Genomic DNA, 224,261 nt, shown 5'->3' on the forward strand with positions numbered 1-224,261 from the left:
CCGGCGTCGGCGTGCCGCAGATCACCGCCGTCTCCAACGTCGCCGCGGCGCTCAAGCCCTACGACATCCCGCTGATCGCCGACGGCGGCGTGCGCTTCTCCGGCGACCTGGCCAAGGCCATCGCGGCCGGTGCCAGCGCGGTGATGGTGGGCGGCCTGCTGGCCGGCACCGAGGAAGCCCCGGGCGAGGTCGAGCTCTACCAGGGCCGCACCTACAAGGCCTACCGCGGCATGGGCTCCATGGGCGCCATGTCCCAGACCCAGGGCTCCAGCGACCGCTACTTCCAGGACAAGGAAGCCGGCGTCGAGAAGCTGGTGCCGGAAGGCATCGAAGGCCGCGTGCCCTACAAGGGCGTGATGGGTGCCATCGTCCACCAGATGATGGGCGGCCTGCGCGCCTCCATGGGCTACACCGGCTGCGCCAGCATCGAGGAGATGCGCACCAAGCCGGAGTTCGTGAAGATCACCGGCGCCGGCTTCAACGAGTCCCACGTCCACGACGTGCAGATCACCAAGGAAGCCCCGAACTATCGTGCCGGCTGATGCCAGCCTGACGCCGTAGAACGATGAGCTGGAAGCGCGCCGCCGGGCGGCTTCCAGCTTTTCGCTTCCGGCCCGCGAAATTTGCTCCCCGTTTTGCCCGCCTCGTATAGGAATGGCCAGATGACCGACATTCACGCCCACAAGATCCTGATCCTCGACTTCGGCTCCCAGTACACCCAGCTGATCGCCCGCCGAGTCCGCGAGATCGGCGTCTACTCCGAGATCCGCGCCTTCGACATCACCGAGGAAGAGATCCGCGAGTACGCCCCCAACGGCATCATCCTCGCCGGCGGCCCGGAGTCCGTCACCGAGCTGGGCTCGCCCCGCGCCCCGCAGTGCGTGTTCGAGATGGGCCTGCCGGTGCTCGGCATCTGCTACGGCATGCAGACCATGGCCGAGCAGCTCGGCGGCGCCGTGGAAGGCTCCAACAAGCGCGAGTTCGGCTACGCCCAGGTGCGCCTCGACGTCGAGACCGCGCTGTTCAAGGACATCTCCGACCACATCGACTCCGAGACCGGCAAGAGCCTGCTCGACGTGTGGATGAGCCACGGTGACAAGGTCGCCCAGGTGCCGGCCGAGTTCAGCGTGACCGCCTCCACCCCGAGCTGCCCGATCGCCGCCATGGCCTGGGAAGAGAAGCGCTTCTTCGGCGTGCAGTTCCACCCCGAGGTGACCCACACCCTGCAGGGCCAGCGCATCCTCGAGCACTTCGTGCTGGATATCTGCCAGAGCGAGCGCAACTGGACCCCGGCCCAGATCATCGAGGACCAGATCGCCCGCGTGCGCGAGCAGGTCGGCGACCGCCACGTGCTGCTCGGCCTCTCCGGCGGCGTGGACTCCTCCGTGGTCGCCGCGCTGCTGCACAAGGCCATCGGCGACCAGCTGACCTGCGTGTTCGTCGACAACGGCCTGCTGCGCAAGGACGAGGGCAACCAGGTGATGGAAACCTTCTCCCAGCACATGGGCGTGCGCGTGATCCGCTCCGACGCCGAAGACCTGTTCCTCGGCAAGCTCGAGGGCGTGGCCGACCCGGAAGAGAAGCGCAAGATCATCGGCAACACCTTCATCGACGTGTTCGACGAGCAGGCCGCCAAGATCGAGGGCGTGGACTTCCTCGCCCAGGGCACCATCTACCCGGACGTGATCGAGTCCGCCGCCAGCAAGACCGGCAAGGCCCACGTCATCAAGTCGCACCACAACGTCGGCGGCCTGCCCGAGACCATGAAGCTCAAGCTGGTCGAGCCGCTGCGCGAGTTGTTCAAGGACGAAGTGCGCAAGCTCGGCGTCGAGCTCGGCCTGCCCTACGACATGGTCTACCGTCACCCCTTCCCGGGGCCGGGCCTGGGCGTGCGCATCCTCGGCGAGGTGAAGAAGGAATACGCCGACATCCTGCGCGAGGCCGACGCCATCTTCATCGAGGAGCTGCACAACGCCGGCTGGTACCACAAGACCAGCCAGGCCTTCGCCGTCTTCCTGCCGGTCAAATCGGTTGGCGTGGTCGGCGACGGCCGCCGCTACGAGTGGGTCATCGCCCTGCGCGCCGTGGAGACCATCGACTTCATGACCGCCCGCTGGGCCCACCTGCCGTATGAGCTGCTGGAGAAGGTCTCCAACCGCATCATCAACGAGCTCTCCGGCGTCTCCCGCGTCACCTACGACGTCAGCAGCAAGCCGCCCGCCACCATCGAGTGGGAGTGATCGCCAGGGCAGGGCGGACGAGCGCCGCCTAGCCGCAACGCTTCACCCGCGTCATACGAAAGCCTGCCGTTTTCGGCAGGCTTTTTTGTCGCCAAACGTAACCTGGCTAAGATTAACTAGGCTTCAGTGGCCTAGGCTGTGGCCGATAGAACGGAACAGGAAATCACAACGCGAAGGGAGTCGCAGGGAAAGGATGTTATCCCCGGGCGGTAGCGTGTCTTTCTGCGATCACTCGTGGGATTCCGAGCCCAGAAGGGCTAGCCCATGCCCTGGCGGATAGCCCTACCCGTATTAGGCCGCCGGCACGATGATTGGTGTTATGACGCCTAAGTATGATTGGTTTTAAGTAAAGTCAGTGGGTTAGGCTTTTTTTGGCGGGCGGTATAACACGAATGAGCGTGCCGGCGGGTTAAAGTGGATAAACGCGCCGGCTATCTAATACCTGTTAGCGCCAATAAAGGATACAAATGGGCTATAAGATTTCATCACTACGAAGCCTGCCTGTGATACCCGGCATCGATCTATATGTATTTGTCCTCGGCCAACACAACTGGGCTGGGGGCTATTCAGAGGTCATAGAAGACAATTTCTCTAAGCTTGCAAAGCATCTTGGCGAAAGAGGCGCGATAGTTTCGGCTCATGATGGATTAAAGCTCAGTAGACAGCTAGCACACGAACTATCAGAGGCAGCTCTAAGCAATAGAATAATCCATGATTTCATTGCAAAAGGTGAATCATTGGGGCTGTCGATACTGCTAATTGGTGCACACCCAAGCGAACTTACAGACAAAGACCTATTCTTATTGGCTCCTGTTGATCAAATAGAAAGGAATTTCGGATCGCTGGATCAGTTTTTTTCAGAGTTGTGTGAATTTTCCGAAAATCGAGATACTTCTTTTCTAGAAAATTTTGAGGAAAAGGCGCAAGGAAATGGCTGCATCAGTGACTTTCTTGAACTGAAGCCCAATATGTTCGGTATGGGTATAAACATAAATGCAATTATTAAGCGTTGGTTGTGCTAACAAGGCGCTCGTTCGGACGCAAACTACGCTGCGCTTAGTTTGCGCCGCACAGCTTGGTCGTTATGAGTCGAAAGGAGTTACGGCTTGATTGAAATTTTTGAGTCTTTAAAGCAGCATTCAGATGCTTTGACGGTGATATTCACAGCTGTTGTTACGTTATCAACAGTTGTATATGCGATTCTTACAGGAATTTTGGTGTCCGAAACTAGAAAGATGCGAGAGGTTCAAACAGAGCCAAAAATCCATATCACGCTAGAAAGCTTTGATTTTGCAATTCACATAATACGTCTAAACATCCAGAATATTGGTTTTGGCCCCGCAAGTAATCTTACCTTTCAGCCAAGCGTGATCGCTGGTGGTGAATCAGCCGAAAAACTATTAACCGAGTTCACGGAGTCTAATTTCTTCAAAACAGGCCTTCGTCATTTTGGGCCAGGACAAAACGTGTATTCCACCTACACGCAAACAACACAAGACTTCGAGGGTAAATCAGCGTCTGTTCTGTCGTTTAAGGTTGAATATAAAAGTGCTACCGGGAAGAAATACTCAGACGAAATAATAATAGATATGAGTGAAATCAAAGGCAGGTATCAGCTTGGAAAGCCAAACCTGTATGCAATTGCAAATAGTCTTGAAAAGCTACAAAAAGATGTTAGTCATATTGTTAGCGGCTTCAAGAGGGTTAAAGCTGATGTGTATTCCAGCGATGACCGAAAAGAGGAAAGAGAAGAGCGGGAGCGTTGGTATGAAGCGCAGCGCCAAGAAAGTGAAAACTCATAACAAAGCCAGCCAGAGGGGCTTCCGCCCTGCGTGCTCCAGCCCCTGCTGGCGGCGTTAGGACCTAGGAAATACGATGAATCGTCTGAATTCGAAAAAACGAAAGCGGGGAAACCAATTGTGGACAGACTCTAATCAATGATAGCCGGATGGTGATCTAGTGATTTTTTAACAGGCCTTTTTGATAAGGCCTGTTCTCTGTTGGTTGAAAGTATAAATTCATGTGAAGTAAGGGTTGGTAAATGGAAAATGGTCAAAAAACGTTAAAAGAATTGTTTGATGGTAGAAAGATATTTAATATACCTGATTATCAAAGAGCATATGCTTGGGATGAGTCTAGGCAGTTGCCAGACTTTGTGGAAGACGTGGAGAGTCAGTCATTAGGGCGAGACTATTTTCTAGGGACGATTCTTTTTCAGGAAAAAGGCGATAAACAGTCTGGTTTTGATCTTATTGATGTGGTAGATGGGCAGCAGCGCATTACAACGATTATTATCTTTATGAAGGTTCTTCTATCTGAGTTGCAAAGAAGGCTTGGTGATGAAGAATTCGAGGAAAATGGGTTGGATTTAGCTTATGAAACATATGTAAAAAATAAGAATCGCCCTAAATTGCAAGCAATATCGCCAGATAATGATTTTTTCCAGAATTATATATTAGGCGATGATGATGGGTTTTCTTTCATTGAAACGCCATCGCAACGCCGCCTCTATAGTGCAAAGCGCTACTTCATGAAAAGGTTGGAGGCTTCTGATAGTGATGAGTTAATTGCATTTAAGTCTAAGCTTGATGAGTCTACGAAGGTTCTAACTTACTCAGTAAAAGACTCGGCAGAAGCAACTTTGATATTCGAGACTACAAATGATCGCGGTAAAGGATTGACCAACCTAGAAAAGATTAAAAGTTTTTTAATGTATAAAACATACTTGGCGGCGGGCGATGATGCTGGAATATATCTCAAGTCTGTACAGGAAAGGTTTACTGATGTGTTTCGAGATTTGGAGATGTTTGATGGCAAATTAGATGAGGACGCTGTCTTACAATACCACTGCATTGCTTTTGAGTCCTGGAGAGAAAAAGAAGATTATCAGCAGCCTGTAAGTTATGTCAGAAAGATATTAAATCCCTTGATAAGAAAGGGAGAGAAAGTTGAAGCTTTAGAGTTTATTGATAGGTTTAGTCGGGAGCTAAAAGAAAGCTTTAGGGTCATGCGAGAGCTGTTGAGGAGCGAGTTGTCTCAATACAGAGACCTTGTTTGTCTGGAAAGATTAGGTAATTTCAATCCATTGCTTCTTAAGACATATAAGTACGATGAGTCCAAGGGTAAGAGTAAGTTTGGTTCTGTTTGTAAGTTGCTTGAGATTTTCAGCTTTCGAGTGTTTGCATTGCAACAGAATAGATCGAATACAGGGCAAGCGCGTCTGTTCGCTATGGCTAGGGATTTTTCCGGCAAGTTTGAGCCTTTATGCGATAAGTTAGTAGAGCTTGTTGAGAGGTTTTCCTCTAAGAAAAAATTCAAAGAGCATTTGCAGTATGCTGATTTCTATCAGTTTATGAGTTCTAGAGACTTGAGTTACTTGATGTGGAAGTATGAGAATTATTTGAGGGGGAATGAGCAGCCTATATGCGCCAACATGTCTGAAGAAGAATATCGCAATTCAGGCAGTAGAACGCGTTTAACTGTTGAGCACATTGCTTCTCAAAATCCAAAGGGTTGCGGGATTGTCAAAGAAGAGTCGGTGATGCCTGAAATTGATTCTGAATTTGTTGAGCATTATATGCACCGACTTGGTAATTTGACTTTTGACCCTGCTTCAGCTAACTCATCAAAAGGTAATAATGGGATAGAGGTTAAGAGTTTGAGGTATTTCTCCAAGGCACCATACAAAATTCAGAATGAGCTTGAGGTGTTTTTGAATGATGGTAAGTGGGATGAGGAATCAATAGATGCTAGAGAGGGAAAGATAGTTAAGTTTAGTTTGAGACACTGGAGTCCAGAATATGTGGAATATTGATTTTTGAACCAATTGGGGGCAGATCCCTAATTACTAGTCAGCCGCGCGGTGCTGGCGGAAGCAACCGCCGGCGGCACGCTGAGGTGTTTGGGTGCCGGCTGAAATGAGGACAGGTACTAATTAATCGCTCCCCTAGATGAAAAGTGTTCTGGGAAAATGACGAAAAGAGATCGTAAAGCAGTTGTTGTTAGTGTGCTCGGTCTGATATTCGCCTTGATCGTCGCCATTCCAAATAGTCCGATGAGGATTGCTTTGATAGTCTGGTTGCCTTTGATCTTGTTCTATTGGGGCTGCCGCTTCATAAAAAATGACATAAGCTTCTTCAAGGTTAAAGAATCTGACGAATGAGTAGGACGTAGTGTTGCCCGGAACCAATCGGGGAGGTCTCCTAATTCTACCTAAAAGAACCCGCCCCACGGCGGGTTCTTTTTTTGCTTCCAGTGAAGTCGCACGGCTACTCTGCTTGCTCCCTTTCTGCCGACCCCACCCAGGAGCCCCACCATGCCGACCCTCTCACGCCGCCAGGTCCTCGGGACGATAAGCGCCGCCGGCGCCATGCTGGCCGTTGGCCAGCCGGCGTTTGCTAGTGCGTCCAGCACGTCCGCCGAGGCGGCTGATCTCGAGCGGCAGTTGGGCGAGCTGGAACGTTCGGCCGACGACCGGGTGGGCGTGGCGCTGATGAACGTGGCCACCGGCGCGGTGGCGAGCCACCGCGGTCATGAGCGGTTCCTGTTCAACAGCACCGGCAAGTTCTTTATCGCCGCGGCGGTGCTGGCCCGGGTCGATGAGGGCCGCGAGACGCTGGATCGTCGCATCGTGATCGAAGAGGGGGATCTCGTCGGCTGGACGCCGATCACCGAGAAGCGATTGGGCGAGCCCGGCCTCACCGTCGCCGAGCTATGCCAGGCGGCGGTGGCCTGGAGCGACAACGCGGCGGCGAATGCGCTGATCGAGAGCGTCGGCGGGCCGGAGGCGGTCACCGCCTTCCTGCGCGCCATCGGCGACGACACCACCCGGCTGGATCGCGTCGAGCCCGAGCTGAACACCCACGACCACGCGGGCGACGAGCGCGACACCACCACGCCGCTGGCGATGATGGCGACGCTGCGCATCCTGCTGCTGGGCGATGCCCTGTCGCCGTCGTCGCGGCACCAGCTCGCGGCCTGGATGATCGAGGGCAAGGTCGGCGACGCCCGGCTGCGCGCCGGCATGCCGTCGTCTTGGCTGGTGGGCGAGAAGACCGGCACCAACGGCGTGGGCAACGCCAGCGATATCGGCATCGCCTGGCCGGGCGATCGCGGCGCGGTGATCGCCGTCGCCTATACCCTGATGCCCAATGCGACCGGGGCCGAGCGCGACGATACCGTCGCCGCCGTCGGAAGGCTGGCCGCCCGCGTATAATGTCGCCCAGCGCGCCATCGGGCAGGGCTCGATGGCGCGACCGTGAACACCGCCGCGGCATGAGCACGTCATGCCGCGCGCAATGAACGCAGCAACGAAAGGGGATGGGCGACCCATGAGCACCACATCGTTCGAGGCGCTGGCCTGCCCGCTGGACGGCGACCCGCTGGAGCGTCGCGACGGCGCCTGGCGCTGCGCGGCCGGGCACAGCTTCGATATCGCCCGCCAGGGCTACGTGCACCTGCTGCCGGTGCAGAACAAGCGCTCCCGCGATCCCGGCGACAGCAAGGAGATGGTGGCGGCGCGGCGGCGCTTCCTCGAGGCCGGCCACTATCGGCCCATCGCCGAGGCGGTCGGCCGGGCCGTGCTGGCGGAAGCGCCGGCCGGCGGCACGCTGCGCTGCCTGGATGCCGGCTGCGGCGAGGGCTTTTATCTACGAGCGTTGCGCGAGCTTTCCGGAATGGTGGAAGAGCAGGGCGGGGCGGTCACGCTGTCGCTGCTGGGCGTGGATATCTCCAAGTGGGCGGTGCTGGCCGCCGCCAAGCGCGAGAAGGCCGCCACCTGGGTGGTGGGCACCAATGCCCATCTGCCGGTGCAGGCGCAGAGCCTCGACCGCGTGCTGTGCCTGTTCGGCTTTCCCGTCTATCCGGAGTTCGCCCGGGTGCTGAAGCCGGGCGGCGAGCTGCTGATGGTCGAGGCCGGGCCGGACCACCTGCGCGAGCTGCGCGAGATCATCTACCCGAGCGTGAAGCCGCCCCGCGAGGACGACGAGGCCGCGCCCGAGGGCTTCACGCGGAAGCCCACCGAGACGTTGCGCTATACCATCGCGCTCGAGGGCGCCGAGCCCATCGCCGACCTGCTGGCGATGACGCCGCACCTGCATCGCGCCAGCGCCGAGGGGCGCGAGAGGGCCGCGGCACTGACCTCGCTCACCCTCACCGTGGATGTGCGGCTGACGCGGCTGGTGCGCGAATAGCCTGAGCCGGCCGACTCCCAGCGCACACCCCCGGGTGGGGCGAAGGGTCGCAGTTGATAGGGCGCTAACCGGGCGCCATGTTAGCGTAGACGCCTGACCCATCATTCCCAGGCCCTGCCGCGGCGCCGAGGCGCGCCGCGAGGGGCCGACAAGCGGAACCATGAACATGAGCCAACTCGAAGTCTCCCCCCTGCGTCGTCCCCGCCGGCTGCGTCAGTCGCCGGCCATTCGTGATCTGGTCCGGGAGCACGACTTCTCCCTCAACGACCTGGTGCATCCGATCTTCATCGAGGAAGGCATCGACGAGCCCAAGGACGTGTCCGCCATGCCGGGCATCGTCCGCTACCCGGAGGCCATGGTCGAGGCCGAGATCAAGGAGCTCGCCGCGCTGGGCGTGCGCTACGTGATGCCGTTCGGCATCTCCCGCCACAAGGACGAGCTGGGCAGCGACACCTGGAACGACGAGGGCCTGCTGGCCCGCATGATCCGCACCATCAAGCAGGCCTGCCCGGAGATGGTGGTCATCCCGGACATCTGCTTCTGCGAATACACCAGCCACGGCCACTGCGGCGTGGTCGAGGACGGCCACGTCTGCAACGACGCCACGGTGGAGAACCTGGTGAAGCAGAGCGTCGCCGCGGCCCGCGCCGGCGCCGACATGCTCGCGCCCTCGGCGATGATGGACGGCCAGGTGCGCGCCATCCGCGAGGGCCTGGACGCCGCCGGCTTCGAGCAGGTGGCGATCCTCGCGCACTCGGCGAAGTTCTCCTCGGCGTTCTACGGCCCCTTCCGCACCGCGGTGGACAGCGAGCTCAAGGGCGACCGCAAGGGCTACCAGCTCGACATCGCCAACGGCCGCCAGGCGCTGGTCGAGGCGCTGCTGGACGAGGACGAGGGCGCCGACATCCTGATGGTGAAGCCGGGCACGCCCTACCTCGACGTGCTGGCCAACCTGCGCCAGCGCACCGACCTGCCGCTGGCCTCCTACCAGGTCGGCGGCGAATACGCCGGCATCAAGTACGCCGCCATGGCCGGTGCGCTGGACGAGCAGCAGGTGGTGTTCGAGACCCTGGTCGGCTTCAAGCGCGCCGGCGCCGACCTGATTGTCAGCTACTACACCAAGCAGGTCGCGGAGTGGCTGGCGGGGAAATAAGCCCGACCAGCGCCACGCTCTGCCGCTAAGACGAAGAACCACCGCCCGAGAGGGCGGTGGTTTTTTTGTGTGCGTGGCTGGGCATCGTTGACGATCGATAGACTCGCGCTTTTGGGTTGATAGGATGCTAACGTGTCCCCACATGCTAGGGTGTGCGACATCACCCGCCATCGAGGAGGCGTCATGAGTCAAGGCAACGAATACACCCCGCCGAAGGTCTGGAGCTGGGAAAAAGCCAGCGGCGGCACCTTCGCCAGCGTCAACCGGCCCGTCGCCGGGCCGACCCACGACAAGCCGCTGCCGGTCGGGAAGCATCCGTTCCAGCTCTACTCCATGGGCACGCCCAACGGGGTGAAGGTCACCATGATGTTCGAGGAGCTGCTCGAGCTGGGCTACCAGGACGCCGAGTATGACGCCTGGCTGATCCGCATCGGCGATGGCGACCAGTTCGGCAGCGGCTTCGTCGAGGCCAACCCGAACTCGAAGATCCCGGCGCTGGTCGATCACGGCCCGGCCGAGCCGATCCGGGTGTTCGAGTCCGGCTCGATCCTGCTCTACCTGGCCGAGCGCTTCGGCGAGTTCCTGCCGGGCGATCTCGGCGGCCGCACCGAGACCATGAACTGGCTGTTCTGGCAGATGGGCAGCGCGCCCTTCGTCGGCGGCGGCTTCGGCCACTTCTACGCCTACGCGCCGGAGAAGCTGGAGTACCCGATCGACCGCTACGCCATGGAGACCAAGCGCCAGCTCGACGTGCTGAACCGGCGCCTGGCCGAGTCGCCCTACCTGGCCGGCGACGAGTACACCATCGCCGACATGGCCGCCTGGCCCTGGTACGGCCAGCTGGTGCTGGGGCGCCTGTACGACGCCGCCGAGTTCCTGAGCGTGCACGAGTACGAGCACGTGCTGCGCTGGGCCAAGGCCATCGATGCCCGCCCGGCGGTGCAGCGCGGCCGCATGGTCAACCGCACCTTCGGCGAGCCGGAAACGCAGCTTCACGAGCGCCACGACGCCAGCGACTTCGCGCACAAGACGCAGGACGTTATAAGTTCCTAACCATCTGATCTTTGCACCCCGAGCGCCGTGGGCCTATGGTCCGCGGCGCTTATCGTTTCCTAAGAGGTCCAGATGTTCACTTTCCTGTTACCCCTGTGGCGTGTCTATCGCGACAGCTCGCTGATCCTGCGCGTCACCGTCGCCCTGGTGCTGGGCGCCGCGGTCGGCCTGATCGGCGGGCCCGCCGTCGGCGAGGCGCTGGCGCCGCTGGGCGAGCTGCTGATGCGGCTGCTGAAGTTCATCATCCTGCCCATCGTGCTGTTCACCCTGATGTCCGGCGTCAACCAGGGCCGCAGCGGCAGCCTGGGACGCATCGGGCGCAAGGTGTTCTTCTACTACCTGGTGACCTCGGCGCTGGCGATCGTGGTCGGGCTGGCCGTGGCGAGCCTGCTGTCGCCGGGGGAGGGCATGACGCTCGAGGGCGCCGGTTCCATGTCGGTGCCGGAGAATCCCGGCATCCTCTCGGTGCTGCTGGGTATCGTGCCGACCAATATCGTCGAGGCCTTCGCCGACCAGAACCTGCTGGGCATCATCTTCACCGCCCTGGTGTTCGGCCTGGCCGTGGCCCGGCTGCGCCAGTCCGAGGCTCACGCCGAGCTGGGCGAGCGCCTGCACGGGCTGATCGAGGCGCTCAACGCCGCGACCCTCAAGGTGATGAGCGGCATCCTGCACGTGGTGCCGGTGGGCGTGTTCGCCATCGTCGCCGGCACCGTGGCCCAGCAGGGCCTCGGCACGCTGCTGTCGCTCGGCGACATGGTGGTGGTGCTCTACGTGGCGCTGGGCGTGCAGCTGCTGGTCTATCTCGGCCTGCTCAAGGGCTTCGGCGTATCGGCGCGGCGCTTCTTCCGCGAGGCGCGCACGCCCATGGCCACCGCCTTCGCCACCCAGAGCAGCTCCGGCACCCTGCCGCTGACCCTGGACGCGGCGCGCCGGCTGGGGCTGTCCCGCGGGCTCTACGGCTTCAGCCTGCCGCTGGGCGCGACGCTGAACATGGACGGCGCGGCGATCCGCATCGCCATCTCGGCGGTGTTTGCCGCCAACGTGGCGGGCATGTCGCTGGATCTGGCCAGCATGGCGCAGATCGTGGTGGTAGGCACCCTGATCTCGGTGGGCACCGCCGGGGTGCCGGGCGCGGGCATCGTGATGATCGCCACGGTGTTCTCCCAGGTCGGCCTGCCGATCGAGGCCGTGGCGCTGCTGACCGCCATCGATGCCCTGGTCGGCATGGGCTGCACGGCGTTGAACGTCACCGGCGACCTGGTCGGTACCGCCGTGATCGGTCGCAGCGAGGGCGAGCGCCTCAGCGAGCGGCCCGTCGAGGACGGCGAGTCGGCCGCGACGGCAGACGCCCACGCCTGAGCGAGCCAGCGGCGGCGGGACACCCGCCGAGCGAGCATGAAAAACCCGCCATCCGGCGGGTTTTTCCGTTCTTCGCAGCGCGGTGACGCGGGGGCAGGGCGGCCGGGCCCTCAGCTCGAGGCGGCGTCGCTCGCCGGCGCCTGGCGCGCATAGCGCCGGGCCAGCACCGCGCAGACGAACAGCTGAATCTGGTGGAACAGCATCAGCGGCAGGATCATGGTGCCGATGGTCTGGGGCGGGAACAGCACGTTGGCCATGGGCACGCCGCTGGCCAGCGACTTCTTGGAGCCGCAGAAGACGATGGCGATCTCGTCCTCGCGGCTGAAGCCCAGCCGGCGGCTGGCGGCGATGGTGATGCCCAGCACGCAGGCCAGCAGCAGGCAGTCGGCCACCACCATCACCGCCAGGTCCGAGGCGGACAGCCGCTGCCACAGCCCGGCGACCATGGCCTCGCTGAAGGCCAGGTAGACCACCATCAGGATCGAGCCGCGATCGACGACGCCGAGCCATGACTTGTTGCGCCGGACCCAGTCGCCGATCCGGCGCTGCAGCACCTGCCCGAGCAGGAAGGGCGCCAGCAGCTGCAGCAGGATGGCGCCCATGGCCTCTAGCCGGAAGCCGCCGCCATCCCCGGTGGCCATCACCACGCTGACCAGCAGCGGGGTCAGGAACATGCCCAGGATGTTCGAGGCCGAGGCCGCGCAGATCGCCGCCGGCACGTTGCCGCCGGCCATCGAGGTGAAGGCGATCGACGACTGCACGGTGGAGGGCAGCACGCACAGGAACAGGATGCCCATGGCCAGCGCCGGCGGCAGCAGGCCGGGGGCGAACAGTCCGATCAGCAGCCCCAGCAGCGGGAACAGCGCGAAGGTGCAGGCCAGGATCACCAGGTGCAGGCGCCAGTGGGTCATGCCCTGGATCACCGTGCGTGGCGACAGGCGGGCGCCATGAAGGAAGAACAGCAGCGCGATGGCCAGCTTGGTCAGCCAGCCGAAGGCATCGGCGGCCTCGCCGTCGATCGGCAGCAGGGCGGCCAGGATGACGGTGGCGATCAGCATCAGCAGGAAACGGTCGATAGGCAGGCGTTGCAGCAGCGTCATGGGAGCCCTGGCGGCGAAGGATGAGCCATCATTCTATAAGGCTTGCCTGCTAACCGTAAGCCGTCGCAGCGGGGGGATCTTCGGCGGCGCCGCGCTGGCCACGCAACCGGTGGGGCGTACACAACGAAAAGGGCCCGCCGAAGCGGGCCCTTTTCTAGTGAACCGGAAGGTTCACCGGGTCATCGTGATCCGGGGATCAGTCGACGGCCTTGATGTTAGAGGCCTGAAGGCCCTTCTTGCCCTGAGTCACGTCGAAGGAGACCTGCTGGCCTTCCTGCAGTGACTTGAAGCCTTCAGCCTGAATTTCGGAGAAGTGGGCGAACACGTCATCGCTGCCGTCGGACGGAGAAATGAAGCCGAAACCCTTGGAATCGTTGAACCACTTGACGGTACCAGTAGCCATTTGAAAATCCTCTCGCGCTAAGCGCCTTGTAAAGTTTCTGGTATTACCCAGGATCAGTAGCGGGTACAACAAGAAATACAATTACAGGCGGTCGAAACGAGTCGAATGCTTCTGGAACCATGCTGCTTGCTCACCAACTGGCGTCACAGTGTCACGCTGGCCGCCTCAGGTCAAAGACTTTCGAGCATTATTTTTCCGGGGGCGTCGCCGAGGCGGGGTCGGCGGCCCGCCGAACGGGGCCGCGGGCACCTATACTGACAAGCCACAGGGTGACTCCCGGGAGGACACCATGGGCAGTCGGTTGATGAGAGGCATGATGGCCGGGTTCGTGGCCACCTTCGTGGTCTCGATGATCCTGGTGCTGCGCCTGACGGCGGGGATCATGCCCTGGTACGACCCCATCGAGATCATGAACCTGGCCATGCAGGATGCGTTCGACACGCCGGACAGCCGTGAGCTGGCCTGGGGGATCCATTTCGCGGTGGGCACGCTGATCTGGGGCTTCCTCTACGGGCTGCTGACGCCCTACCTGCCGGGCCGCACCCACCTGCGGCGCGGGCTGGCCTTCGGGCTGATCAGCTGGCTGGTGGTGATGGTCACGGTCTTCCCGCTGGCGGGGTCCGGCCTGTTCGGCCTGGGCTTCGGGGCGATCGCCCCGCTGTCGATGCTGCTCGCCCACGTGGTGTTCGGGCTGGTGATCGGCGCCGTCTACGGGCGCACGCGCGGGGTGGTCTAGGCCCGGCCCGAGCCGCCGCGGGTCAGCCGCCGACGCTGAGACGCCCGTCGGCGATGCGTCCGCTGGCCCCGTAACGCCAGGGGCGGTTGTGCAGGCCGTGGCCGCTGGGCAGGCCGGTGTAGAGCGGCAGGCCCAGCGGCGCCAGGGTCTCGGCGACGATGGCCTCGAGCGGCGTGTCGCCGTAGGGCCGGCAGCCCTCGAAGGTGCCCAGGCACACCGCGGCGGCGCGGTCCAGGGCGCCGCCGTGCACCAGCTGCCACAGGGCGCGCTCCAGGCGGTAGTAGGGCTCGCCCACGTCCTCGAGGATCACCAGCGAGCCGGGCGGAGCGCGGAAGCCGGCGGGCGTGCCGACCAGGCTGGCGAGGGTGGCGAGATTGCCGCCCACGACCGGCCCCTCGAGGGTGGTCGGCGCGTCCGCCCAGGGCGCGATGGGGTAGTCGAGAACGGTCGGCCCGGCGATCAGCGCCAGGGTCTCCTCGAACTGCTGGCGCACGATCCGTCGTTCGTCGTCGCTTCCCTCGAGCATGCCGGCGGCGGCTTTGGCCACCGGGCCGTGGATGGCCGGCACGCCGTGGCGGTGGCAGTGGTCGAGCAGCACCGTCACGTCCGAGTAGCCGATCAGCGGCTTGTTCGAGCGCGCCAGGCGACGCCAGTCGATGCCGTCGATCAGCTGGGCGGCCCCGTAGCCGCCACGCACCGCCCATACCGCCTGGGTCTCGGGGTCGCCGAAGGCGTCGTGTAGCTGGTCCAGGCGGTGCGCGCGGCTGCCGGCCAGGTAGCGCTGCGGTGCCTGCAAGGGCGTCTCCAACCGCACCTCGACGCCCAGCGCCTCCAGGCCGCGCAGGCCGGCATCGATGGCCTCGGGGGCGGTGAAGGACGATGGGGCGATCAGGCTGACGGCGAGCGGCATGGCAGACTCCTCGTGGGGCGAAGGCTAGGCTCGGCATTGTCGGCGGGATATGGCCGGCTGTCACGGGCGTCGCCGCCGCGTGTCATGCCTTCGACGGACATGGCTCATCCTTCAGGACTGAGCCGGTCTCAGGTGGCCCGCCGTAGCCCCCTTGGCTTGACTGAGAAGGCAGCGAGATGCGCTGCGCGACCGGTTCAGCGAGGGGAGGGCAAGCCGATGATGACGGCAATAGCGAGAAGAGCGCTGGCGGGGCTGGCCCTGGCAGGCCTGTCCGTCAGCGGTGTCGGGCAGGCCGAGGAAGCGGCGTCGATGAGCCTGCTGGAGGATGCCCTTGGCGCCACCTGGCCGGGCATGGTCGAGGGGGCCACCGTGGTCGACTGGCAAGGCGAGGTGCTGCAGGAGGGAGACAACGGCTATACCTGCATGCCCACGCCGCCGAGCATGAGCGGGCGGGCGCCCATGTGCCTGGACGAGGCATGGATGGCCTGGGCCCAGGCCTGGCAGAACCGAGAGCCCTTCACGGCGGAGCGCCTGGGCATCGCCTACATGCTGGCGGGCGACGAGGGCGCGAGTAACCTGGACCCGTACGCCGAGGGACCCAGCGAGGACAACCAGTGGGTGGTCGAGGGGCCGCATCTGATGATCATCGGGCCGCCGGCGCTGCTGGAGGCCTTCCCTGCCGATCCCGACAACGGCGGCCCCTACCTGATGTGGAAGGGCACCGACTATCAGCATCTGATGGTGCCGGTTGACGCGCGCCCCTAGGCCGTGTGCGGGCGGTGTCGGATTCGGCGGCTGGAACACATCGCCTGGCCGGCGTCGGAGGGCGAGGGCATGGAGGCTGTCGCTCAGTCGCGATCGGCGTCTTGCCGGAGAGGGCGAGGGGCGTCGAGGAAGTCGGCCAGGGCCTCCAGGGCGAGGGTCTGGAGGCGGGCGGCGTCGGCCCAGCATTTCAGGACGTAGCTGTCGAAGATCACGGAGTCGGACGGCATGGTGGCGGTCCTCTCTGGGGGAGGTACCGTCAGTGTAGCGTGTCTTGCTGCGGTGCAGCATGATGATTCGATGACCGTCCGCCGCCCTGCCCGTGGCAGGGCGGCGGATCGCGCTCAGGGCTTGGGATCGGTGGCGGCCCGCTCGAAGAGTTCCGCCTTGGCATCGCGCATGATGTTCTCGCAGGCGGCCTGCTGGGTGAGTTCGGTGAGCAGTTCCTGGGCCATGAGGAAGCCCTTGCCGAGGCAGTCGTCGACGTCCTCCCGGGCCACCCGGGGCTCGGTGTGGCAGTCGAGCTTGATCGTTCTTCCACCGTCGTCCAGACGGTCGGCCAGCCGCCTCAGTCGCCAGGCGAGGCGAGTCTTCCAGCTGGCCGATGTTTCCGCGCCTTCGGTCACGCTCAGGGTGCAACGCCATTCGGGCTTGTAGACCTTCATGCGAACCTCCTTATCGGCTTTGGCTTGGAATGAATGATCGATCGTGGGGCAGGCTCCGTCGGAAGAAGAACACAGCGGCCGGCTCGGGGCCTGGCACCGTCTGCTCAGGTTAGTTGCACCTCGCCCAGCGCGCTCGTCAGTCGTTCCAGCAGCGCGCCGCTGTGGCGCCAGAAGTGCCAGTAGAGCGGCACCTCGAGGCAGTGCGACGGGGCCAGGCTGGCGAGTCGCCCGGCGTCCTCCAGTTCGGCCACCTGGCGTCGCGGCATCATGCCGTAGCCGATGCCGGCGGTGGCCAGGCGCACGAAGCCCTCCGACGAGGGGCAGAGGTGATAGGGAAAGGCGCCGTGATAGCCGCACTGGGCGAGGAAACGGTGCTGCAGCTGGTCGTGAGGGCCGTAGACGATCGCCGGAGCGTGGCGGAAGGCCGTCTCGGTGGGGCCGTCCGGGAAGTGGCGGGCGATGTAGGCCGGGGTGGCGTAGGGGTGGTAGACCATGGTGCCGAGCGATACGCAGCGGGCGCCGGCGATGGGCTGGTCGCTGGCGCACAGGCAGGCGGCCACCTCGCCGTCGCGCAGCCGCTTGAGGCCCACGTCCTGGTCCTCGATGACCAGATCGAGCAGCAGCCCCTCGTCGCGGCACAGGTCGGCGACGGTCCCGGCCCACCAGGTGGCCAGGCTGTCGGCGTTGATGGCGATGCGCATCCGTGGCGAGGCGGCGTCCAGGGTCGGCAGGGCATTGCGCAGGTCGCGTTCGAGCAGCTGGACCTGCTGGTAGTGGTTGAGCAGCTGGCGCCCCGCCGGGGTAGGGGCCAGCTGCGGATGGCGGATCAGCACCGGCTGGCCGAGGCGGATCTCCAGGGCCTTGATGCGCTGGGACACCGCCGACTGCGAGAGTCCCAGCGCTTCGCCGGCGCGCTCGAAGCCGCCGGTCTCGATCACCGTGGCCAGGGCCTCGAGCAGCTTGTAGTCGATCATAAGCAAAACTGATGCAGCATTAAGAAGATGATTTTTCAGTATAGCGATCCGCGGCTAGTCTGGCGCCATCGAAGGCCCGGGATTGCCCGGTGCCGTGAGGGAATCACCGGGAGATCGGGAGGATCGATGCTGGAGAGTTATATGGCCGGGCTGGTGGTGTGCGGCGGGATCATCGTCGCCATCGGCGCTCAGAACGCCTACGTGCTGGGGCTGGCCGTGCGGCGCCGCTATCACTGGTGGTCGGCCGGGCTGTGCATGAGCACCGACCTGCTGCTGCTGACCGCGGGCATGTTCGGCATGAGCACGCTGCTGCTGGCGTTTCCCGGCACCCTGGCGGCACTGCGCTGGCTGGGGGTGGCCTTCCTCGGCTGGCTGGCCATCCAGGCGCTGTATCGGGCCGCCGCCGGGCGAGCCGGCCTGGCGGTGGAAGCGGATGCGGCCAGGGACTCCGGCATCGCCCGGGTGCTGCTGGCGACGCTGGCGGTGACGGTGCTCAATCCCCAGGTCTATCTCGATACCCTGTTGCTGATTCCCTCCATCGGGGCCCAGCAGGACAGCGCCGTGGCCTTCGTGGTCGGCGCCGGTAGCGCCTCCATCCTGTGGTTCAGCCTGCTGGCCTGGGGTGGGGCGCTGCTCTCGCCCTGGCTGTCGCGGCCGCTGGCCTGGCGCTGCATCGACGGGGCCATCGGCATGATGATGGCGGCCATCGCCCTGCAGCTGGCCATCGCCCCGCCCGGGGCCATGGCCTGAGGGTCGATCCTTAATATTAGCTTTTAATTATATGGAGATGGCGACCGGTTGGCCGACGTTCCGCCACCACTGGCGCGTCGCCAGTGCCCCGTGTCATGCGCTACAGTGACGGATTGGTGCCCGATCGGGATCGCGGGCGAAGCGGGAACACAACAAAGGATCGAAGATGGCCGGATGCCAATCGATCGTCCGGCTTGCCGGGCTGGTACTGGGGCTATGGATGGCCGTCGTGTCGGGAGGCGTGCTCGGTGCCTCGAGCGACTTCGTGAGGGTCGACGAGTACATGCAGCGCCACCCCGAGCAGCAGGCGCTCATGGCGGACCTTTCCGCCCGGGTGAGGGGGCCGGCGGTGCCGCTGTCCACGCCTCCTCTTCGCAAGATTCGCATTGCTGTCATCTACCCGGCCCTTCAGGCCTCGGACTACTGGCGACGCAGCCTGGCGTCGATGGAAGCCAGGCTGCGCGCACTGGACATGCCGTACCAGCTGAAGGTCTACATGTCGCGGCCGACGGTGGACGTGAACCTCCAGGCCCGGCAGCTCACCAACGCCCTGCAGTGGCGCCCGGACTACCTGGTGTTCACCCTGGACACCGTGCCCCACCTGCACATGATCGAGCGGGTGCTGGCGCTGGGCCGTCCGCGGCTGATCCTGCAGAACGTCACCACGCCGCTGGCCGAGTGGGAAGACGATCCGCCCTTTCTCTACGTCGGCTTCGATCATGAGGAAGGCTCGCGCCTGATCGCCGAGTGGATGCTCGAGCAGGCCGACTATCGGGGCAAGTACATGACGCTGAGCTTCTCGTCCGGTTACGTCGGCCGCATGCGCAGCGACACCTTCGTGGGCATGGCGAGTCGCCATCCCGGGCTGGAACGGGTGGCCAGCATCAGCGCCGACGGCGACCCGGGAAGGGCCTTCCGTGAGACCCTGCGCACCCTGGAGGCGCATCCCGACCTGACGATGATCTTCGCCGCCTCCACCGACGTGGCGCTGGCGGCGCTGCGGGCGCTGCGCGAGACCGATCGCCTGGATGTGCTGATCAACGGCTGGGGCGGGGGGACGGCGGAGCTCGAAGTGCTGGGGCCGGACGGGCTGGACGTCACTGCCATGCGCATCAACGACGACAACGGCGTGGCCATGGCCGAGGCGATGCGCATGGTGATGCTCGGGCAGCAGGCCCGGGTGCCGGCGATCTTCGCCGGCGATATCGTTCGCGTGACCCGCGACACGCCGCCCGAGCGCATCGACGAGCTGAAGCGGCGTGCCTTTCGTCTGAGCGAGTCGTTCGACGATGGCTAGCGCCGGCATGCGCTCGTGAACCCGGTCGGCCCGATGGCACGTGATTGCTACACTGAAGCCGTCACGCTTGCGGATGGCCGCCCGGCAGACATCGGGCGCAGGACCGTCCTGACACTTCCAGCTCTCTTCTATCGAGGTATCGCCATGCGTCATTGGTTCGCAGGATGCATCGTCTCGCTGGCCGCCGCGCTGCCGGCCGTCGCCCTGGCCCAGATGGAGCCCGTCGCGGCGCCGTCCGGTGCCGAGGTCTACTTCATCTCCCCCGAGGATGGCGCCACCGTCAGCGGGCCCGTCACTGTGCGCATGGGGCTCGAGGGCATGGGCGTGGCCCCGGCCGGCACCGAGGCCGAGGCCACCGGCCACCATCACCTGCTGATCGACACGCCCCTCGAGGAGGTTGATCTTTCCCAGCCGCTGCCCTCCACCGAGCAGACCCGCCACTTCGGCGGTGGCCAGACCCAGGTCACCCTGGAGCTGCCGCCCGGCGAGCACACCCTGCAGCTGCTGTTTCTCGACTATCGCCACCTGAGCTTCGAGCCGACCGTGGCCTCCGAGCCCATCACCGTTCACGTGGAGTAGGTGGCAGCGAGGGCGCACGCGACGACTTTTTCCCCTTGCCCCGAAGCCGGCGGCTTTTCCCCTTGCCCCGGAGCCGGCAACTGGGTAGCGTCGCCCTCCCGCTTTCATGCCGTTCCAGACAGGTCCATCCCGTGACTGATGCCCCCTCCCAAGACGCCGTCGGCGCCTTCTCCCGCCTGCCGCTTTCCGCCGAGCTGCTCGCCAACCTCGACTCGCTGGGCTACCGGCAGATGACGCCGATCCAGGCCGAGAGCCTGCCGGCGATGCTCGACGGACGCGACGTGATCGCCCAGGCCCGGACCGGGTCGGGCAAGACCGCGGCCTTCGGGCTGGGCCTGCTGTCGCGGCTCGTGCCGGCCAGCTTCCGGGTGCAGGGGCTGGTGCTGTGCCCGACCCGGGAACTCGCCGATCAGGTCGCCGAGGAGCTGCGCCGGCTGGCGCGTGGCCTGCCCAACATCAAGGTGCTGACGCTGTGCGGCGGCGCGCCCCTGGGGCCGCAGCTGGCCTCGCTGGCCCACGGCGCCCATCTCGTCGTCGGCACCCCGGGCCGGGTGGAGGAACACCTGCGCAAGGGCAGCCTGGCGCTGTCGGATCTCGACACCCTGGTGCTGGACGAGGCCGACCGCATGCTCGACATGGGCTTCCAGGCGACCCTGGAGGCGATCATCGCCGCGACCCCGGAGAGCCGCCGGACCTGGCTGTTCAGCGCCACCTACGGCGACAGCGTGCGCCCGCTGGCCGAGGAGCGCACCCGCGACCCGGTCGCGATCTCGATCGAGGAGCCCCACGACGAGGACACCATTCGCGAACACTTCTACCGGGTGGCGGATGACGCGGCGCGCTTCGAGGCCCTGCGCCTGCTGCTGCTGCACCGGCGTCCGACCGCCAGCGTGGTGTTCTGCAACACCAAGCAGGAGACCCGCGAGCTCGCCGCCGCCCTGGACGACGCGGGCATCAGTGCGCTGGCGCTGCACGGCGACCTGGAGCAGAAGGACCGCGACCGGCTGCTGGTGCTGTTCGCCAACCGCAGCGCCTCGGTGCTGGTGGCCACCGACGTGGCGGCCCGGGGGCTGGACATCGCCCAGCTCGACGCGGTGTTCAACTACCGCATCGCCCGTGAGCTCGAGGTGCACGTGCACCGCGTCGGGCGCACCGGCCGGGCCGGCCACCAGGGCGTGGCCTTCACCCTGGTCGGCGAGAACGAGGCGCATCGACTGGAACGGCTCGAGGCCTTCCTCGGCCAGACCCTCGAGACCGAGGCGCTGCCTCGCCTGCGGGGCGAGCCGATGCCGCTGCGGGCCCCCATGGCGACCCTGCAGCTCGGCGCCGGCAAGCAGCAGAAGATCCGCCCCGGCGACATCCTCGGCGCCCTCACCGGCGAGGGCGGCCTGGACGGGGCGCGGATCGGCAAGATCAAGGTGCTCGCCCGCAGCACCTACGTGGCCGTCGAGCGCGAGCTGGCCGAGTCCGCCCTGGCGCAGCTGAACGGCGGCCGCCTCAAGGGACGCACCTTCCGCGCTCGACGCATCAGCGGTTGACGGCCTGACGGCGAACCTTGGGGCACCGCGCGGGTCGAAAGCACGCTTTTTGACTCATCAAACAGGACGATGGCCCATGAAACGACTCTTACAGTTTTCCTATTTCCTGGTGGTGGCGCTGTGGCTGGCGGGGTGTGCGGCCGTCGAGCGTTCTCCCCAGGCCGAGGCGGCGCTCGGCGAGCTGCCGGCCAGCTATCGCGGCGAGCTGCCCTGCGCCGACTGTGCGGGCATTCGCTACCAGATCTCGCTGTTCCCCGACGGCGTCTACACGCTCTCGGCGGTCTACTTCGGGACCGAGGCGCCGCGCCGTGTCCACGAGCAGGGCGAGTGGTCGCTGGATGCCAGCGGCGAGACCCTGACGCTGGCGGGCGGCGACGCGGGGCCTCGCCAGTGGCGGGTCGTCGAGGGCGCCGATAGCCTGGAGATGCTCGACCTCGAGGGCAACGCGATCGATTCCTCGCTCAACTACCGCGTGCAGCGCACGGGGCAGTTCGTCAGCGAGACCCTGGAAGACAGTTACTGGAAGCTGATCGAGCTGGGCGGCGAGCCCGTCGACGTGGCCGAGGGCTCGCGTGAGCCGCATCTGGTCTTCCACGGCGAGCAGGACCGGCTGGCCGGCTTCAGCGGCTGCAACCGCCTGGCCGGCGAGTACCGTCGCGAGGGCGACAGCCTGAGCATCGGCACCGTGGCGAGCACGCGCATGGCCTGCGTGCCGGGCAACGATCTCGAACCGCGTTTCCTTGCGATGCTCGAGCACGTGGCCGGCTATCGGGTGCGGGCCGACTGGCTCGAGCTGCTCGACGCCGAGGGCGAGGTACTGGCGCGCTTCGAGGTGCGCCATCTGACCTGATGCCTGCGTGATCCGCGTCACCAACGACAGCGGCCGGCTCCCGAGGGAGCCGGCCGCTGTCGTTCCTGCGCTGTCGTTCCTGGCCCTGGGGCTCAGGGACCGAGGCTCAGGGCAGCTCGGCGCTGTGGTAGACGTTCTGGACGTCGTCCACGTCGTTGAGCATGTCCAGCAGCTTCTCGAACAGCGCCACGTCGTCGCCTTCCACCGGGGTGGTGGCCTGGGGCAGGAACTGGATCTCGTCGGTCTCGAAGTCCAGTTCGCCGAAGGCGTCGATCAGCGCCTGCTTGGCCTTGGCGTACTCGGTGTGCGGCGCGAAGACGGTGATGTGGCCGTCCTCGTTCTCGATGTCGGTGACGTCGACGTCGGCTTCCATCAGCGCCTCGAGCACGGCTTCCTCGTCGCTGCCCTGGAAAGACAGGATGGCGCAGTGGTCGAACATGTGGCTGACGCTGCCCGGGGTGCCCAGCTTGCTCTTGGTCTTGGTGAAGCAGGTGCGCACGTCGCCGATGGTACGGTTCGGGTTGTCGGTCAGGCACTCGACGATGACCATGGCGTTGCCCGGGCCGAAGCCCTCGTAGCGCGCCGGCTCGAAGTCCTCGCCGCCGGCGCCGCTGGCCTTGTCCAGGGCCTTGTCGATCACGTGGGACGGCACCTGGTCCTTCTTGGCGCGCTCGATCAGGCCGCGCAGCGCCAGGTTGCCGTGGGGGTCGACGCCGCCCTGCTTGGCGCAGACGTAGATCTCGCGACCGTACTTGCTGTAGACCTTGGTCTTGGCGGCGGCCGTCTTGGCCATGGATTCCTTGCGGTTCTGGAAGGCCCTGCCCATTGCGTTTTCCTGTTGCGACTGTTCTCGGCACTGGATTCTACGAGACAGCGGGCGCCGGTGACAGCCCTGATTTTCCCCGCCGCCGGCGTCTACACTGGCTTCAGGCCACCCGCTGGAGTCCGCCGCATGGATCATCACGCCTATCGCCACGCCCTCGCCGAACGCCTGGCCGGCAGCGAGCTGCCGGTGCCCGAGGCCGAGCTCGACGCCCGCTGCCGGCGTCTGCGCGAGGCCATGGCCGACGCCGGACTGGACGCGCTGCTGCTCACCGATCCCGCCGATCTCTACTATCTCACCGGCTACCACACCTTCGAGGTCTCGGTGCACGCCTGCCTGGTGGTCGACGCCACGCGCCTGGTGCTGCAGGTGCCGTCCATCGAGACCGGCCCGGCGGTGGTCACCGCCCGGGTCGACGAGATCCTCGGCTATCGGTGGGAGCGCCCGGAGGAGGTGATCGCGCCGCTGGCCGAGACCCTGGCGCCCCATCGCGCCATCGGCCTCGACCCGCTGAGTGCCGGGCTGCGTCACGGCGTGCTGGCGCCGCTGCAGCAACGGCTCGGCGCCGAGCGGTTTCGCGACGATGGCGGGGCGCTGGTCGATGCGCTGCGGCTGGTGAAGAGCCCGCTGGAGCTCGACTGCCTGCGCGAGAGCGCGCGGATCACCGGGCTCGGCATCCGCGCCGCCCGCGAGGTCGTCGCGCCCGGCGTCAGCGACGGCGCGGTGGCGGCGGAGGGCGCCCGGGCGATGCTGGCGGCGGGCAGCGAGTTCATGAGCCTGCAGCCCATCGTCACCGTGGGGCCGCGCTCCGGCACCATTCACGTCAACCACAAGCGGCGCACCATCGGCGCGGGCGAGCCGGTGTTCCTGGAATTCGGCTCGGCCTTCGAGCGCTATACGGCGCCGATGATGAGCACCGTCGTGGCCGGCCGCGCCGACGACGAGATGCGGGCGCTGCGCGACGCCTGCCGGGCCGCCTTCGAGGCGCTGTGTGCGGCGATGCGGCCGGGCAACACCTTCGACGACGCGGCCCGGGCCGGCGAGGCGGCCATCGCCGGCTTGAACGCAGGGATCGCCGAGCGGGCCTTCTTCTCCGGCGTCTTCGGCTACTCGGTGGGCGCCCAGTTTCCGCCCAGCTGGGTCGAGGGCACCGGCTATCTCGCCCGCGGCCAGGAACGCGAGCTCGAGGCCGACATGGTCTTCCATCTGCCGCTGTGCCTGCGCCTGCCGGGGCGCTTCGGCATCGGCGTGAGCGATACCGTGCGCGTCACCCCGGGTGGGGGCGAGCCGCTCACCGACAATGACTGGCAGCTGCACGAGCGGCCTTGAAGCTCGCGCGTATGCCCCCATTGTGTTTCACGTTAGCAAGCTATTCATTGAATCAGGAGGCAGCATGCAGGTCGTCAATCTCAAGGCCCCGGGCGGTCTCGATCGGCTCGAACTCGGCGAGCAGCCGGCACCCGGCGAACCCGGCCCCGGCGAGATCCGCGTGCGCCTGCACGCCAGCTCGCTGAACTTCCACGACTATCTGGTGGTGACCGGCACGTCGCCCACCGACGACGGCCGCATCCCGATGTCGGACGGCGCCGGCGTGGTCGAGGCGGTCGGCGAGGGCGTCGACGAGTTCGCCGTCGGCGACGCGGTGGTCTCCACCTTCTTCCCCGAGTGGCTGGACGGCCCGGCGCGCCACGGCGACTTCGTCACCGTGCCGGGGGACGGCATCGATGGCTACGCCCGCGAGTCGGTGGTGCGTCCGGCGACCTGCTTCACCCGCCAGCCGCAGGGTTGGTCCCACGCCGAGTCGGCGACCCTGACCACCGCCGGGCTGACCGCCTGGCGCGCGCTGGTGGGCGACGGTGGCCTCAAGGCCGGCGATACCGTGCTGGTGCTGGGCACCGGCGGCGTGTCGATCTTCGCCCTGCAGTTCGCCCGTATGATGGGCGCCCGGGTGATCGCCACCTCGTCGTCCGAGGCCAAGCTCGAGAAGCTTCGAGAGCTGGGCGCCGAGCACGTGATCAACTACCGCGAGGACCCCGAGTGGGGCCGCAAGGTGAAGGAGCTGACCGGCGGCAAGGGCGTCGACCACGTGGTCGAGGTGGGCGGCCCGGGCACCCTGGCCCAGTCCATCGAGGCGGTGCGCATCGGCGGCCACATCTCGCTGATCGGGGTGCTGACCGGCGTCGGCGGCGAGGTGCCCACGGCCAAGCTGATGGCCAAGCAGGCCCGCCTGCAGGGGCTGATCGTCGGCAGCCGCACCCAGCAGCATGAGATGGTCCGCGCCGTCGAGGCCAACGGCATGAAGCCGCTGATCGATCGCGAGTTCCCGCTCGGCGAGATCGCCGACGCCTTCCGTCACCAGGAATCCGGCCGCCACTTCGGCAAGATCTGCCTGACCTGGTGATCCTTCCCGCCTGAACCCCCGCGGGTAGCCCCATCGCGTCGCCGCGCCCTTGCCGGGTGTCGGCGGCGCGCGCATTCTGGGGGCATGCCCGCTGCCCGGAGGCGCCGATGTTCCGCTTCTTCGAGACCCTGGTCGATCCCTATCCCGAGCGCGAGATGGGCGTGCCGCCGCGCGGGCTGTTCGCCTTCATTCGCTTCTATTCGCGTCCGGTGGCGGGGCTGCTGGTGGCCATGTCGGTGGTCGCGGGGCTGGTCTCGGCGGTGGAGCTGGTGTTCTTCCACAGCATGGGCCAGCTGGTCGACTGGCTCTCCAGCGCCGAGCGCGAGGGCTTCTTCGCCGCCCACGGCTGGCGCCTGGCGGGGCTGGCGGCGCTGGTGCTGGTGGGCCTGCCGCTGCTGGTGCTGCTGCGCTCGTTGCTCACCCATCAGGGCATCTTCGGCAATTACCCGATGCTCGGCCGCTGGCTGTCACACCGCCAGATGCTGGCCCAGAGCATGGCCTTCTTCCAGGACGAGTTCGCCGGCCGCGTCTCGCAGAAGGTGATGCAGACGGCGTTGGCGATCCGCGAGACGGTCATGAAGCTGATGGACCTGCTGGTCTACGTGGCGGTCTACTTCGTCGGCGCCATGTGGCTGCTGGGCAGCGCCGAGCCCTGGCTGGTGGCACCGCTGGTGCTGTGGCTGGCCGGCTACGTCGCCCTGATGCGGATCTTCGTGCCGCGGCTGCGCGCGGTGTCCATGGCCCAGGCCGACGCACGGGCGCGCATGACCGGACGCATCGTCGACAGCTACAGCAACATCCAGACCATCAAGCTGTTCGCCGACCGCCGCCGCGAGGAGGCCTACGCCCGCGACGCCATGGAGGGCTTCATGACCACGGTGCACGGCCAGATGCGCTTGGCGACCTGGCTGTCGGTGTCGCTGACCGCGCTCAACTCGCTGCTGCTGGCCTCGGTGGCGACGCTGGCCATCGGCGCCTGGTACCTGGAGATGGTGTCGCTGGGGGTGATCGCGGTGGCCATCGCCCTGGTGATGCGCATCCGCTTCATGTCCGACTGGATCCTGTGGGAGGTGGCGAGCCTGTTCGAGAACATCGGCACCGTGCAGGACGGCATCAACACCATCGCCCGCACGCCGGCGGTGCAGGACGCGCCGGATGCCGCCGAGCTTTCCGTGAGCCGCGGCGAGATCCGCTTCGAGGCGCTGCGCTTCGGCTACGCGCGCCCCGGGGCGGCGCTGGAACGGCCGGTGTTCGACGGCTTCGACCTGACCATCGCTCCGGGCGAGAAGGTCGGGCTGATCGGCCGTTCCGGCGCCGGCAAGTCGACCCTCGCCCACCTGCTGCTGCGCTTCTACGACCTGCAGGGCGGGCGCATCCTGATCGACGACCAGGACATCGCCGGCGTCACCCAGGAATCGCTGCGCCGGCACATCGGCATGGTCACCCAGGACACCTCGCTGCTGCACCGCTCGGTGCGCGACAACATCCGCTACGGCTGCCCGGAGGCCGACGACGAGGCGATCATGCGCGCGGTGCGCCAGGCCCACGCCGACAGCTTCCTCGACGACCTGGTCGACCCGCAGGGCCGGCGCGGCCTGGACGCCCACGTCGGCGAACGCGGCGTGAAGCTCTCCGGCGGCCAGCGCCAGCGCATCGCCATCGCCCGGGTGCTGCTCAAGAACGCCCCGCTGCTGGTGCTCGACGAGGCCACCTCGGCGCTGGATTCCGAGGTCGAGGCCGCCATCCAGGAGCAGCTCTACGCGCTGATGGCGGGCAAGACGGTGATCGCCATCGCCCACCGGCTGTCGACCATCGCCATGCTCGACCGGCTGGTGGTGGTCGACGAGGGGCGCATCGTCGAGGTCGGCACTCACCAGGAGCTGCTGGCCCGCGACGGCCTCTACGCGGCGCTGTGGCGGCGCCAGTCCGGCGGCTTCCTGGGGCTCGAGTGTTCGGAGGCCGAGGCGGCCCGCGCCGAATCCGCCGCGGAGCGCTGAGCCTTCAGCCAGGGGGCTCGTCGTCCATCCCGACCACCTGCGCCAGATAGCCTCGGGCGTAGCGCCCCAGCCGCCGGGCCAGCGGATCGTCGCTGGCGCCCAGCCCGGCCAGCACGCCGGCTTGGTCTTCCCTGGATCGGTGCTGGCCCAGCTTGGCGGTGCCCCGCAGCTCATCCAGCCGAATCCGGAAGCCGACCACGCCGGCGAGCAGTCGGCGCCGATAGGCCTCGCTCATCAGCGTGGCGTCGTCCAGCAGTTCGGGCTCGTAGCGGGCCACCAGCGCATCCATCGAGGCCAGGGTGGCGGCCTCGTCGAGGCATTCGACGCTGCCGCGGGCGTGCACGGCCGCGTAGTGCCAGGTCGGCACCGCCGGCCCGGCGGCATACCAGCGCGGCGACACGTAGCCGTGGGGCCCGTGGAAGACCGCCAGCACCCGCCGGCCGTCCAGCTCGTGACCGTGCGGATTGGCGCGAGCGAAGTGGCCGTAGAGGGTGCCGAGCTCGCCCTCGTCGCGCTCGAGCACCAGCGGCAGATGGCTGACCCGCAGGCGGTCGTCGGTGAGCGTGGCGAAGCCGTGGGCGTCGATCAGCGCCCGGGCCTGCGCCAGGGGCATGTGCGTATCGCTAAGGGGCATGGACAGGGCTCCGTGAGGGCTCTCTAGTCGGGTCGGGGGCTAGCCGAGGGTCAGGGCGTAGTGATGGAAGGCCTCGTCGCGCCGCCAGCCCTCGGATTCGTAGAGAGCCTGGGCGGTCCGGTTGTCGATGCCGGTGGCCAGCGCCAGATGATGGACGCCCTCGGCCCGGGCCAGCTCGGCGGCGGCCCGCATCAGGGCGCGGCCGACGCCCCGGCCACGGGCCGAGGGCGCCACGAACAGGTCGTTGAGCCGCCACTGGCGGGCCAGGCGCACGGTGCTGAACAGCGGGTAGCACTGCACGAAGCCGGTCAGGGTGGCGTCGTCTTCCTCGTGCACCAGCAGGTGGGAATCGCCCTGTTCCAGGCGGCGGCCGATGAAGTGCCGGGCGGCGTCCGGGGCGCTGGCCCGGCCGTAGAAGACGCGATAGCCGTCGAGCAGCGAGGCCAGGGGCTCGCGGTCGTGGCAGCGGGCGTGACGGATGGGCATGGAAGACTCCTCGGGGCGGTGGGCGATGACAGCCTCGGAGTCTGTGGGCATAGTGGTTCCCTGATAAGAACCACTATTGGGGAAAACGATGGAACCGGTTGTCGCCGCGCGGGCCGACTGGCTCGGCGAGGCGCTGGGCATGGTGTTGAGCGAGACGTCTTCGCTGCCGCTGACGCGCCGCCTGTATCGGGCGCTGCGCGACTGGGTGCAGTCGGGGCGACTGGCCAGCGGTGCCCGGCTGCCGTCCTCCCGCCGCCTGGCGCGGGAGCTGGGCGTGGGGCGCAACACCGTGCTGGACGCCCTCGACCAGCTGGTCGCCGAGGGCTTCCTGGAGGCCCGACCCGGCGCCGGCACCTATGTGGCCGATCTGCCGTTTTCTCACGTCGAGGCGCCGTCGCCGGAAGCGTCGGCCGACCCATCGCCGGCGGCGTCGCTGTCGGCCCGGGGCGAGCGGCTGCTGCGCCTCAGCGGCGCCTCGGCCGGGCATCACGAGGCCTTCCCGCCGGGCGTGCCGGCCCTCGACCGCTTCTCCGACGAGCTCTGGCAGCGTCTGCTCCGGCGCCACCGGCGGCGAGCCCCTGAGGCCTGGCGCGACTATCGCGCCGAGGGTGGCGTGCCGGCGCTGCGCGAGGCGCTGTGCGATTACCTGCGGCTGTCGCGCTCGGTGCGCTGCCGCCCGGAGCAGGTGCTGGTGGTGCAGGGGGCCCAGCAAGGCTTCGAGCTGATTGCACGGATGCTGGCCGATCCCGGCGAGGCGGTGTGGATGGAGGAGCCCGGCTACGGCGGCGCCCGGGCCAGCTTCGAGGCCTCCGGCCTCGCCATGGTGCCGGCTCCGGTGGACGACGAGGGCCTGAATCCGGCGCGCGTGCCGGCGGGCCACGGCGACCCGCGGCTGATCTACCTCACGCCCTCCCATCAGTATCCCTGTGGCGTGACCATGAGCCTTGCGCGGCGACTGGCGCTGCTCGAGGCGGCCGAGGCGCACGGGGCCTGGATCGTGGAGGACGACTACGACAGCGAGTTCCGCTACGGCCAGCGGCCCGTCGCCGCCCTACAGGGGCTCACCGAGGCGGCGCGGGTGATCTACGTCGGCACCCTCAGCAAGGTGCTCTACCCGGGGCTCCGGCTCGCCTATCTGGTGCTGCCGATGCCGCTGGTGGAGCCCTTCCGGCGTGCCAACGCGCGGCTGCACCGCGAGGCGCAGTATCCAGTGCAGGCGGCGCTGGGCGAGTTCATCGCCGCCGGGCACTTCTCGCGGCACGTGCGCCGCATGCGCGAGTGCTACCGCCAGCGCCAGGCGCTGCTGCGTCAAGCGCTGGCGCCGGCCGTGGCGCGGGGGCTGGTGTTGTCGGAGGGGCAGGCCGGCATGCATCTGGTGGCCTGGCTCGACGACCCCGCCCATGAGGCGGCCCTGGTCGAGCGCGGCGAGGTGGCCGGTATCACCCTGTCGCCGCTGTCCGGCTTCTATCAGCAGGCGCCGGGGCGCCCGGGGCTGGTGCTGGGCTATGCCGGCACCCGCGACGAGGAGATCGGGCGCGCCGGCCGCCGGCTGGCCGAGGCCTGGCTGGCACTGGTCGAGGGCGTCGATCGACGGAACTGGTTGAAGGAGACGGCCGAGCCCCCGGCGCCGGGCTCCACTATCCTCTGACGGGAGGCGGCCGGCTCCGAGGGAAGGCGGTCGCGCGGATCTCGAGAGGAGGGCGACATGCTCAAGGCGGTGCTGCTCGACATCAGCGGCGTGCTGCACGAGGACGGCCGGGCGCTGCCCGGGGCAGTGGAGGCGGTGGCCCGGCTGCAGGCGCGCGACCTGGCGCTGCGCTTCGTGACCAATACCTCGCGCAAGACCAGCGAGCGGGTCCACGCCGAGCTGCGCGAGCTGGGCTTCGCGGTGGCGGCCGAGCAGGTCTTCACCGCGCCGGCGGCGATCCGGGCCCATCTGCTCGCTCACGAACTGCGGCCCTACCTGCTGATCCATCCCGACCTCGAGCCCGAGTTCGCCGGCCTCGACACGTCCGAGCCCGACGCCGTGGTGCTGGGCGATGCCGCCGAGCGCCTCGACTACCGCCATCTGGACGTCGCCTTCGGGCTGCTGCGGCGCGGCGCGCCGCTGCTCACCGTGGGCACCAATCGCTATTTTCGCCAGGGCGGCGAGCTGCACCTGGACGCGGGCCCCTTCGTGCGCGCCCTGGAGTACGCCGCCGACATCGAGGCGACGGTGCTCGGCAAGCCGGCCGCGGGCTTCTTCCGCGCCGCGCTGGAGGATGCCGGCGTCGAGCCGCATGAGGCGCTGATGGTCGGCGACGACATCGAGTGCGACGTGGCGGCGGCGGTCGAGCTGGGGCTCGAGGCCTGCCTGGTGCGCAGCGGCAAGTATCGCGACGGCGATGAAACACAGGCGCCCGGTGCATCCTGCGAGGCCGATTTGGCGGCGCTGGTGGCGCGCCGGTTTCCCGAGTGAACGGCGTCACTGCCACCAGGCCACGCCCAGCCCGACCAGCAGCGACAGCAGCATCGGCGGGGCGACCCGCTTGCCCAGCGCCGCGCTGCCGAGCCCGGCGGCCATGCCGGCCTTGATCACGTTGTTGACCGAGGCGGCGAGGATGATGCCGAGCACCGCGGTCGAGGGCGGGATGGCATCCCGCGAGAGGCGAGTCAGCGACAGGGTGATGGCGTCCACGTCGGCCACGCCGGAGGCCGCCGCCAGCAGGTAGATGCCGGCGTCGCCGAGCCAGGCCTGGAGCCACTGGCCGAGCAGCATGATCGCCGCCAGCAGCACGCCGAACAGCAGCGCCATGCGCAGATCCAGCGGGTTCTGATGGCGCTCGGGGCGCTCGATGCGCGCTCCCTGGCGATGACGGCGCCACAGCAGCAGGGCCGGCAGGTAGAGCAGCAGGGTCATCAGCGCCACCGGCAGCAGCAGACGCGGCAGCAGCGCCGGGTTGATTACCAGGCAGTAGAGCAGGATGCGCGGGAACATGGTGCCGCAGGCGATCAGGATGCCGGCCGCCAGCAGCGGCGCGAGGGTCGCCTGTTGGCGCGACAGGCGGCTGAAGTGCAGGGTCAGGGCGGTGGAGGAGCTGAGCCCGGCGAACAGGCTGGTGAACAGGATGCCCTTGGCGGCGCCGCCGAGGCGCATGGCGAAGTAGCCGATGAAGGAGATGCCGGCGATCATCACCACCATCCACCATAGCTCGCGCGGATTGAGCGCCTCGCCGGGGCCCAGGCCGCGGTCGGGCAGCAGCGGCAGCATCACCACCGTGATCAGCAACAGCTTCAGGCCCGCGTCCAGCTCGTGGGCCTGCAGGCGATTGAGCAGGCCGTGGATCTCGCGCTTGTTGTCGAGGATCAGCGCGGTCACCACCGCGCAGGCCGCGGCCAGCGCCAGGTCCACGGCCACCGCCACGGCGCCGAAGCAGAAGGTCAGCAGCAGGCCGATCAGGCCGGTGATGCTGTAGTCCCGGCTCTGGGGCAGCCGCGCGCGATAGGCGCTGCCGGCCAGCGCGGCGACGACGACCAGCAGCAGCGGAAAGGCCCATTCGGTGACGGCCTCGGTGAGCAGGGCGGCGAGGCCGCCGAGCAGGCCGACCAGGGCATGGGTGCGGATGCCGGCGATGCGCTCGCCGGCCTTCTGCTCGCGTGCCACCCAGCCGCGCTCGATGCCGATCAGGGCGCCGAGCAGCAGGGCCACGGCCAGACGGATGGCGGTGTCGTGCCCGGCGAGGAACTGCTGGGTGACTTCTTCCATGAGACGCTCCCTGCGCGATGCTTCCCGTTGCCTCAGCATAGGTCTTCCCGACGATCGCGCCTCCAACGAGAGGCGGCCCCGTGCGGGACCGTCCGGTGGTTGGGTGAAGGTGTCGGCGGTTCAGTCGATGGTGAGTGCGGCATGTGAATCTCAACCTGTACCAGGTCAAGGATTGCCGTCATTCGTGGTGCACGGGGCTGCTAGTCTGAAAAGGAGACGGCCGGGACGGGGCGCCCCGTGACCCATCCCGACGCGCGTCGCCGATCCGGCGTCTTCAGACCCTTTCACGACACAGGGGAGGGGATTCCCATGCCCATGGAGCGCGTCAGACGCTTTCTCGACGAGAACGGCGTCAAATATGTCATCCAGCAGCATTCGACGGCCTACACCGCCCAGGAAGTCGCCGAGGCGGCCCACGTGCCCGGCCGCCACTTCGCCAAGAGCGTGATGGTCGAGATCGACGGCCGGCTGGCGCTGGCGGTGCTGCCGGCCACCGACCGCGTCGACCTGCAGCGCTTCGCCCAGGCCGTCGGTGCCAGCCGCGTCGAGCTGGCCAGGGAAGCGGACTTCCAGGACCGTTTTCCCGACTGCGAGCCGGGGGCGATGCCGCCCTTCGGCAACCTCTTCGACCTGGAGGTGTTCGTTTCGCCGCACCTGGCCGAGGCCGACCTGATCGCCTTCAGCGCCGGCAGTCACCACGAGGTGATGCAGCTGGCCTTCGGCGTGTTCGAGGACCTGGTGAAGCCGGCCGAGGTGGCCATGTAGGCCAGATCGAGAGGTAGGCCAGATCGAGAGGTAGGCCACACCGAACGGAGAGACTTGCCAGTCGGCCATCGCTCTCGGATACTGTATATAAATACACTATTCGAGGGAGGTGGCCATGGCGTCGCCGATTCCCGGCGCCGCGGGCGGGCGAGCCGCGGCGCCGTCCTCCTCGGGGGCCGTCCAGCCGCTGCTGGGCGCACGGGTGCGGGCGGGCTTCCCGAGCCCCGCCGACGATCATCTGGACGTGGAGCTCGACCTTCACGCCCACGTGGTGCGCCGCCCGGCCTCCACCTACTTCGTGCGCGCCGAGGGCGATTCGATGCTCGGCGACGGCATTCATGACCGCGACCTGCTGGTGGTGGACCGCAGCCTCGAGCCGCGGCCCGGGCGGGTGGTGATCATCGCCGTGGACGGCGAGCCCACGGTCAAGCGGCTGGCCCGGCGCGGTGATGCCCTGGTGCTGGAGGCCAGCAACCCGCGCTATGCGCCGATTCCGCTGGCCGGCCGCGAGTGCCATGTGTGGGGCGTGGTCACCCACGTGCTGCACGCCCTGCCGGGAGCGGCGCCGTGATCGCCCTGGTCGACAGCAACAACTTCTATGTCAGCTGCGAGCGTGTCTTCGATCCCGGCCTCGAAGGCCGGGCGGTGGGCGTGCTCTCCAACAACGACGGCTGCGTGGTGGCGCGCTCGGCGGAGCTCAAGACGCTGGGCGTGGCGATGGGCATGCCGGCCCATCAGATTTCGCCCGCGCTGCGCCGCCGGATGACGCTGCTGTCCAGCAACTACGCCCTCTACGGCGACATGAGCCGGCGCGTGAACCGGGTGCTGGGTGAGTTTTCGCCGGAAATCGAGGCCTATTCCATCGACGAGAGCTTCGTCGGCCTCGACGGGCATGAGCCCGACGACCTCGAGGCCTGGGGCCATCGGGTGCGCGGGCGGGTGCTGCGCGATACCGGCATTCCGACCTGCGTGGGGCTGGCGCCGACCCGGGTGCTGGCCAAGACCGCCAATCGCGTCGCCAAGTCGCGCCCCGAGCTGGGCGGCGTCTGCCGGCTGGCGGCCGATGCGCCCGAGACCCGCCGCGTGCTCGAGGCGCTGCCGGTACACGAACTGTGGGGCATCGCCCGGCGCAGCGCCGAGCGGCTGGCGCTGCAGGACATCCACACCGCCTGGCAGCTGCGCCAGGCCGACCCCAAGCAGATCCGCCGCACCTTCTCGGTGGTGATGGAGCGGCTGGTCTGGGAGCTGCGCGGGCGGCCGGCCATCGCCCTGGACGACGTCACCGAGCCGCGCCAGCGGATCATGGTGTCGCGCTCCTTCGGCCGGCTGACCGGCGAGCAAGCCGAGCTGCGGGCGGCGATTCGCCAGTACGGCGCTCGGGCCGCCGAGAAGCTGCGCCGCCAGGGCAGCCGCGCCTGCGCGGTGCTGGTGTTCGTGCGCAGCGACCCGCACCGGCTCGGCGAGCGTCAGTACCGCAACAGCCAGGTGGTGGCACTGCCCGGCCCCAGCGACGACACCCGGGAGCTGATCGCCGCCGCCCAGCGCGGCCTGGCGGCGATCTTCCTCGACGGCGTGCGCTATCAGAAGTGCGGGGTGATGCTGCTCGACCTGGTCGACGCCGAGCGTCATCAGCTCTCGCTGCTGCAGGCCGGCGACGGCCCCGAGCGGCGGCGCGGCGAGGCGCTGATGGCCACCCTCGATCGCCTCAACGCCCGCATGGGCCGCGGTACCGTTCGCTTCGGCGTGCCCGGCGAGCACGCCGCCTGGCCGCTGCGCTGCGAGCATCGTACCGCGCGCTACACCACCCGCTGGAACGAGCTGATGAGGGTCAAGGTGCGGTGACGCCTCTCACGGATAGCGCCCGCTGCGGCGGTTTTCCACCAGTACCTCGAGGATGGCGTTGGCCTCGCGCATCACCGGCGAGGGCGGCTCGTCGCGGCGTCGGCTGCACAGGGTCGGAATGGTGATGTGTGGTTCGGCCAGGTAGACGAAGCTGATGCCGTCACGCTGGACGCGCTTGACTTGCTCCGGCACCAGGGTGATGCCCATCTCCGAGGCCACCAGGCCCAGCGCGGTCTGCACTTCGTTGGCCTCCTGGGAGATCGTGATCTTGAGCCCGCGGCGCCGGAACATGCCGAGCACGGTGTCCGCCATGCTCGGCCGCGGCGTGGCCGGGAACAGGATCAGCGGGTACTCGGCCAGCTGCGCCATGGTCGGCGTGGTGCCTTCCAGCGGATGCCCCTTGGGCAGCGCCGCCATCAGCGGCTCCTCGAACAGCACCTCCTGCTCGACCTCCGGGTCATCGAGTTGTAGCCGGCCGAAGCCGATATCGATGCGGCCCGCCTTGAGGGCCTGAATCTGCTGCACCGACGTCAGTTCGACCAGCGTCAGCTCCACGTCATCCTTTTGTCGCAACTCGCGCACCAGCAGCGGCAGCTGCCCGTAGAACACCGACGGAACGAAGCCGACGCTGAACAGCTGGCGGTGGCTGCGGGCGATGCGCCGGGTATCGGTGACCGTGGTGTCCACCTTCTCCAGTATCTGCAGGGTATGTTCATAAAAGAAGTGTCCTGCCGCCGTCAGGGCCAGGCCGCGCGGTCCGCGGTCGAACAGCCTGGCGCCAATCTCCTTTTCCAGGTTGTTGATTTGTCTGGTTAAAGGCGGTTGTGCCATATGCAGTTTGGCGGCCGCCCGGGTCATGTTCAACTCCCTGGCCGCGACGCAGAAGTAGCGAAGATGGCGAAGCTCCATAATACCTCCTAGGTATGGCTGCGGACTCAAACCATATTGGTTGGCTCTCACCGGGGCAAGCACACTGCCAACACTTCCCCAGTGCGTAGCCCAGGAGCCTTCATGTCCGCCGTGATCGAGTCCATCGAGACGCTGCTGGTCGACTTGCCGACCATCCGTCCCCACAAGCTTTCCATGGCCACCATGGCCTGCCAGACGATGGTCATCGTGCGCATGCGTCACAGCGACGGCATCGAGGGCCTGGGCGAGGGCACCACCATCGGTGGCCTGAGCTATGGCCCGGAGAGCCCGGAGAGCATCAAGCGCAACATCGACGCCTACCTGGCGCCGCTGCTGGTCGGCCAGCCCTCGAGCAACCTCAACGCCCTGATGGCGCGGCTGAACCGCCACGTGCGCGGCAATCCCATCGCCAAGTCGGCGCTGGAGACCGCGCTGCTGGACGCCCAGGGCAAGCGCCTGGGGCTGTCGGTGGCCGAGCTGCTGGGCGGCGCCCGCCAGACCCATCTGCCGGTGCTGTGGACCCTGGCCTCCGGCGATACCCGCAAAGACATCGACGAGGCCTTCCAGCGCCTCGACGACGGTCGCCACTGCGACTTCAAGCTCAAGATCGGCGCTAGTGCTCTGGAGCGGGACGTGCGCCACGTGGCCGACATCAAGGCGGCTCTGGGCGATCGCGCCAGCGTGCGCGTCGACGTCAACCAGGCCTGGGACGAGGCCACCGCGGTGCGCGGCATCGCTGCCCTGCAGGACGCCGGCATCGCGCTGATCGAGCAGGCCATTCCGGCTCGCGAGCAGGCGGGTCTTATTCGCCTGGCCAACCGCTTCGAGGTGCCGATGCTGGCCGATGAGTCGGTGGCCGACGCCCGAGATGGCCTGGATCTGATTGGCAGCGGCTTCAACGGCGCCTTCGCGCTGAAGATCGCTAAGGCCGGCGGGCCAAGGCCGGCTCTCGAGCTGGCGCAGCTGGCCCAGAATGCCGGCATCGGCCTCTACGGCGGCACCATGCTCGAGGGCACCATCGGCACCGCCGCCTCGCTGCATGCCTGGGCGACTCTGCCCGAGATGGCCTGGGGCACCGAGATGTTCGGGCCCCTGCTGCTCAAGGACGACATCGTCGCCGAGCCGCTGCGCTATAACGACTTCGGCGTCGACCTGCCGACCGGCCCCGGTCTCGGGATCAGTCTCGACGACGACAAGCTCAAACACTATTCACGCAACTAATCCCGGGTGCTGACACCGTTTCAGGGAAGGAGATGACCATGTTGTTCCAGGTAGAAATGACCGTGAATCTGCCGCCGGAAATGCCCTCCGAGCAGGCCGCCGAGATCAAGGCGACCGAGAAGGCCTACTCCCAGGAGCTGCAGCGCGCCGGCAAGTGGCGCCACCTGTGGCGGGTGGCCGGCAGCTACTCCAACGTCAGCATCTTCGACGTCGAGGATAACGCCGAGCTGCAGGAACTGGTTTCCAACCTGCCGCTGTTCCCCTACATGGAGATCGCCGTCAAACCGCTGTGCCGCCACCCCTCCTCCGTGCGTGACGACGACAGCTGATCCCGTCGTTCATCGAAGACGATGCGATATAACAACGAGATGAGGATGCCAGTATGACCGTGAAGATTTTCGACACTCCCGAGGTTCAGGACTTTCTCAAGGCCGTCAGCGGCTTCGGCCAGGAAGGCGGCGACGATCGTGCCAAGCAGATCCTGCATCGCCTGCTCTCCGATCTGTACCGGCTGATCGACGACTACGACGTCACGCCCGAGGAGTTCTGGTCCTCCGTGAGCGTGCTCAACGCGCTCGGCCAGGGCACCCAGTTCGGCCTGCTGGCCCCGGGGCTCGGTTTCGACCACTACCTCGACATGCGCCTGGACGCGGCCGACGCCGAGGCCGGCCGTACCGGTGGCACGCCGCGCACCATTGAGGGTCCGCTCTACGTGGCCGGCGCGCCCGAGATCCAGGGGAGCGGGCGCATGGACGACGGCACCGACACCGACGGCGAGGCGATGTGGCTGACCGGCCAGGTGCGCGATACCTATGGCCAGCCGATCGCCGGGGCCAAGGTCGAGATCTGGCACGCCGACTCCAAGGGTGGCTACTCCTTCTTCGACCCGTCGCAGAGCGAATACAACCTGCGTCGCTCGATCATCACCGACGCCGAGGGTCGCTACGCGGTGCGCAGCATCGTTCCCTCCGGCTATGGCGTGCCAGAAGGCGCGCCTACCGACCAGGTTCTCAAGGCCCTGGGTCGCCACGGCCAGCGCCCGGCGCACATCCACTACTTCATCTCGGCGCCGGGTCACCAGCACCTGACAACCCAGATCAACCTGGCCGGCGACCCCTACACCTTCGATGACTTCGCCTTCGCCACTCGCGAGGAGCTGGTGGTCGAGGGACAGCGGATCGAGGATGCTGCCGCCATCGATGCACGCGGCTTCGAGGGACCCTTCACCGAAGTGGTGTTCGACGTCGCGCTGTCGCCGACCGACGCCGCCGAGCTCCAGGTGCGCCACAAGCGTCCGCGGGCCAAGGAAGACGAGCAGGACCAGGCCAGCCAGCAGGCGGGTACCGCCCAGGTTTGAGTGCCGACGAGTCCCTTCTTCCCTGACCCTTTACCATCCGTGAGGAGCCTGATCATGACCAGCAAGCTTGATCGTCTCGAACAACGCGTCCGCGGTGCCGTCGTCGACGACGCCGAGGCCGGTACCTTCCGCGTGCATCGCAGCATCTTCACCGACCCCGAGTTCTTCGAGCTCGAGATGAAGCACGTCTTCGAGGGCAACTGGCTGTTCCTGGCCCACGAGAGCCAGATCGCCGAGCCCGGTGACTACATGACCGTCACCATGGGGCGCCAGCCGGTGGTCATCACCCGCGACAAGCAGGGCGAGCTGCATGCCCTGATCAACGCCTGCGCCCACCGCGGTGCCACCCTGTGCCGCAAGAAACGCGGCAACAAGGGCACCTTCACCTGCCCGTTCCATGGCTGGACCTTCAAGAACGACGGCAAGCTGCTCAAGGCCAAGAACGAGAAGACCGGCGCCTACCCGGACGCCTTCAAGAGCGAGGGCTCCCACGATCTCACGCGGGTGCCGGTGTTCGAGAACTACAAGGGCTTCCTGTTCGGCAGCCTGAGCACCGACGTGATGCCGCTCGAGGAGTACCTGGGCGAGACCACCAAGATCATCGACAACATCGTCGACCAGGCGCCGGAAGGCCTGGAGATCCTGCGCGGCACCTCGTCGTACACCTTCAACGGCAACTGGAAGCTGGGCGCGGAGAACGGCGCCGACGGCTACCACGTCAGCACCGTGCACTGGAACTACGCCTCGACCATGGACCGCCGCAACTACGACGCCGGCGGCACCAAGGCGGTGGACGCCGACGGCTGGTCGAAGAGCCAGGGCGGCTTCTACTCCTACGAGAACGGCCACATGATGCTGTGGACCCGGCTGCTCAACCCCGAGGTGCGTCCGGTCTATACCCGCAAGGACGAGATCGAGGCCGAGCTGGGCGAGGCCCGGGCCGACTCCATCGTCAACCAGACCCGCAACCTCTGCCTTTACCCCAACGTCTACCTGATGGACCAGTTCTCTACCCAGATCCGGGTGATCCGTCCGCTGTCCGTGGACAAGAGCGAGGTGACCATCTACTGCTTCGCGCCCAAGGGCGAGTCGGCCGAGAACCGCGCGCTGCGCATCCGCCAGTACGAGGACTTCTTCAACGTCTCGGGCATGGGCACGCCGGACGACCTGGAAGAATTCCGCGCCTGCCAGACCGGCTATGCCGGCGAGGACGCCGAGTGGAACGATCTCAGTCGCGGCGCCAAGCAGTGGATCGAGGGCGCCGATGACAACGCCCGGGCGATCGACATGAAGCCGCTGCTGAGCGGGGCATCGCCGGAAGACGAGGGGCTCTACGTGCTGCACCACCAGCACTGGGTCGAGGAGATGCTGCGCGCCATCGACAAGGAACGCAGCCAGTTTATCGCCACGGTCGGCGCCAATGAGGAGGCTTCCGCATGAACTATCTCGATATTCAGGCCTTCGTGCATCGTGAGGCGCGGCTGCTCGACGACCGCCAGTGGGACGAGTGGCTGGCCTGCTACCGCCAGGACGCGGAGTTCTGGATGCCGGCCTGGGACGACGACGACGAGCTGACCGTGGACCCGCAGTCCGAGATCTCGCTGATCTACTATCCCAACCGCGAGGGGCTGGAGGACCGGGTCTACCGCATCAAGACCGAGCGCAGCGGCGCGACCAGCATTCCCGAGCCGCGCACCACCCACCTGATCAGCAACCTCGAGGTGCTGAAGCAGGAGGGCAACACGGTGGAGCTGCGCTTCAACTGGCACACCCTGAGCCACCGCTACCAGCAGACCAACCAGTTCTTCGGTACCTCCTTCTACACGCTGGACGTGTCGGGCGAGGCGCCGCTGATCACCCGCAAGAAGGTGATCCTGAACAACGACTACATCCACCAGGTCATCGACGTCTATCACATCTGATCGCGTCGCCCGGACCGGGTGAGGAGAACGACCATGAGTTATACCATCGCGCTCAACTTCGAAGACGGGGTCACCCGCTTCATCGGCTGCAAGGAAGGCGAGACCGTGCTTGACGCCGCCTACCGGCAGAAGGTCAACCTGCCCATGGACTGCTCCGACGGCGTCTGCGGCACCTGCAAGGGCCACTGCGAGCAGGGCACCTTCGACCTGGGCGACGAGTATCTGGATGAGGCGCTGTCCGACGAGGAGGCCGCCGAGGGCCAGGTGCTGACCTGCCAGATGGTGCCGTCGACCGACTGCGTCATCCAGGTGCCGGTGGCCTCGACCCTGTGCAAGACCGCGGTCGGCAAGCTCGAGGGCACCGTGGCCGAGGTCGAGCAGCTCTCCGAGGACAGCATCGAGTTGGCCATCGATCTCGACGACGGCGCCGAGCTGGCCTTCCTGCCCGGCCAGTACATCCATATCGGCGTGCCGGGCACCGACGCGCATCGCTCCTACTCCTTCAGCTCCAGGCCGGGCGAGACGCGGACCACCTTCCTGATCCGCAACGTGCCTAACGGGCTGATGAGCGGCTACCTCACCGATCAGTGCAAGCCGGGCGAACGCCTCGAGCTGACCGGGCCGATGGGCAGCTTCTACCTGCGCGAAATCACCCGCCCGGTGCTGATGCTGGCCGGCGGCACCGGCCTGGCACCGTTCCTCTCCATGCTCGAGCAGCTGGCCCAGAAACGGGAGGAGGGGCAGGACTGTGACCAGCCGATCCATCTGATCTACGGCGTCAACAAGGACGACCATCTGGTCAAGACCGATGCCCTGGACGCGATCCAGCAGCGGCTGCCGAGCTTCACCTACGCCACCGTGGTGGTGGACGAGGCCAGCGAGCATCCGCGCAAGGGCTACGTCACCCATCACATGGCGGCCGAGGTGCTGCACGACGGCGACGTCGACGTCTACCTGTGCGGGCCGCCGCCGATGGTCGACGCCGTGCTCAAGCATTTCGACGAGCAGGGCATCGCCCCGCAGAGCTTCTACTACGAGAAGTTCACGCCCAACCAGGCGCCCGGGGAGGCCGCATGAGCCGAGAACGCTTCCAGGGCCGGGTGATGGTGATCACCGGCGCCGCCCAGGGCATCGGTCGGCGCGTCGCCGAGCAGGCGGCCGCCGAGGGCGCCCGCCTGGCGCTGGTCGATCGCGCCGAGATCGTCCGTGACGTGGCCGCCGAGCTGACCGAACAGGGCGTCGATGCCATCGCCCTGCTGGCCGACCTGGAGACCTTCGAGGGAGCCGAAGGCGCCATGCGCGAGGCCCTGGCGCACTTCGGCCGCATCGACATCCTGATCAACAACGTGGGCGGGGCGATCAACTTCAAGCCGTTCACCGAGTTCAGCGCCGACGAGATCTCGGCCGAGATCACCCGCTCGCTGATGCCGACGCTGTGGTGCTGTCGGGCGGTGCTGCCGGCCATGGTTGAGCAGGGCGGCGGCGTGATCGTCAACGTCTCCTCGGCGGCGACCCGCGGCATTCATCGCATTCCGTACTCGGCGGCCAAGGGCGGGGTCAACGCCATGACCGCATCGCTGGCCTTCGAGCACGCCGAGCACGGCATCCGCGTGGTGGCCACGGCGCCCGGCGGCACCGAGGCGCCGCCGCGGCGCATCTCGCGCGGCACCCCGGAACCGCGCAACGAGACCGAGCAGGCCTGGTTCCAGGCCCATATCGACCAGACCAAGCAGAGCTGCCTGTTCGGCCGCTACGGCACCCTGGACGAGATGGCCGCGCCGATCCTGTTCATGGCCTCCGACGAAGCGAGCTACATCACCGGTAATGTATTGCCGGTGGCCGGGGGAGACCTTGGGTAGCGCCAAACGCCAGCTAACGCCGCCCCGTCAGGGGCGGCCTCCGACGGCAAGCCCCTGATACCAATGACAACAATCTTCGGAGCACAGCATGAAACATCTCGAGAAAGGCGTCAGCCTGCGGCATGCGCCGGCTGACTTCATCCGCGATCTCAACGTCGACAACGTCAGCGCGGGGATCGTGGCCGGGCTCTTCGGCATCAGCGCCAGCGTGATCCACGTCGGCGCCGGCACCGCCGCCGGGCTCGATCAACATTTCATCATGATCTGGGTCATCGCCTACCTGATGATCAACGGCCTGTTCGGGCTGATCATGCCCGCCTACTATCGGCTGCCACTGCCGATGGCCAACTCCATTCCCGGCGCGCTGCTGTTCGCCGCCATCATCCCGGTGGTCGGCGTGGAGGCGGCGCTCGGTGCCTCGCTGATCGCCGGGGCCATCGCGCTGGTGGCCGGGCTCGCGGGGGTGATGGGCATCGTCATGAAGCTGATTCCCATGCCAATCGTGATGGGCATGGTCGGCGGCGTGCTGCTCAAGTTCGGCCTCAACATGGTCGCACCGCTGGAGAATGCCCTGGTACCGGCGGCGGTCATGATCCTGGCCTTCTTCCTGTCGGCGCGCTTCCTGCGCCGGGTGCCGCCGCTGATCGTGGCCATGCTGGCCGGCATCGCCTACATGGCCTACGCCGGCATCGACTTCTCGGGCGTCGAGTTTTCGGTGACCTTCCCCGAGTTCATCGTGCCGACCTTCACCCTGGAGGCCTTCCTGGCCTACGGTCTGCCGCTGGCGCTGATCCTGGTGGGTATGGAGACCCCCGCCGGCGTGGGCTTGGTCAAGGGCATGGGCTACAAGGAAGTGCCGGCCAATGCCATCACCGCGGTGGGCGGCTTCGCGACCATGATCTCGTCCTTCTTCAACCTGCACAGCACCTGCATCGCCGCGCCGATGACCGGCATCTGCTCCTCGCCCGAGGCCGGCAAGCTGGACAAGCGCTGGGTGGCGGCGGTGATCGCCGGGGCCATCTTCGTGGTGGCCGCTCCCTTCTACGGTTTCGTCATCAGCCTGATCGAGGCGATGCCGTCCTACTTCGTCGCCATCGTCGCCGGCCTGGCGCTGCTCAAGGTGATTACCTCGGCGATGTACATGACCTTCGCCGCCGGCAAGCACGAGATGGGCGGACTGTTCGCCTTCCTGATCGCCGCCTCGGGGCTGCAGATCCTCGGCATCGGCGCCTCCTTCTGGGCCCTGGTGCTGGGCGTGTTCATCTCGCTGGTGTTCGAGACCAAGGACTTCGAGTTCATTCGCCGGGCCGCCCACGAGCCCAGTGCCTGACACCGGGCCCGCTTCGCGATACCGTCTTCTCCGTTGGCCCGTGGCTGCCTGGCAGCGCACGGGCCTTTTTTCTCTCGCGGTGGCGCCGGCTCGGCGTCTCCGCTCGGATCTTGCCAAGGAACTCGCCATGCGACGCTTCAAGGACTGGTCGATTCCCGCCGTCACCGCCGGGTTTGTGGCGGTGTTGATCTCCTACGCCGGCCCGCTGGCCATCTTCTTCCAGGCCGCCCAGAGCGCCGATATCTCCCCGGCCATGATGACCTCCTGGGTGTGGGCGATCTCGATCGGCGCCGCCGTGTCCGGCATCGGCCTCAGCCTGTGGCTCAAGGTGCCGGTGGTGACCGCCTGGTCGGCGCCGGGCACGGCGCTGCTGGTGACGCTGTTCCCCGAGCTCTCGCTCAACGAGGCGGTGGGGGCCTATCTCACCGCAGCGGCGGTGATGCTGGTGATCGGCGTGAGCGGCTCCTTCGACCGCATCATCCAGCTGATTCCGCCCGGCATCGCCAGCGCCATGATGGCCGGCATCCTGTTCCAGTTCGGGGTCGGCGTCTTCGAGTCGCTGGCCACGGTGCCGGCGCTGATGATCGGCATGCTGCTGGCCTATCTGGTGTTCAAGCGCCTGACGCCGCGCTACTGCCTGGTGTGGCTGCTGATCGTCGGGGTCGGCCTGGCCGTGGCCCTGGAAGGCGCGAGCCTCGACGGCGTCACCGTGCAGCTGGCCTCGCCGATCTTCATCGCCCCGGAGTGGACCTGGCAGGGCACTCTCGGCCTGGCGATCCCGCTGGTGCTGGTCAGCCTGACCGGGCAGTTCCTGCCGGGCATGGCCATCCTGCGTACCTCCGGTTACAACACGCCGGCCAGGCCGATCGTCACCGTGGCCAGCCTGACGTCGCTTGCCACCGCCTGTTTCGGCGGCATCACCACGGTGATCGCGGCGATCACCGCGGCGATCTGCACCGGCGAGGAGGCGCACCCGGACCGCGACAAGCGCTACGTGGCGGGGATCGCCAACGGCCTGTTCTACCTGATCGGCGGCACCTTCGCCGGCACCATCGTGCTGCTGTTCACCTCGCTGCCCGGGGAGTTCGTGGCGGTGCTGGCCGGGCTGGCGCTGATCGGCGCCATCGCCAGCAATGTCAGCGCCTTCGTCGCGCGCAAGGAGCATCTCGAGGCCTCGGTGATCACCTTCCTGGCTACGGCCTCGGGCGTCAGCTTCCTTGGCCTCGGCTCGGCCTTCTGGGGCGTGGTGATCGGCGCCATCGCCTACAACGTGCTGCATCGCCGCTTCGTGCGACGCGAGGAAACGGAGCAGGCGTCCGACAGCGCGAACTGAGCGTGAACCGAGCGGGGAGGGCGGACGGCGGTCGATGCGCTGGACCGTCAGCCTTCGGCGAACATCTCGTGGATCAGGCGGCGCAGCCAGCGATTGCCGGCATCCTGGTGGAAGCGACGGTGCCAGAACAGGTTGATCGGCACTTCGGGTAGCGCCAGCGGATGTGGCATGGCGCGCAGGCCGAAGCGAGCGGCGGTGGCCTCGGCCAGCTTGTCGGTCACGGTCACCACCAGGTCGGTGTCGCTGACGATGTAGGGCATGGCGACGAAGTGCGGCAGCCGCAGCCGCACCGGGCGGGTGATGCCGCTCTTGACCAGCCACTCTTCGACCCGGCCGTGTCCGGTGCCTCTGGCCTCCACCACCAGATGACGGGCCGAGACGAAGTCGTCCCGCGAGAAGTCGCCTGCGGCGAGGGGATGATTTTCGCGCATCAGGCAGACGTAGCGCTGCACGAACAGCCGCTGCTGATAGAAGCCGGCGTCCAGCTGCGGGATCAGCCCCACCGCCAGGTCGACCCGGCCCTCCTCCATGTCCTGTTTCATGTCGCGAAGATCGCTGCGTACGCTTTCGAGCGAGACGCCCGGGGCCAGCTCGGCCAGCCGTGACATCAGCCGGGGCAGGAAGTAGATCTCGCCGATATCACTCATGGCGATGTGAAAGGTGCGCTGGCTGGCGGCCGGGTCGAAGTCGTGGCTGAGGGTGAGTGCCTCCTGCAGGTGGGCCAGGCCCTGCTCGACCGGCTCTTGGAGCTGCGTGGCGTAGGGCGTCGGCATCAGGCCACGGGAGGTGCGCTCGAAGAGCTCGTCATCGAGCAGCGTGCGAAGGCGCTTCAGGGCATGGCTGACCGCGGGCTGGGTCAGGCCGAGATGCTCGGCGACGCGCTGGGTGTTGCGGTGCCGATAGAGCAGGTCGAATACCACCAGCAGGTTGGTATCGATCTGTGAGAGCTTGCGCATGTGGGGGCCGTGTCCGGGGGATGTCGTGTCTCGTGCAGAAAGCCACGGATGGCGGTATTTTTCGACCTAGACAAAGGTCCCGTGTCAGCCCGCCATGTAGGCGGTAACTTTCTGTTCAGCAAGGATATTAGTGGCGTTTATGTTCGTAATGAAGCGGGTTTCGTGGTGACTCGCAGCGTGGCGGCTTAGCGTGAGGTTACATCCTTCGTCCCTGACAGGAAGCGACCATGACAACAATGAACATCACCCCGCGTTCCACGGCCTCGCGCCTTCGCATCGGCATCGTCGGCGGCGGTATCGGGGGTGTGGCTCTCGCCGTTGCCCTCGCTCGGTATCCCGACCTCGAGGTGCATCTGTTCGAGGCCGCCGAGCGCTTCTCGGAGATCGGCGCCGGGGTCTCGTTCGGGCCCAATGCGGTGCGGGCGATCTCGCTGCTCGGCCTGGAGGACGCCTATCGGCACATCGCCGATGCCTCGCCGGCGCCCTTCGAGGATATCTGGTTCGAGTGGCGTCGCGGGCGCGACGACGCCTACCTGACCGCCTCGCTGGCGCCCGGCGTCGGCCAGTCCTCGGTCCATCGTGCGGATTTCCTGGATGCCATCGTCGCCCACCTGCCCGAGGGTATCGCCGACTTCGGCAAGCGCTGTCAGGAGGTGACGCAGGACGCCGAGGGCGTCAGCGTGCGCTTCGAGGACGGCAGCACCTTTCAGGGCGATATCCTGATCGGTTACGACGGCATCAAGTCGTCGGTGCGCGAGCACGTGCTACCGGTCGAGGAATTCGGCGCCTTCGAACCGCGCTGGAGCGGCACCCAAGCCTATCGCGGGCTGGTGCCCGTCGAGCGACTACGGGAGGCGATGCGCGAGGCCGGCGTCGACGACCGGCTGTCCGTGGTGCCGCAGATGTATCTGGGCGAGGACCGCCATCTCCTGACCTTCCCGGTGAAGCAGGCGACGCTGATCAACGTGGTGGCCTTCGTCACCGACCGCTCCTCGCCCGACCCGCGGCTGCCGGAGGACGCGCCCTGGGTGGCGGATGTCGACCGCCAGGCGATGCTCGACGACTTCCCCGGTTGGGGCGCCGCCTCCAGGGCGATCCTCGGCTGCATCGATCAGCCGACCCGCTGGGCGCTGCACGAACTGCCGGAACTGCCGCGCTATGTCCGCGGCCGGGTGCTGATCGCCGGCGATGCTGCCCACGCCATGCTGCCGCATCAGGGCGCCGGCGCCGGGCAGGCGCTGGAGGACGCCTACGTGCTGGCCAGCCTGCTGGGCGACCCGGAGTGCCGTCGCGCCAGCGTCGCCGCGGCGCTGGCGGCCTTCGAGGCGGTGCGGCATGCCCGCACTTGCCGCGTGCAGGCCACGTCCCGCGAGGCGGGAGACGTCTACGAGTACGCCGCTCCCGGCATCGGTGCCGACGAGCCGAGTCTCATCGCGGAACTGGAGCGGCGCTTCGGCTGGCTCTGGCATCACGATCCGCTCGACGACGCGGCGGAGGCGCGGCGTCGTCTGGGCTGGCCCGCGGCGATGGCCGATGAGGCGGCGGTGCCATCGGCCTGATCATCGGGCGTTCAAGGGGGCGAGAGGCGCGGTAGGAGAGAGGGGCAGGAGAGGGATGGTAGGAGAGAGGCGTCGAGGGAGGTGCAGTGGTGGATTAGACCAAAGTCGTTAGACTAAGGTATAATTCAATCCACGTTCACCGACGCAAGGATCATCTACCATGACGACTGCTACCGCCACCGCCCGTCCTTCCCTGGCCAAGCGTTTCGGCAAGCGTGCCTACCGCGTGCTGGAAGTGATGACCGAGAACGCCTATCGCAACTTCCAGAGCCGCATGGCCTACGCCTACATCTAAGGCGCAGGGTTCGACCGGCACCTGATCCTGGCGGTCCGCGACCTCGCGGACGCCGGGTGCCGGCCACCTCTTCCTTTCCTGCGTTTCCTCTGCCGTATTCCACCGAACGTCCATCCCTGCAACGGGGAGTCTCCGCGGACGCGGTGCCCGCTCAAGCCTCTCCCATCCTGGCCGATACTCTTCCGACGCATTAGGGAAGGGCGACTCGTGCCGTGAGGGGATGCAAGCCAGATGATCGATCGTGAAACCCGGAGTGGACGCCGACGCGGCGCACGCCTGCTGGCCTGCCTGTCGGGCGCGCTGCTGTTCTGGAGCCTGATGGCGCTCGGCGGCGAGGTGCAGGATCTGCGACTGCGCAGCGAGGCGGCGCATACCCGGGTGGTGCTGGACCTTTCCACGGCGATGGCGAGCGATGTCTTCACGCTGCGCGGGCCGGACCGGTTGGTCATCGACCTGGCCGAGGGCCGTCTGGCCGGCGAACTGGCGGATGTGCCGCTGGCCGGCAGCCCGATCACCGGCATTCGCACCGGGGCCCGCGGCGACGGCACCCGGGTGGTGCTCGACCTGAGCGGCCCCGTCGAGGTCGAGAGCCATGATCTGCCGCCCGCGGGCCTTCAGGGGCATCGGCTGGTGCTGGACCTCGCCGCGTCCGGCCCCGCGGCCGCGCCGCCGGCGCCGGTCGATCCTGCGCCTTCACTGCCGAGCGGTGGTGGCCGCGATATCGTGATTGCCGTGGATGCCGGTCATGGCGGCAAGGACCCGGGCGCCGTGGGGCCGAGTGGCACCTACGAGAAGGACGTGGTGCTGGAGCTGGCCCGGCGGCTGGCCCGGCGTCTCAACGAGGCGCCGGGCTTCCGCGCGGTCCTGACCCGGGATCGCGACGTCTACGTGGGGCTGCGTCGACGGACGACCATCGCCCGCGAGCATCGCGTCGATTTCTTCGTCTCGATCCACGCCGATGCCGTGGACCGGCCGGGGCCCCACGGCAGTTCAGTCTATGCGCTGTCGACGAGCGGTGCCAGCTCGGAGTCCGCCCGCTGGCTGGCCAACAGCGAGAACCGCGCGGTGATCGCCGACGACGAGGCCTTCATCGCCCTGGCCGAGCAGGACATGGCCACCCGCAGCGCGCTGCTCGACCTCTCCATGAACGCCACCCTCAACCAGTCGCTGGCCGCCGGCGGGCGCATCCTCGAGCGGTTGGGGCGCATCAACGACCTGCACAAGTCACAGGTCGAGCAGGCCGCCTTCGTGGTGCTGAAGTCGCCCGACATTCCCTCGCTGCTGGTCGAGACCGGGTTCATCTCCAATCCGAACGAGGAACGTCGCCTGCAGAGCGGCGCCCATCAGCAGGCGCTGGTGACATCCATCGTCGAAGGGCTCCGGGCGCACTTCCAGGCCGAGCCGCCGGAGGGCACCCTGCTGGCGGCCAGCAGCGGGCGCTGAGGCCTCTTGGCAGCGCGGCGTGTCGGGCCGTATGATGCGGCGCAAAGCCGGTGTAGCTCAGCTGGTAGAGCAACGCACTCGTAATGCGTAGGTCGGTGGTTCGAGTCCACTCACCGGCACCACTTTTCGCGACGCCGCCCCTGATATCAGGGGCGGCGTCGTCGTTCATGGCCCGGGTCGCGACGTCCCCGGCTCAGTCCTCCACGCGGGTCAGGCCCTCCTGGGCGCTGGAGGCGACCAGGCGGCCCTGGCGGTCGTAGATGCTGCCGCGGGTGAAGGCGCGGGCGCCTCCGGCCCAGGGGCTGTCCATGTCGTAGAGCAGCCAGTCGTTGACCCTGACGTCGCGGTGGAACCACAGCGAGTGATCGAGGCTGGCGATGCGCAGGTCGGGATCGCCGAAGCGCTTGCCGTGGGGCACCAGCGCGGTGGTCAGCAGGTGGAAGTCGGAGCTGTAGGCGAGCAGGTAGCGATGCAGGGCCGGGTCGTCCGGCAGCTCGCCGGCGAGGCGGAACCACAGCCGCTTGCGGGCCGGGCGCCCCGGCTCGGCGTCGTCCTCGATGTGGCAGAACTCGATGGGGTGGCCAGGGAAGCGCTGGTGCAGGTTGGCCCGGTCGAGGGCCTCCGGGGAGGGCACCTCGGGCATCGTCGGCTGGTGGTCGAGGCCGCTCTCCTGACCGTGGAAGGAGGCGCTGCAGAAGAAGATCGGCCGGCCTTTCTGGATGGCGGTGATGCGGCGGGTGGTGAAACTGCGGCCGTCGCGCACTGCGTCGACCTGGTAGATCACCGGGCGGCTGGCGTCGCCGGGGCGCAGGAAGTAGCCGTGCAGCGAGTGCACGCGCCGGCTGGCGTCCACGGTATGAGTGGCCGCGGAGAGCGCCTGGCCGAGCACCTGGCCGCCGAACAGCTGGGGCAGGCCCAGATCCTGGCTACGGCCGCGGAACAGGTTCTCCTCCAGGGGCTCGAGGCGCAGCAGGTCGGCCAGGTCGTTCAGGGCGTCGCTCATTCCGGGTATCCTCCATGGGCCACGGCATCCGCGCGTGGCGGGCGTTCATACGAATGTTTCATTCTGAGTAGTCTACGGGAGTCGGCGGTCATGCGCAGCGACGAGTTCTACATGCATCGTGCCCTCGAGCAGGCACGGCTGGCCGGGGAGGCCGGGGAGGTGCCGGTCGGCGCGGTGGTGGTGGACGCCGCCGGCGAGATCGTCGGCGAGGGCTACAACGCGCCGGTGGCGGGCCATGACCCCAGCGCCCACGCCGAGATCCGCGCCCTGCGCGATGCCGGCACGCGCCTCGGCAACTACCGCCTCGATGGCTGCACCCTGTTCGTGACCCTGGAGCCCTGCCTGATGTGCACCGGGGCGATCATCCACGCGCGGCTGGCACGGGTGGTCTACGGCGCCGCCGAGCCACGCACCGGCATGGTCGAGTCGAAGGCCAACCTGTTCGCCCAGCCCTGGTACAACCATCGAGTGACGGTGGAGGGCGGGGTGCTGGCCGCCCGGGTCTCGAAGTTGCTCAAGGCCTTCTTCGCCGAACGCCGTTCAGGGGCCACCGACGGGTAGGTCGGCCGGCGAGGTGGCCCGCTCGATGCGGTCGCGCCCCAGTGACTTGGCACGGTAGAGGGCGTCGTCGGCGGCCTGGAGCAGCTCATCGGCCACCAGCGGCCCCTCGTCGAGGGTCGCCACGCCGACGCTGAGGGTCACCGGTGCGCCGTCCTGGTGCGTCAGCCGACTCTCGGCGAGGGCCGCCTGCAGGCGCCTCGCCACCGCTTCCGCGTCTTCCGCGCTCGACCCGGGCAGGCAGGCGACGAACTCCTCGCCGCCGAGCCGGGCGAAGACGCCGCCGGCGGCATCGAGCACCGCGTGGCCGAGTCGGCCCAGCTCGGCGAGATAGCGGTCGCCGACCAGGTGACCGAGCCGGTCGTTGACCAGCTTGAAGTGGTCGATATCGCACAGCAGCACGCTCAGCGGCCGCACCCGGTCGTGTTCCGCCAGCACCTGCAGGAAGCGGCGTCGGTTGGGCAGCCGGGTGAGTTCGTCGTGGGTGGCGAGCCACTCGACTTCCTGCTGCAGCCGGGTGCGGTTGCGCACCTCGCGGCGCAGCTCGCGGTTGGAGCGCCGTGCCTGACGGTGCTGCAGTTGCATGTAGCGGCGGGCGAACAGGGCCAGGTAGAGCAGGTAAGCCAGCGTCAGCCCCGCCGCCAGGGTGACCACCGGCAATCGTGGGCGCCGGGCCAGCAGGGCATCGTGGCCGGGGCGGGTGATCAGGGTCAGCGACAGGTCGTCCAGCGTCAGCGGCGAGGCATGGCGCCAGGGGCCGGGGCGCCGGGCGGTGCCCTGGTGGGCGAGCAGCCGGTTGCCGTCCAGCAGCGTCAGGGCGGCAGTGTCGGGGGCGACCTGACGGAACAGCGTGTCCGCCATCGAGCGCAGGCCGACCACCACGCCCACGGCGCCGAGGATGCGGGCGTCCCGGGCCTGGATGACCGGCAGGTAATGGACCATGCCGGGCTGGCCCTGGAGCAGCGCGATGACCCGGGTCTGGCCGATGGTGCCATCGTGCAGGGCCTTGCCCAGCGCCTCGCGTCCGTCCGGCTGAGCCTCGAACAGCCGGGTGCCGAGCAACGGCGTGTTGTACGCATTGGCCGGATGCACGTGGAGGATACGGCTTCGCGGGTCGATGAACGCGATGTTGAGCAGGTACGGGAAGTCCTGGTGGTACAGCTCGGCCTGATAGGCCCACTGGTCGGCGGAGGGCGGTGCGTCCTGCCAGCGCCATGACGCGGCGAAGCGACGCATGGCGGCCAGGTGGTCGTCGATCTCGTCCGAGAGCCGCTGGCCCAGCCGTTGCCCGAGCTCGGCAATCGCCTGCTGCTGCTGGCGGTCGGCGTCCCGATGCTGGTGATACCACAGCCCCATCGTCAGCGTGGCCAGCAGCAGCGAAGGCCACAGGGCGCGCAGGATGCTGTTTCGCGAGGTCCGCCAGCCACCGAGGATGTCGACCAGCTGGGCGAGCAGCAGGCAGGCCTGGGCGGCGAGCAGTGGGCCGTCGGGGCTCAGCGCCAGCGGCCCGTCCGCGGGGTGAGGGGCCAGCAGTTGAGCGAGCAGCGCCAGGCCGGCGGTGCTCATCAGCAGCGGGGCGCCGAGGTTGGCTCGGGTGCGGGTCAGCAGGCTGAGGTTCAGCAGGCCCAGGCACAGCAACATCAGCAGCGGAGGACGCCAGTCGTCGATGTGGCTCCCCGCCATCAGGCGCCCCGCCCAGCGGTTCCAGTCGGCCTGGGACACCCAGGCTTCCGGCAGCTGATAGCTGAGCAGGGCGATGGCCAGCCAGGCCAGCGTCGGCCATGTCACCAGCCGCGACAGCGTCAGGTGCCGCAGGTGCCAGGCCAGCTGGCCGGCGGCGGTCAGGCCGATGACGATCAGTTCCATGCCGGCTCCCGCCAGGGGCAGGGACGCCATCAGCAGGCCGAGCAGCGCCACCAGCGGGGCGGCGGCCGACAGCGGCAGGGCGCCAAGCCGGTATTTCATGAGCGGATCTCAGCCGCTCGGCGGGGCGCCAGTGTCGTCCGCGCCAGAGGGCTGACGGGCGCTGAGGCGATGGAACTGCTGACGGCTGCGGTCCACATAGGCGAGGATCTCGTGGTAGCGACGAATGTTGCGAACGTAGATGACCGGCTCGCCGCCCCTGGCATAGCCGTAGCGGGTCTTGCTGTACCATTCGCGCTCCTGCAGCAGGGGCAGGGCGTCGCGCACGTCTTCCCAGGTGTCGGGGTCGCCGCCGCGCATCTCGGCGAGGCGACGGGCATCGTAGAGATGGCCGAGGCCCACGTTGTAGGCGGCCAGGGCCATGAACAAGCGGTCGTCCCCGGTTATCGACTCCGGCAGACGATCCTTTAGCGAGCGCAGGTAACGCGCGCCGCCATGGATGCTCTGGGCCGGGTCGAGACGGTTGTCGACGCCGAGCTCCCCGGCGGTGGCATTGGTCAGCATCATCAGCCCGCGCACCCCGGTAGGCGAGGTGGCGTCGGGCCGCCAGTGGGATTCCTGATAGCCCACCGCGGCCAGCAGCTTCCAGTCGAATCCGCTGTCGCGAGCGGCCTCGCGGAACAGGGCGTCGTAGGTGGGCAGCCGTTCGTGGACGTGACCGATGAAGGTACGCGCGCCGACGTATTCCAGATAGTTGTCGCGACCCAGATAGCGGGTTTCGAGGCTGGCCAGCAGGCCGCTGTCCTGCAGCGTCTCGAGGAAGCGATTGGCCTCGCGCAGCAGGCCGAGCCCGCGCTCGCTGGGAAAGGCCCAGGCCAGCGACAGCGGGCGCCCCAGCCGGAAACCGTCCTCCACCTCGGGGAAGAACAGCCGGTTGAGGCGGAACTGGCGCTCGAAGACCACGGCGGCGTCCAGGGTTCCATCGGCAACCCGGCCGAGCAGTGCCGAGACCTCGATGTCATCGGCCTCCTGCCAGCTCAGCCAGGGGTGCTCGGCCTTCAGTTCGTGCATCACCCGATCGGTGCCGGTATTGCTCAGGGTGCCGATCGCGAGACCCTCGAGGTCGGCGATCTCGCCGGGGGGCGGCAGCCCGCGGCGATACACCAGCACCGGTTGCAGCGGCAGGATGGGGCGGCTGAACATCAGGCCGTCCAGGGTGGGGTCCAGCGGCAGGGCCGCGGCGCCGAGATCGCCCTCGCGGCGGACCGCCTCGAGGACTCCGGCGATGTCGTGGTCGGCGTCCAGGTTGAGGCTGACGCCCAGGAAATCGGCGAAGCGCCGCATCAGCTCGTATTCGAAGCCGGTCGGCCCCTGGCGGCCCTCGTAGTAGGTCGTGGGGGTGTTACGGGTCTGGACGTTGAGGAAGTCCCGCGTCCGTACCTCCTCGAGCAGAGGTCCGGGGGCGCGGTGGGGGCGGTCGGTGATCAGCCCCAGCCCCAGTAACGCGCACAGGGTCGCGTAGTTGCGCCGGCGGCGGCGCAGGTGGTCGAGCAGGGATGCCAGCATAGTGATGTCGGGATGCGATGAGTACCGCCACCTTACCCAGCGCCTCGCAGGCTGTCATCCACGCCGATTTCTCGCCGCCCGCGCTTTCCAGTATCATGTGCGCTCATTGCCGCCGGCCGCGGCCCCCGTCTTTACCGCATTCTGCTTGTTTCAGAGGCCCCAGGATATGCTCGAACTGCGTGGCGCGCCCGCCCTCTCCGCCTTCCGTCATGCCAAGCTGCTCGAAGCGTTGCACGCCGTGGCTCCACAGGTCGAGGCGCTCGGCGCCGACTACGTGCACTTCGTCGACCACGACGGCGAGCTGGAGGGCGAGGATCGCCGCCTGCTCGAGCGCCTGCTGGACTACGGCCCGGCCCACGATACCGGTGCCCGGGGCGACGGTCGCCTGTTCCTGGTGGTACCCCGCATCGGCACCCAGTCGCCCTGGTCCTCGAAGGCCACCGACATCGCCCGCAACTGCGGCCTGAGCCAGATCCGTCGCCTCGAGCGCGGCATCGCCTACCGGGTGCGCTTCGCCGGCGAGCTCTCCGAGGAGGCCTACGAGGCCGTCCTCGCGGCGCTCCACGACCGCATGACCGAGACGGTGCTGTTCGACGCCTCCGACGCCGCCCGGCTGTTCGCCCACCACGAGCCGGCGCCACTCGGCCAGGTGGACATCCTCGGCGGCGGTCGCCCGGCGCTGGAGGAGGCCAACGTCGCGCTGGGCCTGGCGCTGGCCGAGGACGAGATCGACTACCTGTGCGAGGCCTTCCAGGGCCTGGGCCGCAACCCGGCCGACGTCGAGCTGATGATGTTCGCCCAGGCGAACTCCGAGCACTGCCGGCACAAGATCTTCAACGCCGACTGGGTGGTGGACGGCGAGGCCCAGCCGCGCTCGCTGTTCAAGATGATCAAGAACACCTATGAAGCCTCGCCGGACGACATCCTCTCGGCCTACAGCGACAACGCCGCGGTGATCCGCGGAAGCCGGGCCGGCCGCTTCTTCGCCGCGCCGCTGACCGGCGACGCCGCCGAGCGCGCCGTCTACGCCGCCCACCAGGAGCCGGTCAACATCCTGATGAAGGTGGAGACCCACAACCACCCGACGGCCATCGCCCCGCATCCGGGCGCGGCCACCGGCGCCGGCGGCGAGATCCGCGACGAAGGCGCCACCGGCATCGGCGGCAAGCCCAAGGCGGGCCTGACCGGCTTCACCGTCTCCAACCTGCGCATCCCCGAGTTCGTGCAGCCCTGGGAAGCCTTCGACTACGGCAAGCCCGAACGCATCGTCGACGCCCTCGAGATCATGCTCGAGGGGCCGATCGGCGGCGCCGCCTTCAACAACGAGTTCGGTCGCCCCAACCTGACCGGCTACTTCCGCAGCTACGAGCAGGACGCCCTGGGCGCCAACGGCGTCGAGCGTCGCGGCTTCCACAAGCCGATCATGATCGCCGGCGGCTACGGCAACATCCGCGAGGACCACGTCCAGAAGGGCGAGATTCCGGTCGGCGGCAAGCTGATCGTGATGGGCGGGCCGTCGATGCTGATCGGCCTGGGCGGCGGCGCGGCTTCCTCCATGGCCTCCGGCGCCTCCAGCGCCGACCTGGACTTCGCCTCCGTGCAGCGCGACAACCCCGAGATCGAGCGTCGCGTGCAGGAAGTGATCGACCGCTGCTGGGCGCTGGGCGACGACAACCCGATCTGCTTCATCCACGACGTGGGTGCCGGCGGCCTGTCCAACGCCCTGCCGGAGCTGGTCAAGGACGGCGACCGCGGCGGCCGCTTCGAGCTGCGCGAGGTGCCCAACGCCGAGCCGGGCATGAGCCCGCTGGAGATCTGGTGCAACGAGGCCCAGGAGCGCTACGTGCTCGCCGTGGCCCCGGAGAACCTCGCGGCCTTCGATGCCCTGTGCCAGCGCGAGCGCTGCCCCTACGCCGTGGTCGGCGAGGCCACCGAGGCGCATCACCTGGAGGTCCGCGACGGCCACTTCGACACCAAGCCGGTCGATCTGCCGATGAGCGTGCTGTTCGGCAAGCCGCCCAAGATGACCCGCGAGTTCAGCCGCGAGAGCCGCGAGATGCCGGGCATCATGCTCGACAACCTCGACCTGCGCGAGGCCATGGACCGCGTGCTGCGCCTGCCCACCGTGGCGTCCAAGAACTTCCTGATCACCATCGGTGACCGCTCGATCACCGGCCAGGTGGCCCGTGACCAGATGGTCGGCCCGTGGCAGGTGCCGGTGGCCGACGTGGCGGTGACCACCGCGACCTTCGACACCCATGCCGGCGAGGCCATGGCCATGGGCGAGCGCCCGCCGGTGGCGCTGATCGATCCGGCCGCCAGCGCCCGCCTGGCGGTGGCCGAGACCATCACCAACCTGGCCGCGGCGCCGATCGCCAAGCTCGGCGACGTCAAGCTCTCCGCCAACTGGATGAGCGCGGCCAGCCATCCGGGCGAGAACCAGGCGCTGTATGACGCCGTGCATGCCGTGGGCATGGAGCTGTGCCCGGCGCTCGGCATCGCCGTGCCGGTGGGCAAGGACTCCATGTCCATGCGCACCGCCTGGCAGGCCGAGAACGACAAGGGCGAGGTCGAGGACAAGAGCATCACCTCGCCGCTGACCCTGGTGACCACCGGCTTCGCCCCGGTCACCGACGCCATGAAGACGCTGACCCCGCAGATCGACCTGACCCAGGACGAGTCCGACCTGATCCTGATCGATCTCGGCGGCGGCAAGAACCGCCTCGGCGGCTCGGCGCTGGCCCAGGTCTACGGCCAGGTGGGCGACGAGTGCCCGGACCTGGACGATCCGGAGGACCTCAAGGCGTTCTTCACCGTGATCCAGGGCCTCAACGCCGACGGCAAGCTGCTGGCCTACCACGACCGCAGCGACGGCGGCCTGCTGGTGACCCTGCTGGAGATGGCCTTCGCCGCCCACGCCGGCCTCGAGATCAAGCTCGACTGGCTGATCGACGAGCCCGCCGATGCCTTCAACGCGCTGTTCGCCGAGGAGCTCGGGGCGGTGATCCAGGTGCCGCGGTCGCACACCGAGGACGTGCTGGCGCAGTTCGCCGGCGCCGGCCTCGAGAGCTGCGGCGTGATCGCCCGGCCGCGCTACGACGACCAGGTCCGCGTGACCCTGTTCGAGGAGCCGCTGCTCGAGACCACCCGGCTGCTGGCCCAGCGCACCTGGGCAGAGACCAGCTATCGCATGCAGGCGCTGCGCGACAACGCCGAGTGCGCCAAGAGCGAGTTCGACGGCCTGCTCGACGGCCGCGACCCGGGTCTCTCCGCCCAGCCGAGCTTCGACGTGAACGAGGACATCGCCGCGCCGTTCGTGAACACCGCCAAGCCGGCGGTGGCGGTGCTGCGCGAGCAGGGCGTCAACGGCCACCTGGAGATGGCCTGGTCGTTCGACAACGCCGGCTTCGAGGCCGTCGACGTGCACATGAGCGACATCCTCGAGGGGCGCGTCGGCCTGGAGGAGTTCAAGGGCCTGGTGGCCTGCGGCGGCTTCTCCTACGGCGACGTGCTGGGCGCCGGCGGCGGCTGGGCCAAGTCGGTGCTGTTCAACGAGCGGGCCCGCGAGCAGTTCGCCGGCTTCTTCGGCCGCGACGACAGCTTCGCCCTGGGTGTGTGCAACGGCTGCCAGATGCTGTCCCAGCTCAAGGAGCTGATCCCCGGCGCCGAGGCCTGGCCGCGCTTCGTGCGCAACGAGTCCGAGCAGTTCGAGGCCCGCGTGGCCATGGTGCGCGTGGAGGAGAGCCCGTCGATCCTGCTCTCCGGCATGGAAGGCTCGCTGCTGCCGATCGCCGTGGCCCACGGCGAGGGCCGCGCCGAGTTCCGCGACAGCGCGCACCTGCGCAGCATGCAGGGTTCCCCCCAGGTGGCGCTGCGCTACGTGGACAACTATGGCCAGGTGACCACCCGCTATCCGGCCAACCCCAACGGTTCGCCCTCCGGCATCACCGGCCTGACCACGCCGGACGGCCGCGTCACCGCCATGATGCCGCACCCCGAGCGCGTGGTGCGTGCGGTGACCAATTCCTGGCGTCCGGCCGAGTGGACCCGGGACGGCGCCTGGATGCGTCTGTTCCGCAATGCTCGTCGCTGGCTGGGCTGATCGGTCCCGCTGATCGACGCGAGACGCCCGGGCCACTGGCCCGGGCGTCGTCGTTGGCGGGGTCGCCGTCGGTGGCGGATCAGGTCAGGAAGCGTCGTCGCCGGAGCGCTCCTGCTCCTTGAGGTGGGCTTCCACGTCGTCGAGCAGGTGCTTGAACTGGGCCTGCAGGTAGTCGTAGCGGCCGAAGTCGTGGCCGCAGTCATCGCAGTAGACGTGGTACTGGTCCTGACGCCCCGGAGGCAGTCGTTTCATGCGGCTGCCGCACTTCGGGCACTCGGGGCTGGTCTTCACTTTCATGGGCGACTCTCCTGTGTCGACGAGGAAGATGACATGTCTCCTAGATAGCATGGCAGAGCCTGTCCGGGTCAAGTCTCACGCTGGAACGACGCTTCGCGCTGACGCGGGCCCGGGTGCTCGTTAAGATGGCGCCTGCATCGTCGAGAGGCCCGTCATGACCGAAACCGCTCCGCCCAGCCTGCGCCCCTACCAGCAGCAGGCGGTGACCCGTGTGGTCGAGCACTTCCGCGCCGGCGACGACCCCGCCGTGGTGGTGCTGCCCACCGGCAGCGGCAAGTCGCTGGTGATCGCCGAGCTGGCGCGTCTGGCCCGCGGCCGGGTGCTGGTACTCGCCCACGTGCGCGAGCTGGTCGAGCAGAACCACGCCAAGTACCAGGCCTACGGCCTCGAGGCCGATATCTTCAGCGCCGGCCTGGGCCGCAAGGAAAGCGGCCGCCAGGTGGTGTTCGGCTCGGTGCAGTCGGTGGTGAGGAACCTCGACGGCTTCGACTCGCCTTGTGAAGGGCAGGGTGCCTTCACGCTGCTGGTCATCGACGAGTGTCATCGGGTGTCGCTGGACGAGGATTCCAGCTATCGGCGGGTCATCGCCCATCTGCGCGAGCGCAATCCGCGGCTCAAGGTGCTGGGCCTGACCGCGACCCCCTACCGGCTGGGCCAGGGCTTCCTCTATCACCGCCACTATCACGGCATGGTGCGCGGCGACGACGACTGCTTCTTCCGCGACTGCGTGTTCGAGCAGCCGCTGCGGCTGATGGTCAAGCAGGGCTATCTGGCCGAGCCGCGGCTGGTCGATGCCGCCGTGGAGCGCTACGACTTCTCGGCCCTCGCGCCCGGCAGCGGCGGCCTGTTCCAGGAGGCGGAGCTGAACCGGGTGGCGGCCGGAAACCGGGCGACGCCGGCGATCCTCGAGGAAGTGATCGCCCACGCCGCCGAGCGCGCCGGGGTGATGCTGTTCGCCGCCAGCGTGGCCCATGCCGAGGAGATCATGGGTTACCTGCCCGCCGACCAGGCGGCACTGATCACCGGCGCCACCCCCGCCGCCGAGCGCGAGGCGATCATCCAGGCCTTCAAGGCCCGCGAGCTCAAGTACCTGGTCAACGTGGCGGTGCTGACCACCGGCTTCGACGCGCCCCACGTGGACCTGATCGCCATCCTGCGGCCCACCGAGTCGGTGGGGCTCTACCAGCAGATCGTCGGCCGCGGCCTGCGCCTGGCGCCGGGCAAGCGCGACTGCCTGATCCTCGACTACGCCGGCAATCCCTGGGATCTCTACGCCCCCGAGGTGGGCAGCCCCAGGCCCGCCGGCGACACCGAGCCGGTGCAGGTCGAGTGCCCGCAGTGCGGCCACGCCAACCTGTTCTGGGGCCGGCGCGACGGCGAGATCGTCATCGAGCACTTCGGCCGCCGCTGTCAGGGGCTGGTGGAGGAAGAGAGCGGGGATGGCATGGCATCGGGCGCCGGCAAGAGGCAGCAGTGCAGCTTCCGCTTCCGCTTCAAGGTCTGCGATCAGTGCGGCGCCGAGAACGACACCGCGGCGCGGCGCTGCCACGGCTGCGAGTCGCTGCTGGTGGACGCCGACGACAAGCTGCGCGAGGCGCTCAAGCTGCGCGACGCCCGGGTGCTGCGCGTCTCCGGCATGCAGCTCGAGGCCACCGTCAACGGCCGCGGCCTGCCGCGGCTCAAGGTCGTCTACCACGACGAGGACGGCGCCACCCTGGCCGAATGGTTCGCCCTGGAGACGCCGGCCCAGCGCGGCGCCTTCGCCGCGGCCTTCCTGCGCGAGCACCTGCGTGCCCCGGGCACGCGCTGGTCGCCGACCACGCCGGAGGAGGTGGTCGCCGAACGGCACCGCCTGCGCGCCCCGGACTTCGTGATCGGCCGCAAGGCCGGCCGCCACTGGCAGGTGCGGCGCAAGCTGTTCGACTATACCGGCCGCTATCGCCTCGCCGCCGAGGCGGGATGAGTCACGGCTTACCCTGATCCTCGCCGCTTGGTAGACTGTGCGGTCGATCATTCGCCGCCCCACCAGTTACCGGAGGCCTGCCCCGCGTGAGCGAGACGCCCCCGTCCACCGAGACACCCGACGACGCCCCGGGGTCCCCCGCCGACCCGACCGTCGCCGAGGGGGCCGGGGCGAGCGACGCCGAGGCGCAGGCGCTCAGCCAGAGCGCCGCGGTGCTGGGCCGGCTGTTCGACGAGCCGATCACCGAGCTGCCGGAGGATCTGTATATCCCGCCGGAGGCGCTGAAGGTCTTCCTCGAGGCCTTCGAGGGGCCGCTCGACCTGCTGCTGTACCTGATCCGGCGCCAGAACCTGGACATCCTGGCCATCGACGTGGCCGCCATCACCCACCAGTACATCGAGTACGTGGAGCTGATGAAGGCGATGGAGATCGAGCTGGCCGGCGAGTACCTGCTGATGGCGGCGATGCTGGCCGAGATCAAGTCGCGCACCCTGCTGCCCAAGCCGCCGAAGGAAGGCGGCGACGAGGACGAGGAGGATCCGCGCGCCGAGCTGATCCGCCGCCTGCAGGAGTACGAGCGGCTCAAGAACGCCGCCGAGGCGCTGGCCGAGTTGCCGCGGCTGGGGCGCGACTGGTTCCCGGCCCGGGCGGCGCTGCCGCCGCTGGAGAGCCGGGTGGTGCATCCCGACGTCGAGCTCGACGAGCTGCTCGGCGCCCTGGCCGGCATCCTGCGCCGCGCCGAGCTCAACCAGGCGCACCAGGTCAGCCGCGAGACGCTCTCCACCCGGGAGCGCATGCTGGCGATCATGGAGCGGCTCGACTTCGAGCGCTACACCGCCTTCGAGGCGCTGTTCACCCTCGAGGAGGGCCGCGCCGGCGTGGTGGTGACCTTCATGGCGATCCTCGAGCTGGCCAAGGAGTCGATGATCGAGATCGTGCAGAACGCCCCGCTGTCGCCGATTCACGTGCGCGCCCGGGGCGGCCCGCAGGACGACGAGGCAGATGAAGACGCCTACGCTGACGACGAGCCAGAAGGGGAGAGCCCCTTCGCGGATGACGACGACCAAGGGAGCGAGTCGCCATGACCGCCATGGAAATGCCCGATGCCCTGGACGAGATCCTCGAGGCCGCGCTGCTCGCCGCCGGCGAGCCGCTGTCGCTGGAGCGTCTGGAGAACCTGTTCGACGACCATGAGCTGCCGCCCCGGCGCGCCCTGCGCGAGGCCCTGGGGCGCCTGGAGGCGCGCCACCAGCGCGGTGCCATGGAGCTGCTGGAAACCGCTTCGGGCTACCAGCTGCGCATCCGGCCGCGGCTCTCGAGCTGGGTCTCGCGGCTGTGGGACGAGCGCCCGCAGCGCTACTCCCGGGCGCTGCTGGAGACCCTGGCGCTGATCGCCTATCGCCAGCCGGTGACCCGCGGCGACATCGAGGAGGTGCGCGGCGTCACCGTCAGCGGCCAGATCATGCGCACCCTGGTCGAGCGTGGCTGGGTGCGGGTGGTGGGGCATCGCGACGTGCCGGGTCGCCCGGCGGTCTACGCCACCACCCGCAGCTTCCTCGACGACTTCGGCCTCAAGACCCTCGACGAGCTGCCGCCGATGCACGAGCTCAAGGGCTTCGAGGAGGCGGAGCAGACCCTCGAGGACACGCCGCCGCCGCCCCAGCACGACCTGCTGGCCCAGGCGGACGAGCCCGTCGACGAGGCGGGCCAGGACGAGACACGGGCGCAGGACGAAAAAAATCACGAGGAAGTGGCGGAAACGGACGATCGCGCCGACACTGCCCCCCGCGACGACAGCTTTGCAGAGACGACCGCCGCCGAGGCTTCCGCGCCTGCGGCCGGCGAGACGACGGCCGGGACGGCCGACGATGACCACGCCGGGACGGCGTCCGAGCGGACAGGCCTGAGCTTCGCCGATCTCGAGGCCCGCCTGTCCGAACGTGCCCGGGGCCGCGTCGACGATGACGCTGCCCCGGGGGCGGAATCCACTACCAGCGAGACAGACGACTGATGAGCACCACCACCGAGAAACTGCAGAAGGTCCTGGCCCGGGCCGGCATGGGCTCGCGCCGCGAGATGGAAGCGGCCATCGCCGACGGCCGGGTCAAGGTCAACGGCCAGGTGGCGACCCTGGGCGACCGCATCGAGCCCCGCGACAAGGTCGCCCTCGATGATCGTCCGGTCACCCTGCGCGCCGCCGAGGAGGTGCCGCGGCGCGTGATCATGTACAACAAGCCGGAAGGCGAGCTGTGCACCCGCAAGGATCCGGAAGGGCGGCGCACCGTGTTCGATCGCCTGCCGCGCCTCAAGGGCGAGCGCTGGATCGCCATCGGCCGCCTCGACATCAACACCAGCGGCCTGCTGCTGTTCACCACCGACGGCGAGCTGGCCAACCGGCTGATGCATCCCTCGACCCAGATCGAGCGCGAGTACGCGGTGCGCGTGATGGGCGACGTCCAGCAGTCCCACGTCACGGCGATGGTCGAGGGCGTGATGCTCGACGACGGTCCGGCGCGTTTCACCGACGTGCAGGAGTTCGGCGGTGAGGGCATCAACACCTGGTTCCACGTGGTGATCATGGAGGGCCGCAACCGCGAGGTGCGCCGCCTGTGGGAATCCCAGGGGCTGACCGTCAGCCGCCTCAAGCGGGTGCGCTACGGCAACATCTTCCTCGACAAGCGGGCCAAGGCCAGCGAATGGGTCGAGCTCTCCCAGGAGGAGATCGACGACCTCGCCGGCATGGCCGGCCTGCCGGCGCGCAAGGTGCCTGAGCTGACCCCGGACGAGAAGAACCGCTGGAGCCGCGACAAGAACAAGCGTCGTCCGGTGCAGGCGATGCGCAAGCCCAAGTCGCGTCGTTAGCAAGGCGCGTGTACCGGGGCAGGCCCGCCGGCGAACGGCGCCGCGGGCCTTCCCGCCCCGGCAGGCGAGAAAATTCGCCTAAAGGTGAAAAAGCGCTTGCCATGCCGGGGGCATATCCGTATTATCTGCACCCGTTCGGAAGGGTCGTTAGCTCAGTTGGTAGAGCAGTTGGCTTTTAACCAATTGGTCGTAGGTTCGAATCCTACACGACCCACCAACCGAACCTGGATTCATGGCGACTGAGCCGTCATGCATCATGGGTCGTTAGCTCAGTTGGTAGAGCAGTTGGCTTTTAACCAATTGGTCGTAGGTTCGAATCCTACACGACCCACCAGATTCGACGCCCCTGCCTCCCTGAGGCAGGGGCGTTTTTCGTGCGCGCCCGGTCGGTGGCGCGCCTTGCAAGGGCGGCGGGACGGCGTCATGCTCGACGACGGTCCTTTCGTCTTGCAGGACGCGTTCGGCGCGTATTCCGGCTAGAATGAAAGCGGGTTGGCCAGGGCGGAAGACGCCGCGGTTGACCCACGGTGTGTCGCGGCGTGCGGAGCGCACGCGTGTCGGCACCTGGTGCAATGCAGGGGGAGCCCCTGCCGGTCACAGTGGTAGACACGATGACGATCATGACTTCCCGTGCCGAGCTGCGTGAGCAGCTGGCGCGTTCCTATTGCCCCACGCGCATTCCCGCCGAGGACGAGGCCCGCATCGAGGAGATCAAGCATCTGCTCGAGGCCAACAACGCCGTCCTGGTGGCCCACTACTACACCGACGACGCCATCCAGCAGCTGGCCGAGGAAACCGGCGGCTGCGTGGCGGATTCCCTCGAGATGGCCCGCTTCGGCGCCCGCCATCCGGCCGACACCCTGGTGGTGGCCGGGGTGCGCTTCATGGGCGAGACGGCCAAGATCCTGTCGCCGGAGAAGCGCGTGCTGATGCCGACGCTCGAGGCGACCTGCTCGCTGGACGTGGGCTGCCCGGCCGACGAGTTCAGTGCCTTCTGCGACCAGCATCCCGATCGCACCGTGGTGGTCTACGCCAACACCTCGGCGGCGGTGAAGGCGCGCGCCGACTGGGTCGTGACCTCGTCGATCGCGGTGGAGGTGATCGAACACCTCCAGGCCCGCGGCGAGAAGATCCTGTGGGCGCCGGACAAGCACCTCGGCGGCTACATCCAGAAGCAGACTGGCGCCGACATGCTGCTGTGGGACGGTGCCTGCATCGTCCACGAGGAGTTCAAGGCCAAGGGCGTCGAGGACCTCAAGGGCCTGTACCCGGACGCCGCGGTGCTGGTGCACCCCGAGTCGCCGTCCTCGGTGGTCGAGCTGGCCGACGTGGCGGGCTCCACCTCCCAGCTGATCAAGGCCGCCAAGGAGCTGCCCAACGAGGAGCTGATCGTGGCCACCGACCGCGGCATCTTCTTCAAGATGCAGCAGGCGGTGCCCGAGAAGACCCTGTTCGAGGCGCCCACCGCCGGCAACGGCGCCACCTGCCGCAGCTGCGCCCATTGCCCGTGGATGGCGATGAACGCCCTGGACAACCTGGCCGGCGCGCTGCGCGAGGGCACGGGCGAGATCCAGGTCGGCGACGAGCTGCGCCGGGCCGCGCTCAAGCCGCTCACGCGGATGCTCGAGTTCAATCGCTAGGCGTCGCCCGGCGCTTGAAGAGCGGCGCTTCGCGCCTGGACGCTGGAAGAAAAAACGCCCCTGGACGCGCGTCCGGGGGCGTTGCGTTTTGCCCTGTCTCCCAGCTTCCGGCTACTTGAACTTCTCCATCGTCTCCCGGTAGCCGACGAAGGCCTCGCGGCGCTGCTCGACGCGGGCCAGGGTAGTGGGGTCGCCCTCGATCTTGGCGATGTCCCTGGCGACCTCCAGCTGTTCGATGCCGCGGTCGATGCGACCGGTCAGTTGCAGCTGTTCGGCCCGGGCGAGATGCCCCCAGGCGCGGTGGCCGCTGCGTCCGGCGGCCTCGGCCAGCAGGGTGAAGACCTGGGGGTTCTCCGGCTGGCGGGCGGCCAGTTCGCGCAGCACGCGGTAGGCCTCGCCGGGATCGCGCTGCAGCAGGGCCTCGCCCAGCAGCAGGCCCGCCGGCGCGTAGCCGGGCATCAGTCGCAGCTGGTGGCGGCTGCGGCGGATGGCATCGTCCACCCGGCCGGCGTCGAGGGCGACCTCGGCGGCGGTGGCCGGGAGCAGGGCCAGGTCCGGCCACTGTACGGCCAGGGCCTCGAGGGTGGAGAGCGCCGCGTCGGTCCTGCCTTCCTGGGCGTCGATCAGCGCCGTGACGTAGCGGCGGGCCGCGGGTGGGGCGTCGTCGCGCTGCAGCCGCGTCAGCGCCTGTCGCGGTTCCTGGTCGTGGATGGCGAGCAGGGCCCGGGCGCGGACCATCTGGTATTCGGTGTCATCGCGGCGGTTGTCGCCGGCCGGCAGCTGGGCGACCCGCGCCTGGGCGTCGCTGATGCGTGACTCGGAGACCGGGTGGGTCAGCAGGAATTCCGGCGGTTGCCCGCCCTGCAGGGCCGCCATCTGCTGCATGGCGCGGAACATCTCGACCATGGCCTGCGGATCGTAGCCCGCGTTGGCCAGCGTCTGCAGCCCCAGGCGGTCGGCCTCGCGTTCGAAGCGTCGCGAGTAGGCCAGCTGGTCCTGAAACAGGGCGGCCTGGGAGCCCATGGCGGCGGCGATGCCGGCGTCACCGCCGCCGCCGGCGGCGAGCAGCATGCCCGCGAGCATGGCGGCCATGGCCGGGAGGCGTGTCTGCTCGGCGCGCCGCTGGCCGCGGGCGTAGTGGTTCTGCGAGAGATGGCCCAGCTCGTGGGCCAGCACCGAGGCCAGCGGCCCCTCGCTCTGGGCGAAGGCGAACAGCCCGGCATTGACGCCGATCACCCCGCCGGGCACGGCGAAGGCGTTGAGCCGCTCGCTGGCGACCAGGGTGATGACCGGGTCGATGCCGCCGACCTGGCTGTAGGGCAACAGCCTGGCCACCAGCGAGGAGAGGTAGTGCTCGGCGAGCGGGTCCTGCCACAGCGGGGCGTGGGCGCGGAACTGGCGCAGCCAGGCGCGGCCGAGCCGCGTTTCCTCGCCGCTGACCGCCTGGGTGTCACGTTGGGTCAGGCTCGGCAGCTCGAAGGTCGGCGAGTCGTCGAAGGTCGAGGGTGACGCGGCCTGATCCGGCAGCTCGAGCGACAGCGTCTGGCCGGCGGCCGGGGCGCTCAGTGCCAGGCTCAGGGTGATGGCGGTCAGGCAGGGCAGGGGGCGACGCAGCATGGCCATCCTCGGTCGTCGGGCGCGTGGGGGTGTTCCCTCCGACATTGATTCAGCGGGGAAAGTGCCTTTAAATCGCAGGCATTCATGCCGTTCGCGACGATGAGCGCGACGGCTCCAGGCATTCTCGCGGGAGACGACATGGCTGTGCAACCCGACGACGTCCTCGATGCCAGAGGGCTTTCCTGTCCGTTGCCTCTGCTCAAGGCCAAGCAGGCGCTGTCGCGCCTGGCGCCCGACCAGGTGCTGGAAGTGATGGCCACCGATGCCGGTTCCTGGCGCGACTTCGAGACCTTCATCGCCCAGAGCGCCCATGAGATGCCGGCCCGCGAGGAGCGGGGCGAGGTCTATCACTACTGGATCCGCAAGGGCGGGGAGGCCTCCTCATGACGCTGCGTTCGCTGCTGCGCGGCTGGGTCGATCACTATCTCTCCGACGAAGAGGCGGTGATCCTGCTGGTGGTCCTGGTGCTGGGCTTCGCGGTGGTGATCTGGCTGGGCCAGATGCTGGCGCCCTTCCTTACCGCGCTGGTCATCGCCTTCCTGCTGCAGGGCGGGGTGAATGCCCTGACCCGGCGACGGGTACCGCACTTCCTGGCGGTGATGCTGGTCTATCTGGGCTTCGTCGGCGTGGTGCTGGCCATGGCGCTGGTGCTGCTGCCGCTGATCTGGACCCAGCTGGTCAACCTGCTTCAGGAGACGCCGCGCATGTTCGCCAGCGGCCAGCAGCTGCTCGCCGATCTCCAGACCCGCTATCCCGACCTGGTGACGCCGGCCCAGATCCAGGACTGGGTGGGGATGGCGGGCCGCGAGGTGACCCAGCTCGGCCAGCGGGCGCTGACGCTGTCGCTGGCCTCGCTGGGCAACATCGTGGGGCTGATCGTGTACCTGGTGCTGGTGCCGATCCTGGTGTTCTTCATGCTCAAGGACCGCGACCGGCTGGTGGGCTTCGCGGTGTCATTGCTGCCGCGCCGGCGGGGGCTGATGACCCGGGTATGGCAGGAGATGGATGCCCAGATCGCCAACTACGTGCGTGGCAAGGTCACCGAGATCGTGATCGTCGGCGGCGTGGCCTTCTTCACCTTCGCCTTCTTCGGGCTGCCCTATTCGGCGCTGCTCGGCGTGCTGGTGGGGCTGTCGGTGCTGGTGCCCTACATCGGCGCCGCGGTGGCGACGGTGCCGGTGGCGGCGGTGGCCGGCTTCCACTTCGGCGTCGGCGACCAGTTCCTCTACGTGCTGATCGCCTACGGGGTGATCCAGGCGCTGGACGGCAACGTGCTGGTGCCGGTGCTGTTCTCCGAGGCGGTCAACCTGCATCCGGTGTCGATCATCCTGGCGGTGCTGTTCTTCGGCGGCGTGTGGGGCTTCTGGGGGATCTTCTTCGCCATCCCGCTGGCGACCCTGCTCAAGGCGCTGGTGTATGCCTGGCCGCGGGGCATTCAGCAGCATCGCCAGGAAGAGGCCGCCCACCACGCCCCGAACGGCGCCGACGAGGCCTGACAGCGCAGCGCCGTCCCGGCCGGGACGGCGCGTTCGCGGCTTACTCGCCGGCCGTGATGTCGCCGGCGTGAAGGGCCTGGGCGGCCTCGAGGACCTCGTCCACGTGGCCCTTGACCTTCACCTTGCGCCATTCCCGGGCGAGCCTGCCCTCGGCGTCGATCAGGAAGGTGCTGCGCTCGATCCCCAGGTGTTCCTTGCCGTAGAGCTTCTTGAGCTTGATCACGTCGAACAGCTGGCACACCGCCTCGTCCTTGTCGGACAGCAGCGTGAAGTTGAAGTCCTGCTTGGCCTTGAAGTTCTCCTGGGCGCGGATGCCGTCGCGGGAGACGCCGACGATCACGGTGTTGGCGGCGTCGAAGGCGTCCTTGCGGTCGCGGAAGTCGCCGCCCTCGGTGGTGCAGCCCGGAGTGCTGGCCTTGGGGTAGAAGTAGATCACCACCTGGCGGCCGCGCAGTTCCGAGAGGCTGAGGGTGGTATCGCCGGTGGCGGTGGCGGTGAAGTCGGGCACCGGCTGACCGAGGCTGACGCTCATGATGGGGCTCCAATCGGGGAATGAACGTCATGATTACACGCAACCCGCCGTCGACTGTAAAGTCGCCGCTGTACAGGCTCTCGAGCCCTGAGTACCATTTGGCCCCTGGCATCGCGCCCACGGGCGAGGGCGGGTTTTTCTTGGCGGCCGAGCCCTGCGGTCGCCGGCAGGCAGCGAGAGGACAAGACGAGGATGATCACGGGTAGCATCGTCGCGCTGGCGACACCGATGAAGGTCAACGGCGATATCGACTGGGACGCCCTGCGGGCCCTGGTCCATTTCCATCTGGACAATGGCACCGACGCCATCGTCGCGGCGGGCACCACCGGCGAGCCGACCACCATGTCGTTCGCCGAGCACTTCGACGTCATCCGCGCGGTGGTGGAGGAGGTCGGTGGCCGGGTGCCGGTCATCGCCGGTACCGGCGCCAACGCCACCTCCGAGGCGGTCGAGCTGGCGCGCTACGCCAGCGAAGTGGGGGCGGACTACTGCCTGTCCGTGTGCCCCTACTACAACAAGCCGACCCAGGAAGGCCTCTACCAGCACTTCAAGGCCGTCGCCGAGGGCAGCAACCTGCCGGTGATCCTCTACAACGTGCCCGGCCGCACCTGCTCCGATCTCTACAACGAGACCGTGCTGCGCCTGGCCGAGGTGGACAACATCGTCGGCCTCAAGGATGCCACCGGCAACCTGGAGCGCGCCGAGGACCTGATCGCCCGCCTCAAGGGCAGCGGCTTCATGCTCTACTCCGGCGATGACGGTACCGCCTGCGACTTCATGCTGATGGGCGGCCACGGCGACATCTCGGTGACCGCCAACGTGGCCCCCCGCGCCATGCACGAGCTGTGCGCCGCGGCGGTGGCCGGCGACTCGGAGAAGGCGCACCAGATCAACACCCGTCTGATGCCGCTGCACACCAATCTCGGCATCGAGGCCAACCCGATTCCCGTCAAGTGGGCGCTGAATCGCATGGGGCTGGCCGAGGCGGGCATCCGTCTGCCGCTGACCTGGCTCTCCGAGAAGTACCACTCCACCGTCAGCGAGGCCCTGCAGCTGGCCGGCGTGATCGACGACTGAGGTCGACGAACCGAGAGTGACGACTGACGCGGCGCGAGACGCCGCGACCTGGACAACTTGAGCAAGGTGGACGCATGAGCTCTGCGCTGAAATGGATGCCGCTGGTGGCGGCGCTGGCCCTGGCCGGCTGTGCCCGCGACGGCTACTACGACGACCGTGGCACCGACTACGTCGACGCCGAGTCGAGCGCCCCCCTGGTGCTGCCCGACGCCCGCGACGACCGCCGCTTCGGCAATGCCATGCCGGTTCCCGAAGCGCAGGGGAGCTTCGTCTCACAGGGTGAGGACTTTCGCGTGCCGCCGCCTCGCGCCCTGGGCGCCGGGAGCGGTGTGCAGGCAGGCGGCGTGGCGCTGCGCGAGGCGGCCGGCCAGCGCTGGCTGGTGATCGGCGCCGCGCCCAGCGTCGTCTGGTCCGAGCTCGAGGACTTCGTGGCCGAGCGTGGCCTCACGGTCGTCCAGCGCGACGCCAACCGCGGCCTGCTGCTCACCGATCAGGCGCGGCTCAGCGTCCGGCCCGGCCTGCAGCAGGGGGCCAGCGAGCTGCGCTGCGAGCAGGGCGGTTCGCCCCAGCAGCGCTGCCTGCGCGCCCTGCAGCGTCGCTTCGAGGCCCGTGGTGCCACCGCCAGCGCCTCCTCGCTGGCGGTCCAGCGCCCCGGAGATCAGGCCAATCCGCTGCTCACCCGGTCCGGCGGTGAATGGCGCCTGGAGCTGCCCTATGGCGTGGATCGCACCTGGGCCGAGCTGAGCTACCAGCTCGAGGCGGACTTCGCGGTGCAAGAGCGTCGCGAGCTGCTGGAGCAGGACGCCGAGGCCCGCACCTTCCTGGTCGACTATCTGACGCTCAGCGCCCGCAGCGAGGGAATCTGGGACACCCTGACCAGCTTCGGCGGGGCGGACCCCCAGCGCATTCGCCTGTCGCTCGAGGCCTCGGGGCCGCAGAGTGCCGTGCTGAAGGCCGATTCCGCCGACGACCGCGAGCTGTCCGACGAGGATCGTCGCGAGCTGCTCGAGCGGGTGGCGGGCCTGCTGGGCTGATGACGGAGGTCGCGACGCGGCGGCTGCAGTTCGCCTCGCTCGGCAGCGGCAGCAAGGGCAATGCCACCCTGGTCAGCGACGGCGAGACGCGCCTGCTGATCGACTGCGGCTTCGGTCTCAGGGAGACCGAGCGTCGCCTGGCGCGCTTCGACCTCCATCCTCGCCAGCTCGATGCCGTGCTCGTCACCCACGAGCACGGCGATCACATCCGCGGGGTCGGTCCGCTGGCGCGGCGTCACAAGGTGCCGGTCTATCTCACCCCGGGCACCTGGCTGTCGGGCAAGCTCGGCGAGGTGCCGCATCGGCACTGGATCACCCCCCAGGCGCGCTTCGCCGTGAAGGGCATCGAGATCGACCCGGTCACGGTGCCCCACGACGCCCGGGAGCCGGTGCAGTTCCGGCTGGCCGCCGCCGGTCGCCGCCTGGGCCTGCTCACCGATCTGGGTCATCCCAGCGAGCACGTGGTCGAGGCCTTCCGCGGCTGCGACGCCCTGGTGCTGGAGTGCAATCACGACGTCCATCTGCTGGAGACCGGCCCCTACCCGCCGAGCTTGAAGCGCCGGGTCGGCGGCCAGTGGGGGCACCTGGCCAACGCCCAGTCCGCCTGGCTGCTGCGGCGGCTGGGGCTGGACGGCCTGCAGCGCATCGTCTGCTCGCACCTTTCCGAACACAACAATCGCCCCGAGCTGGCCCTGGAGGCCCTGGTGCCACTGCTCGACGGCGACGATTCGCGCCTGACGGTGGCGGCCCAGGATCAGGGGCTGGACTGGCAGGCGATCACCTGAGATTCCAGAATTCCATCTGACTGTTGCCTGTGGAGGCTCCCATGGAAAAGCGCCAAGAACTCTATGCCGGCAAGGCCAAGTCCGTCTTCGCCACCGATGACCCGGATCGCCTGATCCTGCACTTCCGCGACGACACCAGCGCCTTCGACGGCGAGCGCATGGAGTCGCTGGAGCGCAAGGGCAAGGTCAACAACCGCTTCAATGCCTTCATCATGGGCAAGCTCGAGGAAGCCGGCATCCCGACCCACTTCGAGGGCCTGCTCGGCGACAACGAGTGCGTGGTCAAGAACATGGACATGCTTCCGGTCGAGTGCGTGGTGCGCAACATCGCCGCCGGCGGCCTGGTCAAGCGCCTCGGCGTGGAAGAGGGCAGCGAGCTCAATCCGCCGACCTTCGAGCTGTTCCTCAAGAACGACGCCCTGCATGACCCGATGATCAACGAGTCGCTGGCCGAGACCTTCGGCTGGGCGACCCCGGAGCAGCTGGCCGAGATGAAGGCGCTGACCTTCCGCGTCAACGAGGTGCTCAAGGCGCTGTTCGCCGCCGGCGACCTGCTGCTGGTGGACTACAAGCTCGAGTTCGGCGTGTTCCAGGGCCGGATCGTGCTGGGTGACGAGTTCTCCCCGGACGGTTGCCGCCTGTGGGACGCCGAGACCCGCGAGAAGCTGGACAAGGACCGCTTCCGCCAGGGGCTGGGCGGCGTGATCGAGGCCTACGAAGAGGTGGGCAAGCGGATCGGCGTCGACTTCTCTTGAAGACGACTGCCATGCCGAACGAAGGGCCCTGCGGGGCCCTTCGTCGTTTCTGGCATCCGGCACTCGGCACGGGTGAGGTGCGCGCCGGAGCGGTGCCGTCATGGGGTCAGACCCCGGCGGTCTCGCCGTGGCAGGCGAGGTGCGCGACCACAGGCAGGATGGCCTGGCTGGGGTCTGACCCCATGAAAGCCTGTGTTCCTGCTCTCTGCCGCTACGCCGCCACGATTTCGACGACCTCCAGCGCTGTCTCGCCGGTCTCACTGGTGAGGGCTTGGAAGCGCACGTCGACGTCGCGCAGCCGCACGCCGTAGATGCGTTCCTCCGCACCCTGGCGATAGGCGGGGCGCGGGTCCTGGGCCAGCACCTGCTGGATCAGTGCGCGCAGCGAGGCGCCGTCGGGGCGGGCGGCCAGCGCCGCCTCGGCCATCGGCGTCAGGCGCACGGGCAGGGCGCTCGGCGCCTCGGGGGCGAAGCCGGCGCGGGCCTCGGGGCGCGATTCCGCCCAGGGCAGGTAGGGCTTGATGTCGAGCACCGGGGTGCCGTCGACCAGGTCGGCGCCGCGCAGCCGCAGGCGCACGCCGTCGTCGGTGTCGATGCCCTCGAGCTCGACCAGCGACAGCCCCAGGCGGTTGGGGCGGTGGGTGCTGCGGCTGGCGAACACGCCCACTTTCGCGTTGCCACCCAGGCGCGGCGGCCGCACCAGCGGCGTCCAGCGTTCGGGGCTCAGGTGGAAGACGAAGGTCACCCACAGGTGGCTGAAGGCCTCCAGGCCGCGCACCGCCAGCGGATCGTCGTGGGGGGGCGTCAGCACCAGGCTGGCCCGGGCGGCGTCGGCCAGCCCCGGCTGGCGGGGAATGCCGAACTTGTCGGGGTAGTCGCTCTCGATGCGTCCGATGGGTGTCAGGTCGAAGGTTCGGGGCGTCTCGTTCATGCGCGCGTCCGCCGGTCGCCGGGGCGATGATGCGCCGCCCCTGCCATGGGCATTGGCGCGGCGGCATCGCTTCGGTAGTCTCTGGGCGTCTTCATCTTCGCAGGGTGTCCCTCATGGGTCAGTTCGAATCTCCGCACGACGCGGCGCCGCGCATTCTCTACCGCGAGGCTCGCGCCCAGGACGGCGGCGATCAGGCCGAGGTCTTCCATCATGCCGTCATGCAGGGCGCCATGAGCCACTACACGCTGGCCGCCCGGCAGGCCTGGGCGGCGGTGCTGCCCCGCGAGGGCAGTGCCTGGGTGGCGCGGCATGCGCTTTACACCACCCTGGTGGCGACCTGTGACGGTCGCTGCGTGGCCTTCCTGGAGCTGGACCTGCCCCGCGGCCATGTGGAGTCGCTCTACGTCTGGCCGTCGCTGGCCCGGCGCGGCATCGGCGGTGCCCTGCTGGGGCACGCCGAGCGCCTGGTGCGCGAGCGCGGTGGCGAGCGCTTGAGCATCGACGCCAGCCTGGTGATGGCCGACGGCCTGGAGCGCCGCGGCTGGTCCCGGGTGCGCGAGGAATGGGTCGAGCGTGGCGGCGAACGGCTGCCGCGCCGGCGCCTGGAGAAGCCCCTGGCGCCGCAGCCGGCCTGAGTCGGGCGCCGCCTAGGCGCCTTGTTCCAGGAAGCGCATCGACAGGTCGATCGCCTTGACGTCCTTGGTCAGGGCGCCGCTGGAGATGCGGTCGACGCCGGTCTCGGCGATGGCCTGGAGGGTCGTCTCGTCGACGTTGCCCGAGGCCTCGAGGATGGCGCGCCCCTCGTTGCGGCGCACCGCCTCGCGCATGTCGTCGAGCGAGAAGTTGTCGAGCATGATGATGTCGGCCTGGGCGGCCAGCGCCTGGTCGAGCTCCTCGAAGGTCTCCACTTCCACTTCCACCGGCAGGTCGCGGGCGATGCGTCGGGCTTCCTCGACCGCCGCGGCGATGCCGCCGCAGGCCGCGATGTGGTTCTCCTTGATCAGGAAGGCGTCATAGAGGCCGATGCGGTGGTTGAGGCCGCCGCCGCAGGTCACGGCGTATTTCTGCGCCAGGCGCATGCCGGGCAGGGTCTTGCGGGTGTCGAGGATGCCCACGCCGGTGCCGTCCAGCAGGTCGACGTAGTGCCGGGTGCGGGTGGCGGTGGCGGACAGCGTCTGCAGCAGGTTCAGCGCCGCGCGCTCGCCGGTGAGCAGGCTGCGTGCCGGTCCTTCCAGCTCGAGCAGCGGCGCCCCGGCCTCGAGGCGGTCGCCGTCGGCGGCCTGCCAGCGCAGTGCCACCCGGGCGTCGAGGCGGCGGAACAGCTCGTCGACCCAGGCCACGCCGCACAGCACCGTCGGCTCGCGGGTGATCACCCGGGCCCGGGCCCACTCCTTCTCGGGGATCAGCTCGGCGGTGATGTCACCGGGGCCGACGTCCTCGGCCAGCAGCCGGGCGGCGCTGTTGCGGATCTCTTCGGCGAGGGCGTCCTGATAATGCATGGTGGCGTGGCCTCTGTGCGGGGAAGCTAGGGGCGTTCATTATAGGGGAAAGGTCAGGACCGACGTCAGGGGGAAAGATGCCGATTCACGAGGGCTGGCTGGCGGATGCCCGGCGGGTGCCGTCGCCCAACCACAACGCACGGCCGGCCGGCGAGGTCTCGCTGCTGGTGCTGCATTCCATCAGCCTGCCGCCGGGCGAGTTCGCCGGCGATGCCATCGAGCGGCTGTTCACCAATCGCCTGGAGCCGGACGCCCACCCGTTCTTCGCCGAGATCGCCGGGCTTCGGGTCTCCGCGCACCTGCTGATTCGTCGCGACGGCGAATGCGTGCAGTTCGTGCCCTTCCACGACCGGGCCTGGCACGCCGGCCGCTCGCGCTGGCGGGACGGCGGGGTCGAGCGCGAGGGGCTGAACGACTTCTCGGTGGGCATCGAGCTCGAGGGCGACGAGGTTTCGCCCTATACCGCGGCCCAGTACGAGGCCCTGGCCCGGGCGACCCGAGCGCTGCTGGCGGGCTATCCGGCGATGAGCGAGGCGCGCATCACCAGCCATGCCCATGTCGCGCCACTACGCAAGACCGACCCCGGGCCGGCCTTCGACTGGGCCTATTTTCGCCAGCGCCTGGCCGCCACGGCCATTCTTTCGTAATAAAACTGTTTTATAAAAGCCCGTGGCGTGTCGAGGAAACGTGTCGGCGAAGCGGCGATGAAATCGGATAACGCCGTCGATCTGGCTCGATTCAGCAGGAAACGGGAACTGGCATCCGATTTCAAAGTTTTGAAAAGGCTTTCCATATCTGCTTCAATTGGCAGTCGGCAGCGTTTGCGGTATCGTCGGCGCACCCGCCGACTTTAGTCGTGCTGACTTGTAAAACGACTACAACAGAAATATTCCGGCATGGAGGTGATCCTTCCATGACCGTCATCATGCGCCACACCCCCTTGCTGGGGGCTGTTGCCCCCAACGTCATTCGGAGAGACGTCTATGAGTCTTGAGACAAGAGAAGATCTCGATCCGGTCGAAACCGCGGAATGGTTGGATTCCCTGGAATCGGTACTGGATCGCGAGGGCGAGGAACGTGCCCGGTATCTGATGACCCGCCTGGCGGATCGCTATCGCCATGACGGCATGCAGGTGCCTTTCTCGGTCACGACGCCGCACCGCAACACCATTCCGGTGCACCGCGAGGCGCCGATGCCCGGCGATCTCTTCATGGAACGTCGTATCCGCTCGCTGATCCGCTGGAACATGGCAGCGATGGTGACCCGGGCCAACAAGGCCAACAAGGGCATCGGCGGCCACCTGGCCAGCTTCATGTCCTCGGCGACCCTCTATGACGTGGGCTTCAACCACTTCTTCCGCGCGGCCAACGGCGACTTCAAGGGCGACCTGGTGTTCATCCAGGGCCACAGTGCGCCGGGCATCTATGCGCGCTCCTTCCTGGAAGGGCGTCTCACCGAGGCGCAGATGGACAAGTTCCGCCAGGAAGTCGACGGCGACGGCCTGTCCTCCTATCCGCACCCCTGGCTGATGCCGGACTACTGGCAGCTGCCCACCGTGTCCATGGGCCTCGGCCCGATCATGGCCATCTACCAGGCCCACGTCATGAAGTACCTGGACCAGCGTGGCCTGCAGCCGATGCAGGACCGCAAGGTCTGGGCCTTCCTGGGCGACGGTGAGTGCGACGAGCCGGAGACCCTGGGGGCGATCCACCTGGCCAGCCGCGAGAAGCTCGACAACCTCAACTTCGTCATCAACTGCAACCTGCAGCGTCTCGATGGCCCGGTGCGCGGCAACTCCCGCATCATGGACGAGCTCGAGGGCGTGTTCCGCGGTGCCGGCTGGAACGTCATCAAGGTCGTCTGGGGTCGCCATTGGGATACCCTGTTCGAGAAGGACAAGAAGGGCGTCCTGCAGAAGCTGATGGACGAGACCGTCGACGGCGAATACCAGAACTGCAAGGCCAACGGTGGCGCCTATACCCGGGAGCACTTCTTCGGCAAGTACCCGGAAACCGCCGAGATGGTCAAGGACATGTCCGACGAGGACATCTGGAAGCTCAACCGCGGCGGCCACGATCCGTTCAAGGTCTACGCGGCCTACCACGAGGCCTTCCACAACGACAGCGGCCGTCCCACCGTGATCCTGGCGCACACCGTCAAGGGCTACGGCCTGGGTGCCGCCGGCGGCGAAGCCGACATGGAAGCGCACCAGATCAAGTCCATCGACGATCAGGACGTGCTCAAGAGCTTCCGCGACCGCTTCGGCATCCCGGTGTCCGACGAGGCCATCGAGAACGAGATGCCGTACTACAAGCCGGGCGACGACAGCCCGGAGATGAAGTACATGCATCTCCAGCGCGAGCGCCTGGGCGGCTACCTGCCGGCGCGCAACCCGGATTTCGAGGCGCTCGACATCCCGGGTCTCGACGACAAGATCTTCGCCTCCCAGACCGCCGGCTCCAAGGGCCGTGAGGTCTCCACCACCATGGCCTTCGTGCGGATCCTGAACGGTCTGGTCAAGCACAAGGGCTTCGGCAAGCAGGTCGTGCCGATCGTGCCCGACGAGGCGCGGACCTTCGGCATGGAAGGCATGTTCCGTCAGCTCGGCATCTACACCTCCGAGGGCCAGAAGTACGAGCCCATGGACAAGGGCCAGCTGATGTTCTACCGCGAGGACAAGGCCGGCCAGGTGCTCGAAGAGGGCATCACCGAGGCCGGCGCCATGTCCTCCTGGATCGCCGCCGCGACCTCCTACAGCAACCACGGGCTGCCGCTGCTGCCGTTCTACATCTACTACTCGATGTTCGGCTTCCAGCGCATCGGTGACCTGGCCTGGGCCGCCGGCGACATGCAGGCGCGCGGCTTCCTGGTCGGCGGCACCGCCGGTCGTACCACCCTCAATGGCGAGGGCCTGCAGCACCAGGACGGTCACAGCCTGATCCAGGCCTCGACCATCCCCAACTGCCGCAGCTACGACCCGACCTACGCCCACGAGGTCGCGGTCATCGTGCAGGACGGTCTGAAGCGCATGTTCGCCGACAAGGAGAACTGCTTCTACTACCTGACGGTGATGAACGAGAACTACGAGCAGCCGGCCCTCGAGGAGGTCCCTGCCGACGACATCATCAAGGGCATGTACCTGCTGCGCGAGACCCAGGGCGACAAGCGGGTCCAGCTGATGGGCTCCGGCACCATCCTGCGCGAGGTCGAGGCCGCCGCCGAGATGCTCGCCGAGGAGTGGGGCGTGGGCGCCGACATCTGGAGCGTCACCAGCTTCAACGAGCTGCGTCGCGAGGCCCTGGAAGTCGACCGTCAGGCGTTCCTGCATCCGGCCGACGAGCCGGGCAAGCCGCACGTCACGCGCTGCCTGGAAGGCCGTGAGGGTCCGGCCATCGTCTCCACCGACTACATGAAGCTGTACGCCGACCAGGTCCGCGCCTGGGTGCCGACCGACTATCATGTGCTCGGAACCGACGGTTTCGGCCGCTCCGATACCCGCGAGAAGCTGCGTCACTTCTTCGAGGTCAACCGCTACTTCGTCACCGTGGCCGCGCTCAAGGCGCTGGCCGACCGCGGCGAGATCGATCGCAAGGTCGTCGGCGAGGCCATCGAGAAGTACGGTATCGACCCCAGCAAGCCGAGCCCGCTCTCTGTCTGAGGCGTCGACCGACCGGTGGCATGGCGGGCCTGTCGAAAGGCCCGCCCCGTGAAGAGTTTGAAGGAGCGCGACCTTGAGTAGCGAAATCATCAAAGTGCCCGACATCGGTGGCGACACCGATGTGGAAATCATCGAGATCGCGGTGGCGGTCGGCGACGTCATCGCCGCCGAGGACTCCCTGATCACCCTGGAATCCGACAAGGCTTCCATGGACGTGCCGTCGCCCAAGGGCGGCAAGGTCGTCAAGGTGCTGGTCAAGGAAGGCGACACCGTCTCCGAGGGTGACGACATCGTCGAGCTGGAGGTCGAGGGCGGCGGCGACGCCGAGCCCGAGCAGCCCGCCGAGGCCGCCTCGGAAGCGCCGGCCGAGCCGGCCGCGGACTCCAAGCCGGCACCGGCCGCCAAGCCGGCGTCCGGCGGCAGCCAGACCGTGGACATCACCGTGCCCGACCTGGGCGGCGCCAGCGACGTCGAGATCATCGAGGTCGCGGTGTCCGAGGGCGACGAGGTGGCCGCCGAGGACACCCTGATCACCCTGGAGTCCGACAAGGCCTCCATGGACGTGCCGAGCCCGCACGCCGGCAAGATCGCCAGCTTCACCGTCAAGGAAGGCGACACCGTCTCCGAAGGCGACGTGATCGGCACCATCCAGATCGCCGGTGGCGCCGACGAGGCGCCGGCCGAGGAAGCCGAGTCCGCACCCGCCGAGCAGGCTCCGGCCGCCGAGGCCGCCCCGGCCGAGGAAGCCAGCGGCGAGCCCGAGCGTCGCGAGGTTCGCGTGCCGGACCTGTCCGGTTCCAGCGACGTGCCGGTGATCGAGATCGCCGCCAGCGTCGGCGACGAGGTGGCCGAGGAAGATCCGCTGATCACCCTGGAGTCCGACAAGGCCACCATGGACGTGCCGAGCCCGTTCGCGGGCAAGCTGGTCGAGCTGACCGTCAAGGAAAGCGACACCGTCTCCGAAGGCGACCTGATCGGCTACATCGAGACCGCCGGCGCCGCGCCGAAGGCCGCTCCTCAGCAGCAGAGTGCGCCCAAGGCCGAGGCCCCGGCCAAGTCGGAGCAGCCGGCCAAGGCCGCCGCGCCCGCGAGTGCCCCGGCCAGCGCCGAGAAGCCGCGTGACGGCAAGCGCGTGCACGCCGGTCCGGCGGTGCGCATGCTGGCTCGCGAGTTCGGCGTCGATCTCGCCCTGGTCAAGCCCAGCGGTCCCAAGGAGCGCGTGCTCAAGGAAGACGTCCAGGCCTACGTCAAGCAGGTGATGTCGGGTCAGGCCAAGGCGCCGGCTGCCGCGCCGGCCGTGGCCGAGGGCGGTTCCGGCATTCCGCCGATCCCGGACCAGGACTTCAGCCAGTTCGGCGAGGTGGAAGAGAAGAAGATGGGTCGCCTGATGAAGATGGGCGCCACCAATCTTCATCGCAGCTGGGTCAACATCCCGCATGTCACCCAGTTCGACGAGGCCGACATCACCGAGCTCGAGGCCTTCCGCAAGTCGATGAAGGCCGAGGCCGAGGCGCAGGGTGCCAAGCTCACGCCGCTGCCGTTCCTGATCAAGGCCTGCGCCGTGGCGCTGCAGAAGTTCCCGCAGTTCAACGTCAGCCTGAAGAGCGACGGCGAGACCGTGGTGCAGAAGAAGTACGTGCACATCGGCATCGCCGTGGACACGCCGGACGGCCTGATGGTCCCGGTGATTCGCGACGCCGACCAGAAGTCGCTGATCGATCTGGCCAAGGAGTCCGTTGAGCTGGCCAAGAAGGCGCAGTCGAAGAAGCTCAAGCGCGAGGAGATGACCGGTGGCTGCTTCACCATCTCCAGCCTGGGCTCGATCGGCGGCACCGCCTTCACGCCGATCGTCAACCCGCCGGAAGTCGCCATCCTCGGCGTTTCCAAGGCCTCGATGAAGCCGGTGTGGGACGGCGCGACCTTCCAGCCGCGGCTGACCATGCCGCTGTCGCTCTCCTACGACCACCGGGCGGTCAACGGTGCCGACGCGGCGCGCTTCACCGCCTTCCTCGGCCAGGTGCTGACGGACATCCGTCGCCTGCTGCTCTGATCCGGGGCGAGTGAGCCACGACCGACGGCGCCGCAAGGCGCCGTCGGCGTTTCCGGGCAGGGAATACCAAAGTGCTAGAACCGCCAGCTCCTTGATCGCACGGGATTTTCGCGTGCACTCAGGGCCTTGTGGCCCGTGTGTCGCTTGTGTGACGACGGTCGCCCCGGTATGGTTCGCTATTCTCCATTTCTCCTCTTTTTCGAATCCACCACCACTTCCAAGGAGCAGTTCGATGCGAGTGATCCTGTTGGGCGCGCCGGGCGCCGGCAAGGGAACCCAGGCCCAGTTCATCTGCGAGCGCTACGGCATTCCGCAGATTTCCACCGGTGACATGCTGCGTGCCGCCGTCAAGGAAGGCAGCGAGCTGGGCCTCAAGGTCCAGGAGATCATGACCACCGGCGGCCTGGTATCCGATGACATCATCATCGCCCTGGTCAAGGAGCGCATCGCCCAGCCGGACTGCGCCAACGGCTTCCTGTTCGACGGCTTCCCGCGCACCATTCCCCAGGCCGACGCCATGAAGGAAGCGGGCGTGAAGCTCGATCACGTGCTCGAGATCGCCGTGCCCGACGAGGAAATCGTCAACCGCCTGGCCGGCCGCCGCGTGCACCCGGCCTCCGGCCGCGTCTACCACGTCGACCACAATCCGCCGAAGGAAGAGGGCAAGGACGACGTCACCGGCGAGGCGCTGATCCAGCGCGACGACGACAGCGAAGCCACCGTGCGCAATCGCCTGTCCGTCTATCACGAGCAGACCGCACCGCTGGTGGACTACTACCAGCAGTGGGCGCAGCAGGAACCCGATGCCGCGCCGGCCTACCACAAGGTGGAAGGCGTGGGCAGCGTCGATGACATCACCAGTCAGGTGATCGCCGCCCTCGAGAGCTGAGAAAAGGCTGTCCGGTTTCTGCGCTCCGGCGGCGGCCAGGCTAGGCGCCCCACCTGTCTTCGCTTGCGACGGAATCCCGCACTTTTCTTCATTCCGGCCACGGCCCGCATTGCGCGGGCCGTTGTCGTATAATGCCCCGACACTTCCCGCACCGTTAGAGACCCATGCCGATCCTGCTGGCCCTGGATGCCTCCTCGAGCGCCTGCTCCGCCGCCCTGCTGCGGCGTCGCGAGGACGCCGACGACGAGGTGATCTCCCGCTTCGAACTCACTCCCCGAGCCCATACCCGCCGGTTGATGCCGATGATCGACGAGGTGCTGGCCGAGGCCGGCGTCGCCCCGGCCGAGCTGGACGCGGTGGCCTATGGCCATGGCCCGGGGTCCTTCACCGGCCTGCGCATCGCCGCCGGCGCCGCCCAGGGCCTGGCCTTCGGCCTCGACCGCCCGCTGCTCGGGGTCTCGACCCTGCAGGCGCTGGCCCTGGGCGCGCATCTTCGCCATCGCTACCGCTATCTGGTCACCGCGCTGGATGCGCGCATGGGCGAGATCTACGCCGCCGCCTGGCAGTGCTTCGACGGCCGCGTCGAATGCCTGGCCGAGGAGGCGGTGCTGCCGCCCGAACGGCTGCGCCTGCCCGAGGCCCATGCCGATCACGACTGGGTCGGCGTGGGCTCCGGCTGGACCCTGTGGGACGCCATGCCGGCCGACGTGCAGGCCGGCATGAGCCTGTGCCTGCCCGATCAGGAGGCCGCCGCCGAGGACATGGTGCGCCTGGCCGCCGATGCCTTCGAGGCCGGTGAAGGGCGCCCGGCCGCCGAGGTGCAGCCGGTCTACCTGCGCGACCAGGTCGCCTGGCAGAAGAGCCGATGAGCGCGGTCGCGGCCAACGACGCGGCCCTGGCCGCGCGCTGGGGGCTGCCCGACGCCGATGCGCTGGCGTCGGGCGAGGCGCCGCCGCTGCGGCTCGGCCGCGAGAACGGCCGGCTGGTGCTGGCCGGCGATGCCAAGCGTTACGGCAAGCCGCTGGCGGTGGACTTCGTCGAGGGCAAGGCGGCCCACCGGCGCCGCTTCGGCGGCGGCCGCGGCCAGCTGATCGCCAAGGCCTGCGGGCTCGGCAAGGGCGCCACGCCCTCGGTGGTGGACGCCACCGCGGGGCTCGGCCGCGATGCCTTCGTGCTGGCGACGCTCGGCGCCGAGGTGCTGATGGTCGAGCGGGTCGCGGCCATCGCCGCACTGCTCGAGGACGGCCTGGCGCGCGCCATGGCGGACCCGGACACCGCCGAGATCGCCGCGCGGCTGCGCCTGACCCATGGCGACGCGAGCCGCGAGCTCGCCACCCTGGTGGCGCAGTCTTCCGTCGCGCCCCAGGTGGTCCATCTGGACCCGATGTTTCCCCATCGCGAGAAGTCGGCGCTGGTGAAGAAGGAGATGCGGCTGTTCCGCGAGCTGGCCGGCGACGACGCCGACGCGCCCAGGCTGCTGGAAGCGGCGCTGGACGTGGCGACCCATCGGGTGGTGGTCAAGCGGCCACGCAAGGCGCCGCCCATCGAGGGGCCTGCGCCGCGCCACGTGCTGGAGGGCAAGACCAGCCGTTACGACCTCTATGTCCATCGTGCCCTGAGCGACTAGTCCCCGCTAGTCGTCCGGCGTCGCCGCATGCTCTCCGGAGGCTCCTCGCGCGGCGACCCGCCGGGCGGCGATCCGCCGGGCGGCGATCCGCTCCAGCCGATGGCGCAGCGCCGGGTCGAACAGCGTCCGGCTGCGCCGCGCGGCCTCGCGCAGCGTCTCTTCATAGTGCAGGCGGTCGTCGCGGACCGTCAGCCAGCCCTCGCGTTCCAGGCTTTCCAGCAGGCCGTCGAACAGCCTTGCGTCGAAGAATTCCGGGGCGTCGCGCCCGGTGAGCCGTGCCAGGCGCTCGGCGAGCTGGCGGGCGTGACTCGCCAGGCCGTCGTGGTCGAAGTGGCCCGGCGCCTCGCCGAGCAGGGCAGCGACCAGCAGGTAGCCGCGTTCCAGCGTCGGACGGATCAGCCGTCCCAGCATGCGCAGCTGTTCGGCCTCGGCCAGCCCCTCGGCGCGTCGCCATCCCTGTCCTTCCTGGATCAGCAGCCCGGCCTCGGCGAGCTGGGCGAGGGTGGCGTCCAGCGCCGCCTCGAAGTCGGCCGGCGCCTCGATCGACAGCTCGTGCTCCAGCACCGGCCAGCCCGGTGCCAGCAGCGCCGCCAGAGCGTCGCGGCGATGGCGGCCCTGATGACGAAAGGCGAAGGCGACGAGGCCGGCCAGTGCGTAGAGGTGCAGCACGTTGTTGCGATACCAGGCCAGGCGGCCCGCCTGGTGGTCGTCGGCGGCCACCAGGTCGCCCAGCGGGTGCGGTCGGTAGTCGAGCAGTCCCAGGGCGCGGGCGTGATCGATCCAGTCCCGTGGGCTGCCGGGGGGCAGGGGGTGGCCCTCGTCGCCGGGGCGCGGGCGCTTGAGCTCGGCCAGCAGTGCGAGCTGGCGTTCGAGCAGCTCGGCTTCGATGGCCCGGTGCGGCGTGGCCAGCAGCCCCAGGGCGACCAGGTTCACCGGATTGAGGGTGGCGGCGGCGTTGATGCGCCGGGCCAGGGTCTCGCCCAGCCGGGACACCGCCGAGGCGCGCCAGGTCGGACGGGGCTCGCCGATGGCCGCGCGCCAGTCCGGTTGATGGGTGTCCAGGAAGGTCGCCAGGTCCAGCGGCTCGCCGACGTTCACCGTGACCCGGCCGTAGGGCTCGCGCAGCCTGCCCAGCACGCCGAGCAGCGCCAGCGGACTCTCCTTGCGCTTGGCGCCGCCGGCCAGCTCGCGCCGGTAGCTGGCCTCCTCGAGGATGCGCTCGTAGCCGATGTAGACCGGCACGAACGACAGCGGCCGGCCGGCGGCGGGGCGACGCAGGAAGGAACCCAGGGTCATGGCCAGCATGCCCGGGCGTGGCGCCAGCAGCCGGCCGCTGCGCGAGCGCCCGCCCTCGATGAAGTACTCGAGGCTGTGGCCGCGGGACAGCAGGCGATGCAGGTACTCGTCGAAGACCCGCGCGTAGAGCGGCTGACCGCGGAAGCTGCGGCGCAGGAAGAAGGCGCCGCCACGGCGCAGCAGGGGGCCGATCACGGGCATGTCCAGGTTGCGGCCGGCGGCGATGTGCGGCGGCATCAGCCCCTGTTCGTAGAGCACGTAGGACAGCAGCAGGTAGTCGATATGGCTGCGGTGGCAGGGCACGTAGACCAGGGTGTGGTGCCCGGCCAGCGCCTTGACGCGCTCGATGCCGCGCAGGTCGATGCCGTCGTAGAGGCGGTGCCACAGCCGGCCGAGCAGGCCGTCGAGGAAACGCAGCGCCGGGTAGCTCATGCTGGCGGCGATCTCGCGGCCGTAGCGCCCCGCACGGCGGCGCAGCCGCTCCCGACGGGCCTCGTCGCCGCCGGCCTGCTCGTCGATGGTGGCCTGGACCTCGGGGCTCGCCACCACGCCGGCGATCAGGGTGCGGCGGTGGGACAGGTCCGGTCCGAGCACCCGCTCGCGCACGCGCCGGAAGTGGACGCGCAGCAGGCGGGCGGCCTTGCGCTCGAGGAGGGCCGGATCGCGTCCGTCGGCCAGCTCCGAGAGGCGCAGCGGCGCGCCCAGGTGCACCTCCAGGTCGCGGCCGTTGACCAGCACCGCCAGCAGGCGCCGAAGCCGCCCGGTGAGCCGCCAGTCGTCGGCGGCCAGCAGCGGCCAGAGGCCGAAGCGCTTGCCCGGGGCGCGCCCCCAGAACACGCTCACCGGCACCAGCTGCACGTCCTCGCCGCGCTCGATCAGGTGCCGCAGCAGGGTCGGTTTTCGCTGCCGCCGGCGCGGGTCGGGCAGGGCCAGCAGGGGAGGCGGTGCCTCATCGCCCTTGGACCGACGCACCGCCGCGGGCGGCAGGCCGTCGCGCTCGGTCAGGCATTCGAGCAGCAGGCGGTCGGAGAGCGCCGGCCGAGGCAGCACGTAGACGGTCGGCAGCTCGGGATCGAGGCCCAGCGCCTCGGGGGCGGGTTCGCGGTGGCGCACCCGCACCCAGGCATGGAGCAGTCGGCGCAGCGGGCGCCAGCGGGAGTCGGCCATCCGATTGCCTGTGTGGTCGCATGTGCGGCCAGTATACGCATGCCGGCCGCACCGGGTCAGGCGTTGGCGGTCCAGCTTTTCCCGCCTCGGCAAACGTGCGTCAATGGCCGCCTGTCATCATGGCCAGGGAGGCGTCATGCACGGCATGTGGCGAGAGGGGAATCGGTTCGAGTTGCTGCCCGAGGCGTCGCGCTTCCTGCCGGCCATGTTCGAGGCCGTGGATGGCGCCCGCCACTCGGTGCTGGTCGAGCTCTACCTGATGGAGTCCGGGCGTCTGGCCGATGCGCTGATCGAGGCGTTGGGCCGGGCCGCGGCGCGCGGCGTGACCGTGCTGCTGCTGCTCGACGGCTATGGCGCCATGGGGCTCGCCGCCGGGGACCGCCGGCGGCTCGAGTCGGCCGGCGTGGCGCTGCGCTGGTTCAATCCCCTGGGCTGGCATTCGCTGGCTCGCAACCTGACCCGCGACCATCGCAAGCTGGTGGTAGTGGACGGCGAGGTGGCCTTCACCGGCGGCTTCGGCGCCGTCGACGCGTTTCTCGAAGCCTGGTACGAGGTGGCCCTGCGCATCCGGGGGCCGGTGGTGGCCGACTGGGTGCGGCTGTTCTCGAGCCTGTGGGATTCGCCGCTGAGCCGCGGCGCGGGCGCGCCGGCGCTGGTACACGGCCTGGGCGGCGACAGCCCCGTTCGCGAGGGCTATCACGGCATGCGCGGACGCGTGGTCTGGGGCCAGGGCTATCGCTACCAGGCGATCCGCCACTCGCTGCAGCGGCGGGTGAGCGGGGCGCAGCGGCGCATCTGGATCTGCACGCCCTATTTCGTGCCGACCCTGAGCCTGCGGCGTCGTCTGGTGCGCGCCGCCCGCCGCGGTGTGGAGGTCTGCCTGCTGCTGCCCGGGGCCAGCCACGACCACCCCGGGGTGCGTTACGCCGGCCAGCGCTTCTACGGGCGGATGCTGCGCGCCGGGGTGCGTATCTTCGAGTTCCAGCCGTCGTTCATCCACGCCAAGTTCACCCTGGCCGACGACTGGGTCAGCCTGGGGTCGTGCAACTTCGATCACTGGAGCCTGCAGTGGAATCTGGAGGCCAATCAGGAGGTGGATGACGCGCGGCTGGCCGGTGAGGTGGCCGAGCTGTTCCAGCGCAACTTCGCCGCCAGCCGCGAGATTCACGCCGAGGCCTGGGCGCGCCGGCCGCGGCTGCAGCGCCTCAAGGAGTGGCTGTACGGCACCCTGGATGGATGGCTGACGCGGCTGCGCTAGCCAGGCTTCGCCCGGAGCTGGCAGAACGCCCGCTTCGCGGGCAGAAGCTGGAGGCTTGAAGAAAACCCGTGACCCGAGGCCGTCGGGCTCATGCGGTCTTCCAGCTTACTTCTTGCGCTTCGGTTTTCCCTTGCCCTTGTTCTGGCCGGCGGGCTGCTTGCGGCGTGGCTTGGGCTTGGGCGTCTCCGGCGGCACTCGGAAGTGGAGATAGAGATCCAGCACCAGCTCGGGCAGCTGGGCGGTCAGGCTCTCGAGGCGGTCGCCGTCCTTGGCCAGCTCGGCCATGTCCGGCTCGTCGCCGAACAGCCCGGAGAGCAGCATGAAGGGCAGCAGCAGGGTGGCGGCGGTCTCCTCGTCCTCGGCGAACCAGGCCGGCTCGTCGAGGAACACGCCTTCCATGAAGCCGGCGCACCAGTCGCCGATCGGCGTCTCCTCGGGCGGCACGCCGCCAAGCTCGAGATCGAACGGCAGCTCGGGCAGGCCGCCGCCCTCCAGGACCTCGATGGCGGTGGCACGCAGCCCTTCCAGCAGCCCCAGCACCTCCTCGCGTTCGGCGTCGTCGGCGAAGGTCGGCTCGCCGTGAAAGAGCTCCGGTACCCAGGTGGCCGGGGGCACGTCGCTGGGCGAGACGGCGAGGGCGACCAGGAAACCGTGGGCGCCGATCAGGTCCAGGGCGTCGGCGTCGACGCCGTCCGACTCGAGAAAGTCGTCCAGGCGGTCCATGGCCTCGTCGTCGAGGAGCGGCAGGGGCTGTGGCTTGTCGTCTGACATGTCTCTCACTCGCTGGTGTCGGCGGGGCTTTACGCCATCTAAACGGAGCGCCATTCTAGCATCCCATGACCACTCCCGCGCTGCCCGACCCCGACCCGCACTGGCTGGCCGGCCTCGATGCCGAGGCCGGGCGGGCGGCACTGCGCGAGCGGGTCGAGGCCGCCTATGCGCTGTGCCGCGAGGTGCATCCGGCCCTGCCGCGGCCCGGCGTGTGGCTGGACCTGCGCGGCCGCTCGGCGGGGCAGGCACATTTCGGCCGCGGCGGACTGCGCTTCAATCCGGTGCTGTTCGACGAGAATCGCCACGCTTTTCTGGTCGAGGTGGTGCCCCACGAGATGGCCCACTGGCTGGTGCATCACCTCGAGGGCGGCCCCCGAGCCAAGCCTCACGGCCATGAATGGCGCACCGTGATGCGCCGGCTGTTCGGGCTCGCGCCCCGCACCACCCATCGCTTCGACACCGGCCGCGCCAGTCCCGCGCCCCATCGCTACCGCTGCGGCTGCCGCGAGCACGACTTCACCGCGCGTCGCCATGCCCTGGCCCGCTCCGGGAGGGCCTACCGTTGTCGACATTGTGCCGAGACCTTGGTCTATATGGGGCTAAGAACTCTTGATGAACCTTCTTAAGGTATTGTTATAAAAAAGAAAAATGTTCATACCAATGTCTAAGGGGAAGGCGCCTCGCCGGAGGAGTATGCTGAAATCATCTTATGGCGCCGGTCGCTGCGATCGGCATCGTCAACCTGAAGGGACCACCCCGAGGACAGAGGCAACTCCATGAGTGATCAACCGCACGTCTATCCGGTACCCGATGACTTCGCCGCCAAGGCCTGGGCCGACAAGGCCACCTACCAGGCCATGTACCAGCGTTCGCTGGACGATCCGGAGGGCTTCTGGGCCGAACAGGCCGAGTGCCTCGACTGGTTCAAGGCGCCGAGCAAGATCAAGCACACCGTCTTCGACACCCATGACGTCGACATCCGCTGGTTCGAGGACGGCCGCCTCAACGTCAGCAGCAACTGCCTGGACCGTCACCTCGAGACCCGTGGCGACCAGACCGCGATCATCTGGGAAGGCGACGATCCCAAGGACTCCAAGACCCTGACCTATCGCCAGCTGCACGAGCGTACCTGCCAGCTGGCCAATGCGCTCAAGGACATGGGCGTGAAGCGCGGCGATACGGTCACCCTCTACATGCCGATGATCCCCGAGGCCGCCATGGCCATGCTGGCCTGTGCCCGCATCGGCGCGGTGCACTCGGTGGTGTTCGGCGGCTTCTCCCCGGACGCCCTGGCCCAGCGCGTGAAGGACGCCGGCTCCAGGGTGGTGATCACCGCCGACGAGTCCGTGCGCGGCGGCAAGCAGGTGCCGCTCAAGGACAACGTCGATGCCGCCCTTACCCGTGAGGGCAGCGACGTCTGCGAGAAGGTGCTGGTGGTCCAGCGCACCGGCGGCGAGATCGACTGGCACGAGGGCCGCGACCTGTGGTTCCACGAGCAGGTCGACCCGCAGTCCACCGACTGCCCGGCCGAGGAGATGGGGGCCGAGGACCCGCTGTTCATCCTCTATACCTCCGGCTCCACCGGCGCGCCCAAGGGCCTCAAGCACACCACCGGCGGCTATCTGCTGCACGCGGCCCTGACCCATCGCTACGTGTTCGACTATCACGACGGCGATATCTACTGGTGCACCGCCGACGTGGGCTGGGTGACCGGCCACAGCTATATCGTCTACGGCCCGCTGGCCAACGGCGCCACCACCCTGATGTTCGAGGGCGTGCCCAGCTACCCGACCAACGGCCGCATGGGCGAGATCGTCGACAAGCACCAGGTCAACATCCTCTACACCGCCCCCACCGCGGTGCGCGCGCTGATGGCCCACGGCGACGACGTCATGGATTCCAGCTCCCGCGACAGCCTGCGCCTGCTGGGCTCGGTCGGCGAGCCGATCAACCCCGAGGCCTGGGAGTGGTTCCATCGGGTGATCGGCAAGGAGCGCTGCCCGATCGTCGATACCTGGTGGCAGACCGAGACCGGCGGCATCATGATCGCGCCGCTGCCCGGCGCCACCGACCTCAAGCCCGGTTCCGCGACCCTGCCGTTCTTCGGCGTGCAGCCGGCGCTGGTGGACAACGAGGGCAATATCCTCGAGGGCGCCACCGAGGGCAACCTGGTGATGCTCGACGCCTGGCCGGGCCAGGCACGCTCGATCTGGAACAACCACGAGCGCTTCCTGCAGACCTACTTCAGCACCTACAAGGGCATGTACTTCACCGGCGACGGCTGCCGCCGCGACGAGGACGGCTACTACTGGATCACCGGTCGCGTCGACGACGTGCTCAACGTCTCCGGTCACCGCATGGGCACCGCGGAGATCGAGTCCTCGCTGGTGGCCCACGAGTCGGTGGCCGAGGCCGCCGTGGTCGGCTTCCCCCACGACATCAAGGGGCAGGGCATCTACATCTACGTGACCCTGGCCGACGACGTGGAGCCCAGCGACGAGCTCAAGAAGGAGCTCACCAAGTGGGTACGCAAGGACATCGGGCCGATCGCCTCGCCGGACGTCATCCAGTGGGCGCCGGGGCTGCCCAAGACCCGCTCGGGCAAGATCATGCGCCGCATCCTGCGCAAGATCGCCGCCAACGAGTGCGATGGCCTGGGCGATACCAGCACCCTGGCCGATCCGTCGGTGGTCGACGACCTGATCGAGCATCGCGCCAACCGTTGATGACGGCTCCCCCCGGGGAGTCTTACAATCCTGAAAGCCGGCCTGCGGGCCGGCTTCTTCATGGCACGAGGCAAGATTGTCGACAAGCTGGCGACGATCGCTTGGGCATCTCCTCGGCCATGGGGTAACATGCCGATAACAAACACTGCGTCCCGAAGGCGGCGGACGGCCCCCGCTGCTCCCGGATCCGGAGGAGAATCCATGGCCTTTGCCCAGAAGTTCATCGTCGCCGACGATCATCCGCTGTTCCGCGCGGCCCTGACCCAGGCGCTGCGCCAGGTCGCCCCCCAGGCGGAAATCGTCGAGTCCGATACCATGGAGGCCACCACCGAGGTCGTCACCCGGCATCCGGACGCCGATCTGATCCTGCTCGACCTGCACATGCCCGGCGCTCACGGCTTTTCCGGGCTGATCCAGCTGCGCGGCCAGACGCCCGACATCCCGGTGGCGGTGGTCTCCGGCAGCGACGAGCTGCACGTGGTACGCCGCGCCATCGACTATGGCGCCTCGGGCTTCATCCCCAAGTCGTCGTCACTGTCGCTGATCGCGGAAGCGGTGGGCGAGATCCTCGACGGCGAGGTATGGCTGCCCGAGGAGATGGCCGATGCGCTGGGCGAGGCCGACGAGGAGGAGGCGCGCTTCGCCGAGGCCATCGCCTCGCTGACGCCGCAGCAGTTCCGGGTGCTCAACATGCTCACCGAGGGCCTGCTCAACAAGCAGATCGCCTATGAGCTGAACGTCTCCGAGGCCACCATCAAGGCCCACGTCACCGCCATCCTGCGCAAGCTCGGCGTGCACTCCCGCACCCAGGCGGTGATCGCCGCCCAGAAGCTCGAGGTCGAGCCGCCCAAGGTGGAGCAGTCGTAAGGCCCAGGCGTTGCCCCGACGCGGTGGCGTCGGCCTGAACCGAGCCGCCGGGTCATTCCCAAGACGCCGCCTCGCGCCAGCGGGGCGGCGTCTTGGTGTCTGGGGCACGTCAGCATCGTCAGCTCCCCAGGCGCAGGGTGTCCAGCACCACGCGGAAGGCGGCCGTCTGCTGGCGGCGGCTCGGGTAGTAGAGGTGGTAGCCTTCGAAGGGCTCGGACCATTCGGCGAGCACCTCCTCGAGCTCGCCGCTCGCCAGGTGCGGCGTCACCAGCCCGTCGGGCAGCTGGGCCAGTCCCGCCCCGGCAAGGCAGGCGTCGAGGATCTGGATCACGCTGTTCATGATCAGCGGGCCGCTCACCCGCACCCGTGACTCCTGCTCGCCGCTGCCGAACTCCCAGGCATAGAGGCCGCCGTGGGTCGGCAGGCGCAGGTTGATGCAGCGATGCGCGGTCAGCGCCTCCGGCCTCGCCGGGGCGCCGTAGCGTTCCCGATAGGCCGGCGCGGCCACGGTGACCATGCGCATCGGTGGGCCGATCGGCACCGCGATCATGTCGGCGTCGATGATGCCGCCGAGGCGCACGCCGGCATCGAAGCGCTCGGCGGCGATGTCGGTCAGCCCGTAGTCGGTGGACAGCTCGACGGTGAGCTCGGGGTAGGTCTCGAACAGCGGCAGCAGCCGCGGCCACAGCACGTGGCGCGTCGCGAACTCGTCGGCGGTGATGCGCACCGTGCCCGCCGGCCGATCGCGCAGCTCGGCCACGGCGGTCACGTGGGCGTCGATCTCGTCGAGCAGTGGGGCGATCTCCCGCAGCAGCTTGTCGCCGGCCTCGGTGCGGGTGACGCTGCGCGTGGTGCGGGTGAGCAGCCGCACGCCGAGGCGCTCCTCCAGCCCACGCATCGTCTGGCTGACCGCCGAGGGCGAGACCCCGAGGTGGGCTGCTGCCCGGGTGAAGTTGCCCTCGCGTCCCACGGTCACGAAGACCGCCAGGTCGTCCAGTCGCTGTCCCGCCATTGTGAAGCTCCACTTCAAGCTGCGTTCAGTATTTGCCACATAGTACCGCTAATATCGCTCTGCTACCTTGGTGACGGTCAACGCCACCCCACAGGAGAGCGTCATGAGCGAGAGCGATACCGCATCCGAGGACATGCTGGTCCAGCGCGCCGGTTCCACCGAGGCGATCCCGGGCCCGAGCGACTACTTCACCGGCCAGGTCCGCATCGACAAGATCTTCAATGCGCCTGATCCCTCGCGCGTCGGCGTCGCGGTGGTGAACTTCGAGCCGGGCGCCCGCACCAACTGGCACACCCACCCGGTGGGCCAGATCCTGCTGGTGACCGACGGCGTGGGCTGGACCCAGTGCGAGGGTGGCCCGAGGACCGAGATCCGTCCCGGCGACCTGATCTGGTGCAACTGCGGCCGTCGCCACTGGCACGGCGCCACCGACACCACCGCCATGCAGCACGTCGCCATCCAGGAGGCCGAGAACGGCTCCCCGGTGACCTGGATGGAGGCGGTCTCGGACGAGGACTACCTGGCCGGCCCGGTCAAGCGGGACTGAGACATCGCAAGCCGGCGCGCAGCCCCGCGCCGGCGCCACCTCGACACGATTCACCACTCGGAGACCGAGAATGGACGACCATATCTTCACCCTGAGCGATAACGTGACTCGCCAGGCGGTCAGCTATCGCAACCGCTTCGGCGTCGAGCTGGCCGGCGATCTCTATCTGCCGGCGGACTTCGACCAGAGCCAGCGCTATCCGGCGCTGATCATCGGCGCCCCCTACGGCGGCGTGAAGGAGCAGGGCCCGGGCATCTACGCCAACGAGCTGGCCCAGCGCGGCTATGTGGCGCTGGCTTTCGACCCGTCCTACAACGGCGACTCCGCCGGCACGCCGCGCCGCGTGTCCTCGCCGGAGGTGTTCGTCGAGGACTTCCACGCCGGCGTCGACTTCCTCGGCACTCATGCTGGCGTCGACCGCGACAAGATCGGCATCATCGGCATCTGCGGCTCCGGCGGCTTCGGGCTCAGCGCCGCCCAGGTCGACCCGCGCATCAAGGCCGTGGCCACCGTCAGCCTGTACGACATCTCGCGCCTGCACGCCGAGGGCTTCGCCGGCAGCCTGGACGAGGAGACCCGCAAGGCCAACTTGGCGATGATGGCCGAGCAGCGCTGGGAAGACTTCGCCAGCGGGCGGCCCAAGCTATCGCCGCGCGGCTCCCCCCTGCAGATCGACGCGGACACCCCGGCGATCGGCTGCGAGTTCGGCGAGTTCTACTCGCGCCCGCGGGGCTATCACCCGAACTCCACGACCCAGTTCACGCTGAGCTCGGCGATGGCCTTCATGAACTTCCCGATGCTGGACAAGCTGTCGTGGATCTCGCCGCGCCCGATCCTGCTGGTGATGGGCGAGCAGGCGCACTCGCGCTACTTCAGCGAGGACATCTACGAGGCTGCGGCCGAGCCGAAGGAGCTCTACGTGGTGCCGAGCGCCAACCACGTCGATCTCTACGACCGCACCGACGTGATCCCCTTCGACAAGCTCGAGACCTTCTTCGGTGATGCGCTGAAGTAACGGTTCTCGGAGCGACGAAAAACGCCGGCGGGGCAACCCGCCGGCGTTTTTTTATGCCGTCTCGGCGGCGCGCCTCAGGACGAGTGGGAGGCGGCGCGGCTGGCCTGCAGGGTGCGGGTCAAGAGCGCGCGCAGGGCGGCGGGGCGCACCGGCTTGAGCAGCAGCTGGTAGCCGGCGCGCTTGATCTCCTCGGCGACCTCCTCGGTGCGGTCGGCGGTGATCACGATGCCCGGCACCGCGCCCTCGAGGCGCTCGCCGAGCGCCTCCATGGCCATCAGGCCGGTGACCTCGTTGTCCAGGTGATAGTCGGCCAGGATCGCGTCGGGGTCGGCGTCCAGGTGGCGCAGCACCGACTTGGCGCCGCCGATCGAGGTGGCGGTGAAGACCTCGCAGCCCCAGCCGGAGAGCATCGCCTTCATGCCTTCGAGGATCAGCGACTCGTTGTCTATGCACAGGATGCGCTTGCCGGCCAGCTTGTTGCCGGCGCGCTTGGGCTTGGCTTCCTCGCGGCGTTCCTCCTCGCGGGCGGCCACCGTCGGCACGCTGACCGAGAACACGGTGCCCACGCCCTCCCAGGAGCGCACCCGGATCGGGTGATCGAGCACCCGGGCCATGCGATCGGCGATCGACAGCCCCAGCCCCAGGCCCTTCTCGCTCTCCTTGTGACGCGAGGTCTGGTCGAGGCGGCGGAACTCCTGAAAGATCTCGGCCTGCTTGGCCTCGGGGATGCCGGGGCCGGAGTCCCAGACCTCGATCGACAGCCGCTCGCCCTGGCGCCGGCAGCCCAGCATCACCCGCCCCTCCTGGGTGTAGCGGATGGCATTCGACAGGAAGTTCTGCACGATGCGCCGGAGCATCTGGGCGTCGCTGTCGACCCACTGGCGGGTGGGGACCACCACCAGGTCGAGGCCGCGGTCCTCGGCCATCACCTCGAACTCGGCGCGCAGCGGACGGAAGACGTCGGCCAGGGCGAAGTGGCTGCGCCGCGGAGTCAGCGCCCCGGCGTCGAGCTTGGAGATGTCGAGCAGGGTGCCGAGCAGCTCCTCGGCGGCCTGCAGCGAGTTGTCGATATGGCCGATGGTGCGGCGCATCTCGTCGGCCTGCATGTCCTGGGACAGCGCCGAGGTGAACAGCCGCGCGGCGTTGAGCGGCTGCAGCAGGTCGTGGCTGGCGGCGGCCAGGAAGCGGGTCTTGGAGGCGTTGGCGTCTTCGGCGACCTGCTTGGCCTGGCGCAATGCCTGCTCGGCCTCGGCGCGTACCCGGTTCTCCTGGCGCAGCGCGGCGTTGGCCTCGGACAGCGCCTGGGTGCGCTCGCGCACGCGCTCCTCCAGGGTCTCGTTGGTCTCCTGCAGGGCGATCTCGGCGCGGCGGCGCTCGGTGATGTCCTGGTAGAGGGCGAAGAAACCCAGGATCGCCCCGCTGTCGCCGAAGTGCGGCGTGTAGGTCACCAGCATGTAGCGGATGCCTTCGGCCAGGGTCAGCGAGACCTCGAAGCTGACCCGCTCGCCGTCCAGGGCGCGCTCGATCCAGGGCGCGCGCTCGCGGTGCATGTCCGACGGCAGCACCTCGTGCAGCGGGCGGCCGATCACCGCGTTGCGGTCGATGGAAAAGGCCTGCTCGTAGGCGCGGTTGGTGAAGAGGTAGCGGCAGTCCTTGTCGAAGTAGGCGATCAGCGCCGGCACGTTGTCCGTGTAGATGCGGATGTTGTTCTCCGAGCGGATCAGCGCCTCCTCGGTGCGCTTCTGCTGGGTGATGTCCTGGTAGGTGTAGACGAAGCCGCCGCCGGGCATGGGGTTGCCCTGGACCTCGAGCACGCTGCCGTCCTGGCGGTAGCGCACGTAACGGTGCGGCTGGCCCTCGCGGATGTTGTCGAGCAGCAGCTGCACGTGTTCCTCGGGGTCGCCGGGGCCGTACTCGCCGTTGTGGGCGTTGTAGCGGAAGATGCGATCGATCGGCGCGCCGACCCGGATCAGGTGGTCGGGGAAGCGGAACAGCTCCAGGTAGCGCTGGTTCCACACCACCAGGCGCAGGTTCTGGTCGACCACGCTGATGCCCTGGTTGATGTTCTCGATGGTGGCCTGGAGCAGGGCGCGGTTGAATTCCAGCACCTGGGAGGCCTCGTCGACGATGGAGATCACGTCGGAGATGCCGATGCCGCGGCCCTGCAGGGCGGAGTTGACCACGATGCGTGCCGAGGACGCGCCGAGCACCGAGGCCAGGAAACGCTCGGTGAACTGGATGACGTCGATCGAGGCCCTCGCGTTGTCGTCCAGCGGGGTGCCGGTGCGCCGCGCGTAGTCGTCGAAGGCGCGGCCGACCTGGTCGGCGCTCAGGAAGCGCTGGCACAGCACCTTGAGGTCGCCGACCGTGGTGGCGCCGGTCCAGGGGCGGTTCACCGAAGTCTGGCGGGTCTCGACGCTGTCGACGAACAGCGAGGCCTGGATGCGTTCCACCACCCGCTGTGGCGTCATCTGGGAGACGAAGATGTAGGCCACCAGGTTGACGCCCAGCGACAGCATCACCCCGTGGGTGAAGCCGTCGCCGACGTTGAGCCCGAACAGCGAGGTGGGCGACAGCCAGCCGATGCCCATCGGGCCGCCGTCGAGCCAGGCCTGGGGCAGCACGCCGGCGCCGATCATCGCCGGCAACAGCAGGCTGTAGGCCCAGATGGCGAAGCCGGCGTTCATGCCGACGATCACGCCCAGGCGGTTGCCGCGTTTCCAGTAGAGCCCGCCGATCAGCGCCGGGGCGAACTGGGCGGCGGCGGCGAACGACAGCATGCCGATGGCGGCCAGCGAGCTGAAGTCGCCGATCAGGTGATAGGCCCCGTAGGCCAGCGCCAGGATCGCGGCGATGGTGATGCGCCGCGCGCGCAGCACCAGCCGGCCGTAGTCCCGGGCCTTGGTGTCGAACCAGCGCAGCCGGAACAGTGCCGGGATGACGATCTCGTTGGAGATCATGATCGAGACCGCCACCGCGGCCACGATCACCATGCCGGTGGCCGCCGAGAAGCCGCCGATGAAGGTCAAAAGCGCCAGCCATTCGCTGCCCGCGGCCATCGGCAGGGCCAGCACGTAGCTGTCGGGGTCGACGCTGCCGTCGGGGAACAGGGTCAGGCCGGCCGCGGCCAGCGGCAGCACGAAGAAGGCGAAGGCCGCCAGGTAGAGCGGGAACAGCCAGCGGGCCTTGGCGGCGTCGTCGCGATGGGTGTTCTCGACCACCGCGACGTGGAACTGGCGCGGCAGGCACAGGATCGCCAGCATCGCCAGCAGGGTCTGGGCCCAGAAGCTCTGGCCGAAGTCCTGCTGGGCCAGCTGGCGCTGCAGCTGCAGCTGGATGTCGGCGAAGGCCAGCAGGTCGCCGAGGCCGTCGAACATGCCCCAGGTGACGTAGGCGCCGAGCACCAGGAAGGCCACCAGCTTGACCAGCGACTCGAAGGCCACGGCGTGGATCAGTCCCTCGTGGTGCTCGGTGGCGTCGGTGTGGCGGGTGCCGAAGAGGATGGCGAACAGGGCCATCACCGCGGCGACGTAGAAGGCGGTGTCGCCGAACAGCGGCGCCCGGGTGATGTCCGAGGCCTCGGTCAGCACGCTGAACGACGTCGAGACGGCCTTCAGCTGCAGCACGATGTAGGGCAGGGTGCCGATCAGCGCCACCAGGCTGGCGAAGGCTGCCAGCGATTGCGTCTTGCCGTAGCGGGAGGCGATGAAGTCGGCGATGGAGGTGACGTTCTGGTGCTTGGCGACGCGGATCATCTTGGCCAGCACCGGCCAGAACAGCAGCAGCGTGAGGATCGGCCCGACGAAGATGCTGGCGAACGACCAGCCCGAGGTGGCCGCCTGGCCGACGGCGCCATGGAAGGTCCAGGAGGTGCAGTAGATCGCCAGCGCCAGGCTGTAGATCACCGGGCGACGACGGCTGGCGCCGTGGCGGCGGGCCATGCGGTCGCCGCGCCAGGCGATGGCGAACAGCACGGCGATATAGAGCAGTGAAACGGCGATCAGCAGCCAGCCAGCGAACATGGTCATCTCCCTCGGGTTCCCGCCCATTCTAAGGCCCGGTGGAATACTGTCCATGTTCGATGGGAGAGGCCGGCGGTGCGCCGGCCGGGGAAAGGACGTCTCAGGCGTCGGTGCAGACCGCCCGGCGCAGCGGGTCGCCGTCGTCGAGCCGGCGCAGGGCCTCGGTCTGCGGACGGCCGCTTTCGTCGAGCGGCACCAGCTCGCCGGAGGCGCAGTTCAGCAGGTGCGGCCGATGCATCAGCCGGTCGGCGGCGCCCATCTCGAAGCGGTAGAGGATGAACTCGACCAGCGGCTCGCCGTCGGCCCGCGAGCGTGACAGTCCGTCCTCGTCGACCACCGTGAAGGCCGTGGTCAGCGGCACCACGTAGGTCCAGGGGCGCCAGAAGGCGGGCCGCTGCTCGCTGGCCACCACCCTTGTGGAGTCGGGCAGCTGAGCGCGCTTGTGGTCGAACCAGGTGTATTCGTGGTGGATCTGGTAGGCGATCATGCCCAGGCCGGCGAAGGCCGGCACGATCCAGCGAGGCAGCCGCTTGGCGGTCAGGGTGCGCAGCAGCAGGGCGATGCCCGCTGCGCCGAGTCCGGCGAAGACCGCCGCGATCAAGTGCCAAATCATCGAGGTCGTCCTGATACGCGTCGGGCTTCCCGAAGGAAGCCCGACATGGAAGAGTGGGCCGGCGCCCCGTGGGCGCCGGAAGGATTATGACTCAGTGGTCGACGGCGGTGCCAGCACCCTTGGGATAGCGCACGCTCTCGACCAGGTCCTGGATCTCCTGGGGCGGCTCGGCGGTCGCCTTGGAGACGGTGAAGGCCACGGCGAAGTTGATGATCGCACCGACCGCGCCGATGGACAGCGGCGAGATGCCCATCACCCAGTTCTCCGGGGTGTCCGCCAGGTTGTTGGTGCCCGGAATGAAGAACCAGCCCTTGTAGACGAAGATGTAGACCAGGGTGAAGACCAGACCGGTGACCATGCCGGCGATGGCGCCGTGGTTGTTCACCCGCTTGGAGAAGATCCCCATCATCAGCGCCGGGAACAGCGAGGCCGCGGCGATACCGAAGGCCAGGGCCACCACCTGGGCGGCGAAGCCCGGGGGGTTGGCGCCCAGGTAGGTCGCCACCACGATCGCCACCGACATCGAGATCCTGGCTGCCATCAGCTCGCCCTTCTCGGTGATGCGCGGATTGATGGCCCCCTTGATCAGGTCGTGGCTGATCGCCGAGGAGATGGCCAGCAGCAGGCCGGCGGCGGTCGACAGTGCGGCCGCGAGACCGCCGGCGGCGATCAGGCCGATGACCCAGCCCGGCAGATTGGCGATCTCGGGGTTGGCCAGCACCAGGATGTCGTTGTTGACCGACAGCTCGTTGCCTTCCCAGCCGCGCTGTTCGGCGGTCGGCGCGAAGGCCTCGGTGTCGTTGTAGAGCTGGATGCGGCCGTCGTCGTTCTTGTCCTCATACTGGATCAGGCCGGTCTCTTCCCAGGTGCGGATCCATCCCGGGCGCTCCTCGTAGAGGATCGGGTTGGCGGTGGCATCCTCGACGTTCTCGACCTGGCCGGCCATGTCGGGATAGACGGTGGTCGCGATGTTGAGGCGTGCCATGGAGGCCACGGCCGGGGCGGTCAGGTACAGCAGGCCGATGAACACCAGGGCCCAGCCGGCGGACCAGCGTGCGTCGGCCACCTTGGGCACGGTGAAGAAACGGATGATGACGTGGGGCAGGCCGGCGGTACCGATCATCAGCGACAGGGTGAACAGCACCATGTTCAGCTTGTTGTCCACGTCCGCGGTGTACTCGTTGAAGCCGAGTTCGGTGATCACCTCGTTGAGCTTGGCCAGCAGCGGCATGCCGGATTCGCTGTGTTCGGAGAACAGGCCCAGCGCCGGGATCGGGTTGCCGGTCAGCTCCAGCGAGATGAACACCGCCGGGATGGTGTAGGCGATGATCAGCACGATGTACTGGGCCACCTGGGTGTAGGTGATGCCCTTCATGCCGCCCAGCACCGAGTAGAAGAAGATCACCACGGCGGCGATGATCAGGCCGGTGGTGGCGTCGACTTCCAGGAAGCGCGAGAAGGCCACGCCGGCGCCGGCCATCTGGCCGATGACGTAGGTCACCGAGGCCACGATCAGGCAGACCACCGCGACCATGCGCGCCTGCTTGCTGTAGAAGCGATCACCGATGAATTCCGGCACCGTGAACTTGCCGAACTTGCGCAGGTAGGGGGCCAGCAGCATGGCCAGCAGCACGTAGCCGCCGGTCCAGCCCATCAGGAAGGTGGAGTTGGCGTAACCGCCGGCGGCGATCAGGCCGGCCATGGAGATGAAGGAGGCTGCGGACATCCAGTCGGCGCCGATGGCCATGCCGTTGGTGATCGGATGCACCCCTCCGCCGGCGACGTAGAAGTCCTTGGTCGACCCGGCCTTGGCCCAGATGGCGATGCCGATGTAGAGGGCGAAGGAGGCGCCGACGAACAGGACGTTGATGGCAAATTGACTCATGCTGAGTTACTCCCCGAGCCCGAATTGCTTGTCCAGCCGGTTCATCTTCCAGGCATAGAAGAAGATCAGGCCGATGAAGGTCAGGATGGAACCCTGCTGGGCGAACCAGAAGCCCAGGTCGGTGCCGCCCACGGGAATGCCCGCCAGCAGCGGTCGAAGCAGGATGGCCGCGCCGTAGGAGACGGCTGCCCAGACGACCAGACAGCCGGTAATCAATCTAAGGTTGGCCTTCCAGTAGGCCTCGGCATTGGGGGTCTCTTCAGCCATGATATTGCTCTCCACTTGTTGTTGGGGTCGGGAAGTTGCTCACAGCATTCATGGGTCGCCGCGTGGCCTTCCCGGTGTCCGGCGAGCGGACCGCGGCGGCGTGCCGGATGATGAAGTGCCCGTCGAAGAGGGGTCGCATCTCGGCGGGATGGCATCACCCGATGATCATCGACAATGCTGGTCAACAACGCCGGAAAAAACATCGCAGACTTTCGTATCATGAGCGTAAAACGATTCAATTAGTGATCGTAAGTTTGTTGTAAATCAATATTTTATGAGGCTTATGGAAGGCTTTGGCTCGAGAAGGGACGGCAAAGGTTGGACGATCGTCTATCCCCATGTCCGAATGATGACTCGGCATCCGGTCTCGGCATAACGTCATGACGCATGAGGTCACGGTCGTGGGCTATGACTTTGGTATAAAGCCGAGATTCGTCGGGTCGGCCTGCGGCGGAATACCTAACACCATGGTCTAGATTCTGGTCGCGAGAGGGGGTTGCTACTCTGGACCCGAGCCCTGCTGTCCCCGGTTCTTCGTCTCGCGCGTGGCCCATGCCCCGTTCGGTGCGCGATCCGGGGCGGCGATTCCCGGCACGAGGACCCGCTTCCATGGTCGATGTCGATCTCTCCGACGCCCCCTTCAGCCTGCTCGACGAGGCCGGGCGGGAGCGCGTGCGCGGCGGGCTCGACCTGGCCTACTTCGATCGCGACGAGATCATCCTCGAGGCGGGGCAGCCCGGCGAGAACGTCTTCCTCATTCACAAGGGCGAGGTCGCCGAGCTGGACACCACCCAGCCCGGCGAGCGCCAGCGCATCGGCCACTACACCGGCGGCGACCTGTTCGGTGCCATCAGCATTCTCAATGGCCAGAGTCGCTATCGCTTCCGTGCCGAGCAGGAATCGCTGTGCTACCTGCTGCCCCGGGCGCTGTTTCTCGAGCTGTGCGATGCCTATCCGGCCTTCGATGCCTTCTTCCGCCAGCGTCTCGCCGACAAGGCGCGGCTGCTGACCGAGCAGCGCGCGGCCGGCGGGGTGACCATGGCCGGCTTCATGCTGGCGCGGGCCCAGGACTGCATGCGCCCGCCGCGCTGCCTGGGCGGCGAGACCACCATCGCCGAGGCGGTGCGTCTGCTGCATGACGAGGCGGTCGACAGCCTGCTGGTGCAGGGCGAGGCCGGGCCGGGCATGGTCACCAAGACCGACCTGCTCGACGCCCTGGTGCTCGAGGGGCTCGGCCAGGAGACACCGCTGTCGTCGCTGGCCGGGGGGGAGCTGATCACCGCCCGGCCCGATCAGTATCTGTTCGAGGTGCTGGTGCTGATGACCCGCCGGCGCATCGAGCGCGTGGTGATCGTCGAGGACGAGGCGCCGGTGGGCGTGGTGGAGCTGACCGACGTGCTCAGCTACTTCTCCAGCCGCAGCCACGTGGTCAGCCTGCAGGTCGAGCAGGCCGGCGACCTGGAGCAGTTGGCCTCCGCCAGCCGCCGTACCGCCGAGCTCGCCGGTGCGCTGATGGCTCAGGGCGTGAAGCTGCGCTTCGCCATGGGGCTGCTGGCCGCGCTCAACGGTCGCATCATCCACAAGGCCTGGGACTTCTCGATGCCCGAGCCCCTGAGGCGCGACAGCTGCCTGATGGTGATGGGCAGCGAGGGGCGCGGCGAGCAGATGCTCAAGACCGACCAGGACAACGGCCTGATCCTCGACGACGACTTGGCGTGGCCGGACTGCATGGAGCGCATGGCCGAGTTCACCGAGACCCTGGTCTCGCTCGGCTACCCGCGCTGCCCCGGCAACATCATGGTCTCCAACCCGGACTGGGTGGGCACCGAGCGCCAGTGGAAGGCGCGCATCGCGCGCTGGGTCGAGGCCCGCGACGGCGACAGCCTGATGAAGCTGGCGATCATGCTCGACGCTCATGCGGTGGCCGGCAATCCGGCACTGCTCGAGCGGGTGAGGGAGACGCTGTTCGAGGCGGCCTCCCGTGACGAGCTGCTGCTCTCCTACTTCGCCCGGCCGGTGATGCGCTTCTCCACGCCGCTGACCCTGTTCGGCTCGCTGAAGAAGCCCCAGCACGGCATCGACATCAAGAAGGGCGGCATCTTTCCCATCGTGCATGGCGTGCGGGTCATGGCGCTGGAGCGCGGCATCCTCGCCACCGGCACCCTGGATCGCCTCGATGCCCTGGCCGCCGACGGGCGGCTCGAGGAGCGCTTCGCCGAAGACCTGGGGGAGGCGCTGTCGCTGTTCACCCAGCTGCGCCTCGAGCAGCAGCTGGCGCGGCTGGAGGGCGACGGCGGCGACGAGAACGGCGAGCCGGACCGGGTCGTGGTCCAGTCGCTGTCGTCGCTGGAGCGTGACCTGCTGCGCGAGGCGCTGCACATCGTCAAGGACTTCAAGCAGCGGATTTCCCATCGTTATCACCTCGAATACACCTGAGGTGGCCGGCCGCCGCCTCGCGACACGACAAGGACATCGACATGCTCAAGACCCTGCGCCGCCTGGTCGACCGCCACCGCCACGCCCATGGCCAGTATGGCTGGCTGTTCCGCCCCTATACGGGGGAGGAGCTGGTGGCGCTGGCCGTGCAGTCGACCGGCGGCGACGTGCGCAGCGCCGAGCCGCTGGCGATCGCCGCGGTGCGCCTGCGCGGCGATCGGGTGCTGACCAGCGAGTCGCTGGAGCTGCGGCTGGCGCGCCCGGAAGGCGTGGACGCCGAGGTGCTGCGGCGTCACGGCCTGCGCGGCATCGATCTCGACGACGGCGTGACGCTCGACCAGGCCCTGGCGCGGCTGCTCGACTTCGTCGGCAATCGCCCGCTGGTCGGCTGGCGGCTGGATCGCGACCTGGCGTTGCTGAACCGCCCGCTGCGCGCCCGATTCGGCTTCGACCTGCCCAATGCCGGCATCGACCTGGTCCAGCGTTACCAGCGTTACCATCATCATTCGCGGCTCGAGGTGGCGCCGGCCTTCGAGCGGGTCGCCGCGCAGCTCGAGGTGCCGCTGATGGGGCGCCACAGCGTGCTGGGCACCGCCGTGACCACGGCCCTGATGCACCTGCGGCTGGACCGCGACGCGCTGCTCGAGCGCCGCAGCGGCTGAGCGCGCGCCACGTCGCCAGCCTGGCGGCAGGGTGGTAGGATAGGCGCCCTTTCCCTTTCCCCGATTGCCCTGGCAGCGCCCCGACCATGCAAGATGCCGTGACCTTCGATCCCCGTCCCGCCGATGAGGCCGCTTCGGCCGAGCCGTCGACCCCGTCCGCCGAGGCGCCCGACGCCAAGGCCAAGCGCGAGTTCAACAAGCTGCAGAAGCGTCTGCGGCGCCAGGTCGGCAACGCCATCATCGACTTCGACATGATCCGCGAGGGCGACAAGGTGATGGTGTGCCTGTCCGGCGGCAAGGACAGCTACACCATGCTGGAGATCCTGCGGAATCTGCAGCGCAACGCGCCGGTGAACTTCTCGCTGGTGGCGGTGAACCTCGACCAGAAGCAGCCCGGCTTCCCCGAGCATGTGCTGCCCGAGTACCTGGATGGGCTCGGCGTCGATTACCATATCCTCGAGCGCGACACCTACTCGGTGGTCAAGGAGAAGACCCCGGAAGGCAAGACCACCTGCGCGCTGTGCTCGCGGCTGCGCCGCGGCTCCCTCTATGGCTATGCCGAGGAGATCGGTGCCACCAAGATCGCGCTCGGTCATCATCGCGAGGACATCCTCGAGACGCTGTTCCTCAACATGTTCTTCGGCGGCAGCCTCAAGTCGATGCCGCCCAAGCTGCTCTCCGACGACGGCAAGAATATCGTCATCCGCCCGCTGGCCTACTGCCGCGAGGCCGACATCGCCGAGTTCTCGGAGCGCATGGCCTTCCCGATCATCCCCTGCAACCTGTGCGGCTCGCAGCCCAACCTGCAGCGCCAGGTGGTCAAGGAAATGCTGGCCGAGTGGGAGGCCAAGCATCCCGGCCGCCTGGAGAGCATGTTCAAGGCGGTGACCAACGTCGCCCCCTCGCAGCTGGCCGACCGCGAGCTGTTCGACTTCGCCGGTCTGGAGGAGAAGCAGGCGAAGATGCAGGCCGACCGCATCGATCTGCACCAGGAGCGATAAGCGGGAAGCTTGGAGCGCGGCACTTCGTGCCGGGAGAGGGAAGAACCCAACAAAGACCGCCCCCATGTGCTGCCGGCCATGGGGGCGGTGCGTTTTCCGGCTTCCCGCTCGCGGCGAAGGCGCGTCAGCGGCAGCCCTCTTCCTCGGCCAGCTCGGCCAGGGCGTCCAGGTCGAGGATGTTCACCTCGCGGCCGGAGACGGCCACCAGGCCCTGCTGCTGGAAGCGGCCCAGGATGCGGCTGACGGTTTCCACGGCCAGCCCCAGGTAGTTGCCGATGTCGGCCCGGGACATGGAGAGCCGGAAGCTGTAGGCGGAGTAGCCGCGGCGCCGGAAGCGGTCGGAGAGGCTGGCGAAGAAGGTGGCCAGCCGCTGGTCGGCGGTCTTGCGCGACAGCAGGCGCATCATGCGGCGGTCGTCGCGCATTTCCTTGCTCATGCTGCGGTAGAGCTGGGCGCGCAGCTCCGGCAGGCTTTCCGACAGGGCATCCAGGCGATCGAAGGGGATCTCGCACACGGTGGTGGTCTCGAGCGCGATGACCGAGCCGGGATAGGTCGACTCGTCGATGCCGTCCAGCCCCACCAGTTCGCTGGGCAGATAGAAGTTGGTCAGCTGATCCATGCCGCCGCCTTCGCTGGTGATCTGCTTGAGGCTGCCGGAGCGAACCGCATAGACGCTGGTGAAGGGGCTGCCCTGACGGAACAGCGACTCGCCCTTCTTGAGCGGCGGACGGCGGCGGATGATGGCATCGAACTGATCGATGTCCTCGAGTTCGAGGGCCAGGGGCAGGCACAGGGAACTCAGGCTGCAGGTCCGGCAGCGGGTCTCGTGCAGCAGTGAGCGGCGCCTGCCGGCTGCGATATCGGGCATGCTGTCCTCCTTGATCGGGGCTTGCCTCCCCCATTATGGCGGATAGCACCCGCCCGGGCATAGCATCCCTTAGCCGTGTCCTGTGCCCGAACGGCGGCAGCGCGACCAGTGCCCCGATGCGGTGGCCAGTCGCCCCTCATCCAGCGCCGCGGCATAGTCCTCGGCCGAGCCGGCGTTGCAGGCCACGGCGTCGGGCAGCCGCGAGATGGCACCGGGGCCAAGCCCCAGCCGGTCGCGGGCCTGCTCGCGTCGCGTCTGCGCCCGGGCGTCCTCCAGCGCGGCGCCGTGGCGGGCGTAGAACCCGCCTCCCAGCGACCGATAGCCGTTTCCGGCCAGGCGGTCCTCGATCCGAGCCAGCAGTGTCGCCGGCAGCGTCGACTCGCCTTCCTGCCAGGCGGGGTCCGGGCGCAGCGAGAGGCGTGGCGGCGTCATGGCCATCAGCGTGGCGAGCGCCGCGGCGGCCTCCTGCTCGGGCGTCGCCGGCGGCACGATCAGCACCAGGTTCAGCGAGTGCCAGCCCATGCGAACGGTCTCGTCGAGCAGCGGCTCGATGCGTGACTGCAGCCGCGTCAGGGCTTCCGGGCGGTCGGCCCTCGGCAGGCGCATGACCAGCTTCAGGCGGTTGAAGCCCAGTGCTTCCAGATGGCGCAGGGTGAGAAGATCCGTGGCACGGGGATCGAGTTCGACGGTGAAGTCGCGCCAATGTCCCGATTCGAAGGGAAAGCGCGAGGCCAGCCGATCGACCAGCCCGCTCATCCGCGACAGGCTCAGCCAGGGGGGCAGGCTGCCGCCCCAGTGCAGGGCCTCGAGCCGTCGATCGGGGGCGAGGCAGCGTCGCACCAGCACCATCTCGCGATCCAGTCGGGCCAGGTCGACTTCGAACGGGTCCATGCCCTTGGCGTGATCGACGCGCGCGTCGCCATCGTGGCGCAGCGGCAGGCGCAGATGCAGCGACAGGGGACGGGCGTCGGCGTTGCTGGCGGCCAGCGCCGCGGCGTAGTCGTCGGCGCCGAAGTCGGAAGGAGCGGTGACGGGCATGGCAGGATTCCGGGAGTGCATGCCATCAGGCTAGCGGTCGCGGAAGCGGGCGGTGTTGCGCTGGGTCAAGCGCGACGGCGAAAGCGGTTCAGTGCTGCCCGGCGTGACCGGCCTCATGGGGCATCGCGCCCGGCCACAGCCCCCACAGCTGCCACAGGGCGAAGCCGATGATCGTCAGTGCCGCCAGGGTGCGGGTGGCCGGGTGGCGGATCAGGCCGCCCAGCCGACGCGCGGCCAGGCCGGTGGCCAGCAGCGCCGGCAGGGTGCCGAGTCCGAAGGCGCCCATCAGCGCCGCGCCGCGCAGCGGATCGGCGCTGGCCAGGCTCCAGGTCAGCATCGAGTAGACCAGTCCGCAGGGCAGCCAGCCCCAGACGGCGCCCAGGGCCATCGCCTGGGGCACCGTCACGACCGGCATCAGTCGCCGTCCGAGGGGCTCCAGGCGGCGCCACAGGCGCTTGCCGAGGGCCTCCAGCCTCAGCAGCCCCTTCCACCAGTCGGCGATGTAGAGCGCCATCAGGATCAGCATCGTCGCGGCCAGCACCTGCAGCGCCAGGCGCACCCCGGGGGCCAGCCCGACCAGGGTGCCGAGCCCGGCGGCCAGGGCGCCCGCGAGCACGTAGCTGGCGATGCGCCCCAGGTTGTAGCCCAGCAGCAGGCCGCCGAGCCGGGCCGGATGGCGCAGGCTGGGCGGCACGGCGAAACTCAGGGCGCTCATGATGCCGCCGCACATGCCGATGCAGTGGGCGCCGCCGAGCAGGCCGAAGACGAAGGCCGCGGCCAGCGGTGGCAGGTCGAGTCCGGTGGGGTTCATCGGGCGTCCTTGTCGCTGTCCTTGTCCCGGGTTCGGTCACGGTCGGGGGCGGCGTTCGGCTCGCCCGCATCGTGCGCTGGGCCTGGCCCTTGCGGCGGGTCGTCATCGTCGAACAGGATGCGATGCGCCGGGCCTTCCAGGTCCTCGAACTGGTCGTGGCGCACGGCCCAGAAGAAGGCCCAGACGGCCAGGCCGAGCAGGATCAGCGACAGCGGTATCAGCAGGTAGAGAATGCTCATGATGCCTCCCGGGCGAGGGTATGCTCGGCGCGCCGCTGGCGGGCCAGCCTCAGGGCATTGGCGACCACCACCAGCGAACTCGCCGACATGCCCAGCGCCGCCAGCCAGGGGGGCACCCAGCCCAGCGCCGCCGGGGGCAGGGCCAGCAGGTTGTAGGCCAGCGCCCAGCCCAGGTTCTGGCGGATGATGCGCCGCGTGGCGCGGCCGACGTCGAGCGCTTCGACCAGCCGCCCGAGATGGGGGCCGAGCAGCACGGCGTCGGCCCGGGTGCGGGCCAGGTCGGTGGCCGCGTTCATGGCGAAGGCGATGTCGGCGCCGGCCAGCACCGGGATGTCGTTGATGCCGTCGCCGACCATGGCCACCCGCTGGCCCTCGGCCTGGCAGTCGCGCAGCCGAGCGAGCTTGTCCTCGGGGCTCGCGCCGGCGCGCCACTCGGCGATGCCCAGTCGCTCGGCCAGCGCCCGGGTGGGCCCCTCGGCGTCGCCGGACAGCAGTTCCACCGCGATGCCTCGCGCCGCCAGGGCGGCGACGGTGGCGGCGGCATCTTCCCGAGGCTGGTCGCCCAGGGCGAACCAGGCCCGTGGCTCGCCGTCCTCGGCCAGCAGCAGCCAGTGGCCGATCTCGGCACCGCTGTCCGGATTCGTCGGCACTCGGTCCGGGGCCGCGAAGTCGGGCCGGCCGAGCCGCCAGGGACGGCCGTCGATCTCGCCGGCGAGGCCCAGGCCGGGGCGGGCGGTGACGTTGCGGGCACTGATGCCGGCGCGGCGATGGGGGCGAAAGGCGCGGGCGATGGGATGCTCGGAATGGGCCTCCAGGGCCGCGGCCAGCGCGGTGAGACGCTCGGGGTCGTGTTCCGCCAGCGGCACGGTGCGCTCCAGCCGCATCTCGCCTTGGGTCAGGGTGCCGGTCTTGTCGAAGATCATCCGGTCGAGGCGCGGCAGGGTCTCCAGGGCGTCGGCACGGGTCAGCAGCACGCCGCGGCGGTAGAGCCTGCCGTGGGCGGCGGTCAGGGCGGTGGGCGTGGCCAGCGCCAGGGCGCAGGGACAGCTGACCACCAGCACCGAGAGGGTCACCCAGAAGGCCCGCTCGGGGTCGACGAATGACCAGACCCATCCGGTGGCGGCGGCGATCAGCAGCACCTGGATCACGAAGTGATGGGCCAGCCGGGCGGCCCGGCGCGCGACGGGCGGGCGTTCGGCGAAGGCGCGGTCGGTGAGGTCGAGCAGCCGCGCCGCCCGGGCATCCCGTCCGGCATGGGTCACCCGCACCGTCAGCGGGCTTTCGACGTTGTGGCTGCCGCCGGTCACGGTGTCGCCCACGCCGCGTGTCACCGGCAGCGCCTCGCCGGTGAGCATCGATTCGTCGAGGCTGGAGGCGCCCTGTTCGATCACGCCGTCGGCGGGCACGCCGTGGCCGGGCCTGACCAGCACCCGGTCGCCCGCGACCAGTTCGCTGGCGGGCAGGAGGCGCTCCTCGCCGTGCTCGCCGAGGCGGATCGCCGACAGCGGCAGGATCTCGGTCAGGGCGTTGCCGCGGCGCCCGCTGCGCCGCCGGGCGCGCACCTCCAGGAAACGGCCGAACAGCAGGAAGAAGGTGAACATGGCCGCGGAGTCGAAGTAGACGTCGCCATGGCCGACGAGCAGCGCCCAGGTGCTGGCGAGGTAGGCGCCGGCGATGGCCAGCGACACTGGCACGTCCATGCCCAGCTGTCGGTTGCGCAGGTCGCGCCGCGCTCCGGCGAAGAACGGCTGGGCCGAGTAGAGCACCACCGGCGTGGTCAGGGCGAAGGCCAGCCAGTGGAAGAGGGTATCGAAGTCGGCGCCCAGGCCGCCGTCGCCGGCCACGTAGAAGGGGATCGAGAACATCGCCACCTGCATCATGCCGACCCCGGCGACGATCAGCCTGCGCACCTGGCGGCGTTCCTCGCGCTGCAGGCGTCGTTGGGCCTCGTCGGGCTCATAGGGCTGGGCCGGGTAGCCGATGGCGGCCAGTTCGGCGAGCAGCCGCGAGAAGGCGATGCGCTGCGGGTCCCAGGCGACGCGGACGCGGTGGTGGGTGAGATCGACGGCGCTGGCGCTGACGCCGTCGAGGGCGTTGAGGCGATGCTCGATCAGCCAGGCGCAGGCGGCGCAGGTGATGCCCTCCACCGCCAGGGTGGCGTGCACACCCTCATCGTCGGCATGCACGAAGCGCCGCTGCAGGCCCGGGTCGTCGAACAGTGCCCAGGTCTCGGCCTGGGCGGTCCGGCGCTCGTCGGGCCGTGTCGGCAGCTCGCTTCGGAAGCGGTAGTAGCCGGCCAGGCCGCCGTCGACGATGGCGTGGGCCACCGCCTCGCAGCCGGGGCAGCACAGCGGGTGTTCGGCGTCGTCGAGGGTGATCGTCCAGGGGGCGTCCTGTGGAACCCGGGCGCCGCAGTGATAGCAGGCGGCGCGCTCGACGGGCGCGGTGGCGGTGGTCGCGGTCATGGTGCCGCTCAGTCTCCGGGCGCCAGGACGATCTCGGCCTGGGCGGGGAAGCGGGCCTCGCCGGTGAGGCGCCAGGCGGGCTCGCTGCCGTCGCCGGGCTCCAGGTGCAGGTACCAGCGGTGGCGCAGGGGCGTCTCGAGCATGGTGACGTAGCGGCCGGCGCGCACGTGCTCGAGCGTCAGTCGCCGGTCGCGCTCGCTTTCGGTGGGAAAGATCAGCTTCAGGGTCAGCCGCTCCGGGCGCGACTCCCCGGTCAGGTCGACCACCAGGTCGCCGGTGGCCGGGTCGGCGTTCAGGGCAGCCGAGAGCCCCAGTGTGCGGGCCTGTTCCTGCTTGGCGATCTGCTCGTTGATGGCCAGGCCTTCCTTGTAATAGTCCTCCGCCACGGTGCCGTCGAAGTAGTGGATCGAGAGGGCCAGGTAGACCAGGCTGAAGCTGACCGAGGCCCCCAGCAGGCCGATCATGAACCAGGGCCAGAACTGCTTGTACCAAGGGGCGATGGGCGGTTGTTCTGCCGTCATCAGCGGGTGTCTCCTATGAAGCGGCCGTCGCGCTCGAGGGCGATGTCGGGGGCGTCGACGGCTTCCAGGCGCAGCCGGATCTCGTGACTGGGGCGCTGGAGGGCGTCGGGCGGGGCGGTGACTTCCACCACCAGCCGGCGCGACTCGCCGGCGGGCACGCTGACGCGTCGGGTGTCGAGGGTCAGCCCCTCCAGGCCCGTGGCGGCGAGCCGGTAGGCGTGGTCCTCGCGGTCCAGGTTGCGCACCGTCAGGGTATAGACGTTACGGATTCTGCCGTCGTCGGTCATCTGAAACAGCTGCTGGCGGCCGCGCTCCACCTCGAAGCCCAGCGGGATACGGTCGCTGACCGTCCAGGCGAACAGGCCGATCATCACCAGCAGCACGGCCAGGTAGCCGAGTAGGCGCGGACGCAGCAGATGCGACGGCTTGCCCTCGAGGGCGTTCTCGGTGGTGTAGCGGATCAGCCCGCGGGGATAGCCCATGCGGTCCATGACGCTGTCGCAGGCGTCGATGCAGGCCGCGCAGGTGATGCATTCGTACTGCAAGCCGTCGCGGATGTCGATGCCGGTGGGGCAGACCTGCACGCACAGCTCGCAGTCGATGCAGTCGCCGTGGCCGGCTTCCCGAGCCTCGTCGTGGCTGAGGCGCTTCCTGCGCGGGCCGCGCGGTTCGCCCCGGGCGGCGTCGTAGGAGACAATCAGGGTGTTGGCGTCGAACATCACCGACTGGAAGCGGGCGTAGGGGCACATGTAGATGCACACCTGCTCGCGCAGCCAGCCGGCGTTGAGGTAGGTGAACAGGGTGAAGAAGCCGACCCAGAAGTAGGACCAGCCGTGGGCCTCGAGGGTCGGGAGCTCCATCACCAGGTCGCGGATCGGCGTGAAGTAGCCGACGAAGGTCAGGCCGGTGGCGGCGGCGATGACCAGCCAGATGGCGTGCTTGGCGAGCTTGCGGCGCAGCTTGTCGGCGCTCCAGCCGTGACGGTCGAGCCGGATGCGACGGTTGCGCGGTCCTTCGGTGCGATGTTCCACCCAGATGAACAGGAAGGTCCAGACGCTCTGTGGGCAGGTGTAGCCGCACCAGACGCGGCCGGCGAACACGGTGATGAAGAACAGCCCGAAGGCGCAGATGATCAGCAGCCAGGAGAGCAGCATGAACTCCTGGGGATAGAAGGTGGCGGCGAAGATGTGGAACTCGCGGCCGGGCAGGTCGAACCACACCGCCGGGCGGTCGCCCCAGGGAATCCACGGGATCAGGAAGTAGGCCAGCATCAGCGCCCAGTTGGCGCTGCGCCGCAGGCGCTGGAAGACGCCCTTGATCTCGCGCACGTAGAGGTGCCGGCGGCGGGCGTACATCGCCTGGCTGACGCTGTCGCCGGCGTCGGTGATGTCGCGGTGGGGAATCTTGTCGCTCATGGCGGGCTCTCGACAGGCGGCCTGTGTATCGATGGCGGCGGCGGGGTGGGCCCGCCGCCGGGGGCTCAGTCGCGGCGGCTGAGGCCGTACACGTAGGCGGCCACCAGGTGGACCTTGTCCTCCCCGATGTAGGCGGCCTGGGCCGGCATGTGGCCGTTGCGGCCGTTGCGCAGGGTCTGGCGGATGGACGCCTCCAGCGGCTGGCCGGGCTGGCGATAGAGCCAGGCGTCATCGGTCAGGTTCGGCGCGCCGAGGGCCTGGTTGCCGGTGCCGTCGGGGGCGTGGCAGGCCGCGCACACCGAGGTGAACAGCGCCTCGCCCTGTTCGGCGCGCTGCGGATCCTCGGCCTGGCCGGACAGCGACAGCACGTACTGGGTGAGGCGTCCGATGTTGTCCTCGCCGAGCTGCTGCCAGGCGGGCATCAGACCGTTGCGCCCGTTGGTGAGGCTGGTCACGATGGCCTCGGGCGTGCCGCCGTAGAGCCAGGCGTCGTCGGTCAGGTCGGGAAAGCCGTAGCCGCCCTGGGCATTGGCGCCGTGACAGATGGCGCAGTTGTTGAGGAACAGGCGTTCGGCAACCTGCATGGCCTCGGCGTCCTGGGCCAGCGCCGGGATCGGGACCTGCTGGTACTGCTCGAAGATCGGCGCGTAGCGCTCCTCCGCCCGGGCCACCTCGGCTTCCCACTGGCCTTCCTGGGTCCAGCCCAGCAGGCCGGCGAAGTTGCCGAGGCCGGGGTAGAGCAGCAGATAGCCGAGCGCGAAGATCACCGTGCCGACGTAGAGCTGGAACCACCAGCGCGGCAGCGGGTTGTCGTATTCCTCGATCTCGTCGGCCGCGTGGCCGGTGGTCTCGACGTTGCCCTCGGCGTCGGCGACCTTGTCGGTCTTGCGATTGGCGAACAGCAGCCAGGCGCTGATGACGATGGTGCCCAGCGTGATGACGATGATCCAGACGCTCCAGAAGCCGGGCAGGACGTCATTCCATAATGAGCTCATGAGTCACGGTCTCCCTGTTCTTGACGAGCCTGATCCCGCCGGGCGTCGTCCCGGTGGGCGCCGGTGTCGCGGGCCGAGGGCTCGTCGTCGTCGGCGAAGGGCAGGTTGGCCGCTTCGTCGAAGTCCGGCTTGCGCCGCTTGGAATAAGCCCAGCAGACCAGGCCGATGAAGCCGATCAGCAGCAGGCCGGTGATGATGCCGCGTAGCGTTCCCATATCCATGTCAGCGGGTGTCCTTGAGCACGGTGCCGAGCTGTTGCAGGTAGGCCACCAGGGCAGTGATCTCGCGCTCGCCGCGTACCGCGTCACGGGCGCCGGCGATCTGCTCGTCGCTGTAGGGCACGCCCAGGGTGCGCATGGCGCGCATCTTGTCGGCGATGGATTCGCCGTCGAGGACGTTCTCGAACAGCCAGGGGTAGGCCGGCATGATCGATTCCGGCACCACGTCGCGGGGGTTGTAGAGGTGCGCGCGATGCCAGTCGTCGCTGTAGCGGCCGCCGACCCGGGCCAGATCCGGGCCGGTGCGCTTGGAGCCCCACAGGAAGTTGTGCTCGTAGACCGACTCGCCGGCCACGCTGTAGTGGCCGTAGCGCTCGGTCTCGGCGCGGAAGGGGCGGATCATCTGCGAGTGGCAGCCCACACAGCCCTCGCGGCGGTAGATGTCGCGGCCGGCGAGCTCGAGCGGTTCCAGCGGCTCGAGCCCTTCCACCGGCTCGGTGGTCTGCTTCTGGAAGAACAGCGGCACGACCTCGGCCAGGCCGCCGAAGCTGATCACCACCAGCACCAGCACGGCGAGCAGGCCCACGTTCTTTTCGACGATCTCGTGTCTCATGGCAGTCTTCTCGTTCCCTGTTGTCTCAGGCGGCGGCCTGGGGCTGCGGCTGCTGGAGGCTCTGCTGGCGGCGCACGGTCATGAAGACGTTGAAGGCCATGATCAGCATGCCGACGACCCAGCACAGCCCGCCGACGGTGCGCACGACATAGCCCGCGCCGCTGGCCTCGACGGACTCGATGAAGGTGTACATCAGGGTGCCGTCGGGATTCACCGCGCGCCACATCAGGCCCTGCAGGATGCCGTTGACCCACATGGCGGCGATGTAGAGCACGGTGCCGACGGTGGCCAGCCAGAAGTGCACGGCGATCAGCGACACCGAGTACATCTCGGTGCGGCCGTAGAGCCGCGGGATCAGGTGGTACATGGAGCCGATGGTGATCATCGCGACCCAGCCCAGGGCGCCGGCATGGACGTGACCGATGGTCCAGTCGGTGTAGTGGGAGAGGGCGTTCACGGTCTTCACCGCCATCATCGGCCCCTCGAAGGTCGACATGCCGTAGAACGACAGTGCCACCACCAGGAAACGCAGGGTGGGATCGGTGCGCAGCTTATGCCAGGCGCCGGAAAGGGTCATCATGCCGTTGATCATGCCGCCCCAGGAGGGCGCCAGCAGGATGATCGACATCACCATGCCCAGCGACTGTGCCCAGTTGGGCAGGGCGGTGTAGTGCAGATGGTGAGGGCCGGCCCACATGTAGATCATGATCAGGGCCCAGAAGTGGACGATCGACAGCCGATAGGAGTAAACCGGACGCTCGGCCTGCTTGGGCACGAAGTAGTACATCATGCCCAGGAAGCCGGCGGTCAGGAAGAAGCCCACCGCGTTGTGTCCGTACCACCATTGGGTCATGGCATCCACGGCGCCGGCGTAGATCGAGATGGAGTACATGGCCGAGACCGGCAGCGCCGCGTTGTTGACGATGTGCAGCACCGCCACGGTGAGGATGAAGGCGGCGTAGAACCAGTTGGCGACATAGATGTGCGAGGTTCGGCGCTTCTTGATGGTGCCGAGGAAGACGATGGCGTAGGCGATCCAGACCACCGCGATCAAAAGGCTGATCGGCCATTCCAGCTCGGCGTATTCCTTGGTGGTGGTGTAGCCCATGGGCAGCGTCACCACCGCCGAGACGATCACCGCCTGCCAGCCCCAGAAGGTGAAGGCGGCCAGCCGGTCCGATATCAGGCGCGTCTGGCAGGTTCGCTGCACCACGTAGTAGGAGGTGGCGAACAGCGCCGAGCCGCCGAAGGCGAAGATCACGGCGTTGGTGTGCAGCGGGCGAAGGCGGCCGAAGCTGGTCCAGGGCAGTCCCAGGTTCAGTTCCGGCCAGACCAGCTGGGCGGCGATCGTGACACCGAGGACCATGCCCACGATGCCCCAGACAACGGTCATGATCGCGAACTGTCGCACGACCTTGTAGTTGTAGGTGGGGTGTTCCAGTGCTGTGCTCATGTCGGGTTCCATCGAACGCGTTGGAGGGAGTCGCGCTTGGGCAGCAGTCTAGCTCAAGGCTTTCGCCCACATGATGATGACGGTCAAGTCGGGAGCGGGCGGCGTGTCGATCTTGCGCTGCCGCCTGGCGTGAACCGTCGTTCTTGTATGTTATACGACCAGACTAAATGTATTCATTAAGTGTATACAATGAGTGAGCTCAGAAAAAGTTTCCATCTCGACGCCCTCGGGCCGCTGGACGTCACCGGCGAGGCGCGCCATGGCCAGCTGCTGCTGGCGCACGGTGCCGGCGCCGGCCAGGACGCGATGTTCATGCAACGCCTGAGAGCGGCGCTGGCCGAGCGGGGCGTACAGACCCTGGCCTTCGAGTTCGCCTATATGCAGCGCATGCGCGAAGAGGGACGGCGTCGGCCGCCGCCGCGGGTCGAGCGGCTGGTCGACGAGTACGCCGCCTGGCGCGATGGCGTACGGCATCTTGCTTCGGGGCCGCTGTGGCTGGGCGGCAAGTCCATGGGCGGCCGGGTGGCCAGCCTGCTGGCGGCCCGCGACGGCGCCGATGGCCTGGCGCTCTGCGGCTATCCCTTCCACCCGCCGCGCAAGCCCGAGTCGCTGCGTCTCGATCACTGGCCGAGCCTGGCCTGCCCGACGCTGGTGGTGCAGGGCACGCGGGATCCCTTCGGCACTCGCGAGGAGGTGGCGCAATATGCGCTGCCCGCCGGCGTCGAGCTGCACTGGCTGGAGGACGGCGAGCATGACTGGAAGCCACGTCGAGCCTCGGGACGCGATCAGGCCGCCCTGATCGCCGAGGGGGCGACGGCCATCGCCGAGGCCATGGCGCGCGATGCGTCCGGGGACCGATAGCGGCCAAGTGGATGAATGGCCTGCCGTTCTGCGCCGCCCGTTCGCCACGGGGATGAAAAAAACGCGTTGACAATGAACGCAGTTTCCGTAGAATGCAGCGCCATGTGACCGGGGGTGGTTAGCTCAGCTGGGAGAGCACCAGCCTTACAAGCTGGGGGTCACAGGTTCGATCCCTGTACCACCCACCACTGTCGAAGACAGTGGCCGATTGCATCGCAGAAACGAGTGCGGACCGGTAGTTCAGTTGGTTAGAATGCCGGCCTGTCACGCCGGAGGTCGCGGGTTCGAGTCCCGTCCGGTCCGCCACGATGACGCACAATCTAAGCAGTACCGCGTGGGCGATTAGCTCAGTTGGTTAGAGCACCAGCCTCACATGCTGGGGGTCACTGGTTCGAGTCCAGTATCGCCCACCACGCGGACCGGTAGTTCAGTTGGTTAGAATGCCGGCCTGTCACGCCGGAGGTCGCGGGTTCGAGTCCCGTCCGGTCCGCCATCTGCTCAGAATTCCAAAGCCCCGTGGCTCACGCCACGGGGCTTTTCTGTTGTCTGGAACCTGGTTTTTTCGTTCGAATGCCTCGGGCTTTTCCTGGCGAATGCCGAGGCGGCTTTTGCGCTGCCCGCGGGACTGTCATACAGTTGTTTTAATTTCCTGTCGACGCTCCGAGGTGGCTCGAACGTGGCTGACTTTCCGCATCTGTTTCGCCCCATCGAACTGGGCCCGCTGCGCCTGCCCAACCGGGTGGTGATGGGCTCGATGCATACCAACCTGGAGGAAATGCCCGGCGGTTTCTCGCGCCTGGCCGCCTTCTATGCCGAGCGTGCCCGGGCCGGCGTATCGCTGATCGTCGGCGGCGGCATCGCGCCCAACGCGGAGGGTGCCGTGTTCGACGGCGGCGCCACCCTGGAGCGGCCCGAACAGGTGGCCGAGCACCGGCGCCTGGTCGAGGCGGTGCATGCCGAGGGCGGTCGCATCTGCCTGCAGATCCTGCACGCCGGCCGCTACGCCTACACCGATGCGCCGGTGGCGCCCTCGGCGATCCGCGCGCCGATCAACCCTCGCCCGCCTCGTGCCCTGAGCGCGGCGGAGATCGAGCGCACCCTGGACGACTACGTGCGCTGCGCACGCCTGGCCCGGGAGGCCGGCTACGATGGCGTGGAGGTGATGGGCTCCGAGGGCTACCTGATCAACCAGTTCGTCTGCCGGGGGACCAATCATCGAGAGGACGAGTGGGGCGGTCGCTTCGCCAACCGCATCCGCTTCCCGGTGGAGGCAGTGCGGCGCATCCGCGAGGCACTGGGGGCCGAGGCCCTGATCCTGTTCCGGCTGTCGATGATCGACCTGGTGGAGGAGGGCAGTACCCATGACGAGGTGGTCGCCCTGGGGCGCGCGGTGGCCGAGGCCGGCGCCGATGCGATCGACGGCGGCATCGGCTGGCACGAGGCGCGGGTGCCGACCATCGTCACCAGCGTGCCGCGGGCGCTGTTCGCCGAGGTGTCGCGGCGCATGCGCGACGCGCTGCCGGTGCCGCTGATCGCCACCAACCGCATCAACATGCCCGAGGTCGCCGAGCGCTTGCTGGCCGAGGGCCATGCCGACCTGATCTCCATGGCGCGTCCCTTCCTGGCCGATCCGGCCTGGGTGACCAAGGCCCGGGAGGGGCGGGTCGACGAGATCAATACCTGCATCGCCTGCAACCAGGCCTGTCTCGATCACACCTTCCAGGGCAAGCCGACCTCGTGCCTGGTCAACCCGAGGGCCGGCCATGAGACCGAGCTTGCCATCGTGCCGGCGGCGTCGATGAAGCGCGTCGCGGTGGTGGGCGGCGGTCCCGCCGGGCTCGCCGCGGCGGTCACCGCCGCCGAACGCGGCCATGCGGTGACGCTGTTCGAGCGTCAGGCCGCGCTGGGCGGCCAGTTCAATCATGCCCGGCGGATTCCCGGCAAGGAGGAGTTCGACGAGACGCTGCGTTATTTCCGCACCATGCTGGAGAAGCGTGGTGTCAGCGTGCGGCTCGCGACCGACCCCGGGCTCCACGAGCTGCGTGGCTTCGACGAGGTGGTGCTGGCCACCGGCGTTCGGCCGCGGGCCCTCGAGCTGCCGGGCATCGATCATCCCAAGGTGATGTCCTACCCGCTGGCCATCCAGCACCCCGAGCGGGTGGGCGCACGGGTGGCGATCATCGGTGCCGGCGGCATCGGCTTCGACGTGGCGGAGCTGCTGACCCATGCCGGCCATCCCGCCCTGGACGCCGACGCCTGGTGCGACGAGTGGGGGGTGGACCTGACGGTGACCGCGCCGGGAGGACTGCGCGCGGCGGAGCGGCCGCCGGTGCCGCGGACGGTGACCCTGCTGCAGCGCAAGACGTCGAAGCCCGGTGCCGGGCTCGGCGTCACCACCGGCTGGGTGCATCGCGCCTCGTTGCGCCATCGCGGCGTGGAGATGCTGGCCGGCTGCGACTACGTCGGCATCGATGACGCCGGCTTGCATGTCCGCGTCGAGGGCGAGCCGCGCCTGCTCGAGGTCGACAGCGTGGTGATCTGCGCTGGTCAGGAATCGGTGCGCGATCTGCTCGAGCCGCTGGGCGAGGCGGGCGTTTCGGTCCACGTCATCGGCGGCGCCGACCGGGCCGCCGAGCTCGATGCCAAGCGCGCGATCGACCAGGGCGTGCGGCTGGCTGCCACGCTCTAGAGGAGGGAGTGAGCCGCGTTCGTTGAAAATCTGCACGCCCCGGGATGAACCGCTTCGGCTTCGCGGGCTCATAGGAAGTGTAGCCCTGCGTTGAAGGTTTCGGGCGTCATCGTCCGGTCGCGCTGACTACTCTGAAGCTACCGACCCGGCCGAGAGGGCCAGGATTGCCAGGCCGGAGCCCCGGGCTTTAAGGAGGCATCGATGAGCATCTTCGATCATGTGCAGAACCGCTTCGAACGCACCCTGCAGGAGGAAATGAGCCTGCAGGAGTACCTGGAACTCTGCCGTGAGGACCCCTCGGCCTATGCCAGTGCGGCCGAACGAATGCTGGAGGCCATCGGCGAGCCCGAGGTGATCGACACGGCCAAGGACCCTCGCCTGTCGCGTATCTTCTCCAACAAGGTCATCCGTCGCTATCCGGCCTTCTCCGAGTTCTACGGCATGGAGGAGGCGATCGAGCAGATCGTCGCCTATTTCCGCCATGCCGCCCAGGGGCTCGAGGAGAAGAAGCAGATCCTCTACCTGCTCGGCCCGGTCGGTGGCGGCAAGTCATCGCTCGCCGAGCGGCTCAAGCTGCTGATGGAGCATGTGCCTTTCTATGCCATCAAGGGCTCGCCGGTGCAGGAGTCGCCGCTGGCGCTGTTCTCGCCGGAGCATGACGGCGAGCTGCTCGAGAAGGAATACGGCATCCCGCCGCGCTGCCTGAAGAGCGTGATGTCGCCCTGGGCCGCCAAGCGCCTCAAGGAGGCCGGTGGCGACATCAGCCAGTTCCGGGTGGTGCGGCTCTATCCGTCGCGGCTGAATCAGATCGCCATCGCCAAGACCGAACCCGGCGACGAGAACAATCAGGACATCTCCTCGCTGGTCGGCAAGGTGGACATCCGTCAGCTCGAGCTCTACTCCCAGGACGATCCGGATGCCTACAGCTTCTCCGGCGGCCTGTGCCGGGCCAACCAGGGCCTGATGGAGTTCGTCGAGATGTTCAAGGCGCCGATCAAGGTGCTGCATCCGCTGCTGACCGCCACCCAGGAGGGCAACTACAACCCCACCGAGGGCATGGGCGCGATCCCGTTCGACGGCATCGTGCTGGCGCACTCCAACGAGAGCGAGTGGCAGGCCTTCCGCAACAACCGCAACAACGAGGCCTTCCTCGACCGGGTCTATATCGTCAAGGTGCCCTACTGCCTGCGGGTGACCGAAGAGATCAACATCTACAAGAAGCTGCTCGAGCACTCCTCGCTCAACGAGGCGCCCTGTGCGCCGGACACCCTGCGCATGCTGGCCCAGTTCTCGGTGCTCTCGCGGCTCAAGGAGCCGGAGAACTCCAGTGTCTATTCCAAGATGCGGGTCTATGACGGCGAGAACCTCAAGGACACCGATCCCAAGGCCAAGTCGATCCAGGAGTACCGCGACGCCGCCGGCGTCGACGAGGGCATGGATGGGCTCTCCACGCGCTTCGCCTTCAAGATCCTGTCCAAGGTGTTCAACTTCGACAACCACGAGGTGGCGGCCAACCCGGTGCACCTGCTCTACGTGCTCGAGCAGCGTCTCGAGCAGGAGCAGCTGCCCAAGGAGACCTTCGAGCGCTATCTGCGCTTCATCAAGGAGTTCCTGGCCCCGCGCTACGTGGACTTCATCGGCAAGGAGATCCAGACCGCCTATCTCGAGTCCTACTCCGAGTACGGTCAGAACATCTTCGACCGCTACGTCACCTACGCCGACTTCTGGATCCAGGATCAGGAGTACCGCGATCCGGAGACCGGCGAGCTGTTCGACCGCCAGTCGCTCAACGAGGAGCTGGAGAAGATCGAGAAGCCGGCGGGCATCTCCAATCCCAAGGACTTCCGCCACGAGGTGGTCAACTTCGTGCTGCGGGCCCGGGCTCAGAACAATGGCATGAACCCGAGCTGGCAGTCCTACGAGAAGCTGCGCGGGGTGATCGAGCACAAGATGTTCGCCAACACCGAGGAGCTGCTGCCGGTCATCTCCTTCAACGCCAAGGCCTCCACCGCGGACCAGAAGAAGCACGAGGATTTCGTGGCCCGCATGGTCGACCGTGGCTACACCGAGAAGCAGGTGCGCCTGCTCTCCGAGTGGTATCTGCGGGTCCGCAAGTCGCAGTAGCCGTCGAGGGTCGCACGGGGCGCCGAGGCATGGCGCTCCGTGAGGACGCAGGGCAGCCCAGGAGGTCCGCATGACCTACTTCATCGACCGCCGTGCCAATGCCAGGCACAAGAGTGCGGTCAATCGTCAGCGCTTCCTCGATCGCTATCGCACCCATATCAAGCGGTCCGTCGAGGAGGCGGTCAATCGCCGCTCCATTACCGACATGGAGCGCGGCGAGAAGGTGTCGATTCCCGCCCGGGACATCTCCGAGCCGGTGTTCCAGCACGGGTCCGGCGGCAAGCGCTCGATCATCGCCCCCGGCAACAAGGAATTCGTCGAGGGCGATCGTCTGCGTCGCCCCGGCGGGGGAGGCGGCGGCGGATCCGGCGAGGGCAGCGCCTCCAACCAGGGCGAGGGCATGGACGAGTTCGCCTTCACCCTGTCCCGCGAGGAGTTCCTGGACTTCGTGTTCGACGGCCTGGAGCTGCCGCACCTGGAGCGCAAGAACCTGGTCGACCTCGACGAGGTGCGCCCGGTGCGGGCCGGCTTCACCCGTGACGGGGTGCCGGCCCGCATCAACATCGTGCGCTCGATGCGCGAGGCCCATGCCCGGCGCATCGCCATGCGCGGGCCGATTCGCCGGGCCCTGCGTGAGGCCCAGGAGGCGCTGGAGGCCGAGGAACGCAAGGATCCGGTGCTGCGCAATCCGGCCCGCATCGCCGAGCTCAAGGCCGAGGTCGAGCGGCTCGAGAAGCGTCTCGAGGCGGTGCCGTTCATCGATACCTATGACCTGCGCTACAACAATCTGGTCAACCAGCCCCAGCCGTCGAGCAAGGCGGTGATGTTCTGCGTGATGGACGTCTCGGGCTCCATGACCCAGGCCCACAAGGACATCGCCAAGCGCTTCTTCCTGCTGCTCTACCTGTTCCTGGAACGCAACTACGAGAAGGTCGAGCTGGTCTTCGTGCGCCACCACACCGCCGCCAAGGAGGTCGACGAGGAGGAGTTCTTCTATTCCCGGGAGACCGGCGGCACCATCGTCTCCAGCGCCCTGACCCTGGTCGACGAGATCATCACCGATCGCTACCCGCCGACCCAGTGGAACCTCTACGTGGCCCAGGCCTCGGACGGCGACAACTGGGACGACGACTCCCTGACCTGCCGCGACCAGCTGGCCAATACCCTGATGCCGCGGCTGCAGTACTTCACCTACGTGGAGATCACGCCGCACGCGCATCAGGCCCTGTGGGAAGAGTACGAGAAGGTCGAGGCCGAGTATCCCGAGCGCTTCGCCATGCGGCAGATCGTCGAGGCCGGCGACATCTATCCGGTGTTCCGCGAGCTGTTCCGGCGCCGCACGGTCCAGTCCTGAGGCGAGGCCAAGGAGGCAGCATGACCGAACGCAAGCCCATCGCCAGCGGCTCCGACTGGAACTTCGAGGTCCTGGAGCGGTTCGAGACGGAGATCGCCCGGCTGGCCGACGAGTATCGGCTGGACACCTATCCCAATCAGATCGAGATCATCACCACCGAGCAGATGATGGACGCCTACGCCAGCGTGGGCATGCCGGTGGGCTATCATCACTGGTCCTTCGGCAAGCAGTTCCTGGCCGTGGAGCAGGCCTACCGGCGTGGCCAGATGGGACTGGCCTACGAGCTGGTCATCAACTCCGATCCCTGCATCGCCTACCTGATGGAGGAGAACACCCTGATGATGCAGGTGCTGGTGATGGCCCACGCCTGCTACGGCCACAACTCCTTCTTCAAGGGCAACTACCTGTTCCGCACCTGGACCGACGCCGGTTCCATCGTCGATTACCTGCTGTTCGCCCGGCGCTACCTCGCCGAGTGCGAGGAGCGACACGGCGTGACCGCGGTCGAGCAGCTGCTCGACGCCTGCCATGCCCTGCAGAACTACGGCGTCGACCGCTACAAGCGGCCCTCGCCGATCTCCGCCGAGGAGGAGGCCCGGCGCCAGCAGGAGCGCTCCGACTACCTGCAGGCCCAGGTCAACACCCTGTGGAGCACCATTCCCGGGCGGCCGAGCGAGGAGGGGCATCAGGAGGGCGGCGATGCGGAGGATCCGCTCGGCCTGCACGCCGGCGGGCGCTACCCTCCCGAGCCCCAGGAGAACCTGCTCTACTTCATCGAGAAGAATGCGCCGCTGCTGGCGCCCTGGCAGCGGGAGGTGGTGCGCATCGTGCGCAAGCTCGCCCAGTACTTCTATCCCCAGCGCCAGACCCAGGTGATGAACGAGGGCTGGGCGACCTTCTGGCACTACACCCTGATGAATCGCCTCTACGACGACGGCCTGGTGGACGAGGGGCTGATCCTGGAGTTCCTGCAGTCCCATACCTCGGTGGTCCATCAGCCGGCCTTCGACAGCCCCCACTACAGCGGCATCAATCCCTACGCCCTGGGCTTCGCCATGTTCACCGACCTGCGGCGGATCTGTGAGCACCCCACCGACGAGGATCGGCGCTGGTTCCCCGAGATCGCCGGCAGCGACTGGCTCGAGACGCTGCACTTCGCCATGCGCAACTTCAAGGACGAGTCCTTCATCCAGCAGTACCTCTCGCCCAAGGTGATTCGCGATCTGAAGCTGTTCATGGTGCTCGACGACGACCGTGACGAGATGCTCGAGGTCACCGCCATCCATGACGACCGTGGCTATCAGCGCATCCGTGATGGCCTGGCCGTGCAGTATGCGCTCTCGGTGCGCGAGCCCAACATCCAGGTCTGGTCGGCGGACATCCGCGGCGACCGCTCGCTGACGCTGCGCCACGTGCAGGACAACCGTCGCCCGCTGGCGCGCAGCGTCTATCCGGTGATGCGCCACCTGCACCAGCTGTGGGGGTTCCCGGTGAAACTCGAGTCTCTGGAGGACGACGAGGTGGTGCGTCGCTATCACTGGCCGCTGCCGGAGGACGAGCAGAAGGACGCCTGAGGCAGGTCCGAACCCGGCTCACGTGATCCGGCCCGCCCCCTCGAGGCGGGCCGCTGGTGCTTGGGATGGGCCGGTTGGAGGCGAGATGGGCGGTGGTCAGGCCTGGGCGGTCCACTGAGGCAGGTCCGAACCCGGCTCACGTGATCCGGCCCGCCTCCTCGAGGCGGGCCGCTGGTGCTTGGGATGGGCCGCTGGTGCTTGGGATGGGCCGGTTGGAGGCGAGATGGGCGGTGGTCAGGCCTGGGCGGTCCAGGACTGGCACCAGCCGCCCGGGGCGACGCTGTTCTGCGGGAACAGCTGGCAGCCCTGGGTATCGGCCTGGTAGAACATGCAGTTGGCGCAGGTCTCGCCTTCGGCGTAGGCCGGATGATCGCTGGCGTCGGCGGCGATCTCGACGTAGTTCAGGGCCTTGGCCTGGTCGCTCTCGGGGTCCAGCGGTGGCAGATCCTGGGCGAAGCTGCGCGTCGACAGCACGCCGATACCCAGTGGCAGGGCGGCGAGGCCCAGCAGGCTGTGGCGCATGAAGTCGCGACGGCTGGGGTTGGCCATGAGGGTTCCTCCTGAGGGTCACGGTTGATGTCACGCTCGGCGGCCGGTGAGCCGGCTCTTGGCGTCTCGTTCCCGCCTGTGGCGCGCGTGCGGCAGGCGGGATCGGCTCATTCAGCGTAGCCGAGCCCGGGAAGGGCGACGAGCGCTCGGGAAGTGCCGGGGCCCCCGTCGGGCGAGGACGCTGTTATACTCGCCGCCGTGAACCCGCTATTCGAGGGAGATTGCCCCATGCAGAATGCCGTCATCCTGATCAATACCGAGAAGGGGCAGGTCAAGTCCGTGGCCGAGCGTCTGGCCGAGGTGGAAGGCATCAGCGAGGTCTTCTCCACCTGCGGGCGCTACGACCTGGTCGCCATCGCCCGGACCCGCGACTTCGAGGGGCTGGCGGAGCTGGTGACCGGGCGTCTCAACGACGTCGAGGGCATCCGCGAGACCGAGACCCTCAATGCCCTGCAGGTGCACTCGCGCCACGATCTCGAGACCATGTTCGCGCTGGGCTGGTAAGGCCCGCCGGTGCTGCAACGCCTCCTTCGCCTGCCTTCATGGCGCGGCTCGCTGCGCCGCCTGGGCATCGCCGCGCTGTTCGCGGCGGTGGGCAGCGGGCTGTGGTACATGGAAGAACGCGAGGTGCGCGAGCGCCTCAGCTGGATGGGCGTGCCGACCTGGGAGCGGCTGACGCCGCTGAGCGTTCATCGCGTGCTGCGCAACGACGGCTTCCTGGTGGGCTGGTCGGACGTGCGGGTCAGCCCGCTGTGGGCCAGCTACGTGCTGTACGCCGATCGCGTGGCGGAGGTCGGCGATCGCCCGGGATTCCGTCGCGACTGGCGAACGCTCTGGCCCGTCACCCCGGACAGCTATCTGCGTAGCGGCTATGACCGCGGCCATCTGGCGCCGAACTACGCCATCGCCCGGGTGCATGGTCCGTCCGCCCAGCATGATACCTTCCTGATGAGCAACATGGCGCCTCAGCGGCCGGATCTGAACCGCCGGCTCTGGCAGCGCCTGGAAGAAGTCGTGATCGACCGCTTCGTGCCGCAGTATGGCACCCTGCAGGTCATTACCGGGCCGATCTTCGCGTCGGAGTTCACCCAGGGCATGTTGAATCGGGTCGGCCTGGTGGAGGTGCCCGTGGCCTTCTACAAGATCCTGGTGGTGCCGGGGGAGCATCCTCGTGCGCTGGCCTTCGTGATGCCGCAGGGCGTGCGTGGCGACGAGCCGCTGGATCGCTTCGTGGTCAGCATCGATCGCATCGAGACGCTGACCGGGCTGGATTTCTTCCCGGATCTCCCGGAAGCCGTCGAGCGCGAGCTGGAAGGGCGGGTGGATACCCGAGGCTGGGGACTCGAGGCGGTCGCCGATCTGCCGGGACGCTTCGACTGAGCGAGGCGAGCCGTCATCGATGGCGCAGCAGGGGAGCGGGCAGGGAGGATGAGTGCATCGTCGGTTTCCGGCGCCAGAAACGCAAAAAACCGCAACGTGTGCGGCCGGAGATATAAGACGATATAGCGATGTGGGGGATCGAGGATATGTCCTCGAAGTACGGCTCTTGTCTGCATAACGCGAAATGGTGCCCAGGAGAGGACTTGAACCTCCACGTCCGTAAGGACACTAGCACCTGAAGCTAGCGCGTCTACCAATTCCGCCACCTGGGCGAAACACGAGCGAATCGAGCTTTTAAAGAGCGTGATACCTGACGATGCTGCTGACAGTGTATCGAATTGGTGCCCAGAAGAGGACTTGAACCTCCACGTCCGTAAGGACACTAGCACCTGAAGCTAGCGCGTCTACCAATTCCGCCATCTGGGCAAGTGGCGCGTATATTACCGTAAATTTTCGGTGATGCAACCCCTCGTGTGTCGGCAGGTGGCTTTTTTTGCGTCTCCGGTCCCTTTATCGGCCGGCACATGGTTGGGTGCGCCCTTGCGCAACGCTATACTGCCGCCATGACAAGAGACCCATATTGCATCACTGCATGCCCGCGGCGCGTGAGCGCCACCCTCCTTACGTCGTCCCCGACCCTGCCAAGGATGCTCTCCGCATGAATCACTGGACGCTCAGCGACGATCTGCACGCCAGCCGCGAGGCCCACAAGTACGACAAGCCGGCGCCCAGCCGCGAATACCTGCTGGCGCGGCTCGAGGAATACGGCAAGCCGATCACCCACGAGGCCATGAGCGAGATGCTGGGCCTCGAGGACGAGGATCTGCAGGAGGCCGTGCGCCGTCGCCTGTCGGCCATGGAGCGCGACGGCCAGGTGCTGCGCAATCGCCGCGGCGCCTATGCGCTGATCGACAAGCTCGACCTGATCAAGGGCCGGGTACTCGGCCACCGCGACGGCATCGGCTTCCTGCTGCGCGATGACGGCAAGAAGCCCGACCTGGTGCTGCCGCCGCGCCAGATGCGCCGCGTGTTCCATAACGACCACGTGCTGGTGCGCATCAGCGGCCGCGACCGCCGCGGCCGCGACGAGGCCACCATCGTCGAGGTGCTGGCGCGCAATACCCAGAACATCGTCGGCGTCTATCGCGAGAACACCCCCGAGTTCGGCGTGCTGATTCCCGAGAATCCGCGCATCGCCCAGGAAATCATCATTCCGCATAACGCCAACGGCGGCGCCCGCGACGGCCAGGTGATCTCGGCCGACATCGTCAAGCAGCCGGCCACCCGCGTGCAGCCGGTGGGCCATGTCACCGAGGTGATGGGCGAGCGGATGGATCCGGGGATGGAGATCGACATCGCCATCCGCAGCTACGAGATCCCGTCCGAGTTTCCGCCGGAGGTGCAGGACCAGATCGCCGGCATGTCCGCCGAGGTGGCCGAGGACGACAAGGCGCACCGCGTCGACCTGCGCCACCTGCCGCTGGTGACCATCGACGACGAGTCCGCCCGCGACTTCGACGACGCCGTCTGCGCCTGGCAGACCAAGTCCGGCAGCTGGAAGCTGCTGGTGGCCATCGCCGACGTCTCCCACTACGTGCGTCCTGGCAGCCCGTTGGATCAGGAGGCGATCAGCCGCGGCAACTCGGTGTATTTCCCGGGGCAGGTCGTGCCGATGCTGCCGGAGCTGCTGTCCAACGGCCTGTGCTCGCTGAACCCGGACGTCGACCGCCTGGCGATGGTCTGTGAGATGAACATCTCCCAGAAGGGCGCCATCAGCCGCTATCGTTTCTACGAGGCGGTGTTCCGTTCCCACGCGCGCCTGACCTACAACAAGGTCGCCTCGATCCTCGACGACGAGGACGAGCAGGGCGACGCGCTGCGTGAGCAGTACAGCGAGCTGGTCAAGCCGCTGAACGACCTGCACTCCCTCTACAAGGTGCTGCGCGGTGCCCGCGACGAGCGCGGCGCCATCGACTTCGAGACCACCGAGACGGCGATCGTCTTCAACGACGAGCGCAAGATCGAGAAGATCGTGCCGCGTTCGCGCAACGACGCGCACAAGATCATCGAGGAGTGCATGCTGGCGGCCAACGTTGCCACCGCGCGCTTCCTCGACAAGCACGACCTGCCGGCGCTGTATCGCATCCACGAGCGGCCCTCGCCGGAGCGTCTCGACAAGCTGCGGCTGTTCCTCAACGAGCTGGGTCTGTCGCTGCCCGGTGGCGACGAGCCCACGCCCCAGGACTACCAGACCCTGGCCGAGACCATCCGCGGCCGCGAGGACGCCGACATCATCCAGACGGTGATGCTGCGCTCCATGAGCCAGGCGGTCTACTCGCCCCAGAACGAGGGGCACTTCGGCCTGGCCTATCCGGCCTATGCCCACTTCACCTCGCCGATCCGTCGCTACCCCGACCTGCTCGTGCACCGGGCGATCCGCTCGGTGATCCGCGGGCCGCGCCAGACCGCGACCGTGCTGCGCGAGGAGGGCGCACCGGTGGAGCCGCCGAGCAAGTGGTGCCCCTATACCTTCGAGCAGATGCTCGAACTGGGCGAGCACTGCTCGATGACCGAGCGCCGCGCCGATGACGCCACCCGCGACGTCGAGAGCTGGCTGAAGTGCGAGTTCATGTCCGACAAGCTCGGCGAGGTCTACAGCGGCACCATCGCCTCGGTGACTCAGTTCGGCATCTTCGTGCGCCTCGACGAGTTCTTCGTCGAGGGCCTGGTGCACGTCACCTCGCTGCCCTCCGACTACTATCACTACGAGGCCGAGAAGCATCGCCTCAAGGGCGAGCGCAGCGGCATGAGCTATCGCCTCGGCGACGGCGTTTCGGTGCAGGTGGCACGGGTCGACCTGGACGATCGCAAGATCGACTTCGAGCTGGCCGACGACCAGCCCAGGCCGCAGCGCAAGTCGCGCAAGCGCGGAGGCTCGCAGGGCAAGGGTAGTGGTCAGGGCGGCGCCCAGGGCCAGTCCTCGGGCGACGGCGAGAAGAGCGGCGGCAACAAGCGTCGCCGCCGCGGTCCGCGTCGTCGCTGAGGTCGATGCCGGGATGTCGAGAAAAACCGAGATGTCGATGAAAGCGAAGAACAAGCCCGCGCCGCGCCGCGGGCCCAAGATGCCGAACGGCCTGGATGCCGTCTACGGCGTGCACGCGGTGCGGGCGCTGCTCGATCGGGGAGAAGCCCCGCGCGAGGTGTGGCTGCAGGAAGGGGAGGCCGGTGGCCGTCTCGCCGAGCTGGTCGATCAGGCTCGGGTACGCGGCGCCCGGGTCAGTGCCCATCCCCGCGACGACCTGGATCGCCTCGCCCAGGGGGCCGCCCATCAAGGCATCGTGGCCTTCTGCCCGCCGCTGGCCTTCGAGGCCGAAGCCGCGCTGTGGCATCGCCTACAGGGCTGGTCGAACGCCGAGGCGCCGCTGCTGCTGGTGCTCGACGGGGTGACCGACGTGCACAACTTCGGCGCCTGCCTGCGCAGCGCCGACGCCGCCGGTGCCCACGGCGTGGTGGTGCCCAAGGACAAGTCGGCGCCGCTCAACGCCACGGTGCGCAAGGTGGCCTGTGGCGCCGCCGAGAGCGTGCCGGTCTATCAGGTCACCAACCTGGCTCGTGCGCTGGGCAAGCTCAAGGCGCTCGGCGTGTGGATCACCGGCACCGCCGGCGAGGCCGAGGCGAGTCTGTTCGAGGCCGATCTGGCCGGGCCCACGGCGCTGGTGATGGGCGCCGAGGGCAAGGGCATGCGCCGGCTGACCCGCGAGGCCTGCGACCAGCTGGTCAAGCTGCCCATGGCCGGCAGCGTCTCGAGCCTCAACGTTTCGGTGGCAACCGGCATCGGCCTGTTCGAGGCGGTCCGGCAAAGAAGCTTGAAGCCATAAGCTTAAGCTGGAAGAGGACCCTTGCCCCCATGTCTGAGGGGCATGCTGGCTTCGCGCTTGCGCACCTGGCGCGCACTCTTTAGAATACTGGCGCCCGTTCGTCCGACGAACGGGCATCGTGTATTTCGATAATCACCTCCTTGCTTCCCCTGGGGCCTCACGCCTCTCTGGAAGCTGCCAAACCGCAAGGAGAACCCATGCGTCATTACGAAGTCGTGTTCATGGTCCACCCGGACCAGAGCGAGCAGGTTCCGGCGATGGTCGAGCGCTACACCAGCATCGTCACCGAGAACGGCGGTACCGTGCATCGCCTCGAAGATTGGGGTCGCCGTCACCTGGCCTACCCGATCAACAAGATCCACAAGGCTCACTACGTGCTGATGAACGTCGAGTGCCGCGGCGAGACTCTCGAGGAAATCGAGAACATCTTCCGCTTCAACGACGCCATCATCCGCAGCCTGGTCGTGCGCTGCAAGGAAGCCGTCACCGAGGCTTCCCCGATGATGAAGCCGGCGGAAGAGAAGCGCGCCCGTCGTGACGAGAAGCCGTCGCGTCCCGCCCAGTCCGCCTAAGCCACACATCGCACGCTAAGGAGTCTTTCCCATGGCACGCTTTTTCCGTCGCCGCAAGTTCTGCCGTTTCACCGCTGAAGGCGTGAAGCAGATCGATTACAAGGATCTGGACACCCTCAAGGCCTACATCACCGAGACCGGCAAGATCGTTCCCAGCCGCATCACCGGGACCAAGGCCCGTTACCAGCGTCAGCTGTCCACCGCCATCAAGCGGGCTCGCTACCTGGCGCTGCTGCCCTACACCGATAGCCACCAGTAAGACACTAGCGTGATGCTGCCCGTCGCCCGCTGGATAATGCGCGGTACGCCCCAGGCAGTCGCCGGGGCGGCCGCGGCCACACTGGTCCCCTGGCTGTTCTGGCTGGGCGCGGCGATCGCCGGCCTGGTCACACTGCGCCGCGGCCTGGCACCGGCGCTCCCGGTGATCGTCGCCGCCGCCGTGCCGGCGGGCTGGTGGTGGACCCGGGGTGACGTCATCCCGCTGGCCTGCATCCTGCTGGTCACGCTGATGGCGGTGGTGCTGCGCTCGCGCCTGCGCTGGAGCGAGACGCTGATCGTCGGCGCCCTCGCCGGGGCGGCGATGATCCAGCTGGGCATCTTCGTGCCGCCGGGCGGCACCGGGCCCCTGCTGGAGCAGCTGCGCCAGGGCTCGCCGGAGTTCGCCTCGATGCTCGACGAGCTCTCGCGCCAGGGGCTCGAGACCGAACGCCTGGCCGAGATGCTGATCGGCGGCGTCACCGGGCTGATCGTGCTGCTGGCCTCGGTGGCCTGCCTGGCCCTGGCCAGGAGCTGGCAGGCGGGGCTCTACAACCCCGGCGGCTTTCGCGAGGAGTTCCAGGCCCTGCGCCTGGTGCCCCGCGAGCTGCTGGTGCTGATGGCGTTTCTCGTCATCGGCACGGTGCTGGTGCTGCCCGGCCTCGGCCTGATGCTCTGGGTGCCGTTGCTGGTGGCCGGCATCGCGCTGGTGCACGGTGTTATCGGATTGAAGGGAATGAACGGGCTGTGGCTGGTCGCCTTCTATGTGCTGCTGATCACCACCTGGCCCATGATTCTCATCGTGCTGCTTGCGGCCCTGATCGACGCGTTCGCGGATATTCGCGGACGACTCGGCCGCAGCGACTGACAAGAGGTTTACGAGATGGAAGTCATTCTGCTCGACAAGATTGGCAAGCTGGGCGGTCTGGGTGACCAGGTCACCGTCAAGCCCGGTTATGGCCGCAACTACCTGGTGCCCTACGGCCTCGCCGTGCCGGCCACCAAGGACAACATCGAAGCCTTCGAGGCCCAGCGTGCCGAGCTCGAAGCTCAGGCCGCCGAGCGCAAGGCCGAAGCCGAAGCCCGCGCCGAACAGCTCAACGACATCGAGCTGTCCCTGGTCGCCAAGGCCGGCGATGAAGGCAAGCTGTTCGGTTCCATCGGTCCGCGCGACCTGGCCGACGCCATCTCCTCTGCCGGCATCGAGGTAGAGAAGAGCGAAGTCCGCATGCCGGAAGGTCCGATCCGTCAGACCGGCGAATACGACATCGCGCTGCACCTGCACGCCGAAGTCGACGCCACCGTGCGCGTGGTGGTCGTGGCCGAATAAGCCCGACTCCCCCGCGGACGCCAGGGGCGCGAGGAGAAATCCTCGCGCCCTTTTTTGCTTGCCCGTGCCACGTTATCCCGGCTGGGGCGTCAGGCGTCCTTCGAGGTAGAATGTGCCGGCCCATGTTGCGGAGGTGCCCGCCCCAATGAACGAATCCCTCGAGCTCGATCAGGAAACCGCGGCGCTGAAGGTGCCGCCTCACTCGCTGGAGGCCGAGCAGTCGGTGCTCGGCGGACTGATGCTCGACAACCAGGCCTGGGACAGCGTGGCCGACCGGCTGGTGGCCAACGACTTCTATCGCTACGAGCATCGCCTGATCTTCAACGTCATGGCGACGCTGGCCGAGGAGGCGCGGCCGCTGGACGTGGTGACCCTGTCCGAGGCGCTGGAGGGGCGTGATCAGCTCGAGACCGTGGGCGGCCTGGCCACCCTGGCGGAGCTGGCACGCAATACGCCGTCGGCCAGCAACATCCGCGCCTATGCCGACATCGTTCGCGAGCGGGCCACCCTGCGCAAGCTGATCCATGCCGCCAACCAGGTCGCCGAGAGCGCCTTCGCCCCCCAGGGGCGGCCCGCCGACGAGCTGGTCAACGAGGCCGAGCGTCTGGTCTTCCAGATCAGCGAGGAGCGGCCCAAGGAGGGTGGCCCGGTCGGCATGAGCGACCTGCTGGCCAAGGCGGTGGATCGCATCGACGAGATGTTCAACATGCAGGGCGAGATGACCGGCCTGTCGACCGGCTTCCGCGACCTGGACGACATGACCTCCGGTCTGCAGCCTTCGGACCTGGTGATCGTGGCCGGGCGCCCGTCCATGGGCAAGACCACCTTCGCCATGAACCTGGTCGAGCATGCGGTGATCTCCAGCGACAAGCCGGTGGTGGTGTTCTCGATGGAGATGCCGGGCGAAGCGATCATGCTGCGGATGCTCTCGTCGCTGGGGCGCATCGACCAGACCCGGGTGCGGACGGGTCAGCTCGAGGACGAGGACTGGCCGCGCCTGACCTCGGCGGTGAACCTGCTCAAGGACAAGCAGCTGTTCATCGACGACACCGCGGCGCTGTCGCCCAACGAGATGCGCTCGCGGGTGCGCCGGATCGTGCGTGAGCACGGCAACCTGGCGATGATCATGATCGATTACCTGCAGCTGATGCAGGTACCGGGTTTCTCCGAGAACCGCACCGGCGAGATCTCGGAGATCTCGCGCTCGCTCAAGGGTCTGGCGAAGGAATTCGGCTGCCCGGTGGTGGCGCTGTCGCAGCTCAACCGCTCGCTGGAGCAGCGTCCCAACAAGCGCCCGGTGATGTCGGACCTGCGCGAGTCGGGCGCCATCGAGCAGGACGCCGACCTGATCGGCTTCGTCTATCGCGATGAGGTCTACAATCCGGATAACCCCGACAACCAGGGGCTGGCCGAATTCATCATCGGCAAGCAGCGTAACGGGCCGATCGGCACGGTGCACATGGCGTTCATCGGCAAGTACACCCGCTTCGAGGATCTGGCGCCGGACAGCTATGGCGACACCTTCGGCGAGTGACCCCCTTGAGCGGGGCAGCCGGCGCCGTATAATCCCCACCCCTCGAACAGCACACTGGAGAAGCACCATGGCAGGCGGATTTCAGCGCGGTAATCGGCGGCGCACCCCGAAGCTCGAGGCGCGCGGCGAATTGCAGTCCGTGGAACGCGAAGGGCCGTTCAAGGAGTGGCTGGGCATGCCGGATCTCTATCGCTACCAGCTGGTGGTGGACGGCGAGGACTACAGCTATCAGACCGAGGACTCGGAGCTGCCGGTCGCGGTCGGCGATCGCGTGGTGTTCCGCTACAAGGAGACCAAGGCCGGCAAGTGGGTCGACCGCAACTCCCTGGGCAAGGCGATCGATCCCGCCGACTACCAGTAACCGCCTTCGGCGGCTTCCCGCCGGGAACCCCGGTGCCCTCCATCGGTCTCAGGGCGATACGGTGCCGTCATCGTCGTGTCATCCGACAGGACGAGACTGTATCAGCATTCATCCTGAGATATCCCGATGGAGGGATCATGGACTTCAATGACCTCAAGGCCTTCGTGGCCCAGCACGACAACTTCGAGATCCGCGTGATCAGCCATGCCGGCAGCCGCGTCTACCAGGTCGAACTGGAAGACATCGAGGGCCAGCGCCACCTGCTGACCCAGCGCGGCAAGCCGATGCTGTTCCGCGCCCTCGACGACGTCTACCTCGAGCTCAAGCGCGCCGGCATCCACCGTGCCTATCTGGTGCAGTACGTGGCGCACGACGAGATGATCGGTCGCGACGCGAACTACCACGACGCGCTCAGCTCTCGCATGCCGCTGGTGTTCTAGCCTGCGAGCCGCGCCTTTCCTCGATCACCATTCACCGACCTCCGGCATCGCGCCGGCCCACCGACCTGCCACCGTACGCCTCAGCGCGCTCCCCGACCCGACTGGTGGCATGTTTTCCCCCGAGTCTTCCGGCCTTTCCGGCCAGCCCGGTTTCCGTCGCGTTCTCGCCATGCCCGATGGCGTCGCCCCCATCGCTCAGCGATCCGAGCGCCCCGTCCAGGCCTGCCAGCGCTGCCCCAGCCCGACCCGGTAGCGGGCGAAGACGGCATAGCCGCGATCGACGCCCCACGCCAGGCCCGGCAGCATCGACAGCGCCACCAGGCGACGATAGCCCAGCACCGCGTAGAGCGCCCGGCTGGCGTCCATGCCGACGAACCAGGTGCCGTCGGCGTCGCGCAGGTGAAGGCGGCCCATCATGACCTCGAACGAACGCCCCCATTCGTTGGCGACGTCGGTCGTCTGGATGTCGACCAACCTGACCCGCTCGCGACGCGGGTGGCGCGCCAGCCAGGCGACTTCACGCTGGCAGAAGGGGCAGTGGCCGTCGTGGAAGAGTGTCACCGGCGAGGCGGCGTGACGAGGCGAGGGGGCGCGACGTGTCGAGCGCGGGCGGGGCATCATCAGGGGGCTCCGTGGTCGGTGGCGTCGTGATAGCCGGCGCGGTGCTCGCCTCGACCGTAGGCCGGCTCGGTTTCGAGCCCGGCGAGGAAGGCCTCGGCCTGGTCGCGCATCGCCGCCCGCTTGTCGTCCGACATGCGGTCCAGCGAGCCGTAGATCAGTTTCATGCGGTGGTTGCCCGACAGCGCCTCGCGGTGGGTCTCGAGGAAGCGCCAGTAGAGGCTGTTGAGCGGGCAGGCGTTGTCGCCGACGACCCGTTTGGGATCGAAGCGGCAGTGCCGGCAGTGGTCCGACATGCGATCGATGTACTTGCCCGAGGCGCAGTAGGGCTTGGAGCCCATCAGCCCGCCGTCGCCGTGCAGCACCATGCCCAGGGTGTTGGGCAGTTCCACCCACTCGCAGGCGTCGGCGTAGACCGCCAGGTACCAGTCGCACAGCGCGTCCGGCGCCACGTCGCACAGCAGCGCGACGTTGCCGGTGACCATCAGCCGCTGGATGTGGTGGGCGTAGGCGTTGTCGCGGGTCATCTCGATGGCACGCTTCAGGCAGCGCAGTTCGGTGTCGCCGGTCCAGTAGCAGGCCGGCAGCCCGCGGTTCGCCCCCAGGGCGTTGGCACGCTTGTAGTCGGGCATGCGCGTCCAGTAGAGGCCGCGCACGTATTCCCGCCAGCCCAGTATCTGGCGAATGAAGCCCTCCGCCGCGTTGAGCGGCGCGCGGCCCTGGCGATACTCGCGCTCGGCGCCCTCGCACAGCTCCCGTGGCGAGAGCAGGCCGAGGTTCAGTGCCGCCGACAGCCGCGAGTGGAACAGGAAGGGCTCGCTGTCGCTGATGGCGTCCTGGTAGCGGCCGAAGTCGGACAGCAGTTCGGCGAGGAAGTGGCGCAGGTCGGCCAGGGCCTGGCGCCGGGTCACCGGCCAGTGAAAGCCCGCGAGGTCACCGAAGTGGTCGCCGAAGTGTTCTCCCACCAGCGTCATGACCTCGCGGGTCACGTCATCGCGGCGATGGCGGGGCGGGGCGGGCACCTCGATCCCCTCGGGCAGTGGCTCGCGGTTGTCGTGGTCGTAGTTCCAGCTCCCGCCGGCGGGCGCGTCGTCCTCCATCAGCAGACCGGTGCGGCGACGCATCTCGCGGTAGAAGTACTCCAGGCGCGGTGACTTGCGTCCCTGCTCCCAGGCGGCGAAGTCGTCGGGGGTGGTGTAGAAGCGATCGTCCTCGATCAGCCGCCAGGGCAGGGCGTTGCCCTGGCGTTCGCGCATGGCCTGCCACAGCCGCCACTCGCCCGGGCGCACCGCGCGGATCTCGTCGCAGCCGTACAGGCGTGCCAGTCGCTCGGCCTCGTCGAGCAGCGTCTGGGCGTTGTCGGGGTCGTCCAGGGCGCTGTAGTGGACGCGGTGGCCGCGGTCGCGCAGGTCGGCGGCGAAGTGACGCATGGCGGCCAGAATCAGGGCGATCTTCTGGGGGTGGTGGGGCACATAGCGGCCTTCCTCGGCGACCTCGCACAGGGCGATGACGGCCTCGGGCGGCGCCTCGCGAAGGCTCGCCAGATCGACATCGAGCTGGTCGCCGAGCACCAGGATCAGCGGACGGGACATGGTTCACCAGAGATTGTACAAATCGAACCGATAGTATAACGATATTTCGCCCGAACGCCCGCGATGGTAGGCTAGGTCATTCAGTTTCGTCTCATGTCGACCACGGGGAACGCGCGCCATGCCAGCCTTAGAGCACTCATCCGATGCCGAGCGGGACTCACCGGGAGAGGGGCGGCTGCGGCATGCGCCAGCGGAACATCCCGCGCTGCCTCGCGCCAAGGTCGGTGTGGTGCTGGTCAATCTCGGCACGCCGGACGCCACCGACTACTGGTCGATGCGCCGCTACCTCGGCGAGTTCCTGTCCGACCGTCGCGTGGTCGACTATTCGCGCTGGCTGTGGCAGCCGCTGCTGCAGCTGGTGATCCTGACCCGGCGCCCCTTCATTTCCGGCAAGGCCTATCGCAGCATCTGGAACCAGGAGCGTGACGAGAGCCCGCTGCTGACCATCACCCGGGAACAGACGGAGAAGCTGAGCGAGCGGCTCGAGACGGCCTACGGCGACCAGGTCGAGGTGGACTTCTGCATGCGCTACGGCAATCCCTCCACCGACAGCGTGCTGCGTCGCCTGCAGGCCCGGGGCTGCGAGCGCATCCTGTTCTTCCCGCTCTATCCCCAGTACGGCTCGCCGACCACCGCCACCGCCAACGACCAGGCCTTCCGCACCCTGATGCGCCTCAAGTGGCAGCCGGCGATCCGCACCGTGCCCGCCTATTACCGGCATCCGGCCTACCTCGAGGCGCTCACCGCCTCGGTGCGCGAGGCCTATGCGGCCGCCGAGTCGACCCCGGAGGTGCTGGTGGCCTCCTATCACGGCGTGCCCAAGCGCTACCTCGACGAGGGCGATCCCTACTACTGCCACTGCCGCCAGACCACTCGGCTGCTGCAGGAACGCCTGGGGGTCGACGATGCGGCGATCGAGACCACCTTCCAGTCCAAGTTCGGTCCCGAGGAGTGGGTGGGGCCGGCCACCGTGGAGCGGGTCGCCGAGCTGGCTCGCCAGGGGCGCAGGCATATCGCGGTGATCTCCCCGGCCTTCTCCGCCGACTGCGTGGAGACCCTCGAGGAGGTCCAGCAGGAGATCCGCGACGCCTTCCTCGCGGCCGGCGGCGAGACCTTCACCTACGTGCCCTGCCTGAACGCTCGCGACGATCACGTCGCGGCGTTGGAGGCCATCGTTCGCCAGGAGCTCGCCGGCTGGCTGTAGGCCGTCCATCACCAGCCGTCACAACACGAACGGGCGGCCCCGCAAGGGGCCGCCCGTTCGTGTCGAGCCGCGGTAGGCGTCGGCCGTTTCAGCGTCCCGGCGGGCGCTTCTCGAGCGTGATGGGGCCGCGGTCGGGGGGCGAACCGTGGGGCACCGGCGTCTGGCCGACCTCTTCCTCCTGCAGCTCCACGGGGCGCCCGCGGGTCTTGTCGACGTACTTGAGCTGCAGGTGCAGGCCGGTCTTGGCCAGCAGGTGGGCGCTCACCGGGGCGGTGATGAACAGGAACAGGGCAATCAGGATCTCCTGCACCACCGGCTCGCTGTCGGCGATGCCGAAGTAGAGCATCGAGGCGACCAGGGTGCAGCCGATGCCCATGGTGGTCGCCTTGGTCGGCCCGTGCAGGCGCATGTAGAAGTCGCGCAGGTGGGCCATGCCCAGCGAGCCGATGAAGGCGAAGGCCCCGCCGGCGATCAGGAACAGCGAGATGATGGCCTCGAGAATCACGTAGAACGTCATGCGGGGCTCTCCTATTCGATGATGTCGCCGCGCAGCAGGTACTTGCAGACCGCCACGGTGCTGATGAAACCGAGCATGGCGATCAGCACCGCCGCCTCGAAGTAGGTCTTGGTGCCGAGCCACAGGCCGAGCAGCACGATCAGCGCGATGGAGTTCACGTACATGGTGTCCAGCGCCAGGATGCGGTCGGGCAGGCTGGGGCCGACCGTCAGCCGGAAGGTGTTGAGCAGCAGGGCCAACATCACCAGCGTCAGGCTGATCTTCAGGGCGATGTCTAGCATTCGTAGATCTCCTTGAGCGGGCGCTCGTAGCGTTCGCGGATCTGCTCGATCAGCGCCTCGTCATCCTCCACGTCCAGGGCATGGATCAGCAGCGTCCGGCCGTCCATGCGCAGGTTGGCCGACACCGTGCCCGGCGTCAGGCTGACGGTGCTGGCCAGCAGGGTGATGGTGAAGCGCTCCTCCAGCATCAGTGGATACTCGACGAAGTGGGGCCGCGAGCGCTGACGCGGGTTGAGGATCAGCCAGGCCACCTGGAAGTTGGCGACCACGATGTCGCCGAGGACCCGCAGCACGTAGCGCAGCAGCAGCCCGGGTCGCTTGACGTTGGGCTGTACGTCCCAGAAGCGATAGGTGAGCAGCGGGATGGCGATGGCCAGGGCGCCGCCCAGCAGGAACTGGCCGAAGGCCAGGCTGCGCACCAGCAGCAGCCACACCACCAGCAGCAGCAGCGACAGCATCGGGATCGGAAGCCAGGAGCGAGAGCGGATCATGAGGCGTCTCCAGCGTCGGACAGCAGGGTGCGGACCATGGCGTCGGGGTTGGCCAGCTGCTCGGCGGCGGCCTGGGTGTAGTCGCTCACCGGGCCCGCCAGTGCCACCAGCAGCGGCGAGGTGGCCATCAGCAGGGTGACGCCGATCCACTGCTGGCGGGGCAGCGGCTCGCCGTCGCGCTCGCCCTTCTGGCTGCGCCAGAACAGCGTCGAGCCGGCCCGGGACAAGGCGATGATGGCGCCCAGTCCGCTGATCAGCAGCAGCGGCCACAGCCACGGCTGTTGCTCGGGCGTGGCGGCGTCAAGCAGCAGCGCCTTGCCGATGGCGCCGGACAGCGGCGGCAGGCCGGCCACGGCCACGGCGCCGGCCAGGAACAGCATCGCCAGGGCGCCGCCCTGGGTCAGCGGGCGGCCGCGGACGATGCGCGTGCCGGCCTTGCCGCGCTGCAGGCCGATCATCTCGGCGAGCAGGAACAGGCCGCCGGTGACCAGGGTGCTGTGCACCAGGTAATAGAGCAGCGAGGACGTGGCCTCGACCGTGCCCATGCCGACGCCGGCCAGCAGGGTGCCCACCGAAACCAGCACCAGATAGGCCACCAGCAGGCGCAGATCGCGGGCGGCCAGCACGCCGAGGGTGGCCACGGCCAGGGTCGCCAGGGCCAGCCACCAGACCCAGGGCTGCTGCAGGGCGGCCAGGCTGCCGGCCTGCTCGCCGAAGATCAGCGAGTAGACCCGCAGGATGGCGTAGATGCCGACCTTGGTCATGATGGCGAACAGCGCCGCCACCGGGGCCGGGGCCGCCGCATAGGCCCGCGGCAGCCAGAAGTAGAGCGGCAGGATGGCGGCCTTGAGGCCGAACACCACCAGCAGCAGCAGCGCGCCGGCGGTGACCAGGCCGCTGCGTTCGGCGGGCAGCTCGCCGATGCGGGCGGCCATGTCGGCCATGTTGAGGGTGCCGGTGGCGCCGTAGAGGGTGCCCACGGCGATCAGGAACAGCGACGAGCCGGCCAGGTTCAGCACCACGTAGTGGACCGCGGCCTGGGTGCGCGACCTGCCGCCGCCGTGCAGCAGCAGGGCGTAGGAGGCCAGCAGCAGCACCTCGAAGAACACGAAGAGGTTGAAGAGGTCGCCGGTCAGGAAGGCGCCGTTGATGCCCATCAGCTGCAGCTGGAACAGGCCATGGAAGTTGCTGCCCTGCTCGTCGTCGCCGCCGCAGGCGAAGATCACGCAGCCCAGGGCCAGCACCGAGGTCAGCAGCACCATCAGCGCCGAGAGCCGGTCGAGCACCAGCACGATGCCGAACGGCGGCTGCCAGTCGCCGAGGGCGTAGTAGGCGATCTCGCCCCCCGCCGCCCGGTCGACCAGCATCGCCGAGACCACCACCAGCGCCAGGGTGGCGCCGACGCCCAGCCAGCGCTTGTTGCGCGGGTTGCCGTGGCGGGTGCGCAGCAGCAGCACCCCGGCGATCAGCGGCAGCACGACGGGCAGAACGATCAGATGTGGGCTCATCGACGGTTCTCCTCTCGGTCGTCGCGATTGCGGCCGCCGTCGACATGGTCGTTACCCATGTCGCCCCTGGCCCGCATCGCCAGGATCACCGCGAAGGCAGTCATGGCGAAGCCGATGACGATGGCGGTCAGCACCAGCGCCTGGGGCAGGGGATCGGCGTAGGCGGCCTTGCCGTCGACGATCGCCGCGCCGTGGGTGGTCAACCCGCCCATGGAGAACAGGAACAGGTTGACCGCATAGGACAGCAGGGTCAGGCCCACCACCACGGGGAAGGTACGTCCCCGCAGGATCAGGTAGAGGCCACAGGCGCTGAGCACGCCGGTGGTGATGGCGTAGAGGCTTTCCATCAGCGTTTCTCCTTGCCGCTGGAGGTGGTGGCTGGGGTCTCGTCCTTGCCCGGCCGGTGGGGCGTGGTGACCTTGCCGAGGTTGGCCAGGATCATCAGCGTCGCCCCGACCACGGCCAGGTAGACGCCCAGGTCGAAGATCATTGCCGTGGCCAGCTCGAAGTCGCCGACCAGCGGCAGGTGGAAGTGGCCGAAGGACGAGGTCAGGAAGGGATAGCCGAACAGCCAGCTGCCCACCCCCGTCAGGGTCGCCAGGCCGACGCCGGCGATGGCCACCGGCTGGTAGGGGAAGTCGAGGCGCGCCTGGGCCCACTCCACGCCGCGCGCGATCAGCAGCAGGATCAGCGCCACGGCGGTGATCAGGCCGGCGATGAAGCCGCCGCCCGGCAGGTTGTGGCCACGCAGGAAGATGAAGGCCGACACCAGCAGGGCCAGGGGCAGCAGCGCCTGGGAGATGGTGGTCAGGATCATCGGATAGCGGTCCGGGCACCACAGCCGGCCCTCGGTATCGCTGTGCGGCATGAACAGGCGCAGGCGATTGAGCAGCTTGAAGATCGCCAGGCCGGCGATGGCCAGCACGGTGATCTCGCCCAGGGTATCGAAGCCGCGGAAGTCGACCAGGATGACGTTGACCACGTTGTGGCCGCCGCCGCCGGACACGCTGTTGTCGAGGAAGAAGCCCGAGATGCTGGCGTTGTCGCGGGTCAGCACCGCGTAGTTGAGACTGGCGATGGTCGTGCCCAGGCCGCCGGCGAGGGCGATGTCGCGCAGGTTGCGCGGCATCGAGGACTCGCGGGGCGTCTTCTGGGGCAGGAAGAACAGCGCCAGCATCAGCAGGATGATGGTCACCACCTCCACCGAGAGCTGGGTCAGGGCCAGGTCCGGGGCGGAGAAGCGGGCGAAGGTCAGCGACACCAGCAGGCCCACCATCGACAGCATCAACAGCGAGATCAGGCGGTAGCGGTGGGTGACCACGGTGGCGATACCGCTGAAGATCAGCAGCGCCGCACCGGTGAGCAGGATGCCGTCCACCGGTCGCTGTGGCGTCTCGCCGGCCAGGCTCGGCATCTTGCCGAGGCCCAGCGCGACGAAGATCAGGGACACCAGCAGCAGCAGCCCCACGTAGCGCTGCAGCGAGGCGTTGTCGAGGCGTTCCAGCAGGGCTTCGGCACGGTTCCCCGCGCGCTGCACGCCGGCCTCGAACACCAGGCGGGCATCCACCGGCTTGAAGCCGCGCAGGAAGCGTCGCAGGTGCGAGTGGGCGCTGTAGAGCCCGATGCCGACCGCCAGCGCCACGGCGCTCATCGCCAGCGGCAGGTTGAGGCCGTGCCAGATCGCCAGGTGGAACTCCAGCGGCGCCAGCAGCACGGCGCGACTGGCCAGGTCGAGCAGGCCGCCGGCCAGCGCCGAGGGGAACAGCCCGACCAGCACGCACAGCGTGGCCAGCAGCGCCATCGGGGCACTCATCAGCCGCGGCGGCTCATGGGGCGTCTTGGGCGGCGCCTGGGTCGGTGCCTTGAAGAACACCGCGTGGACCAGACGCAGCGAATAGGCCACCGAGAGCACGCCGCCGGCGGTCGCCAGCACCGGCATCAGCCAGCTCAGGCCACCGAGGATCGGCGTGTGCAGGGTCTCGGCGAACAGCATCTCCTTGGACAGGAAACCGTTGAACAGCGGCACGCCGGCCATGGCCGCGCCGGTGATGGTGGTCAGCACGGCGGTCAGCGGCATGGCCCGGCGCAGCCCGCCCAGGCGCGACAGCTCGCGGGTACCGGTCTCGTGGTCGACGATGCCGGCCCCCATGAACAGCGCGGCCTTGAAGGTGGCGTGGTTGATGATGTGGAACAGCGCCGCCAGCACCGCCATGGGGCTGCCGATGCCCAGCAGCACGGTGATCAGACCGAGGTGGCTGACGGTGGAGAAGGCCAGGATGCCCTTGAGGTCGGTCTTCATCAGCGCGAACCAGGCGCCATAGAGCATGGTGATCATGCCCACCAGGGAGACCGTCAGGGTCCACAGCTCGCCGCCGGCCAGGGCCGGATGCAGGCGCGCCATCAGGAAGATGCCGGCCTTGACCATGGTCGCCGAGTGCAGATAGGCCGAGACCGGGGTCGGCGCCGCCATGGCGTGGGGCAGCCAGAAGTGGAAGGGGAACTGGGCCGACTTGGCGAAGGCGCCCAGCAGCACCAGGGCCAGGGTCAGCGGGTAGCGCGGGTCGGCGAGGATCGTCTCGCCGCTGGCCAGCACGGTGTCCATGTCGTAGCTGCCGACGATGTCGCCGATCAGCAGGAAGCCGGCCAGCAGCGCCAGCCCGCCGGCGCCGGTGACCGTCAGCGCCATGCGCGCACCCTTGCGGGCATCGCTGCGGTGCGACCAGAAACCGATCAGCAGGAAGGACGAGAGGCTGGTCAGCTCCCAGAAGATCCACAGCAGCAGCAGGTTGTCGGACATCGCGATGCCGACCATGGAGGCCATGAACAGGATCAGGTAGGCGTAGAAGCGTCCGTAGGGCTCGTCCGGATCCAGGTAGTAGTGCGCGTAGAGCAGGATCAGCAGGCCGATCCCCAGGATCAGCAGGTTGAACAGCAGCGACAGGCCGTCCAACCGGAAGGCCAGCTCCAGGCCCAGGGTCGGTATCCAGTCGACGGCGACACGCAGCGTCTCGCCGTCGAGCAGGGCGGGGATTTCCGCCAGCATCAGCAGCAATGCCAGGGCGGGCAGGGCGGCGGTGGCCAGGGAGCATTCCCGGCGTCTCAGTCCGGCGCCGAAGGCCGGCACCAGCACGCCGAGAAGGGGTAGCAGCGCTATCCACATCAAGGTCATCGATCAGTCATCCTGCTCGGTTGCGTTATGTCGGAGCGTCATCATGCCGAGAGGGCGGCCGCACGCAAGAGGTCAGGCGCCGCCTCCGTCCCGGGGCCGATCGAGCCCCATGAAGTAGTTGAATCGCAATACCTTACCGTATCGGGCGGCGGCTCGCGCCATCTTGCCTTTCAAAATCGGGCTCTTTAAGGTTGGAGCACGTTTTCATCCGCTGGGGCCGCGCGGACGCCAGGGAGGGATGCTCGATGCAACTGGTTGTGTTGGGAGGTTTCTTGCTCGCCGGGATGGCGCCGCTGCTGCATCGCTGGTTCGGCGCGCGCACCCCGCTGCTGATGGCGGCGCTGCCGGCGGGGATCGCCGCCTGGCTGCTGGCCCAGTGGCCGACCATCGTCGCGGGCGACACCTTGCGCCTGGAATGGGCCTGGGCCCCGGGGCTCGATATCAGCCTGACCTTCCTGATCGACGGCCTGTCGCTGCTGTTCGCCCTGCTGATCAGCGTGATCGGCGCCCTGGTGCTGGCCTACAGCGGCGAGTACCTGCGTGGCCATCGCGACCTGCCGCGCTTCCTGGTGGTGATCACCGCCTTCATGATGTCGATGCTGGGCCTGGTGCTGGCCGACAACCTGGTGGCGCTGTTCGTGTTCTGGGAGCTCACCAGCGTGACCTCCTACCTGCTGATCGGCTTCAATCATACCGATGCGACGGCCCGCAAGGCCGCCCAGCAGGGGCTGCTGGTGACGGTGGGCGGCGGCCTGGCGCTGCTGGCGGGCTTCGTCATGCTGGCCGTGGCCGGCGACAGCTGGTCGCTGGCGGCCCTGGTCGAGCGTGGCGATCTGCTGCGCCAGCACGATCTCTACACGCCGCTGCTGATCTGCATCCTGGTCGGGGCCTTCACCAAGTCGGCCCAGTTCCCCTTCCATTTCTGGCTGCCCAATGCCATGGCGGCGCCGACCCCGGTCTCGGCCTATCTGCACTCGGCCACCATGGTCAAGGCCGGGATCTACCTGCTGGCGCGCCTGCATCCGGCGCTTGGCGGCAGCGAGACCTGGACGCTCACCCTGTCGCTGGTCGGCGCCTTGACCATGGTCACCGGGGCCTTCCTGGCGATTCATCACACCAGCATCAAGAAGCTGCTGGCCTATTCCACGGTGATGGCGCTGGGCACCCTGACCCTGCTGCTGGGCATCGGCACGCCTGGGGCCCTGAGCGCCTTCGTGGTCTTCCTGCTGGCGCACTCGCTCTACAAGGGCACGCTGTTCCTGATCGTCGGCATCCTCGACCACGAGACCGGCACCAAGGACGTCACCGCCATGGGCGGGCTGCGTCGGGCCATGCCGCTGACCGCCACGCTGGCCGTGGTCGCCGGGCTGTCGCTGGCCGGCCTGCCACCGCTGCTGGGCTTCGTCGGCAAGGAGCTGATGTTCGCCTCGGTACTGGACGCCACGGCTTGGCGCTGGCTGCTCCTGGCCCTGGCCTTCCCGGCCGCCTTCCTGACCCTGGCGGTGGCGGCGATCGTCACCCTGCGGCCCTTCTTCGGTGCCTCTCGGGAGACGCCCCGCACGCCCCATGAGCCGCCCTTCGCCATGCTCGCCGGCCCCCTGCTGCTGACGTCGCTGTCGCTGTGGCTGGGGCTGGCGCCGGGCGGGTTGGATGGCCTGACCAACGCCATTCTGGCGGGCATCGGCGTGCCCGGCGCCGGCGTGCACCTGGCGCTGTGGCACGGGGTCAACCTGCCGCTGGTGCTGTCCGTGGCCAGCCTGGTGCTGGGGGCGCTGGTGTATCGCCACTGGGATCGGCTGCGCGTCGCCCTGCGGCGGCTCGACTCGCTGATGGCGCGTGGCCCCGAGGCCGGCTATGCGGCGCTGATGGCGGGCCTGGTGTCGCTGTCGGCCTGGCAGACTCGCTTCCTGCAGAACGGCTATATGCGCAATTACCTGGTGATGACCCTGCTGGTTCTGCTGGGGCTGGTGGGGCACGCCTTCTTCTTCCGTTACGGCCTGGCGATCGAACTTGGCCTGTCGGTCCACTTCCACGAGGCGGTGGTCGCCGGGCTGATGGTGGCCGGCGCGATGGCCGCCTGCGTGATGCGGGCCCGGCTGGCGGCGGTGGCGGCGGTGGGGGTGATGGGCTTCTCCATCGCCCTGACCTTCGTGCTGTTCAGCGCGCCGGACCTGGCCATCACCCAGCTGCTGGTGGAGACCCTCACCGTGGTGCTGCTGGCGCTGGTGCTGTTTCGCCTGCCGCGCTTCGCTACCCTGTCGACCCCCCTCGAGCGGCTTCGCGACCTGGTGGTGGCGACCCTGACCGGGGGGCTTATCACGCTGCTGATGCTCTCGGTGCTGTCCGGGGAGCGCCTGCCGCGCATCTCCGACTGGATGGTCGCCAACAGCCAGCCGCTGGCGCACGGGCACAACATCGTCAACGTCATCCTGGTGGATTTCCGCGCCCTGGACACCCTGGGCGAGATCTTCGTCCTGGCCCTGGCGGCCGTGGGCGTCTATGCCATGCTGCGCTTCCACGCCGGCGAGTACGAGGCCCGCGATGACCGGCGCTCGGGAGGGCCGTCCGATGGTTAAGTCCGGCACCCTGATCCTGAGCGTCGCCGCCCGCCTGCTGCTGCCGCTGCAGCTGCTGTTCTCGGTGTTCCTGCTGCTGCGCGGACACGACGAGCCCGGCGGGGGCTTCATCGCCGGCCTGGTGGCGGCAGGGGCCTTCGCGCTCTACCTGTTCGCCTTCGGTCGTCATGCCCTGCGCCGGGTGCTGCGGGTCTCGCCGCGCGATCTGGTGGGCTTGGGGCTGCTGCTCGGCGTGAGCTCGACGCTGCCGGCCTGGTGGAGCGGCGAGCCCTTCTTCACCGCCCACTGGTGGACGATTCCGGTGATCGACTTCAAGGCCTCGACGCCGCTGATCTTCGATATCGGCGTCTATCTGGCGGTCGTGGGCGTGGTGCTGACCGCCATCACCGCCCTGGTGGACACCGATCGACACGATGAGGGATAGCCTATGGAACCCCTGATGGCCGTGACCATCGGCGTGCTGTTCGCCACCGCCATCTACATGATGCTGCGGCGCTCCATCGTCAAGCTGGTGATCGGGCTGATGCTGCTGTCCAACGCCGCCAACCTGCTGATCTTTGCCACCGCCGGCATGCGCCGCGGGGCGCCGCCGCTGGTGCCGGAGGGGCTCGCTGCCCCCGAGTCGGCGGTGGCCGATCCGCTGCCCCAGGCGCTGGTGCTGACCGCCATCGTCATCGCCTTCGGCGTGCTGTCGTTCGCGGTGGTGCTGGTGCGGCGCGCCTGGGAGATCGTGCGCGCCGACGACCTTGACCGGATGAAGGATACCGATACGTGACCCCGCAGATCGCGCTACCCGTCCTCATACCGTTGTTCGCCGGGGCCCTGTCGCTGGTGTTCTGGCGGTCCCGCACGATGCAGCGCCTGATCGCGGTGGGCGGCACCGTCGGGCTGCTGGTCACCGGCATCTGGCTGCTGATGACGGTGAACCGCGATGGCATCCAGGTGATGCAGATGGGCGGCTGGCCGGCGCCCTTCGGCATCAGCCTGGTCGCCGACCTGCTGGGCGCGCTCATGGTCGTGCTGACCGGTATCATCGGCCTGGCGGTGGCGCTCTTCTCGCTGGCCTCGGTCGGCCGCGGGCACCAGGACTATGGCTATTTCCCGCTGATGCACCTGCTGCTGGCCGGCGTGGCCGGGGCCTTTTTGACCGGCGATATCTTCAACCTCTACGTGTGGTTCGAGGTGATGCTGGTGGCGTCCTTCGCGCTGCTGATCCTGGGCAGCGAGAAGCCGCAGATGGAAGGGGCGATCAAGTATGTCACCCTCAACCTGGTGTCGTCGGTGCTGTTCCTGGTCGCCGTGGGCCTGCTGTACGGCATGGTGGGCACCCTCAACATGGCCGACATCGCCCGCCGGCTGGCGAGCCTGGACGATACCGGCATGGTCGACGTGCTGGCGATGATGTTCATGGTCGCCTTCGGCATCAAGGCGGCGGCCTTCCCGCTGTTCTTCTGGCTGCCGGCCTCGTACCACACGCCGCCGGTCGCGGTGTCGGCGCTGTTCGCCGGCCTGCTGACCAAGGTCGGGGTCTATGCGCTGTTCCGGGTGTTCACGCTGATCTTCCATCACAGCCCCGGCTATACCCATGAGATCCTGCTGTGGGGGGCCGCCCTGACCATGCTGTCCGGCGTGCTGGGGGCGGCGGCGCAGTTCGAGTTCCGGCGCATCCTGTCGTTCCACATCGTCAGCCAGATCGGCTACATGATCCTGGGGCTGGCGCTGTTCACGCCCCTGGCGATCCTCGGCGGCGTGTTCTATATCGCCCACCACATCATCGTGAAGACCAACCTCTTCCTGATCAGCGGCATCGTCCAGCGTCTGCGCGGCAGCTATCGCCTCGAGACGCTGGGCGGCGTCTATCGCGAGCATCCCTGGCTGGCGGTGCTGTTCCTGATACCGGCGCTGTCGCTGGCCGGCATGCCGCCGCTGTCGGGCTTCTTCGCCAAGTTCATCGTGATCCGGGCGGGCCTCGAGGCCGAGGCCTACGCGGTGACGGCGATCGCCCTGCTGGTGGGGCTGCTCACCCTGTACTCGATGATCAAGATCTGGAACGAGGCGTTCTGGAAGGCGCCGCCCGGTGACGAGGCCGGGGGCGAGCCCCAGCGGGAGGTCGGGCAGCGCGAGCTGTGGCTGATGGGCGCGCCGGCGGTCGGCCTGGCGCTCTGCACCCTGGCGATCGGCCTGCAGCCCGACGCGCTCTATGCGCTGGCCGAGGCCTCGGCGGCGCAGCTGCTGGCGCCCGAGCGCTACATCGAGGCGGTACTCGGCGTACCGGGAGGGGGATCATGATCGGCGCGGCCTGGAACCTGATGCTCGGCGTCGCCTGGGTGGTGCTGACCGGCGACTTCAGCGGCGGCAGCCTGTTCGCCGGGCTGGTGTTCGGCTACCTGGTGCTGGCGCTGATCCAGCCCCAGGTGCCGGCGCTGGCCGGTTACGCCCAGCGGCTGCCGCGACTGATCCGCTTCGTCGTCTTCTTCCTCAAGGAGCTGGTGGTCTCCAACCTGCGGGTGTCCTACGACATCGTCACGCCGCCCTGGTACATGAAGCCGGGGGTGATCGCGATGCCGCTGAAGGCCCGCACGGAATTCGAGATCGCCTTCGTCGCCAACCTGATCTCGCTGACCCCGGGGACGCTGAGCCTGGACGTCTCCGATGACCGCCGCGTGCTCTACATCCATGCCATGTTCCTCGACGACGAGCCGGCGCTGACCCGCAGCCTGGCCGAGCTCGAGCGGCGTGCCCTGGAACTCTTCCACTGAGGAGGGGAGGCCTATCCCGTGTCGATCGTGATCCTGTTCAGCCTGGCCGTGATGTCGCTGGCCCTGTGCCTGGCGTTCGCGCGCCTGTTCCGGGGACCGAGCCTGCCGGACCGGGTCGTGGCGCTGGAGCTATTCTCTTCGATTCTTGTCGGCATCATCGGCGTGGTGGCCATCGCCACCGACGTGTCGATCCTGCTCGACGTGGCCATCGTCATGGCGCTGATGGCCTTCATGGCGACCATCGGTTTCGCCCGATTCCTGGAGCGGGGAGGGCCGCGAGATGACTGAGGTGCTCACCGCCGCCGGCATGCTGACCGGTTCGACCTTCATGCTGCTGGCGGCCCTGGGGGTGGTCCGCCTGCCCGATCTGCTGACGCGACTGCACGCGACCACCAAGGCGGCCACGCTGGGCGTGTCGCTGATCATGCTGTCGGTGGCGGTGCACTTCGCCGAGACGGCGGTGGTGGCCCGGGCCCTGGGGATCATCCTGTTCCTCATGCTGACGGCGCCGGTGGCGGCGCATATCATCGGCCGCGCCGGCTACTTCGTCGGGGCCCGACTGTGGGATGGCACCGTCAAGGACGAGCTGCGCCCCCACTACGACCCGCTGACCCATCGCCTGCGCAGCGGGCGCGAAGAGGACGACGAACCGCCTGCCACGCCGCCCCATCGCGACTGACTGCCCCGCCCGCAAGACGCGTCTCGTACCACCGGGGCGTGTCACCCCCGAGACCCGCGACATCCACAGGCCGACGTCTCGATCGCCACGTTCGGTTCATCCCACCCGCCTGCCGGCCCCCAGGGTGAATGCTGTCCGCCTGGGCCGTTCCGCTTGCGTTCGTGGCCATGGCGCATATCATGTACATAAGTTGTACTGTTTTATTTTTGTGTTCATGTTTTGGTGTCGCCATGCGTCGCAAGGCCGATCTGCCCTCCAAGCCGTGCCAGTGCTGCGGCCGCCCTTTCCGGTGGCGGCGCAAGTGGGCGCGCTGCTGGGCGGAGGTGCGCTACTGCAGCGACCGTTGCCGTCGCGAGGCCAGGCGCCTTTCACGACGCCAGGACGGGGCATGAGGAGGCCGTCATGAGCATCGATCTCGTCTGGCTGCGCCAGGATCTGCGCCTGGCCGACAATCCGCTGTTCGCCGGGCCGCTGGGAGAGCACCTGGCCTGCGTCTATGTGCTGGATGAGCGCTGGTTGAAGGAACGGCGCATCGGCGCGGCCCGCCTCGGCTTCCTGTGGCAGAGCCTGATCGAGCTGCGCGGCCGCCTGCTCGCCCGGGGCAGCGATCTGCTGGTACGCCTCGGCGATCCGGCCGAGGAGGTAGCGGCCCTGGCCGCCGAGCTCGGCGCCCGGCGAGTGAGGGTGCGGTGGGATCCCGGTTGGGAGGAGACTCGCGCCGTCGAGCGGCTGGCGCCACGCCTCGCCGCGGATTGCGAGCTCGAGTGCCTGGAAGGGGGCATGCTGTTCACCGAGGACGACCTGCCCCGGCCCGTCGAGGCGCTGCCGCCCGGCTTCTCCGGGTTCCGGCGTCGGCTCGAGACCGTCACCCCGCAGTATGCCGGTTCGGTTCCCGTGACGCTGCCGCCCTGGCCGCCCGAGGCCTCTCGCGGGCTGCCCCCGCTGCGCTGGGTCGACGTGCGGGCGGCGGAATGGAGTGCCTCGTCGCTCGGCGGCTTTCGCTTCACCGGCGGCGAGAGTGCCGGCCTCGCCCGGCTGAACGACTATCTGTGGGGCAACGGGGCAGTGGCGCACTACGCCGAGACTCGCAACGGTCTGGTCGGCGCCGACGTATCCAGCCGGCTGTCGCCCTGGCTGGCGCTGGGCTGCCTGTCCGCCGCTCAGGTCAACGACGCCCTGGACGACTGGGAGGCGGAGCGCGGGGCCAGTGACTCGAGCCGTTGGCTGCGCTTCGAGCTTTGGTGGCGGGAGTATTTCCACTGGGCTGCCCGGCAGGACGGTCGGCGACTCTACGGCGGCGCCACGCCACCCGACGGGGGCGAGGACTTCGCGGCCTGGTGCCGCGGCGAGACCGGGCTGCCGTTCGTCGACGCCGGAATGCGCGAACTGGCCGAGACCGGCTGGCTGTCGAACCGCGCCCGGCAGAACGTGGCCAGCCATCTCGTGCACGATCTGGGCGTCGACTGGCGACTGGGGGCGGCCTGGTTCGAGCGTTGCCTGATCGATCACGATGTCGCCAGCAACTGGGGCAACTGGGGCTATATCGCCGGCCGTGGCCGTCATGCCAGGGCGCATCGCTTCGACGTGCTGGACCAGGCCGAGCGCTACGATCCTCGGGGCGACTACGTGGCCCGCTGGTGCCCCGAGCTCGCCGATCTGCCGCCCGGGAACGCCCGCCATCGCCCCTGGCGGCATGATCCCGCGGTTTTCCTGCCGCCCCCTTCGCTGTCGATCCAGGAAGAGGCCGCGCCATGAGCACCGATTCCGCTCCCCGCGCTCGCCAGTTGCCCCGCGTCGCCATGGTCGGACTCGGCGTCGCCGGGCTGGGGCCCTTTCTCGCCACCCTGACGGCGGCCTTCCTGGCACCGCCGCCGGGGCAGGCCCTGGCCATCGAGACCTTCCTCGCCTACGGCGCGGTGATCCTGTCCTTCCTCGGCGGGGTGCACTGGGGGCTGGCGCTGGTCGGCGCCGGCGGCCCCGAGCCCGCGGGGCGCCGTCTGGTCGTGGGCGTGCTGCCGAGCCTGATCGCCTGGCCGGCGCTGCTGCTCGACCCGCCGGCCACCACCGCGACGCTGCTGACCGGCTTCGTCGCCCTGCGCCTCTACGAGCTCGGCCCCGGTGCCGCGGGGCTGCCGCGCGCCTATCGGCGGCTGCGCACTCGCCTGACCGCCGTGGTGGCGGCCTGCCATCTGGGGCTGATCGCCCGGCTGCTGCTACTGGCCTGAGCGGGCGTTCTGCGCGATCATCGGGGCTCTTTTCGTCAAGGAACGTCGTCGATGTTGCCCCCGTTACTGCTCCTCGTGCTGCTCTGCGCCGGCCTGGCCGGCTGCCAGGGTATCGCCACCCCCCGCGCCGAAGCCGCCTCTTCTCCGAGCTCGCCGGTGGCGTCGCCCACGGCCGAGGTCGCCGCCTCGACGAGGCCGGAGGGCGGGGGCAATGCATCCGCCGAGCGCCCCGAGGCCGTGGGCGACTTCGACGACTGGCGCCGCGACTTCCGCGGCCTGGCCCGTGACGAGGGCCTCGGCGAGACTGCCCTGGCCCGCATCGACGCGCTGCGCTACCTGCCTCGGGTCATCGAGCTGGATCGGCGTCAGCCGGAGTTCGTGCGCCCGATCTGGGAGTATCTCGACGGCGCGGTGTCGGCCAGCCGGGTGAGCACCGGCCGCGATCGGCTCGACGCCTATCGCCGCACGGCCGAACGCGCCGAGGATCGCTACGGCGTGCCGGCCGAGGTGCTGGTGGCGATCTGGGGCATCGAGAGCAGCTACGGCGGCTATCAGGGCGAGGTCTCGACCCTCGATGCCCTGGCGACCCTGGCCTATGACGGCCGCCGGCGCGACTTCGCCCGCGGCGAGCTGCTGGCGGCGCTGCGCATCCTCGAGGCCGGCGACGTGCCCGCCGAGCGCATGGTCGGCTCCTGGGCCGGCGCCATGGGCCATCCGCAGTTCCTGCCGTCGAGCTACCTGGCCCACGCGGTGGATGGCGACGGTGACGGCCGCCGCGATATCTGGGGCAGCGTTCCCGACGCCCTGACCTCGATCGCCGCCTATCTCGCCGAGGCCGGCTGGCGGGCCGAAGAGCGCTGGGGTGCCGAGGTGGTGCTGCCGGCCGACTTCGACTACTCACTGACGGGCGATACCACGCGCCGCAGCGCCGACGACTGGGCCGCGGCGGGCGTGCGCCCGCGTGCCGGCGAGGCGCTGCCGACACTGGGCGAGGCTGCGCTGATCGCCCCGGCCGGCGCGCGGGGACCGGCCTTCCTGGTCGGCCACAACTTCCGGGTCATTCGCCGCTACAACAACGCCACCAGCTATGCGCTGGCGGTGGCCACGCTCGGCGACGCCATCGCCGGGCGCCCCGCCATCCAGGGCGACTGGCCCCGCGAGGAGCCGGCGCTCAAGCGCACCCAGGTGCTGGAGCTGCAGCGGCGGCTCAAGGCCCGCGGCTACGAGGTCGGCGAGGCCGACGGCATCCTCGGGCCCAACACCCGGCGCGGCCTGCGGGCCTTCCAGCGCGAGCTCGGCGTGACGCCGGACGGCTTCGCCACCCTGGGCCTGCTGGAGCGGCTGCGGGAGGTGGGCTCATGAGGCGTGCGGCGTGGTGTCTGGCGGCGGCGCTGTGGTCGGGGCTGGCCCTGGCCGAGGCGCCGGATCGCAGCGTGGGCTGGGTCGAATCGGTGACCCTGATGCCCTGGAACCTGCCCTTCGAGGCCAAGCTGGACAGCGGGGCGCTGACCTCGTCGCTGGATGCGCGGGACATCGAGCGCTTCGAGCGCGACGGCGAGGCCTGGGTGCGTTTCCGGCTGCAGTTCGATGACGACGACAAGGGCGAGACCTTCGCCATGACCCTCGAGCGCCCCCGGGTGCGGCGCCTGACGGTGCGCGGCGCCGGCGGTACCGACGACCGGCCGGTGGTGCTGCTGGATGTGTGCGTGGACGGCGTGCGCTACGAGGAGGAGTTCAGCCTGCGCGACCGCTCGGAGATGACCTACCCGATCCTGCTGGGGCGCCAGACCATCGGCCACCTGGGCCGCCTGGACGTGGCCAGCACTCACCTGACCGAGCCCGGCTGCGACGGCGACGCGCCGCGGATGCCCCATCGAGCCGATGATGAGGCGTCCGGCGATGACGGGGAGAACGGTGATAAGAGAGAGAACAGAGAGAGCGGGAAGGCCGGTGGCGGTGATGCATCGTCGTCATCGGCCGCCGAGCCCGAGGCCGAGTCGGCGTCAGAATAGTCGCGCCAGCAGGGCGGTGACCGCGGTCTCCACGCGCAGGATGCGCGGCCCCATGTGGACGCCCTGGCAGCCGGCCTCGACCAGCTTCTCCACTTCCCAGGGAATGAAGCCGCCCTCGGGGCCCACCACCAGCAGCGTCGGCGCCTCGACCCCGCGGGGGCAGGCGTCCGGCATGCCGGGGTGGGCCAGCAGCCCGCGGCGGCCGGCCAAGAGCCCCGGCAGGTCGTCCTCGACGAAGGGGCGGAAGCCCTTGGCCAGGGTCACGCGCGGCAGGCGGGTGTCCCGGGCCTGCTCCAGGCCCAGCTCCAGATGGCGGCGGATCTTGTCCTCGGACAGCTCGGGCGACTGCCAGTAGCTCTTCTCCACCCGTCTGGTGTTCAAGAGCGTCAGCTCCTTCACGCCGAGCGCGGTCACGTGTTCCAGGGTGCGCGCCAGCATCCGCGGCCGCGGCAGGGCCAGCACCAGATGCACCGGCAGCGGCGCCGGCGAGGCCTGGTCGAGGCCGGAGACGTCGAACACCGCCTCCGTGTCGCTCAGGGTCAAGAGCTCGCCGCGCCCCAGGGCGCCGCCTTCGATGCCCAGCGTCATGGCGTCGCCTTCGCGGGCCCGGTGGACCTCGCGCAGATGGGCGAGCCGGCGCGGGTCGCGCACCCGGGCCAGGCGGTCGTTCTCGATGTCGTCGGGCGAGAGCAGGATCAGGTTCATGGGGCCTCGTGGTGCCGGTATGCCTTGCATGAAGGGGTGGGCGGTGCACAATACCTGCATAAGGAGGCATTCGCCCACCCGATTCGAACCGAGGAGAGCGCCGTGCGCGTGATTCGCAAGTATGCCAACCGCAGGCTCTATGATACCGAACAGAGCCGCTACGTGACCCTCGAGGATCTGCGCAAGCTGATCCTCGACGAGGTGCCCTTCCGGGTCGAGGATGCCAAGAGCGGCGAGGACCTGACCCGGACCATCCTGCTGACCATCATCATCGAGCAGGAGCAGGCCGATGGCGACGCCCAGGTGTTCTCCAACGACCTGCTGGCCCAGTTCATCCGCGTCTACAACATGGCCCAGCCGCTGCCGCTGGCGCGCTACCTGGAGCAGGGCACGCAGCTGATGATGGAGCAGCAGAAGCACCTTCAGGACCAGTGGCAGCAGGCCATGCGCCACACGCCGATGGAGCTGATGCGCGAGCTGGCCGAGGAGAACATGCGCTTCTGGCAGCAGAACCTGGGTGGCAAGGGCCGCAAGGACGATGACGAGTCCTGATGGCGTACCGATGCTCTCGGGGCTGATCCGGCGACAGGTCGCCGAGGGGCGCTGTGAACCCTTCCCTGGGCGCTACTTTTGCCCTGCGGCGCTCTCGCATCCTGCTTCGCTTGCAGGACCGGTGCTGGCCATCCATGGCCAGCCCGTTCGGCGAGACTCGCCTCACCCATGGCAAAAACCCCCTCTCTGACCTGTCCCCGGCGCCCCGCGTGGCGCTTCGATAGGCCGGCGTATCGAAGCTGAAGGCGGCGCCGACGGCCGCTTTCTGACATAATGCGGCGACGTTTTTCCCGTGTTATCCCCCTGTAAGTGAGGTAGAGCAGCGGATGAAGGTTCTGATCATCGGCGGCGGTGGCCGCGAACATGCCCTGGCCTGGAAGGTCGCTCAGTCGCCCGAGGTCGAGACCGTCCACGTGGCCCCGGGCAACGCCGGCACCGCCCGCGAGCCGGGACTCGAGAACGTGGCGATCGGCGCCGAGGACCTGGACGGGCTGGTCGCCTTCGCCCGCGAGCAGGCCATCGACCTGACCATCGTCGGCCCCGAGGCGCCGCTGGTGGAAGGCGTGGTCGACCGCTTCCGCGAGGCCGGCCTGGCGATCTTCGGCCCCACCGCCGGCGCCGCCCAGCTCGAGGGCTCGAAGGCCTTCACCAAGGACTTCCTGGCCCGTCACGCCATTCCGTCCGCCGAATACCGCACCTTCGTGGCGGTGGAGCCGGCGCTCGAGTACCTCGCCGAGAAGGGCGCGCCGATCGTGATCAAGGCCGATGGTCTGGCCGCCGGCAAGGGCGTGATCGTCGCCATGACCCGGGAAGAGGCCGAGGCCGCGGTCCACGACATGCTCGAGGACAATGCCTTCGGCGATGCCGGCGCCCGGGTGGTGATCGAGGACTTCCTGCAGGGCGAGGAGGCCAGCTTCATCGTCATGGTCGACGGCGAGACGGTGCTGCCGATGGCCACCAGCCAGGACCACAAGCGCGCCTTCGACGATGACCAGGGCCCGAACACCGGCGGCATGGGCGCCTACTCGCCGGCGCCGGTGGTCACCGACGCGGTCTTTGAGCGCGTGATGGAGCGCGTGATCCGGCCCACGGTGCAGGGCATGGCCGAGGAAGGGCATCCCTACACCGGTTTCCTGTACGCCGGCCTGATGATCGACCCCGAGGGCAACCCGCGGGTGATCGAGTACAACTGCCGCTTCGGCGACCCCGAGACCCAGCCGATCATGATGCGCCTGCAATCCGACCTGGCCGAGCTGTGCCTGGCCGGCGCCCGCGGCGAGCTGGCCGGCCACGCCTGCGAGTGGGATTCCCGCGCTGCGGTGGGCGTGGTGATGGCCGCCGGCGGCTATCCCGGCAGCTATCGCAAGGGTGACGCCATCGAGGGGCTCGACGCCGCCGAGGCCACCGGCAGCAAGGTCTTCCACGCCGGCACCGCCACGGGCGACGACGGCGAGGTGTTGACCGCCGGCGGCCGCGTGCTGTGTGTCACCGCGCTGGGCGAGGGCGTCTCCGCGGCCTGCGACCTGGCCTACCGCGGCGTGGCCGAGATCCGCTGGCAGGACGCCTTCCATCGCGGCGACATTGCCCATCGCGCCATCGCCCGGGAGGGTGACGAGGGCTGAGCCCGCGAGCCTGACCCACCCACGACGGCGCACATTCACCACCAGGAGGCGGCATGGAACGCGTGAAACTGGAGTTCCCCGAAGCGGACATCCTGCACCGGCACCCGCTGTCGGTGCGCATCACCGACATGAACTACGGCCGGCATCTCGGCCATGATGCCGTGGTGTCGCTGATGCACGAGGCCCGCGTCCAGGCCCTGGCCACCCGCTCGCTCGCCGAGGGCGACATGGGCGGCTACCCGTGCGTGGCCGCCGACCTGGCGGTGCAGTATCAGGCCGAGTCGCGCTGGCCCGAGGCGCTGGAGGTGGACACCGCCATCCCGACGCCGGGGCGCCGCGCGATTGCCGTCTACCATCGCATCCGGCGGCTCGCCGACGATCGCCCCGTGGCCACGGCGCGCATCAACCTGATGCTGGTGGATCCGGCCACCGGGCGCCCGGTGGCGGTGCCCGACCTGGTGCGCGAACGCCTCGCGGGGGCGAGCTGATGTCGCGCGAGTACCCGATCATCGCCGTGACCGGCTCCTCCGGGGCCGGTACCACCACGGTCAAGCGCACCTTCGAGCGCATGTTCGCCCGCGAGGACCTGCATGCCGCCTTCGTCGACGGCGACGCCTTCCATCGCTACACCCGCCAGGAGCTGGCGCGGATCTTCCGCGAGGAGCCCGAGCGCAAGGACGAGCTGTCGCACTTCGCCGTGGAGGCCAACCTGCTGGAGGAGCTCGAGGCACTGTTCCAGGAGTATGGCGAGCACGGCACCGGCACCTATCGGCACTATATCCACGCCGAGGACAAGTCGATGATCGAGGCCGGCTACCAGGTCGGCACCTTCACCGAATGGCAGCCGCTGCCCACGGGCACCGACCTGCTGTTCTACGAGGGGCTGCACGGTGGCCTGGTGACCGCCGAGCATGACATCGCCCGCCACGTGGACCTGCTGGTCGGGGTGGCGCCGACCATGAACCTGGAGTGGATCCAGAAGATCGATCGCGACATGCGCTATCGCGGCTACTCCCAGGAGGCGGTGATCGACACCATCCTGGGGCGCATGGACGACTACGTGCGCTACATCCAGCCGCAGTTCTCGCGCACCCACATCAATTTCCAGCGGGTGCCCACGGTGGATACCTCGAATCCCTTCGAGGTCCAGGACATCCCCGCCGACGCCGAGTCCTTCGTGGTGATCCGCTTCCGCGATCCGGCCACGGTGGACTTCCCCTACCTGCTGGCGATGATCCCCGATGCCTTCATGAGCCGACCGCACACCCTGGTGGTGCCGGGCTCGCGCATGCCGCTGGCCATGGAGCTGATCCTGGGGCCGCTGGTGCGCCACCTGCTGGCCCAGCGCCGTTTTCGCTGAGCCTCTACATTCGCCGTTCGTCATCCGTCGAGGAGCCCGCCATGGACTGCCTGTTCTGCAAGATCATCAAGCGTGAGATTCCCGCCGACATCGTCTACGAAGACGACGAGGTGCTGGCCTTCAACGACATCGATCCCAAGGCGCCGACGCACCAGCTGATCGTGCCCAAGCGCCATATCGCCACCCTCAACGACATCGAGGAAGACGATCTGGCGCTGGTGGGGCGGCTGCAGTTCACCGCCGCCCGGCTGGCCCGCGAGGCCGGTTTCGCCGACGACGGCTATCGGGTGGTGATGAACTGCAATGAACAGGGCGGCCAGACCGTCTATCATATTCATATGCACCTGATGGGCGGTCGACGCTTTACCTGGCCGGCTGGGTAGTCGGCGCGCGGCGCCTGCCGCGGCTTGCGGTGTTCGACGCATCAGGTGCAGCCTTCCCGGGCCTCGCCCGACACCGTTTCCGTTCGACGCCGCCTCCGGGGCGGCGTCGTCGCATCCGGAGGCACTGCCGGCACCGGGGCGACTCGGTTACAATGAGCTCATCATCGATTCAGGGGGTGTCATGAACCGTCAGTATTCCCGTGCCGATCAACTGGTGCGCCAGGGCGATGCCGTGCTGCGCACCCTGGTGCCGGGCGCCGCCCAGCCGTCTCGTCCGTCGCCGGCCACCCCGGAGGTGCGCGACGATGCCCTGGACGAGGCCGAACGCCGCCACGCCGTGGGCCTGATGCGCATCAACCATACCGGCGAGGTGTGCGCCCAGGCGCTCTACCAGGGCCAGGGGCTGACCGCCAAGCTGCCCGAGGTTCGTGAGCAGATGGAGGAAGCCGCCCAGGAGGAGATCGATCACCTGGCCTGGTGCGAGTCGCGGCTCGACGAGCTAGACGGTCACACCAGCCGTCTCAACCCGCTGTTCTATGCCGCCTCGTTCGGCATGGGGGCGCTGGCCGGGGCGATCGGCGACCGCATCAGCCTGGGCTTCGTCGCCGCCACCGAGGAACAGGTGGGTCGCCACCTCGACGCCCACATGGACGAGCTGCCGTCCGGCGACCACCGCTCCCGCGCGGTGCTGCGCCAGATGGCCATCGACGAGGCCCATCACGCCGAGCAGGCGCTGGAGGCCGGCGGTGCCCGCTTCCCGGGGCCGGTCAAGGCCGGCATGACGCTGATGTCCAAGGTGATGACCCGGTCGGTCTACAGGCTCTAGGCTGGAAGCTTGAAGCCGGAATAGCAGGGGTCAGACCCTTAAGCGCCCTTAGGGACCCCGTCCCTAAGGGCGCTTAAGGGTCTGACCCCGTGTGCCGCCGATACCGCGCGCGGCTAGTCCATGTTGCGCGAGTAGAAGATCTCCAGCATCTCCTTGCGCAGCCGGCCCTCGATGTCGCGGGCCTCCTCGAAGCTGATATCGCGCCGGGAGGTGCCGAACAGGTAGTTGTCCAGCTCGAAGTCCTTGAGCAGCATCTTGGTGTGGAACATGTTCTCCTGATACACGTTCACGTCCACCATCTGGTAGGCCTGCTTGGTGTCGTCGGCCAGGTAGTCCTGGATCGAGGTGATGTCGTGGTCGATGAACAGCTTCTTGCCGTCCACGTCGCGGGTGAAGCCGCGCACCCGGTAGTCCACGGTCACGATGTCGGAATCGAAGCTGTGGATCAGGTAGTTGAGCGCCTTCAGCGGGCTGATCTGGCCGCAGGTGGAGACGTCGATGTCCAGGCGGAAGGTGCTGATGCCGTTGTCCGGGTGGGACTCGGGGTAGCTGTGCACCGTGACGTGGCTCTTGTCGAGGTGGGCCACCACGGTTTCCGGCAGCGGGCCCGGGCCGGGTTCCATCTGCTCGGGGGCGGCCTCTTCCAGCTCGTGCTCGGCGATCAGGATGGTCACGCTGGCACCGTGGGGCTCGTAATCCTGGCGGGAGATATTGAGCACGTGGGCGCCGATGATGTTGGTGACATCCTTGAGGATCTGCGTCAGACGCTCGGCGTTGTAGAGCTCATCGATGTAGTCGATGTACGCCTTGCGCTGCTCCTCGGTCTTCGCATAGCAGATGTCATAGATGTTGAAGCTCAGGGAGCTGGTCAGGTTGTTGAACCCGTGGAGTCGGAGATTGTCGGTCACGTCCGAGCCTCCCAAAGTGGCAGATAGTGTCATCCCGACGGATATCGCCGGAACCCCTGGCAATCGAGAGCCGCGTATTATGCACAGCCCACCGTGGCGGCGCACCCGCCGCCACGGTTTTTTTTCGCCGCCGCCGGGCGGGGAGCCGGACCTGGCGTCTCGGCCGTCAGGGCGCCGTGGGTGAAGGCTCGCTTACTCCTCGACGATGGTGAAGGAGTGGGTCACCTCCACGCCGCCCTTGGCCAGCATGATCGAGGCGCTGCAGTACTTGTCGGCGGAGAGCTCGACGGCGCGCTTGACCTGCTTCTCCTTGAGCCCCTGGCCGCTCACGGTGAAGTGGATATGGATCTTGGTAAAGACGCTGGGCACGCTGTCGGCGCGCTCGGCCTCGATGCTGGCCACGCAGTCCGCCACCGGGGCGCGGGACTTCTCGAGGATCTCCAGCACGTCGAAGGAGGTGCAGGCGCCCATGCCCATCAGCAGCATTTCCATCGGGCGCGGGCCGGTGTTGCGGCCGCCGTGGTCGGGCGGACCGTCGATGACCACGCTGTGGCCGCTGCCGGCTTCGGCGACGAACTGGCGACCGTCGGTCCATTTCACTGAGGCTTTCATGAACTGATTTCCTTGCTGTTGATTAAATGCGCGGTTTCACCGCGGCCGCTGGAGGCTTCGGTGCCGCGAGCGAGCATCGAGTGGCGCCAGCTTAGCAGCTGGCGTCGACCGGCTCAGCCCGGGAGGGCTCCGGCGATGGGTAGGCTGTCCGTCGACAGGCCGGCGAGGAGACACGGCGGGTATGTCCCTCCAGGCTCTCGACGCCGCCCAGGCGTCGGAGCTCCTCTTCGGCTTGTCCCCGGTTCCCCGTGAGTGTCATGAAGGAAGCTGGGTGCGCAGGGTGCGGTCCAGGGCCTCGAGGCGGGCCGGGGTGCCGACATCGACCCAGGCGCCGCGATGATGATGGCCGGCGACCCGACCTGCCGCCATGGCCTCGCGCAGCAGCGGGGCCAGGGCGAAGGCGCCATCGTCATGATCGGCGACCAGCGCCGGATCGATCAACGCCAGGCCGGCGTAGGTCAGCCGCGGCTCGCCCTCGGGATGCACCCGGCCGCTGGTGTCCAGATGAAAGTCGCCGTTGGGATGGTGATCGGGATTGTCCACCAGCACCAGGCGCGCCAGGTCGTCGCCGAGCGGAGGGAGCGCGTCGGGGGCGATATCGCACCAGACATCGCCGTTGACCAGCCAGAACGGCGCCTCGCCCAGCAGCGGCAGGGCGCGGCGGATGCCGCCGCCGGTTTCCAGCGGCGCGTCCTCGCGGCTCCAGGCGATGTCCACGCCGAACTCGTGGCCGTCGCCCAGCGCCTCGATGATCTGCTCGGCGCGGTAGCTGACGTTGATCACCACCTCATGGATACCGGCCGTGGCCAGGCGTTCCAGGTGATGAACGATCAGCGGCTTGCCGGCCACCGGCAGCAGCGGCTTGGGGCAGTGGTCGGTGAGCGGGCGCATGCGCGTGCCGAGCCCGGCGGCCAGGATCATCGCCTTCATGCCGCGCCCTCCCGGTCGATGCCGTCCTCGTCCAGCTTCGCCGCCATGGCGGGGCGGAAGACGCCGGCGAGCCAGGCCCTGAAGGCGTCGTGACCGTCGAGCTCGGCCAGGGCGTCCTCGAGATGGGCGAGGAAGTGCGGCAGGCGGGCGAGATAACCGTCGCGATGGTCGCGCAGGGTCAGCCGGCAGAAGATGCCCAGCACCTTGAGCGCGCGCTGGGCGGCCATGGCGGCCACTCGGGCGCGGAAGGTCTCCGAGGAGACGCCGGCGTCGAGCCGGCCGTCGGCGATGGCGCGCTGGCGAAAGCCCTCGATCCACTCGGCGCGCCGCGCGGCGTCGAAGCGGCAGTAGCGGCCGTGGAGCAGCGAGATCAGGTCGTAGCTGATGGGACCTGCCACGGCGTCCTGGAAGTCGATCAGGTAGAGCGCCTCGTCGACCACCATCAGGTTCATGGCGTCGAAGTCGCGATGCACGGTGACCACGGGCTGATCCAGTGCGGACGCGATCAGCGCGTCACGCAGGGCGTTCCAGCCGGGCGGCGGGGCGACGTCGAGCCAGCGCGACAGGCACCACTCGGGGAAGAGATCGAGCTCGCGGCCCAGCAGGGCGGCGTCGTAGGCCGGCAGCGCGTCCGGCGAGGCGCGGTTCTGGAGCTCATGGATGAGCGCCATGGCGCCTTCGTGCCAGGCCAGGGTGGCCGGGTCGCGCTCGCCGTCGAAGCGGGTCTGCAGCGGCGTGTCGCCGAGATCGTCGAGCTCCAGGAAGCCGGCCTCGAGGTCCACGGCGTGCAGGTGCGGCACCGGCAGGCCGGCGGCTTCCCAGGCCCGGTCGATAGCCACGAAGGGCGTGCTGTCCTCGCGGTCCGGCGGCGCGTCCATCAGCATGCGTGTGGCGCCGTCGGGCAGTGTCAGCCGATAGTAGCGGCGAAAGCTGGCATCGCCGGCGGCCAGGCGCAGGTCCAGGGCCTGCGGGTCGAGTCCATGGCACTGCGCGATCCAGTGGCGCAGCGGCGTCTGGCGGGCGAGGGCATCGGCCTCTGGCATCATCACCTCTCGATGTCCGGTGGCGGGGCTCGGTTGACGGCCCCGAAGCGTCGCCGCATGCTGAGGCCCGACAGCGTCGGCGTGACAGGGACTCGTCGGCGGGACAGGTCGCATGGGGCCTGTATAATACCGATTCACTCCGCCAAGGACATCGTGGAACATGGCCAAGCGACCCTCCCGGACGGCCCTGGCAGGTCTGGTGACCTCGAACCTGATCATTGCCGCCCCTCTGCTGGCGGCGCCCCCCGAGCCGCTGCCCGCCGATCGGCTGGACTGGCAGCCCTGGGGCGCCGACCGGCCGGCCGATGCCGTATGCCGCGGGCGCTACGTGATGCCGGACTATCGTCTGGCCCCGCCGCCCGAGGGGCAGGTCACCAGCGAGGCGGACAGCGGCGAGTACGGTGCCGAGGGGGAGACCCGGCTCAGCGGCCAGGTGGTGCTGCGCCGTGGCGACACCCAGCTCGAGGCGCCGCGGGTCAACCTGCCGGCGTCCCGGGATCGGGTGCAGGCCGAGGGGCCGGTGGCGCTGCGCGACCGGAATCTGCTGGTGCGCGGCGACGCCGCCGAATTCTCGCTGGAAAGCGATGCGGCGAGCATCGATACCGCCCACTATGTGGCCCATGAGCAGCGCCTGCGAGGCGATGCCGTGCGCCTGGCCCGGCTCGAGGACGGCCGCTACCGGCTGCGCGAGGCCAGCTTCACCACCTGCGAGCCCGGCAGCGAGCTGTGGCGCCTGGTCGGCAACGACATCCTGCTGGACCGCGAGCAGGGGTTCGGCACCGCCAAGCACGCCCGCCTGGAGGTCGGTCACGTGCCGGTATTCTACTGGCCCTGGGTGCGCTTCCCGCTCGATGAGCGCCGCCAGACCGGCTTCCTGTGGCCGACCCTCGGCGCCACCGGCAGCGGGCTCGACTATTCCCAGCCCTTCTACTGGAACATCGCCCCCGACCAGGACGCGACCCTCACTCCGCGCTGGATCAGCGATCGTGGCCTGCTGCTGGGCGGCGAGTATCGCTATCTCTTTCCGTCCGACGCCGGCACCATCGAGGGGGCCTACATCGCCGACGACAAGCGTGCCGGCGACGAGGCCTCGAACGGCTCCCGTCTCGAGAATGGCGACGAGCGCTGGTACCTGGACTTCCGTCACGCCGGGCGTTTCGACGAGCGTACCGACTACCGGCTGCGCTACGGCGCGGCCAGCGACGGCGCCTACTTCGACGACTTCGGCCGCGACTTCGCCGAGCAGGACACCGACCACCTGTCACGGCTGGCCCGGCTCGACTATCGCGGCGATGTCTGGCGCCTGCAGGCCAAGGCCCAGGGGTACCAGCGGCTCGATGATCCTCTGAAAGAGGGCGACAAGCCCTTCTACCGCCTGCCGAGCCTGGATGCCCGGGCGCGCTGGTCCCAGGACGGCGGCCTCTACCAGGAGTGGGCCTCCAATCTGACCTACTTCTGGCGCGACGTGCATACCGATGAAGACGGCCTCTACGACTTCAGGGACGGTCGGCGCCGCATTCCGCTCCGCGAGGCGGCCAACGGCACCCGGCTGCGCCTCGACCCGGCCGTGGGCTGGCGCTTCGACGAGAGCTGGGGCTTCCTCGAGCCCCGGGTCGAGCTGGCCCATCGCTCCTACGACCTGGACTACGGCGACCGCGAGACGCCGAACACCGACACGCCGTCGTTGACCGTGCCGGTGACCTCGATCGACGGCGGGCTGGTGTTCGAGCGCGACCTCGACGTCGGCGGTGGCGCCTACCGTCAGACCCTGGAGCCGCGGCTCAACTACGCCTACGTGCCGGCCGAGGACCAGAGCGAGTTCCCGGACTTCGACACCGGCGAGCGCAATTTCTCCTGGCAACAGCTGTGGTCGCCGGACCGCTTCTCCGGTGGCGACCGGGTGGGCGACCTCAATCGCCTGTCCTATGGCGTCGAGAGTCGCCTGCTGGAGGACGCGAGCGGCCGCGAGCGGCTGTCGCTGGGCCTCGGCCAGGCGCTCTACTTCGAGGATCGCCATATCGACATGGCCGGCGATCCCGATACCCTGCCGAGGGATGAGGACTCCTACGAGTATTACGATGCCACCCGCGATCGCTCGCCGCTGGTGACCCGCCTGAACTGGCGGCTGAGCGACGAGTGGCGCACGCGCTGGCAGTGGCTGTACGACGACAAGGAATCGCGTACCGAGCAGGCCAGCTGGGACCTGCAGTACCGTGCCGATGCCGGCCACGTGCTCAACCTGGGCTATCGCTGGCAGCTTCAGGGCTTCGACGTCTCCGAGGACGACTTCGAGGACCGGCTCGGCTACAACCGCGAGGAGTTCGACGTCTCCGGGGCCTACCGGGTCGGGCCACAGGTCGACCTGATCGGTCGCTTCGTCTACGACAACACCAACGACCGCAGCCTCGAGCAGATGGCGGGTGTGCAGTGGAACGACTGCTGCTATGGTCTGCAGCTGGTGTGGCGCGAGTGGGTCGACGACGAGGGCACCGCGAACACCATCGAAGACGACACCACCGATCGCGGGTTCTTCCTGCGCTTCGTGTTCAAGGGCCTGGGCGGCATCGGCGGAGACGCGGCCAGCTACTTCGACGGCGCCGTGCCGGGCTATCGCAGTACCGCCTTCGGCGCACGCTGAGCCGCGGCCGGCGCCCCGCCTGCCGCTTCGTGGCGGTCGCTCGCCGGCCGCCACGAGACATCCGATATCGAAAGAGAGGAAACACCGACATGCGCAGCCGACACTTCGCCACCCTGCTGCTGGCCCTGCTGCTGGGGGCCGCGCCCCTGACCGGGCTGGCCCAGGCGCGCCAGTCCCTGGACCGTATCGTGGCGGTGGTCAACGACGGCGCCATCATGGCCTCCCAGCTCGAGGACCGCTTCACCCAGACCAAGCAACAGCTCGGGGCCCAGGGCGTCGACCTGCCGCCGGACCAGGTGCTGCGCGAGCAGGTGCTCGACCGCCTGATCGTCGAGGAGATCCAGCTGCAGATGGCCCGCGAGGCCAATCTGAGCGTCGACGACACCGAGCTCAACCGTCAGGTACGGGCCATCGCCCGGGGCAACAACATGACCCTGGACCAGTTCGCCGACGCCCTGGAGGCCGACGGCCTGTCGCTCGGCGTGGTGCGTGACCAGGTGCGTCGCGAGCTCTTGATGCGCGAGCTGCAGCAGCGCCGCGTGGGTGGTCGGGTCAGCCTCTCCGAGCGCGAGGTCGACCGCTTCATCGAACAGCAGGGCGGCAACATGAGCCGCGACCAGGCGCGCCAGGCGCTGTTCCAGCGCAAGGCCAACGACGAGATGGAAGACTGGGTCCAGGAGATCCGCAGCGACGCCTTCGTCGACGAGCGCCTCGAGCCGAGCGCATGAGCGACGCGCCCGTCATCGCCCTGACCATCGGCGAGCCGGCCGGCATCGGCCCCGAGCTCGCGGTGATGCTGGCGACCGACGGCGCCACCGGCGCGGCCCCGGGGCATCGCCGGGTGGCGGTGGGCGATCCCGGGCTGCTCGCCGAACGGGCCGAGGCCCTGGGGCGGGCGCTCGAGATCGTCGAGCTGGCGCCGGGCGAGCCGGTGCCCGAGAGTCGGCCCGGGCGCTTGCCCGTGTGGCCGGTCGCGCTCGCCGCGCCCAGTCGGCCCGGGGTGCTCGACGTGCGCAACGGCGGCTACGTGCTCGAGACCTTGGACCGCGCCGTCGCCGGCTGCCGGGCGGGCGAGGCCGCGGGGATCGTCACCGCGCCGCTGCACAAGGCGGTGATCCGCGATGCCGGCCACGCCGACTTCACCGGCCACACCGAATACCTGCGCGACGCCTGCGGCGTCGACGAGGTGGTGATGATGCTCGCCACCGACCGCGCCCTGCACGCCGCCGGCGCCGACTGGCAGGGCCCCCGGGCGCTGCGCGTGGCGCTCGCCACCACCCACCTGCCGCTGCGCGAGGTGAGCGACGCGGTGACCCCTGAGCGGCTGACGCGCATCCTGCGCATCCTCGACGCCGACCTGCGCCGCTGGTTCGGCCTGGCTGCGCCGCGCATCGCCGTCTGCGGCCTCAATCCCCACGCCGGGGAGGGCGGCCACCTCGGCCGCGAGGAGCTCGAGGTGATTGCGCCGACGCTCGAGACGCTGCGTCGCGAGGGCCTCGCCCTTGACGGGCCGCTGCCGGCGGATACCCTGTTCACCCCGCGCCACCTGGCCGAGGCCGACGCCGTGCTGGCGATGTATCATGACCAGGGCCTGCCGGTGCTCAAGTATGCCGGCTTCGGCCGCGCCGCCAACATCACCCTGGGCCTGCCGCTGGTGCGCACCTCGGTGGATCACGGCACCGCCCTCGATCTGGCCGGCAGCGGCCGCGCTGATCCCGGCAGCCTGGCGGTGGCCGAGGCGCTGGCCGCCGACATGGCCCGCCGCGCCGCTCGTGACTGAGCGCGGCATCCCCGATTCGAACAGAAGGACAGACCGCATGGCATCCCGCCCCCAGGGTCATCGCGCCCGCAAGCGCTTCGGCCAGAATTTCCTGCGCGACCCCGGCATCATCTCGCGGCTGGTACGCGCCATCGGCGCCCGCCCCGGCGAGCGACTGGTGGAGATCGGTCCCGGTCAGGGCGCCCTCACCGAGCCGCTGCTGGACGCGGCGGGCGGCCATCTCGAGGTCATCGAGCTAGACCGCGACCTGATTCCCGGGCTGCGCGTGCAGTTCTTCGACCAGCCGGGCTTCGTGATCCACGAGGGCGACGCGCTCAAGTTCGACTTCCGCGAGCTGCGCGGCGAGGGCCCGGCGCTGCGGGTGGTGGGCAACCTGCCCTACAACATCTCCACGCCGCTGATCTCCCATCTGCTCCAGGCCGGCGACGCCGTGGCCGACATGCACTTCATGCTGCAGAAGGAGGTCGTCGACCGCCTGGCGGCGCCGCCCGGCGGCGGCGATCGCGGTCGTCTCTCGGTGCTGGCCCAGTACTACTGCACGGTCGAGTCGCTGTTCATCGTGCCGCCGGAGTCCTTCGTGCCGCGGCCCAAGGTGGACTCGGCCATCGTGCGCCTGACGCCCCGCGCCGAGATGCCGGATGTCGCCCGCGACGAGACGCTGCTGTTCGAGGTGGTGCGCGAGGCCTTCGCCCAGCGCCGCAAGACGCTGCGCAACAACCTCAAGGGGCGGATCGACGCCGCGGCGCTCGAGGCGCTCGGCATCGAGCCGAGCCGGCGCCCCCAGACCCTGAGCGTGGCGGAGTTCGTGCGCATCGCCAATCACCTGGCCGAGGAGGGCAGCAGCGCATGACGGCAACGGCCCTGGGCGACGAGATCCGCGTGGACGTGGAGCCGGCCTTCCAGGCGGACGAGTCCGCCCCCGAGGAAGAGCGCTTCGTGTTCAGCTATACCATCACCGTGCACAACCACTCCGGCCACAGCATGCAGCTGCTGGCGCGCCACTGGAAGATCACCCAGAGCAGCGGCGAGACCCAGGAAGTGCGCGGCAAGGGCGTGGTCGGCCAGCAGCCGCTGATCGGCCCCGGCCAGACTTTCCGCTACACCAGTCGGGCGATCCTCGATGGCCCGGTGGGCGTGATGGAAGGCGCCTTCACCTGCGTCGACACCGCCACCCAGCGCCCCTTCGAGGTGGCCGTCGCCCCCTTCCGGCTGGCCGGCCCCAACCAGGTGCACTGAGGCGCTCGGCGAGCGCCGCTTCACCCCGATGTTGAGACCGCGAGGACGCGCCATGACCACCTACGCCGTCGGCGATCTCCAGGGCTGTCACGAGGAATTCGTGGCCCTGCTCGAGCGCCTCGACTTCGATCCGCGCCATGACCGGCTGTGGCTGGCCGGCGATCTGGTCAACCGCGGCCGCGGCTCGCTGGACTGCCTGCGCGAGGTCATGGCCCTGGGCGACGCCGCCCGGGTGGTGCTCGGCAATCACGATCTGCACTTGCTGGCGGTGGCCCGCGGCGGTGCGCGGATCAAGCGCAAGGACACTCTCGACGCCATCCTCGCCGCGCCGGATCGCGAGCGCGTGCTCGACTGGCTGCAGAGTTGTCCGCTGGTGGTGCGCGACGGTGAGACCCTGATGAGCCACGCCGGCCTGCCGCCCCAGTGGACGCTGGAGCAGGCCGAGCCGCTGGCCGCCGAGGTGGCCGAGCGGCTCGGCGGCGAGCGTGCCGGCGCCTTCCTCGAGCAGATGTACGGCAACGAGCCGGCCCGCTGGCGTGACGACCTGGACGGCCTCGACCGGCTGCGGGCGATCGTCAACACCTTCACCCGCATGCGCTTCATCGCCGCCGACGGCACGCTGGACTTCAGCGCCAAGGAAGGGCTCGACAGCGCGCCGCCGGGCTTCGCGCCCTGGTTCCAGTACCCGCGCGACGACGATCCGCGGCTGCTGTTCGGCCACTGGGCGGCGCTCGAGGGCGAGACGCCGGGCAGCCGGGTGCGGGCCGAGGCGCTGGATACCGGCTGCGTCTGGGGCGGGGCGCTGACCGCCCTCGACCTCGAGAGCGGCGCGCGCATCAGCGTGCCCAGCCGCCACTGAATTTACCCTTCCTTCCTCTTTCGTTCCCTGGAGATCCGATGAGCTTCCAGCACCTGGACATTCCGACCCTGGCCGAGTGGCTCGACGCCGGCTCGCCGCTGACCCTGGTCGACATCCGCGATCCGGCGAGCTTCGCCGCCGGCCATATCCCCGGCTGCCGCCACCTGGACAACGACAGCGTCACGGCCCTGCTGGCCGAGGCGCCCCGCGAGACGCCGCTGGTGGTGGTCTGCTACCACGGCCACTCCAGCCAGCAGGCCGCGTCCTGGCTGGCCGGCCAGGGCTTCGAGACGGTCTACAGCCTCGACGGCGGCTTCACCGACTGGCAGCACCGTCTGCCCGAGCGCGTGGAGGCCTGAGCATGGCGACCCGCGATGCCCGCCTCGATGGCCTGACGGTCTATCGGGTCGGCGGCGCCGTGCGCGACGCCCGGCTCGGCTGGCCGGTCACCGACGTCGACTGGGTGGTGGTCGGTGCCACGCCCGAGGCAATGACCAGGCGCGGCTTCCGCGCCGTGGGCCGCGACTTCCCGGTGTTCCTGCATCCGAAGACCCACGAGGAGTTCGCCCTGGCGCGCACCGAGCGCAAGGCCGGCCACGGCTATACCGGCTTCGAGGTGCACGCGAGCCCCGAGGTCAGCCTGGAGCAGGACCTGGTGCGTCGCGACCTGACCATCAACGCCATGGCCGAGACCCCCGAGGGCGAACTGGTCGACCCCTACGGCGGGCTTCACGATCTCGAGGCCCGGGTACTGCGCCACGTCTCGCCGGCCTTCGTCGAGGACCCGCTGCGGGTGCTGCGCACGGCGCGCTTCCTGGCCCGCTACGCCGGGCTCGGCTTCGTGATCGCCCCGGCGACCCGCGAGCTGATGCGCCGGCTGGCGGAGAGCGGGGAGCTCGGCCATCTGGTGGCCGAGCGCGTCTGGACCGAGACCGAGAAGGCGCTGGGCGAGCCCTGGCCGGACGTCTACTTCCAGGCCCTGCACGACTGCGGCGCCCTGGCGGCGCTGATGCCGGAGCTGGCGGCGGATGCCGCGGCGCTGGACGAGGCGCTGGGACGGCTGGCGCGGCTGCCCGAGGACATCGCCGATGATGAGGCGCCGCACTGGCGCTGGGCGCGGCTGGTCGAGCATCTCGAGGCCGAAGCCCGCGAGCGCCTGGCCGAGCGCCTGAAGCTGCCCCGGACACCGCGCCGGCTGGGTGATCAGGCGGCGGCGACCCGAGCGCTGGTGGCCGAGGCGCGGGCGGGCGAGCTGGACGGGGCGCGGGTGATGGTCTGGCTCGACGCCATCGGCGCCTGGCGCCAGGGCGAGCGGGTGGCCTCGCTGATCAGCCTGGTGAGCATGGAAGACGCGCGTCTGGCCGAGGACCTGGCCGTGGCCTGGCGCCTGGCGGGGCAGATCCTGCCCCGCGGGCTCGTCGAGGAGGGCTATCAGGGCCGCGAGCTGGGCGAGGAGCTGGCCCGGCGGCGCCGGGCAGCGATCGATGAGGTGCTGGCGGGCTGAGGGGCGGTGTCCGTGGCCTGGCGGCCGGATCAGGCGTCGAGCGGCAGGGACTTTCCGTGCCACGGGAAGTCGGCCGGCCACAGGGCCTGGTCGTCGGCCTCGAAGGCCGCCCACATCTCGGCATAGCGCCGGCCGTCCTCGGGGTGACGGACGTCGGGCAGCAGCTCCGCCAGCGGCTTCAGCACGAAGGCGTGATGACGGATCTCGGCCCGCGGCAGCGCGACGCCGTCGTGCTCGCCGGTCAGTTCGCCGACGGTGAGCAGATCGACGTCCAGGGTGCGGGGGCTGAACTTGGGACTGTCGGCGCGGCGGCCGTTGGCGAACTCGAGCCGCTTGCACCAGGCCTGCAGCTCGCCCACCGACCAGTCGCTGTCGAACGCCGCGACCAGGTTGTAGAAGTTGCGGCCGTCCTCGAAGCCCACCGGTTCGCTCTCGTAGACCCGCGACAGGCGCAGGCCATCGAAGCGCTTGGCAAGGGCGTCGAGGCAGGCGGTCAGGTGCGTCTCGCGCTCGATGTTGCTGCCGATGCTGACGGTGACCAGGGCCATCAGGTCGCGCTCCGCTCGCCGCGCTCGATGCGCACCCCGACCGCATTGGCGGCGGGCACCGCGCCCGGCTTGCGCAGGGTCAGGCGTATCCAGGCGATGCCGTATTCCTGGCGCAGGGCGTCGACCAGGCGCTCGGCGAAGGTTTCCACCAGCTCGAAGCTGTGCTCGGCGCCGAAGCGGGCGATGCGCTCGCTGATGGCGGCATAGTCGAGGGTCTGGGCGATATCGTCGTCGGCCGCCGCGGGGCGGATGTCGGTGGCCAGCTCCAGATCCAGAACCAGGGTCTGGGTGAGGGTGCGCTCCCAGTCATAGACGCCGATGACGGTGTCGACCTTCAGCGCTTCGATCAGTACGAGATCCATCTTGGGCTCTCCGAGCCGTGGCAAGGGGCGGCGGCAGTGCCGGATTGGGCGGCGATTGTACGCGAGGCGACCGGCCGGCGACAGCGCCGACGCTGTTCCCGCGGCATCGAGGCTGGCAGAATCGGGGCACTTTCCGCTTGAGGGTCGGCCGTGCTGAGCCAACTCGAACTCGTGCTGCCGCTGATGGCGCTGGGCTATCTCAGCGGCACCTGGCTGGGGGCGATCACGGTGTGTCGCCTGGCCGGCCGCGGCGATCCGCGCCTGGCCGGTTCCGGCAATCCCGGCTTCTCCAACGTGCTGCGCCTGCATGGGCCGCGGCTGGCCCTGGCCACGCTGCTGGTCGATGCGGTCAAGGGCATGCCGGTGCTGTGGCTCGCCATGCTGCTGGCGCTGCCGCCCTGGGGGCAGGGGCTGGTCGGGCTCGGCGTGCTGCTCGGCCACAGCTATCCGGCCTGGTATCGCTTTCGCGGCGGCAAGGCGGTGGCCAGCGCCTTCGGCGTGATGCTGGTGCTGACCCCCTGGGTGGCGCTGTGCTGCGCGACCCTGTGGTGTCTGCTGGCCTGGCGGGTGCGCACCGCGGCGGTGGCGTCGCTGGCCAGCGCCGCGCTGGCCCCGCTGGCCGCGATCTGGCTGGCGCCGGACTACGTGCCGGTGGTGATCGGCTTCACGCTGCTGGTGCTGGCGCGTCATGCGCTGAATATCCGGCAGTTGGGGCGGGGCGACGAGCCGGGGTTGTAAGTCGTAAGCGCGAAAGAGCGGCGCTTCGCGCCTTGAAGAACGCCCGCTTCGCGGGCTTGAGCTGGAAGCTTGAAGAAACCCCGTGACCCCATGATGGCGGGGATCATGCTGTCTTCCAGCTTCCAGCTTCCAGCTTCCAGCTTCCAGCTTCCAGCTTCCAGCTTCCAGCTTCCAGCTTTCAGCGCCCGGCCGGCGGCTCGAGGCCGTCCATCGGCCAGCGCGGTACGGCCTGCATCTGGCCCAGGGTATCGCGTTCACCGGCCAGCAGACGCTGGGCGCCCACATAGGCAATCATGGCCCCGTTGTCGGTGCAGAAGCGCCCGCGCGGATAGAAGACCTCGGCGCTGCGCTTGGCGGCCTCGAGACCGAGCCGCTCGCGCAGGCGGGCGTTGGCGCTGACGCCACCGGCCACCACCAGCCGCTTGAGGCCGGTCTGGTCGAGGGCGCGACGGCACTTGATCACCAGGGTGTCGACCACGGCCTCCTCGAAGGCGCGGGCCACGTTGGCGCGGGCGGCGTCATCGAGTTCGCCGTCGGCCTCGAGCTTGCGGATCGCGGTCAGGGTATGGGTCTTGAGTCCGGAGAAGCTGAAGTCCAGCCCCGGGCGGTCGGTCATCGGCCGCGGGAAGCGAAAGCGCGTCGGGTCGCCGGTCTCGGCCAGGCGCGCCACGGCGGGGCCGCCGGGGTAGTCCAGACCGAGCATCTTGGCGGCCTTGTCGAAGGCCTCGCCGGCGGCGTCGTCCACCGATTCGCCGAGCAGGCGATAGCGGCCGAGGCCTTCGACCTCGACCAACTGGGTGTGGCCGCCGGAGACCAGCAGCGCCACGAAGGGGAAGGCGGGCGGCGCGTCCTCGAGCATCGGCGCCAGCAGATGGCCTTCCATGTGGTGCACGCCGAGCACCGGGATGTCGAGTGCCCGGGCCATGCCGTGGGCGGTGCTGGCGCCGACCATCAGCGCGCCCACCAGGCCGGGGCCGGCGGTGTAGGCGATGGCGTCCAGCTCGCCGCGGCTCACGCCGGCTTCATCGAGCACGGTCTGGATCAGCGGCAGCAGGCGCCGGGTGTGGTCGCGGCTGGCCAGCTCCGGCACCACGCCGCCGTATTCGGCGTGCATGGCGATCTGGCTGTGGAGGGCGTCGGCCGCGAGGCCACGCTCGGTGTCATAGAGGGCGACGCCGGTCTCGTCGCAGGAGGTCTCGATGCCCAGTACACGCATGGTCATGGCTCGGTACAGCGGAAAGGGCGCCATTCTACGCCTTTTGGTCGCCGGGCGGCAGGGGCGGGGCGCGAAACGGTTTGCATGGTCGTGGTACGACGACTAGAATACTGTGCGCTGCAAGACTGGGTCGTGCGCCCAGGGGCAGGCTCCCTGTTTCTCCCTTCCATCGTTTCGGCCCGCATCGCGTGGTCGTCGGCGTCAGTGGGACATGGCGAGCGCCCCTGAAGGCGTGCGTTCAAACCGAACTCAAGTTTTTCAAGGTAGGTGAGTGCTTAATGCCTTCTGTTAAAGTACGCGATAACGAGCCGTTTGACGTCGCACTGCGTCGCTTCAAGCGTTCCTGTGAAAAAGCCGGTGTTCTGTCCGAGGTTCGCCGTCGCGAGCAGTACGAGAAGCCGACCGCAGAGCGCAAGCGCAAGGCGGCTGCCGCCGTCAAGCGTCACGCCAAGAAGCTTCAGCGTGAGCGCAAGCGTTTCGAACGGCTCTATTGATCCGTACTTGGGTCGGACCGCTGGCTAGCGGATCGACTCGGGAGGAGCGCCAAGCGGCCGCCGTTCGGTGGCCGCTTGTTTTTTCGCCCGTTCTCAGGGTCCTGGCTTTCAACCCCGACTGGATTGCCTGATGGCCGGTCAGATCCCGCAGCGTTTCATCGATGACCTGCTGGCTCGCGTCGACGTGGTCGAGGTGGTCGGCGAGCGGGTCAAGCTCAAGAAGGCCGGACGCAATCATTCCGGTCTCTGTCCCTTCCACCAGGAAAAGTCGCCGTCCTTTACCGTCAGCGCCGACAAGCAGTTCTATCACTGCTTCGGCTGCGGTGCCCACGGTAACGCGCTGCGCTTCCTGATGGAGTACGACAACCTGCGCTTCCCCGACGCGGTGGAACATCTCGCCGCCCGGCTGGGGCTCGAGGTGCCGCGCGAGGGCGCCGACGATCCGCGGGCCCAGGCGCGCGAGCGCAAGCGCAAGGAAGGCGTCAACCTGCTCGAGCTCTCGGCGAGCTTCTTCCGCGAGCGCCTGAAGATGCCCGAAGGGCAGGGCGCGCGGGAGTATATCGAGCGTCGCGGGCTGTCGCCGGAGGTCGTGCGCGACTTCGGCATCGGCTATGCCCCGGGCGGCTGGGAGTCGCTCAAGCGGCATCTCGGCGAGCAGGGCATCGCCGAGCCGGTGCAGATCGAATACGGCCTGCTGGTGCACCGGGAGGACAGCGGGCGCACCTATGACCGCTTCCGCGATCGGGTGATGTTTCCGATCCGCGATATTCGCGGTCGCACCATCGCCTTCGGCGGACGGGTGCTGGGCGATGCCAAGCCCAAGTATCTGAACTCCCCGGAGACGCCGGTCTTTCACAAGGGGCGCGAGCTGTACGGCCTCTATGAGGCGCGTCAGGCCAATCCGCGCCTCGAGCGACTGGTGATCGTCGAGGGCTACATGGACGTGGTGGCGCTCGCCCAGTTCGGCATCCGCAATGCGGTGGCCACCCTGGGCACGGCCACCACCGAGGATCATCTCGGGCGGCTGTTCCGCATGGTCGACGAGGTGGTGTTCTGCTTCGACGGCGATCGCGCCGGGCGCCAGGCGGCGAGCCGGGCGCTGGAGACGGTGCTGCCGCAGATGATCGACGGCCGTCAGGCGCGGTTCCTGTTCCTGCCCGATGGCGAGGATCCGGATACCCTGGTGCGCCGCGAGGGTCCCGAGGCCTTCGAGGATCGGGTCACCTGTGCCAGTCCGCTGTCGGAGTTCCTCTTCGAGCAGGCCGCCGAGGGGCGCGACCTGGAGCGGCTGGAGGAGCGCGAGCGCTTCGCCAGCCGGGTGCTGGCGGCCATCGGTCGCCTGCCCGAGGGGGTGATGAAGTCGCTGCTGCTGACGGAACTCTCCCGTCGCACCGGCGTCGATCAGTCAAGCTTCGAGTCGCTGATGTCCCGCGGCGAGAGTGTCGACGAGGCGCCGACCGCGGACGTGCCGCCGGAGTGGGCGGATGAGGCGCCGCCCCGAGGCGAGGCGCCGGCGGGGGCGCGGACGACCGGCGGTCCGGCGTCCCTGGGGCAGATGGCTCGGGCGCTGCAGCTGCTGGTGCATGAGCCGTCGCTGGTCGAGCGTCTGCCCGAGGACGACGACTGGTGCGACCAGAACGATCCGGATGCCGGGCTGTGTCGCGAGGTGGTGCGCCTGCTACGGGCCGGCGGCTACCGCAGCCCCCAGGTGCTGCTGGCGCACTTTCACGGCACGCCGGAGGGCGAGCGCCTGGCGATGCTGGCCCGGCGTGCGCCGCTGGTGCCGCGCGGGCTGCTCGGCACCGAGCTCGACAACTGGGTGGCTTATTTTCAGCGCCATCGTCGGCAGCAGTCGCCGCAGGAGGCGTATGACGCCCTGCTGGCTCGAATGCAGGCCGGCGAGTCGCTGTCGAAAGAGGAGCGGCAGCGGCTCAATGCGCTGCTGATGGAGCTCAAGGGGTGAGGGTCTGAGAGAGGCGTCGATTGGCGCCGGACTTGAATTTCCGCCTACCATCACCATATAGACAGCGTCCCCTGAGCGGAACGCAACCAGACACGCTAACACACCTGAATGACCGCGCAAATACGTCGAACTGGCAAAACGGCGGTCAAACCCGCTATACTGTTCGGCTTATCGAGTTTTCTCCGCCTCAGTGCTTCAGGTGCTTCATTCTTCTTCGTCGAGATAGGGTTTCTATGGCTGGAAATGCGCAGCAGCAGTCACGTCTGAAGGAGTTGATCGCGCGCGGCAAGGAACAGGGCTTCCTGACCTATGCCGAGGTCAACGACCATCTTCCCGAGGATATCGCCGACCCCGATCAGGTGGAAGACATCATCGGCATGATCAACGACATGGGTATCAATGTCGTCGAGGAAGCGCCTGATGAAGATACCCTGATGATGGCCGATCACTCCACCGATGAGTCTGCTGCCGAGGAGGCCGTGGCGGCCCTGGCGGCGGTGGAGAGCGACGTGGGCCGCACCACCGACCCGGTGCGCATGTACATGCGCGAGATGGGCACGGTCGAGCTGTTGACCCGCGAAGGCGAGATCGAGATCGCCAAGCGCATCGAGGAGGGTACCCGCGAGGTGATGTCCGCCCTGGCCTATCTGCCGGGCGCCGTGGACTCCATCCTCGAGGCCTACGATGCCACTCAGGACGAGGAGGCCCCGGGCCGCCTGTCCGACCTGTTCTCCGGCTTCATCGACCCCGACGAGGGCATCCCCGGCGTCGCCGAGGCCGATGTGCCCGAGGAGCCGGTGGTCGCCGAAGGGGCGTCCGACGAGGATGACGAGGACGCCGAGGGCGAGGACGACAGCGGCGGCGGCCCGGACCCGGAAGAGGCCCGCGCCCGCTTCGAGCAGATCCGCGAGCAGAACGAGTCGGCCCGTCAGGCCATCGACGCCAACGGCCGCGGCTCCGCCCAGGCGCAGGCCGAGCTGGCCCGCCTGGCCGAGCTGTTCTCGCCGATCAAGCTGGTGCCCAAGCACTTCGAGCGCCTGGTCGGTCAGGTGCGCATCAGCGTCGAGCAGATCCGGGCCCAGGAAAAGGCCGTGATGCAGCTGTGCGTCAAGAAGGCCAAGGTGCCGCGCAAGACCTTCATCAAGGCCTTCCCCGGCAACGAGTCGCGCCAGGACTGGCTCGACGACTTCATGGCCGAGCAGACCAAGTACGCCGACAAGCTTGCCGTCTTCAAGGGCGACATCCAGCGCTCCCAGCGCAAGATCGCCTTCGAGGAAGAGATGATCCAGCTGCCGGTGACCGACATCAAGGAGGTCAACCGTCGGCTGTCCATCGGCGAGGCCAAGGCGCGTCGCGCCAAGAAGGAGATGGTCGAGGCCAACCTGCGCCTGGTCATCTCGATCGCCAAGAAGTACACCAACCGCGGCCTGCAGTTCCTGGATCTGATCCAGGAGGGCAACATCGGCCTGATGAAGGCCGTGGACAAGTTCGAGTACCGCCGCGGCTACAAGTTCTCGACCTATGCCACCTGGTGGATCCGTCAGGCGATCACGCGCTCCATCGCCGACCAGGCGCGCACCATCCGCATCCCGGTGCACATGATCGAGACGATCAACAAGCTCAACCGCGTCTCCCGCCAGATGCTGCAGGAGATGGGGCGCGAGCCGACGCCGGAAGAGCTGGGTGAGCGCCTCGAAATGCCGGAAGACAAGGTGCGCAAGGTGCTGAAGATCGCCAAGGAGCCGATCTCCATGGAGACGCCCATCGGTGACGACGACGATTCGCACCTCGGCGACTTCATCGAGGACGGCACCATGGTGCTGCCGATCGACTCGGCCACCGGCGAGGGCCTGATCGAGGCCACCCGCAACGTGCTCGGCGGCCTGACCGCCCGCGAGGCGAAGGTGCTGCGCATGCGCTTCGGCATCGACATGAACACCGACCATACCCTCGAGGAGGTCGGCAAGCAGTTCGACGTGACCCGCGAGCGGATCCGTCAGATCGAGGCCAAGGCGCTGCGCAAGCTGCGTCACCCGTCCCGCTCCGAGCCGCTGCGCTCCTTCCTCGACGAGTGATCGTCGACCGGGCCGGCCGTGCGCCGGCCCCGGCATTCCTCGCATGAAATGCCTTCCCCGAAACGACGATGCCCGCGGCCATGGCCGCGGGCATCGTCGTTTCGGGGAAGCTGTCGAGGCGTCAGGCCAGGCGCTGTCGGCGCCAGCGGCGGGCCAGCAGCAGCAGCTCGATCATGGCGATGCACATCAGGGTGTAGCCGAACAGTTCGGTGACCTCCTCGGCGGCGTCCTTGAACACGCGGACGTAGTGCTCGCCGAGGACGGCCTTCCACATGTCGCCGCGGCCGTAGAGGCGCGAGAACACGTAGGTGCCGAGGAAGCCGGCGGCGAACAGGCCGCCGGAGAAGGTCATGGCATAGCGCTCGAGCTCGGCGGCGAAGGCGCGGCCGTGGCGGATCACCACGAACAGGATCGGCAGCACCAGCAGGCTGACCAAGATCTGCCAGGCGCCGTCGAAGACGTACTCGTCCAGCCAGGCGTCCTGTTCGCGGATCAGCGAGGCGCCGAGCAGGCCGATCAGCAGCAGGGTGAGGTGCGGCAGGCGGTCGTCCAGGCGGCGGGCGATGAGTGCCATGATCGTGCCGGTCAGCAGCAGCAGCGACTGCAAGGGCTCGGTGAGGCCTCGTTCGGTGAAGCGCAGGTCCGGCATGTGCGTGGCTTCGAAGAGCACGATCTCGAGCAGCGCGGCAATCAGCAGCATGTAGCCGAAGCCGCGCAGGCACAGGTAGCGGAAGGCGATTCGGTCGGCGGAATGTTCGGGCATGGTCAGGCTTCTGTCGGAAGAATATTGAGTCAGCTAATTATACGTCTTGAGAGAGGTCGCTGTCTGCCACCACCGGGTGACGCGACGGGTGCTGGCGTCGCGCCTCTTCCAGCAGCCAGTCGTGGACCGCACAGATCCGGCGATCGTCCAGCGAGCCCGCAGCATGCACGATACCGTAGTGCATGCCGGTCGCCACGCGCTGGTCGAACGGTGCCACCAGGGCGCCGGTGTCCAGCTCGCTGGTGATCAGCGTCTGGCGCGCGATGGCCACGCCCATGCCGGCCAGGGCCGCCTCCATGGTCAGGTGGTTGCGGTTGAAGGTGTAGCCGCGCCGCACGTTGACGTCCGGGGCGCTGATGGCCTGCAGGTAGTGCTCCCATTCGCCATAGTCGTGGCTGCCGCGCCAGGCGGTGACGTCATGTAGCAGCGGGTACCAGGCCAGATCCCCGGGGCGGCGCAGCGGCGGACGGCCGCGCATCAGCGAGGGGGCGCAGACCGGGAAGATGGTCTCCTCCATCAGTGGCGTGATCGACATGCCCGGATAGTGGCCGTCGTTGAGGTCCAGCGCCAGATCGAACTCGCCCTCGCGCAGCGAGATGCTGCTGTCCTCCGAGAGGATATGCAGTTCGATGTCGGGGAAGCGCGCCTGCAGGCGCGGCAGCCTGGGCATCAGCCACTTGTTGAGGAAGGAGGGCACCACGCGCATGCGGATGATGCCGCTCATCACGCCGCTGCGCAGCCGCTTCACCTCGAGCCCCACGGCCTGGTAGGCCTCGTCGACCACCGAGGCCAGTCGCCGGCCTTCCTCGGTGAGCGCCAGGCAGCGGGGCAGGCGGCGGAACAGCTTGAAGCCGAGGCGATCCTCGAGCTGCTTGATCTGCTGGCTGACGGCGCCGGTGGTGACGTGCAGCTCCTCCGCCGCCCGGGTGAAGGAGAGGTGGCGGGCGCTGACCGCGAAGACCTTCATCCAGGCGTGGGTCTGGGCATTGAGGAGTCGGCTCATGGTTTAGTCATTCTATAGCGTGGGCGAGATATTCTGGATTGCCGCGATGGGAGAGTCGCGACAACATTAAGGTCCAAGGCAAACGAAAGCCAGTTGGCTTTAGTGTAACTGACAACAAGACGGCGTCGGTACGTTCCGGCCCCGCTTCGAGGTCCTCCCCATGTCCATCAGCGTCTTCGACCTGTTCAAGATCGGCATCGGCCCTTCCAGCTCGCATACCGTCGGCCCGATGCGCGCGGCTTACGACTTCGTGCAGGAACTGCGTCGGCAGGACCTGCTGGAGCGGGTGGCACGGGTCGAGGTGCACCTGCACGGCTCGCTGTCATCCACCGGCCAGGGGCACGGCACCGATCAGGCGACCATCATGGGCCTGATGGGCGAGCGCCCCGAGTCGATCAACCCGGACATCGTCACGCCCTGCATCGAGGAGCTGCTGGAGTCCCAGACCCTGCTGCTCGACGGCCACCTGGCGATTCCGTTCCTGTGGGCGCGTGACCTGCAGTGGCACGACGAGAGTCTGCCCTACCATCCCAACGCCATGACCCTGGTGGCCCATGGCCACTCCCAGGAACTGTACCGCAACATCTTCTATTCCGTGGGCGGTGGCTTCGTGGTTGACGAGGCCCAGGCGGCCAGCGGCGAGCTCGACAGCGACACCACCGCGCTGCCCTATGACTTCAACTCCGCCGGCGAGCTGCTGGCGCTGTGTCGCCTGCACGACATGCGCATCAGCGAGCTGATGATGGAGAACGAGAAGGCCTGGCGCAGCGAGGCCGAGATCCGCGCCGGGCTGTGGCGCATCTGGGAAGCCATGCAGGACTGCGTGCAGAAGGGCTTCGAGGGCGAGGGCGTGCTGCCCGGCGGGCTCAACGTCAAGCGCCGCGCCGGCGCCCTGCATCGCCGCCTCGAGGCCGTCGAGGATGACGGCAGCCTGATCGCCTCGACCTTCTCCGCCATGGACTGGGTCAACGTCTTCGCCCTGGCGGTGAACGAGGAGAACGCGGCCGGCGGGCGCATGGTCACCGCACCGACCAACGGCGCGGCCGGCATCATCCCGGCGGTGCTGCACTACTACATGAAGTTCCAGCAGGGCGCCGACGAGCGCTGCGTGGTGGACTTCCTGCTCACCGCCGGCGCCGTGGGCATCCTGTGCAAGAAGAACGCTTCCATCTCCGGCGCCGAGGTCGGCTGCCAGGGCGAGGTGGGCTCGGCCTGCGCCATGGCCGCCGCCGGTCTCACCGAGGTGCTGGGCGGGACCCCCGGCCAGGTGGAGAACGCCGCCGAGATCGGCCTGGAGCACAACCTTGGCCTGACCTGCGACCCCGTGGGCGGCCTGGTCCAGGTGCCCTGCATCGAGCGCAACGCCATCGCCTCGGTGAAGGCCATCAACGCCACCCAGATGGCCCTGCGCGGCGACGGCGAGCACTTCATCTCGCTGGACAAGGCGATCCGCACCATGCGCGATACCGGCGCCGACATGCAGGAGAAGTACAAGGAAACCTCCAAGGGCGGTCTGGCGGTCAACGCCATCGAATGCTGAACCCATCTCTTTGTCGGGCGGCGGGTGCCGTCCTTGCCGGCGCGCCACTCGGGTGGCGCGCCTTTTTTTGTCTCGTCTCTGGTGATCCGGCTCGCTTTGCCCTGCGTCAGCCTCGCCGTGCCGGCAGGGTGTCGCCGATATGGGCGACCAGGTAGTCCAGGAAGCGGTGCACCTTGGCCGAGCGGTGGCGATGCTGGGGGTAGACGGCCCACACGGCGGTGTCGCCGTGGCGATAGGCGTCGAGCACGCTGATCAGCTCGCCGCGGGCCAGGTGTTCCTCGACGTAGTAGTCCGGTAGCTGGGCCAGCCCCAGGCCCTTGAGCGCCGCGTCGAGCAGTGCCGGCCCGGAGTTGCCGCTCAGCGGGCCATCGACGCGGATGTCGCGGCGCACGCCGTCGACGTCGAAGCGCCAGTAGTCCCGCGAGCCGACCAGACAGCGGTGGCGCGACAGCTCCGAGAGGCTGTGCGGCTGGGCGACGCGGGTGAAGTAGGCGGGCGCGCCGACCACGTACTCGCGCCGTTCGCACAGGCGCCGGGCGATCAGCGAGGAGTCCTGCAGCCGGCCCATGCGGATGGCGATGTCGAAACCCTCGTCGATGATGTCCACCTGACGGTTGGTGAAGTGCATGCGCACCTCGAGCCGGGGATTGGCGCACATGAAGTCATGCACCAGCGGCGCGATGAAGCGTTCACCGAAGGTGGTGGCGCAGGTCAGACTCAGCAGGCCGGTGGGGGTGTCCTGCAGTTCCTTGACCGCGGTCTCGGCCTCGCGGAAGCCCTCGAACAGGTGCTGGCAGTGCTGGTAGTAGAGCCGCCCGGCCTCGGTGAGGCGAATCCGTCGCGTGGTGCGATAGAGCAGGGTGGTGCCGAGCTGATTCTCCAGCTGACTGACCAGCCGGCTGACGTGGGAGCTCGAGACCTTGAGGCGTTCGGCGGCGGCCTTGAAGGCGCCCAGGCGCACGACCTCGATGAAGGCCTCGACGCGGTCCCAGCGTTGCATGCGGTGTGTCCTCCGGTGGGTGGTGCGCTGGATTGTTGTCAGATGGCAACAATGTCATGCGTTTAGTGCAGTTTATCCGAGTATGCGGTCTTGCCTAGACTGTGGGAAGGCCAATCCCATTGAGAGGAGTGAATCATGAAGTCACGTGCCGCCGTTGCCCTGGAAGCGGGCAAGCCGCTCGAGCTGACCGAGATCGACGTCGAAGGCCCGAAGGCCGGCGAAGTGCTGGTGCGCATGGCCGCCACCAGCGTCTGCCACACCGACGCCTTCACCCTGTCCGGCGCCGATCCGGAAGGCCTGTTCCCGTCCGTGCTGGGCCACGAGGGGGCCGGCGTCGTCGAGGAAGTGGGCGAGGGCGTCACCGGCCTCAAGCCCGGTGACCACGTCATCCCGCTCTATACTGCCGAGTGCGGCAAGTGCAAGTTCTGCCTGTCCGGCAAGACCAACCTGTGCCAGGCGGTCCGCGCCACCCAGGGCAAGGGCGTGATGCCCGACGGTACCAGCCGCTTCTCCCTCGACGGCCAGAAGCTGCATCACTACATGGGCTGCTCCACCTTCAGCGAATACACCGTGGTGCCCGAGGTGTCGCTGGCCGTGGTCTCCAAGGAAGCGCCGCTGGACAAGATCTGCCTGCTGGGCTGCGGCGTGACCACCGGCATCGGCGCGGTCATGAACACCGCCAAGGTCGAGCCGGGCTCCACCGTGGCCGTGTTCGGCCTCGGCGCCATCGGTCTGGCCGTGATCCAGGGCGCGGTCATGGCCAAGGCCAGCCGCATCATCGCCATCGACGTGAACCCGGAGAAGTTCGAGCTGGCCAAGCAGTTCGGCGCCACCGAATTCGTCAATCCGAAGGACTACAGCGACTCCATCCAGCAGGTCATCGTCGACATGACCGATGGCGGCGTCGACTACTCCTTCGAGTGCATCGGCAACGTCAACGTCATGCGTTCGGCCCTGGAGTGCTGCCACAAGGGCTGGGGCGAGTCCGTGATCATCGGCGTCGCCGGTGCCGGCGAGGAGATCTCCACCCGTCCGTTCCAGCTGGTCACCGGCCGGGTCTGGAAAGGCTCCGCCTTCGGCGGCGTCAAGGGCCGCACCGAGCTGCCGGGCTACGTCGATCGCTACATGAAGGGCGAGCTGAACATCGACGACTTCATCACTCACGACATGCCGTTCGAGAAGATCAACGAGGCCTTCGAGCTGCTGCACAAGGGCGAGAGCATCCGCACCGTGCTGCACTACTGATCAACGCGTCCGGTACCGCGCGTAATACGCGCCCGCTGCCGCGCGCAGGGCTCGACACGCGCCGGCTGCCGCATCGAGGGCTCGACGCGTGCCCGCCCACGGGCGGATGACGTGAGTCCGATCACCGCGGCAGCGGCAGTGAATGCCCTGTCTTCGGTGCCGGGTGTCGCGAATGCGACGCCCGGCATCTCTCGAATCCCATGAGGAGTCGCTCATGACCATGACCGAACAGCTCGAGCTGGTCTCGGCCAACCGCAGCTTCGGCGGCTGGCACAAGCGCTATCGCCATCGCTCCCGGGCGCTGGACTGCGAGATGACCTTCGCCATCTACCTGCCGCCCCAGGCGGAGACCGAGCGGGTCCCGCTGCTGTGGTGGCTGTCGGGACTGACCTGCACCGACGAGAACTTCATGCAGAAGGCCGGCGCCCACCGCCTGGCCGCGGAGCTCGGCATCGCCATCGTCTGCCCGGATACCAGCCCCCGCGGGCTGAATCTGCCCGGCGAGGACGACAGCTACGACTTCGGCTCCGGCGCGGGCTTCTACGTCAACGCCACCCAGGCGCCATGGAAAGACCACTACCGGATGTACGACTACGTGGCCGAGGAGCTGCCCTCGGTGGTGCGTCAGCACTTCCCGGTCAATGGCCGCGAGGCCATCAGCGGCCACTCCATGGGCGGCCACGGGGCACTGATCCTGGCCCTGCGTCGTCCCGGGCACTACCGCTCGGTGTCGGCCTTCGCGCCAGTGGTCAACCCAGCCCAGTGTCCCTGGGGCCGCAAGGCCTTCGGCAACTACCTGGGCGAGGACGTCAGCCAGTGGACCCAGTACGACGCCTGCGAGCTGGTGGCGCGCGGCGCCTCCCGCCAGCCGTTGTTCATCGACCAGGGTGAGGCCGACAATTTCCTCGAGGAACAGCTGTGTCCCGAGCGCCTGGAGGCGGTGTGCGCCGAGCACGACCATCCGCTGACCCTGCGTCGTCAGCCGGGCTATGACCACAGCTACTTCTTCATCGCCAGCTTCATCGACGACCATCTGCGCTACCACGCCGAGCATCTTCACGCTCAGCACTGAGTCGCGCCGGGACCTGTCGGCCGGGTCGCTCAGCGGCCCGCAGCGCGCCGCCTCCTCGAGGCGGCGCGTATCGTTCCTGCCTGCCTTGCTCTCCAGCGACGCTTTCATGCCCAAGGGCGACTCATTGTCGTGATGTACCGGGAGAACGCCTCCCGATAGGCAAATTTGACATGCCAGAAAACGACACAGCCGGTAAATTTCGAGGCGTGCATGCCCGTCCGCGACAGGCGGGCCTCCAGGGCAAATGCCCCTGCCTGACTCGACAATAACGATGACAACACCACCGTGCTGGAGTATGGACGATGACAAGCGCTCCTCAGACCTCGCGTCATGCCGCCGGGCCCCAGACGCTCGGCTTCCTGTTGCTGGATAACTTCACTCTCATCTCGCTGGCCTCGGCCATCGAACCCCTGCGCATGGCCAATCAGCTGGCCGGGCGCGAGCTCTATCGCTGGTACACCCTGACCCTCGATGGTGGCCCGGTGCGCGCCAGCGACGGTCTGCAGATCACCCCCGACGCCTCCACCACCGTGCCGCTGGCGCTGGACATGGTGATCGTCTGCGGCGGCGTGGGCCCGCAGCGCAGCGTGCAGCGCGAGCACGTCGCCTGGCTGCAGTCCGAGGCACGCCATTCGCGCCGCCTGGGCGCCGTCTGCACCGGTTCCTGGGCCCTGGCCCGCGCCGGGCTGCTCGACGGCTTCGAGGCCAGCGTGCACTGGGAATGCCTGGCCGCCATGCAGGAGGCTTTCCCCAAGGTCTCGCTGACCACGCGGCTGTTCTCCATCGACCGCGACCGGGCCACCGCCTCGGGCGGCACCGCTCCGATGGACATGATGCTGACCCTGATCGGCCGCGACCACGGCCGCGAGCTGGCCGCCGGCATCTCCGAGATGTTCATCTACGACCGCGTGCGCAACGAGCAGGACCAGCAGCGGGTGCCGCTCAAGCACGTGCTGGGGACCACCCAGCCGCGGCTGCTGGAGATCGTCGCGCTGATGGAGGCCAACCTCGAGGAGCCGATCAGCCTCGACGAGCTGGCCGGCTACGTGAACGTGTCGCGGCGCCAGCTGGAGCGGCTGTTCCAGAAGAACCTGCACTGCTCGCCGTCGCGCTACTACCTCAAGCTGCGCCTGACCCGGGCCCGGCAGCTGCTCAAGCAGACGCCGATGTCGATCATCGAGGTGGCCTCGGCCTGTGGCTTCGTCTCCACGCCGCACTTCTCCAAGTGCTACCGCGAGTACTTCGGCATTCCGCCCCGCGACGAACGTCTGGGCTCCAGCGCCGTGGACCTGGTACCGGTGCAGCTGGGCCAGGATGCCGCCGTCATGCTACAGTCCGCCTCTTTCGAGTCGGTGCCCGACACGCCGGTGTCCGCGGCCATGAGCGCCCTGGACCAGGCCCGGGGGGAGCCGACCTATGCCAGCGTCAGGCTGAGTTAGCGTCTGGCGCCGGGAGGGCGCATCCCCATCCTCGGGGAGTGCGCCCCTGACGGAGTGCCGGGCGGGGGTCGATGCGAAACGGATGGCGATGGCTGGCGCGGGCCCTGGGGCTCGCGCTGCTCGGCGGGATCGGGCTGAGCGTGCTGGCGGTGCTGATGTTCCGGGTGGTGCCGGTGGGCGGCTCCATGGTGATGCTCGAGCGCAAGGTACAGGCCTGGCGCGACGGCGATGCTCTGGAGATCCGCCAGGACTGGCGCCCGTGGAGCCAGCTGCCCGACAGCGCCAAGCTGGCGGTGATCGCCGCCGAAGACCAGCGCTTCCCCGAGCATCACGGCTTCGACCTGGTCGAGCTGCGCCGCGCCGTCGAGGCCAGCCTCAACGGCGGCGACCTGCGCGGCGCCAGCACCCTCAGCCAGCAGACCGCCAAGAACCTCTTCCTGTGGACCGGCCGCAGCTGGGTGCGCAAGGGCCTGGAGGCCTGGTTCACCCTGCTGATCGAGACGCTCTGGCCCAAGGAGCGCATTCTCGAGGTCTATCTCAATATCGCCGAGTGGGACGACGGGGTCTTCGGTCTCGAGGCCGCCTCCCGCCATTACTTCGGCGTAACGGCGTCGCGTCTGAGCAATGCCCAGGCCAGCCGGCTGGCCGCCATCCTGCCCAATCCCCGTGGCTGGAGTGCCTCGCGCCCCAGCGGCTACGTGTTGCAGCGCAGCGCCTGGATCCGCGGGCAGATGCGCAATCTCGGCGGTGCCGCCTACCTCGAGCGTCTCTGACGCGACACCGATTTCCCGGCGTGTCGCGATCGCGACGGGCGTGACGCTTTTGGAATTTTCCCGGTCGTTTCCAGGCGCCGGGGCCCGCAGGGCGGGGGATATGCTGCCGGCGTGACCATGCGCTACCACGGAGCCCCCCGCCATGACCCCTTCCGAGCTGCACCAGGACGCCATCGTTATCGATGGTCTCGTTATCGCCAAGTGGAACCGCGAGCTGTTCGAGGACATGCGCAAGGGCGGCCTGACCGCCGCCAACTGCACCGTGTCCGTCTGGGAAGGCTTCCAGGCCACCGTCGACAACATCGTCAAGACCGACGCCCTGATGGCCGAGTCCAGCGACCTGGTGCGTCCGGTGCGCACCACCGCGGATATCACCCGGGCCAAGGAAGAGGGCAAGACCGGCATCATCTACGGCTTCCAGAACGCCCATGCGTTCGAGGACCAGATCGGCTACGTCGAGATCTTCAAGAAGCTCGGCGTGGGCATCGTGCAGATGTGCTACAACACCCAGAACCTGGTCGGCACCGGCTGCTACGAGCGTGACGGCGGCCTGTCCGGCTTCGGCCGCGAGATCGTCGCCGAGATGAACCGCGTCGGCATCATGTGCGACCTCTCCCACGTCGGCGAGAACACCTCCCGCGAGGTGATCGAGGCGTCCGAGAAGCCGGTCTGCTACTCCCACTGCCTGCCGTCCGGCCTCAAGGAACACCCGCGCAACAAGTCCGACGAAGAGCTCAAGTTCATCGCCGACAACGGCGGCTTCGTCGGCGTGACCATGTTCACGCCCTTCCTCCGTGCCGGCGTCGACGCCACCGTCGACGACTACGTCGAGGCCATCGAGTACGTGATGAACATCGTCGGCGAGGATGCCATCGGCATCGGCACCGACTTCACTCAGGGTCACGACAAGCAGTTCTTCGAGTGGCTGACCCACGACAAGGGCTACGCCCGTCGCCTGACCAACTTCGGCAAGATCATCAACCCCGAGGGCATTCGCACCATCGGCGAATTCCCCAACCTCACCGAGGCGCTGCTGAAGCGCGGCCTGAGCGAGCGCCAGGTGCGCAAGATCATGGGTGAGAACTGGGTCAATGTCCTGAAGGACGTCTGGGGCGAGTGAGCCCTCCGCGCCGGGCCGTGGCCCGGCGCCATCCGTGAATGTCACTGCCGCTCGACGCCGCTTGCCAACAGCCAACAACGCCCGAAGCCGCTCCTGCGAGCCCATTGAAGCCCGATAATAATCAGCAAGATTCGAGGAATAAGATCGTGACCAAGATGGCCCCTGAACTGCCGATCGAAGTGGATGCCGATACCGGCATCTGGACCACCGACGCCCTGCCGATGCTGTACGTGCCGCGTCACTTCTTCATCAACAACCACGTCGCCGTGGAAGAGGCCCTGGGCGCCGAGAAGTACGCCGAGATCCTCTACGATGCCGGTTACAAGAGCGCCTGGCACTGGTGCGAGAAGGAGGCCGAATGCCACGGCCTAGAGGGCGTCGACGTCTTCGAACACTACATGAAGCGCCTCTCCCAGCGCGGTTGGGGGCTGTTCATCACCGAGGACATCGACCTCGACGCCGGTACCTGCCGCGTGCGCCTCGAGCACAGCGCCTTCGTCTATCAGATGGGCAAGGTCGGCCGGAAGATCGAATACATGTTCACCGGCTGGTTCGCCGGCGCCATGGACCAGATCCTCGCCGCCCGCGGCAGCGATCTGCGCACCGTCGCCGAGCAGACCCAGAGCGGCGCCGAAGAAGGCTGCGACGTCGGTTACTTCGTGACCCGTCCGATCGCCGACATCTCGAACAACGCGCAGGGCTGAGGAGGCATCACCAATGGCATTCGACGCGATCTTCCAGCCGATCGAGATCGGCAACCTCACCATTCGCAACCGCGTGGTCAGCACCGCCCACGCCGAGGTCTACGCGACCGACGGCGGCATGACCACCGACCGCTACGTCAAGTACTACGAAGAGAAGGCCAAGGGCGGCTGCGGCCTGTGCATCTGCGGTGGCTCCTCGGTGGTCTCCATCGACAGCCCGCAGGCCTGGTGGAGCTCGGTGAACCTGGCCACCGACCGCATCATTCCGCACTTCCAGAATCTGGCCGACGCCGTGCACAAGCACGGCGGCAAGATCATGATCCAGATCACCCACATGGGTCGTCGCTCGCGCTGGGACGGCTTCAACTGGTCGACCCTGCTGTCGCCGTCCGGCATCCGCGAGCCGGTGCACCGCTCCACCTGCAAGACCATCGAGGAGGAGGAGATCTGGCGCATCATCGGTGACTTCGCCCAGGCCGCACGCCGGGCGAAGGAAGGCGGCCTGGACGGCGTCGAGCTGTCCGCCGTGCACCAGCACCTGATCGACCAGTTCTGGAGCCCGCGCGTCAACAAGCGGACCGACCAGTGGGGCGGCAGCTTCGAGAACCGCATGCGCTTCGGCATGGAAGTGCTCAAGGCCGTGCGCGCCGAGGTCGGCGACGACTTCGTGGTCGGCATGCGCATCTGCGGCGACGAGTTCCATCCGGACGGCCTGTCGCACGACGACATGAAGCAGATCGCCGCCTACTACGATGCCACCGGGCAGGTGGACTTCTTCGGCGTGGTCGGCTCGGGCTGCGACACCCACGACACCCTGGCCAACGTCATCCCCAACATGTCCTTCCCGCCGGAGCCGTTCCTGCATCTGGCGGCGGGCATCAAGGAAGTGGTCTCCAAGCCGGTGATCCACGCCCAGAACATCAAGGACCCGAACCAGGCCAGCCGCATCCTCGAGGGTGGCTACGTGGACCTGGTGGGCATGACCCGCGCGCATATCGCCGATCCGCACCTGATCACCAAGATCAAGATGGATCAGGTCGACCAGATCAAGCAGTGCGTCGGCGCCAACTACTGCATCGACCGCCAGTACCAGGGCCTGGACGTGCTGTGCATCCAGAACGCCGCGACCTCCCGCGAGTACATGGGCCTGCCGCACATCATCGAGCCGACCGAGGGCAAGAAGCGCAAGGTCGTCGTGGTCGGTGGTGGCCCCGGCGGCATGGAAGCGGCCCGCGTGGCCGCCGAGCGTGGCCATGACGTGACCCTGTTCGAGGCCTCCGAGGCCATCGGCGGGCAGATCACCACCGCCGCCAAGGCCCCGCAGCGCGACCAGATCGCCGGCATCACCCGCTGGTACCAGCTCGAGCTGGCCCGCCTCAACGTCGACCAGCGCCTCGGCACCTATGCCGACGAGGCCACCATCAAGGACCTCAAGGCCGACATCGTGGTGCTGGCCACCGGCGGTCAGCCGTACCTGGACCAATACCCCGAGTGGGGCTACTCCGAGAATCCCGAGGAGAGCCTGGTCGTCAGCACCTGGGACGTGCTCAACGGCAAGGTCGAGCCGGGCAAGAACGTGCTGATCTACGACGCCCTGTGCGAGTTCGCCGGCATGTCCGCGGCCGACTACCTGGCCGACAAGGGCGCCAAGGTCGAGATCGTCACCGACGACATCAAGCCCGGCGCGGCGGTCGGCGGCACCACCTTCCCGACCTACTACCGCAGCCTCTACGAGAAGGAGGTGATCATGACCTCCGACCTGATGCTGCATAAGGTCTATCGCGAGGGCGATTCCCTGGTCGCGGTGCTCGAGAACGAGTACACCGGCCAGCAGGAAGAGCGCGTGGTCGACCAGATCGTGGTCGAGAACGGCGTGCGTCCGGACGAGGACCTCTACTACGCGCTCAAGCAGGAGTCGCGCAACAAGGGCCAGGTGGATCTCGAGGCGCTGTACGACATCAAGCCGCAGCCCTGCCTGAGCGAGGACGGCGACGGCTTCCTGCTGTTCCGTCTGGGCGACTGCACCGCGCCGCGTAACACCCATGCCGCGATCTACGACGCCCTGCGCCTCTGCAAGGACTTCTGACGGCGCCCGGGGAACCACGGAAGGGGAGGGCTCGGTGCAGGCTTCGCGGTCGCACCGGGCCTCGGTCGAACACCCTCGGTCACGGCGCGGAACGGCCCTCGGGCCCCCGCGCCGTTGTCGAGTCCTCCGCCGGTTGCCGGCCCGGGTTCCCCGCCCGTGTGGATCACTTCCGCTGACAGCTTAAAGCTACGGCTCTCGATATGAGGTGAGCGTCATGCTCGATATCCTATTGCCGATCCTGATCTTCGCCGCGCTGGGCCTGGCGGCGATCGGCGTCGTCCGGCGCGTGCGCCTGTGGCGCCAGGGGCGTCCCTCACCCGTGCCGCTGGTCAAGGGGCTGGCCTCCGTGCCGCGGCGCTACCTGGTCGACCTGCACCACGTGGTCGCCCGCGACAAGGTCATGTCCAACACCCACGTGGCCACCGCCGGCGGCTTCGTCGCCGCGGCGGTGCTGATGGTCCTGGTGCACGGCCTGGGCCTGGCCCAGGGCGTGCTCGGCTGGGTGCTGCTGGCCGCCAGTGCCACCATGTTCGTCGGCAGCTGCTTCGTGGCTCGTCGTCGTCGCAATCCCCCCGCGCGCCTGTCCAAGGGCCCGTGGATGCGCCTGCCCAAGAGCCTGATGGCCTTCTCGCTGAGCGTCTTCGCCATCACCCTGCCCGCCGTGGGCCTGCTGCCCGAGGACTTCGGCAGCTGGGTGCTGGCGCTGGCGCTGTCCGCCGTGCTGGTCTGGGGCCTGGGCGAGATGGTCTTCGGCATGGCCTGGGGCGGGCCGATGAAGCACGCCTTCGCCGGCGCCCTGCATCTGGCCTTCCACCGTCGCGCCGAGCGCTTCGGCGAGGGCAACCGTTCCACCGGCCTCAAGGCCCTGAACCTGGACGACGAGAACGCCACCCTGGGCGTCGAGACGCCCAGCGACTTCACCTGGAACCAGCTGCTCGGCTTCGACGCCTGCGTGCAGTGCGGCCGCTGCGAGGCCATGTGTCCGGCCTTCGCCGCCGGCCAGCCGCTCAATCCCAAGAAGCTGATCCAGGACATGGTCGTCGGCATGGCCGGCGGCAGCGATGCCAACTACGCCGGCAGCCCCTATCCGGGCCAGCCGGTGGGCGAGCATCAAGGCACGCCTCACGGCCCGATCGTGGCCCGCGAGGGCAAGGCCCTGGTTGATGCCGAGACCTTGTGGTCCTGCACCACCTGCCGCGCCTGCGTCGAGGAGTGCCCGATGATGATCGAGCACGTCGATGCCATCGTCGACATGCGGCGCTTCCTGACCCTCGAGCACGGCAATACCCCCAACAAGGGGCCCGAGGTGCTCGACAACCTGATCGCCACCGACAACCCGGGTGGCTTCGCCCCCGATGCCCGCATGCACTGGGCCGCCGACCTCGAGCTGCCGCTGATGGCGGATCGCGGCGAGGCCGAGGTGCTGCTGTGGCTGGGCGACGGCGCCTACGACATGCGCAACCAGCGCACCCTGCGCTCGCTGGTCAAGGTGCTGCGCGCCGCCGACGTCGACTTCGCGGTGCTCGGCAACGAGGAGCGCGACAGTGGCGACGTGGCCCGGCGCCTGGGCGACGAAGCGACCTTCCAGAGCCTGGCGAAGCGCAACATCGCCACCCTGTCGAAGTATCGCTTCCAGCGCATCGTCACCTGCGACCCGCACAGCTTCCACGTGCTCGGCAACGAGTACGGCGAGCTGGGTGGTCACTACGAGGTGCGTCACCACAGCACCTACATCGCCGAGCTGTTTGATGCCGGTCGCCTGCACTTCAAGCCCTGGAAGGGCGGCGGCGTGACCTATCACGATCCCTGCTACCTGGGCCGCTACAACGGTGAGTACGAGGCCCCGCGCAAGGTGCTCAAGGCGCTCGGCATCGAGGTCGCCGAGATGGAGCGCTCCGGCTTCCGCTCCCGCTGCTGCGGTGGTGGCGGCGGTGCGCCGATCACCGACATCCCCGGTGAGCGCCGGATTCCCGACATGCGCATGAACGACGTGGGCGAGACCGGCGCCGAGCTGGTGGCCGTGGGCTGCCCGCAGTGCACCGCGATGCTCGAGGGCGTGGTCGATGCCACCGCCGAGGTGCGTGACATCGCCGAACTGGTCGCCAACGCGCTGACCGAGGCGCCCGAGGCGTCCTCCGGCGCGGCCCAGCAATCATCGAATCGGCCCCAGGCCGTGGAGGTGGCGTGATGAGCGATATCGTCCGTCGCGATCCGCGCAAGGATTGGATCGCCCGTAACCGGCTGCACCCGCAGCATCTGGAAGTTCTGGCCGAGCTCGGCCAGGGCGCGGCCAGCGAGTGGATGGGGCCCGCGGGCATCGTCCGCAGGAACCCGCACGCCGTGGGCTTCATGGGCCCCAACGGCATCAAGCGCATCGACCGCAGCGGCGTCCAGCAGGGCGCCGGCGGTGGCGGGGCCGCCAAGTCGACCGCCCAGAGCAAGCCGCTGGTCGAGATCGAATCGCCGGCCTTTCTGGTGGCGGTGGTGCCGGACATGGCCGGCGGCCGTCTCTCCGGCCATGACCGTGACCTGCTGGGCCTGGCCCGGCAGCTGGCCGACGCCGACCCGGATGCCCGGGGTGCGGTGCTGGCGGTGGTCTACGGCGAGCACAAGGAAGACGGCTTCGGCGAAGCCGGCGTCGACCGCCTGCTGACCCTCGACGATCCCCGCTTCGACGGCTTCGCCCCGGAGGCCCGCCTCGGCGCGCTGCTGGCGGTGGAGGAGGCCTGGACGCCGCGCCACTGGCTGGTGCCGGACTCCAAGCTCGGCGGCGCCGACCTGGGCCGCCGCCTGGCGGCGCGGCTCGGCGAGCGCCCGGCCACCGGCGTATGGCAGCTCGAGCCCGACGCGACTGCCGAGCTGGGCTGGCAGTGCACCGCCCGCGGCGCGGCGGCCACCATCGACATCCAGCGGCCGCTGCCGCGCATCACCCTCGCGCTCGAGGAATGCGCCGAGCCGGTCGACGACAACCGTCACGCCGCCGAGGCGCTGAGCCTGCCCCGGGAGCTGCCGTCGCCGATCTCGCGCATCGAGGATCTGGGCCAGGTGCCGGTGGACCCGTCGGGCGTGGCGCTGGCCGAGGCCGAGTTCATCCTTTCCGCCGGCAACGGCATCCGCGACTGGGACGGCTTCCACACCGCCGCCGAGGTGCTCGGGGCGACCGAGGGCGCCTCTCGCGTGGCGGTCGACGACGGCTTCATGGCGCGCGACCGCCAGGTCGGGGCCACCGGTACCTGGGTCACCGCCCGGGTCTACGTGGCGGTCGGCATCAGCGGCGCCATCCAGCACCTGCAGGGGATCCAGACCTGCGACAAGGTGGTGGCGATCAACATGGACCCCGGCTGCGACATGATCAAGCGCGCCGATCTGGCGGTCATCGGCGATTCGGCCGAGGTACTCGGTTCGCTGGTGGCCATGGTCAAGCAGCAACGAGAGGAGAAGCGCGATGCGGCCTGAAGCCCAAGCCGATGCCTCGCTGGAGATCACCGTGCTGGTCTCCGTGGGGCGTCACCCCGTCACCGGTCGCGCGCGCCGCGCCGACCAGGACGCCCGGGCGGTGGAACTGGCCCGCGGCGTGGCCGACGCCAGTGTCCAGCTGCTGCACGCCGGCGGCAGGGAGGCGGACAGCGAGCCGGCCCTGCGCGGCTACCTGGGCATGGGCTTCGATGCCCTGACCCTGGTCGAGCAGCCCGAGGGCACCGACGTGCTGCCCGCGCTCGCCGAGGCGCTCGATGCGGCGCCGCCGCAGCTGGTGATCACCGGCGAGCGCGCCGAGCAGGGCGAAGGCTCCGGCCTGCTGCCCTACCTGCTCGCCGAGCGCCTGGGCTGGCCGGTGGTCAGCGGCCTGGCGGCGGTGGAGAGCGTCGAGAACGGCGTCGCGACCCTGCTGCAGGCGCTGCCGCGCGGCCAGCGTCGCCGGCTCAAGGTGCGCCTGCCGGCCATCGTCACGGTCGATGGCGCGGCCCCGGCGCCGCGTCAGAGTGCCTACGGCCCGGCCCGTCGCGGCCACCTGGCCGCGGTGCCCGGCAGCGTGACCATGGACGAGGCCTGGGCGAGCTGGGAGACCCAGCCGGCCCGCAAGCGGCCCAAGCGCTTGAAGATCGTCAAGGCCGCCTCGGCCCGCGACCGCTTCAAGGCCGCGGCCGCCAAGGCCGAGGGCGGCGGTGGCCAGGTGCTCACCGACGTGACCGCGGAGGAAGGCGCGGAAGCGATCCTCAAGCTGCTGAAGGAAGAGGGCGTGCTGCGCTAGCCGCAGCGTCTCTCGCCTGGTACCAAAGCAAAAGCCCCGGTCATCGACCGGGGCTTTTTGCGTGGCGCGACGCGCGACTCAGATCTGCTGGCTGGCGCTGGTGAAGCCCATCAGCGAGATGTTCAGATCGCGGCGACTGCCGCGCGGATCGATCAGGCTCAGGGTGGCGTTGCTGCCGCCGCGCAGCTGCTGCATCAGCGACGGTTCCAGCGGCAGGTCGGCGCGGCAGCCCGGCTGGTCGCAGACCTGATAGGGGAAGGGCACGCCTTCGCCGCCGTCCACGCTCAGCTGCAGGCCCGGCGCCAGGCGCACGCCCAGCGGCAGCAGGAAGGTCATGATCGGCACCTCGGCCTGGGGCGGCTGGGCGATGATCACGCGCATCACCGGCTGGTCGTCGTCCGGGTTGGTGACCAGTTGGGTCATGCTGCACGGGCCGCTCTGGGCGTCGGTGGGGCAGCGCACTTCCCAGCTCTGGTACTGCTCGCTCTCGAAGTTGCCGCCCTGGCCGGACATGCTGGTCTGGGCGAGGGCCGAAGACGCCAGCGGCAGCAGGCACAGCAGGCCGATCAGGCCCGACACGAGTCGTTTGGACATTGGGGTTCTTTCTCCTGACGGTTGAGACGGTTTGACGCTCGTGGCCCCGGACGCCGAGCGGTGCCCGGGCATGGTGCTACCACCATGCCCGTAACCGGCGGCGAGGTCGAGCCCCCGCGGGGCCGCAACGGGGAAACGGGAAGCAGGAAGGCCGACGCCCCCGGCGGGAAGTCCCGGCCGGGGGCGTCGGTGTCGTTCAGCAAGGGCTCAGGCGGTCCGGGCGAGGCCCAGGGCGTGTTCCTCGCGCAGGCTCTTGACCAGCCCCACGGCCATCACCAGCAGCACCAGGGTGAAGGGCAGGCCGGTGGCCACGGCGCCGGCCTGGAGGGCGCCCAGGGCCTTGTCACCGCCGCCGTAGAGCAGCACGCCGGCGATCACGCCTTCCAGGGTGGCCCAGAACACCCGCTGGGTGCGCGGGGCGTCGACCTTGCCGCCGGCGGTGATGTTATCGATCACCAGCGAGCCCGAATCGGAGGAGGTGATGAAGAACACCAGCACCAGCACGATGGCCATGGTCGAGGTCAGGGTGGTCAGTGGCAGGTGCTCGAGCATCTGGAACATCGCCAGCGAGACCTCGCCGATGCCATCGGACAGCGCACCGACGCCGCCGGCGGCCTGGGCCAGGGCGTTGCCGCCGAAGGCGCTCATCCACACGATCGTCACCAGCGTCGGGACCAGCAGCACCGCCATCAGGAACTCGCGCACGGTGCGGCCGCGGGAGACGCGGGCGATGAACATGCCGACGAACGGCGACCAGGAGATCCACCAGGCCCAGTAGAACACCGTCCAGCCGTGGAACCAGGTGTCATCCTCGCGGCCGACCCAGTTGGACAGCGGTACCAGATGCGTCAGGTAGGCCGCGCTGGTGTCCCACAGGCCGTTGACGAACAGCATGGTGGAGCCGGTGATCACCACGAACAGCAGCAGCAGCAGGGCGATCACCATGTTGATGTTGGAAAACAGCTTGACCCCGCCGTCGATGCCGCGCCACACGGAGAACAGGGCCACGGCGGTGACCGCCACGATGATGGCGATCTGGGTGCCCAGGGTATTGGGCACGTCGAACAGGTAGTTGAGACCGCCGGCGGCCTGGGAGGCGCCGAAGCCCAGCGAGGTGGCCAGGCCGAAGATGGTGGCCAGTACCGCCAGGATATCCACCAGATGGCCGATCCAGCCGCGGGTGTGTTCGCCCAGCAGCGGCGTGAAGGCCGAGCGCAGGGTCAGCGGCAGGCCGCGGTTGTAGGCGAAGAAGGCCAGCGACAGGCCGACCACGCCGTAGATCGCCCAGGGGTGCAGGCCCCAGTGGAACATGGTGGCGCCCATGGCGGCGGTCGCGCCCTCCGGGGTCCGGGCGGCGGCGTTGAGCGGGGTGCCATACCAGTCGGTGTAGTAGGCGACCGGCTCGGCCACGCTCCAGAACATCAGGCCGATGCCCATGCCGGCGGCGAACAGCATGCTGAACCAGGACACCAGCGAGTGATCGGGGCGGGCGTCGGCCCCGCCCAGGCGGATCCGCCCCAGCGGCAGCACGATCAGCGCCAGGCACAGCACCACGAACACGTTGCCGGCGATCATGAACAGCCAGTCGAAGTGCTCGATGGCGAAGCCGCGCGCCGCGCCCAGCTGGGTGTTGGCGGCGTCGGGGTAGACCAGGGCGTAGAGAATGAAGCCGAGAATGGCCAGGGCGGAGAGGGGGAAGACGGGGTTGTGGAAATCCAGCCCCAGTAACTGCTTGTTGTCCTGTCCGGGCGACAGGACAGGATCGTCATCATGAGTCATGCGTATTCCTCGGTTGTTATTGTGTGCCGCTTCGGGCGGCGCCGATCATTCTTGTCGCCGAGGCGGGTCGAGGAGTGTCGTGAAAGCGACCTGCAGCTATGCGTCGACAGCATGTGGTCGAAGGGGGTCGCGGATGGATATGGCAAGGCCGCTCGCGGAGCGTTACGGCCATGCAGGAGGGGTAGGGTCGTGGTGACGGTCTTGTACCGTGAGTCCACAAAAACCATGAAGGAAGCCAGCCACATGAGTTCAAACAACCGCGGAGTCGTCTACAAGGGCCCGGGCGAGGTCGCCGTCGAGTCCATCGCCTACCCGGAACTCGCCCTCGGCAATCGCAAGTGCGAACACGGCGTGATCCTCAAGGTCGTCACCACCAACATCTGTGGCAGCGACCAGCACATGGTGCGCGGTCGTACCACCGCCCCGGAAGGCCTGGTGCTGGGTCACGAGATCACCGGCATCGTGGTCGAGTGCGGTCGCGACGTCGAATTCCTGAGCCCGGGCGACATGGTCTCGGTGCCGTTCAACATCGCCTGTGGCCGCTGCCGCAACTGCAAGTCCGGCCAGACCGGCATCTGCCTGAACGTCAACCCGTCACGCCCGGGCGCGGCCTACGGCTACGTCGACATGGGCGGCTGGGTCGGCGGCCAGACCGAATACGTCATGGTCCCCTACGCCGACTTCAATCTGCTGAAGTTCCCGGACGCCGACCAGGCCATGGAGAAGATCAAGGACCTGACGCTGCTGTCCGATATCTTCCCGACCGGCTTCCACGGCTGCGTCACCGCCGGCGTCGGCCCGGGCTCCACCGTCTACATCGCCGGTGCCGGTCCGGTCGGCCTGGCCGCCGCGGTCTCCGCCCAGCTGCTGGGTGCCGCCTGCGTCATCGTCGGCGACATGATCGAGGACCGTCTGGCCCAGGCCCGCAGCTTCGGTTGCGAGACCATCGACCTGACCGAAGACGGCGACATGGCCGACAAGATCGAGGTCATCCTCGGCGAGCGCGAGGTCGATGCCTTCGTCGACTGCGTCGGCTTCGAGGCCCACGCCTGCGGCTGCAACCACGGCCAGGAAGCCCCGGCCGCGGTGCTCAACTCCGCCATGTCGGTGACCCGCGCCGGCGGCCAGATCGGCATCCCCGGTCTGTACGTGACCGAGGACCCGGGCTCTGCCGACGCCGCCGCCCAGCAGGGCAGCCTGAGCATGCGCTTCGGCCTGGGCTGGGCCAAGTCGCACAGCTTCCACACCGGCCAGTGCCCGGTGATGAAGTATCACCGTCCGCTGATGCAGGCGATCCTGTTCGGCAAGGTGAACATCGCCGACGCGGTCAACGTGCAGATGATCACCCTGGACCAGGCGCCGCAGGGTTACGCCGACTTCGATGGCGGGGCGGCCAAGAAATTCGTCATCGACCCGCACGGCAGCGTGGCCGCCTGAGACGTTGCGGTATGAGAGGCCATCAGGCTCTCTTCATGACGGCGCCCTTCGGGGCGCCGTCATGCGTTGTAAGGGGCGTTGGTGAACCGTGGCGAGCGGTCTCGCCTGGGGGAGCGCCGGCATTGCGGGCGACCTCGCGCGGTGCCAATCTTGGGGCTAGCCGAAGATCAAGAACAGGAGGAATCCACCATGATGATCGTCGACCTGATCGACGGGGATGATTTCCGCGACCGTCTGGTGGCGTTGGACATTCATGTCCCCGAGGACGCCAGTCCGGAGACCTGCGCCCATCTGGCGCGGCTCAAGCATGACGAGGTAGGCGTGCCGGGGCTCGAGGCCCTGGTCCGCGAGCTGATGGCCCAGGCCGACGTGATGCTGCCCGCGGTGCGCGAGGCCATCGAGCAGCATCTGATGGAGCTGCCGAGCGGAGACGGCGAGTCGGCCTGAGGGCCGCGATGCCGCTCTCTCGAGTCGCCGAACGCACGCGCCCCGCCCGGATGTCCGGGCGGGGCGCGTGGGTGTCTGGTCGACGCGACGGCATTCGATGCAATGATGAAAAAGGACCCGCCGAGGCGGGTCCTTGCGATGTCGTGCTCGACCGGGGGCGAGATCAGCCGTTGGCGAGCTGCAGGTCGGGCTGGCTGTGGCCCAGGTTTTCCAGCATGCGCTCGCTGTACCAGTTGACGAAGTCGATGACACCGAACTCGTAGGTCTCGGAGTACGGACCCGGCTGGTAGCTCTTGGAGTTGATGCCGCGCTGGTTTTCTTCGGCCAGGCGACGGTCCTGGTCGTTGGTGGCGTCCCAGACCTTGCGCATCTGCTCCGGATCATAGTCGACGCCTTCCACGGCATCCTTGTGCACCAGCCACTTGGTGGTCACCACGGTACGCTGCGGGCCGAGCGGCATGACCCGGAAGACGATGGCGTGGTCGCCCATGAAGTGGTTCCAGGAGTTCGGCAGGTGCAGGATACGCAGCGAGCCCAGGTCGGCGCTCTGCAGGTGGCCCAGCAGCTTCTGGCAGGCGCGCTTGCCGTCCATGGTCATCGACTCGGCGCCGTCCAGCAGCGGGGTGCGGGTCAGGCGGTTGCGGCGATCCAGGCGGGTCAGCTTGTAGGGCACGCACTGGGCTTCCCAGTCGGCCTGCTTGCGGGCGACCAGCTCCTTGTAGGCCGGGGTGGCGCGGGGGTCGTCGGTGTCGTCGAACTCCTGCAGGGAGTTGAGCAGCTCCGGGTGCGCGCCGTTGCAGTGGTAGCACTCGCGGTTGTTCTCGAGCACCAGCTTCCAGTTGCACTGCTCGACGATGCTGGATTCCACGGCGACCTTGAGGTTTTCCATGTCGTAAGGCGCCAGGTAGTGGTCCAGCGTCTCGAGGAAACCGTCGATCTCCGGGGCCTCGTCGGCCAGGCTGACGAAGATGAAGCCGCCGCCGGTGCGCACGTGAACCGGCTTGAGGCCGTGATCGGCGAGGTTGAACTCCTGGCCCATCTCGGTGCCGGCGAACAGCAGGCGGCCGTCCAGCTCGTAGGTCCACTGGTGGTAGGGGCAGACCAGCTTGGCGACCTTGCCCTTGTCGGTCACGCACAGGCGCGAGCCGCGGTGGCGGCAGACGTTGTGGAAGGCGTGCACTTCACCGTCGTTGCCGCGCACGATCACCACCGGGTTGTCACCGACCTCCAGGGTCATGAAATTGCCCTTGGCGGGAATCTCGGAGGTCATGCCTGCGAACAGCCACTCCTTCTCGAAGATTTCCTGCATGTCGAGGGCGAACAGCCGCTCGTCGTTGTAGAACGGCTGCGGCAGCGAGTAGTTGTGCTGACGCTCCTTCAGCATCTCGGCGGTGGCCTCGCGTGCCGGGGCCAGGGGGTCATCCAGACGGGCAGGTGACAGTGAATCCATGGTGGGACGCTTCCTCATTGCTGGGCTGCTGTGACAGCCTCGGGATTGTTGAAATGCGGGCCAAGGTCTAGCGAATTCACGCCCCGGTGGGGCCGCGGCGGGTGAGGTGAGTTTGAAACAGCGTCTGGAGGGGGAGTTGTCCACTGACGACGCGTGGCGATGCAACAGCGACCAGGGGGTGTGATAAATGTCCTGCTGATGGACGTGAGGGGCATGACCATGTCGTTGACAGACAAGTGGGGGCGCGCGGGGGTGCGCAAAATTCTGCCAACGGCAGGCGGTGTCTCCGCCGTCGGACCGCGAGCTTCACGCTGCAGCCCCAGGCGACCCCCAGGCGATACAATCATGACAATGAATTTTCTCAATCCCGTCAATCCCGTCACCACCCAGACCTGGACCAACGGCCGCCACCAGGTGCGTTGCGTCAAGGTGATCCAGGAGACCTGGGATACTCGCACCTTCTGCTTCATGGCCGAGCAGCCGGTGATGTTCTTCTTCAAGCCGGGACAGTTCGTGACCCTGGAGCTGGAGATCGACGGCGAGCAGGTGATGCGCTCCTACACCATCTCCAGCTCACCGTCCGTGCCCTACAGCTTCTCGATCACCGTCAAGCGCATGCCGGGCGGCGTGGTCTCCAACTGGCTGCACGACAACCTCAAGGTCAACGACGAGCTGGCCGTGCACGGTCCGGTCGGCAAGTTCAACATCATCGACTACCCGGCGGAGAAGTACCTGATGCTCTCCGGCGGTGTGGGCATCACCCCGCTGATGTCGATGGTGCGCTGGCTGTTCGACACCAACGCCGCCGTGGACCTGCAGTTCGTGCACAGTTCGCGTACGCCCCGGGACATCATCTTCCACCGTGAGCTGGAGCATATCTTCTCGCGGATCCCCGAGTTCAAGCTGCACATCGTCTGCGAGCGCAGCGACGAGCTGGGCGAGGCCTGGGCCGGTTTCCGCGGCTACCTCAGCCAGGCGATGCTGGAGCTGATGGCGCCGGACTTCATGGATCGCGAGATCTTCTGCTGTGGTCCGACCCCGTACATGAACGCGGTCAAGCGCCTGCTCCAGGAAAACGGCTTCGACATGAGCCGCTACCACGAGGAAGCCTTCGGCGCCACGCCGGTGGATGTCCAGGAAGAGGTCATCGAGAACGTGGAGCAGGCCGAGGCCGAGGCCGAGGAACTCGACGTTTCCGACATGCTGAGCGTCGAGTTCAGCAGCACCGGCAAGAGCGTGCGCATCCAGCCCACCGAGACCGTGCACACCGCCGCTGCCAAGCTGGGCCTGCACATCCCGAAGGCCTGCGGCATGGGTATCTGCGGCACCTGCCGCGTGGCCGTGACCGAGGGCGAGGTCGAGATGGAGCACAACGGCGGCATCACCGACGAGGACGTCGCCGAGGGCTACATCCTGTCCTGCTGCAGCACGCCCAAGACCAACCTGGTCGTGGACTACTGAGGCGGGTGCTTCGAGCTCAAGCCTGAAACGTCATGGCGGCATGGGGCGCTTTCCTGACGGCACCTGCCGCGTGGCCGTGACCGAGGGCGAGGTCGAGATGGAGCACAACGGCGGCATCACCGACGAGGACGTCGCCGAGGGCTACATCCTGTCCTGCTGCAGCACGCCCAAGACCCACCTGGTCGTGGACTACTGAGACCGTCGCGGACAGGCATGTCGCAGACGCGAAGCGCCCCGGGCCATGGCCCGGGGCGCTGGCGTTTGGAGGGCTTTCTGGCGTCGGGGATTGGCGGTAGTGCTCTCTGCCTGGCGTCCGACGACAAGCTCTCGCGAGGGCTGCGGCGGCGATCGGACCTGGCTTCAGCGCTCGACGATGGCGCTGCCGTCGCTGACCCGCTCGCCGGGATAGCGGATCACCCGCTGGCCCGCTTCCAGACCGTCGCGGAACAGCGCACCGAGCGGTACCTGCAGCACCTCGCCCTCGAACAGCACGATGCCGACGTCGACCCGATAGTCGTGGCCGAGGCGCTCCCAGTGTGTCGGCGGCTCGCTCAGGTCGAGCACCACGTCGACCCGCTGTTCCTCGATGCCCAGCGCCGAGACGCGGGTCACGCCGAGCGGCTCGATGCGGCGCACCGTGGCCGCCAGCTCGGGGCCGCCCCAGCCGCCGAGGATGGCCGCCTGGCCCGGCGAGACGCGCACCGCGTCCTCGGAAAGCAGATCGACCACCACCTCCAGGTCGGCCGGATCGCCGATCTCCATCAGCGGCGTGCCGGCGGCGACGATGCCGGCGCTGCGCCGCAGTACGCGCAGCACCACGCCGTGGGTCGGCGCGGTGACGGTCACGCACGCGCAGCTGGCCTGACGGGCCTCGAGCTCCAGTGGCGAGAGCAGCTGAGCGGCGGCCCGCTCCAGCTCGTGCTCGCGGACCGCCAGCGCGGCCTCGCTGCGGGTCAGCTCGGCGCTGGCCACGCGGAAGGCGCGCTCGGCGTCCTCCAGGGCCCGGCGGGCCAGGCTCTGCTCCGCGGCCAGGCGTCGGGCCCGGTCGAGTTCGCGACGGGCGAAGGCCAGGTCCGCCGCCGCCCGCTCGCGCTCGGCGGCCGCCAGGTCCCGGGTCGAGCGCGCGGCCTCGAGGGCGGCGCGCTGCTCGGCCAGGCGTCGGGCGTCGAGCAGCGCGGGCGGGGCCGTGTCGATGGTGGCCAGCACCGTGCGGTCGGCCTCGACCGGATCGCCGGCGTCGACGTCGATGCGTCGCAGCCGGCCGGCCACCGGCGCATCCAGGGTGAATACCTCGCGCACCCGGGTCATGCCTTCCTCGTCGACGGTGACGCGCAGCGACGCGACCTCGGCGACGGCCAGATCCACCGGCACCGGCTGCGGGCGCAACGCGACGCCGATGCCGGCGGCCAGCAGGGCCGTCAGCCCTCCCCACAGCAGTCCTCGGCGTGCCTTCACGTCCATGGCGTCACTCCCGGGTCTTGAGCACCGCGATCAGGTCCAGGCGGTCGAGGCGGCGTCTCACCACCGCGGCGCAGGCGCCGGCGGTTGCGAGGGTGATCAGCGCGGCCCTGGCATAGGTGGCGTCGTTGATCACCAGCGGCACCCGGAACAGCTCGGTGGCGAAGGCGCTGGACAGATACCAGGCCAGGGCGAAGCCCAGCAGGCAGCCCAGCGGTATCGCCAGCCAGGTCAGCAGACCCACCTCGCCGAGCAGGATGTAGGAGATCTCCCAGCGGCTGAAGCCGAGCACCCGCAGGGTGGCGAGCTCCCGGGCCCGTTCGGCCAGGGCGATGCGAATCGCATTGTAGGTCACGCCCACCGAGAGCACCGCGGCGAAGGCGATGAAGAAGCCGACGAAGATGAGCAGGGTCTGGCCGAGCGTGTCATGGAAGGTGTCGATGGCGGCCTGGCGGAACTGCACGTCACTGACGGCGGGCAGGGTCTTGAGCTCGGCGAGCAGCGCCGCGCGCCCGGCCGGGTCGACGGCCACCTGAGCGCCGCGCATCACCCGGCCGTCGCCCAGCCGGCGGTTGAGGGCCTCGAGCGAGAGATAGGCGGGCTTGCCGAGGTCGGTGTCGAACAGCCGTACCACCGGCAGCGCGAGCGTCGGCCGCCGCCCCTCCAGCACCTCGACCATGAGCACGTCGCCGGCGGCCACGTCGAGCATTCCGGCCAGCTGGCGCGAGACCAGCAGGCCGTCCGGCGGCACCGGCACGGGGCGGCCCTCGGCGTCCGATACCGGGCTCAGCGTGGCGCCGAGGGGCAGGCCGGTGATCGCCTCACGCTCGCTCAGGTGGCCGTGATGCAGACGCGCCGGCACGGCCCGCAGCGGCTCGGCCGCCAGCACCCCGGGCAGTCGTTCGATGCCGGGCAGTTCGCCGAGCGGGGTCAGGTCATGGAAGGTCAGGGTGGCATCCTGGTGCTGGCCGCGGACGAAGACGCTGTCGACCAGCGAGTCGACGGCATCGAGCCACTGCAGTGCCATCACCAGCACCGCCACCGACATGGCCAGGCCCGCGCTTGCCAGCAGCGCGCGCAGCGGCCAGCGCAGCAGGCGGCGGGCGATCATGCGCGTGGGCTCGTCGAGGTGGCGGGCCAACGCCGAGCGCGACAGCCGGCTACGCCGGTAGATCGGCGGTGAAGGCGGCAGCATGGCCTCGGCCGGGGGCAGGGCGGCGGCGCGGCGCACCGACCACAGGGCGCCGGCCAGGGCGGCGACGAGGCTGACCAGGGTGGCCAGCAGGAAGCTCTCCGGCCCGGGCCGGTAGAGCAGGAAGGGGAAGCGGTAGAACTCGGCGTATAGCCGGGTGTTCCAGTGCCCCAGCCAGGCGCCGAGCAGGGCACCGATGGCCACGCCGAGCCCGCCGATCACCAGTACCAGCTTGACGTAGTGCCAGGCGATGGCCGGCCGCGAGTAGCCGAAGGCCTTGAGCAGGCCGATCTCGCGGCGCTCGGTGTCGATCATGCGCCCCATCACCAGGTGGGTGAGAAAGGCCGAGACCGCCAGGAAGAGGCTCGGCAGCAGCTGCGCCATGTTCTTCTGCTGGGCGATCTCGTTCTGCAGGAACCAGTTCGAGACCTGATCCGCGCGGGGGTAGGCGCCGGTGCCGCCGTAGGGCGCGAGCCGGGCATCCAGGCGTGCGACCACCTCGCGGGCGTCAGCGCCGGGCACCAGGGTCAGGCTGACGGCGTTGAAGGCGCCGTCGACGTCGAAGGCCGCGGCCAGCGCCTCGCGGCCCATCCACAGCACGCCGAAGCGGGCGTCGTCGGGCATCAGCCCGCCGGGGGCGATGGCGTAGACGAATTCGGGGCTGAGCGCCGTGCCGACGACCCGGAGCGTGCGGCGCTGGCCGCGCAGCACAGCGTCGAAGCGGTCGCCCGGCACCAGGTCGTGGGCCTCGGCGAAGGCCTCGCCGATCACCGCCTCGTCCGGCCGGTCGGGGTCGACCCGGCGCCCGCTGCGCAGCGTGATGGCGTTCATCGCGGCGGCGCTGTGGGCCGGCATCGAGACCAGTCGGCCGACCACAGGCTCGGCGAAGTCCGGCAGGTCGAGCAGGGCGCCCTCGATGATGCGGGTCGACACGCGCTGCACGCCGGGGATCTCGGCCAGCTCGCGGCTCAGCGATTCCGGTGCCCGGGTGACCTCGGCGAACACCTCGCCGAAGCGCGTGCGCTCGTAGTAGGCGACCGTGGTGTCCTCGAGGGCCTCGATGGTGGTCAGCGCCATGATCAGCAGGGCGTTGCCCGAGGCGATCACCAGGGCGATGGCCAGCACCTGGGCACGCAGGCGCCACAGTTCGCGCAGCAGCTTGCGGTCGAGGCTACTCACGGTGCCTCGCCGGCTCACCACACCAGCTCGGCGGGCGAGCGCCGAGCGGTATTGGTGCGGCCGTCGACGATCCGCCCGTCGGCGAAGTGCAGCACCCGGTCGGCGACGTCGGCGATCACCGCGTTGTGGGTGATCAGCGCAGTGGTGGTGCCGAGCTCGCGGTTGACGCGCAGGATCGCCTCGAGCACCACGATGCCGGTATCACGGTCCAGGGCGCCGGTGGGCTCGTCGCACAGCAGCAGTTCGGGGCGCTTGGCGATGGCCCGGGCGATCGCCACCCGCTGCTGCTCGCCGCCGGAAAGCTGGGCGGGAAAGTGGTCGAGGCGCGCGCCGAGGTGGACCATCTCCAGCGCCTCCTCGGGCGTCATCGGATCGCGGGCGATCTCGGTGACCAGCGCCACGTTCTCGCGAGCGGTGAGGCTGGGGATCAGGTTGTAGAACTGGAACACGAAGCCGACGTGCTCGCGGCGATAGCGGTCGAGGGCGCGTTCGCCGGCGCCGGTCAGCGGCTCGCCATGGAAGCGGATCTCGCCCTCGGTGGGGGCATCCAGCCCGCCGAGCAGGTTGAGCAGCGTCGACTTGCCGCTGCCCGAGGGGCCGAGCAGCACCACCAGCTCGCCGGCCGCGAGGTCGAGGTCGACGCCGCGCAGCGCGGCCACCTCGACGGTGCCCATGCGGAAGATGCGGGTCAAATGACGGGCCTCGAGCACCGCCGATGGGGCAGGGACAGGTGAGGGCATCGGCGCCGACGTCTCCTGAAGAAGTCTGGCGTTCGCCGTCGACAGGTCGACGAGGGGGCGCTGTGAACCCCTCCCTGGGCGCTACCGACGCCATCCATGGCGTAGGCCCCCCTCTTTGACCTGTCCCCGGCACTGGGCTTCTCGCTCATCGGTGCAAGCGAGGCGTCTACCGGGAGTATAGCGAGCCGACTCCGACGCGCCGCGCCCGCGTTGCGCCGCGCCCCGCCGTGCCGGACACTGGGAGGCGATCCGGTGAGAGCGAAGAGTCCCCCGTCCCATGCGTCATTCCCACGACAACGAGCCCCTGTCCGTCGGCTTCGTGCTGCTGCGGCGTTTTACCATGATGCCCTTCGCGGCCTTCGTCGACTGCCTGCGTCTGGCCGCCGACGAGGGCGATCGCTCGCGCCAGCTGCGCTGTCACTGGGTGTTCATGACCAGCGGCGGGCACGACGCCATGTCCAGCTGCGGGGCCGCCGTCACGCCCTGCTCGCCGTTTCGCGACCCGCGCGACTTCGACTACATCGTGGTCATCGGCGGGGTTCAGGACGAGCACGACGCGGTGGACGAGGCGGCGCTCCACTACCTGCAGCGCGTGGCCGAGGCCGATGTGCCGCTGGTCGGGGTGTGCACCGGCGTCTTCGCGCTGATTCAGGCCGAGCTGATGAACGGCCGGCGCTGCTGCGTGAGCTGGTACCACCACGGCGACCTGACGAGCCGCTTCCCCGATATCGAGCCGGTGGCGGATCGGCTGTTCATCGACGATGGCGATCGGCTGACCTGCGCCGGCGGCATCGCCTCGGCGGATCTGGCCGCCTACCTGGTCGAGCGCCACCTGGGCAAGGCCTGGGCGATGAAGAGCCTGCACATCATGCTGATCGACGAGGCGCGCCGCGGGGAGCACCCCCAGCCCCAGCCGGTGGTCTTCGACAAGGTCGCCGACCGGCTGGTGCGCCGCGCTATCACCATCATCGAGCAGCACCTGGGCGAGGCGATCACGGTGGACGAACTGGCGCGGCGGGTGGGGTCGTCGCGGCGCAACATCGAGCGCAAGTTCCGCGAGGAGCTGGGCATCGGGCCGCAGAAGTTCGCCCGTGACCTGCGCCTGCGCTATGGCCTGTGGATGCTGCACTACACCGCCAAGAGCGTCACCGAGATCGGCGAACGCTGCGGCTTCGCCGACACCGCCCATTTCTCGCGCCACTTCCGCGAGGCCTTCGGCGACACGCCTACCGCCCTGCGCAAGGCCGCGCAGCGCGGCGAGACGCCGGTGGATCCGTTCTTCCTGCATATCGCCTCCCGCGAGGGAGCGGGCGACTAGGGTGGCGTATGGCGTCTCGACCGGGCGCGCTCATCTTCGGGGACGATGTCGTCGGCGCGACGATCGCGTGGGAGCCGCTCGAAGGGGCTTCAACGCTGGCGCTGTGAGGGGATCGATACTTCGCGTCAGGCAGGGATAAATACAAAAACCGTCTTTAAATTAAACTCTTTTAAATCAGTATCTTGAAAGTTGTGGCGGGAATCTGTCGGTAAATTTGTCGCATTCATTCAATCTTTGGGCGGCGGCCTTGGCTATCAATATGGCCAAGGTGAAACGCGTGAGAGGCCGGTGTCTCGTTCAACGACGGCGGTGTCGTTTTCAGGATGCCTCGATCGCCACCAATCCTTAACGTTGTGACGCTAACCCGAGGGTGATGACGAATGAATGACAACAACCTGACAATGACCGATCCCCAGATCGCTGCCGCCATCGGTGACGAGGTGGCACGGCAGGAAGCCCACATCGAGCTGATCGCCTCCGAGAACTATGCCAGCCCGCAGGTGATGGCGGCTCAGGGCAGTCAGCTGACCAACAAGTATGCCGAGGGCTATCCCGGCAAGCGCTACTACGGCGGCTGCGAGCACGTGGACGTGGTCGAGCAGCTGGCCATCGACCGGGCCTGCGCCCTGTTCGGTGCCGACTACGCCAACGTCCAGCCTCACTCCGGTGCCCAGGCCAACGCCGCGGCCTTCATGGCCATGGTCGCCCCGGGCGACACCGTGCTGGGCATGAGCCTGGCCCACGGCGGCCACCTGACCCACGGCGCCGCGCCGAACTTCTCCGGCAAGCACTACAACGCCGTGCAGTACGGCCTGAACCCGGAGACCGGCGAGATCGACTACGAGGAAGTCGAGCGCCTGGCCCACGAGCACAAGCCGAAGCTGATCATCGCCGGCTTCTCGGCCTACTCGCGCGTGGTCAACTGGCGTCGGTTCCGCGACATTGCCGATGCCGTGGGCGCCTACCTGCTGGTCGACATGGCCCACGTCGCCGGCCTGGTCGCCGCCGGCCACTATCCGAGCCCGCTGCCCCATGCCCACGTGGTCACCACCACCACCCACAAGACCCTGCGCGGTCCGCGTGGCGGCCTGATCCTCTCCGCCAGCGGCGACGAGGCGCTGTACAAGAAGCTCAACGGCGCGGTCTTCCCGGGTCAGCAGGGCGGCCCGCTGATGCACGTCATCGCCGCCAAGGCCGTGGCCTTCCGCGAGGCCATGAGCCAGGACTTCGTGCGCTACCAGGCCCAGGTCATCGACAACGCCCAGGCCATGGCCAGCGTGTTCGTCGAGCGTGGCTTCGAGGTCGTCTCCGGCGGCACCGACGACCACCTGTTCCTGGTCTCGCTGATCAAGCAGGGCGTGACCGGCAAGGACGCGGACGCCGCCCTGGGCCGTTCGCACATCACCGTCAACAAGAACGCCGTGCCCAACGACCCGCAGAGCCCGTTCGTCACCTCCGGCTTGCGCCTCGGTACCCCGGCCGTCACCACCCGCGGCTTCAACCAGGCCGACTGCGAGACCCTGGCCGGCTGGATCTGCGACATCCTCGACGTGCTGGAGAAGGAGGAAGACACCTCCGCCATCGAGGCCGAGGTCCGGGGCAAGGTGGCCGAGCTGTGCGCCCGCCATCCCGTTTATGCCAAGGCCGCGGTCGAGTCGACCGACACCGCCACCGCGTGAGCCCGTTCCCCGCCGGGCAGCCGGCGGGGCCCTTGAGGAGTAGACCCATATGCAACGTTATTCAGGTTTCGGGCTGGTCAAGCACGCGCTGAGCCACCACGAGAACTGGCAGCGCCAGTGGCGTAATCCCACGCCCAAGGCGTCCTACGACGTCATCATCATCGGCGGCGGCGGCCACGGCCTGGCCACCGCCTACTACCTGGCCAAGGAGCACGGCATCACCAACGTCGCCGTGATCGAGAAAGGCTGGTTGGGTGGCGGCAACACCGCGCGTAACACCACCATCGTGCGTTCCAACTACCTGTGGGACGAGGCGGCGGCGCTCTACGAGCATTCCATGAAGCTGTGGGAGGGCCTGTCCCAGGACCTCAACTACAACGTCATGTTCTCCCAGCGCGGCGTGCTCAACCTGGGCCACACCCTGCAGGACATGCGCGACATCCAGCGCCGCGTCAACGCCAACCGCCTGAACGGCGTCGACGGCGAGGTGGTGACCCCGGAACAGATCAAGGAGATCGAGCCGCTGCTGGACACCTCCAAGCGCGCTCGTTACCCGATCCTCGGCGCCTCCTGGCAGCCGCGCGGCGGCGTGGCCCGTCACGATGCCGTGGCCTGGGGCTTCGCCCGCGGTGCCGACGCCCTGGGCGTGGACATCCTGCAGCAGACCGAGGTCACCGGCTTCAAGATCCGTGACGGTCAGATCTACGGCGTGCACACCAACCGCGGTGACATCGAGGCCAAGACCGTCGGCTGCGTGACCGCCGGCAACTCCGGCGTGATGGCCAAGATGGCCGGCATCAAGCTGCCGCTGGAATCGCACCCGCTGCAGGCGCTGGTCTCCGAGCCGCTCAAGCCGGTGCTCAACACCGTGACCATGTCCAACCACGTGCACGGCTACGTCAGCCAGTCGGACAAGGGCGACCTGGTCATCGGCGCCGGCATCGACGGCTACAACGGCTACGGCCAGCGCGGCAGCTACCCGACTGTCGAGCACACCCTGCAGGCGATCGTCGAGATGTTCCCGATGTTCTCGCGGGTGCGCATGAACCGTCAGTGGGGCGGCATCGTCGACACCTGCCCGGACGCCTGCCCGATCATCTCCAAGACCAAGGTCAAGGGCCTGTACTTCAACTGCGGTTGGGGCACCGGCGGCTTCAAGGCCACCCCGGGGTCGGCCAACGTGTTCGCGGCCAGCCTGGCCAAGGGCGAGATGCACCCGATCGCTGCCCCGTTCTCCATCGACCGCTTCAACACCGGAGCGCTGATCGACGAGCACGGCGCCGCCGGCGTGGCCCACTGATTTCCGCAGAGGAGAGCCGACATGTTCTATATCCATTGCCCCTACTGCGGCGAACACCGCGAGGAAGAGGAATTCCACCCCAAGGGTGAGGCGCACCTCATCCGGCCGGCGGATCCGGAGAACTGCAGCGACGAGGAGTGGGGCGACTACCTGTTCTTCCGCGACAACCCCCGTGGCATCCACCACGAGATGTGGGTACACGCCGTGGGCTGCCGCAAGTTCTTCAACATCACGCGCAATACCGTGACCTACGAGATTCTCGAGACCTACAAGATGGGCGAGCAGCCGACGTTCACCGCCGAGCACCCCGAGGGCCGGCCGTCTGCTGAAGCCGACCAGGCATCGCTTCGTGAAGGAGTCCGCGCATGAGCCAGCTCAATCGTCTCGCCCAGGGCGGCCGTATCGACCGCTCTCGTCAGCTGAGCTTCACCTTCAACGGGAAGACGTATCAGGGCCATGCCGGTGACACCCTGGCCTCCGCCCTGCTGGCCAACGGCGTCGACATCGTCAACCGCAGCTTCAAGTACTCGCGTCCCCGCGGCATCTTCGCCGCCGGCGCCGAGGAGCCGAACGCGCTGGTCCAGCTCGGTGCCACCGAGGCCGGCCAGGTGCCGAACGTGCGCTCCACCCAGCAGGCGCTGTACGACGGCCTGACCGCGCGCAGCACCAACGGCTGGCCGAACGTCCAGCGCGACCTGATGGGCCTGGTCGGCAAGCTGGGCGGTGGCTTCATGCCGCCGGGCTTCTACTACAAGACCTTCATGGCCCCGGCCTCCATGTGGATGACCTACGAGAAGTACATCCGCAAGGGCGCCGGTCTCGGTCGCAGCCCGATGGAAAGCGACCCGGACATCTACGATCACATGCACCAGCACTGCGACGTGCTGGTCGTGGGCGCCGGCCCGGCCGGCCTGGCCGCGGCGCTGGCCGCCGCCAAGAGCGGGGCACGCGTGATCGTCGCCGACGAGCAGGAAGAGATGGGCGGCTCGCTGCTCGACTCCCGCGAGCTGCTCGACGACAAGCCGGCCGACCAGTGGGTCGCCGAGACCGTCGAGGCGCTGTCCGGCATGGACAACGTGACCCTGCTGCCGCGCACCACCGCCAACGGCTATCACGATCACAACTTCGTGACCCTGCACGAGCGCCGTACCGAGCACCTGGCCGATACCGCGCCGCTCAAGGACGGTCGTCGTCAGGCCCGTTCGCGGCTGCACCGCGTGCGTGCCGGCCGCGTCGTGCTGGCCACCGGCGCCCACGAGCGTCCGCTGGTCTACGGCAACAACGACGTGCCGGGCAACATGCTGGCCGGTGCCGTCTCCACCTACATCCGCCGCTACGGCGTGGTGCCGGGCAACAAGCTGGTGCTTTCCACCAGCAACGATCACGGCTACCGCGCGGCGCTGGACTGGGCCGAGGCCGGCCGTGACGTGGTCGCCATCGCTGACGCCCGGGCCAATCCTGACGGCGAGCTGGTCGAGCAGGCCCGCGCCAAGGGCATCCGCATCATCGCCGGCTCCGCGGTCGTCGAGGCCAAGGGCGACTCCCGGGTCAGCGCCGCGCGCATCGCCAAGGTCGACCTCCAGGGCTTCCGCGTGGTCGGCGGCTCCGAGACCCTGAGCTGCGACACCATTGCCAGCTCCGGCGGCTACAGCCCGGTCATCCACCTGGCGTCCCACACCGGCAGCCGGCCGACCTGGAACGAGGAGCTGCTCGGCTTCGTCCCGAACACCGTGAAGGGCGTCGCCGCCGCCGGTGGCGCGCGTGGCGTCTATGCCACCGGCGCGGTGCTGGCCGAAGGCGTCGAGGCCGGGCTGGACGCGGCCACCGAGTCCGGCTTCGAGGCCGCCTCCGTGAGCCTGCCCCAGGTCGCCGAGCGCCGTGACGGCGCCGCCGTGGCGCTCTACCAGGTGCCCCACGAGAAGGCGACCCTGCGCGCGCCGAAGCAGTTCGTCGACCTGCAGAACGACGTCACCGCGGCCGGCATCGAAGTGGCCACCCGCGAGGGCTTCGAGTCCATCGAGCACGTCAAGCGCTACACCGCCATGGGCTTCGGCACCGACCAGGGCAAGCTCGGCAACATCAATGGCATGGCCATCGCCGCCCGCGTCCTGGGTCGCTCGATCCCCGAGGTGGGCACCACGGTGTTCCGTCCCAACTACACCCCGGTGACCTTCGGCAGCATCGTCGGCCGTCACTGCGGCGAGCTGTTCGATCCCGAGCGCTACACCGCCATGCACCAGTGGCACGTGGAGCAGGGCGCCGCGTTCGAGGAAGTCGGCCAGTGGATGCGTCCCTGGTACTTCCCGCGCAAGGTCAACGGCAAGACCGAGACCATGCACGAGGCGGTGGTTCGCGAGTGCCGGGCGGTGCGCGAGAAGGTCGGCATCCTCGATGCCTCCACCCTGGGCAAGATCGACATCCAGGGCCCGGACGCGCGCGAGTTCCTGGGTCGCGTCTACACCAACAAGTGGGCCAAGCTGGCCCCCGGCCGCGTCCGCTACGGCCTGATGTGCAAGGACGACGGCATGGTGTTCGACGACGGCACCACCAGCTGCCTCGGCGACAACCACTTCCTGATGACCACCAGCACTGGCGGCGCCGCCACCGTGCTCGAGTGGCTGGAAGTCTGGCACCAGACCGAGTGGCCGGAACTGGACGTCTACTTCAACTCCGTGACCGATCACTGGGCGACCATGACCATCACCGGTCCGGAAGCGCGCAAGCTGATGGAAGAGGTCACCACCGAGGTCGATCTCGACAAGGACAGCTTCAAGTTCATGGACTGGAAGGAAGGCAAGGTCGCGGGCGTGCCGGCGCGCATCTTCCGTATCTCCTTCACCGGTGAACTGGCCTACGAGATCAACGTCCAGGCCAACTACGCCCTGCACGTCTGGGAGACGCTGTTCGCCCATGGCGACAAGTACGGCCTGACGCCGTACGGCACCGAGACCATGCACGTGCTGCGCGCCGAGAAGGGCTTCATCATCGCTGGTCAGGACACTGACGGCTCGGTGACCCCGGAAGACCTCGGCATGCACTGGGCGATCGGCTACGACAAGCCGTTCTCCTGGATCGGCAAGCGTGCCCTGACGCGTCCGGACACCTCGCGCGAGAACCGCAAGCAGATGGTCGGCCTCAAGCCGAAGGATCCGAAGGTGGTGCTGGAGGAGGGCGCGCAGATCGTGCTCGACCCGAACCATTCGATCCCGATGCCGATGGAAGGTCACGTGACCTCCAGCTACTACAGCCCGACCCTGGAATCAGGCTTCGCCCTGGGCGTGGTCAAGGGCGGTCACAAGAAGATGGGCGAGACCGTCTATCTGCCCATGGCCGACGGCCAGGTCCATGAGGCCGAGATCGTCAGCCCCATCTTCCTCGATCCCAAGGGAGAGCGTCAGAATGTCTAACGTTGCCACCTTCGATACCAATACCGAGGCCAAGATCCCGGTCGAATCGCCGCTCGCCTACAGCTATCGTCGTTCGGGGGCTCCGGCCCCCACCGCCAAGAGCCAGGTGGTGCTGCGCGAGAAGCCCTTCCTTGGGCACCTGGTGCTGCGTGGCGGCGCCGTGGTGCTCGATGGCGCGGTGCGCGGGGTGCTCGGCATCTCCCTGCCGGGCGAGCCCCAGGGCCTGGTCCATGACGACGAGGGCAAGCGTTCGATCCAGTGGATCTCCCCGGACGAGTGGCTGGTCATCGTGCCCGGCGGCGAGGAGTTCGAGCTGGAAAACCGCCTGCGTGCGGCGCTGGGCGACGCCCACTTCGCGATCAGCAACGTCAGCGGCGGCCAGACTCTGGTCGAGCTCGAGGGTGAGGCCGCCCGCGAGGTGCTGATGAAGTCGGTGGTCTACGACGTCCATCCGAGCCACTTCCCGGTCGGCAAGGGCGTGACCACCATCTTCGCCAAGACCACCGTGGTCCTTCGCCGTCCGAGCGAGGAGCGCTGGGAGCTGGTGGTGCGCCGCAGCTTCGCCGACTACACCTATCGCTGGCTGCTGGATGCCGGTGACGAGTACGCTATCGGCGTCGAGCGCTGAGCGCGCCCGTCATTCAGCCGTGGTACAAGATCAGGCCGGGGCTCGCCCCGGCCTGCTTACGTCAGGAGACCTCCCATGAGCCGTAGCGCCGATACCTGGATTCTCACCGCCCAGTGCCCCAGCCGCCTGGGCACCGTCGACGTGGTGACCCGCTTCCTGAAGGAGAGCCGCTGCTACATCACCGAGCAGCAGTCCTTCGACGACCATCACGGCGAGCGCTTCTTCATCCGCACCGAGTTCCGCCCGCTGGAGCCCGACTTCGATGCCGAGGCCTTCCAGGCCGCCTTCGCCGCCCGGGCCGCCGAGTTCGAGATGGCCTTCGAGCTGACCGCCCCGGATGCGCGGATGCCGGTGGTGATCATGGTCTCCAAGGCGGATCACTGCCTGAACGACCTGCTGTATCGCTATCGCACCGGCCAGCTGCCGATCGAGATTCGCGCGGTGGTCTCCAACCACCCGGATCTCCAGCCGTTGGCCGACTGGCACGGGCTGCCGTACTACCATTTCCCGATCACCGCCGAGACCAAGGCCGAGCAGGAGGCCCGGGTGTGGGAGGTGGTCGAGGAGACCGGCGCCGAGCTGGTGATCCTGGCCCGCTACATGCAGGTGCTCTCCAGCGACATGTGCGAGAAGCTCTCCGGTCGCGCGATCAACATCCATCACTCGCTGCTGCCGGGCTTCAAGGGGGCCAAGCCCTATCACCAGGCCTTCGAGAAGGGCGTCAAGCTGGTCGGTGCCACCGCGCACTACATCAACGACGATCTGGACGAGGGGCCGATCATCACTCAGGGCGTGGAGCCGGTTGGTCACGCCGACGATCCCGAGGATCTGGTGGCCAAGGGCCGTGACATCGAGTGCATGACCCTGGCGCGTGCGGTGGATGCCCACGTGGCGCGTCGCGTGTTCCTGCACGGTCGCCGCACGGTGGTGTTCTCGCGCTAGGAAAGCCAGGGGGCAGGGGCGGCAGATCGAGTGCCTCTGATGCCTGCCGCCCGCGCCGTCGATGCCCACGTGGCGCGTCGGGTGTTGCTGCACGGTCGCCGCACGGTGGTGTTCTCGCGCTAGCCTCCCGGTTCGCGCTTTAGGCCCCCCTGGCGGCCTTGCACGGCCATCGCCTCCCCGGCGATGGCCGTCGTCTTTTTCGTTCTCGACTGCCCCGCCTTCTCTTCCGTCGTGCCCTCCCGTCACTCGTTCAATAGTCGTAGGGACGGTTTTGCGCCTGCGCCGCCCCTGAGCCTGAATTGTTATATATAACAGCATGTTACTTCGTTATCGGTGCGTATCGTTGAGCGATGTACGTTGAAAGTCGCTGTTGGCCGGGGTCTCCGGGGACACTACGTTTTGATGCGGAAGGTATTTCCAGAGACAGGGATCGTGTTGCCCATGCCGTCGGCGTCCCTCGGGCGCCGGCGGCATGGGGTGAAGCCAGAAGAAACAACAACAAGCCCTCCGTTCTCGCGCCGTGCGAGACGGACGCAACACCAACGAGGAGTCTTCGCCATGCAAGACGACCAGCAGCCCAAGCGCACTTCGTCCGCTAGCGTCGCGACATCGGGCAGCGGTGCCGGCAATCGTCGCAACTTCCTGAAGGCCGCCGCGATCGGCTCGGCGGCGGCCGTGGCGGCCCCCTGGATCGGCAATGTCCAGGCTCAGCAGGGCATTCGCATCCGCATGCAGTCCTCCTGGCAGCCGGGGACCGTGGGCTACCGCACCTTCGAGGCCTGGGCCAACGGCGTGGTCGAGGCCACCAGCGGCGAGGTCAGCATCGAGCCTTTCCCCGCCGGTGCCGTGGCCGGGGCCTTCGAGGTTGCCGATGCGGTGCGCAACGGCGTGCTCGACGGTCAGAACTGGTTCACCGTCTACTGGCCCGGCAAGATGCCGGCCGGCGTCTTCCTCACCGCCTTCCCCATGGGCCTGTCGCTGCCCCACCAGTGGGACATGATGTTCGGCGCCTACGGCGGCTTCGGCATCGCCAAGGAGCTCTATCGCAAGCAGGGCCAGGAGCTGCTGGGCTACGTTCACCACGACCTCAACCTGATCCACTCCAAGGTGCCGCTGAGAAGCTTCGACGACTTCGACGGGGTCAAGATCCGCATGCCCGGCGGCATCGTCGCCGAGACCTTCGCCGAGATGGGCGCGCGCACCACGCTGCTGCCCGGTTCCGAGGTCTATCCGGCGCTGGAGAAAGGCACCATCGATGCCGCCGACTTCACCGGGGCGGCGGTCAACTACGAGCTCGGTTTCTGGCAGGTGGCCGACTACATCATCATGGGCCCGCCCTCCACGCCCTGCCTGCACCAGGCGGTCGACCTGATGGACATCTCGGTCAATCGCCGTGTCTTTGAACGCATGTCGCCCCAGGTGCAGGACCTGATGCACGACCTGGTGGCGGGCTATTCCCGCGAGCACTACGCGGCGATCCAGAAGGCCAACGCCGAGGCCTGGCCCAAGTACCGCGAGAAGGGCGTCGAGATCATTCACCTCTCCGAGGAGGATGCCGTCCGCTTCCGCGAGGTCGCCATCCCGCTGTGGTTCAAGTGGGCCAACAAGGACCCTGACGCCGCGCGCATGTTCCGGGCCCACCTGAGGACCATGATGGATCCGGCGGTGGCGCTGATCACCGAGGACGACATCAAGGACTTCGAACTCAACGTCTGATCCCTCTGCTTGCTTCATCCGGGGGCTGTGGGCCGAGCGCCGCAGCCCCGGTTTGCATGGGCGCCATGCCCTCAACCCTGCATCCCGTCGGCTAGATGATCCGTCGCCATCGCCGGGAAGCGATGGTATCGCGGAGGAGTTTTCATGAATCTCGAGATCAATTTCGTTCTGCCGCACTGGCTCTACTGGTCGGCACTGTTCTTCCTGCCGCTGCTGGTGATGTGGCTCGTCGACCGCAGTTTCCGGCGCGGCGGCACCATCAGCGGCGGCGACACCGGCGAGGTCCCCGGCGAGGCGCCGGTGGCGCGCTACCATCCCCCGGGCAACCTCTTCACCGCCCTGGTCGACCGCATCTCCGGTTTCTTCGGCCGCTACGTGGCCTACTGGGCGCTGATCGCCCCCTTCGTGTTCGCCTACGAAGTGCTGATGCGCTATGCCTTCAATTCGCCGACCAACTGGGCCCACGAGTCGATGACCCTGATGTTCGGCATGCAGTACCTGATCGCCGGGGCCTTCGCCCTGCGCGAGGGCGGGCACGTGCGCGTCGATATCCTCTACCAGCGTGCCCGGCCAGTGAACAAGGCGGCGCTGGACCTGCTGACCTCGGTGTCCTTCTTCATCTTCACCATCGCGCTGCTGGTGACCGGCTGGAAGTTCTTCTCCCAGTCGGTGAGTGACCGTTTCTTCTTCGGCGCCAGCTATGCCAACGAGACGTCCTTCACCGAGTGGGCGATCCAGTTCTATCCGGTGAAGTTCATGCTGTTCTTCGGGGCGCTGCTGCTGCTGCTCCAGGGCATCGCCCAGCTGATCCGTGACGTCCAGGCCTTCCGCCACCATCGACGGGCGCATGGCGGCAGCCATACCTTCTCGACCCTGCTGATCGCGCTGGGCATCGTCCTCGGGGCGTGGGTGCTGTTCGAGATGGTCAACATCGCCACCACCGACTACCAGAGCCTGGCCGGCAGCCTCGAGAACAGCCTCAGCGGCCTGGGCATCGGCGGCCTGACCCTGGTGATGTTCGGCACCCTGATGGTGGTGCTGGTGGCGGGCCTGCCGCTGGCCTTCGTCACCGGCGGCCTGGGGGTGGCCTTCCTCTACCTGGTGGGCGATCAGCACATGCTCAACCTGATGCCGTCGCGCATCTTCCCGATGATGACCAACTACCAGCTGTCGGCCATTCCGCTGTTCATCTTCATGGCCTCGGTGCTGGAGAAGGCCGGGATCATCGAGGAGCTGTTCGACGTCGTCTACAAGTGGATGGGCGGCCTGAAGGCGGGCCTGGCCATCGCCACCGTCATCGCCTCCACGCTGCTCGCCGCGATGGTCGGCGTGATCGGCGCCGCGGTGGTGACCATGGGCCTGATCGCCCTGCCGGCGATGCTCAAGCGCCACTACGACCCGGAGATCGCCATCGGTTCGATCATGGCCGGCGGTACCCTGGGCATCCTGATTCCGCCGTCGATCCTGGCGATCATCTACGGCGTCATCGCCCAGCAGTCGGTGGGTGAACTCTACCTCGGTTCGCTGATTCCCGGCCTGCTGCTGGCCTTCATGTACGGCTTCTATTGCTGGATGCGCGGCACCCTGAACATCAAGATGGCGCCGCCGATGCCGGTGGAGGACCGGGTCGACATGAAGGAGAAGCTGCGCCTGCTGCGCAACATGCTGGCCCCCATCGTACTGGTGGTGCTGGTGCTGGGCATCATCTTCACCGGCATCGCCACGCCGGTGGAGGCGGCCGGCATCGGGACCTTCGGCGCGCTGGTCGTGGCGGCGCTGCACAAGCGCCTGACCTGGCCCAACCTGCACGCCGCCTGCATGACCACCCTGGTCGCCTCGGCGATGGTGATGTGGATCATCTTCGGCGCCAGCATCTTCGTCGGCTTCTACATCCTCCAGGGCGGCCAGACCTTCGTGCAGGAGCTGATCTCCGGCGCGGGGCTCGGCCCCTACGCGGTGCTGGCACTGATGATGGTGCTGCTGGTGGCGCTGGGCATGTTCCTCGACTGGGTGGGCATCCTGCTGCTGGCGGTGCCGATCTTCGTGCCGCTGATCCAGTCGATGAGCTTCGACGGGGTGTTCGGGCTGCCCGGCGTGTCGCCCGCCGACGTGTCGCTGTGGTTCGGGGTCATCTACCTGGTGAACATGCAGATGTCCTTCCTCAGTCCGCCGTTCGGCTACGCACTGTTCTACATCAAGGGGGTGTGCCCGCCGCACATCACCATGGGGCAGATCTTCCGTTCGTCCTTCCCGTTCCTGGGCATCCAGGCCCTGGGGCTGATCCTGGTGATCCTGTTCCCGGCGCTGGTCACCTGGCTGCCGAATCTCGCCTACGGCTAGGCGACGACGCGTGCCACCACCGACGATGCTCCCGACCGGGAGCGTCGTCTTTTCAAACTGTTACACGATGGTGGTGAACCCTTGTCGACGTGGCTCGTCACAGGAGGGCACCCCACGCATGCAAGACAATGTTTTCGGAGGTATCTATGCAACGTATCACCGCCCTGTTTTCCGCCGCCCTGCTCAGTGCCGGCATGATGAGCTCCATGGCGTATGCACAGGACAGTGCCGATGCCACCGCCAGCCAGGGCCAGGCCCCGGCCGAGGCGCAGGCCGCGACCCAGAACTTCTCCGACGCCCAGCTGCAGAAGTTCGCCGATGCCTCCGAGGAAATCGCGGTGATCTCCCAGGATTACACCCAGCAGCTGCAGAACGCCGAGGGTGAAGAGGCCCAGCAGCAGGTCCGCCAGGAAGCCAACGACCAGATGGTCGAGGCGGTCCAGAACAGCGGCCTCGAAGTGGAGACCTTCAACGCCATCGGCCAGGCGATCCAGCAGGATCCCGAGCTGATGCAGCGCGTCCAGGGCATGGCCCAGGGCAGCGGCGAGTCCGCTTCCTGATCCCGTCCTCCCGCGAGATCCCTGTGCGATGAAAGGCCGCCCCTCGGGGCGGCCTTTCCGCGTTCCGGCCCCCGTGATACAAGCTCTTTACACCGTCCTCGGCGCCTTTCAGACTTGGCCTATCCTCAACGACCGGGTAGGCACTGGGCCATGGATGTGGAACTGCTGGAAATTCGCCAGCATCTCGGGCGTTTCCCGCCCTTCGAGACGCTGTCCGACGAACTGCTCGACGAGGTGGCGAGCAACGTCCAGGTGGCCTACTTCAAGGCCGACACCGATATCCTGACGCTCGACCAGGAGCTCCACGAGCTGTGCTACATCCGCAGCGGCGCGGTGGAGGTCTATCGTCGCGGCGGGGAGCTCTACAACCGCCGGGGCGAGGGCGAGATCTTCGGCCAGTTCAGCCTGCTGCGGAACAACCGGGTCCGCTATCCCGTGCGGGCCATGGAAGACTCGCTGATCTACTTCATCCCCGAGACGGTCTTCCAGCATCTCTGCCAGGCCGACGACGACTTCGCCGACTTCGTCGAGCTGCAGCGCCCGCGGCTCGAGAGCGCGGTCGAGGAGCAGAAGAAGAACAACGACATGATGATCACCCGGGTGCGCAAGCTGGTCACGCGCTACCCGCTGATGGTCGAGGCCTCGACCACCGTCCAGGAGGCCGCCCGTCAGATCACCGACTTCCAGGCCTCGGCGGTGCTGGTGCTCGACTACCCCGGCGAAGAGGACAATCCGCGCTACACCTTCCGCGACAGCGAGGAGCGTGCCTGGCAGCTGCGTGGCATCCTCACCGACAGCGACTTCCGCACCCGGGTGGTGGCGGAAGGCCTGTCGCCGGAGACGCCGGTCGGCGAGGTGGTGGCCGGCAACGTCATCGCCGTGCAGTCCGACGAGTCGGTGCAGGAGGCGATGCTGGTCATGCTGCGCTACAACATTCACCACCTGCCGGTGATGTATCGCCGCCGCCCGGTGGGCATCGTGCACCTCTCGGACATCATCCGCTACGAGACCCAGAGCAGCCTGTACCTGGTCAGCAACATCTTCCACCAGCCCAACGCCGAGGGCCTGGCACGGCTGGCGCCGGACGTCAGTGCGGCCTTCGTGCGCATGGTCGAGGAGGGCGCCGACTCGCGCATGGTGGGCAGCGCCCTGTCGACCATCGGGCGCAGCTTCACCCGCCGCCTGCTGGAGCTGGGCGAGGAGCGCTTGGGGCCGCCGCCGGTGCCCTACTGCTTCATGGCGATGGGCTCCATGGCCCGCAACGAGCAGTCGATCGCCACCGACCAGGACAATGCCCTGGTGCTGTCCGACGATTTCGATCCCGAGCAGCACGACGCTTACTTCCTCGAGCTGGCCCAGTTCGTCAGCGATGGCCTGGATGCCTGCGGCTACCCCTACTGCAAGGGCGACATCATGGCCACCAACCCGAGCTGGCGCCAGCCCCTGTCGGTGTGGAAGCGCTACTTCACCGAGTGGATCGAGCAGCCCAATCCCGAGCGGCTGCTGCACAGCTCGATCTTCTTCGATCTTGACGCCGTCTACGGGGAGAACGTGCTGGTGGAGCAGCTCCAGGACCTGGTGGCCTATCAGGCCGCACGGCATCCGCGCTTCCTGGCGGCGATGGCCCGCAACGCCCTGAACCGCACCCCGCCGCTGGGTTTCTTCCGCACCTTCGTGATGGAGAAGGACGGCAAGCACAACAACTCGATCAACCTGAAGCGCCGCGGCACCGCGCCGATGGTCGACCTGATCCGGGTGCACGCCCTGGCCTGCGGCTCCAGCGCCCAGAACAGCTTCGACCGGCTCGACGACATCGATCGCACCCAGCTGCTGGCCCCGGGGGTCAGCGATCGCCTGCGCTACGCCCTGGAGTTTCTGTCGATGTCGCGCATTCGCCACCAGGTGATCGACATCCAGCACGACCAGACGCCGGACAACAACATCGAGCCGGAGAACGTCTCGAGCAGCGAGCGTCATCACCTCAAGGATGCCTTCCAGGCGTTGAGCCACGCCCAGAAGTTCCTCAAGTTCCGCTACCCGATGCCCTCGCGGGCCAAATGAGCGAGGTGCCCGGATGCTGATGCGACGCAGGACCCAGATACCCGACTGGACGAGCTACCTGGCGCATCGCGCCGCGGCTGCCCAGGACCCGCGACTGTCGCGCTTCTTCACCGCCGGGGCCCCGGCGCCGGAGACGCCGATCGGCGAAGCCCCGCTGGTGGCGCTGGACATGGAGACCACCGGGCTCGATGCCCGGCGCAACTCCATCGTCAGCATCGGCCTGGTGCCTTTCACCCTGGGGCGTATCGCCGTCACCGAGCGTCGCTACTGGATCGTGCGCCCGCGGCGTACGCTGAACGCCGAGTCGGTGACCTTTCACCACATCACCCATGCCGACATTGCCAACGCCCCGGAGCTGGGCGACATCCTGGAGGACCTGCTCGATGCCCTGGCCGGTCGGCTGGCGGTGGTGCACTACCGTCACATCGAGCGCCCGTTCCTCGACGTGGCCGTCAAGGCGCGGCTGGGGGAGGGCGTGGTCTACCCGATGATCGACACCATGTCGCTCGAGGCGCGCATCCACCGCCAGTCGCTGGTGGCGCGCTTCAAGCGCTGGATCGGGCGGCCGCCGGCCTCCATCCGCCTGTTCGACAGCCGCGCTCGCTACGGGTTGCCACCCTACCAGGGCCACCATGCGCTGACGGATGCGCTGGCCACCGCGGAGCTGCTGCAGGCGCAGATCGCCCACCACTACAGTCCCGAGACGCCGGTGGGCACGATCTGGAGCTGATCCGGGCCGGCGCAAGGCGGCAAGGGCCCCGGCGAGTCGTTAGTAATCGATGCCGCGTCGTGCCTCCAGGCCCGCATTGAAGGCGTGGCGCACCTCCGTCATCTCGGTGATGGTGTCGGCCATGGCCTGAAGCTCGCGGTGGGCGTTGCGCCCGGTGACGATCACCGTCTGCTCGACGGGACGGTTCTCCAGTGCCTGCCTGACCGTGGCGATGTCCAGGTAGCCGAACTTGAGCATGTAGGTGATCTCGTCGAGCACCACCAGGTAGACCTCGGGATCGGCGAGCATTCGCGCCGCCTCGGCCCATACCTCGCGGCAGGCCTGGGTATCGCTCTCGCGGTTCTGGGTCTCCCAGGTGAACCCGGTGGCCATGATCGCCACCTCGAGGTGGCGATCGTCCTCGAGCCGGTTGCGTTCGCCGCATTCCCACTGGCCCTTGATGAACTGCACCACGCCGACGCGATAGCCGTAGCCCAGCGCGCGAGTGACGGTGCCCCAGGCGGCGGTGGTCTTGCCCTTGCCGTTGCCGGTGAACACCAG

The 224,261-nt window shown here is 68.2% G+C and carries 205 protein-coding genes and 9 tRNA genes (2 of these 214 cut by a window edge); 147 read left to right on the forward strand and 67 right to left on the reverse strand.

Annotated features, from left to right (window positions below; translation table 11 throughout):
- The 10 genes from guaB to CVH10_RS03940 all read left to right on the forward strand — a co-directional run.
- Positions 1–542: the end of an IMP dehydrogenase gene (guaB, locus tag CVH10_RS03895; protein ID WP_035598376.1), read on the forward strand. The gene continues 928 nt to the left of window position 1, outside the view; only the last 542 of its 1,470 coding nucleotides appear in the window; its start codon lies off the left edge, out of view; it ends in the stop codon at positions 540–542.
- Positions 543–662: 120 nt separating this feature from the next.
- Positions 663–2,240, forward strand: a complete 1,578-nt coding sequence (guaA, locus tag CVH10_RS03900) for a glutamine-hydrolyzing GMP synthase (protein WP_106487868.1) — start codon at positions 663–665, stop codon at positions 2,238–2,240.
- 467 nt (positions 2,241–2,707) lie between these two features.
- The gene (locus tag CVH10_RS25250) at positions 2,708–3,262 is read left to right on the forward strand and encodes a hypothetical protein (RefSeq protein WP_146142907.1); all 555 of its coding nucleotides are present in this window, start codon (positions 2,708–2,710) and stop codon (positions 3,260–3,262) included.
- Positions 3,263–3,346: 84 nt separating this feature from the next.
- A complete protein-coding gene (locus CVH10_RS03905) occupies positions 3,347–4,042 on the forward strand; it encodes a hypothetical protein (protein WP_106487869.1) in 696 nt (231 codons plus the stop codon).
- A gap of 239 nt (positions 4,043–4,281) precedes the next feature.
- Positions 4,282–6,054: a DUF262 domain-containing protein gene (locus CVH10_RS03910; protein WP_106487870.1), complete on the forward strand. Its 1,773-nt coding sequence runs from the start codon at positions 4,282–4,284 to the stop codon at positions 6,052–6,054.
- Between the two features lie 501 nt (positions 6,055–6,555).
- Positions 6,556–7,455 carry a class A beta-lactamase gene (gene bla, locus CVH10_RS03920; RefSeq protein ID WP_106487872.1) on the forward strand — a complete coding sequence of 300 codons (900 nt, stop codon included), beginning with the start codon at positions 6,556–6,558 and terminating at the stop codon, positions 7,453–7,455.
- A 115-nt stretch (positions 7,456–7,570) separates the two neighbouring features.
- Positions 7,571–8,431 (forward strand): putative RNA methyltransferase, encoded by an 861-nt coding sequence (locus CVH10_RS03925; protein WP_106487873.1) that lies wholly within the window; start codon positions 7,571–7,573, stop codon positions 8,429–8,431.
- Between the two features lie 166 nt (positions 8,432–8,597).
- A complete protein-coding gene (gene hemB / locus CVH10_RS03930; protein ID WP_035597663.1) occupies positions 8,598–9,584 on the forward strand; it encodes a porphobilinogen synthase in 987 nt (328 codons plus the stop codon).
- A 183-nt stretch (positions 9,585–9,767) separates the two neighbouring features.
- A complete protein-coding gene (gene yghU / locus CVH10_RS03935) occupies positions 9,768–10,637 on the forward strand; it encodes a glutathione-dependent disulfide-bond oxidoreductase (RefSeq protein WP_106487874.1) in 870 nt (289 codons plus the stop codon).
- A 72-nt stretch (positions 10,638–10,709) separates the two neighbouring features.
- Entirely contained in the window at positions 10,710–11,996 is a 1,287-nt protein-coding gene (locus tag CVH10_RS03940; RefSeq protein ID WP_106487875.1) for a dicarboxylate/amino acid:cation symporter, read from the forward strand.
- Between the two features lie 110 nt (positions 11,997–12,106).
- Here the strand turns inward: CVH10_RS03940 and CVH10_RS03945 are convergent, their stop codons facing one another.
- Together CVH10_RS03945 and CVH10_RS03950 are read right to left on the reverse strand one after the other, a co-directional pair.
- Positions 12,107–13,096, reverse strand: coding sequence for a bile acid:sodium symporter family protein (locus CVH10_RS03945; protein ID WP_106487876.1), 990 nt, complete (start codon positions 13,094–13,096; stop codon positions 12,107–12,109).
- A 196-nt stretch (positions 13,097–13,292) separates the two neighbouring features.
- On the reverse strand, positions 13,293–13,499 hold the full coding sequence (locus tag CVH10_RS03950; protein WP_106487877.1) for a cold-shock protein: 207 nt from the start codon (positions 13,497–13,499) through the stop codon (positions 13,293–13,295).
- Positions 13,500–13,812: 313 nt separating this feature from the next.
- Between CVH10_RS03950 and CVH10_RS03955 the strand changes: the two genes are divergently transcribed.
- A complete protein-coding gene (locus CVH10_RS03955) occupies positions 13,813–14,235 on the forward strand; it encodes a DUF6789 family protein (protein ID WP_106487878.1) in 423 nt (140 codons plus the stop codon).
- Between the two features lie 22 nt (positions 14,236–14,257).
- Here the strand turns inward: CVH10_RS03955 and CVH10_RS03960 are convergent, their stop codons facing one another.
- Positions 14,258–15,145, reverse strand: coding sequence for an LD-carboxypeptidase (locus CVH10_RS03960; RefSeq protein WP_106487879.1), 888 nt, complete (start codon positions 15,143–15,145; stop codon positions 14,258–14,260).
- A 216-nt stretch (positions 15,146–15,361) separates the two neighbouring features.
- On the opposite strand from CVH10_RS03960, the gene CVH10_RS03965 reads away from it, so the two are divergent.
- Complete coding sequence (locus CVH10_RS03965; protein ID WP_219924675.1) at positions 15,362–15,910, forward strand: hypothetical protein; 549 nt, start codon at positions 15,362–15,364, stop codon at positions 15,908–15,910.
- A gap of 83 nt (positions 15,911–15,993) precedes the next feature.
- Here the strand turns inward: CVH10_RS03965 and CVH10_RS25565 are convergent, their stop codons facing one another.
- The 3 genes from CVH10_RS25565 to CVH10_RS03975 all read right to left on the reverse strand — a co-directional run bounded on the left by CVH10_RS25565 (position 15,994) and on the right by CVH10_RS03975 (position 17,546).
- Positions 15,994–16,137, reverse strand: a complete 144-nt coding sequence (locus CVH10_RS25565; RefSeq protein WP_181244349.1) for a hypothetical protein — start codon at positions 16,135–16,137, stop codon at positions 15,994–15,996.
- Positions 16,138–16,251: 114 nt separating this feature from the next.
- Entirely contained in the window at positions 16,252–16,572 is a 321-nt protein-coding gene (locus tag CVH10_RS03970; protein ID WP_106487880.1) for a hypothetical protein, read from the reverse strand.
- Positions 16,573–16,676: 104 nt separating this feature from the next.
- Positions 16,677–17,546: a LysR family transcriptional regulator ArgP gene (locus tag CVH10_RS03975; RefSeq protein WP_035597628.1), complete on the reverse strand. Its 870-nt coding sequence runs from the start codon at positions 17,544–17,546 to the stop codon at positions 16,677–16,679.
- A gap of 126 nt (positions 17,547–17,672) precedes the next feature.
- Here CVH10_RS03975 and CVH10_RS03980 point away from each other — a divergent pair, with 126 nt between their 5' ends.
- The 5 genes from CVH10_RS03980 (at position 17,673) to CVH10_RS04000 (ending at position 22,560) form a co-directional block, all read left to right on the forward strand.
- Positions 17,673–18,296 (forward strand): LysE/ArgO family amino acid transporter, encoded by a 624-nt coding sequence (locus CVH10_RS03980; protein WP_106487881.1) that lies wholly within the window; start codon positions 17,673–17,675, stop codon positions 18,294–18,296.
- A 166-nt stretch (positions 18,297–18,462) separates the two neighbouring features.
- Complete coding sequence (locus CVH10_RS03985) at positions 18,463–19,593, forward strand: substrate-binding domain-containing protein (protein ID WP_106487882.1); 1,131 nt, start codon at positions 18,463–18,465, stop codon at positions 19,591–19,593.
- 144 nt (positions 19,594–19,737) lie between these two features.
- Positions 19,738–20,172: a DUF4399 domain-containing protein gene (locus CVH10_RS03990; RefSeq protein WP_106487883.1), complete on the forward strand. Its 435-nt coding sequence runs from the start codon at positions 19,738–19,740 to the stop codon at positions 20,170–20,172.
- A 131-nt stretch (positions 20,173–20,303) separates the two neighbouring features.
- Entirely contained in the window at positions 20,304–21,710 is a 1,407-nt protein-coding gene (dbpA, locus tag CVH10_RS03995; RefSeq protein WP_106487884.1) for an ATP-dependent RNA helicase DbpA, read from the forward strand.
- A gap of 76 nt (positions 21,711–21,786) precedes the next feature.
- Positions 21,787–22,560: an META domain-containing protein gene (locus CVH10_RS04000; RefSeq protein ID WP_106487885.1), complete on the forward strand. Its 774-nt coding sequence runs from the start codon at positions 21,787–21,789 to the stop codon at positions 22,558–22,560.
- A 106-nt stretch (positions 22,561–22,666) separates the two neighbouring features.
- Here the strand turns inward: CVH10_RS04000 and CVH10_RS04005 are convergent, their stop codons facing one another.
- Positions 22,667–23,386, reverse strand: coding sequence for a YebC/PmpR family DNA-binding transcriptional regulator (locus CVH10_RS04005; protein ID WP_035597619.1), 720 nt, complete (start codon positions 23,384–23,386; stop codon positions 22,667–22,669).
- A gap of 126 nt (positions 23,387–23,512) precedes the next feature.
- Here CVH10_RS04005 and CVH10_RS04010 point away from each other — a divergent pair, with 126 nt between their 5' ends.
- The 3 genes from CVH10_RS04010 (at position 23,513) to CVH10_RS04020 (ending at position 27,781) form a co-directional block, all read left to right on the forward strand.
- Positions 23,513–24,712, forward strand: a complete 1,200-nt coding sequence (locus tag CVH10_RS04010; protein ID WP_106487886.1) for a Xaa-Pro peptidase family protein — start codon at positions 23,513–23,515, stop codon at positions 24,710–24,712.
- Between the two features lie 64 nt (positions 24,713–24,776).
- Entirely contained in the window at positions 24,777–25,784 is a 1,008-nt protein-coding gene (locus CVH10_RS04015; RefSeq protein ID WP_106487887.1) for an NAD(P)-dependent alcohol dehydrogenase, read from the forward strand.
- A 107-nt stretch (positions 25,785–25,891) separates the two neighbouring features.
- On the forward strand, positions 25,892–27,781 hold the full coding sequence (locus CVH10_RS04020; RefSeq protein WP_106487888.1) for an ABC transporter ATP-binding protein: 1,890 nt from the start codon (positions 25,892–25,894) through the stop codon (positions 27,779–27,781).
- A gap of 4 nt (positions 27,782–27,785) precedes the next feature.
- Here CVH10_RS04020 and CVH10_RS04025 read toward each other — a convergent pair whose 3' ends face one another.
- Positions 27,786–28,415, reverse strand: coding sequence for an FMN-binding negative transcriptional regulator (locus CVH10_RS04025; protein ID WP_369335719.1), 630 nt, complete (start codon positions 28,413–28,415; stop codon positions 27,786–27,788).
- Positions 28,416–28,454: 39 nt separating this feature from the next.
- A complete protein-coding gene (locus tag CVH10_RS04030) occupies positions 28,455–28,901 on the reverse strand; it encodes a GNAT family N-acetyltransferase (RefSeq protein ID WP_106487890.1) in 447 nt (148 codons plus the stop codon).
- A gap of 88 nt (positions 28,902–28,989) precedes the next feature.
- On the opposite strand from CVH10_RS04030, the gene CVH10_RS04035 reads away from it, so the two are divergent.
- Entirely contained in the window at positions 28,990–30,549 is a 1,560-nt protein-coding gene (locus CVH10_RS04035; RefSeq protein WP_106487891.1) for a PLP-dependent aminotransferase family protein, read from the forward strand.
- Positions 30,550–30,606: 57 nt separating this feature from the next.
- A complete protein-coding gene (locus tag CVH10_RS04040; protein ID WP_106487892.1) occupies positions 30,607–31,359 on the forward strand; it encodes a TIGR01458 family HAD-type hydrolase in 753 nt (250 codons plus the stop codon).
- A 6-nt stretch (positions 31,360–31,365) separates the two neighbouring features.
- Here the strand turns inward: CVH10_RS04040 and CVH10_RS04045 are convergent, their stop codons facing one another.
- Positions 31,366–32,646, reverse strand: a complete 1,281-nt coding sequence (locus tag CVH10_RS04045) for a DUF4010 domain-containing protein (RefSeq protein ID WP_106487893.1) — start codon at positions 32,644–32,646, stop codon at positions 31,366–31,368.
- Positions 32,647–32,955: 309 nt separating this feature from the next.
- On the opposite strand from CVH10_RS04045, the gene CVH10_RS04050 reads away from it, so the two are divergent.
- From CVH10_RS04050 to CVH10_RS04060, 3 genes are all read left to right on the forward strand, one after another.
- Positions 32,956–33,411, forward strand: a complete 456-nt coding sequence (locus tag CVH10_RS04050; protein ID WP_106487894.1) for an aminoacyl-tRNA deacylase — start codon at positions 32,956–32,958, stop codon at positions 33,409–33,411.
- A 115-nt stretch (positions 33,412–33,526) separates the two neighbouring features.
- A complete protein-coding gene (locus CVH10_RS04055; RefSeq protein WP_052052531.1) occupies positions 33,527–33,982 on the forward strand; it encodes a LexA family transcriptional regulator in 456 nt (151 codons plus the stop codon).
- Positions 33,979–35,253, forward strand: coding sequence for a Y-family DNA polymerase (locus tag CVH10_RS04060; RefSeq protein ID WP_106487895.1), 1,275 nt, complete (start codon positions 33,979–33,981; stop codon positions 35,251–35,253). The genes CVH10_RS04055 and CVH10_RS04060 overlap by 4 nt, the downstream gene beginning before the upstream one ends.
- Positions 35,254–35,259: 6 nt before the next feature.
- On the opposite strand, the gene CVH10_RS04065 is transcribed toward CVH10_RS04060, so the two are convergent.
- Positions 35,260–36,162, reverse strand: coding sequence for a LysR family transcriptional regulator (locus CVH10_RS04065; RefSeq protein ID WP_106487896.1), 903 nt, complete (start codon positions 36,160–36,162; stop codon positions 35,260–35,262).
- A 102-nt stretch (positions 36,163–36,264) separates the two neighbouring features.
- Between CVH10_RS04065 and CVH10_RS04070 the strand changes: the two genes are divergently transcribed.
- The 9 genes from CVH10_RS04070 to CVH10_RS04110 all read left to right on the forward strand — a co-directional run bounded on the left by CVH10_RS04070 (position 36,265) and on the right by CVH10_RS04110 (position 45,184).
- Entirely contained in the window at positions 36,265–37,383 is a 1,119-nt protein-coding gene (locus CVH10_RS04070) for a muconate cycloisomerase family protein (RefSeq protein WP_106487897.1), read from the forward strand.
- Between the two features lie 38 nt (positions 37,384–37,421).
- Complete coding sequence (gene catC, locus CVH10_RS04075) at positions 37,422–37,712, forward strand: muconolactone Delta-isomerase (RefSeq protein WP_106487898.1); 291 nt, start codon at positions 37,422–37,424, stop codon at positions 37,710–37,712.
- Between the two features lie 53 nt (positions 37,713–37,765).
- A complete protein-coding gene (catA, locus tag CVH10_RS04080) occupies positions 37,766–38,740 on the forward strand; it encodes a catechol 1,2-dioxygenase (RefSeq protein WP_106487899.1) in 975 nt (324 codons plus the stop codon).
- A 54-nt stretch (positions 38,741–38,794) separates the two neighbouring features.
- Entirely contained in the window at positions 38,795–40,180 is a 1,386-nt protein-coding gene (locus CVH10_RS04085; protein WP_106487900.1) for a Rieske 2Fe-2S domain-containing protein, read from the forward strand.
- Complete coding sequence (gene benB, locus CVH10_RS04090; RefSeq protein WP_106487901.1) at positions 40,177–40,662, forward strand: benzoate 1,2-dioxygenase small subunit; 486 nt, start codon at positions 40,177–40,179, stop codon at positions 40,660–40,662. The genes CVH10_RS04085 and benB overlap by 4 nt, the downstream gene beginning before the upstream one ends.
- A gap of 33 nt (positions 40,663–40,695) precedes the next feature.
- Positions 40,696–41,739 (forward strand): benzoate 1,2-dioxygenase electron transfer component BenC, encoded by a 1,044-nt coding sequence (gene benC, locus CVH10_RS04095; protein ID WP_106487902.1) that lies wholly within the window; start codon positions 40,696–40,698, stop codon positions 41,737–41,739.
- A complete protein-coding gene (gene benD / locus CVH10_RS04100) occupies positions 41,736–42,521 on the forward strand; it encodes a benzoate diol dehydrogenase BenD (protein ID WP_106487903.1) in 786 nt (261 codons plus the stop codon). Before benC ends, benD begins: the two co-directional genes overlap by 4 nt.
- Positions 42,522–42,609: 88 nt before the next feature.
- A complete protein-coding gene (locus tag CVH10_RS04105; RefSeq protein ID WP_106487904.1) occupies positions 42,610–43,851 on the forward strand; it encodes a benzoate/H(+) symporter BenE family transporter in 1,242 nt (413 codons plus the stop codon).
- A 79-nt stretch (positions 43,852–43,930) separates the two neighbouring features.
- Positions 43,931–45,184, forward strand: a complete 1,254-nt coding sequence (locus CVH10_RS04110) for a benzoate/H(+) symporter BenE family transporter (RefSeq protein WP_369335730.1) — start codon at positions 43,931–43,933, stop codon at positions 45,182–45,184.
- Positions 45,185–45,231: 47 nt separating this feature from the next.
- Here the strand turns inward: CVH10_RS04110 and CVH10_RS04115 are convergent, their stop codons facing one another.
- Positions 45,232–46,140 carry a LysR family transcriptional regulator gene (locus CVH10_RS04115; protein ID WP_106487906.1) on the reverse strand — a complete coding sequence of 303 codons (909 nt, stop codon included), beginning with the start codon at positions 46,138–46,140 and terminating at the stop codon, positions 45,232–45,234.
- 227 nt (positions 46,141–46,367) lie between these two features.
- Here CVH10_RS04115 and salA point away from each other — a divergent pair, with 227 nt between their 5' ends.
- From salA to CVH10_RS04130, 4 genes are all read left to right on the forward strand, one after another.
- On the forward strand, positions 46,368–47,699 hold the full coding sequence (gene salA / locus CVH10_RS04120) for a salicylate 1-monooxygenase (RefSeq protein ID WP_219924676.1): 1,332 nt from the start codon (positions 46,368–46,370) through the stop codon (positions 47,697–47,699).
- A gap of 160 nt (positions 47,700–47,859) precedes the next feature.
- A complete protein-coding gene (locus tag CVH10_RS27220) occupies positions 47,860–47,994 on the forward strand; it encodes a hypothetical protein (RefSeq protein WP_258394089.1) in 135 nt (44 codons plus the stop codon).
- A 231-nt stretch (positions 47,995–48,225) separates the two neighbouring features.
- The gene (locus CVH10_RS04125) at positions 48,226–49,437 is read left to right on the forward strand and encodes an N-acetylmuramoyl-L-alanine amidase (RefSeq protein WP_369335720.1); all 1,212 of its coding nucleotides are present in this window, start codon (positions 48,226–48,228) and stop codon (positions 49,435–49,437) included.
- A 46-nt stretch (positions 49,438–49,483) separates the two neighbouring features.
- A tRNA-Thr gene (locus tag CVH10_RS04130) sits at positions 49,484–49,559 on the forward strand.
- Between the two features lie 71 nt (positions 49,560–49,630).
- On the opposite strand, the gene CVH10_RS04135 is transcribed toward CVH10_RS04130, so the two are convergent.
- Positions 49,631–50,440: an acyl-CoA thioesterase II gene (locus CVH10_RS04135; RefSeq protein ID WP_035597584.1), complete on the reverse strand. Its 810-nt coding sequence runs from the start codon at positions 50,438–50,440 to the stop codon at positions 49,631–49,633.
- A gap of 90 nt (positions 50,441–50,530) precedes the next feature.
- On the opposite strand from CVH10_RS04135, the gene tadA reads away from it, so the two are divergent.
- A complete protein-coding gene (tadA, locus tag CVH10_RS04140) occupies positions 50,531–51,001 on the forward strand; it encodes a tRNA adenosine(34) deaminase TadA (protein WP_035597582.1) in 471 nt (156 codons plus the stop codon).
- On the opposite strand, the gene CVH10_RS04145 is transcribed toward tadA, so the two are convergent.
- Together CVH10_RS04145 and mltF are read right to left on the reverse strand one after the other, a co-directional pair.
- Positions 50,981–52,963 carry a diguanylate cyclase gene (locus CVH10_RS04145; RefSeq protein ID WP_052052529.1) on the reverse strand — a complete coding sequence of 661 codons (1,983 nt, stop codon included), beginning with the start codon at positions 52,961–52,963 and terminating at the stop codon, positions 50,981–50,983. The genes tadA and CVH10_RS04145 overlap by 21 nt on opposite strands.
- A gap of 9 nt (positions 52,964–52,972) precedes the next feature.
- Entirely contained in the window at positions 52,973–54,427 is a 1,455-nt protein-coding gene (gene mltF, locus CVH10_RS04150) for a membrane-bound lytic murein transglycosylase MltF (protein WP_106487908.1), read from the reverse strand.
- Positions 54,428–54,593: 166 nt separating this feature from the next.
- Between mltF and purL the strand changes: the two genes are divergently transcribed.
- Positions 54,594–58,529, forward strand: coding sequence for a phosphoribosylformylglycinamidine synthase (purL, locus tag CVH10_RS04155; protein WP_106487909.1), 3,936 nt, complete (start codon positions 54,594–54,596; stop codon positions 58,527–58,529).
- A gap of 84 nt (positions 58,530–58,613) precedes the next feature.
- Here purL and CVH10_RS04160 read toward each other — a convergent pair whose 3' ends face one another.
- Positions 58,614–58,826 carry a zinc ribbon domain-containing protein gene (locus CVH10_RS04160; RefSeq protein WP_035597573.1) on the reverse strand — a complete coding sequence of 71 codons (213 nt, stop codon included), beginning with the start codon at positions 58,824–58,826 and terminating at the stop codon, positions 58,614–58,616.
- A gap of 154 nt (positions 58,827–58,980) precedes the next feature.
- Between CVH10_RS04160 and CVH10_RS04165 the strand changes: the two genes are divergently transcribed.
- The 7 genes from CVH10_RS04165 (at position 58,981) to nadA (ending at position 65,291) form a co-directional block, all read left to right on the forward strand.
- Positions 58,981–60,789, forward strand: coding sequence for a DEAD/DEAH box helicase (locus tag CVH10_RS04165; protein ID WP_035597570.1), 1,809 nt, complete (start codon positions 58,981–58,983; stop codon positions 60,787–60,789).
- Between the two features lie 212 nt (positions 60,790–61,001).
- Complete coding sequence (locus CVH10_RS04170) at positions 61,002–61,874, forward strand: ScpA family protein (protein WP_369335731.1); 873 nt, start codon at positions 61,002–61,004, stop codon at positions 61,872–61,874.
- Positions 61,871–62,800, forward strand: a complete 930-nt coding sequence (scpB, locus tag CVH10_RS04175; protein ID WP_106487911.1) for an SMC-Scp complex subunit ScpB — start codon at positions 61,871–61,873, stop codon at positions 62,798–62,800. The genes CVH10_RS04170 and scpB overlap by 4 nt, the downstream gene beginning before the upstream one ends.
- On the forward strand, positions 62,800–63,651 hold the full coding sequence (gene rluB, locus CVH10_RS04180; RefSeq protein WP_035597563.1) for a 23S rRNA pseudouridine(2605) synthase RluB: 852 nt from the start codon (positions 62,800–62,802) through the stop codon (positions 63,649–63,651). Before scpB ends, rluB begins: the two co-directional genes overlap by 1 nt.
- A gap of 141 nt (positions 63,652–63,792) precedes the next feature.
- Positions 63,793–63,868: transfer RNA gene (locus CVH10_RS04185), tRNA-Lys, on the forward strand.
- A 41-nt stretch (positions 63,869–63,909) separates the two neighbouring features.
- Positions 63,910–63,985, forward strand: a tRNA-Lys gene (locus CVH10_RS04190).
- A 277-nt stretch (positions 63,986–64,262) separates the two neighbouring features.
- On the forward strand, positions 64,263–65,291 hold the full coding sequence (gene nadA / locus CVH10_RS04195) for a quinolinate synthase NadA (RefSeq protein WP_035597560.1): 1,029 nt from the start codon (positions 64,263–64,265) through the stop codon (positions 65,289–65,291).
- Positions 65,292–65,402: 111 nt separating this feature from the next.
- Here the strand turns inward: nadA and CVH10_RS04200 are convergent, their stop codons facing one another.
- Positions 65,403–66,914 carry a M48 family metalloprotease gene (locus tag CVH10_RS04200; protein WP_106487912.1) on the reverse strand — a complete coding sequence of 504 codons (1,512 nt, stop codon included), beginning with the start codon at positions 66,912–66,914 and terminating at the stop codon, positions 65,403–65,405.
- Between the two features lie 132 nt (positions 66,915–67,046).
- Between CVH10_RS04200 and CVH10_RS04205 the strand changes: the two genes are divergently transcribed.
- Together CVH10_RS04205 and CVH10_RS04210 are read left to right on the forward strand one after the other, a co-directional pair.
- Positions 67,047–67,295 carry a sulfurtransferase TusA family protein gene (locus tag CVH10_RS04205; protein WP_035597558.1) on the forward strand — a complete coding sequence of 83 codons (249 nt, stop codon included), beginning with the start codon at positions 67,047–67,049 and terminating at the stop codon, positions 67,293–67,295.
- The gene (locus tag CVH10_RS04210; RefSeq protein WP_035597556.1) at positions 67,292–68,404 is read left to right on the forward strand and encodes an AI-2E family transporter; all 1,113 of its coding nucleotides are present in this window, start codon (positions 67,292–67,294) and stop codon (positions 68,402–68,404) included. Before CVH10_RS04205 ends, CVH10_RS04210 begins: the two co-directional genes overlap by 4 nt.
- 40 nt (positions 68,405–68,444) lie before the next feature.
- On the opposite strand, the gene CVH10_RS04215 is transcribed toward CVH10_RS04210, so the two are convergent.
- Positions 68,445–68,936, reverse strand: coding sequence for a peroxiredoxin (locus tag CVH10_RS04215; protein ID WP_035597554.1), 492 nt, complete (start codon positions 68,934–68,936; stop codon positions 68,445–68,447).
- Positions 68,937–69,128: 192 nt separating this feature from the next.
- Here CVH10_RS04215 and dapA point away from each other — a divergent pair, with 192 nt between their 5' ends.
- From dapA to purC, 4 genes are all read left to right on the forward strand, one after another.
- Positions 69,129–70,013, forward strand: coding sequence for a 4-hydroxy-tetrahydrodipicolinate synthase (gene dapA, locus CVH10_RS04220; protein ID WP_106487913.1), 885 nt, complete (start codon positions 69,129–69,131; stop codon positions 70,011–70,013).
- 74 nt (positions 70,014–70,087) lie between these two features.
- The gene (locus CVH10_RS04225; RefSeq protein ID WP_369335721.1) at positions 70,088–71,047 is read left to right on the forward strand and encodes a lipoprotein-34; all 960 of its coding nucleotides are present in this window, start codon (positions 70,088–70,090) and stop codon (positions 71,045–71,047) included.
- Positions 71,047–71,832 carry an MBL fold metallo-hydrolase gene (locus CVH10_RS04230; protein WP_035597545.1) on the forward strand — a complete coding sequence of 262 codons (786 nt, stop codon included), beginning with the start codon at positions 71,047–71,049 and terminating at the stop codon, positions 71,830–71,832. Before CVH10_RS04225 ends, CVH10_RS04230 begins: the two co-directional genes overlap by 1 nt.
- Positions 71,833–71,873: 41 nt before the next feature.
- Positions 71,874–72,587 (forward strand): phosphoribosylaminoimidazolesuccinocarboxamide synthase, encoded by a 714-nt coding sequence (gene purC / locus CVH10_RS04235; RefSeq protein ID WP_035597543.1) that lies wholly within the window; start codon positions 71,874–71,876, stop codon positions 72,585–72,587.
- Positions 72,588–72,798: 211 nt separating this feature from the next.
- Here purC and tsaA read toward each other — a convergent pair whose 3' ends face one another.
- Positions 72,799–73,518 (reverse strand): tRNA (N6-threonylcarbamoyladenosine(37)-N6)-methyltransferase TrmO, encoded by a 720-nt coding sequence (gene tsaA, locus CVH10_RS04240; protein WP_106487914.1) that lies wholly within the window; start codon positions 73,516–73,518, stop codon positions 72,799–72,801.
- 113 nt (positions 73,519–73,631) lie between these two features.
- On the opposite strand from tsaA, the gene CVH10_RS04245 reads away from it, so the two are divergent.
- On the forward strand, positions 73,632–74,153 hold the full coding sequence (locus CVH10_RS04245; RefSeq protein WP_046078249.1) for a GNAT family N-acetyltransferase: 522 nt from the start codon (positions 73,632–73,634) through the stop codon (positions 74,151–74,153).
- Positions 74,154–74,165: 12 nt separating this feature from the next.
- On the opposite strand, the gene nadC is transcribed toward CVH10_RS04245, so the two are convergent.
- Complete coding sequence (nadC, locus tag CVH10_RS04250) at positions 74,166–75,017, reverse strand: carboxylating nicotinate-nucleotide diphosphorylase (protein ID WP_035597535.1); 852 nt, start codon at positions 75,015–75,017, stop codon at positions 74,166–74,168.
- Positions 75,018–75,094: 77 nt separating this feature from the next.
- Between nadC and ampD the strand changes: the two genes are divergently transcribed.
- The 6 genes from ampD (at position 75,095) to CVH10_RS04280 (ending at position 83,242) form a co-directional block, all read left to right on the forward strand.
- Entirely contained in the window at positions 75,095–75,664 is a 570-nt protein-coding gene (gene ampD, locus CVH10_RS04255) for a 1,6-anhydro-N-acetylmuramyl-L-alanine amidase AmpD (protein WP_106487915.1), read from the forward strand.
- Between the two features lie 336 nt (positions 75,665–76,000).
- A complete protein-coding gene (gene aceE, locus CVH10_RS04260; protein ID WP_035597529.1) occupies positions 76,001–78,676 on the forward strand; it encodes a pyruvate dehydrogenase (acetyl-transferring), homodimeric type in 2,676 nt (891 codons plus the stop codon).
- Positions 78,677–78,749: 73 nt separating this feature from the next.
- Positions 78,750–80,726 carry a pyruvate dehydrogenase complex dihydrolipoyllysine-residue acetyltransferase gene (aceF, locus tag CVH10_RS04265; protein ID WP_106487916.1) on the forward strand — a complete coding sequence of 659 codons (1,977 nt, stop codon included), beginning with the start codon at positions 78,750–78,752 and terminating at the stop codon, positions 80,724–80,726.
- 232 nt (positions 80,727–80,958) lie between these two features.
- Positions 80,959–81,615, forward strand: a complete 657-nt coding sequence (adk, locus tag CVH10_RS04270; RefSeq protein WP_035597523.1) for an adenylate kinase — start codon at positions 80,959–80,961, stop codon at positions 81,613–81,615.
- Positions 81,616–81,779: 164 nt separating this feature from the next.
- Positions 81,780–82,484, forward strand: coding sequence for a tRNA (adenosine(37)-N6)-threonylcarbamoyltransferase complex dimerization subunit type 1 TsaB (tsaB, locus tag CVH10_RS04275; protein ID WP_106487917.1), 705 nt, complete (start codon positions 81,780–81,782; stop codon positions 82,482–82,484).
- Positions 82,481–83,242, forward strand: coding sequence for a class I SAM-dependent methyltransferase (locus tag CVH10_RS04280; protein WP_106487918.1), 762 nt, complete (start codon positions 82,481–82,483; stop codon positions 83,240–83,242). Before tsaB ends, CVH10_RS04280 begins: the two co-directional genes overlap by 4 nt.
- Positions 83,243–83,248: 6 nt before the next feature.
- Here CVH10_RS04280 and plsB read toward each other — a convergent pair whose 3' ends face one another.
- A complete protein-coding gene (gene plsB / locus CVH10_RS04285) occupies positions 83,249–85,705 on the reverse strand; it encodes a glycerol-3-phosphate 1-O-acyltransferase PlsB (protein WP_369335722.1) in 2,457 nt (818 codons plus the stop codon).
- 136 nt (positions 85,706–85,841) lie between these two features.
- On the opposite strand from plsB, the gene CVH10_RS04290 reads away from it, so the two are divergent.
- On the forward strand, positions 85,842–86,963 hold the full coding sequence (locus CVH10_RS04290) for a phosphatidylserine/phosphatidylglycerophosphate/cardiolipin synthase family protein (RefSeq protein WP_035597511.1): 1,122 nt from the start codon (positions 85,842–85,844) through the stop codon (positions 86,961–86,963).
- Positions 86,964–87,068: 105 nt separating this feature from the next.
- Here CVH10_RS04290 and CVH10_RS04295 read toward each other — a convergent pair whose 3' ends face one another.
- Entirely contained in the window at positions 87,069–87,734 is a 666-nt protein-coding gene (locus CVH10_RS04295) for a YecA family protein (RefSeq protein ID WP_106487919.1), read from the reverse strand.
- A 65-nt stretch (positions 87,735–87,799) separates the two neighbouring features.
- Between CVH10_RS04295 and CVH10_RS04300 the strand changes: the two genes are divergently transcribed.
- The 3 genes from CVH10_RS04300 (at position 87,800) to CVH10_RS04310 (ending at position 91,327) form a co-directional block, all read left to right on the forward strand.
- Positions 87,800–88,360 carry a SprT-like domain-containing protein gene (locus tag CVH10_RS04300; protein ID WP_035597507.1) on the forward strand — a complete coding sequence of 187 codons (561 nt, stop codon included), beginning with the start codon at positions 87,800–87,802 and terminating at the stop codon, positions 88,358–88,360.
- Positions 88,361–88,510: 150 nt separating this feature from the next.
- Complete coding sequence (acs, locus tag CVH10_RS04305; RefSeq protein ID WP_035597506.1) at positions 88,511–90,460, forward strand: acetate--CoA ligase; 1,950 nt, start codon at positions 88,511–88,513, stop codon at positions 90,458–90,460.
- Between the two features lie 201 nt (positions 90,461–90,661).
- The gene (locus CVH10_RS04310) at positions 90,662–91,327 is read left to right on the forward strand and encodes a response regulator transcription factor (RefSeq protein WP_035597503.1); all 666 of its coding nucleotides are present in this window, start codon (positions 90,662–90,664) and stop codon (positions 91,325–91,327) included.
- A 118-nt stretch (positions 91,328–91,445) separates the two neighbouring features.
- Here the strand turns inward: CVH10_RS04310 and CVH10_RS04315 are convergent, their stop codons facing one another.
- On the reverse strand, positions 91,446–92,339 hold the full coding sequence (locus CVH10_RS04315; protein WP_035597500.1) for a LysR family transcriptional regulator: 894 nt from the start codon (positions 92,337–92,339) through the stop codon (positions 91,446–91,448).
- A 103-nt stretch (positions 92,340–92,442) separates the two neighbouring features.
- Here CVH10_RS04315 and CVH10_RS04320 point away from each other — a divergent pair, with 103 nt between their 5' ends.
- Together CVH10_RS04320 and CVH10_RS04325 are read left to right on the forward strand one after the other, a co-directional pair.
- A complete protein-coding gene (locus tag CVH10_RS04320; RefSeq protein WP_035597497.1) occupies positions 92,443–92,886 on the forward strand; it encodes a cupin domain-containing protein in 444 nt (147 codons plus the stop codon).
- 70 nt (positions 92,887–92,956) lie between these two features.
- Positions 92,957–93,901, forward strand: coding sequence for an alpha/beta hydrolase (locus CVH10_RS04325; protein WP_106487920.1), 945 nt, complete (start codon positions 92,957–92,959; stop codon positions 93,899–93,901).
- 74 nt (positions 93,902–93,975) lie between these two features.
- Here the strand turns inward: CVH10_RS04325 and CVH10_RS04330 are convergent, their stop codons facing one another.
- The 4 genes from CVH10_RS04330 to CVH10_RS04345 form a co-directional block, all read right to left on the reverse strand.
- Entirely contained in the window at positions 93,976–97,923 is a 3,948-nt protein-coding gene (locus CVH10_RS04330) for a NahK/ErcS family hybrid sensor histidine kinase/response regulator (RefSeq protein ID WP_035597491.1), read from the reverse strand.
- 100 nt (positions 97,924–98,023) lie between these two features.
- Complete coding sequence (locus tag CVH10_RS04335; protein WP_106487921.1) at positions 98,024–98,536, reverse strand: hypothetical protein; 513 nt, start codon at positions 98,534–98,536, stop codon at positions 98,024–98,026.
- A 91-nt stretch (positions 98,537–98,627) separates the two neighbouring features.
- The gene (locus CVH10_RS04340; RefSeq protein ID WP_035597485.1) at positions 98,628–100,421 is read right to left on the reverse strand and encodes a sodium:solute symporter family protein; all 1,794 of its coding nucleotides are present in this window, start codon (positions 100,419–100,421) and stop codon (positions 98,628–98,630) included.
- Positions 100,422–100,427: 6 nt separating this feature from the next.
- On the reverse strand, positions 100,428–100,688 hold the full coding sequence (locus CVH10_RS04345; RefSeq protein WP_035597483.1) for a DUF4212 domain-containing protein: 261 nt from the start codon (positions 100,686–100,688) through the stop codon (positions 100,428–100,430).
- 609 nt (positions 100,689–101,297) lie between these two features.
- On the opposite strand from CVH10_RS04345, the gene CVH10_RS04350 reads away from it, so the two are divergent.
- The 3 genes from CVH10_RS04350 to ttcA all read left to right on the forward strand — a co-directional run bounded on the left by CVH10_RS04350 (position 101,298) and on the right by ttcA (position 104,787).
- A complete protein-coding gene (locus tag CVH10_RS04350) occupies positions 101,298–103,124 on the forward strand; it encodes a putative nucleotidyltransferase substrate binding domain-containing protein (protein WP_106487922.1) in 1,827 nt (608 codons plus the stop codon).
- 41 nt (positions 103,125–103,165) lie between these two features.
- Entirely contained in the window at positions 103,166–103,786 is a 621-nt protein-coding gene (locus CVH10_RS04355; RefSeq protein WP_035597478.1) for a DNA polymerase III subunit epsilon, read from the forward strand.
- An 86-nt stretch (positions 103,787–103,872) separates the two neighbouring features.
- A complete protein-coding gene (gene ttcA, locus CVH10_RS04360; RefSeq protein WP_035597476.1) occupies positions 103,873–104,787 on the forward strand; it encodes a tRNA 2-thiocytidine(32) synthetase TtcA in 915 nt (304 codons plus the stop codon).
- A gap of 124 nt (positions 104,788–104,911) precedes the next feature.
- Here ttcA and fnr read toward each other — a convergent pair whose 3' ends face one another.
- From fnr to ccoN, 11 genes are all read right to left on the reverse strand, one after another.
- Entirely contained in the window at positions 104,912–105,655 is a 744-nt protein-coding gene (gene fnr / locus CVH10_RS04365) for a fumarate/nitrate reduction transcriptional regulator Fnr (protein WP_052052526.1), read from the reverse strand.
- A gap of 69 nt (positions 105,656–105,724) precedes the next feature.
- Positions 105,725–106,693 carry a hypothetical protein gene (locus CVH10_RS04370; protein ID WP_035597474.1) on the reverse strand — a complete coding sequence of 323 codons (969 nt, stop codon included), beginning with the start codon at positions 106,691–106,693 and terminating at the stop codon, positions 105,725–105,727.
- A gap of 88 nt (positions 106,694–106,781) precedes the next feature.
- Positions 106,782–107,504 (reverse strand): sulfite exporter TauE/SafE family protein, encoded by a 723-nt coding sequence (locus CVH10_RS04375; RefSeq protein ID WP_035597472.1) that lies wholly within the window; start codon positions 107,502–107,504, stop codon positions 106,782–106,784.
- On the reverse strand, positions 107,501–107,743 hold the full coding sequence (gene ccoS, locus CVH10_RS04380) for a cbb3-type cytochrome oxidase assembly protein CcoS (RefSeq protein ID WP_035597469.1): 243 nt from the start codon (positions 107,741–107,743) through the stop codon (positions 107,501–107,503). The genes CVH10_RS04375 and ccoS overlap by 4 nt, the downstream gene beginning before the upstream one ends.
- Entirely contained in the window at positions 107,740–110,208 is a 2,469-nt protein-coding gene (locus tag CVH10_RS04385; protein WP_106487923.1) for a heavy metal translocating P-type ATPase, read from the reverse strand. The genes ccoS and CVH10_RS04385 overlap by 4 nt, the downstream gene beginning before the upstream one ends.
- Before the next feature lie 8 nt (positions 110,209–110,216).
- Positions 110,217–110,729, reverse strand: coding sequence for a FixH family protein (locus tag CVH10_RS04390; RefSeq protein WP_035597463.1), 513 nt, complete (start codon positions 110,727–110,729; stop codon positions 110,217–110,219).
- On the reverse strand, positions 110,729–112,144 hold the full coding sequence (gene ccoG, locus CVH10_RS04395; protein WP_081945865.1) for a cytochrome c oxidase accessory protein CcoG: 1,416 nt from the start codon (positions 112,142–112,144) through the stop codon (positions 110,729–110,731). Before ccoG ends, CVH10_RS04390 begins: the two co-directional genes overlap by 1 nt.
- 65 nt (positions 112,145–112,209) lie before the next feature.
- Positions 112,210–113,139 (reverse strand): cytochrome-c oxidase, cbb3-type subunit III, encoded by a 930-nt coding sequence (ccoP, locus tag CVH10_RS04400; RefSeq protein WP_106487924.1) that lies wholly within the window; start codon positions 113,137–113,139, stop codon positions 112,210–112,212.
- Complete coding sequence (locus CVH10_RS04405; RefSeq protein WP_035597457.1) at positions 113,136–113,360, reverse strand: CcoQ/FixQ family Cbb3-type cytochrome c oxidase assembly chaperone; 225 nt, start codon at positions 113,358–113,360, stop codon at positions 113,136–113,138. Before CVH10_RS04405 ends, ccoP begins: the two co-directional genes overlap by 4 nt.
- 1 nt (position 113,361) lies before the next feature.
- Positions 113,362–113,970, reverse strand: coding sequence for a cytochrome-c oxidase, cbb3-type subunit II (gene ccoO / locus CVH10_RS04410; protein WP_035597451.1), 609 nt, complete (start codon positions 113,968–113,970; stop codon positions 113,362–113,364).
- A 25-nt stretch (positions 113,971–113,995) separates the two neighbouring features.
- On the reverse strand, positions 113,996–115,423 hold the full coding sequence (ccoN, locus tag CVH10_RS04415) for a cytochrome-c oxidase, cbb3-type subunit I (protein ID WP_035597448.1): 1,428 nt from the start codon (positions 115,421–115,423) through the stop codon (positions 113,996–113,998).
- A gap of 189 nt (positions 115,424–115,612) precedes the next feature.
- Here ccoN and CVH10_RS04420 point away from each other — a divergent pair, with 189 nt between their 5' ends.
- The 9 genes from CVH10_RS04420 to CVH10_RS04460 all read left to right on the forward strand — a co-directional run bounded on the left by CVH10_RS04420 (position 115,613) and on the right by CVH10_RS04460 (position 124,025).
- Positions 115,613–116,284, forward strand: a complete 672-nt coding sequence (locus tag CVH10_RS04420; protein ID WP_106487925.1) for an alpha/beta family hydrolase — start codon at positions 115,613–115,615, stop codon at positions 116,282–116,284.
- 112 nt (positions 116,285–116,396) lie between these two features.
- Positions 116,397–116,472: transfer RNA gene (locus CVH10_RS04425), tRNA-Val, on the forward strand.
- A gap of 41 nt (positions 116,473–116,513) precedes the next feature.
- Positions 116,514–116,590, forward strand: a tRNA-Asp gene (locus CVH10_RS04430).
- A 30-nt stretch (positions 116,591–116,620) separates the two neighbouring features.
- Positions 116,621–116,697, forward strand: a tRNA-Val gene (locus tag CVH10_RS04435).
- A 3-nt stretch (positions 116,698–116,700) separates the two neighbouring features.
- Positions 116,701–116,777, forward strand: a tRNA-Asp gene (locus tag CVH10_RS04440).
- Between the two features lie 252 nt (positions 116,778–117,029).
- Complete coding sequence (locus tag CVH10_RS04445) at positions 117,030–118,973, forward strand: FAD-dependent oxidoreductase (RefSeq protein ID WP_369335732.1); 1,944 nt, start codon at positions 117,030–117,032, stop codon at positions 118,971–118,973.
- 201 nt (positions 118,974–119,174) lie between these two features.
- The gene (locus CVH10_RS04450) at positions 119,175–121,097 is read left to right on the forward strand and encodes a PrkA family serine protein kinase (RefSeq protein WP_016853659.1); all 1,923 of its coding nucleotides are present in this window, start codon (positions 119,175–119,177) and stop codon (positions 121,095–121,097) included.
- A gap of 70 nt (positions 121,098–121,167) precedes the next feature.
- Positions 121,168–122,451, forward strand: a complete 1,284-nt coding sequence (locus CVH10_RS04455) for a YeaH/YhbH family protein (RefSeq protein WP_035597439.1) — start codon at positions 121,168–121,170, stop codon at positions 122,449–122,451.
- A 20-nt stretch (positions 122,452–122,471) separates the two neighbouring features.
- Complete coding sequence (locus tag CVH10_RS04460) at positions 122,472–124,025, forward strand: SpoVR family protein (protein ID WP_035597430.1); 1,554 nt, start codon at positions 122,472–122,474, stop codon at positions 124,023–124,025.
- A 234-nt stretch (positions 124,026–124,259) separates the two neighbouring features.
- Here the strand turns inward: CVH10_RS04460 and CVH10_RS04465 are convergent, their stop codons facing one another.
- On the reverse strand, positions 124,260–124,574 hold the full coding sequence (locus tag CVH10_RS04465) for a high-potential iron-sulfur protein (RefSeq protein WP_035597428.1): 315 nt from the start codon (positions 124,572–124,574) through the stop codon (positions 124,260–124,262).
- Between the two features lie 228 nt (positions 124,575–124,802).
- Between CVH10_RS04465 and CVH10_RS04470 the strand changes: the two genes are divergently transcribed.
- Together CVH10_RS04470 and CVH10_RS04475 are read left to right on the forward strand one after the other, a co-directional pair.
- Positions 124,803–125,078: an Lrp/AsnC family transcriptional regulator gene (locus CVH10_RS04470; RefSeq protein WP_016853663.1), complete on the forward strand. Its 276-nt coding sequence runs from the start codon at positions 124,803–124,805 to the stop codon at positions 125,076–125,078.
- A gap of 108 nt (positions 125,079–125,186) precedes the next feature.
- Complete coding sequence (locus CVH10_RS04475) at positions 125,187–125,954, forward strand: DNA/RNA non-specific endonuclease (protein ID WP_235207466.1); 768 nt, start codon at positions 125,187–125,189, stop codon at positions 125,952–125,954.
- 185 nt (positions 125,955–126,139) lie between these two features.
- Here CVH10_RS04475 and CVH10_RS04480 read toward each other — a convergent pair.
- Both CVH10_RS04480 and CVH10_RS04485 read right to left on the reverse strand, forming a co-directional pair.
- Positions 126,140–126,226 (reverse strand) — tRNA-Leu (locus tag CVH10_RS04480).
- 67 nt (positions 126,227–126,293) lie between these two features.
- Positions 126,294–126,380 (reverse strand) — tRNA-Leu (locus tag CVH10_RS04485).
- A 232-nt stretch (positions 126,381–126,612) separates the two neighbouring features.
- Here CVH10_RS04485 and rnr point away from each other — a divergent pair.
- From rnr to CVH10_RS04530, 9 genes are all read left to right on the forward strand, one after another.
- Complete coding sequence (rnr, locus tag CVH10_RS04490; protein ID WP_106487927.1) at positions 126,613–128,997, forward strand: ribonuclease R; 2,385 nt, start codon at positions 126,613–126,615, stop codon at positions 128,995–128,997.
- 37 nt (positions 128,998–129,034) lie between these two features.
- The gene (gene rlmB, locus CVH10_RS04495; RefSeq protein ID WP_106487928.1) at positions 129,035–129,832 is read left to right on the forward strand and encodes a 23S rRNA (guanosine(2251)-2'-O)-methyltransferase RlmB; all 798 of its coding nucleotides are present in this window, start codon (positions 129,035–129,037) and stop codon (positions 129,830–129,832) included.
- A gap of 197 nt (positions 129,833–130,029) precedes the next feature.
- Positions 130,030–130,404 carry a 30S ribosomal protein S6 gene (gene rpsF, locus CVH10_RS04500; RefSeq protein WP_016853667.1) on the forward strand — a complete coding sequence of 125 codons (375 nt, stop codon included), beginning with the start codon at positions 130,030–130,032 and terminating at the stop codon, positions 130,402–130,404.
- 31 nt (positions 130,405–130,435) lie between these two features.
- A complete protein-coding gene (rpsR, locus tag CVH10_RS04505) occupies positions 130,436–130,663 on the forward strand; it encodes a 30S ribosomal protein S18 (protein WP_016853668.1) in 228 nt (75 codons plus the stop codon).
- A 12-nt stretch (positions 130,664–130,675) separates the two neighbouring features.
- Positions 130,676–131,527, forward strand: a complete 852-nt coding sequence (locus tag CVH10_RS04510) for a hypothetical protein (RefSeq protein WP_106487929.1) — start codon at positions 130,676–130,678, stop codon at positions 131,525–131,527.
- A 15-nt stretch (positions 131,528–131,542) separates the two neighbouring features.
- The gene (rplI, locus tag CVH10_RS04515) at positions 131,543–131,989 is read left to right on the forward strand and encodes a 50S ribosomal protein L9 (RefSeq protein WP_035596666.1); all 447 of its coding nucleotides are present in this window, start codon (positions 131,543–131,545) and stop codon (positions 131,987–131,989) included.
- Between the two features lie 145 nt (positions 131,990–132,134).
- On the forward strand, positions 132,135–133,523 hold the full coding sequence (gene dnaB, locus CVH10_RS04520) for a replicative DNA helicase (protein ID WP_035596663.1): 1,389 nt from the start codon (positions 132,135–132,137) through the stop codon (positions 133,521–133,523).
- A 67-nt stretch (positions 133,524–133,590) separates the two neighbouring features.
- The gene (locus CVH10_RS04525; RefSeq protein ID WP_035596660.1) at positions 133,591–133,884 is read left to right on the forward strand and encodes a hypothetical protein; all 294 of its coding nucleotides are present in this window, start codon (positions 133,591–133,593) and stop codon (positions 133,882–133,884) included.
- Positions 133,885–134,021: 137 nt separating this feature from the next.
- Entirely contained in the window at positions 134,022–134,324 is a 303-nt protein-coding gene (locus CVH10_RS04530; RefSeq protein WP_035596658.1) for a DUF6482 family protein, read from the forward strand.
- Between the two features lie 195 nt (positions 134,325–134,519).
- Here the strand turns inward: CVH10_RS04530 and CVH10_RS04535 are convergent, their stop codons facing one another.
- Both CVH10_RS04535 and CVH10_RS04540 read right to left on the reverse strand, forming a co-directional pair.
- Positions 134,520–134,945: a thiol-disulfide oxidoreductase DCC family protein gene (locus tag CVH10_RS04535; RefSeq protein WP_369335723.1), complete on the reverse strand. Its 426-nt coding sequence runs from the start codon at positions 134,943–134,945 to the stop codon at positions 134,520–134,522.
- Positions 134,945–136,534, reverse strand: coding sequence for a cryptochrome/photolyase family protein (locus CVH10_RS04540; protein WP_106487930.1), 1,590 nt, complete (start codon positions 136,532–136,534; stop codon positions 134,945–134,947). Before CVH10_RS04540 ends, CVH10_RS04535 begins: the two co-directional genes overlap by 1 nt.
- A gap of 118 nt (positions 136,535–136,652) precedes the next feature.
- Here CVH10_RS04540 and hemH point away from each other — a divergent pair, with 118 nt between their 5' ends.
- Positions 136,653–137,738 (forward strand): ferrochelatase, encoded by a 1,086-nt coding sequence (hemH, locus tag CVH10_RS04545; RefSeq protein WP_035596654.1) that lies wholly within the window; start codon positions 136,653–136,655, stop codon positions 137,736–137,738.
- An 88-nt stretch (positions 137,739–137,826) separates the two neighbouring features.
- On the opposite strand, the gene CVH10_RS04550 is transcribed toward hemH, so the two are convergent.
- The 6 genes from CVH10_RS04550 to CVH10_RS04575 are packed head-to-tail and all read right to left on the reverse strand — an operon-like array spanning position 137,827 to position 143,704.
- Complete coding sequence (locus tag CVH10_RS04550; RefSeq protein ID WP_035596652.1) at positions 137,827–138,255, reverse strand: Na+/H+ antiporter subunit G; 429 nt, start codon at positions 138,253–138,255, stop codon at positions 137,827–137,829.
- 11 nt (positions 138,256–138,266) lie between these two features.
- Positions 138,267–138,536 carry a K+/H+ antiporter subunit F gene (locus CVH10_RS04555; protein ID WP_016853678.1) on the reverse strand — a complete coding sequence of 90 codons (270 nt, stop codon included), beginning with the start codon at positions 138,534–138,536 and terminating at the stop codon, positions 138,267–138,269.
- Positions 138,530–139,027: a Na+/H+ antiporter subunit E gene (locus CVH10_RS04560; protein ID WP_035596648.1), complete on the reverse strand. Its 498-nt coding sequence runs from the start codon at positions 139,025–139,027 to the stop codon at positions 138,530–138,532. Before CVH10_RS04560 ends, CVH10_RS04555 begins: the two co-directional genes overlap by 7 nt.
- Positions 139,024–140,535, reverse strand: coding sequence for a monovalent cation/H+ antiporter subunit D (locus CVH10_RS04565; protein ID WP_035596646.1), 1,512 nt, complete (start codon positions 140,533–140,535; stop codon positions 139,024–139,026). The genes CVH10_RS04560 and CVH10_RS04565 overlap by 4 nt, the downstream gene beginning before the upstream one ends.
- Positions 140,532–140,882: a Na+/H+ antiporter subunit C gene (locus CVH10_RS04570; RefSeq protein ID WP_035596643.1), complete on the reverse strand. Its 351-nt coding sequence runs from the start codon at positions 140,880–140,882 to the stop codon at positions 140,532–140,534. Before CVH10_RS04570 ends, CVH10_RS04565 begins: the two co-directional genes overlap by 4 nt.
- Positions 140,882–143,704, reverse strand: a complete 2,823-nt coding sequence (locus CVH10_RS04575) for a monovalent cation/H+ antiporter subunit A (RefSeq protein ID WP_106487931.1) — start codon at positions 143,702–143,704, stop codon at positions 140,882–140,884. Before CVH10_RS04575 ends, CVH10_RS04570 begins: the two co-directional genes overlap by 1 nt.
- A gap of 245 nt (positions 143,705–143,949) precedes the next feature.
- Between CVH10_RS04575 and CVH10_RS04580 the strand changes: the two genes are divergently transcribed.
- The 12 genes from CVH10_RS04580 (at position 143,950) to CVH10_RS04635 (ending at position 153,955) form a co-directional block, all read left to right on the forward strand.
- Positions 143,950–146,280: a putative monovalent cation/H+ antiporter subunit A gene (locus CVH10_RS04580; protein WP_106487932.1), complete on the forward strand. Its 2,331-nt coding sequence runs from the start codon at positions 143,950–143,952 to the stop codon at positions 146,278–146,280.
- A complete protein-coding gene (locus CVH10_RS04585) occupies positions 146,273–146,704 on the forward strand; it encodes a Na+/H+ antiporter subunit B (RefSeq protein WP_106487993.1) in 432 nt (143 codons plus the stop codon). Before CVH10_RS04580 ends, CVH10_RS04585 begins: the two co-directional genes overlap by 8 nt.
- Positions 146,705–146,707: 3 nt before the next feature.
- Positions 146,708–147,055 carry a Na+/H+ antiporter subunit C gene (locus tag CVH10_RS04590; RefSeq protein ID WP_016853685.1) on the forward strand — a complete coding sequence of 116 codons (348 nt, stop codon included), beginning with the start codon at positions 146,708–146,710 and terminating at the stop codon, positions 147,053–147,055.
- Positions 147,052–148,569 carry a Na+/H+ antiporter subunit D gene (locus tag CVH10_RS04595; protein WP_106487933.1) on the forward strand — a complete coding sequence of 506 codons (1,518 nt, stop codon included), beginning with the start codon at positions 147,052–147,054 and terminating at the stop codon, positions 148,567–148,569. The genes CVH10_RS04590 and CVH10_RS04595 overlap by 4 nt, the downstream gene beginning before the upstream one ends.
- Complete coding sequence (locus CVH10_RS04600) at positions 148,566–149,039, forward strand: Na+/H+ antiporter subunit E (protein ID WP_035596628.1); 474 nt, start codon at positions 148,566–148,568, stop codon at positions 149,037–149,039. The genes CVH10_RS04595 and CVH10_RS04600 overlap by 4 nt, the downstream gene beginning before the upstream one ends.
- An 18-nt stretch (positions 149,040–149,057) precedes the next feature.
- Positions 149,058–149,327: a monovalent cation/H+ antiporter complex subunit F gene (locus CVH10_RS04605; RefSeq protein WP_106487934.1), complete on the forward strand. Its 270-nt coding sequence runs from the start codon at positions 149,058–149,060 to the stop codon at positions 149,325–149,327.
- The gene (gene mnhG / locus CVH10_RS04610) at positions 149,320–149,718 is read left to right on the forward strand and encodes a monovalent cation/H(+) antiporter subunit G (protein WP_106487935.1); all 399 of its coding nucleotides are present in this window, start codon (positions 149,320–149,322) and stop codon (positions 149,716–149,718) included. Before CVH10_RS04605 ends, mnhG begins: the two co-directional genes overlap by 8 nt.
- Before the next feature lie 230 nt (positions 149,719–149,948).
- Positions 149,949–150,110 (forward strand): DUF2256 domain-containing protein, encoded by a 162-nt coding sequence (locus CVH10_RS04615; RefSeq protein WP_081945848.1) that lies wholly within the window; start codon positions 149,949–149,951, stop codon positions 150,108–150,110.
- 10 nt (positions 150,111–150,120) lie between these two features.
- Entirely contained in the window at positions 150,121–151,473 is a 1,353-nt protein-coding gene (locus CVH10_RS04620) for a DASH family cryptochrome (RefSeq protein ID WP_106487936.1), read from the forward strand.
- A complete protein-coding gene (locus CVH10_RS04625; protein WP_369335724.1) occupies positions 151,470–151,943 on the forward strand; it encodes a DUF3429 domain-containing protein in 474 nt (157 codons plus the stop codon). Before CVH10_RS04620 ends, CVH10_RS04625 begins: the two co-directional genes overlap by 4 nt.
- 51 nt (positions 151,944–151,994) lie before the next feature.
- The gene (locus CVH10_RS04630; protein WP_106487937.1) at positions 151,995–153,305 is read left to right on the forward strand and encodes a lytic murein transglycosylase; all 1,311 of its coding nucleotides are present in this window, start codon (positions 151,995–151,997) and stop codon (positions 153,303–153,305) included.
- A complete protein-coding gene (locus CVH10_RS04635) occupies positions 153,302–153,955 on the forward strand; it encodes a RimK/LysX family protein (protein WP_106487938.1) in 654 nt (217 codons plus the stop codon). Before CVH10_RS04630 ends, CVH10_RS04635 begins: the two co-directional genes overlap by 4 nt.
- On the opposite strand, the gene CVH10_RS04640 is transcribed toward CVH10_RS04635, so the two are convergent.
- Positions 153,947–154,660 (reverse strand): 16S rRNA (uracil(1498)-N(3))-methyltransferase, encoded by a 714-nt coding sequence (locus CVH10_RS04640; RefSeq protein WP_106487939.1) that lies wholly within the window; start codon positions 154,658–154,660, stop codon positions 153,947–153,949. The genes CVH10_RS04635 and CVH10_RS04640 overlap by 9 nt on opposite strands.
- A 102-nt stretch (positions 154,661–154,762) precedes the next feature.
- Here CVH10_RS04640 and phaR point away from each other — a divergent pair, with 102 nt between their 5' ends.
- The 6 genes from phaR to coq7 all read left to right on the forward strand — a co-directional run bounded on the left by phaR (position 154,763) and on the right by coq7 (position 159,403).
- Positions 154,763–155,212 (forward strand): polyhydroxyalkanoate synthesis repressor PhaR, encoded by a 450-nt coding sequence (gene phaR, locus CVH10_RS04645; RefSeq protein ID WP_035596615.1) that lies wholly within the window; start codon positions 154,763–154,765, stop codon positions 155,210–155,212.
- Positions 155,213–155,538: 326 nt separating this feature from the next.
- Complete coding sequence (gene purD, locus CVH10_RS04650; RefSeq protein ID WP_106487940.1) at positions 155,539–156,834, forward strand: phosphoribosylamine--glycine ligase; 1,296 nt, start codon at positions 155,539–155,541, stop codon at positions 156,832–156,834.
- 53 nt (positions 156,835–156,887) lie between these two features.
- Positions 156,888–157,322 (forward strand): thioesterase family protein, encoded by a 435-nt coding sequence (locus tag CVH10_RS04655; protein ID WP_035596608.1) that lies wholly within the window; start codon positions 156,888–156,890, stop codon positions 157,320–157,322.
- Positions 157,322–158,194 carry a phosphoribulokinase gene (locus CVH10_RS04660; RefSeq protein WP_035596606.1) on the forward strand — a complete coding sequence of 291 codons (873 nt, stop codon included), beginning with the start codon at positions 157,322–157,324 and terminating at the stop codon, positions 158,192–158,194. Before CVH10_RS04655 ends, CVH10_RS04660 begins: the two co-directional genes overlap by 1 nt.
- Before the next feature lie 41 nt (positions 158,195–158,235).
- Positions 158,236–158,577, forward strand: a complete 342-nt coding sequence (locus tag CVH10_RS04665) for a histidine triad nucleotide-binding protein (RefSeq protein ID WP_035596603.1) — start codon at positions 158,236–158,238, stop codon at positions 158,575–158,577.
- A 181-nt stretch (positions 158,578–158,758) separates the two neighbouring features.
- Positions 158,759–159,403, forward strand: coding sequence for a 2-polyprenyl-3-methyl-6-methoxy-1,4-benzoquinone monooxygenase (gene coq7, locus CVH10_RS04670; RefSeq protein ID WP_035596601.1), 645 nt, complete (start codon positions 158,759–158,761; stop codon positions 159,401–159,403).
- A gap of 113 nt (positions 159,404–159,516) precedes the next feature.
- Here coq7 and speD read toward each other — a convergent pair whose 3' ends face one another.
- The 4 genes from speD to CVH10_RS04690 form a co-directional block, all read right to left on the reverse strand.
- Entirely contained in the window at positions 159,517–160,311 is a 795-nt protein-coding gene (gene speD, locus CVH10_RS04675; protein WP_035596600.1) for an adenosylmethionine decarboxylase, read from the reverse strand.
- 192 nt (positions 160,312–160,503) lie between these two features.
- Positions 160,504–160,923, reverse strand: a complete 420-nt coding sequence (locus CVH10_RS04680; protein ID WP_016853702.1) for an OsmC family protein — start codon at positions 160,921–160,923, stop codon at positions 160,504–160,506.
- A 255-nt stretch (positions 160,924–161,178) separates the two neighbouring features.
- Complete coding sequence (gene murU / locus CVH10_RS04685) at positions 161,179–161,853, reverse strand: N-acetylmuramate alpha-1-phosphate uridylyltransferase MurU (protein ID WP_106487941.1); 675 nt, start codon at positions 161,851–161,853, stop codon at positions 161,179–161,181.
- Positions 161,850–162,896 carry an aminoglycoside phosphotransferase family protein gene (locus CVH10_RS04690; protein ID WP_106487995.1) on the reverse strand — a complete coding sequence of 349 codons (1,047 nt, stop codon included), beginning with the start codon at positions 162,894–162,896 and terminating at the stop codon, positions 161,850–161,852. The genes murU and CVH10_RS04690 overlap by 4 nt, the downstream gene beginning before the upstream one ends.
- A 160-nt stretch (positions 162,897–163,056) precedes the next feature.
- On the opposite strand from CVH10_RS04690, the gene CVH10_RS04695 reads away from it, so the two are divergent.
- The 8 genes from CVH10_RS04695 to CVH10_RS04730 all read left to right on the forward strand — a co-directional run bounded on the left by CVH10_RS04695 (position 163,057) and on the right by CVH10_RS04730 (position 170,913).
- Positions 163,057–165,534, forward strand: a complete 2,478-nt coding sequence (locus CVH10_RS04695; protein ID WP_106487942.1) for an LPS-assembly protein LptD — start codon at positions 163,057–163,059, stop codon at positions 165,532–165,534.
- Between the two features lie 89 nt (positions 165,535–165,623).
- Complete coding sequence (locus CVH10_RS04700) at positions 165,624–166,262, forward strand: SurA N-terminal domain-containing protein (RefSeq protein WP_106487943.1); 639 nt, start codon at positions 165,624–165,626, stop codon at positions 166,260–166,262.
- Entirely contained in the window at positions 166,259–167,314 is a 1,056-nt protein-coding gene (pdxA, locus tag CVH10_RS04705; RefSeq protein WP_106487944.1) for a 4-hydroxythreonine-4-phosphate dehydrogenase PdxA, read from the forward strand. The genes CVH10_RS04700 and pdxA overlap by 4 nt, the downstream gene beginning before the upstream one ends.
- Positions 167,315–167,351: 37 nt before the next feature.
- Positions 167,352–168,164, forward strand: coding sequence for a 16S rRNA (adenine(1518)-N(6)/adenine(1519)-N(6))-dimethyltransferase RsmA (gene rsmA / locus CVH10_RS04710; protein ID WP_106487945.1), 813 nt, complete (start codon positions 167,352–167,354; stop codon positions 168,162–168,164).
- On the forward strand, positions 168,161–168,550 hold the full coding sequence (gene apaG, locus CVH10_RS04715; protein ID WP_016853709.1) for a Co2+/Mg2+ efflux protein ApaG: 390 nt from the start codon (positions 168,161–168,163) through the stop codon (positions 168,548–168,550). Before rsmA ends, apaG begins: the two co-directional genes overlap by 4 nt.
- 52 nt (positions 168,551–168,602) lie before the next feature.
- A complete protein-coding gene (locus tag CVH10_RS04720; RefSeq protein ID WP_106487946.1) occupies positions 168,603–169,409 on the forward strand; it encodes a symmetrical bis(5'-nucleosyl)-tetraphosphatase in 807 nt (268 codons plus the stop codon).
- 38 nt (positions 169,410–169,447) lie between these two features.
- Positions 169,448–169,768 carry a thiosulfate sulfurtransferase GlpE gene (gene glpE / locus CVH10_RS04725; RefSeq protein ID WP_106487947.1) on the forward strand — a complete coding sequence of 107 codons (321 nt, stop codon included), beginning with the start codon at positions 169,448–169,450 and terminating at the stop codon, positions 169,766–169,768.
- 2 nt (positions 169,769–169,770) lie between these two features.
- Positions 169,771–170,913, forward strand: a complete 1,143-nt coding sequence (locus CVH10_RS04730; protein ID WP_106487948.1) for a polynucleotide adenylyltransferase — start codon at positions 169,771–169,773, stop codon at positions 170,911–170,913.
- A gap of 29 nt (positions 170,914–170,942) precedes the next feature.
- Here the strand turns inward: CVH10_RS04730 and folK are convergent, their stop codons facing one another.
- Positions 170,943–171,461 (reverse strand): 2-amino-4-hydroxy-6-hydroxymethyldihydropteridine diphosphokinase, encoded by a 519-nt coding sequence (folK, locus tag CVH10_RS04735; protein ID WP_035596585.1) that lies wholly within the window; start codon positions 171,459–171,461, stop codon positions 170,943–170,945.
- Positions 171,461–171,823, reverse strand: a complete 363-nt coding sequence (gene folB / locus CVH10_RS04740; RefSeq protein ID WP_035596583.1) for a dihydroneopterin aldolase — start codon at positions 171,821–171,823, stop codon at positions 171,461–171,463. Before folB ends, folK begins: the two co-directional genes overlap by 1 nt.
- Positions 171,824–171,973: 150 nt before the next feature.
- Here folB and plsY point away from each other — a divergent pair, with 150 nt between their 5' ends.
- Positions 171,974–172,561, forward strand: coding sequence for a glycerol-3-phosphate 1-O-acyltransferase PlsY (gene plsY, locus CVH10_RS04745; RefSeq protein ID WP_369335725.1), 588 nt, complete (start codon positions 171,974–171,976; stop codon positions 172,559–172,561).
- Between the two features lie 178 nt (positions 172,562–172,739).
- Here the strand turns inward: plsY and tsaD are convergent, their stop codons facing one another.
- A complete protein-coding gene (gene tsaD, locus CVH10_RS04750) occupies positions 172,740–173,777 on the reverse strand; it encodes a tRNA (adenosine(37)-N6)-threonylcarbamoyltransferase complex transferase subunit TsaD (protein ID WP_035597969.1) in 1,038 nt (345 codons plus the stop codon).
- Positions 173,778–174,055: 278 nt separating this feature from the next.
- Between tsaD and rpsU the strand changes: the two genes are divergently transcribed.
- From rpsU to rpoD, 3 genes are all read left to right on the forward strand, one after another.
- Positions 174,056–174,271, forward strand: a complete 216-nt coding sequence (gene rpsU, locus CVH10_RS04755) for a 30S ribosomal protein S21 (RefSeq protein WP_013333229.1) — start codon at positions 174,056–174,058, stop codon at positions 174,269–174,271.
- Positions 174,272–174,401: 130 nt separating this feature from the next.
- Positions 174,402–176,234, forward strand: coding sequence for a DNA primase (gene dnaG / locus CVH10_RS04760; protein ID WP_035597904.1), 1,833 nt, complete (start codon positions 174,402–174,404; stop codon positions 176,232–176,234).
- Positions 176,235–176,467: 233 nt separating this feature from the next.
- Positions 176,468–178,309 (forward strand): RNA polymerase sigma factor RpoD, encoded by a 1,842-nt coding sequence (gene rpoD / locus CVH10_RS04765; RefSeq protein WP_106487949.1) that lies wholly within the window; start codon positions 176,468–176,470, stop codon positions 178,307–178,309.
- Positions 178,310–178,430: 121 nt separating this feature from the next.
- On the opposite strand, the gene CVH10_RS04770 is transcribed toward rpoD, so the two are convergent.
- Together CVH10_RS04770 and CVH10_RS04775 are read right to left on the reverse strand one after the other, a co-directional pair.
- Entirely contained in the window at positions 178,431–179,072 is a 642-nt protein-coding gene (locus CVH10_RS04770; protein ID WP_035597910.1) for a hypothetical protein, read from the reverse strand.
- Positions 179,073–179,109: 37 nt separating this feature from the next.
- The gene (locus CVH10_RS04775; protein ID WP_106487950.1) at positions 179,110–180,075 is read right to left on the reverse strand and encodes a LysR substrate-binding domain-containing protein; all 966 of its coding nucleotides are present in this window, start codon (positions 180,073–180,075) and stop codon (positions 179,110–179,112) included.
- Between the two features lie 160 nt (positions 180,076–180,235).
- On the opposite strand from CVH10_RS04775, the gene CVH10_RS04780 reads away from it, so the two are divergent.
- Positions 180,236–181,615, forward strand: a complete 1,380-nt coding sequence (locus CVH10_RS04780; protein ID WP_035597913.1) for an L-serine ammonia-lyase — start codon at positions 180,236–180,238, stop codon at positions 181,613–181,615.
- Positions 181,616–181,721: 106 nt separating this feature from the next.
- On the opposite strand, the gene CVH10_RS04785 is transcribed toward CVH10_RS04780, so the two are convergent.
- Positions 181,722–182,615, reverse strand: a complete 894-nt coding sequence (locus CVH10_RS04785; RefSeq protein WP_035597916.1) for a LysR family transcriptional regulator — start codon at positions 182,613–182,615, stop codon at positions 181,722–181,724.
- A 135-nt stretch (positions 182,616–182,750) separates the two neighbouring features.
- Here CVH10_RS04785 and CVH10_RS04790 point away from each other — a divergent pair, with 135 nt between their 5' ends.
- The 10 genes from CVH10_RS04790 to CVH10_RS04835 all read left to right on the forward strand — a co-directional run bounded on the left by CVH10_RS04790 (position 182,751) and on the right by CVH10_RS04835 (position 195,303).
- Positions 182,751–183,860, forward strand: a complete 1,110-nt coding sequence (locus CVH10_RS04790) for an S-(hydroxymethyl)glutathione dehydrogenase/class III alcohol dehydrogenase (RefSeq protein ID WP_035597919.1) — start codon at positions 182,751–182,753, stop codon at positions 183,858–183,860.
- A gap of 214 nt (positions 183,861–184,074) precedes the next feature.
- Entirely contained in the window at positions 184,075–184,932 is an 858-nt protein-coding gene (gene fghA, locus CVH10_RS04795; RefSeq protein ID WP_035597922.1) for an S-formylglutathione hydrolase, read from the forward strand.
- A 302-nt stretch (positions 184,933–185,234) separates the two neighbouring features.
- Positions 185,235–186,371 (forward strand): GlxA family transcriptional regulator, encoded by a 1,137-nt coding sequence (locus CVH10_RS04800; protein WP_035597931.1) that lies wholly within the window; start codon positions 185,235–185,237, stop codon positions 186,369–186,371.
- Positions 186,372–186,442: 71 nt separating this feature from the next.
- Entirely contained in the window at positions 186,443–187,144 is a 702-nt protein-coding gene (gene mtgA, locus CVH10_RS04805; protein WP_106487951.1) for a monofunctional biosynthetic peptidoglycan transglycosylase, read from the forward strand.
- A 142-nt stretch (positions 187,145–187,286) separates the two neighbouring features.
- Positions 187,287–188,264, forward strand: coding sequence for a dipeptidase (locus tag CVH10_RS04810; protein WP_035597939.1), 978 nt, complete (start codon positions 187,287–187,289; stop codon positions 188,262–188,264).
- A 146-nt stretch (positions 188,265–188,410) separates the two neighbouring features.
- Positions 188,411–188,968: a DUF5943 domain-containing protein gene (locus CVH10_RS04815; protein WP_106487952.1), complete on the forward strand. Its 558-nt coding sequence runs from the start codon at positions 188,411–188,413 to the stop codon at positions 188,966–188,968.
- Between the two features lie 13 nt (positions 188,969–188,981).
- Positions 188,982–191,054, forward strand: coding sequence for a dimethylglycine demethylation protein DgcA (dgcA, locus tag CVH10_RS04820; protein WP_106487953.1), 2,073 nt, complete (start codon positions 188,982–188,984; stop codon positions 191,052–191,054).
- Between the two features lie 214 nt (positions 191,055–191,268).
- Positions 191,269–193,242 (forward strand): (Fe-S)-binding protein, encoded by a 1,974-nt coding sequence (locus CVH10_RS04825; RefSeq protein ID WP_106487954.1) that lies wholly within the window; start codon positions 191,269–191,271, stop codon positions 193,240–193,242.
- A complete protein-coding gene (locus tag CVH10_RS04830; protein ID WP_106487955.1) occupies positions 193,242–194,510 on the forward strand; it encodes an electron transfer flavoprotein subunit alpha/FixB family protein in 1,269 nt (422 codons plus the stop codon). The genes CVH10_RS04825 and CVH10_RS04830 overlap by 1 nt, the downstream gene beginning before the upstream one ends.
- Complete coding sequence (locus CVH10_RS04835; protein WP_106487956.1) at positions 194,500–195,303, forward strand: electron transfer flavoprotein subunit beta; 804 nt, start codon at positions 194,500–194,502, stop codon at positions 195,301–195,303. The genes CVH10_RS04830 and CVH10_RS04835 overlap by 11 nt, the downstream gene beginning before the upstream one ends.
- A gap of 78 nt (positions 195,304–195,381) precedes the next feature.
- On the opposite strand, the gene CVH10_RS04840 is transcribed toward CVH10_RS04835, so the two are convergent.
- Positions 195,382–195,897, reverse strand: a complete 516-nt coding sequence (locus CVH10_RS04840) for an invasion associated locus B family protein (protein ID WP_046078189.1) — start codon at positions 195,895–195,897, stop codon at positions 195,382–195,384.
- Between the two features lie 207 nt (positions 195,898–196,104).
- Positions 196,105–197,676, reverse strand: a complete 1,572-nt coding sequence (locus CVH10_RS04845) for a BCCT family transporter (protein ID WP_106487957.1) — start codon at positions 197,674–197,676, stop codon at positions 196,105–196,107.
- 243 nt (positions 197,677–197,919) lie between these two features.
- Between CVH10_RS04845 and fdhA the strand changes: the two genes are divergently transcribed.
- A complete protein-coding gene (gene fdhA / locus CVH10_RS04850; RefSeq protein ID WP_016853735.1) occupies positions 197,920–199,113 on the forward strand; it encodes a formaldehyde dehydrogenase, glutathione-independent in 1,194 nt (397 codons plus the stop codon).
- A 189-nt stretch (positions 199,114–199,302) separates the two neighbouring features.
- On the forward strand, positions 199,303–199,560 hold the full coding sequence (locus CVH10_RS04855) for a hypothetical protein (protein ID WP_035597956.1): 258 nt from the start codon (positions 199,303–199,305) through the stop codon (positions 199,558–199,560).
- A 163-nt stretch (positions 199,561–199,723) separates the two neighbouring features.
- Here CVH10_RS04855 and CVH10_RS04860 read toward each other — a convergent pair whose 3' ends face one another.
- Complete coding sequence (locus CVH10_RS04860) at positions 199,724–201,010, reverse strand: aromatic ring-hydroxylating dioxygenase subunit alpha (RefSeq protein WP_035597959.1); 1,287 nt, start codon at positions 201,008–201,010, stop codon at positions 199,724–199,726.
- A gap of 345 nt (positions 201,011–201,355) precedes the next feature.
- On the opposite strand from CVH10_RS04860, the gene CVH10_RS04865 reads away from it, so the two are divergent.
- Together CVH10_RS04865 and CVH10_RS04870 are read left to right on the forward strand one after the other, a co-directional pair.
- The gene (locus CVH10_RS04865) at positions 201,356–202,471 is read left to right on the forward strand and encodes a hybrid-cluster NAD(P)-dependent oxidoreductase (protein ID WP_035597962.1); all 1,116 of its coding nucleotides are present in this window, start codon (positions 201,356–201,358) and stop codon (positions 202,469–202,471) included.
- A 40-nt stretch (positions 202,472–202,511) separates the two neighbouring features.
- Positions 202,512–202,667: a 2Fe-2S iron-sulfur cluster binding domain-containing protein gene (locus CVH10_RS04870; RefSeq protein ID WP_035597965.1), complete on the forward strand. Its 156-nt coding sequence runs from the start codon at positions 202,512–202,514 to the stop codon at positions 202,665–202,667.
- Positions 202,668–202,831: 164 nt separating this feature from the next.
- Here the strand turns inward: CVH10_RS04870 and CVH10_RS04875 are convergent, their stop codons facing one another.
- From CVH10_RS04875 to CVH10_RS04885, 3 genes are read right to left on the reverse strand one after another with little or no spacing between them, the layout of a single operon-like run.
- Positions 202,832–203,932, reverse strand: a complete 1,101-nt coding sequence (locus tag CVH10_RS04875; protein WP_106487958.1) for an efflux RND transporter periplasmic adaptor subunit — start codon at positions 203,930–203,932, stop codon at positions 202,832–202,834.
- 4 nt (positions 203,933–203,936) lie between these two features.
- Entirely contained in the window at positions 203,937–206,300 is a 2,364-nt protein-coding gene (locus CVH10_RS04880) for an ABC transporter permease (protein ID WP_106487997.1), read from the reverse strand.
- Positions 206,301–206,314: 14 nt separating this feature from the next.
- On the reverse strand, positions 206,315–207,040 hold the full coding sequence (locus CVH10_RS04885) for an ABC transporter ATP-binding protein (protein WP_106487959.1): 726 nt from the start codon (positions 207,038–207,040) through the stop codon (positions 206,315–206,317).
- Between the two features lie 277 nt (positions 207,041–207,317).
- On the opposite strand from CVH10_RS04885, the gene CVH10_RS04890 reads away from it, so the two are divergent.
- The 12 genes from CVH10_RS04890 (at position 207,318) to CVH10_RS04945 (ending at position 223,721) form a co-directional block, all read left to right on the forward strand.
- Positions 207,318–208,358 (forward strand): GlxA family transcriptional regulator, encoded by a 1,041-nt coding sequence (locus CVH10_RS04890; protein WP_106487960.1) that lies wholly within the window; start codon positions 207,318–207,320, stop codon positions 208,356–208,358.
- 380 nt (positions 208,359–208,738) lie between these two features.
- A complete protein-coding gene (gene glyA / locus CVH10_RS04895) occupies positions 208,739–210,037 on the forward strand; it encodes a serine hydroxymethyltransferase (RefSeq protein WP_046078180.1) in 1,299 nt (432 codons plus the stop codon).
- A 49-nt stretch (positions 210,038–210,086) separates the two neighbouring features.
- Positions 210,087–211,337 (forward strand): sarcosine oxidase subunit beta family protein, encoded by a 1,251-nt coding sequence (locus tag CVH10_RS04900; RefSeq protein WP_046078179.1) that lies wholly within the window; start codon positions 210,087–210,089, stop codon positions 211,335–211,337.
- A 21-nt stretch (positions 211,338–211,358) separates the two neighbouring features.
- Positions 211,359–211,706, forward strand: coding sequence for a sarcosine oxidase subunit delta (locus tag CVH10_RS04905; protein ID WP_046078178.1), 348 nt, complete (start codon positions 211,359–211,361; stop codon positions 211,704–211,706).
- Positions 211,703–214,744 carry a sarcosine oxidase subunit alpha family protein gene (locus CVH10_RS04910; RefSeq protein ID WP_106487961.1) on the forward strand — a complete coding sequence of 1,014 codons (3,042 nt, stop codon included), beginning with the start codon at positions 211,703–211,705 and terminating at the stop codon, positions 214,742–214,744. Before CVH10_RS04905 ends, CVH10_RS04910 begins: the two co-directional genes overlap by 4 nt.
- Entirely contained in the window at positions 214,737–215,372 is a 636-nt protein-coding gene (locus tag CVH10_RS04915) for a sarcosine oxidase subunit gamma (protein ID WP_035599949.1), read from the forward strand. Before CVH10_RS04910 ends, CVH10_RS04915 begins: the two co-directional genes overlap by 8 nt.
- 75 nt (positions 215,373–215,447) lie before the next feature.
- Positions 215,448–216,314: a formyltetrahydrofolate deformylase gene (gene purU, locus CVH10_RS04920; protein ID WP_046078175.1), complete on the forward strand. Its 867-nt coding sequence runs from the start codon at positions 215,448–215,450 to the stop codon at positions 216,312–216,314.
- A gap of 558 nt (positions 216,315–216,872) precedes the next feature.
- A complete protein-coding gene (dctP, locus tag CVH10_RS04925) occupies positions 216,873–218,030 on the forward strand; it encodes a TRAP transporter substrate-binding protein DctP (protein WP_082090817.1) in 1,158 nt (385 codons plus the stop codon).
- Positions 218,031–218,174: 144 nt separating this feature from the next.
- Positions 218,175–220,370, forward strand: a complete 2,196-nt coding sequence (locus CVH10_RS04930; RefSeq protein WP_052719282.1) for a TRAP transporter large permease subunit — start codon at positions 218,175–218,177, stop codon at positions 220,368–220,370.
- 146 nt (positions 220,371–220,516) lie between these two features.
- Positions 220,517–220,930, forward strand: coding sequence for a DUF4168 domain-containing protein (locus tag CVH10_RS04935; protein ID WP_046078174.1), 414 nt, complete (start codon positions 220,517–220,519; stop codon positions 220,928–220,930).
- Positions 220,931–221,080: 150 nt separating this feature from the next.
- A complete protein-coding gene (locus CVH10_RS04940) occupies positions 221,081–222,991 on the forward strand; it encodes a DUF294 nucleotidyltransferase-like domain-containing protein (RefSeq protein WP_106487962.1) in 1,911 nt (636 codons plus the stop codon).
- 13 nt (positions 222,992–223,004) lie between these two features.
- A complete protein-coding gene (locus CVH10_RS04945) occupies positions 223,005–223,721 on the forward strand; it encodes a 3'-5' exonuclease (protein ID WP_046078172.1) in 717 nt (238 codons plus the stop codon).
- A gap of 39 nt (positions 223,722–223,760) precedes the next feature.
- Here the strand turns inward: CVH10_RS04945 and cobO are convergent, their stop codons facing one another.
- Positions 223,761–224,261, reverse strand: partial view of a cob(I)yrinic acid a,c-diamide adenosyltransferase gene (cobO, locus tag CVH10_RS04950; RefSeq protein WP_106487963.1) — the 3' portion only. It continues 99 nt past the right edge of the window; the window shows 501 of its 600 coding nt (coding positions 100–600); its start codon lies off the right edge, out of view — the gene reads right to left on this strand; its stop codon occupies positions 223,761–223,763.

This window comes from Halomonas sp. ND22Bw (assembly GCF_003011945.1).
Taxonomy (GTDB): Bacteria; Pseudomonadota; Gammaproteobacteria; order Pseudomonadales; family Halomonadaceae; genus Halomonas; species Halomonas halophila.

Excerpts from the sequence above, each read along its gene's own strand:
- CVH10_RS04145 (WP_052052529.1), bottom strand. The coding sequence starts at position 52,963 with ATGAAATACCGGCTTGGCGCCCTGCCGCTGTCGGCCGCCGCCCCGCTG.
- CVH10_RS04730 (WP_106487948.1), top strand. The coding sequence starts at position 169,771 with ATGGCGACCCGCGATGCCCGCCTCGATGGCCTGACGGTCTATCGGGTC.
- adk (WP_035597523.1), top strand. The coding sequence starts at position 80,959 with ATGCGAGTGATCCTGTTGGGCGCGCCGGGCGCCGGCAAGGGAACCCAG.
- catC (WP_106487898.1), top strand. The coding sequence starts at position 37,422 with ATGTTGTTCCAGGTAGAAATGACCGTGAATCTGCCGCCGGAAATGCCC.
- CVH10_RS25250 (WP_146142907.1), top strand. The coding sequence starts at position 2,708 with ATGGGCTATAAGATTTCATCACTACGAAGCCTGCCTGTGATACCCGGC.
- ccoS (WP_035597469.1), bottom strand. The coding sequence starts at position 107,743 with ATGAGCATTCTCTACCTGCTGATACCGCTGTCGCTGATCCTGCTCGGC.
- CVH10_RS04560 (WP_035596648.1), bottom strand. The coding sequence starts at position 139,027 with ATGATCCGCTCTCGCTCCTGGCTTCCGATCCCGATGCTGTCGCTGCTG.
- CVH10_RS04050 (WP_106487894.1), top strand. The coding sequence starts at position 32,956 with ATGCCCATGGAGCGCGTCAGACGCTTTCTCGACGAGAACGGCGTCAAA.
- CVH10_RS04300 (WP_035597507.1), top strand. The coding sequence starts at position 87,800 with ATGACCACTCCCGCGCTGCCCGACCCCGACCCGCACTGGCTGGCCGGC.
- CVH10_RS04775 (WP_106487950.1), bottom strand. The coding sequence starts at position 180,075 with ATGAGCCGACTCCTCAATGCCCAGACCCACGCCTGGATGAAGGTCTTC.
- tsaA (WP_106487914.1), bottom strand. The coding sequence starts at position 73,518 with ATGAACGAGACGCCCCGAACCTTCGACCTGACACCCATCGGACGCATC.
- CVH10_RS04615 (WP_081945848.1), top strand. The coding sequence starts at position 149,949 with ATGCGTCGCAAGGCCGATCTGCCCTCCAAGCCGTGCCAGTGCTGCGGC.
- CVH10_RS04540 (WP_106487930.1), bottom strand. The coding sequence starts at position 136,534 with ATGTCCCGTCCGCTGATCCTGGTGCTCGGCGACCAGCTCGATGTCGAT.
- CVH10_RS04355 (WP_035597478.1), top strand. The coding sequence starts at position 103,166 with ATGCTCAAGACCCTGCGCCGCCTGGTCGACCGCCACCGCCACGCCCAT.
- CVH10_RS04115 (WP_106487906.1), bottom strand. The coding sequence starts at position 46,140 with ATGCGCAAGCTCTCACAGATCGATACCAACCTGCTGGTGGTATTCGAC.
- CVH10_RS04200 (WP_106487912.1), bottom strand. The coding sequence starts at position 66,914 with ATGGCCATGCTGCGTCGCCCCCTGCCCTGCCTGACCGCCATCACCCTG.
- hemB (WP_035597663.1), top strand. The coding sequence starts at position 8,598 with ATGAGCCAACTCGAAGTCTCCCCCCTGCGTCGTCCCCGCCGGCTGCGT.
- CVH10_RS04225 (WP_369335721.1), top strand. The coding sequence starts at position 70,088 with ATGAGCTCTGCGCTGAAATGGATGCCGCTGGTGGCGGCGCTGGCCCTG.
- mltF (WP_106487908.1), bottom strand. The coding sequence starts at position 54,427 with ATGCTGGCATCCCTGCTCGACCACCTGCGCCGCCGCCGGCGCAACTAC.
- CVH10_RS04455 (WP_035597439.1), top strand. The coding sequence starts at position 121,168 with ATGACCTACTTCATCGACCGCCGTGCCAATGCCAGGCACAAGAGTGCG.
- mtgA (WP_106487951.1), top strand. The coding sequence starts at position 186,443 with ATGCGAAACGGATGGCGATGGCTGGCGCGGGCCCTGGGGCTCGCGCTG.
- CVH10_RS04040 (WP_106487892.1), top strand. The coding sequence starts at position 30,607 with ATGCTCAAGGCGGTGCTGCTCGACATCAGCGGCGTGCTGCACGAGGAC.
- CVH10_RS04565 (WP_035596646.1), bottom strand. The coding sequence starts at position 140,535 with ATGAGCCCACATCTGATCGTTCTGCCCGTCGTGCTGCCGCTGATCGCC.
- CVH10_RS03910 (WP_106487870.1), top strand. The coding sequence starts at position 4,282 with ATGGAAAATGGTCAAAAAACGTTAAAAGAATTGTTTGATGGTAGAAAG.
- dapA (WP_106487913.1), top strand. The coding sequence starts at position 69,129 with ATGATCACGGGTAGCATCGTCGCGCTGGCGACACCGATGAAGGTCAAC.
- CVH10_RS04575 (WP_106487931.1), bottom strand. The coding sequence starts at position 143,704 with ATGACCTTGATGTGGATAGCGCTGCTACCCCTTCTCGGCGTGCTGGTG.
- CVH10_RS04695 (WP_106487942.1), top strand. The coding sequence starts at position 163,057 with ATGGCCAAGCGACCCTCCCGGACGGCCCTGGCAGGTCTGGTGACCTCG.
- CVH10_RS04580 (WP_106487932.1), top strand. The coding sequence starts at position 143,950 with ATGCAACTGGTTGTGTTGGGAGGTTTCTTGCTCGCCGGGATGGCGCCG.
- CVH10_RS04825 (WP_106487954.1), top strand. The coding sequence starts at position 191,269 with ATGCTCGATATCCTATTGCCGATCCTGATCTTCGCCGCGCTGGGCCTG.
- CVH10_RS04105 (WP_106487904.1), top strand. The coding sequence starts at position 42,610 with ATGAAACATCTCGAGAAAGGCGTCAGCCTGCGGCATGCGCCGGCTGAC.
- folB (WP_035596583.1), bottom strand. The coding sequence starts at position 171,823 with ATGGATCTCGTACTGATCGAAGCGCTGAAGGTCGACACCGTCATCGGC.
- CVH10_RS04065 (WP_106487896.1), bottom strand. The coding sequence starts at position 36,162 with ATGGAGCTTCGCCATCTTCGCTACTTCTGCGTCGCGGCCAGGGAGTTG.
- CVH10_RS04655 (WP_035596608.1), top strand. The coding sequence starts at position 156,888 with ATGGAACGCGTGAAACTGGAGTTCCCCGAAGCGGACATCCTGCACCGG.
- CVH10_RS04335 (WP_106487921.1), bottom strand. The coding sequence starts at position 98,536 with ATGATTTGGCACTTGATCGCGGCGGTCTTCGCCGGACTCGGCGCAGCG.
- ccoN (WP_035597448.1), bottom strand. The coding sequence starts at position 115,423 with ATGAGCACAGCACTGGAACACCCCACCTACAACTACAAGGTCGTGCGA.
- CVH10_RS04025 (WP_369335719.1), bottom strand. The coding sequence starts at position 28,415 with ATGCCCCTTAGCGATACGCACATGCCCCTGGCGCAGGCCCGGGCGCTG.
- CVH10_RS27220 (WP_258394089.1), top strand. The coding sequence starts at position 47,860 with ATGACGACTGCTACCGCCACCGCCCGTCCTTCCCTGGCCAAGCGTTTC.
- CVH10_RS04855 (WP_035597956.1), top strand. The coding sequence starts at position 199,303 with ATGATGATCGTCGACCTGATCGACGGGGATGATTTCCGCGACCGTCTG.
- CVH10_RS04370 (WP_035597474.1), bottom strand. The coding sequence starts at position 106,693 with ATGCCCGTCACCGCTCCTTCCGACTTCGGCGCCGACGACTACGCCGCG.
- dnaB (WP_035596663.1), top strand. The coding sequence starts at position 132,135 with ATGAACGAATCCCTCGAGCTCGATCAGGAAACCGCGGCGCTGAAGGTG.
- CVH10_RS04070 (WP_106487897.1), top strand. The coding sequence starts at position 36,265 with ATGTCCGCCGTGATCGAGTCCATCGAGACGCTGCTGGTCGACTTGCCG.
- CVH10_RS04630 (WP_106487937.1), top strand. The coding sequence starts at position 151,995 with ATGTTGCCCCCGTTACTGCTCCTCGTGCTGCTCTGCGCCGGCCTGGCC.
- CVH10_RS03975 (WP_035597628.1), bottom strand. The coding sequence starts at position 17,546 with ATGATCGACTACAAGCTGCTCGAGGCCCTGGCCACGGTGATCGAGACC.
- CVH10_RS04420 (WP_106487925.1), top strand. The coding sequence starts at position 115,613 with ATGAGTGAGCTCAGAAAAAGTTTCCATCTCGACGCCCTCGGGCCGCTG.
- CVH10_RS04660 (WP_035596606.1), top strand. The coding sequence starts at position 157,322 with ATGTCGCGCGAGTACCCGATCATCGCCGTGACCGGCTCCTCCGGGGCC.
- CVH10_RS04810 (WP_035597939.1), top strand. The coding sequence starts at position 187,287 with ATGACCCCTTCCGAGCTGCACCAGGACGCCATCGTTATCGATGGTCTC.
- CVH10_RS04910 (WP_106487961.1), top strand. The coding sequence starts at position 211,703 with ATGAGCCAGCTCAATCGTCTCGCCCAGGGCGGCCGTATCGACCGCTCT.
- CVH10_RS04945 (WP_046078172.1), top strand. The coding sequence starts at position 223,005 with ATGCTGATGCGACGCAGGACCCAGATACCCGACTGGACGAGCTACCTG.
- dgcA (WP_106487953.1), top strand. The coding sequence starts at position 188,982 with ATGGCATTCGACGCGATCTTCCAGCCGATCGAGATCGGCAACCTCACC.
- CVH10_RS04570 (WP_035596643.1), bottom strand. The coding sequence starts at position 140,882 with ATGGAAAGCCTCTACGCCATCACCACCGGCGTGCTCAGCGCCTGTGGC.
- hemH (WP_035596654.1), top strand. The coding sequence starts at position 136,653 with ATGCCAGCCTTAGAGCACTCATCCGATGCCGAGCGGGACTCACCGGGA.
- CVH10_RS04010 (WP_106487886.1), top strand. The coding sequence starts at position 23,513 with ATGGATCATCACGCCTATCGCCACGCCCTCGCCGAACGCCTGGCCGGC.
- CVH10_RS04385 (WP_106487923.1), bottom strand. The coding sequence starts at position 110,208 with ATGACCGCGACCACCGCCACCGCGCCCGTCGAGCGCGCCGCCTGCTAT.
- rplI (WP_035596666.1), top strand. The coding sequence starts at position 131,543 with ATGGAAGTCATTCTGCTCGACAAGATTGGCAAGCTGGGCGGTCTGGGT.
- ccoG (WP_081945865.1), bottom strand. The coding sequence starts at position 112,144 with ATGAGCGACAAGATTCCCCACCGCGACATCACCGACGCCGGCGACAGC.
- rnr (WP_106487927.1), top strand. The coding sequence starts at position 126,613 with ATGAATCACTGGACGCTCAGCGACGATCTGCACGCCAGCCGCGAGGCC.
- CVH10_RS04315 (WP_035597500.1), bottom strand. The coding sequence starts at position 92,339 with ATGGCGGGACAGCGACTGGACGACCTGGCGGTCTTCGTGACCGTGGGA.
- guaA (WP_106487868.1), top strand. The coding sequence starts at position 663 with ATGACCGACATTCACGCCCACAAGATCCTGATCCTCGACTTCGGCTCC.
- CVH10_RS03960 (WP_106487879.1), bottom strand. The coding sequence starts at position 15,145 with ATGCCGCTCGCCGTCAGCCTGATCGCCCCATCGTCCTTCACCGCCCCC.
- glpE (WP_106487947.1), top strand. The coding sequence starts at position 169,448 with ATGAGCTTCCAGCACCTGGACATTCCGACCCTGGCCGAGTGGCTCGAC.
- CVH10_RS04135 (WP_035597584.1), bottom strand. The coding sequence starts at position 50,440 with ATGAGCGACGCCCTGAACGACCTGGCCGACCTGCTGCGCCTCGAGCCC.
- rsmA (WP_106487945.1), top strand. The coding sequence starts at position 167,352 with ATGGCATCCCGCCCCCAGGGTCATCGCGCCCGCAAGCGCTTCGGCCAG.
- dnaG (WP_035597904.1), top strand. The coding sequence starts at position 174,402 with ATGGCCGGTCAGATCCCGCAGCGTTTCATCGATGACCTGCTGGCTCGC.
- CVH10_RS04720 (WP_106487946.1), top strand. The coding sequence starts at position 168,603 with ATGACCACCTACGCCGTCGGCGATCTCCAGGGCTGTCACGAGGAATTC.
- ccoP (WP_106487924.1), bottom strand. The coding sequence starts at position 113,139 with ATGAGCTCATTATGGAATGACGTCCTGCCCGGCTTCTGGAGCGTCTGG.
- CVH10_RS04555 (WP_016853678.1), bottom strand. The coding sequence starts at position 138,536 with ATGCTAGACATCGCCCTGAAGATCAGCCTGACGCTGGTGATGTTGGCC.
- CVH10_RS04005 (WP_035597619.1), bottom strand. The coding sequence starts at position 23,386 with ATGGGCAGGGCCTTCCAGAACCGCAAGGAATCCATGGCCAAGACGGCC.
- salA (WP_219924676.1), top strand. The coding sequence starts at position 46,368 with ATGACAACAATGAACATCACCCCGCGTTCCACGGCCTCGCGCCTTCGC.
- plsB (WP_369335722.1), bottom strand. The coding sequence starts at position 85,705 with ATGGCCGACTCCCGCTGGCGCCCGCTGCGCCGACTGCTCCATGCCTGG.
- CVH10_RS04875 (WP_106487958.1), bottom strand. The coding sequence starts at position 203,932 with ATGGACGTGAAGGCACGCCGAGGACTGCTGTGGGGAGGGCTGACGGCC.
- pdxA (WP_106487944.1), top strand. The coding sequence starts at position 166,259 with ATGAGCGACGCGCCCGTCATCGCCCTGACCATCGGCGAGCCGGCCGGC.
- CVH10_RS04535 (WP_369335723.1), bottom strand. The coding sequence starts at position 134,945 with ATGATGCCCCGCCCGCGCTCGACACGTCGCGCCCCCTCGCCTCGTCAC.
- CVH10_RS04475 (WP_235207466.1), top strand. The coding sequence starts at position 125,187 with ATGGAAGAACGCGAGGTGCGCGAGCGCCTCAGCTGGATGGGCGTGCCG.
- CVH10_RS04665 (WP_035596603.1), top strand. The coding sequence starts at position 158,236 with ATGGACTGCCTGTTCTGCAAGATCATCAAGCGTGAGATTCCCGCCGAC.
- CVH10_RS04405 (WP_035597457.1), bottom strand. The coding sequence starts at position 113,360 with ATGGATATGGGAACGCTACGCGGCATCATCACCGGCCTGCTGCTGATC.
- CVH10_RS04680 (WP_016853702.1), bottom strand. The coding sequence starts at position 160,923 with ATGAAAGCCTCAGTGAAATGGACCGACGGTCGCCAGTTCGTCGCCGAA.
- rpsF (WP_016853667.1), top strand. The coding sequence starts at position 130,030 with ATGCGTCATTACGAAGTCGTGTTCATGGTCCACCCGGACCAGAGCGAG.
- CVH10_RS04450 (WP_016853659.1), top strand. The coding sequence starts at position 119,175 with ATGAGCATCTTCGATCATGTGCAGAACCGCTTCGAACGCACCCTGCAG.
- CVH10_RS04550 (WP_035596652.1), bottom strand. The coding sequence starts at position 138,255 with ATGACGTTCTACGTGATTCTCGAGGCCATCATCTCGCTGTTCCTGATC.
- fnr (WP_052052526.1), bottom strand. The coding sequence starts at position 105,655 with ATGCCCGATATCGCAGCCGGCAGGCGCCGCTCACTGCTGCACGAGACC.
- CVH10_RS03985 (WP_106487882.1), top strand. The coding sequence starts at position 18,463 with ATGGCCGGATGCCAATCGATCGTCCGGCTTGCCGGGCTGGTACTGGGG.
- CVH10_RS04330 (WP_035597491.1), bottom strand. The coding sequence starts at position 97,923 with ATGTTCGCTGGCTGGCTGCTGATCGCCGTTTCACTGCTCTATATCGCC.
- purU (WP_046078175.1), top strand. The coding sequence starts at position 215,448 with ATGAGCCGTAGCGCCGATACCTGGATTCTCACCGCCCAGTGCCCCAGC.
- scpB (WP_106487911.1), top strand. The coding sequence starts at position 61,871 with ATGACCGCCATGGAAATGCCCGATGCCCTGGACGAGATCCTCGAGGCC.
- CVH10_RS04460 (WP_035597430.1), top strand. The coding sequence starts at position 122,472 with ATGACCGAACGCAAGCCCATCGCCAGCGGCTCCGACTGGAACTTCGAG.
- yghU (WP_106487874.1), top strand. The coding sequence starts at position 9,768 with ATGAGTCAAGGCAACGAATACACCCCGCCGAAGGTCTGGAGCTGGGAA.
- rluB (WP_035597563.1), top strand. The coding sequence starts at position 62,800 with ATGAGCACCACCACCGAGAAACTGCAGAAGGTCCTGGCCCGGGCCGGC.
- tsaD (WP_035597969.1), bottom strand. The coding sequence starts at position 173,777 with ATGCGTGTACTGGGCATCGAGACCTCCTGCGACGAGACCGGCGTCGCC.
- catA (WP_106487899.1), top strand. The coding sequence starts at position 37,766 with ATGACCGTGAAGATTTTCGACACTCCCGAGGTTCAGGACTTTCTCAAG.
- CVH10_RS03990 (WP_106487883.1), top strand. The coding sequence starts at position 19,738 with ATGCGTCATTGGTTCGCAGGATGCATCGTCTCGCTGGCCGCCGCGCTG.
- CVH10_RS04465 (WP_035597428.1), bottom strand. The coding sequence starts at position 124,574 with ATGGCCAACCCCAGCCGTCGCGACTTCATGCGCCACAGCCTGCTGGGC.
- murU (WP_106487941.1), bottom strand. The coding sequence starts at position 161,853 with ATGAAGGCGATGATCCTGGCCGCCGGGCTCGGCACGCGCATGCGCCCG.
- CVH10_RS04930 (WP_052719282.1), top strand. The coding sequence starts at position 218,175 with ATGAATCTCGAGATCAATTTCGTTCTGCCGCACTGGCTCTACTGGTCG.
- purL (WP_106487909.1), top strand. The coding sequence starts at position 54,594 with ATGCTCGAACTGCGTGGCGCGCCCGCCCTCTCCGCCTTCCGTCATGCC.
- fghA (WP_035597922.1), top strand. The coding sequence starts at position 184,075 with ATGACCATGACCGAACAGCTCGAGCTGGTCTCGGCCAACCGCAGCTTC.
- CVH10_RS04310 (WP_035597503.1), top strand. The coding sequence starts at position 90,662 with ATGGCCTTTGCCCAGAAGTTCATCGTCGCCGACGATCATCCGCTGTTC.
- CVH10_RS04035 (WP_106487891.1), top strand. The coding sequence starts at position 28,990 with ATGGAACCGGTTGTCGCCGCGCGGGCCGACTGGCTCGGCGAGGCGCTG.
- CVH10_RS04215 (WP_035597554.1), bottom strand. The coding sequence starts at position 68,936 with ATGAGCGTCAGCCTCGGTCAGCCGGTGCCCGACTTCACCGCCACCGCC.
- CVH10_RS04770 (WP_035597910.1), bottom strand. The coding sequence starts at position 179,072 with ATGCCCGAACATTCCGCCGACCGAATCGCCTTCCGCTACCTGTGCCTG.
- nadC (WP_035597535.1), bottom strand. The coding sequence starts at position 75,017 with ATGCATTATCAGGACGCCCTCGCCGAAGAGATCCGCAACAGCGCCGCC.
- CVH10_RS04390 (WP_035597463.1), bottom strand. The coding sequence starts at position 110,729 with ATGACGGCAGAACAACCGCCCATCGCCCCTTGGTACAAGCAGTTCTGG.
- CVH10_RS04840 (WP_046078189.1), bottom strand. The coding sequence starts at position 195,897 with ATGTCCAAACGACTCGTGTCGGGCCTGATCGGCCTGCTGTGCCTGCTG.
- CVH10_RS03980 (WP_106487881.1), top strand. The coding sequence starts at position 17,673 with ATGCTGGAGAGTTATATGGCCGGGCTGGTGGTGTGCGGCGGGATCATC.
- ampD (WP_106487915.1), top strand. The coding sequence starts at position 75,095 with ATGCCGATTCACGAGGGCTGGCTGGCGGATGCCCGGCGGGTGCCGTCG.
- CVH10_RS04280 (WP_106487918.1), top strand. The coding sequence starts at position 82,481 with ATGAGCGCGGTCGCGGCCAACGACGCGGCCCTGGCCGCGCGCTGGGGG.
- benD (WP_106487903.1), top strand. The coding sequence starts at position 41,736 with ATGAGCCGAGAACGCTTCCAGGGCCGGGTGATGGTGATCACCGGCGCC.
- dctP (WP_082090817.1), top strand. The coding sequence starts at position 216,873 with ATGCAAGACGACCAGCAGCCCAAGCGCACTTCGTCCGCTAGCGTCGCG.
- CVH10_RS04245 (WP_046078249.1), top strand. The coding sequence starts at position 73,632 with ATGGGTCAGTTCGAATCTCCGCACGACGCGGCGCCGCGCATTCTCTAC.
- CVH10_RS04790 (WP_035597919.1), top strand. The coding sequence starts at position 182,751 with ATGAAGTCACGTGCCGCCGTTGCCCTGGAAGCGGGCAAGCCGCTCGAG.
- acs (WP_035597506.1), top strand. The coding sequence starts at position 88,511 with ATGAGTGATCAACCGCACGTCTATCCGGTACCCGATGACTTCGCCGCC.
- CVH10_RS04905 (WP_046078178.1), top strand. The coding sequence starts at position 211,359 with ATGTTCTATATCCATTGCCCCTACTGCGGCGAACACCGCGAGGAAGAG.
- CVH10_RS04800 (WP_035597931.1), top strand. The coding sequence starts at position 185,235 with ATGACAAGCGCTCCTCAGACCTCGCGTCATGCCGCCGGGCCCCAGACG.
- purC (WP_035597543.1), top strand. The coding sequence starts at position 71,874 with ATGGAAAAGCGCCAAGAACTCTATGCCGGCAAGGCCAAGTCCGTCTTC.
- CVH10_RS04230 (WP_035597545.1), top strand. The coding sequence starts at position 71,047 with ATGACGGAGGTCGCGACGCGGCGGCTGCAGTTCGCCTCGCTCGGCAGC.
- CVH10_RS04940 (WP_106487962.1), top strand. The coding sequence starts at position 221,081 with ATGGATGTGGAACTGCTGGAAATTCGCCAGCATCTCGGGCGTTTCCCG.
- tadA (WP_035597582.1), top strand. The coding sequence starts at position 50,531 with ATGCGCAGCGACGAGTTCTACATGCATCGTGCCCTCGAGCAGGCACGG.
- CVH10_RS04935 (WP_046078174.1), top strand. The coding sequence starts at position 220,517 with ATGCAACGTATCACCGCCCTGTTTTCCGCCGCCCTGCTCAGTGCCGGC.
- CVH10_RS04470 (WP_016853663.1), top strand. The coding sequence starts at position 124,803 with ATGCAGAATGCCGTCATCCTGATCAATACCGAGAAGGGGCAGGTCAAG.
- CVH10_RS04525 (WP_035596660.1), top strand. The coding sequence starts at position 133,591 with ATGGCAGGCGGATTTCAGCGCGGTAATCGGCGGCGCACCCCGAAGCTC.
- CVH10_RS04295 (WP_106487919.1), bottom strand. The coding sequence starts at position 87,734 with ATGTCAGACGACAAGCCACAGCCCCTGCCGCTCCTCGACGACGAGGCC.
- CVH10_RS04885 (WP_106487959.1), bottom strand. The coding sequence starts at position 207,040 with ATGCCCTCACCTGTCCCTGCCCCATCGGCGGTGCTCGAGGCCCGTCAT.
- CVH10_RS04165 (WP_035597570.1), top strand. The coding sequence starts at position 58,981 with ATGACCGAAACCGCTCCGCCCAGCCTGCGCCCCTACCAGCAGCAGGCG.
- CVH10_RS04045 (WP_106487893.1), bottom strand. The coding sequence starts at position 32,646 with ATGGAAGAAGTCACCCAGCAGTTCCTCGCCGGGCACGACACCGCCATC.
- rpsU (WP_013333229.1), top strand. The coding sequence starts at position 174,056 with ATGCCTTCTGTTAAAGTACGCGATAACGAGCCGTTTGACGTCGCACTG.
- CVH10_RS04445 (WP_369335732.1), top strand. The coding sequence starts at position 117,030 with ATGGGCTCGATGCATACCAACCTGGAGGAAATGCCCGGCGGTTTCTCG.
- nadA (WP_035597560.1), top strand. The coding sequence starts at position 64,263 with ATGACGATCATGACTTCCCGTGCCGAGCTGCGTGAGCAGCTGGCGCGT.
- CVH10_RS04590 (WP_016853685.1), top strand. The coding sequence starts at position 146,708 with ATGGAACCCCTGATGGCCGTGACCATCGGCGTGCTGTTCGCCACCGCC.
- CVH10_RS04375 (WP_035597472.1), bottom strand. The coding sequence starts at position 107,504 with ATGAACCCCACCGGACTCGACCTGCCACCGCTGGCCGCGGCCTTCGTC.
- CVH10_RS04625 (WP_369335724.1), top strand. The coding sequence starts at position 151,470 with ATGAGCACCGATTCCGCTCCCCGCGCTCGCCAGTTGCCCCGCGTCGCC.
- CVH10_RS04600 (WP_035596628.1), top strand. The coding sequence starts at position 148,566 with ATGATCGGCGCGGCCTGGAACCTGATGCTCGGCGTCGCCTGGGTGGTG.
- bla (WP_106487872.1), top strand. The coding sequence starts at position 6,556 with ATGCCGACCCTCTCACGCCGCCAGGTCCTCGGGACGATAAGCGCCGCC.
- CVH10_RS04055 (WP_052052531.1), top strand. The coding sequence starts at position 33,527 with ATGGCGTCGCCGATTCCCGGCGCCGCGGGCGGGCGAGCCGCGGCGCCG.
- CVH10_RS03940 (WP_106487875.1), top strand. The coding sequence starts at position 10,710 with ATGTTCACTTTCCTGTTACCCCTGTGGCGTGTCTATCGCGACAGCTCG.
- aceE (WP_035597529.1), top strand. The coding sequence starts at position 76,001 with ATGAGTCTTGAGACAAGAGAAGATCTCGATCCGGTCGAAACCGCGGAA.
- CVH10_RS04000 (WP_106487885.1), top strand. The coding sequence starts at position 21,787 with ATGAAACGACTCTTACAGTTTTCCTATTTCCTGGTGGTGGCGCTGTGG.
- apaG (WP_016853709.1), top strand. The coding sequence starts at position 168,161 with ATGACGGCAACGGCCCTGGGCGACGAGATCCGCGTGGACGTGGAGCCG.
- CVH10_RS04915 (WP_035599949.1), top strand. The coding sequence starts at position 214,737 with ATGTCTAACGTTGCCACCTTCGATACCAATACCGAGGCCAAGATCCCG.
- purD (WP_106487940.1), top strand. The coding sequence starts at position 155,539 with ATGAAGGTTCTGATCATCGGCGGCGGTGGCCGCGAACATGCCCTGGCC.
- ccoO (WP_035597451.1), bottom strand. The coding sequence starts at position 113,970 with ATGAGACACGAGATCGTCGAAAAGAACGTGGGCCTGCTCGCCGTGCTG.
- CVH10_RS04700 (WP_106487943.1), top strand. The coding sequence starts at position 165,624 with ATGCGCAGCCGACACTTCGCCACCCTGCTGCTGGCCCTGCTGCTGGGG.
- fdhA (WP_016853735.1), top strand. The coding sequence starts at position 197,920 with ATGAGTTCAAACAACCGCGGAGTCGTCTACAAGGGCCCGGGCGAGGTC.
- CVH10_RS04830 (WP_106487955.1), top strand. The coding sequence starts at position 193,242 with ATGAGCGATATCGTCCGTCGCGATCCGCGCAAGGATTGGATCGCCCGT.
- rpsR (WP_016853668.1), top strand. The coding sequence starts at position 130,436 with ATGGCACGCTTTTTCCGTCGCCGCAAGTTCTGCCGTTTCACCGCTGAA.
- rlmB (WP_106487928.1), top strand. The coding sequence starts at position 129,035 with ATGAAAGCGAAGAACAAGCCCGCGCCGCGCCGCGGGCCCAAGATGCCG.
- CVH10_RS04890 (WP_106487960.1), top strand. The coding sequence starts at position 207,318 with ATGCGTCATTCCCACGACAACGAGCCCCTGTCCGTCGGCTTCGTGCTG.
- CVH10_RS04865 (WP_035597962.1), top strand. The coding sequence starts at position 201,356 with ATGACAATGAATTTTCTCAATCCCGTCAATCCCGTCACCACCCAGACC.
- CVH10_RS04870 (WP_035597965.1), top strand. The coding sequence starts at position 202,512 with ATGGGGCGCTTTCCTGACGGCACCTGCCGCGTGGCCGTGACCGAGGGC.
- glyA (WP_046078180.1), top strand. The coding sequence starts at position 208,739 with ATGAATGACAACAACCTGACAATGACCGATCCCCAGATCGCTGCCGCC.
- CVH10_RS03965 (WP_219924675.1), top strand. The coding sequence starts at position 15,362 with ATGATGACGGCAATAGCGAGAAGAGCGCTGGCGGGGCTGGCCCTGGCA.
- CVH10_RS04015 (WP_106487887.1), top strand. The coding sequence starts at position 24,777 with ATGCAGGTCGTCAATCTCAAGGCCCCGGGCGGTCTCGATCGGCTCGAA.
- CVH10_RS25565 (WP_181244349.1), bottom strand. The coding sequence starts at position 16,137 with ATGCCGTCCGACTCCGTGATCTTCGACAGCTACGTCCTGAAATGCTGG.
- CVH10_RS03970 (WP_106487880.1), bottom strand. The coding sequence starts at position 16,572 with ATGAAGGTCTACAAGCCCGAATGGCGTTGCACCCTGAGCGTGACCGAA.
- CVH10_RS04125 (WP_369335720.1), top strand. The coding sequence starts at position 48,226 with ATGATCGATCGTGAAACCCGGAGTGGACGCCGACGCGGCGCACGCCTG.
- CVH10_RS04640 (WP_106487939.1), bottom strand. The coding sequence starts at position 154,660 with ATGAACCTGATCCTGCTCTCGCCCGACGACATCGAGAACGACCGCCTG.
- CVH10_RS04085 (WP_106487900.1), top strand. The coding sequence starts at position 38,795 with ATGACCAGCAAGCTTGATCGTCTCGAACAACGCGTCCGCGGTGCCGTC.
- CVH10_RS03950 (WP_106487877.1), bottom strand. The coding sequence starts at position 13,499 with ATGGCTACTGGTACCGTCAAGTGGTTCAACGATTCCAAGGGTTTCGGC.
- CVH10_RS04030 (WP_106487890.1), bottom strand. The coding sequence starts at position 28,901 with ATGCCCATCCGTCACGCCCGCTGCCACGACCGCGAGCCCCTGGCCTCG.
- CVH10_RS04635 (WP_106487938.1), top strand. The coding sequence starts at position 153,302 with ATGAGGCGTGCGGCGTGGTGTCTGGCGGCGGCGCTGTGGTCGGGGCTG.
- CVH10_RS04290 (WP_035597511.1), top strand. The coding sequence starts at position 85,842 with ATGCACGGCATGTGGCGAGAGGGGAATCGGTTCGAGTTGCTGCCCGAG.
- CVH10_RS04345 (WP_035597483.1), bottom strand. The coding sequence starts at position 100,688 with ATGGCTGAAGAGACCCCCAATGCCGAGGCCTACTGGAAGGCCAACCTT.
- CVH10_RS04160 (WP_035597573.1), bottom strand. The coding sequence starts at position 58,826 with ATGAAAGTGAAGACCAGCCCCGAGTGCCCGAAGTGCGGCAGCCGCATG.
- CVH10_RS04530 (WP_035596658.1), top strand. The coding sequence starts at position 134,022 with ATGGACTTCAATGACCTCAAGGCCTTCGTGGCCCAGCACGACAACTTC.
- mnhG (WP_106487935.1), top strand. The coding sequence starts at position 149,320 with ATGACTGAGGTGCTCACCGCCGCCGGCATGCTGACCGGTTCGACCTTC.
- CVH10_RS04325 (WP_106487920.1), top strand. The coding sequence starts at position 92,957 with ATGGACGACCATATCTTCACCCTGAGCGATAACGTGACTCGCCAGGCG.
- CVH10_RS04320 (WP_035597497.1), top strand. The coding sequence starts at position 92,443 with ATGAGCGAGAGCGATACCGCATCCGAGGACATGCTGGTCCAGCGCGCC.
- folK (WP_035596585.1), bottom strand. The coding sequence starts at position 171,461 with ATGGCCCTGGTCACCGTCAGCATCGGCAGCAACATCGAGCGCGAGACG.
- CVH10_RS04845 (WP_106487957.1), bottom strand. The coding sequence starts at position 197,676 with ATGACTCATGATGACGATCCTGTCCTGTCGCCCGGACAGGACAACAAG.
- CVH10_RS04205 (WP_035597558.1), top strand. The coding sequence starts at position 67,047 with ATGGCTGTGCAACCCGACGACGTCCTCGATGCCAGAGGGCTTTCCTGT.
- CVH10_RS03945 (WP_106487876.1), bottom strand. The coding sequence starts at position 13,096 with ATGACGCTGCTGCAACGCCTGCCTATCGACCGTTTCCTGCTGATGCTG.
- CVH10_RS04900 (WP_046078179.1), top strand. The coding sequence starts at position 210,087 with ATGCAACGTTATTCAGGTTTCGGGCTGGTCAAGCACGCGCTGAGCCAC.
- ttcA (WP_035597476.1), top strand. The coding sequence starts at position 103,873 with ATGCAAGATGCCGTGACCTTCGATCCCCGTCCCGCCGATGAGGCCGCT.
- CVH10_RS04510 (WP_106487929.1), top strand. The coding sequence starts at position 130,676 with ATGCTGCCCGTCGCCCGCTGGATAATGCGCGGTACGCCCCAGGCAGTC.
- CVH10_RS04585 (WP_106487993.1), top strand. The coding sequence starts at position 146,273 with ATGGTTAAGTCCGGCACCCTGATCCTGAGCGTCGCCGCCCGCCTGCTG.
- CVH10_RS04690 (WP_106487995.1), bottom strand. The coding sequence starts at position 162,896 with ATGCCAGAGGCCGATGCCCTCGCCCGCCAGACGCCGCTGCGCCACTGG.
- coq7 (WP_035596601.1), top strand. The coding sequence starts at position 158,759 with ATGAACCGTCAGTATTCCCGTGCCGATCAACTGGTGCGCCAGGGCGAT.
- CVH10_RS04350 (WP_106487922.1), top strand. The coding sequence starts at position 101,298 with ATGGTCGATGTCGATCTCTCCGACGCCCCCTTCAGCCTGCTCGACGAG.
- benC (WP_106487902.1), top strand. The coding sequence starts at position 40,696 with ATGAGTTATACCATCGCGCTCAACTTCGAAGACGGGGTCACCCGCTTC.
- CVH10_RS04835 (WP_106487956.1), top strand. The coding sequence starts at position 194,500 with ATGCGGCCTGAAGCCCAAGCCGATGCCTCGCTGGAGATCACCGTGCTG.
- CVH10_RS04860 (WP_035597959.1), bottom strand. The coding sequence starts at position 201,010 with ATGGATTCACTGTCACCTGCCCGTCTGGATGACCCCCTGGCCCCGGCA.
- CVH10_RS03925 (WP_106487873.1), top strand. The coding sequence starts at position 7,571 with ATGAGCACCACATCGTTCGAGGCGCTGGCCTGCCCGCTGGACGGCGAC.
- CVH10_RS04020 (WP_106487888.1), top strand. The coding sequence starts at position 25,892 with ATGTTCCGCTTCTTCGAGACCCTGGTCGATCCCTATCCCGAGCGCGAG.
- rpoD (WP_106487949.1), top strand. The coding sequence starts at position 176,468 with ATGGCTGGAAATGCGCAGCAGCAGTCACGTCTGAAGGAGTTGATCGCG.
- CVH10_RS04340 (WP_035597485.1), bottom strand. The coding sequence starts at position 100,421 with ATGAGTCAATTTGCCATCAACGTCCTGTTCGTCGGCGCCTCCTTCGCC.
- benB (WP_106487901.1), top strand. The coding sequence starts at position 40,177 with ATGAACTATCTCGATATTCAGGCCTTCGTGCATCGTGAGGCGCGGCTG.
- CVH10_RS03955 (WP_106487878.1), top strand. The coding sequence starts at position 13,813 with ATGATGGCCGGGTTCGTGGCCACCTTCGTGGTCTCGATGATCCTGGTG.
- CVH10_RS04780 (WP_035597913.1), top strand. The coding sequence starts at position 180,236 with ATGTCCATCAGCGTCTTCGACCTGTTCAAGATCGGCATCGGCCCTTCC.
- CVH10_RS04785 (WP_035597916.1), bottom strand. The coding sequence starts at position 182,615 with ATGCAACGCTGGGACCGCGTCGAGGCCTTCATCGAGGTCGTGCGCCTG.
- CVH10_RS04620 (WP_106487936.1), top strand. The coding sequence starts at position 150,121 with ATGAGCATCGATCTCGTCTGGCTGCGCCAGGATCTGCGCCTGGCCGAC.
- tsaB (WP_106487917.1), top strand. The coding sequence starts at position 81,780 with ATGCCGATCCTGCTGGCCCTGGATGCCTCCTCGAGCGCCTGCTCCGCC.
- CVH10_RS04210 (WP_035597556.1), top strand. The coding sequence starts at position 67,292 with ATGACGCTGCGTTCGCTGCTGCGCGGCTGGGTCGATCACTATCTCTCC.